The following is a 197437-nucleotide window of genomic DNA, read 5'->3' as shown; positions in this document are numbered from 1 at the left end:
AACAGATCTCTTGTAGACAATGCTTGAATTGTTCTTACTTCCTTTTTTTTTTTTAATGGTACGGCGGCCACCGAGATTTACACTGGCTTATTCGTCGGCAGCGTTAAATGTGTATAAGAAACAGCTGTTGTCACTGGTAACGTAGGTTTCAAGTTCGTATAAAGCATCATGAACCCGTTTATGTACACCGGTTTGCGGCAGCCAGTATGCGGCGCCCGCTACCACGATAAACAGCGAGAAAATCAGGACCTTGAATTTTCCAGTCAAGTGCTGCCCATATGCCTTGTAAAGCACCAGCAGAACAAATGGAATGCCTATCCAGCCTCCTCGGCTTCCCGATAGTAGCGACCCAAGAACCCCGCACCCCGCTCCTAGCAGCAAAACGCAGAGCCAGGTTCTTTGATATTTTTGGGTTAACGCCCATCCAAGGCCAGCCAAGCACAGAACGCCTAATAGCATACTCAAATTGCCAAACTGGATAACGTGGGTATACCCATGAGCCCGCCAGGCACCTTCTACCGCTTTTTGCCATGTGGCCAAGCTACCTGCTGAAAGCGCGCCAACTGCAATACCGCTCCATAGAAACGCCAGCCTGGGCGGGTAAGCAAGAACCCAGCATAAAGCGGGTATCGCAAGCACATAGCGCAGGGGCTTATCAAAACCACGGCTGCCCTGGCCGTCCCACACAGCTTCAGCCATTCCTACCAAGGCGTAGCTCAGCAGCGCCGCTATTAGCCACCAGTCTTGCTGTGTAAGTTTTGGGCCTTGCCGACGAATCAATAGGCCAGCGCCTGCGATAACCAACAAGATAGCCCCCAGGGAATAACCGCTAGGTACCGAGAGAGAAATAGCCGTCAGTAGAAAAGCAGCCATACCCGAGAACAATCGGGGAAATACGCGGTCATCGCCGCTCAAAGGTGGGTATCGAAACGTCATTGATGCTCAATCCTGATGACTATAGAGCACTGAGCAGGCTTGGGTTTACTTGCTCAGCATATAGGCATCATTTTATCACATTGCGCCTCGCGCCCAGGTCCTGGCTGAAAAATGCCCCGTTTGTTTGGCAAAACTGCGTAAAAATCAGCTCAGCATACCCATTTACTCCATATGAGCCTTGTTTCTTCAAAGATTTTTACCTTGGCCTCACTCGCCAACTTCCCGGCCAGAACCAAGCAGCAAGCTTGGTTCTGGCTGTTGACAAGCTTCAGGGTTCAATAGGCATTTTTATTTATAAAACCTTTAAAAACAGTCATTAAGATAATTTTAAGGTCAAGCCAAAGTGACCAGTTATCGATGTACCAAAGGTCATGCTCGACGCGACGCTGCATTTTGTACAGTGTATCCGTTTCACCGCGCAGACCATTTACCTGAGCCCAGCCCGTGATACCGGGTTTTACCTTATGACGGCGCATATAGGATTCAACCAGCTCTTTGTACTGCTCATTGTGAGCCAGCGCGTGTGGACGAGGCCCAACAATTGACATACGGCCTTGCAGAACATTATAGAACTGCGGCAATTCATCCAATGACGTGCGTCTCAAGAAAGCACCAAAAGGCGTTATACGGCTATCATTTTTTGTTGCCTGGGTTACCTTCCCCTGCGTCTCTTTGTGCACATGCATGGAGCGAAACTTATAAACTTTGAAACGCCGGCCATTCGATCCCTCACGGTACTGCTTGAAAAGAACGGGACCTGGAGAGGTTACCTTTATTGCTATAGCAATACATAAACACACTGGTAAAATCAGCAGTGAGATCAAGGAACCAATAATGATATCTTCTGACCGTTTTATAAACCGCGACATACCATTCATGGGCGAGACACTTAAATCGATGGCGAAATGACCGGCTACTTCACTCATTCGATGATTAAGCAGTTGCATATCCTGAAAAGCAGGTATGAAGCGAACTTCCGCCGTATGGTTACGTAAGGCAAAGAACAGAGTGCGGACGGTTTCTCCCATCTCCAGAGGGACACATATCCATATCTCACGGGCATTCGACTTACTGATACGCTGGACGATCCTTTTGATGGAATGCTCGGTCAAAGGGCCTCGAAGCCGCTCGACTCCTGCGATGGTATGCCCCTCCCAAGATGCATTACGTATGCCTTGTGCAACATCAAGCACTACATTGTCAGGCCCTACGAGAAATACAGGGCGGCGCGCACCTCCCCGTAGCCGAATATGCTGCAATCCAAACTGCACAAGCAGACGCCCACCGCCGGCTAATAAAAACGAAATGGCAAGTGTCATGCCGACCCAGAGACGAGAATAGCGTTCAGCCGCATGTGCAAAATATATAAGTGATGCGGCTGTAATCGCGACGGTTGCCCATACGAGCATTAACTTACCGAGCATCTGGTAAATAGGCGTAATTCTCCAGCGCTGATAACTCCCCGACATGCTATTAATAACCAAAACCAACAAGGCAATACATATCAGCGCTAGAACATAGCGCTCATGTAAATATATCGATTCAAAGCGTACCAGGTAAGCTAATGTACCACCCACGAAGATAGAAAACACATCGAAGAATGGAAACACAACCTGGGGCGGGTAACGCTCTGAAAAAGTCATCGTCCTTGGCTTACCCATATTCATTCATCTCTTGCTCGTTGGTCATCAACTTTATGCACTACCTTGTTGCTTGCTTAGGATCTTGTTAACCCCAGCGGTAAAAACATTATCATAGCTGAACTTTTGACGGACCTGGCTGGCTTGCAAAGATAGCTTCTGCTTTTCTGCCTCAGGTAAATGATAGAAAGCCTCAAGAGCTTTGGACAAACCTTGCACGCCACCACCATAAAAAAAGCCATTCTCACCTTCAATCAGGTATTCTGCAGCTGCTTCTAAACGGTCATTAGCAATGACAGGAACGCTACAGGCCAGCGCCTCCAGAGCCACTAGCCCAAAGCTTTCCGTTTCAGAAATTGATGGGAAAACAAAAACAGAAAAGCTTCCCATGATATCGGGTAGTTTTTCACGCGCTATTGCGCCTAAAAAGGTAACTCGGTCGTTTAAACCAAGATCTTTTACAAGTGCTTCCAGATACTGTCGTTGAGAACCATCACCTGCAATAGTAAGCCTGGCATCAGAAATATTTATACTGGCAAACGCCTCAATTAACTCATGGCAGTTTTTCATAGGTTCTAAACGAGAAACAAAACCTATATTGAACACCGTTTTTTCTAATGCAGCAGCTTTCTCTCCACTTCCAAAAAAACCTTCCCCTACACAGTCAGGATAAACTTTAATCACCTGTTCAATTGGCAATTTCAGCTCACTACTTACTTTGTTACGATAATACTCAGAAGGAACTGCATAAAGATCGACATCACTCTTCACAAAATTAAAAAAACCAGTGAAAATACGAGATTTTGTTAACCTTTTTAAATCAGACCCATGAAAACGCATGATGATATAATGTTTTTTCCTGACCAGCTTGGCCAGACAAAGCACAGGTAAAAAGTAGACAGGATAGTGTATTTCAATTAATGTGCCTGCCGGATTTTTAAATAGAGACAAAGAGCACCTGACAAGCAGTTGCGCATAGAGAGCAACCTTATTCAAGGCGCTTTTTGGCTTCTCTTTAATAGCCACTAATGTTACGTTTTCGCTACCTAAGGTTTTTCTCCATGCTTGCTCTGTAGAACGTACAAAGGTGCCATAGAAAGGAGCACTTTGTGTAGGATACATGTTAGTCCAAATCAATAAGCGCTTCACTTGGAACCCCTTTTAAGCCCTAGATAGTCGGCGATCTGACAGCCTAGCATACCATTTTCACTTTGCGCTGGCTCTAACGGCTCATCTTTAGCTCTTACAAGCTCATCCAAGGCGGCATGAAAAGCTTCTTTTTGTGTACAGAAAGCCAGTGAAGGGTATCGATTTTCAAATGCTTTCGTCGTATCCAGCTGATGGTCGTTGCGATGCTCAGATAATGAATATTCACGCGCCAGGAAAACACCTCGTTTCCCATAATCCAGGCACGATAAAATACTGCCCATGCCTGTATGGGATACGATTCCTTCTGCTTGGCGAAACCAGTGATAGTATTCGTCACTCGACAAGTTTTGATAAATCTCCATACTAGAGCTGGAAAAACGACTCCCCTGCCCTACCTGAGCAACTACTTTACCTTTATACTCCGCCTCACTTTGCCAATCCGCAAAGTATTCCAGAAGGCGGTCGAAGGGGAGCTGCGTACCAACAGTAATGAAAATCATAAAACCTTCCCCCAGTAGGTGACTCTTTTATCGTTCTCAGCAAGATGCTCCCACTGGGTCAAGCATACACTACAGAAAAACTTAGCAATCCTGCCTGAAAAAGAAAGTTTTTGATAGTTAGCCATACTGTCAACCCATATAACCTTTTTGCCAAACAGCTTAGCTATAAAACACATTATCAAGCCGGGCAATGCCCCCGTGGAGATGACAACATCTGGCTTTACCTTTTTGAATATTTTATAAGCGTTATAAAAAGAGACTGCCTTTTCTTTCAAACCGCTCTCACGATGAACATTAGGTAAATAAATTGCTGGAGCACCATTTATTGTTATATCTTTCTCAGTAACAGCAAATTCATACGTAACATTTTCACTAATGAAGTTCTGCATTTGCTCGAACAGCCTTTTGAGCTGTATAAAATGGCCGCCAAACGAAGCTACTAACAATATCTTCACGGATTCCTCCTTTGAGAGTCGACGCTCTCTCTCTTGTTAAGATATATGTAATACATGAGAAATGCCGTTGCGCTGGAGGCTATGCCTGAGTTTACCACATGACCTGCTGTCAAGCTGACTCCTATCAGTGTAAGGAGTAACAATACAAAACAAGCTCCATTTTTCAAGTTTTTCGACATTAATCCGACAGACCAGAATAACCCCATTATCCATGGAAGATAAAATATTATTGGACCTACCAGGCCAAAGGTTATAAATACATCAATCACGTCGATTTCTACAATTGAGCCTCTTATACGCCGGAGCTCATCGACTCCAATGCCCAAAACGGCGTCAGCAACGTTAAAATGGCTAATCACCTGGTAAAATGCATCTTGTACAAAAGCCACTCGCCCACTTAACAATGCTCCCCAAAAACCATCATGAAGCTTGTATAAATACTGGATTCGATCCAAAAGCCCCGTTGACTGTATAAACTGATAGCCTAGCACTAATGCCGCAAGCCCCACTAGTAGACCTGTGCCATAAATAACAGGTAGCCGTTTGACCTTAAAAAAGCCATTAAAAACAAGGCTAAAGAAAAATATGAGAAGAACACCTAACATTGCTGCTTTCGTAGCTTTCATTAAAAAAAACAAGAAAAACGCCAAGAACACAGCTATTAAAATCCAGACGTTTTTCTTTATCGATGTATGGAAAAGCACGACGCTGGCAGATGCCAGCATCAAGTAGCTCATTTCATTGCCAGCAATAATAAACCCCTTGCCACCTATCCCCCCTGCGTACTGTGACTCTCCAACGCCTGCCACACCCAGCGCCACATTAACAGCCATAACAAAAAAATAGAACAGCATCAAATTTACTATTTTTTTCCTGGTCCAGAAAACATTTTCGCCTTTTTCACTTATCAGGTATAGAAGTAGTGCCATTGTAAGCAGCCCCCTCACTGCCCAGGCTACGCTTTCTGATATCTCTTCATAAACAGCAATCTGATAGATTAGACAAAAAGATATAGTTGCTACTAACAAAAGGAATTGGAAAAAACGATATGGGTAATAAAGCAGCATCAATATTACAATAAAAATAAAGCCGACCGCTTTATAGGGGGCAGAAATACTGACAAATGAAGCATCTTGATAATAGAAATATCCATTCAAAGTATCGACAGCAGGCCACAAAAGCAAAAAACCCAGTAAGATAAGGTTAAAGCACTTTTTAAGTTTCACATCCATTTGCAACTCCAACCTTTCCAGGCATTATTAGCCAAGGCGATACTCAGCTATAACTTTTTTTACAAACAAGCTGAAGATCGCTGCAAGAGGTGCTAATAGAAAGGCTAGAAAAAAACCTATGGCTAACAAGAGCTGTTTGCTCAAGCCTACTGGCTCCAGGCTTCTTACGGCTACTTGAGTAGAATTACCTTCATTTATACTTGCGATGCGCCGTTCTAACTGAGTTACTGCTTCGATATAAGTTGCTTCTAATTCACTTGCACGCTCGGTATTGGCATCACGTGCAGCTTCGAGAGCTTGTGAGTAGGCTTCAAACTGGTATTGCAAACTATTTGTTAGAGATTCAACAATAGCCTGCTGATCCTGTTGGATAAGATCAATTAAATTCTCTTGAAATCTTTCAATCATCTCCTGATTTTTCTCACTGGATTTGCTGGTGATACTCAATAAAAGCGTATTCCTGGGATTTGTTACCATCGTTTCAAATGGCAATTGCTCGATGGACTCTTTAGAAAGTAAACTTCTGCGCGTTTGCTCCAAAAAGACATTACTTATTTTAGCAATAACTTCGTCAGGAGTTTCCAGTCCACGCTTTATCCCTTCAGCAGTCTCGTAAGACGCAACGCTGTACACAGTAGTAAAATTGTATTTTGCAGGCTTTAAATAAACGACTCCTGCTGTTAGCATTATTATAGCTAACATAAAAACCAACATTAAACGCCATTGCCTTAACACCATTACAACAAAACCCACTAGTGTAAGATCTTCCATATTAGTTACTTCTGCGCTATTTGATCTCATTACGCTCTCCTGTTGATCATTTTTTAACCACCACTAAAACTATAAAACGAGCTTCTTAAGCTACGAACCAGCATATTTTAACTATTACAACCATACCGGTTATGAGTTTGATTAGAGAGTTATATGATGCTTATAACTCATGAGCAAATAGAATAAAAGCGACAGATACTTAGAGCCACTTTTCTACATGGGCGTTTAAATTTCTTGTTTACAGCACATAAATTATGCTCATTGTATGCACCTTGATAAGCGTCCATTATATTCGTAGCTGATATTTTATCAATCGTGGTGCTTGGCCTGTACGTTTATATTTATACTGTTAAAAAGCTTGACTACTGCCTAATAGCATGTACCAAAGCGCTTATATATAAAATTTGACTAATACTAGCTATTGTAAAAAGTTCTCAATATCAAAGGCAGCTACCTCATCGAAATTTTAATACGCTTTTTGTGGCCATGATAAAAAGCCTTTGCGGGGTGGCAAAGGCTTTCAAGAGCAGTCAGCTGAACAATTCTCTCACGGCGTGATACTTAAAATAAATAACGCGCTCCTACCAGCCAATAGACGTTGTCGCCCAGCTCACCTAGCTGCGTTCTACGGTCAATACGCGGGGCATCACCATCAGCTAGCTCCAGCAGCACATCAAACGACGAACTCACCTTGTAGTAGGCGCCGGCGGCCCAGGCGTTGCTGTTGTCGCGGTTTTCGCGCTCGACGTTGTAGTAATCGGCAGTGAACGCCCAGGGGCCCGTGGCGATCGAGCCGCCCAGGCCTACCGTGTCAAAGCCGCCACCGTATTCGCTGCTTTCATCCTGAGTTTCATAGCCCAGGCGTGCGGTGAACAGGTCTGAGAACTTGTAGGCACCAATCAAGCCATAAAGCATTTCACCGTTACCGCCACCGCGCACTACATCTTCCACCGCGCCAAAACCCACGGTCACTGGGCCTTGCTGGTAGCGCACCCCACCCTGTGCGGCCACCACGCTGCCTTCACGGCTCTGCTCGTCAGCTGTCAAACCGCGCTCGCTATAGTGCTTGAGCTGCACGAAGCTGGTGAAACCGTTGAGCTCTGGCGTGTAGTAAGCGAGCGAATCGCCCCGCGACTGAATGCCAGATGATTTGAACAGCAGGCCGCGGTCCTGGTAGACATCGAAGGGGAGCGATACGAACTGGGCGTAGACACTATCGAAACTGCCGGCCAGCACCGTGCCATACTGCTGGCTCTGCAGACCGATATAGCTCTTGCGAAGCTCATTGAAACCCTGCTGGATGTTCTGCTCATCACCCGAGAAGCGCCACTCCAGATGCCCTAACGCTTTTAAATCTGGTGTGACCTGATGGTTCATGCGAAAACCAAGACGCGAGTAGACATCCACGAACTCGGCGCTCTTGCTTACCTTGTTGCCCTGGCTGTCAAAATCCGCCCCACCGCCTGCAATACCCATGGAGATACGCCCATAGATGTCCATGGTGGTACCGTCCTGGTCGTAAATGGTGGCTGCCTGGGCGGAAGACATCCATAGTGTGGCAGCAATAGCCGTAGCCAACAACTTCTTTTGCATTATTGATGATCCCTTGATGCTTTTTTAACGAGAAAAAGTGCAGCGGCATGGATGAGACAAACCCTGCAATAAATATAATATTATAACATATCTTAATTGTGTTAAAACAAAACAATTCTCATTTAAAAGAAGCTAATAAGCAAGTTGCGGATATAAAAAACCGGCCTCAAAAGAGGCCGGTTCTATTGGGTCTGCTAGGCAGGTTACCTTTAAAGCGTGGCAGTAACGCCAGGCTTAGAAGTGGTAACGAGCGCCTGTCAGCCAGTATACGTCGTCAGTCAGGTCGCCCAGACGCGTGTCGCTGTCGATGCGGCTAACGGCATCGGCGTCAGCAACTTCCAGGAATACGTCAAACGCGCTGGAAACTTTGTAGTAGCTGCCCAGAGCCCAAGCACGGCTGGTTTCTGCATCGTCACGCTCGATGTTGTAGAAATCGCCGGTGAATGCCCAAGGACCAGTGGTGTAGGTAGCACCCAGACCAACTTTGTCATAACCGTTTTCGTCGTTAGCGCCACGCAGTGTGTAGTCGCTGTCGTTGCCACGGAACTCATAGCCCAGACGAGCAGAGAACTGGTCGGTGAACTCGTACTGACCGATCAGGCCGTACAGCATTTCGCCGTTACCGCCGCCACGCTGTACGTCTTCAACAAAACCCAGACCTACAGTAACCGGGCCCTGTGCGTAACGAACACCACCTTGCGGTGCAATGACAGAACCTTCGTCAGTAGTAGTTACGCCTGAGATTTCGCCGCGTTCGCTGTAGTGTTTCAGCTGCAGGAAGGCAGTGAAGCCTTCGAGGTCAGGCGTGTAGTAACCGATAGAGTCGCCGCGAGACTGCTTCGGGTGACCAGCGAACTCGAAGCCTTGGTCGATGTAGACATCGAACGGCAGAGAAACGAACTGGTTGTAGAAGCTGTCGAAGTTACCTGCCTGGAAAGTACCGTACTGGGCGCTTTGCAGACCGAGGTAGCTTTGACGAGTTTCACGGAAAGCTTCGCCGCTGCGACGCTCGTCCGCACGGAAACGCCACTCAAGACGACCGAAAGCAGTCAGGTCGCTGGTCACTTCCTGGCTCATGCGCATGCCAAGACGAGAGGAAACGTCTCTGAACTCGACGCCGTCGTCGATTTCTTCACCAGCATCGTTGTACTCGGGGCCGCCACCGGCGATACCCATGGCGATACGACCGTAGATGTCCAGCTTGGTGCCGTCCTGGTCATATACAGTAGCTGCTTGAGCGGCAGCAGAGGCGCCCAGGGCACCAATGATAGCAGTCGCTAAAAGTGTCTTTTTCATGATGTAGGTTCCTTTACTAGCTTACTGTTTCGATCGTAGCTGCCGGGCTTTTTTGAAGAGCCTTCAGCAGTTGGCTAGCGGGCCATGCTCGTTTTTTCCCATCCACTGGTTTTTCCCGGCGGTATGTGGCATGTCCTCAATCAAGCCTTGTTATAGTCCAATGCTCGCACGTCAAACTCTATACCGGGATTCCCGTTAACGCAATAGAAAAAAACAGTGTTTTTTTATGTTTTCAGCGTTTTTCGTGAACCCACGGCGGCAATTCATGTCTCAGTGCCCTTCGAACTTCTGCTGTAAGCCTTTTAGCTTATCTTCAAGGCTTAACGGCTTTTTCTGCTCGTTTTTTTCAGCCCTTTCCTTGTGAACCGCCTTGGCTTCAGGCTTCGGCTGCCGCTTAGCTTGATAACCATTTCCTTTTTCCGGCGCTTTCTGGGTAACTTCACGCTCTGGCTTTCCAGGGACGTCGCCCTGCTTTTCCTTGCGTTTTTGTGCTGCGTGCAGGGCCGCCTCTTTATCCACTTTTCCGGCGGGCTGGCCGTCTAGATCGATGCGGTCGACCCCTTCACGTACCGATTTGAGGTAGCGCGGCAGGTTTACATAGTTGGCCAGCGTACGGCGGATCAATTTGCCCGACCATGGCTCACGGGCGGCTAAATCTTGATGGATACCGACTTTAAGCGGCTTGGTATGCCCCTTGAAGAAAGCGTCAGGATAGCGTTGATACCACTCCTTCAAAAGGTGGTGCGGCGAAGGCGCCTGCTCGGCTGGGGCTTCTGGCGCGGAAGCTGGTACAGCGTCGGTCGCTTGCGGCTCGCCCGCTTTTTGCATGGGCTCGTGCTCGGGCTCTTTCACACCGGAGAGCTGGGTTTCGAGCGTCTCGGTTGGCGGCACTTGTGCGTCAGGGGCGCCTGGTGCCGTGGCAGGCGGTTGATCGGGCGTTTCTTTCAGCGTTGCAGCCTGCGCTACCAGCTGCTGCTTCAACTGCGCGTTTTCCATACGCAGGGTATGCAGTTCCGCTTGAGCCTGCTCGAGGCGCGACTCCAGGCTATCCAATAGATGCAATACACTAGCGGTCATACCCTCTCCTTTTCAGTCGGCGGTGCGCTCATAAATCACGAAGTCATACGCTGGCTGGCCCTCAGCGGGCGTTCCAGCCACGCGCTGCACTTCCCGCCACTCACCCGAGGCAATTTCGGGAAAGGACGTATCGCCTTCCACTTCAACATCTACCTCGGTGATATAAAGCCGCTGTGCATAAGGTAGCGCCTGGCGGTAGATCTCTCCGCCCCCCATCACCATGATTTCTTCGGCGGCATCTATCGTCGCTTGCTGATCGGCCAGGGCCAGGGCATCAGCCAGCTCATGGCACACCCGCACGCCATCATGCGCGAACGTCTTGTCGCGGGTTATTACTATGTTTAGCCGGTTAGGCAACGGCTTGCCAATCGAGGTGTAGGTTTTACGCCCCATCACCAGTGGCTTTGCCTGGGTCATGCGCTTGAAGAACTTGAGATCCTCGGGCAGATGCCAGGGCAGATTGCCCTCCACCCCGATGATACGGTTTTTCGACATGGCTACGATCATGGCCACGGGTACCAGGGGTTCGATCTCGCTGTTATAGGAACTCATACCGCTACCTTGGCCTTGATATGGGGATGGGCATCGTACGCCTCGATCTGGATGTCATCGAAGGTGAAATCGAACAGGTCTTTCACCTGAGGGTTGAGCGTAAGCGTAGGTGGCGCCTTGGGCGCGCGGCTGAGCTGCTCGCGGGCCTGTTCGAAGTGGTTGCTGTACAGATGCGCATCGCCCAGAGTGTGAATGAACTCGCCCGGCTCAAGCCCGCTCACCTGGGCCACCATGCTCAGCAGCAAGGCGTAGCTTGCAATGTTGAACGGCACGCCCAGAAAGATATCCGCGCTGCGCTGGTAAAGCTGACAGGAAAGGCGCCCGTTGGCGACATAGAACTGGAACAGGCAGTGGCACGGCGGCAGCTGCATCTCATCCACTTGCGCCGGGTTCCAGGCCGAGACGATCAGCCGGCGCGACTGGGGTGTAGTGCGGATCTGCTCGAGTACCTTGGCAATCTGATCGACGCTGCCGCCCTTGGGGTCGGGCCAGCTGCGCCACTGGTAGCCGTATACCGGGCCCAGGTTGCCGTTTTCATCGGCCCACTCGTCCCAGATGCGTACTCCGTTTTCCTTGAGGTAGGCGATGTTGGTATCGCCTTTGAGAAACCACAGCAGCTCGTGAATGATGGAGCGCAGGTGCAGCTTCTTGGTGGTGAGCAGCGGAAAGCCGCGTGAGAGATCGAACCGCATCTGATGGCCAAACACGGAGCGCGTGCCCACGCCGGTACGATCATCTCGGTCAACGCCCTGCTCTAACACGGTACGCATGAGATCCAGATACGGCTGTTCAAGCGCAGGCTGGGCGCGGTCGTTCGTCGTCATGTCTGACGTAGACGTTGTAACGGTCACTGGGCTTCCAAAATTACAGGCTATGTGGAGTCGTATTCTAGGCCGCAAGCCTTCAGGAATCTAGCGCAAGGGGGATTATAGAAGCGGCATTATGGCGCGGTGCATCCACACCGGGCCGCCGTTGCAGGCGTGCTCTATCAAGCTCCGATGACAGCCCCATAGCGCGTGGTAACGAATCTTGCGAGGCACAAGCAATTGAGGCACCCGCGGATGGGCGGCGGTTAGCCGCCCCGGCCTTGGCGCCCAGGGCATGCTTTTGCGCCATATCGGCAGCGCTTGCCGCGCTGCTCCCGCGGGTGCGCCTGGCGGCTTACCACGCGCTACGGTGTGTCGCTGGCGTTGAGCAATGCGCAATTCGTGCGCGTGGTAAGGAATCTTGCGAGCGGTTAGGCCTTGGCGTCGATTGGTTGGGTGCGTGACCAGGCCATGAGCAGCAGGCCGAGGGCGATCATGGGGATGGTGAGGAGCATGCCCATGGTGACCCAGCCGAAGGCGATGAAGCCGATATGCGCATCTGGCATGCGTACGAATTCGACCATGAAGCGGAAGATGCCATAGAAGAGCAGGAACAGGCCGGAAACGAAGCCGCGGGCGCGAGGCTTGGCGGACACCCACCAGAGAATGATGAACAGCACCACGCCTTCGAGCATCGCTTCATAAAGCGCCGATGGATGGCGAGGCTCAGGCCCCATGCCGGGGAACGGCATGCCCCAGGGGAGCGAGGTAACGCGGCCAGGCAACTCATGGTTGATGAAATTGCCGACCCGGCCGGCACCCAGGCCGATGGGCACCAGTGGGGCAATGAAATCGGTCAGGGTGAAAAACGCCAGCTGCTTGCGGCGAGCAAACCACCAGGCAGCCAGCAGCACGCCCAGCAGGCCGCCGTGGAAGCTCATGCCGCCATCCCATACCTTGAAGATCCAGAGCGGGTCGGCGGACCACTGACCCAGGCCGTAGAACAGGGCATAGCCGAGGCGCCCGCCCGCCACCACGCCTATTGCGCAGTAGAACAGCAGGTCACTGATATCGTCTTTGGTGAGCCCTACCTGATGCGCACGCCGACACCCCAGCCACCAGGCAGCGACGAACCCCACCACGTACATGAGGCCATACCAATGCACTTGCAGCGGCCCAAGCGAAAACACCACAGGGTCAATTACCGGGTAATCAATCATGGAAATACTCTAATTGCTGAAGAAAAGGACACGCCACTGCGGGTCAGGCCAGAACGAAACGCAACCCTACCACCGCCAACAGAAACGCAAAGCATAGCCTGAGGACGCGAGCAGGCAAAACATGCGCCAGGCGAACGCCCACACGGGCGAAGGGAACGCTGGTGAGTACGATGGCGAAAAATGCAGGCCACATGACGAACCCCGTGGCCCAGGCTGGCAGAAGCGGGTTGCCCCACCCCATGATGATAAAGGTGATGGCGCCCACGGCGGCAATGGGCAGCCCGCAGGCAGCGGAAGTACCCACGGCCTGGGTCATGCTGGCACCGCAACGCGAAAGCCAGGGCACGGTCATGGCGCCGCCACCGATGCCGAACAGCGCGGAAATGGCGCCCACCACGCCGCCAGCCACCAGCATGGCTAACTTGCCCGGCACCCTGGCGCCGGGTTTGGGCGACAGACCAAGTACCATCTTGGTCGCCAGCAACAATACGAAGATGCCAAACAACGTGCCCAGCACGGTGCCGGAAAGGTTGCCGGCAATGAACACGCCCCCGATTGCTCCGAGCATCAGCCCGGGCAACAAGGCCATGAACCAGGGCCGGTGAATGCTGCCTTTGCGAAAATGCCCCCAGGCAGAGGATGCGCCGGTGATCACGATAGTGGCAAGCGAGGTGCCAACGGCAAGGTGCATGGTGATGTCAGAAGGAATGCCTTGTAGCCCAAAGGCAAATACCAATACCGGCACGATGATGATGCCGCCGCCTACGCCAAACAGCCCGGCCATGGTGCCAGCGGCAGCGCCCAATCCCAGATAGCCCAGCAGTGTTACCAGTACGCTCATTATGTCGATGCCTTTCCTGCCTTGTTGGGCAGCCACTTGCTGATCATGCCCAGCAGCTTTTCGGGCTGATACGGTTTGGTGAGTAAATCGTCCATGCCGGCTTCGTTGCACTCGGCCATACCGGCGTTATCGGCATTGGCCGTCAGGGCAACGAGGATGCTGCGGTGCTTGCCACTGGCCTGCTCGAAAGCGCGCCAGCGGCGCGTGGTTTCCAGGCCATCCAGGGTAGGCATGAAGATATCCATGAAGACCAGGTCGAACTGAGTAGACTGCTGACGCTCCAGCGCCTGCTCGCCACTGCTGACGCCTTCGACGTTCAACCCCTGAGCTTCCAGCATCTGGCGTGCCAGCATCAGGTTGACGGGGCCGTCATCCACCACAAGAACACGCAGGGCCTGATTGGCGGTCGGCACCCCGGGTAACACCTCGTCATCGTTGACGCTCTGATAGACCAGGTTGGCGAGCAGCGCGCGCGCATCGGCCAGACGTTCGCGAATATCCAGAATCTGCTGGCGGCAGGACTGGCACTCATCACTTTCCAGTATACGGCCCAGGTGCTGGTTCAAGTCATCCGTTTCTCGCTGCAAGAGCGACAGATAGCCGGTTTTCAGACGCGACTCTTCCCGCGCTCGATCACGCCCGGCAATCAGGTGTTTCAGTTGCTGCTGCTGATGGTGAATGTCGTCCAGCAGTGCTTGCTCGTCCTTGGAAGGCTGGGCGGCGTGCTTGAGCCGCTGTACACCGCCGATGTAGTGTACGAGTCCGGCCAGCATTTCATTGACGCGCGTCAGCCGCTTGAGCGGACGCACGGGCGTCTGGCTGATGGCGGGTGTCGAGAAGGTCTTGTCCGGGAGCATCTGTACGGCTGCAAACCGCAGGGATTCACTGTGCCGTTCAAGCTCGGCAAGCTCCTGCATGAAGTGAGCGTCCTTTTGCCGGGCACGCATCTTGACCAGCATCAGAAAGGCGCATACGTTCATGGTGCTACCCAGCAGCAGCGCCAGCGCCAGCCACAGCGTGGTGCTCCAGGACACTTCGCTTGGCGACATCCACCATACCGCCAGCCCCACCAGGAGGCACAACACGATCAGCGTTGCCTGGATGAGAAACATTGGCCAGAGAATGGGCCAGATAATGGCATTCCAGAAGTGCTCTTCGTGGTCGCGTTGCATGGGCACGCCTTCCGAATTGGCTGAATCAACTCCACCGGCACGGTGATGTACGTTAAATTATCGGGACAAGTGTACGACTATGCCCCTGTAGCTGTCATGCTGCGCCAAGGGTTTATAACAATAGCCGACTGGTTGAAAAGCCTCGAGGAGTTGCAATGTGTCTACTGGCCTTTGCCTGGCAGCCGGATACGGCCATGCCCCTGCGCCTGGCGGGAAACCGCGATGAGCGCCACGACCGGCCAACCCAGGCGCTTCACTACTGGAAGGATAACCCCTCGGTACTGGGCGGTCGCGACCTGGAAGCGGGCGGTTCGTGGCTTGCCGCGGCACGCGGCGGGCGCGTCGCGGCGCTGACCAATGTGCGCGACCCGACCATTCTTACCCCGGCCAACGCGCCCAGCCGTGGTGAGCTGGTGGCCAAGGCACTTGACTGCGATGATATCGATGATTGGCTGGGCGAGCTTGCCGAGCACAGGGCGCAGCGCTATGCCGGCTTCAACCTGCTGGTCGCCACGCCCCGGCGTATCTGGCATCTGCACCGTGGCAATGAGCATGTCGCCCTGACCAATCCATCCCCCGGCGTGCATGGGCTTTCCAACGCCAACCTGAATACTCCCTGGCCGAAACTCAAGGCCGTTCGTGAAGCGTTAGCTACCAGCACGCTGAACAGCTGGCGCCAGGCCACCGGGCAAGTGCTCAATGACCATTATCAGGCGCCGGATTCGCAGCTACCCGATACGGGCGTGGGGTTGATTCTGGAGCGTCAGCTGTCGGCGGCCTTCATCCTGGGAGAAACCTACGGCACGCGCGCCACCACCTGGCTGACGCTCGACCGTCAAGGACAGGCAACCATTACCGAGAAACGCTTCGGGCCTTGGGGTCGTTTCGAAGGTGAGACGACCCTCGACATCTAGTCTCTTGGCGGCAGCAGGTGCGAAAGCTGCCACTCGTCCATGCGCTTGTTCAGGTGCTCGTGTACCTGGGCAGGCGTATCCAGGCGCATGATCTCGGCCAGCAGCGTCTGGGCATCGTGCAGCGTTACCCGGCGAATGGCAGCGCGCACCTTGGGCAGGCTGGGGGCGTTCATGGAGAGAGCAGTAAAGCCCATCGCCATCAGCAGCAACGCGCCGGCAGGGTCGCCGGCAAGCTCCCCGCACAGCGAAATCGGCTTGTTCAGGCGCCGGGCATCCTGGGAGAGCTCCTGCAGCGCGCCCAGCAGGGCCGGGTGCAGCGCATCGTACAAACTCGACACCCGGGGATTGTTGCGGTCCACCGCCAGCAGGTACTGGGTCAGGTCGTTGCTGCCTACCGAGAAGAAGTCGACGCGTTTTGCCAGGGCATCCATCTGGTAGATGGTAGCCGGCACTTCGATCATCACGCCGACCTTGGGGCGCTTGATGGCACTGCCCTCCTCACCCAGCTCGACGATCGCGCGATCCAGCAGCTTTAGCGCCTCGTCCACCTCCTCGACATTGGTAATCATCGGAAACAGGACGTAGAGATTATCCAGCCCGAGGGAGGCCTTGAGCATGGCGCGCAGTTGCACCATCAGTACTTCCGGGTGATCAAGCGTGACCCGCATGCCTCGCCAGCCCAGAAACGGGTTGGCCTCTTCGATGGGGAAGTACGGCAGATCCTTGTCGCCGCCGATATCCAGCGTACGCATGACCACCGGCAGCGGGGCGAAGCCTTCGAGCTGCTCACGGTACATGCGCATCTGCTCTTTCTCGCCGGGGAAGCGCTCGGTAATCATGAACGGCACTTCGGTGCGGTAAAGCCCGACCCCGGCAATGCGGCTTTTCAGAAGCGCCGAAGCATCCACCGCCAGCCCCGTATTGACCATCAAGGGCATCTCATGGCCATCCTGGGTGGCACTGGGCAGATCCTGCTCGTGCTCAAGCAGCTCCCCCAGGGCCTTCTCTTCGGCAATCAGGCTTTCATAGCGCGAGGTAAGCTCCGGCGCCGGGCGCACGAACAGCCGCCCACGGTGGCCATCCAGCACCACGGGGGCACCGTTCAGCCGTGGCAGCGGCAGATCCACCATGCCCAACACCGTGGGTATGCCCATGGCACGAGCCACGATGGCCACATGGGAAGTGCTCGAACCGCGCACCGAGACGAGCCCCTTGAGCTTGTCCCGCGGTACTTCGCCCAGCATGGCCACGCTGATTTCGTCGCCCACGAGAACCGCGTTGTCGGGGTAGGTTTCCGGCGTTGAAGGTGCTCCCTCCTGGAGGTGACCCAGCACCCGGCGGCCCAGGTCGCGGATATCCGCGGCGCGCTCGCGCAGGTAGTCGTCATCCACCCGCTCGAGATACTGGACGTGGCGCCGGACCACATCGGCAAGCGCTCCAGGCGCCCACTGCCCTTCGCGGATACGTTTTTCGACTTCTTCGGACAGCGCCGCTTCTCCCAGCATCTGCTGGTAAACGTCAAACAGTGCCAGTTCCTGGGAGGAGATACGGTTGGCCAGGCGCTCGGCGGCGGCGCGAATCTCCTCGCGCGTCTTGGCGATGGCCTCTTTCAGCCGGGCGATCTCGTACTCCTGGTCGCTCGGGATCAGATCCGGCACGCTGTTGAGATCAGCGGGCGGAACAATCACCACCGCTTCCCCCATGGCGACACCCGGCGAGGCGGCCACGCCCTTGAACATGGCCTGGCCGCCGGGCAAGGCCGGACGGGCCAGATTGCCGGTGGCCAGGGCATGAGCCAGCACGCCCGCCAGCTGGGCGGCCATGGTGACCAGAAAGGCTTCGTCCTCGTCGTCGTAGCTGCGTTTTTCTGCCTGCTGCACGACCAGCACGCCCAGCATGTGGCGCTGGTGAATGATCGGCACGCCGAGAAAGCTCGAGTAGCGCTCTTCACCGGTGGATTCAAAGTAGCGAAAGTGCGGATGCGAGCGGGCATCTTCGAGGTTCAGCGGTTCGCTGCGCTTGGCCACCATACCGACCAGGCCTTCCCCGAGCGGCAGCACTACCCGCCCTACCGCCTGGGTGCGCAGGCCGATGGTTTCCATCAGTACCAGCGATTCGAGCTCCTTGTCATAGAGATAAAAGGAGCAGACATCGGTTTGCATCGCCTTGCGGATGCGACGCACCATCGTCGAAAGCGCCGCATCCAGGTTACGGGCGCCATTGACCTCCTGAATAACACGACGCAGCACCTCAAGCATGGACGTTCTACTTTTCACTGTTGTTTGCCTCGCTGAGGATCTTTTCGACAGACTTTCACCGCTCATCCAGAGCCGTGGAGCACGCGTTATCCTTCGTCATTTTGTGCCAGGCGCTGAACGCGGGGAGAAAGCTCTCTCAACGCGCGCCGATACACCTCTCGCTTGAACGGTACTACCTGCCCTAATGGGTACCAGTAGCTGACCCAGCGCCAGCCATCGAACTCCGGCTTGGGCGTTGCCGTCATGCAGATCTGATTCTCCTGGCAACGGATTTTCAGCAGGTACCATTTCTGTTTCTGGCCGATACAGACCGGCCGTGAATGTGTGCGAATCATGCGTCGTGGCAGACGGTAGCGCAGCCAACCCCGGGTGCAGGCGACAATATCAACATCGTCGGCGGTCAGGCCGATCTCCTCAAAAAGCTCACGAAAAAGGGCTTGTTGTGGTGTCTCGCTTGCTTTGATGCCTCCCTGGGGGAATTGCCACGCATTTTGCCCTACACGACGCGCCCATAGCAGCTGTCCCTGGCTGTTGGTAATGATAATGCCAACATTGGGACGAAAGCCGTCAGCGTCGATCACGGACGTCACCTTAATAAATTTTCAGTTGTCCCCATTTTTCCACAAGGGCGACAAGCGTATCAATACAATATAACGCCAACTCGCCAACGCCTGGCGACATTGGTAGGAAAGGCCGAACGACTCTGCGATAATCCGGCGCTTTGTCTTGCCGTTTGTCGCAAGCGGTTCCTGCCTATAAAACGACTTTTGATAACCGACCATAAGGGGAGCACCGTGAGTCTGGCTATTTTCGATCTGGATAATACGCTGATATCCATCGACAGCGATCATGCGTGGGGGGAATTCCTGCTCGAACAGGGCGCCGTGGACCCGGTGGCCTACCGTGAAGCCAACGAACGCTTTCTGGCCGACTACAATGCCGGCACGCTGGATATGGCCGCGTTTCTGGAAATGGCGCTGAAACCCCTGGCAGACAATACCCCGGAGCAACTTGCGGCCTGGCACCAGCAGTTCATGGCAAGCAAGATCGAGCCACACATTCTGCCCAAGGCCGAGGAGCTGCTGGCCCGCCACCGTACCCGGGGCGATACGCTGTTGATCATTACCGCAACCAACCGCTTCATTACCGCACCGATTGCAGAGCGCCTGGGCGTGGATTACCTGATCGCCGTCAATCCGGAGGTCGAGCAGGGCCGCTACACCGGACGCGTTTCCGGCATTCCAAGCTACCGTGAAGGCAAGGTGACCCGCCTGCACGCCTGGCTGGAGGACAAGGACTTTACGCTGGACGGTGCCTGGTTTTACAGCGACTCCCATAACGACCTGCCGCTGCTTGAAGAAGTGGACCATCCGGTGGCCGTCGACCCTGACGACCGGCTGCGCAGCATTGCCGAAGCACGGCAGTGGCGTATCATGAGCCTGCGGGACTGAACGGCCCCATAGCGCACTTGACTTCCAACCGTTGATTACGCGGACTGACCGGACATGGCGTTCGATCCACCCACCCTACTGACACTGACCATTGCCATCGCCGCTGCTGCGGCGATGTATCTGCTGATCGAGTGGCGCAGCGCCCGCGACAGTGCCCTGCCCTGCTGGGCGGCAGGCTTTGCCACGATCACCATTGGCAGCAGCCTCTCCTTGCTGCGTGCCTACGGCTACTTTACGGTAGGCATCTGGTTGGCCAATGGGCTACTGATCTTCGCTCACTGGATGTTTCTCTTGGGCGTCATCCGCTTTGTGGGTGGGCAGGCGTCGCGCTCATGGGCGCTGCTGCCCTTGGTGTGGAGCCTGCTGCTCCTGCTGCCGGAAGGTCCGGAAAGCTCGCGGCTCTACCTGATCGTCAACTCGCTGCTGGTAGGGGCGGTATCGCTGAGGGCCAGTGCGCTGTTGAGGCTCGAACCCGATCTGGCAACGGTTGGCACCCGGCAATTGCACTATGTGCTGATGGTTCATGGTGCGTTCTACATGGCCAAGGCAGCCATTACCCTGTTGCCCGGTACGCTGATCGATCTTTCCGTTTTTCGGGGGGTCATTATCCGTGTTTCGCTGGTCGAAGGAGTCATGGCCATACTGCTGATCGCCCTTTCCATGACCGGCACGGTACGTTATCGGCGTGAAAGCCTGATCAAGCGTCTGGCCGAGAGTGACCCGCTGACATCGCTCTATAATCGCCGCGGCTTCGAAGTCCGTGCCCGGCGTAGCCTGACAAACGCGTCGGCGGATAATCCGGGGGCGCTTTTGCTGGTCGATATCGATCACTTCAAGCTGGCCAATGATCTTCACGGCCATGCGGCAGGCGATTTCCTGCTGGTCACGCTCAGCGACCTCGCTCGCCAGATACTGCCAGAAGGCGCGCTCAAGACGCGCCTGGGTGGCGATGAATTCGCTTTTCTCCTCAACGATACATCGGCCCAGCAGATCCAGCGCGTTGGCGACGAATTACGCGAGCGCTTCAGCGAGGTGGCCGCCAAGGCCTTCATCACCCCTCACCCGGTCACCCTGAGCCTCGGCGCCACCCTGTTCAGCCACCCTCCCAAGGACCTCACCGCCCTGCTGGAGCAAAGCGACCGCGCCCTCTACGAAGCCAAGCGCAATGGCCGTGACCGGCTTGAGGTGCTGGCGAACGATTGAGTGCTTGTCACCTTATTGCCTACCCCCGGCAGCGCTCGCCGCGCTGCTCCCGCGGGTGCGCCTGGCGGCTTACCACGCGCTACGGTTCTGCAACACATCAAGATTCGGCGACAACCCCGTAGCGCGCGGTAACGTTTTGCGAGGCACGAGCAAATAAGGCACCCGCGAAAGGCGCCTGCCAAGGCGCCCCGACCGTGGCGTCCAAGGCATGCTTTTGCACCCTATCGGCAGCGCTCGCCGCGCTGCTCCCGCGGGTGCGCCTGACGGCTTACCACGCGCTACGGTTCTGCAACACATCAAGATATAAAAAAACCCCGCCAACGTGGTTGGCGGGGTTTGCGTTACTGGCAAGAGTGGGCGCGTTAGCCGAGCAGGTGCTCGACGGCGGCGCGCTCTTCGCGCAGCTCTTTTTCGGTGGCTTTCATCTTTTCCTGGCTGAATTCGTCAAGTTCGAAGCCTTGGACGATTTCGTACTTGCCACCCTCACAGCGTACCGGGTAGGAGTAGATGATGCCTTCTTCGATGCCGTAGCTGCCGTCGGACGGGATCGCCATGCTGACAATGCCCTTGGAGCCCAGCGCCCAGTCGCGCATGTGGTCGATGGCAGAAGACGCCGCAGACGCCGCAGACGAAGCACCGCGTGCCTTGATGATGGCAGCACCGCGCTGCTGAACGGTAGGAATGAAGTCGTTTTCGTACCAGTCACGCTCGACCAGATCAGAAGCGGCCTTGCCGTCTACCTTGCACTGGGCGATATCCGGGTACTGGGTCGCGCTGTGGTTGCCCCAGATGATCATGTTTTCGACGTCGGTCACGTGCTTGCCGGTCTTCTGGGCCAGCTGGGTCAGGGCACGGTTGTGGTCCAGACGCGTCATGGCGGTGAACTGGCCCTTGTCGAGATCCGGCGCGTTGGCGGATGCGATCAGCGCGTTGGTGTTGGCCGGGTTGCCCACGACCAGCACTTTCACGTCACGGCTGGCGTGATCGTTGAGCGCCTTGCCCTGTACCGAGAAGATGGCAGCGTTGGCTTCCAGCAGATCCTTGCGCTCCATACCCGGCCCACGCGGACGTGCACCCACCAGCAGGGCGAAGTCGGCATCCTTGAAGGCGACGTTTGGATCGTCGGTGGCCACGATGTCCTGCACCAGCGGGAAGGCGCAGTCGTTGACTTCCATCACCACGCCGTTCAGCGCGTCCATTGCCTGAGGAATTTCGAGCAATTGAAGAATTACGGGCTGATCCGCTCCCAGCATGTCGCCGGCGGCGATGCGGAAAATTAGAGAGTAGCTGATCTGGCCGGCACCGCCGGTAATCGCAATACGTACTGGATCTTTCATCATTGCTCCTTGGTTGGTTCGCCTAGGGTGGGTCGACAGAACTCAAGATGCCAAGATGGTATGCGCAGTGATACAAAAACTCAATCATACATGCGGCCACTAGCCATTCGTCTGCCCGCGTGGTACTCGCTGTCGACAGCGAGTTACGCTATGGTGTGCGCAGTCATGCCCTCTCCTGTGTTGATACGGATATAGACACCCCATGCGACGAATCCCCTTTTCTTATGCGCTGGCTAGCGTCCTGGTGCTGGCGCTGGTGATATGGCTGGTGCTGGGTGATTTTCAGCGCTTTCAAACCACCGCGCCGGATGCGCCTTCCACGACAGAAGAGAATGCCCTGCGCGTCGAGGTGCGCGAGCAGCAGAGTACGCCCTTCATTCCCCAGCAGATTATCCAGGGTCAGTTGAAAGCCGAGCGTGAAACCACGCTGCGCGCCAACCAGGCAGGCTTTGTCGCGCAAAAGCCGATCCTGCAGGGCCAGCGGGTGGCCGAGGGGGAAACACTGCTGGTACTGGATAACGATGCCCTGCCCGAGCGCCTCCAGCAGGCCCGGGATGAACTGGCCGTCGCTCAGGCAGAGTATGCCGGCGCCCAGCGCTTGCGCCAGCGCGAATTGATTTCCCAGCCGGACCTTTTGCGTCTGCAAAGCGCCTTGAGTGCCAGCGCCGCCGCGGTAGCGCAGCTTGAAAAGCAGCTCAGCGACAGCCGCCCGACCGCTCCCTTTGAAGGCGTGCTCGACCGCGTTCAGGTAGAGCTTGGTGATTTGCTCCAACCCGGTGAAGAGTGGGGGCGGCTGATCGATGACCGCCGCCTGACCGGCGCGGCCTGGGTTTCCCAACAGCAGGTGGGCGAGCTGAGCGTTGGCCTGCCGGTGACGGCGCGCCTGCTGAACGGCCAGCACCTTGAAGGCACGCTGACCCATGTCAGCCACCGCGCCGAGGAAGCGACGCGCACCTTCTATATCGAAGCCACGCTGGACAACCCCCAGCGCCTGCATCTGGCCGGCGGCAGCGCGGAGCTGACCATTACCCTGCCCCCGCGCCAGGTGCATACCCTCTCTCCGGCGCTGCTGAGCCTCGATGAACAGGGTCAACTGGCGGTCAGGCATGTGGATGAGGAGAACCGTGTACAGCTGACCCAGGTACAGCTGGTAAGCGCCGATATCGAGCGTGCCTACGTGACCGGTCTGCCGGATTCACTGCGCTTGATCACCCTGGGCGCGGGGCTGGTCGCCACCGGCGAGCAGGTAACGCCGGTGATGGCCGATCAAGCCGTGACCGACGAGGCATCCACCGCTGGTCAGGAAAGCCCCCATGCGCTCACTGATTGATGCGGCCCTGACCCACACCCGCACCACCCTGCTTCTGCTGGCGGGATTGTTGCTGGCGGGCCTGGCCGCCTGGCAGGCCATCCCCAAGGAAGCCAACCCCGACGTTACCATTCCGATGATCTATGTCTCGCTGAGCCTTGAGGGGGTAAGCCCCGAGGATGGCGAGCGATTGCTGATCCGCCCCATGGAGCAGGAGCTGCGCGGCATCGAAGGGTTGCGCAAGTTTACCGCGCAGGCCAGCGAGGGGCATGCCTCCATCACCCTGGAATTCGACGCCGGCTTTGATCCGGACACTGCGCTTTCCGATGTGCGCGAGCAGGTCGACATAGCGCGCAGCAGCCTGCCGACGGAGGCCGAGGAGCCCCGGGTGATGGAGGTCAATGTTTCCGAGTTTCCGGTGCTGACCATCGGGCTTTCCGGCCGCCTGGATACCCGGGAGCGGCTCACCATTGCCCGGCGTCTGAAAGAAGAGATCGAAGGCATTGCCGATGTGCTGGAAGTGGATATTGCCGGCGACCAGGAAGACCTCTTGGAAATCGTGGTCGACCCCCTGGTGCTGGAGAGCTACGGCATCGATTTCGACGCCCTGTTCAACCAGGTATCGCGCAATAACCGCCTGGTGGCCGCCGGCAGCCTGGATACCGGCGCCGGTCGCCTGTCGCTGAAAGTACCAGGCATCATCGAGTCGATCGAGGATGTGATGAACATGCCTGTAAAGATCGATGGCGACCAGGTGGTCACCTTTGGCGATGTGGCCTGGATTCACCCCACCTTCAAGGAACCACAGGGGTTTGCGCGCATCGATGGCCAGCCGGCGGTAGTGCTCGAGATTTCCAAGCGTGCAGGTGCCAACATCATCGCCACCATCGAGGCGGTGCATGACCGCGTTGCCCAGGCAGGTGATCTGCTGCCCGAAGCGCTTCGCCTGACCACGATTCTGGATGAGTCGATCACCGTACAGAACATGCTTTCCGAACTGTTGAACAACGTACTGACCGCGGTGGTACTGGTGCTCATCGTGGTAGTGGCGGTGATGGGCTGGCGCATGGCGCTGCTGGTGGGCTTGACCATTCCCGGCGCGTTCCTGACCGGTATTCTGCTGGTGTGGGTATTCGGGTTCACGCTCAATATCGTGGTGCTGTTTGCCCTGATTCTGGTGGCGGGCATGCTGGTGGATGGCGCCATCGTGGTCAGCGAGCTTGCCGACCGCTACCTGCACGAGGGCCAATCGCCGCACCAGGCGTGGCTGAACGCGGCATCGCGCATGAGCTGGCCGGTGATCGCCTCCACGGCGACCACGCTTGCGGTCTTCATTCCGCTGCTGTTCTGGCCGGGCGTGGTGGGCCAGTTCATGAAATACCTGCCGGCCACGGTGATTCTCTGCCTGCTCGCCTCGCTTGCCATGGCACTGGTATTTCTGCCGACGCTTGGGCGACTGTTTACCCGCACGGCAACACAGAGCGAAGGGGCTACGCTGCCGGATGAATCCACCGCCCTGGGGCGCGGTTATCGGCGCCTACTGGGCAAGCTGTTGCGGCATCCGGCCTGGGTGCTGCTGGTGGCGGTATTGACCATTGTGCTGCTGTATACCGGCTATGCGCGCTTCAATCATGGGGTCGACTTCTTCCCCAACGTCGAGCCGGACAGCGCCCAGGTACTGGTACGCGCCCGCGGTGATTTCTCGGCCACGGAGACCGACGCCATCCTGCAGCGGGTAGAGGCCCGGCTTGGCCGCATGAGCGAAGTCGAGGCGCTCTACGCCCGCTCGTTTGCAGTGCCGGACCAGCAGATGGGCAACGATGTGATCGGCATGCTGCAATTCCAGTTCGTGGACTGGTATGAGCGCCGCCCGGCGCGCGCCATTCTGAACGACATGGCCGAGCGCACCCGGGATCTACCCGGCATCGTGCTGGAGTTTCAGGAGCAGGAGATGGGCCCGGGGGGTGGCAAGCCCATCGTGCTGGAAGTCAGCGCCCTGGACCCGGCGGTGGCCGATGCCGGGGTCGACCAGCTGCATGGCCTGATGCGCGAGCTAGGGGGCTTTGTGGATATTCAGGATAACCGCAGCCTGCCCGGCGTCGAGTGGCAGATCCGCGTGGACCGTGAAGCCGCCGCCCGCATGGGCACGGATGTCACCACCATCGGCAGCGCGGTGCAGCTATTGACCACGGGCCTTGAAGTGGCCACCTATCGCCCGCCCACGGTCAGTGACGAGGTGGACATTCGTGTCCGCCTGCCGGAGCACTGGCGCACGCTCGACCAGCTCGAGCGCTTGACGATCAACACCGAGCGCGGCCAGGTGCCGATTTCTCACTTCGTCACCATGCAGCCGGCCCCCAAGGTAGGCACGCTGAACCGTATCGATGGGCGACGGGCCATTACCATCGAGGCCGACCTGGCGCCCGGTTATCTCGCCGATGAACGCCTGCGCGCGCTGCTGGCAGCGGGCAGTGACCGCCTGCCGGATGGCTTGATGGTCAACGTCGCCGGTGAGCAGGAAGACCAGCAGGAGTCGATGCAGTTTCTGGTCAGCGCTTTCCTGGTGGCCGTTGGCCTGATGTCGCTGATTCTGGTGACCCAGTTCAACAGCTACTATCAGGCAGGGCTCGTGCTCTCGGCTATCGTGTTCTCGACCGCAGGCGTGTTGATGGGGCTTCTGATCACTGGCCAGGCGTTTGGCATCGTCATGGTGGGCATGGGCGTCATCGCGCTTGCCGGTATCGTGGTGAACAACAATATCGTGCTGATCGACACCTACAACGAGCTGCGCAACGAGGGCATGACGCCCGCCACCGCCGCCCTGGAAGCCGGTTGCCTACGCCTGCGCCCGGTGCTGCTGACCGCGATCACCACCGTGCTCGGGCTGATGCCCATGGTGCTGGGGGTGAACGTCAATCTGTTCGCCCCGGCGCTCGGTTTCAATGCGCCCTCCGCGCAGTGGTGGACACAGATGTCCAGCGCCATTGCCGGCGGGCTCACCTTCGCCACCGCCCTCACCCTGCTGCTTACCCCCTGCATGCTGGTGATCGGCGGCAAGTTTCATCGCGTGAGGCATAACGCATCATGAAGCCAGAGTGAGCGGCTCGACCAGGCGGCTTGCCAGCCGCCTCCCGCGGGTGCCTTATTTGCTCGTGCCTCGCAAAACGTTACCACGCGCTACGGATTGTGCATTCATGTGACGCTGCTGGTCAGGCACTTGCGTTATGCGGACGTTTTATTCGACAGCGGAGTGTGGGCTGCGTGCAGGCGGGCGATCAATTGGTCTTCAAGGGCAAAGCGTTCGGAGAGGCCCTTGGCGAGACGGTCGATCCAGGCGGGCAGGCGTGCCAGGTATTGCTGGCAGCTTTCTGTCGAGGCGTAGTCGTTATCGAACTCGAGCACCATTTGGGTGGACATTTCCAACCGCTCAAGCAACTGTGAAGCAATGTGCAGGGCGCTTTCGTCGTTGAAGGCGCGCGCTTCTTCAGCCAGCTGTGGATAGATTTCGAAGTGGCCGGCACTGATGTAATCCATCAGGCTTTGACTGAATGTATCGATGCGTGGCTTGCTGATCGCTTCAAGCTCGCTGTCGCACGCTTCCTTCAACTCGATAAAGCTGATCAACAGCGAGCGACGCTGCTCAAGCCAGCGGTCGATCAAGCCATGAACGCCTCCCCAGCGCTCCTGGGCATTCTTGCAATCTTCGAGCATGGGGCTTCTCCTTGCTAATTAGCCACCTATACCAGCGCTAGACTCACCTTTTCATCCAACGCTGTCAATCCCGCCATGGGCGGATTTCCCTGGTACTGCCGGCCAGCCAAGCGGCTGGCCGCACAGGCGCGTTTGCTAACGCTTGACAGCTAACCACAACATGCGAAGCGGTACAAATGCCAGAATCACGAACCCGACCAGCGTCCAGGCGGGCAGTGAAAGCCCCAGGAAGGTGAAGTCGATCTCGGCGCACTCGCCGGAGCTGTTCAGCACCATGGCGATGACATCGCGCATGGGCAGCACGTCCATCATGTAATCAAGGCCAGGGCCGCAGGACGGCACCTGGTCGGCGGGCAGGCTTTGCAGCCAGACGTGGCGCCCGGCAATGAAGGCGCCGGTGCCCACTGCGGCAAGCCCCAGTACGCCGTATATGCCGGCACCTGCCTTGCCACCGGGGTTATGGATTGCCGCGATGGCAAAGATCACCCCGGCGGTGATGACCGCTACCCGCTGAAAGATGCACAGCGGACAGGGCTCGAACCCGCCGATATGCTCAAGGCCGAGCGCGACCGCCATCATCAATACACAAAAAGCCAGGCCCGCCAGAGCGACGGGGCGAAGTGCTGCCGGGTTCATTGCCTATCCTCAGAGGGTAATGCCGAAAGTGCACGGGATTCACGTGCCTTGGTAAAATACGTTGTCAGAAAATCGGCAAAGCTTTCCTGGTCGGCTGCTTCGATATCCTGCTGCTGCTGATGCGAGGTGTCGATCAACTGGGCCAGAAGCGCTTCACGCGAGCGCACCATGGGCGTCTGCTTGAGTGTTTCAGCCTGCTCCTTGGCAAGCGCGAGCAGCGTATCGCTCAGCGAGCCGTTGCCCTCTTTCATGCGTGCAAGAAGTCGTGCCGAAGGCGTCAGAGAGGGATCATCGAGCAGCGGCGCAAGCTCATCGAGTGCGCTTGCATGCGGCGCTTCGTCTTCAACGGCGTCCAGCAGGCGAGCGACCTCCCTGAGTTCGGCAAATATCTGCTGGCCCCATGCCTTGACCGAGGTCGCCTGCCCATTGCGGATCAGCATAAGCTCGGGGTCGCGCCCACGGTCGACGACCCAGCGGCGGTTATCGTCCAGGCGGTCGCATTCGTCATCGGAGATCCAGGGACTTTCGCTGAGCAGGCACCACATCAGGAAAGTATCGACGAAGCGCATCTGGGTTTCGGTCACCCCCAGCGGATCGAAGGGGTTCAGGTCCAGGCAGCGTACTTCGATATACTCGACGCCGCGCGCTTCGAGGGCCTGGCTTGGCGTCTCGTTGTGCTTGGCTACCCGCTTGGGACGTATATCGCTGTAGTACTCGTTCTCGATCTGCAGGATGTTGGCATTGAGCTGCTGCCAGCTGCCCCCCACGTTCACGCCCAGCTTTTCGTAGTCGGGCCAGGGCGTCGAGATGGCATGGCGCAGGGTGTTGACGTAATTCGACAGCGAGTTGAAACAGATCTTGAGCTGCGACTGCACCTTGTTCTGATAGCCCAGGTCCGACATGCGCAGCGTGGTGGCGTAGGGCGCATAGAAGGTATCGTCGCTCAGGGGCTCGAGCTTTTCAGGTACGTTGCCGCCTGACAGAAAGCTCTTGTCGATCGCAGGGGAAGCACCGAACAGGTATAACAGCAGCCAGCTGTGCCGACGAAAGTTACGGATCAGGCCGAAGTAGCGCGTCGAACGGTAGTCGTTGAACGGGATATTGCCGGCGCCTTCCAGCTCGCGCAGCGCATGCCACATGTCTTCGGGCAGCGAGACGTTGTAGTGCACCCCGGCAATGGCCTGCATGATTCGCCCGTAGCGTACGTCAAGCCCCTTGCGGTAGACGTGCTTCATGGTGCCTACGTTGGAGGTGCCGTAATCGGCGATGGGCACGCTGTCGTTACCCGAAAGCCGGGAGGGCATGCTGCCCGGCCAGATCCACTCCTGATCCAGGTGGTGGTAGGTGAACGTATGCAGATCGGACAAGAACGCCAGCGCTTCCCGGGGTTCGGAATAGACCGGGGTGATGTATTCGAGCAGGGCTTCTGAATAATCGGTGGTGATGTGCGGGTGCGTTAGCTTCGAGCCCAGCGTGGCAGGGTGCGATGTTTGCGCGATATGCCCCTTTGCATCTACCCGCAGCCCCTCTTTTTCGAGCCCGCGCCGCAGGCGCCCCAAACGACCAAGGCGGGCGCTAGGCAGGAGCCGCTCGATCTGAGCAGTCAATTGGGTAGGTACAGTGAGTGGTTCAGGCAAGGTGAACACTCCTTGTCAGTCAGGCCTGCACTGCAGGCCCTGGTGAAATCCGGTGGCATCGCCATCATCGCTGCCTTGAAAGCTGTCTTGAAAACAGAAAACAGGATATGGCGGCAACCGTGCTTTTTTCAAGACGCCGCTCCCCTCAAGCCTGTTCGGCTTTCGGGCACCGGCCTATTTATCCTTGCGGGCCTTTAACAGCGCCGCCCCCAGCGTGCCCATGGGAGCTGCCGTTTCTGCCGGTTTTTTCGCTGCTCGCTTGCTGCGCGGGGGTTTCTGCGCGGCCTGTTTCCCTGGGGCAGCTCCGCCTTCTTGAGGCTCCGGTTCGTCATCCAGGCGCATGGAAAGCCCCACGCGATTGCGAGCGATATCCACGCTCATGACCTTGACCGAGACGATATCGCCGGCCTTTACCACGCTGCGCGGGTCGTCGATGAAACGGTCCGACAGCGCAGAGATATGCACCAGGCCATCCTGATGAACGCCGATATCCACGAATGCACCGAAATGAGTCACGTTGGTGACCGTGCCTTCGAGTACCATGCCGAGCCTTAGATCCTTGAGGGTTTCCACCCCTTCTCGGAACTCGGCGGCCTTGAACTCCGGGCGCGGGTCACGGCCGGGCTTGTCGAGTTCGCTCAAGATATCGCTGACGGTCGGGATACCGAAGCGCTCATCGGCAAAATCCGCCGGTTTCAGGGCTTTCAGCACGGTGCTGTCGCCAATCAGGCTCTTCACTTCGCGCCCACTTTGCTTGGCGATACGCTCTACCAGAGGATACGCCTCGGGGTGAACGGCGCTGGCATCCAGGGGGTTATCGGCATCGTGGATGCGCAGAAAGCCCGCGCACTGCTCGAAGGTCTTGGGACCCAGGCGGCTGACTTCGAGCAGCGCCTTGCGGCTCTTGAATGCGCCGCTCACGTTACGCTGAGCGACGATGTTTTCCGCAAGCGCCGTGCTCAGGCCCGCGACTCGGGAAAGCAGTGCGCTCGAGGCGGTATTGAGATCCACCCCCACGGCGTTGACGCAGTCTTCGATCACGGCTTCCAGACTGCGCGACAGCTGCACCTGGGAGACATCGTGCTGGTACTGGCCCACACCGATGGACTTGGGTTCGATCTTTACCAGTTCCGCGAGCGGGTCCTGCAGGCGGCGAGCGATGGAGACTGCCCCGCGAATGGTGACGTCCAGGTCCGGCAGTTCGCGCGAAGCGTATTCGGAGGCCGAGTACACCGAGGCCCCCGCTTCCGACACCATCACCTTGCTCAACCGGCGCTCCGGCGCCAGCGCCTTCAGCAGGTCGCCGGCGAGCTTGTCGGTTTCGCGGCTGGCGGTACCGTTACCCACGGCAATCAGCTCCACGCCGTGCTGCTTGACCAGCCTGGCGAGCACGGAAAGCGACTCGTCCCAGCGATTCTGCGGCGCGTGGGGGTAGATGGTGGCCTGATCGACAAACTGTCCGGTGGCATCCACCACCGCCACCTTGCAGCCGGTGCGCAGGCCCGGGTCCAGTGCCAGCGTGACCTTCTGCCCGGCGGGTGCGGCCAGCAGCAGGTCCTTCAGGTTGGCGGCGAACACCTCGATGGCGGTGAGTTCGGCCTGTTCACGCAGCCGGCCGAGCAGCTCGGTTTCAAGCGCGGTGTAAAGCTTGACCCGCCAGGTCCAGCGGACCACCTCGCCCAACCACTTGTCGGCAGCGCGGCCTTCATCGCTGATACCCACCTGGCGGGCGATGGCGACCTGGGCCGGATGAACGGGCGCATCATCTTCGCCGGGCAGACGAATGGCGAGGCTCAGCACACCTTCGTTGCGCCCGCGGAACATGGCGAGTGCCCGGTGCGACGGTACCTTGGCAAGCTTCTCGTCATGCTCGAAATAGTCCGAGAACTTGGCGCCTTCCTGCTGCTTGCCTTCCAGCACGCGGGCGCTCAGCTCGCCCTCCTGCCACAGGCGCTCGCGCAGCCGACCGATCAGCTCCGGGTCTTCGGCAAAGCGTTCCATGAGGATCTGCTTGGCGCCATCCAGCGCTGCCTTGGCGTCTTCAATCGCGGGGATGTCGTCCTCGGCGGGACGCAAGTACCCTTGGGCTTCGGCATCGGGGTCGAGAGTGGGATCGGCCAGCAGCGCATCGGCCAGCGGTTCGAGGCCCGCTTCGCGGGCGATCTGCGCCTTGGTGCGGCGTTTTTTCTTGAACGGCAGGTAGAGGTCTTCCAGGCGCTGCTTGGTTTCGGCGGACTGGATGGCGGCCTTCAGCGATGGCTCCAGCTTGCCCTGCTCGTCAATTGCCATCAGTACAGCATCACGGCGCTCTTCAAGCTCGCGCAGATAGCGCAGGCGTTCGTCCAGCTGGCGCAGTTGGCTATCATCCAGGGCGCCGGTCACTTCTTTACGATAGCGGGCAATGAAGGGCACGGTGGCGCCGCCATCCAGAAGCTCGATCGTGGCCGCTACCTGTTCGTTACGCACGCCCAGCTCATCGGCCAGGCGGGAAATAATTCGCTGATTGACATCCATAAAGTGCAACTAACTCATGCAGCATTGTTAAGTGCCCACAAGGTATCACAATCGATCTATTACCGCTTTATCTGGAGGCGACGCTGCGGGCCTTATCGCGCCGGTCTTTACATAGCAAAAGGCCGCCCGGAGGCGGCCTTCACTACCAAGGCGGCAAACTCGCCATCAGCTCAGCTGCGGGCCGGCCTTGATGATGGCATCGCTCACACCTTCGAACTTCTTGAAGTTGTCGACGAACTTGGTCGCCAGGTCTTTCAGGTGGCGATCATAGGCGTCGCGGTCGGTCCAGGTGTCGCGCGGGTCGAGCAGGCTCGAATCGACACCCGGCACGGCGACGGGCACCTGCAGGTTGAGGCCATCGATATGCTTGGTGTCTACATCGCGCAGCACGCCGGACTGAATGGCGCTGATGATCGCGCGGGTCGTCGGGATGGAGAAGCGTGAGCCGCCTTCCCCGTAGGCACCGCCGGTCCAGCCGGTGTTGACCAGGTAGACCTGAGCATCTTTCTTGGCCACCCGCTTGATCAGAAGGTCCGCGTACTCGCGCGCCGGGCGCGGGAAGAACGGCGCACCGAAGCAGGTGGAGAACGTGGCGGCCAGGCCTTCGGACGACCCCATTTCGGTAGAACCGACCTTGGCGGTATAACCGGACAGGAAGTGGTACGCGGCGGCTTCCTTGGAGAGCACGGAAACCGGGGGCAGCACGCCGGACATGTCACAGGTCAGGAACACGATGGCACTGGGCTCGCCGGCCAGATTTTCCGGTACGCGCTTTTCGACGTGCTCGAGCGGATAGGCAGCGCGGGAGTTCTGCGTCAGGCTGTCATCGGCGTAATCCGGCTCGCGGCGGTCGTTGAGCACCACGTTCTCGAGCACGGTGCCGAACTTGATGGCGTTCCAGATGACCGGCTCGTTCTTCTCGGAGAGATCGATGCACTTGGCGTAGCAGCCGCCCTCCATGTTGAAGACGATGTCGTCGCCCCAGGCGTGCTCGTCGTCACCAATCAGGTAGCGGGCCTGATCGGCGGAGAGCGTGGTCTTGCCGGTGCCGGAAAGGCCGAAGAACAGGCAGGTCTCGCCATCTTCACCCACGTTGGCCGAGCAGTGCATGGGCAGTACGTCGGCGGCCGGCAAGAGGTAATTCTGCACCGAGAACATGGCTTTCTTCATTTCACCGGCGTAGCGCATGCCGGCGATCAGCACTTTCTTCTCGGCGAAGTTGATGATCACGCAGCCATCGGAGTTGGTGCCATCGCGGCTCGGGTCGCACTCGAAACCTGCGGCGTTGAGGATGACCCACTCGTCCTTGCCCGCCGGGTTGTAGGCCGTTGGGCGAACGAACATGGTGCGGCCGAACAGGTTCTGCCAGGCGGTTTCGGTGTTCACGCGAACCGGCAGGTAGTGGGTGGAATCGCTGCCCACGTGCAGCTCGGAGACGAAATACTCACGGCTTCCCAGATACTCTTCCACGCGTGCCCAGAGGGCATCGAACTTGGCGACGTCGAAGGGACGGTTGACGTTGCCCCAGTCGATGCTGTCGCGGGTGCCGGGTTCGTCGACGATAAAGCGGTCTTTCGGTGAACGCCCCGTGCGTACGCCGGTATTGACTACCAGGGCACCATCAGCCGACAAGCGGCCTTCACCACCGGCCACGGCGCGCTCGATCAGTTCGGCGCTGCTGAGATTGACGTGGGCTTGGGGAGCGGCTTGAGTCGTGGTCATGTCGATTCCTGGGCCTTGCGGCCTTTTCTCTCGTTACCGGGCGCCATCGACGCCGTTAAAAGATCGTCCCAGCAGCGTGAAACAGGCTGGGCGTGCTGAAGTCCGGCGCATTATTGCAAAAAGAAAGCCCCCGTGAAACGGGGGCTTGCGTCAAACATTTTGTAGTTAAACTACTACAAGAACACCATATTTTGTGTTGCGGCGCAGTATAATTTCAAACAGGCGTTTGGCAAGTCAGCCAAACGCCTTGTAACTGCTGACACTTTGCATGCCAAAAGCGCGGAACCTCGCTCGGCCAGGCGACTACATAATCAGTGAATAACCGGCGCCGGTGCGTCGGGGTCGTCCAACATTGCTTCGATATCCACCGCAGTGTAGTGATATTTCGTGTGACAGAAGTGGCATTGGGTGTCGATCGCGCCCTGTTCCTGCAAGATATCGCGCAGTTCGTCCGCCCCCAGCGTGAGAAGCGCGCCAGCCATTCGCTCCCGCGAACAGGTGCAGCCAAAGCGCAGCGCCTTGGGGTCGAACACGCGCACGGTTTCCTCGTGATAGAGACGATGCAGCACTTCGCGCTGCTCAAGACCCAGAAGTTCTTCAGGCTTGATGGTATCGGCCAGGTGCACACTGCGCTCCCAGGCATCGATATCCTGGTTCTGCGACTCATCGGGCAGACGCTGCAGCAACAGGCCACCGGCACGTTCGCCATCTGCCGACAGCCATAGCCGAGTGGGCAACTGCTCGGACTGACTGAAGTAGGCTTCCAGACAGCCACCCAGGGTATCGTGGTCCAGCGCCACGATGCCCTGGTAGCGATTGCCCTCTTTGGGGTCCAGGGTAATCACGATCTGGCCTTCGCCGACCAGCTCGCGAAAACTTGCCCGTTCGCTGGGCAGGTGGCTGTCTTCTGCAATTCGAGCAATGGCGCGCAGCTCGCCGCCGGGGTTGGATTCGGCCATGAGAAGTGAAAGCACGCCCTGACCGCGCACCTCGACACTCAAGGTGCCGTCGAGCTTGACGGTATCGGTCAGCAGCGCCACCGCGGCCAGCAGTTCGCCTAGCAGCTCGTTGACGGCCGGTGGATAGGCGTGACGCGACAGCACTTCATGATAGGCGGTGGAAAGTGTGACGATTTCGCCACGCACGTTGGTATGGTCAAACATGAAACGCTGAATCTGATCAGACATCGAAGGATCCTGAAAGTGGAAATTGAGCTAAGAAGAGGCGGCCGGGGCGATGACGTGACAGATGCCCAGCCGCACAACGATGGGAGCAGCTACTCGCCGGGCTGGCGCTGAAAACGCTGTATGTCGCGGCGCTGCTTCTTGTCCGGCCGTTTCAACGGGTGCTGCATGACTTCATTGGTCAACCGGCGCGCCTCGGCTTCACGGGCGCGGCGCTCGGTGCTTTCGGTGGTTTCGGCGTACAGCTTGCGTGCCTCGGGCGCGCCGCGGCGCTGATCAGAAAGGGCAATGACCTCGACCTCATAGAGATCCCATCCTTGCGGCACGCGAATCAAGGCACCCAGCTCGACATTCTTGCTGGTTTTGACACGGGCACCGTCGTAGTGCACCTTGCCGCCTTCAATGGCTTTCTTGGCCAGGGCGCGCGTCTTGAAAAACCGCGCAGCCCACAGCCACTTATCCAGGCGAACGGTGTCGCTCATTAACGCTCTCCTTGCTGCCCGGGCAGGTTTTCCGGCAGCAGTTGGGCAAATCGATCCAGGGCGATGAATTCCTGCAGCTCTTTTTCGGGGCGCTGGCTATCGGGCTGCTTGATACCCAGCAGATGGCGAATCCCGAATTCACGCGCGCTTTCCAGCACGTGAGGATTGTCGTCGATGAACAGGGTGCGGGTGGGGTCGAACGGTTCGATATCCTGAAGCGCAAACCAGAATGCCTGCTCTTCCTTCGCCGCCCCTACGTCTTCCGAGGAGATGATGGCGTCGAGGTAGTTTTCCAACCCCGTGAGCGGCAATTTAAGCGATAGGCTGGCTCTATCAGCGTTGGTGGCCAGGATGACGCGGGGGTGCGCCTGCTTGAGCCATTTCAGAAAATCCAGCGCATCGCTGCGCAGGCCGATCAGGTGCTGTACCTCGCGCTTGAGCGCGACCACGTCAACGTCGAGTTCCCGGCTCCAGTAGGCCAGGCTGTACCAGTTGAGCGTGCCCTGCTCGCCCATGATGCGGTCACGCAGAGCATTTTGCGATGCTTCATCCAGGTGGTGAAGCTCACGATAGCGCCGCGGCAGATGATCCAGCCAGAAGTGACTGTCAAAGTGCAGGTCCAAAAGCGTGCCGTCCATGTCCAGCAGGACGGTATCAATTTCGCGCCAGTCGATCATTGCCGCTCCAGTCTGAAAGAGTAAGCGTGCTATTGTAGCGTAACCCTTTTTTAGCAGCCATGGAGGCGCCGCATGTCGGTATCGGATACGTCACCCCGCTATCCACAAAAACCTCGCATACTGGCCCGCGAAAGCGTAGCCAGGAGCCGCCTGTTTCACGTCGAGTCGCTGGATCTGCGCTTCTCCAACGGCGAGGAGCGTCAGTTTGAACGCCTGACCGGCGCCGAGAACGGCGCGGTAATGATCGTGGCGATGCCGGACCCGGAGCACGTGCTGCTGATTCGCGAGTATGCCGCAGGCTACGAGGACTACGTGCTCACCCTGCCCAAGGGCCTGGTGGACCCGGGCGAGGATGTGGTGACCGCCGCCAATCGCGAGCTGATGGAAGAGTGCGGTTTTGGCGCCCACCGTATCGAGCCGCTGGTGGAGCTTTCTCTGGCCCCCAACTACATGCGCCATCGGATGCAGGTAATGATCGCCTTTGATTTATACCCCAAGCGCCTGCCCGGCGACGAGCCCGAGCCATTGATCGTCGAAACCCACCCGATCGACGACCTGCCCGCCCTGCTGCTGCGCGACGACTTCCACGAAGCCCGCGCCATTGCCGCGCTCTACATCGCCCGCGACCGGATGCGTGACGAGAAGCGCCAGAGCAGTGCAGATTTGTTGTGAAGAGTACCGCACCTTTGCATGGCAGCGCTCGCCGCGCTGCTCCCGCGGGTGCGCCTGGCGGCTTACCACGCGCTACGGTTTGTGCTCAATCAAGTACGGCGACAAACGCGTAACGCGGGCTGGTGGGGTTAGAAGTGGGGTTTCAGCGCAATCCAGCGGCGCTGGCGGTGGCTGTCCTGGCCTGCTTCAAGAAGCGTCATGGAACGCAGGGCGGCGTCGATATCGACCGGGGGCGGAGTGCGGCCGTGGATCGCGTCGACGATGCCTTGGTAGTAGGCCAGGTAGTTACCGGGCTGGGTGGGATGCTCGCGGCGTAGAAGCGGCCCTTCACCGTCCTGCCCAGTACGCAGCGTCAGCGTGCCCGGCGTGTCCTCGCCCCAGTTCATGCTGGGTATCTCCCCTGCCTTCAGGCGCTCTTCCTGCGGGTCCAGGCCATACTTCAGATAGCTGCCTTGCGTGCCGTGGAGCCTGAATCGCGGAGTGGGTTCGGCCACAAGCGCGCTGGCGCTCAGGCTGACGCGGCAGTCGTTGTAGTCCAGCAGGGCCAGAAAGTCATCATCGGCCTGGGCGCCGTCCCGCCGCACTCCTTGCTCCAGCAAGATGGCGTTGGGGGTGCCGAACAGCTCACAGGCCTGATCCAGCAGGTGCGGTCCCAGATCAAACCACAGGCCCGCCCCCGCCGTGGCCTTTTCGCGCCAGCGGTCGCGCACCTCTGGATTGAAGCGATCGAAACGTGATTCAAAACTGGTCACACGCCCGAGTGTACCCGCCTCGATCAGTGCCTTGAGGGTCAGAAAGTCACTATCCCAGCGGCGGTTATGGAACACCGAAATCAGACGCTCCTTCACCACGGCAAGCGATTTCAGCTGCTTGGCTTCCGAGAGCGTCACGGTAAAGGGCTTGTCCACTACCACGTGCTTGCCTGCGGAAAGGGCCATCTTTGCCAGAGGAAAGTGGGTGTCATTGGGAGTGGGAATCACGATAAGGTCGATATCGTGACGCTCGCACAAATTCCGCGCCTCGCGTTCGACCTCGACCTCCGGCAGATCCGCCTGCACCTTGGCGGCGTCGCTTGAGGACACCGCTACCAGATTCAGGCCGTCCGTGGCCTGAATGAGCGGTACATGAAACGTCTTGCTCGCGAACCCGTAGCCTACCAGGCCTACATTGATCGTCGATTTCATAACGCTCCTTGCTCGTGGTCAATCCAGTTTGGAAAGATCGCGCACCGCGCCCTTGTCGGCGGAGGTTGCCAGCAGCGCGTAGGCCTTCAGCGCTGGCGTGACTTTACGCGGACGGGTTTCCACCGGCTTCCAGGCGTCCTTGCCCCTGGCGTCCATGGCTTCGCGGCGCGCGGCAAGCTCGGCGTCACTCAGCTTGACGTTGATGGTGCGATTGGGGATATCGATCACGATGGTATCGCCCTGCTCGACCAGGCCGATCGCGCCACCCGCCGCGGCTTCCGGCGAGACGTGGCCAATCGAAAGGCCTGACGTGCCGCCGCTGAAGCGCCCGTCGGTGAGCAGCGCGCACGCCTTGCCGAGCCCTTTCGATTTCAGATACGAGGTCGGGTAGAGCATCTCCTGCATGCCCGGGCCGCCCTTCGGGCCTTCGTAGCGGATGACCACTACATCGCCCTCTTTCACCTTGCCGTCCAGCACGTTGGCCACGGCCTGGTCCTGGGATTCGACCACGTGGGCGGTGCCTTCGAACAGCAGGATCGAGTCGTCCACGCCGGCGGTCTTGACCACGCAACCATCCAGCGCGATGTTGCCGTAGAGTACGGCCAGGCCGCCCTCCAGGGAGAACGCGTGCTCGAGATCGCGGATACAGCCGGTGGCGCGGTCACCGTCGAGGCTCGGCCAGCGCGCGCTTTGCGAGAACGCCGTCTGGGTGGGCACGCCGCCGGGGCCTGCCTTGAAGAACTCGACCGTCTCGGCACTGGGCGAGCGCATGATGTCCCACTCGTCCAGCGCGGCCTTGAGGGTATCGCCATACACGGTGGGTACCGAGGTATCCAGCACGCCGGCGCGGTCGAGCTCGCCGAGAATCGCCATGATGCCGCCGGCACGGTGCACGTCTTCGATATGGTACTTCTGGGTGTTGGGCGCCACCTTGCAAAGCTGCGGCACTTCACGGGAGAGGCGGTCGATGTCCGCCATGGTGAAGTCGATTTCCGCTTCCTGGGCGGCGGCCAGCAGGTGCAGGATGGTGTTGGTCGAGCCGCCCATGGCGATATCCAGGGTCATGGCATTCTTGAACGCGGCTTTCGAGCCGATGGCGCGGGGCAGCAGATGCGCCTCATCGCCTTCGTAGTAGCGCTTGGCCAGCTCGACGATCTTGTGACCGGCGTTCTCGAACAGGCGACGGCGGTCGGAATGCGTGGCCAGCACCGTGCCGTTGCCCGGCAGCGCCAGGCCCAGCGCTTCGGTCAGGCAGTTCATGGAGTTGGCGGTGAACATTCCCGAGCAGCTGCCGCAGGTGGGGCAGGCGCTACGCTCGACTTCGGCCAGGGTTTCGTCATCGACGCTGTCGTCGGCAGCCATGACCATGGCGTCCACCAGGTCGAGCCCGTGATCCAGAAGTTTGGTCTTGCCCGCCTCCATCGGCCCTCCGGAGACGAAGATGACCGGAATGTTGAGGCGCATGGCGGCCATCAGCATTCCCGGGGTGATCTTGTCGCAGTTGGAGATGCACACCAGCGCGTCGGCGCAGTGGGCGTTGCACATGTATTCGACGCTGTCGGCGATGATGTCGCGGCTCGGCAGCGAATAGAGCATGCCGTCGTGGCCCATGGCGATACCGTCGTCCACGGCGATGGTGTTGAACTCCTTCGCCACGCCGCCGGCTTTCTCGATTTCTCGCGCGACCAGCTGGCCCATGTCCTTCAGGTGAACGTGACCGGGCACGAACTGGGTGAACGAGTTGGCCACGGCGATGATCGGCTTGTGGAAGTCGTCATCCTTCATGCCGGTGGCGCGCCACAGGGCGCGGGCGCCGGCCATGTTGCGACCGGCGGTGGTGGTACGGGAGCGATACTCGGGCATGGTGTCCTCTAACATCTTTTTTTGGCCCGCCACTCATCTGGCAGCGGGTAAGTGAATCCAGCGCCCTCGATTGTGGCATGGGCGCCTTCATCAGGCCAGATGTAGCGAACGACCGTTACCGGTCATGCAGGATCAGAACGCTTCCCACGGGTCCTGCGTGGAGGGAGTGATCGCTTTTTTCGAAGGAGCCTTTCCATTCGTCACCAGCGACCTGGGAGCATCGGGCTGCTTTTGGTTCAGAAGACGTAGCTTGTCGCGGGCGGCGCCGACGTTCTCCTCCTGGGTTCCCTTGAGGCGGAAGGCGTCCACCACGTTGGCCAGCTCAAACGCTTCCCGCGACAGGTCGTCGGCGGAGGCGGCAATGGACTGCACCTTCGACGCATTCTGCTGGGTGACATGGTCCATTTCGGCCACCGCCGAATTGATCTGCCCAATGCCACTGTTCTGCTCGCTGGAGGCGGAGCTGATGGATTCCATCAGCGTACTGACGCGGTTGACCTGCTGCATGACGTTTTCGATGGCGCGCTCGGCTTGCTCGACCGCGCTTCGACCGCTGCCGACTTCCTGGGTGGTGCTGTCGATCATACGGCGGATTTCCTGGGCAGCTTCAGCGCTGCGCCCGGCCAGATTACGCACTTCGCTTGCCACCACGGCAAAGCCTCGGCCGTGTTCTCCAGCCCGCGCTGCCTCGACGGAGGCATTCAGCGCCAGAATATTGGTCTGAAAGGCGATCCCGTCGATGACACTGATCATCTCGGTCATTTTTTCCGCACTTTGGGCAATACGCTGCATGCGCTCTACCAGCGCCTCCATCTGCCTGCCGGTGTCGCGGGTGCTGGCCGCATTCTGCTGGGCAAGCTCGGTCGCTTGACGAGCGTTCTGGGTATTCTGATGCACGGTGGAGGTCATCTCCTCCATGCTGGCAGCGGTTTGCTGAAGCGAGGACGCCTGCTGCTCGGTACGCGAGGCAAGCTCTTCGTTCTCCGCGGCAATTTCCCTGATCGCCGGGGTCACCACCGCCACTCGGCCATCCAGGTCGTTGACGATGCTGGCCAGGCTAAAGCGCATGGTATCCAGTGAATAGAGCAGCTCCCCCAACTCGCCGCTGGTCTTTTGCCGTTCGCTGGCGGCCAGGTTGCCCGCGGCAATCTGAAACGTCAGTTGGCGGGCGCCAGCCAGGCCGTTCAGTACGCTACGCAGTATGAATACGCTCAATCCAATCAGCACCAGAAGCCCGACTCCGATCAAAACCAGCTGAGCAATCAGCATCTGCTGACGGCTGCGCCGGGCATCTGCCACCAGCGCCTGGGCCTGATGACGCTCCTGCTCTACCAGCTCGGCGTTCATGTTACGCAGCGCTTCGGTATGGGGCTGAAGGGTATCGGTCAGCGCCTCGAAGGCGGCAAACCCGTTGCCGGTCCGGATGGCGTCCAGCACGGTGTTCACACTCGCCAGCCACTCATTCAGCGTCGTGTCAAAGGCCGCTATCGTGTCATTGCTGGCTTCTCCCTCTGCCTTGAACACCTGCCACAATGCCTGCAGCGAGGCGGCATGCTCCTCCAGGTCACTGTCCAGGGCTTCGATGTCTGCACGGCGGGGGTTACGCACCGCCGGCTCAAGCGCCTCAAGGCTCTGCCCCAGGTGGCGCTCGATACGCTGCAGGCTGGCAATGGATTCAAGACCCGAGTGGTTGAGCGTATCCAGGCGCTCACCTGACTCCATCAATCCGTAAACGCCCAGGCCACCGGCCAGGCAAAGCAGCATCAGAGCGGCAAGGACCATGGCAATCAGCTTGGCTTTCAGGCTGGTGATACTGAACCGCGACCAGAATCCGGCCAGCCCCTTGCGGCGCAAGGCGCCCTGCACCAGCTTGTAGCGCCTGGCACTGCCTTTTTCACGCAGCTCGGCATACACCGGGATGGCCTGTGCCACGGCTTCAGGCACCGCCTTGCGCCGCACCGAGGTATACCCCACTACCCGGTCGCCATCTTCCAGCGGTGCCACCGTTGCATTGACCCAGTAATAATCGCCGTTCTTGCGCCGGTTCTTGACCAGGCCCTGCCAGGTACCCCCTGCCTGAATGGTCTTCCAGAAATCCGCATAGGCGGCTTCGGGCATGTCGGGATGGCGCAGCAGATTATGCGGTGCACCGATAAGCTCCTCACGCGTATAGCCGCTGACATCCACGAACGTGGAGTTGGCAAACGTTACCCGCCCTTTCAGGTCAGAGCGTGAAATCAGTACGGACTCGTCGTTGAGTACGTATTCACGCTGAGTAACAGGTTGGTTATTACGCATGGGTTCCTCTCTGGAAGTGCTAGTACTTTCGGCTGACGCGCATTCTCCCCTTCTGCTTCGAATTTAAATTAACGAATAACTATAAAAAAACGCCGTACTTCCGCACGGCGTTGTATGACGGTTTGATGAAACAGCTTTAAAATTAGCCAGCTACTGCTTCTTGACAGCTAACTTTACTCCTTATGACTACCTCTACGCCTTGATGACTACCCTTACGCCTTGAAGACCACCTTGGCCACGTCCTGGTAGCGATTGGCGAAGTGAACCGTCATGCCCTCCTTTAGGTAATCCGGCAGCTCCTCGTAGTCGCGCCGGTTGGCCTCGGGCAGAATGACCTCGAAGATATCGCTGCGCCGTGCGGCAATTACCTTTTCACGAATGCCGCCGACCGGAAGCACCTGGCCTGTCAGCGTCAGCTCACCGGTCATTGCCAGGGGCCGGTCGATCGCCTGGTGCTTGGCAAGCGACAATAGCGCCGTGGTCATGGTCACCCCGGCGGATGGGCCATCCTTGGGTGTCGCGCCTTCCGGTACGTGCAGGTGCACGAAGGCAGAATCAAAGAAGTCGGCATCGGCGCCATAATCCTGCAGATGGCCGAGGGTATAGCTGTAGGCAATATTGGCCGACTCCTTCATGACATCGCCAAGCTTGCCGGTCAGCTTGAAGCCACGGTCCAGCGCATGCACCTTGCCGGCCTCGATCGGCAGAGTTGCCCCGCCCATGGAGGTCCAGGCAAGCCCGGTGACAACGCCTTGCCCCTTGAGCACCTTCTCCTTGCGGAAAATAGGCGCACCAAGGAACTCTTCCAGATTCTTGACCGAGATCTTGACGGTATCCGACTCCTCTTCGAGCAGCTTGACCGCCGCCTTGCGCACGATGCGGTGCAGCTGTTTTTCAAGCTGGCGCACACCGGCCTCCCGGGCGTAGCCGTCGATGACCTGCTTCAGTGCCGCATCGGAAAGGTTGATGCGCTTCTTGGACAAATTGTCCCGCTTGAGCAGTTTTGGCCACAGGTGATGCTTGGCAATGGCCAGCTTCTCTTCGGCGATATAGCCGGAGAGGCGAATCTGCTCCATGCGGTCAAGAAGCGGGCCGGGGATCGAATCGAGCGTGTTGGCCGTACAGATGAACAGCACCTTGGAAAGGTCCATCCGCACATCCAGGTAGTGATCGAGGAAGTCGACGTTCTGCTCGGGGTCGAGCACCTCGAGAAGCGCCGAGGCGGGGTCGCCCTGAAACGATTGGCCAAGCTTGTCGATCTCGTCGAGCATGATGACCGGATTCTCGACTTCCACTTCCTTGAACGCCTGGACCAGCTTGCCCGGCATGGCGCCTACGTAGGTGCGTCGATGGCCCTTGATCTCCGCCTCATCGCGCATCCCGCCAACCGAGAAGCGGTAGAACTCACGACCCAGCGCTTCGGCAATCGAGCGGCCGATGGAGGTCTTGCCCACCCCGGGCGGGCCCACGAGCAGCACGATGGAGCCCCCTACATCGCCCTTGAAGGTACCCTCGGCCAGGAACTCGACGATGCGTTCTTTCACATCCTGCAGGCCGTCGTGGTCGCGGTTGAGCACTTCCCGAGCGTGCCCCAGGTCGAGCTTGTCCTGGCTGGTCACGCCCCACGGCAAGGAGGTCAGCCAATCCAGGTAGTTGCGGGTGGTGCCGTACTCCGGCGAGCCGGTTTCCAGCACGCTGAGCTTGTTGAGCTCGTCATCGATGCGCCCCTGCACCCGCTCGGGCACCACGAGTGATTCAAGGCGGTTTCTAAAGGTATCGACATCGTTTTCGCGGTCATCCTTGGAAATACCCAGCTCGCGCTGAATGACCTTGAGCTGCTCGCGCAGGAAGAACTCGCGCTGGCGGTCCTGCATCTGCGCATTGACCTGCTCGCTGATCTCGCTTTGCAGCTGGGCAACGTCGATCTCCTTGCGCAGCAGCGGCAGCACCTTGTGCATCCGCTCGGCCACCGGCAGCGTGGCCAGCACGTCCTGCAGCTCAGGGCCCTTGGCGGAGGTGATCGCGGCGGCAAAGTCGGTCAACGGCCCAGGCTGGTGCGGGCTGAAGCGATTGAGGTAGTGCTTGAGCTCTTCACCATACAGTGGGTTGATCGGCAGCAGCTCCTTGATGCCGTTGATGATCGCCATGGCGTAGGCGCGAGTCTCTTCGTTCTCGGCATCCACGGGCTCTTTAGGGTAGGTGACCTCTACCAGATAAGGTGGCTCCTTGGAGAGCCAGCGCTGTATCTGAAAGCGCTGCACGCCCTGGGCAATGAACTGGATCTGCTGATCCTCGCCCTTGAGCTTGTGTACCTTCACCGCCGTGCCGATGGCCGGGAAACCCTCATGATCGAGTGATTCCACCCCACCCTCGCCTACGAAGGCCACGCCCAGGGTCTTATGAGGCGTATTGCCCACCCGGCGCATGGTCTCTTCCCAGCGTTCGCGGTTGATGACCAGCGGCTGTACCTGGGCGGGGAAAAAGGGGCGGTTATGGATCGGGAGAAGATAGATACGCTCGGGCAGCATATCGCTGGCGGGCACCAGCGAGCTGACCCTTTCACCATCAGAGCGATGAGCTTGCTCGCCCTTGTCGCCGCCCTCATGGGACGAATGGTCGTCTTCAGCCAGCCAGTCGAGATTATCGTGATCGCGGTCGTAATCCTGGTCGCTCATGCGCACTCCCATAAACAGATATCGGCGGTCACGCCGCCTGTGACTGCTTATGGAATGTGGGCGCCTGGCGGAAACTTCAACCCTTGTGACGCGCTATTGTGGCCATAGCTCCGGCATGGGTCGGCCGTTGACCCGCCAGTCGCCACGAATCACGTCAAACTGCAGCTCGCGCGTACCCAGTGGCAGCCCAAGCCACAGTGCGGCCACCGTAGGTGCATCGTGCCAGATGAAATCACCGTCCAGACGCTCCCGCCAGCGTGCGCGCCCTTCAGGCGACTCCAGACTGGTCACGCTGAGCTGGTCGAGCTTGCGAGCATCGAAGAACAGTGCCCCGTCAGCATCCAGCCGGATACCCAGCAGCGGGCTTTCCAGGGCAACGGTTGATACATCCAGGCGCGGCGAATCGCTCAGCACTTGCAGCAGGTCCGGCTCAAGGCGGGCCAGCAGCCCCTCTGCCATGGGCAGGCTGGTATCTCCCCACGCCGCTTCCTGGCGTAGCCGCCGAATGGTCTGGCGGATGGCATCGGCGTTCAGACGGGAAAGCTCCATTTCGATGCGCCCGTTGAGCAGCGGCGTATCCGGTGCTTCGGAGGGCACCATCATGTTCCCCATGACCAGCTCCCCCTTGATACGCAGCTCGCTCTCGTCCAGCACCGTATGGCTGTGCAGGTTGAGCGGCGCCAGCTGAATCTCGTAGGCGGGATAGCGCAGTGTCAGGGCATCGATCTGCAGGTGATCGCGCTGGGCAAAATGGTAGGCATCATCGATGTAGGTATAGCGGCTTTCCAGCTGCGCAGGCCCCAGGCTCAGCTGTGCCAGGCCATCGGTCAATGCCAAGTGGTCGAGGCGCATGCGCAGGCGCCAGTCGCCAAACATGCCTTCCAGGCGCAGCCTTGCCCCCCGCACCTCGAGCTCGCGGCCGCCTTGCTCGATGATGAAGGGCGCCAGCGCCAGCTGAAGTTCGCTGCGCCCGCTCAGGGTGTGATAACGCCCCTTCCAGCGCGGCGCAGATGCGGCGGTCACTTCGCCCACGGCGCGCTGCAAGGCGGTATCCAGACGGGGTAGAAACGTGCCTTCCACGTCGGTGCTCAGGATGCCGTGACGAGCGCTGTAGGTAAGCTCGAGGCGCCACGGGCGACCAAGCAGAGGAGACAGCAAAAGCCGCCCTTGGGAACTTAACCAGCCCCGGTTACTCTCAGGACGGGTAACGCGCCACTCCCCGCGCGCTTCCAGATCCTCCAGCGCCTGACGCAGGCTGCGCTCGAACAGCACGCTGGACAGCAGCTGTCCTGCCATCCAGACAACGGCTATCGCCACCAGAATGGGGACGATCAATCGTTCCTTGCGCATGCCATCTCCTTGAGCAACCGCATCAGTAGGGAGTAATTCTCGTTTTGGCGTTCGTCTTGGCGTTACCTGTGGTCATGCTGCAGCCGTGCCTTGGCCGGCTGCGTCGATTACGGCGAAAAGGCGTTCTAGTGAAGCCAGTACCAGAGGTGCAGCGTACTCCAGGCATAGATGCCAGCCATCACATCATCGATCATGATGCCAAAGCCACCGGCGACCCGCCGATCTGCCCAGCGGATGGGCCAGGGCTTGAAGACATCGAAGATGCGGAACACGATAAAGCCCCACAGTGCCGCTTCCCAGGAAAACGGTACCGCCGCCATGGTGATCCAGTAGCCCACGAATTCATCCCAGACGATGCCGGAGTGATCATGGACGCCCAGATCATGGGACGTCTTGTCGCACAGCCAGACGCCGATGACAAATGCCACCAGCACGATGCCCAGGTACCACCCTAGTGGTAAATCGGCCATCATCCAATAAAAAGGGATGGCGGCGAGCGTGCCGAATGTACCTGGCGCCCAGGGTACGGTGCCACTCCCTAGACCAAACGCGAAAAAATGCGTTGGGCGACGCCACACACTTGATGGTGCACGGTTCATGGCGTTCCCTCATTAAAATGCTGCCAGCCGGCGCGGCCGCCAACGGGTATGCCGTGTACACCAGGCTCCTCACGGCAATGGCCGATCACCGTCAATGCCAGCCCCAGCTCGCGTAGCTGCTGACGCGCCTTTTCGACGTTCTCCGGCGCCAGCGTCACCAGCAACTCGTAGTCATCTCCGCCGGAAAGGGCAGCCTGAAGCGCGGCTTCACGCCCCAGCGCTTCTTCGAGCCCTGATGCCAGCGGCAGCGCGTCCATGTCCAGCGCAGCACCAACGTTCGAGGCGTGGCGTAGGTGGCCAAGGTCTGCAAGCAGTCCATCTGAAATATCGATGGCCGAAGAAGCAAGATGCAAGAGCGCCTCACCCGCTGCCAGGCGCGGTTCGGGCAGCAGATAGCGGCGCAGCAGCGGATGCTCGAGGCTGCGCTCTCCCTTCTGCCAGAGCGCAAGCCCTCCGGCGCCGCCGCCGAGTTCTCCGGTCACGGCAATGACGTCACCGACATTGGCGCCACCACGGCGCAGGCTCAGGCCCTGGGGCGTCTCCCCCATGACAGTCACGCCAACGGTCAATGCCCCGGAGGTGACGTCGCCGCCGGCCAGGGTGGTGGCGTGACGCTCGCACAGGCCATGAAACCCCTGGCCAAACCCTTCCATCCACGCCTGGGTCGCGGCATCGTCTGCAAAGTGGCGCTGGTCAAATGTCAGCGCCATGAAACACCAGCGCGACGTTGCCCCCATGGCGGCCAGGTCGCTCAGCGCCACGGCCAGCGCGCGATGCCCCACCGCAAACGCCGGGGCATCACCGGGGAAGTGAACATCGACCACCGAGGTATCTACGCTGACCGCCAACTGATGACCCGCGCGAGGCACTAACAGGGCAGCGTCATCGCCATTGCCCAGTGCGATACCATCTGCCGCGTGTCGCGCAGGCGATGGCACCAGATAACGGCGAATCAAATCAAATTCGGCAAGCACAAAGGCCCCTTAAACACAGTATCAGCCAGTGCGCCGTTATAAACGGCGGGCGCTGACTTCGGCACTTCTCAAGCGGTTGGCCAGCTTGTCGAGGATGCCGTTTACGTATTTATGGCCGTCGGTAGCGCCAAACGACTTGGCAAGCTCGACACCTTCATTGATGACGACCCGGTAGGGGACTTCCATGCGCCGGGAAAGCTCGTAAGCCCCCAGGCGCAGAATGGCAAGCTCCACCGCGTCCAGGTCTTCCAGGCGGCGATCCAGCAGCGGGGATATTTCCCGGTCAAGCTCGGCCTTGAAGCGTGCGGTGTTGTGCAGCAGCTCATGAAAAAGCGCCTTGTCGGCAATTTCCATGATCTTCACCCAGTTCTCGTGATCTTCAAGATCATCATCGGCCACCTGGCTACGGAACTCGGCTTCGACGCTCGAGATCGACTTACCGGTCATCTGCCACTGGTAAAGCCCCTGCACCGCCAGCTCGCGGGCCGCATGACGGCTCTGCTGGGCGGCGGACGGCTTACGCTCACGGCGCTCACTCATTGGGAATCTCCTGCCGGTAACGCACGCAGCAGAGAAACCATTTCCATGGCGGCCATGGCAGCTTCGGTACCTTTATTGCCCGCCTTGGTGCCGGCGCGCTCGATCGCCTGCTCGATGGACTCGACGGTCAGTACGCCGTTGGCCACCGGAGTGTCGAACTCCAGCTGCAGGTGGTTTATGGCGGTGTTGCAGCCGCCCGCCACATATTCAAAATGCGGGGTGCCGCCGCGAATCACCGCGCCGAGGGCAATGACCGCATCCGGCTTCATCACGTTGAGCACGCGCTTGACGGCCAGCGGCAGTTCCCAGGCGCCCGGTACGTGAACGATATGAATGTTTTCGGCATCGACGCCATGACGCGTCAGGCTGTCGATCGCGCCTTCCACCAGGCTATCCACCACGTGATGGTTGAATCTGCCCACCACGATAACGTACCGACCATCGACGTCGACAAACGTACCTTCCACTTGAGAGAGGGATTGCATCTAATTATTCCTGCTGAGAATTTGGCTCATACGCCGTGTCATTGGGACCTACCAGCTCAATGACTTCGAGATCGAAGCCTGAAAGCGCTGAAAACTTCCACGGGGAGCTTAATAGCCGCATCTTGCCCACACCGAGATGGCGCAGGATCTGCGAGCCAGTACCAATCGTTAAATAGTTGCCCGTGCCGTCGAAATCGCTGGTGCGCGGCTGGCGCACGCGATCCAGAAACACGTCCAACTGGTCTTTCAAATCCTGGTGCGGACGCCCGTCATCAAGCAGCACCAGTACACCGGCAGGCGAGCTGGCGATTTCTTCCAGCGCCTGCTGGGCATTCCAGCGTCCCTGCTCACCCTTGTTCAGGCCGAGTACATCGCGCAGCGTGTCGGCCAGATGAACGCGCACGGTGGTTGCCTGTTCAGGAGTCGGCTGGCCCTTGACCAGCGCCATGTGGTGCGCCCCCTGAATGCGGTCGCGGAACACGTGCAGGGCAAGCTCGCCCTGAGAGGTCGATACCTGGGTGGTCTCCACATGGTCTACCGTCTGCTCGTTGACGATCCGGTAGTGGATCAGATCGGCAATGGTGCCGATCTTGATGTCATGCTCGCGGGCAAAGGCTTCAAGTTCCGGCCGGCGCGCCATGCTGCCATCATCGTTCATGATCTCGCAGATCACACCGCTGGGGTCACAGCCTGCCAGTGCCGCCAGGTCACAGGCGGCTTCGGTGTGCCCGGCCCGGCGCAGTACGCCACCGGGTTCGGCCATCAGCGGAAAGATATGTCCGGGCTGAACGATATCGGCCGGCTTGGCGTGCGGCGCGCAGGCGGCCTGAACGGTGCGCGCCCGGTCGGCGGCGGAAATGCCCGTCGTCACGCCCCGGGTCGCCTCGATCGAGAGCGTGAACTTGGTACCGAAGCCCGACCCATTGTCATGGACCATCAGCGGCAGATTGAGCTGCTCGCAGCGCTGGCGCGTCATCGGCATGCAGATAAGCCCGCGCGCAAAACGTGCCATGAAGTTGATATGCTCAGCGCCGACCTTCTCGGCCGCCATGATGATATCGCCTTCATTCTCGCGATCCTCGTCATCCATGAGAATCACCATCTTGCCCTGGCGGATATCGTCCACCAGCTCGGCAATAGAGGCCAGGCCCCCGGAGGAGGTGTGCGCCATGAAATCTCCCAAATATGTATTCACACGGTCGGTGAAATCGACGACCCTAATTTGACGCCCCGAATTTGACGACCCGAAATTGACGACAGAGTACCCTGCTATCGCTGCGTGCGCTAGTCAGGCTGCAGGGTGGCGATAATACGCCAGTCGCGGCCTACTGCACGCATGTCGTGAATCGCCAGACGCCGCTGGTCGGCCATCCGCGAAAGCCCAGGCAGTGCAAAGAGCGGCCTGGCCTCACCCCCCAGCAGGGTCGGCGCGACAAAAAGCTGCAGTTCGTCCACCAGGCGCGCATCCAGCAGGGCGCCCGCCAGGGTCGCACCGGTTTCCACCAGCAGTTCATTGACCTGCTCATGCTCGGCCAGCCAGCCAAGCAACTCCTCGAGCGGCAGGCGCCCGTCCGGGCCAGGCTCGAAGACCTGTATGTCGGCGCCGGCGGCGGTCAGTTTGGCGCGCTTTTCCGGTGAGTGATCCGGCGTGGTCATGACCAGCGTGCGACCGGGTTCGCGCAGGCAGGCAGCGGCAAGCGGCAGGCGCAGCCGAGTATCCAGAATCACCCGCAGCGGCTGGCGCAGCACGACGCTGTCCGCATTATCCAGCTGCAGCTGCTCGGCACGCAGGGTCAGGCGTGAATCGTCCATGATGATGGACTCGACGCCGCTCAGAATGGCGCTTGAGCGCGCCCGCAGGCGCTGAACGTGGCGGCGCGCCTCCGGGCCGGTTATCCACTGTGACTCGCCCGACCCCATGGCCGTGCGGCCATCCAGGCTCATGGCCATCTTGAGGCGCACGAAGGGCCGCTTGTGCTGCATGCGGGCGATGAACCCCGGGTTCAAGGCGCGCGCGTCCTGTTCCAGAAGCCCTACACTGACGTCGATTCCCGCTGCCCGAAGTATCTCGATGCCTCGACCGCTCACCCGGGGGTTCGGGTCCACCATGGCAACGACTACCCGCGCCACCTGGGCGTCCAGGAGCGCAACAGCGCAGGGGCCCGTTCGGCCAGTGTGCGAGCACGGCTCGAGGGTCACATAGGCGGTCGCGCCCTTGGCATGCTCACCGGCAGCGCTCAGCGCATGAATTTCGGCATGCGGCTCGCCAGCGCGCAAATGGTACCCCTCGCCCACTACTCGCTCCGGCTGTCCGGGGGGATGCTGGACGATCACGCAGCCAACCCGCGGATTGGGGTCGGTGGTATAAAGCCCTTGACGGGCAAGCATCAACGCCCGCGCCATATGGCGGTGATCCGCTTCGCTGAACGCGGCCTCACGACTCATGGGGCGGCTCCTTTTGCATGGCAGCCGACAGATGCGCAGGCTCCTGGGAGAGCCGGTCGATTTCGGCACGAAACTCATCCAGGTCCTGGAACTTGCGATATACCGAGGCAAACCGGATATAGGCCACCTGATCCAGATTTTTCAATGCCTGCATGACCGATTCACCGATATCGCGCGCGTTGATCTCGCGGTCGCCTCGGGCACGCAACGTCTGGCGAATCCGCTCGACGGCGGCTTCGATGGCCTCGGCGCTGACCGGGCGCTTCTCCAACGCCCGCACCATACCGTCACGCAGCTTGGCTTCGTTGAAACTTTCCCGTGAACCGTCGGACTTCACCACACGGGGCATCAAGAGTTCGGCGGTTTCATAGGTCGTGAAGCGCTCGTGGCAGCTGGCGCACTGGCGACGCCGACGCACCTGATCACCTTCCGCCACCAGTCGCGAATCGGTCACTCGTGTATCGTTCGCACCACAAAAAGGGCAATGCATAGCGGTCAACCCTGTTGTCAGCCCGTGCTGTAAGCTGCACGAATAAGCATGTTATAACCTGTTCTCACTCACTGTTTCCAAGCGCTTCAACTCACTTGCCAGACACACGTTCACATGCCTGAAGGGGGTTAAACGCGGTATTAACCCTGCATTGTAACGATTTGGCACACAAGCTGCATTTATTCGATGCACGTACCATGATGCACGCACCATGAAACGCGCAATACTGACGGCTGATGAGGAGACCTGCATGGCAACGTTCGAAAAGAAGGTTCATGGCTACCTGACCCATCTCTACGGCCCCAGGGCCGATGAGGTCATGCGCCGTTTGCAGCAGCATCTCGAGCATTTTCGCTCATCCACCCCGGCACCCGGCACATCTGCTGCCAGCACGCTCCAGGCACCCGCCTGGAGCGAACAGGACCAGTGGCTGATCTGCTATGGCGACTCCATCATCGATGCCGACACCCCGCCACTGGCCGTGCTCGATGATTTCCTCCAGACGCGCTTGCAGGATCGCATCAGTGGCGTTCACGTGCTGCCCTTCTTTCCCTGGAGCAGCGATGACGGCTTCTCGGTCATTCACTACCGCGAAGTCAACCCCGAGCTTGGCGACTGGCAGCATATCCAGGCGCTGGCCAGCCACTACGACGTGATGGCCGACCTGGTACTCAACCACGTCTCCCGCGAGTCGCTTTGGTTTGTCGACTATCTGAGCGGCAGCCAGCCAGGCCGTGACTACTTTATCGAAGTCGATCCGGAAACGGACGTTTCTGCCGTGACCCGCCCGCGCAGCAGTCCGCTGCTGGTGCCGGTATCCACGCGCCGGGGTACCCGCCATCTGTGGGCGACCTTTTCGGAAGACCAGCTCGACCTGAACTTTGAAAACCCGGACGTGCTGCTCGAGTTCGTGGGCATCTTGCTGTTCTATCTCGAACAGGGAGCGCGCATGATCCGCCTGGATGCCGTGGCATTCCTGTGGAAACGGCTGGGCACTTCCTGCATTCACCTGCCCGAAACCCACACCGTGGTACGTCTGCTGCGCGCCATCGTGGATCACGTGGCTCCGGGAACCCTGCTGGTGACCGAAACCAATGTGCCCCATGAGGAGAACCTCAGCTACTTCGGGCTCGAGCGGCTGCCAGACGGCCCGCCCGACGAAGCTCACATGGTCTATCAGTTCACCCTTCCACCGCTTTTACTGCACACCCTGACGCGGGGCGAGTCCAACACCATCCAAGCCTGGCTTTCGAGCCTGCCGGTACTGCCCAGGCACTGCACCTACCTGAACTTTACCGCGAGCCACGATGGCATCGGCGTACGTCCGCTGGAGGGGCTGCTGCCGGATCATGAACGCGACGCGCTGCTGGAGCTGATGCATCGCTTTGGCGGTTTCGTCAGCATGCGCAGCAACGCCGATGGCAGCGACACGCCCTACGAGATCAATATCACCTGGTTCGAGGCCATGCGCGGCACTCGCCGCGGGCCAGACCCGTGGCAGGTTGCCCGCTTTCTGTGCAGCCAGGCCATCATGCTGAGCCTGCAGGGCATCCCGGCACTCTATATCCATACGCTGACCAGTACGCTCAACGATGTGGAAGGCGTCGAGCGCAGCGGGCGGCTACGCTCGATCAACCGGCGGCGCTGGCAGCGCAGCGAGCTAGACCTGCTACTGGATAACACGGCCAACCCGACCCACTATATCTTTCACGCACTATGCCGACGGCTGGAGCAGCGCCGCCAGGAGCCCTGCTTTCACCCCAGTGCCGCGCAGCGCGTACTGGTCTCGCCGCCGCAGCTTCTGGCCATCGAGCGCGGCCCACTGGCCGACGGGCGCAGACTGCTTGCACTTTACAACGTGACCGACACTCCTCTGCCGTTAAGCGAGGCGGGCGAGGCCGTTACTCAAGCACTTGAGCAGCACCGCTGGCGCTCGCTCGACCCAGGCGACCCGAACGTGGATGAAACTCTTCCACCCTACGCGGCGCGCTGGCTGGTGGCCACGGAGTGACGCGATAGCCAAGAAAAGATCGACATAGAACGAGGCGCAACACGTCGACCAGCGCGGGAAGCAGGCATAGCCATGATTTCCGCGCTGATTGGCAGAAATTCCAGACACGCCAAAACACCCGAATGCATCAAGCAGCGGGCAACAGGATAAAACGCACGGATACTGCCGGCATCAACCGTCAGCCAAACTTGGCACTAGCCTTGAAAACAGAGGGAAAATAGAGAGATGGCTCCTCGAGCAGGACTCGAACCTGCGACCCAATGATTAACAGTCATTTGCTCTACCAACTGAGCTATCGAGGAATCATGCGCTACCTGAAACGGCTGACCGAGCAGGTAGTAAAAGTAGGTATAGCTTGGCTCCTCGAACAGGACTCGAACCTGTGACCCAATGATTAACAGTCATTTGCTCTACCAACTGAGCTATCGAGGAACAACCTTCAGCTATCGTGTTTCAAGCAGAGCCACCACGCGGCGTGTTGGCTCCTCGAGCAGGACTCGAACCTGCGACCCAATGATTAACAGTCATTTGCTCTACCAACTGAGCTATCGAGGAACTGCTCAAACACGGTGCGTAGTATACTCATAGAAACGCGCAGGTCAAGTATCGATTAAGGGCGAATGCTAGCCCCGGGTTTGTTGTGCCCGTATAATAGGCGTCATCCAAACGTGGTAATGCCCACGACCCGACACTTCATTCATCCCTCGTCCCCCGACGACCCATAGATGACAGGTACCGATGGCGAAGAAGCTCTTCATCAAAACGCACGGCTGCCAAATGAACGAGTACGACTCCTCCCGCATGGCGGATCTGCTCGGCGAATCTCACCAGCTTGAACTGACCGACAACGAGAAGGAGGCCGATGTCATCCTTCTCAACACCTGCTCGATTCGTGAAAAGGCCCAGGAGAAGGTATTCCACCAGCTGGGGCGCTGGAAAAAGCTCAAGGATGCCAATCCTGACCTCGTGATCGGCGTTGGCGGCTGCGTGGCGAGCCAGGAAGGCGAAGCGCTGCGCAAGCGTGCGCCGTTCGTCGACATGGTGTTCGGGCCGCAGACCCTGCACCGCGTACCTTCCATGCTGGATGCCAAGCGCAGCAACCAGATTGCAGCGGTCGACGTCACCTTTCCGGAAATCGAGAAGTTCGACCACCTGCCCCAGCCCACTTCCGATGGCGCGACCGCGTTCGTTTCCGTCATGGAAGGCTGCTCGAAGTACTGTACCTTCTGCGTGGTGCCCTACACCCGCGGTGAAGAGGTCTCGCGTCCGTTCGAGAAGGTGATGGACGAGGTCATGCACCTGGCCGACCAGGGTGTGCGCGAGATCAACCTGCTGGGCCAGAACGTCAACGCCTACCGCGGCGACAACGAAGATGGCGACGAGATCGACCTTGCCGAGCTGATTGCCTGTGTGGCCGCCGTGGACGGCATCGACCGCGTACGCTTTACCACCTCACACCCGGTCGAGTTTACCGACAGCCTGGTGGATGCCTACGCCGATATCCCGGAGCTGGTCAGCCACCTGCACCTGCCGGTGCAGTCAGGTTCTGATCGCATTCTGAGCGCCATGAAGCGTGGCCATACGGCAGAAGAGTACATCGAGAAGATGGAGCGCATCCGCGCCAACCGGCCGGACATCAGCTTCTCGTCTGACTTCATCATCGGCTTCCCCGGTGAAACCGAGGAGGATTTCGAAGCCACCATGGATCTGATCCACCGGATCGGCTTCGATCACTCGTTCAGCTTTGTCTACTCGGCGCGCCCCGGCACCCCGGCGGCGTCGCTGCCGGATGACACGCCAGAAAGCGTCAAGAAGCAGCGCCTGGCGATTCTTCAGGACCGTATTCTGCAGAACGTCGCGCAGATCAGCCGGCGCATGGTGGGCACCACCCAGCGCATTCTGGTCACCGGCTTCTCGCCCAAGGACCCCGGCCTGCTCTCAGGGCGTACCGAGAACAACCGGGTGGTTAACTTCCGTGCGTCCAATCCTACCGAGCTGATCGGCTACTTCGTGGATATCGACATCACGGAAGCCTTCCCCAACTCGCTGCGCGGTGAGCTGGCCTCTGCAGAGCGTTATTGAACGCTCTCTTATCCCAGGTAATTGCCCCGACCCCGTTCGGGGCAGTAAGCTGAGAGCTACATACATCAACTGACGGGTTTCCTACTCTTGAGCCAGCCATCATCTCAGGCCAATCGCATCATTACCCTAAGCCTTGAACCCAATGACCCGCAGCGTCTGGCGAGTCTTTGCGGCCAGCAGGACGAGCACTTGAAGTTGATTGAAAGCCGGCTGGATGTGACGTTGCGCAATCGCGGCAACATCTTCCAGCTTGCCGGGGCGGCCAACCGCATCAAGGCAGCGGCTAACGTACTCGAACACCTTTATCGGGAAACCGCGGCAAGCGAGCTTTCCGCCGATACCGTTCACCTGTTTCTTCAGGAATCCGGCCTTGAAGCGCTGGAAGAAGAAGAGGATGGCGAAGGCGGTAGCGGTGACGTGGTCATGCGCACGCCGCGCACCATGATCAAGCCCCGTGGCCTCAACCAGCAGCGCTACGTGACCAGCATTCGCGAACACGATATCAACTTCGGCATTGGCCCGGCGGGTACCGGCAAGACGTACCTGGCGGTGGCGGCGGCGGTCGAGGCGCTCAACCAGCAGGAAGTGCGCCGTATCCTTCTGGTGCGCCCGGCGGTGGAAGCCGGCGAGAAGCTTGGCTTTCTGCCCGGTGACCTGGCGCAGAAGATCGACCCCTACCTGCGCCCGTTGTACGACGCGCTGTATGAAATGATCGGCTTCGAGCAGGTGGCCAAGCTGATCGAGCGTCAGGTGATCGAGATTGCTCCGCTTGCCTACATGCGCGGGCGTACACTCAACAACTCCTACATCATTCTCGATGAGAGCCAGAACACCACGCCGGAGCAGATGAAGATGTTCCTGACCCGGATCGGCTTTGGTTCGACGGCGGTCATCACTGGCGACATCACCCAGGTCGATCTGCCGCGCGGGCAGCGTTCGGGCTTGTCCCAGGTGCTGGACGTTCTCAAGGATACACCCGGTATCGGGGTGACCCACTTTGCCGCCAAGGACGTGGTACGCCACCCTCTGGTACAGCGCATCATCGAAGCCTACGACGAGTTCGAGTCGCAGCAGGAAGTCGAAGAGCGCGCCCGCCGGGAAGCGCGCCAGCAAGAGCGTGAGGCGCGCATTCAATCCCAGATGCGCCAAGGAGACTCGTCGCGATGAGCGATATCGTGATTGATCGTCAGGCGGCGATCGATGAACCCACGCTTCCGACCCTTGAACAGCTCACCCACTGGGTGGGCTGCGTGTTTTCCCATCACCCGGACGATGAACGCGATGAGCTGACCATCCGCTTTGTCGATGAACAGGAAAGCCAGACGCTCAACCGCGACTATCGCGGCAAGGACAAGCCGACCAACGTGCTGTCGTTTCCGTTCGAAAGCCCGCCCGGCATCACGCTGCCGCTGCTGGGTGATCTGGTCATCTGCCACGCAGTAGTCGCACGGGAAGCCTGCGAGCAGCAAAAGCCTCTGGTCAACCACTATGCGCACATGGTGGTTCACGGCACGCTTCACCTGATGGGTTACGATCATATCGAAGAGCAGGAAGCCGAGGCCATGGAGCAGCTCGAACGTAGACTTCTGGCCGAGTTCGATATTCCTGATCCTTATCATATTTGAGCCAAAAGCCGTTACATTGACCCGGCGCGACTGGTATAACGCTTCGTGTCAGTGCTGAAATGTTGGCTAGTAAACGTTTGTTAGTAAAACGCTGGTTGGCAAACCGCCTGCCCTTGCACGTGAAGACACGTGCTTGCCCAGTAAACAAGAGATTTGACGCATGAGCGAAGACCGATCGAGCACCCCCAATCAAAAATCCTGGCTCGAGAAACTCTTTGGCGCCTTAACCGGTGACTCCGACGAACCCAGCTCGCGCGACGAGCTGATGACGTTCTTGCGCCATACGGCAGGCAAGTTGAAGCTCGATCAGGACGCCATCATGATCATCGAAGGGGCGCTTGAAATCAGCGACCAGCAGGTGCGCGAGGTACTCATACCACGCTCCCAGGTCTCGGCCATTGCTCTGGACCAGACCAGTGACGGCTATCTGCCGCTCATTCAGGAAACCGGCCACTCACGCTACCCGGTGATCGGCGAAAACCTGGATGACGTAAAAGGCATCCTGCTGGTCAAGGATCTGCTGCCGCTGCTCTCCCAGACCCAGGAGAGACGCGATGCGTTCAAGCTCGACGACGTGCTGCGTCCGGCCATGTTCATCCCGGAATCCAAGCGGCTCAACAGCCTGCTCAAGGAGTTCCGCGATACGCATAACCATATGGCAATCGTGGTGGATGAGTACGGCGGCACGGCCGGCATCATTACCATCGAAGACATTCTCGAGCAGATTGTCGGCGACATCGAAGACGAGCATGATACCGACGAAGAGGACGATATCCGCACGCTGGACAACGGCCACTTCGCCATACGTGCCCTCACCCCCATCGAAGACTTCAACGACCGCTTCGCAACCGAGTTCTCCGATGATGAATTCGACACCGTGGGAGGCCTGGTGATGCAGCAGTTTGGCCACCTGCCCGGCCGCGGTGAACATACCCGCTTTGGCGGCTGGCGCTTTGTGGTGCTCAATGCCGACAACCGGCGCATTCGCCTGCTGGAAGCCTACCGCGACAGCGATGCCGAAGGCGACGAGCCGGAAAGCGACTAGCCCAGACCTTGCCGACCACGACCTGCCGATAGGATATCGCCATGGCGCCGACGCCTGTTTTCCTGCTTCAACTGCTGCTGGCGCTCGTCGCGGGTGGCTTTACCACGCTTACCGCCTCCCCCTTCGAGCTGTGGTGGCTTGGCCCGGTGGCCATTGCCCTGCTGTATGTGGGCCTGCACACCCTGACCCCGGCCCAGGCGGCCCTCAAGGGCTGGCTTTACGGGCTGGCCCTGTTTGCCAGCGGTGCCTCCTGGGTGTATGTCTCGATTCATGACTACGGCTATACCGGCGTGCCGCTGGCGGTGTTCTTGACCGGGTTGTTCGTGGCCGTGCTGGCGCTTTTCTATGCCGGCACCTTCTGGCTCTACCGGCGTTTCTTCGGCGCGCGGCTTGCGCTCTTGAGCTTCGCTGGTGCGTGGGTGCTGGGCGAGGTGCTGCGTACCTACCTGTTTACCGGTTTCCCGTGGCTTCTGCTGGGCTCGGGCTACGTTGACTCGCCGCTTGCCAGCTGGGCGCCGGTTGGTGGCGTTTACCTGCTTTCGCTGCTGGTGGTGCTCAGCGGTACGCTGGCCGCTGAACTCATCATGCGCCGCCAGTGGTGGGCAGTGGCACCGCTCGCAGCCATCTGGCTTGTTCCGCTGGCTCTTCCCCAGCAGTGGACGACCCAGGCCACGACGTCCACTCGCGTGGCGCTTTTGCAGGGCAATCTACCTCAGCTGCTGAAATGGACCTCGGATGGCCAGCGCATCGCCGCCAACACTTACAGCCGCCTGACCGCCGAGGTTGCCGATGAGGCCGATATCATCATCTGGCCGGAAACCGCGCTGCCGATGATGGAAACTCAGGCTCGCCCGGTGCTCGAACGCGTACAGGCCAACCTGCCGCCCGGTGTGGCGCTGGTAACGGGAATCGTGCAGTTGGACGAGGCCAACCGCTATTACAACGGCGTGATCGGTGTGGGCAGTGTCGAAGGCAGCTACCAGAAAGAGCACCTGGTACCGTTTGGCGAGTACCTGCCGCTCGAGAGCGTGCTGCGCGGGGCCATCGACTTCTTCGACCTGCCCATGTCGAGCTTCACCAAGGGCGCTCATGAGCAGCCACCCATGCAGGCTGCAGGCATAAGCCTTGGCAATGCGATCTGCTACGAGATCATCTACCCGCAGCTGGTCGCACGCCGCGCCGAGCAGAGCGACGTTCTGCTCACCGTTTCCAACGACACCTGGTTTGGCGCCTCTCTTGGCCCTCATCAACATTTGCAGATGGCGCGGCTGAGGGCACTCGAAAATGGCCGCTATGTGATACGTGCCACCAGCAACGGCATCACCGCGATCATCGATGATCAGGGCCGCATCACCGCACAGGCGCCACAGTTTGAAACCACCTCGCTGGTGGGCGAGTTCTATGCCATGCAGGGTTCGACGCCGTTCACTCGCACTGGCAGCTGGCCTGCGTGGCTGCTGGCCGGACTCATGCTGCTGCCAGGGCTTGGCTTGACACGTTGTCGCGGCAAGTAGGCGACGCCGACCCGCAGCGCTATAATGCCTCATCCCATCCATTCAGGTGACATAGGGTAACGCCATGCTCAAATCACGCCCCTTCATCCTGCTTGTTATTCTGCCACTGGCACTGGTGCTGGTACTGGGCGTTGCCATCTTTGGCAGCCAGGCCTTGTCGGATAGCCACGTGGATAGCAATATTCAGCGCGCCCTGGCCCAGAAGCTCGACACGACCAGCGACATCGAACTTTCCCAGCTGCAGAAAGTGCAGTACGGCTACGGCATTTGCGGGCTCTACCGCACCGCGTCTTCGGAAAACGGCTACGCGTCGTTCTTCTACGATACCGATAGCGAGCACGTGGAACTGGATATCAACTCGCGCCTGTACAAATCGCGTTGCGGCCTCTCCTCGGTCTGCTGAGCCGCATCACAAGACGAAAAAAAGGGCAACGCCGTGGCGTTGCCCTTTTTGTTTACCGCTAATTGATCATTAACCCCAGCACTATCCGCCCTGCGATGCCAGGCGCTTGATATCCGCCTCGGCGTCCGATACCGGGTGGCTGTCGCGCACCAAAAACTGCGCCTGACCTTCACGATCAAAGGCGAAAACGGCGCTCGAGTGGGTCACCAGGTAGTCGCCGTCCTCGTTGGCTTCACCATACTCGTAGGCGATCCGGTAACGATTGGTGACCGCATCGATGTCTGCCTGATTGCCGGTCAGCCCGACGAATTCGGGGCCGAAGGCATCGGCATAGCGTTTCACTACCTCGGGCGTGTCGCGGCTCGGGTCCACGGAAATGAACAGCACCTGAATATTGTCCCGCGTTTCATCATCCAGTCTGCGTATGGTATCGCCAAGCCTTGCCAGCGTGATCGGACAGACGTCGGGGCAGAAGGTATAGCCGAAATAGACAAGCGTCGCTTTCCCCTGGTAATCCTCGCCGTGTACCGTCTCCCCCTCTCCATCGATCAGTGTGAAATCGAGCGGGGGCATGATGTCGTCAATATCGGTCGTGCGCCAGCTCTGATCGCTGCAGCCGGCCAACAATACCGAGGCAACCCCTGCGAGCAACAACTTATACATGAATCACTTCCTATCAGGTTACAGAGAAGCCGGAGAGACGACGGCAAACGTGACCGGCAGGCGCTGCTCATCGCTGAACTCGAGCACGACCTCCGCCTCATCGCCTTCGCTCAGCGCCTCGACGCGGCGCATGAACATCAGGTGGTGGCCCTTGGGGGCAAACTCGATACGCTCGCCAGGAGCAATCTCCAGCGACTCGATAGCATGCATGTGCGCCATGCCATCGTGCTCCGAGCTTACGTGCATCTCGACCCGCTCGAACGCCGGGCTTTCGGCCCCCACCAGCGTCACGGTCGACTCACCCGTGTTTTCCAGTTCGAAATAGCCCGCACCAGGAGTATTACCGGGCAGCAGGCTCAGCCGGGGGTTGCTCACCTCAAGGGTGCTTGCCTGGGCAACACCTGTACCCAGCATCAGGGCCAGAGCGCCGAGTGCGAGCCCCCGGCAGGCACGAGTGTTCAGCACGTCGAATACGTTACTCGCCATCATTCACTACTCCTCAAAGGAATTGCTGCCGCGCCGCCGGTGCCGTGTCAGACAACATGTCGCGCCTGGGCGCTGCGCTAGAATCCTGGCTACCATAGCCCGAACCCGGGCCTGGACAAACCAACTGCGACATTATGTCAATCGTGAAAAATCACAAAGCCCTGGCCAGCGGCGGCCAGGGCTTGGGAGCGACATAATCCTGCAGTGCAGAGCTTGCCTCACGCGTTCTCGCTTGACACGTCCGGAATGGTCATTTTCACGTAGCGCCCGGGAGCTGACTCGATCACGTCGAGCTTGCCCTGCCCCGGTTGCCGTACCGGTACCATCTTCTGACTATCGGCGTAGCCGTTCTGGGTCATCCACGTCTGCCAGTGCGGCCACCAGGAGCCTTCGTTGTACGTGGCCTGCTCCAGCCACGTCTCGTGACTTTCCGGTAACGCGTCGTTGCGCCAGTAGCCGTACTTGTTCTTCTGCGGCGGGTTCACGATGCCGGCAATATGCCCTGAACCGCCGAGCACGAAGGTCACCGGCCCCTTGGGCAGCAACGCTCCGTAATAGGTGCTGTTCCACTTAGCGATGTGATCTTCCCTGGTGGAAACGAAGTAGCTTGGCGTAGACACCTTGCGCAGATCAATGCTTACGCCGTCCAGCTCGATACCGCCGGGTTCGACCAGACGGTTTTCAAGATACATATGGCGCAGATACCAGGCATGCGTGCTTGCGGGCAGGTTGGTGCCGTCGGTATTCCAGTGAAGCAGGTCGAAGGCGGCGGGCATGTCGCCCTTCAGGTAATTGTTGATGTAGAACGACCAGAAAAGATCGTTTTCACGCAGCAGGTTGAAGGTATAGGCCATGGAGCGGCCATCCAGGTACCCCTTGAGCTGCATGCTGTGCTCGATGCCCTGCACCACCGCCTCATTCAAGAAGACGCCGATGTCACCAGGGTCGCGAAAATCCTGCAGCGTGGCCATGTAGGTGACCGATTTCACCCTGTCAGCACGTCGGGTAGCGGCCAGATAGGCAACGGTGGAAGCCGCCAGCGTGCCACCGACACAGTAACTCAGCAGATTGACCGACGTTTCCCCGCAGGCGCGCTCGACGGCGTCCATGGCGCTGATCGGCCCCATCTGCATGTAGTCCGCCCAGGTGATGTCGTGCTGCCCGGACCCGGGGTTGCGCCATGAGATCAGAAATACCGTGTGTCCCTGGTCGACCAGCCACTTGACCATGGAATTGTCCTGGCGCAGGTCAAGAATGTAGTACTTGTTGATCCAGGGTGGCACGATCAGAAGCGGCGTCTTGAAGGTCTGTTGCGTACTTGGGGCGTATTGAATCAGCTGAATCAGCTCGTTTTCGTATGCGACCGCGCCGGGAGTCACGGCAATGTTGTCGCCAATGCCGAAGGCATTGCGCTCGGTCATGCAGACGTTGATGCCTTCGGCGGAGTTTTCCAGATCCTCGCGCAGCCGGGCCAGCCCGTCTACCAGGTTCTGCCCGCGAGTCTGCAGCGTACGCCTTATCACTTCGGGATTGGTGGAGACGAAGTTGGTTGGCGCCATGGCGCTGACCAGCTGGCGGGCGTAGAACGCCAGGTTGCGCTGCTGGATGCTGTCCATGCCGTCCAGGCTCTCCACCAGCTCTTCCACCGCCTGGGAAAACAGCAGGTACTGCTGCATGATTGCCATGTAGTACGGGTCCTGCGTCCAGGCTTCGTCCTTGAAACGGCGGTCACTTTTGGCGGGGGTAATCAGCGGAGTGACCTGCTCACCGGCAAGGGCGCGCACGCTTTGCTGCCAGAGCAGCCACTGGTCCTGCAGCAGGCGCGTCTGGGTCTGCCATAGCAGTTGGGGGTTGTTCACCAAGGCATTGGCACCGGCCTCGAAGCTCTTGCGCATATCCGCGTATACCGAGTCGGCGGCTTCAGAAGGGGCCAGGCGTGCCAGCATATCCTGCATCAACCCCTGATACTGGTCGCTGACCTCCTTGAACTGCGTGCCCCAGGCCTGCAGATCTTCATACGACATGCCGTTTGGCGGCACTTCCCACCCTGACTGCATACTGATTCCCCTTCACGCCTGACGCAAAGCCGGGCGTTTCATCAAGACAATAAGCAAACGGCGCCGAAAGGCGCCGCCAACAGGCTGACAGGTCAGTTCTTGCGGGTAGATTTGCTGGAAGCGCTACCGGGCTGCTCACCCTTGGCCGCCGACGTTGCCTGCTCCGCCATTTGCTGGCCCGCATCGGTAAACAGCTTTTCCATTTCGGTCTTGAACTGCAGGCTCATTTCACCCATGACGCGCGCGTCTTCCTGCATCTGCCGAGAGATCTCGTTCATCATCTCGGCTTGCTGGGCGCCAAAGTCACGCAGGCTTTCGGCGTCCTGAACGGCAGTGGCGCTGCGAATGCGCTCGGTGCCCATCTGGCTGTAGCGCTTCATGGCTTCGAGCTGGTACTGGGTCATTCTTTCCATGTTGTTGAGCATCAGCGAATTGACCTTGCGCATGGGCTCGAACATCTGGCGGGTCTGGGCGTTGAAGGCGTCCATCATCTTGTCTTGCATGGTGTGGCTCCTCGATCGATTCCGGATAAGGTGGTTCCGGCATGAGCATACGTGCTCACGAGAACGCGACTTGCTGCACTGCAAAAAAAGAGTAATCCCAGGCTGCCTTCATTGCAACGGTCAGCAGCAGCCGGCAGCCTGGTCGAGCACGCGCCTTGCGCTATTACCCTGTTTTTTCCTACTCGGTCTTTCCTTTGCTGCTGCGTGAGCGTGAGGACGCCGCCTGAGAAGGCGCCTTGCTGCGGGCATCAGCGCGGCCGGCCTGTTCGCCTTCGGCGCTGGCACTGCCCGCCCCCGCGCTTGCGTTGCCCGCCTGGCGAAGCATGTCCAGCATCATCTGCTGGTAGGTGCCGAAGTTTGCCAGCCCCTGGGAAATCCCCTGCTGCATCATGGGCTGCTGCAGGAAGGGCCGCATCAGGCTCATGGGGTCATAACCGTCGACCCCCGACTCCATCTGGCGCTGAATCTGCGCAAGCAGATTCTGCTGAAACGCTTCCACGTCGGGCAGGCCCAGCGCCTGGCGAAATTCATCCGGAGTCAGGTCGAACTCAACGTTAATCTTCATGGGCAACTCCTCAACCGTCTTGTCTTGAGTGTAGCAGCGATACGCGAAGGCGGCGCTTCAATACCGTGTCGGGTCATCGCTGCGTCAGACGTGGTGTATCGACGCTCACTTCACCGTTCTGGCCCCGCTGGCGCAGCCAGTGATCCAGCAGGGTAATCGCCATCATGGCCTCGGCAATCGGTGTGGCGCGAATGCCGACACAGGGGTCGTGGCGCCCTTTGGTGATCACCTCGACCGGCTCGCCGTGCACATCGATGGAGCGCCCGGGGGTGGTAATGCTGGAAGTCGGCTTGAGCGCCAGCCTGGCGACAATGGGCTGGCCGCTCGAGATACCACCCAGCACGCCGCCGGCGTGGTTGGAGAGAAAGCCTGCCGGGGTCATTTCGTCACGGTGCTCGCTGCCGCGCTGGGAGACCGCCCCAAAGCCTGCGCCAATCTCGATACCCTTGACCGCATTGATGCTCATCAGGCCGTGCGCCAGGTCTGCATCCAGGCGATCGAATACCGGCTCGCCAAGACCGACCGGCACGCCTTCGGCGACCACGGTAATCTCTGCACCAACGGAGTCCTGATCCCGGCGCAGCTGGTCCATGTAGGTTTCAAGTTCGGCCACGCGTGAAGGATCGGGGCAGAAAAAGGCGTTCTGCTCGACGGCGTCCCACGCCTTGAACGCGATCTTGATCGGGCCAAGCTGGCTCATGTAGCCACGAATCTGCACGCCTTGCGCGGCCAGATACTTCTTGGCAATCGCGCCAGCGGCCACGCGCATGGCGGTTTCGCGGGCGCTCGAACGGCCGCCGCCGCGGTAGTCGCGGTGGCCGTACTTGTGGTGGTAGGTGTAGTCCGCATGGGCCGGACGGAACTGGTCCTTGATCTTCGAGTAATCCTTCGAGCGCTGGTCGGTGTTCTCGATCAGCAGGCCAATCGAGGTACCGGTGGTCTTGCCCTCGAAAACACCGGACAGGATACGCACCCGATCGGGCTCCTGGCGCTGAGTGGTATGCCGGGAGCTGCCGGGGCGGCGGCGGTCCAGGTCGCGCTGCAGGTCCTCTTCGCACAAGGGCATCCCCGGCGGGCAGCCATCGACGATGGCACCAAGTGCCACGCCGTGGCTCTCCCCAAAGGTGGTCACGGTAAACAGTTTGCCAAAGCTATTGCCAGACATGGGCGTTAATTCCTCACGCAAAAGACGCCGCATGGGCGTCGAGTTCAGCGGCGCTCAGGGCGAAGACGCCCTGGCCGCCGCGCTCGAATTCAAGCCACAGGAAAGGCACGTCGGGAAACGCGGCTTCCACGTGACGGTCAGAGTTGCCTACTTCCACGATCAGCCAGCCCGCGTCGGTCAGGTGGCTGCGCGCCTCGCGCAGGATACGCCGCACGATATCCAGCCCATCCTGGCCGGCGCCCAGCGCCAGGGCCGGCTCGTGGCGAAATTCGGCGGGCATGGTGGCCAGGTCCCGCGCATCCACGTAGGGCGGGTTGGAGACGATCAGGTCAAAGCGCTGACCTTCGAGGCCGTCAAACACGTCCGAAGCCACGGCGCGCACCCGGTCGCCTACCTCGTGGCGGGTGATGTTTTCTCGGGCGACGGCCAGGGCGTCCTGGCTGATATCGGCAAGCGTCACTTCGCAGGTAGGCAGGTAAAGAGCGGTGGCGATGCCGATACAGCCAGAGCCGGTACACAGATCCAGCACGTTTTGCGGCGGCTCTTCCGGGAACCAGGCCGCAAATCCGTCCTCGATCAGCTCGGCAATCGGCGAGCGCGGGATCAGCACGCGCTCATCGACGTTGAACGGATGCCCGGCAAAGAACGCCTCGCCCAGCAGGTACGGCAACGGCCGGCGAGTGGTCACTCGTTGGCGCGTCAGGTAAATGATTCGCTGACGCTCGACGGGCAGCAGGCGGGCATCCAGTACGCCGGGGTCCACGTTCCAGGGCAGGTGAAGTGCACCCAGGCACAGCGCCACCGCTTCATCCCAGGCGGACTGCGTGCCATGGCCATAGTAAAGCCCGGCCAGATAGAACTCGCTGGATACCCAGCGCAGATAGTCGCGCAGCGTGAAAAGATCGCTCACCAGCGCCGTATCCGGCAATGAAAGGGTGGAGTGAGAGGTCTCATTGTTGAGGGGCGTGGTCACGGCGACTCCTGATAACGAAAAACATCCGCGCAGCCATCATGCAGCTACACTCGTATGATAAAGAAAAGATTGTACCTTTGACGCTGTCCGGTTCACAGCGGCGCTCAGCTCGCTATACTGTCGCCTTCGAGCCATTTTCCACCGTTCACCACGTGAGCCTGCCATGACGCAACGCCGCCACCTGCCCAACGATGACGATATCAGCGCCTTTCGCCAGGCGCTGCAAGCCGCAGGCGTGCGTCGCATTACCTCCAACCAGGCGGACCCCGGCAGGCCCAAGCGTAACGATGATGCCCACCAGGCGCGCCGCCATTCGGCGGTGGAGAGCAGCACGCCCCAGGCCAGCGGGCGTACCTCCGATGGCCGCGTGGAGGCCGTGCGCCCGTCGGAGTATCTGGAGTTCAGCGTACCCGACCTGCCCTGGCGCACCTTCAGCCAGCTAAAGCGCGGCCAGACCGAGTGGCAGGCGGGGCTCGACCTGCACGGCTATACGCTGGAAGAGGCGCGCACGGAGCTGGAAAGCTTTCTGCGTGATGCCGCCGCCCAGGGGCTGCGCTGCGTGCTGGTGGTGCATGGCAAGGCCTGGGGCGCAAATGCGGACTTCCCGGTACTCAAGAGCCATACCAATACCTGGCTGCGCGAATGGCCAGGTGTACTGGCGTTCTGCTCGGCGGTCGATATCGATGGCGGCACCGGGGCCGTTTACATTCTGTTGCGCAAGCGCGGCGCCTAGCGCACGTCGGCTACTCCGTGGCATCGGACGCAATGCTCGGCATCCGCCGATCGAGCGCTTCGTCGGCCAGGTGTCGCCCCAGTCGAATCAGGTCCCTGGCCCGGTGGAACTCATGCGTGCTGCACACCGTCTTGGGTATCTCGATCAGCACATCCGGCGGGTAGCCCGCAATCTTGTACTTCGCCAACGCCGCCTGGGTGATATCGAAGGACTCCAGAATCATGCCGAGCCGGCTCCACTCGCGCTTGCCACGGGCTTCGGATGTTTCCTTTTCGTCCTTTTCGCCGTCATCATCTCCGCCGCTCCCCAGACCATCCCATAGTCGCTTGGTGGCTTCGCGCACGTCGTTCATCCAGCCGCCCAGGTTGGCGTCGCGCTCGCGCTCTTGCACCGTGCGGCTATCGTTGTCTTCGTGCGCCGGGGGCAGCAGCTCTTCAAGCGTCACCGGCTGCGGGCTATGAGCCGTCACGTTGATGGCAATGACCAGATCTGCCTGGTGCGCGGCAACGATCGGCATGATCGGCAACGGGTTGAGCAGTCCGCCATCCACCAGTACCTGGTCGCCCATGCTGACCGGGGTGATCACCCCAGGAATGGCGATGGAGGCCCGTATGGCGCGCAGCAGCGGGCCATTTTGAAACCACACCTCGCGCTGGCGAACCAGGTCGGTGGCTATCGTGGTCACGGGAATCGGCAGGTCTTCGATCAATACATCGCCTACCAGCGATTCGAGCTTGTTCATTACCTTGTTGGCGCGTATCGCCCCCATGGGGCTCCAGGTCACGTCCACGAGTCTCAATACGTCGAGGTAGTCCAGGTTACACACCCACTCTCGGTAGTCGGGCAGTTTTCCCGCGGCGTAGATTCCTCCGATCAGCGCGCCCATGGAACACCCGGCGATGGAGATGATCTCGAAGCCTCGCGCCTCCAACGCCTCGATCACGCCAATATGGGCGTATCCACGCGCCCCGCCGCTGCCCAATACCAGAGCCACTTTCGTGCCGTTGCCCACCCGCGTCAGCTGGTTCATTGCCTGTCCTTTCCTTCCCGTGCCTTCGTCAGTTCACTTGCCGCTGCTGTCTTGCCGCTTCATTTGCTATCTTGCCGCTTCATTCCAATGGGCGGCTATCCTGTCGGCGACGCTTGCGGCGTCGCGAGGCTCAAGGTGAAGGTGATGCCCGCCGGGCACCACCTGCCGGGTGAGATGCCTCACCGCCTGACGCGCCTGCTCGGCCCACTTGCGCTTACCAAGGATTCCCCGCTCGCCTTCGATCAACAGCACCGGGGCCTCGATGCAGGCCAGCTGCGCCAGCACCTGCTCGGGGGTGAACCTCACCAGTGAGGGCTTCAGTAAGCGGGTGTCGGTGCGCATCTGCACCTGCCCATCGGCGGTGGCTTGAGTATTGCGCTCGACCAAGGGGGTAGCGGTAACGCTATCCAGCGCGGTTACCCCACCCGCGACCCGCGCCGCCACGGCGCTTTCGATATCGGCATAGCGCGGTGCCCGGGAAAGCGGTCGCCGGTAGGCAATCAGTCCCTTGCGCAATTGGCTTGCCGTCTCGTCAGCCGGTGTATTCAGCGCGCCCAGCCCGTCGATCAGCGTCAGCCGGGCGATGCGTTCGGGCAAGGCCGCCGCCAGCACGCAGGCCACCGCCGCGCCCATGGAGTGAGCCAGCAGCGACGCCTTCTCGATCTTGAACTCGTCCAGCACGTCCAGCACGTCGTGGCAGTAGTCCCACAACGCATAGTCACTGCCGGCAGGCGCGTGCTGCGAGTGGCCATGGCCGCGAAAGTCGATGGCCACGATGCGGATATTCAGTGCTTCGGCCAGCCGCGGCGCCAGGCGGGTAAAGCTGGCGGCGTTATCCAGCCAGCCGTGCAGCGCAAGCCACACGGGCGCCTCAAGGCGCCCCCAGGCAAGGCCTGCCAGACGCCCCTGTGCCAGCGACAGCGGTTGTGCGGCGCGAGGCGACCGCCTCGAAGTGGGTTCAAGCATGGGCATGATTCCTGACAAGGCTTGGCAGCAGCGCTGATGAAATGTCTGGATGACGGTATTGGCAACAGACGTTACCATGCCAGACGCAATTCTTCCGCCGCTTTTACCCACAATTGTTAATGGTGATGCCATGAAACCACGTCGCGATACGCGCGCCCGTAATCTCGTCTTTCTTGTGGCGGTGGTCAGCGCCATTGTGGTGGGCCTGTGGCTCGCTCGCTGACCTGAACCTTGAAGCGCCACGCTTGCAATTTCCGCCTCACGAATAAATACTGTACATTCATACATATTAAATTCAGTGAGGATGCCGACGATGTCGTTACCGTCATCGCCCGTCGCGCCAGCCTTGCCGTTAACGTTCCAGCCGCTGCCTTACTCCTCGCTGCAAGGCCGCGCAGGCTTTAGCGGCTTTCCATCGCCAGCGCAGGATTACGAGCCACGTACGCTTGATCTCAATACGCGGTTGATCAAGAACCCGACTCAGACGTTCTATCTCTCGGCGGCCGGCGACAGCATGGAGGGCTGGGGAATCTTTGAAGGCGACCTTCTGGTCGTCGATCGCAGCATCAAGCCGCGCCTGGGCCATATTCTGGTGGCGATGCTGGACGATGAAGTACTCATCAAGCGCTACGCCCTCTACCGCGGCACCCCGCATCTCTGCTCGGCCCACCCCCATTATCCACCGCTGCCGCTGGAAGATACCGATTGCCAGCTGTGGGGCGTGGTGCGCGCGGTGATCCACGAGTATCTACGATGATCGGCCTGGTGGATGCCAACAACTTCTACGTCAGTTGCGAGCGCGTCTTCGACCCTTCTCTGGAAGGCAGACCCGTAGGCGTCATGTCGAACAACGACGGCTGCATCATCGCCCGCTCCGCCGAGATGAAAGCCATGGAGATTCCCATGGGCATGCCGGCTTTCAAGCTCGAAGCGCTGCGTCGACGTGGCGAGATCCACCTGAAATCCTCCAACTACGAACTGTATGGCGACATGTCGGCAAGGCTTTGCCAACTGCTGCGCGATGCCTGCCCGGCGGTATCGCCCTACTCCATCGATGAAATGTTCATCTATCTAGAGGAGTTCACCGACCGGCAGTGCCAGATAATCGGCGAGTGGCTGCGCCGGCGCATTCGTCGCCACCTGGGCCTGCCCGTGTGTGTCGGGCTGGCCCCGACCCACACCCTGGCCAAACTGGCCAACCACTTTGCCAAGACGATGCCCGACTTTCAGGGCGTGTGCCTGCTTCAGGCCGATGACACCACGACCGCCGCGTTGCTCAGGCAGACGCCGGTGGGCAGCGTCTGGGGAATTGGCCGTCGCCTGGCCGAGCGGCTTGCCGTCAGCAAAATCCATACCGCCTGGGATCTTCGCGAAGCCGATGTTCAACAGCTGCGCAAGCGTTTCTCCGTAGTACTGGCGCGCACGGCGCTGGAGCTGCGGGGCACGCCGTGCCTGCACATGAACGACCTGGACCAGCCACGCCACCGCATCATGACCTCGCGCTCCTTCGGCCAGCCAACCGGGGTAAAGGGGCAAGTGCATGACGCGCTGCGTCGTCACGCCCAGCGCAGCGCCGAAAAGCTTCGCCAGCAGCAGAGCATGGCGCGGGCAGTGATGATCTTTCTCAACACCAACCGTCACCGGCCCGACCAGCGCCAGTACTTTCCTCACGCCATGATAGCCCTGCCAGCGCCCAGCGACGATACGCGCGCCATTCTGGATGCCGTGCGCCAGGGCCTCGAGCAGATCTACCGGCCAGGCTACCGTTTCATCAAGGCAGGGGTAATGCTGCTGGACCTGGTGGACGCCGAGCAGCATCAGCTTTCGCTGCTCAACCCGCCTTCGCGCCACCGCTATCCGCGGCTCATGGCCACGCTCGACGACATCAACCGGCGCATGGGCCAAGGTACGATCAGCTTTGGCATGACTAACGCCGACGCCGCCTGGCAGTTGCGCTGCGCGCACCGCTCCCATCGCTACACCACCCGCTGGGACGAGCTGATGCAGGCCGGCACACACCCCGGCGCCATCAGGGAGTGCGCTTTGCGCAAGCAGCCGCTACCCTAAGGGAACGTAAACCAAGGACATTTCGCTGCCATGCCACTGGAAAGGCCCGACCAGGAGTTCGCTCCCTCCCCTGATCTTGCGCAACGCTGGGCAAACCGCTATATCAGCCATCTGTTGAAACACAGAACGCCACGAAATACCCCCGATCCCGCCGCCATCAAGCGCATCAAACGTTGGGCGATGGTGTGGGCAGCCGTTGCCGGTATCGTTTCTGGCACGTTGATTGGTGGCGGCGAGTGGTGGATGAAGCGTATCGCCATCGCGGACTGGTCGAGCCTGAGCTTCAGCGAACAGCTACCTTACTGGATCGGCTACTACGCCGCGGCGGGGGTAATCACCGCCTTCGAAATCGGCTTTCTGTACTGGAATTCCCTGCGCGGCGTTACCCATATCACCCGCCTGGCAGGCCTGCCCTACTCGCAGCAGGATGCATTCACCCCTTCTGTACAACTGACCGTTCACGGCGTGGCGCGCATTGCCCTTGAGTACCCAAGCGCCGGCAATACCATCTACGGCATCGACCCTCACGCCTATCTGCATGGCTGGAAGCTGACGCTCAAGACCCTGCTTTACCGGCTGAAGATAAGCCTGAGCAGCTTTTTGCTGCGCGTAGTGATGCGCCGTCTGTTGGGTCGCCTTGCGCTGCGTGGGTTCATTCCCATGCTGATGGGGCCGCTGTACGCCATCTGGAACGCCTGGATTGCCGCCCGCGTACTGCATCAAGCGCACCTGGTGGCTTACGGCCCGCCGCGCATCGATGCCCTGATGAAAGAGCTCAACGCGCTGTCGCCTGCCCTGCGCCAGCTGATCGTGCAGGGCATTGGCGAGCTGATGATGCGCAACCGCCACCCGCACCCCAATCTGGTACTGCTGCTTTCGCAGCTTTTGAAAACGCTTCCGGACCAGCCTGACAGTGTCGATATCGATTGGGCCGAGACCCTCAGGCAGTACGCCAATCTCGAGCAGCAAGAGCGCACGCAGGTGCTGGAAAGCCTGACCCAGGCAGCCATTCTCAGCGGGCCTTTCAAAGGCGCCAGAAAGGCATTTCTACGCGAAGTGTATGCGCGCTGCCAGACGCCGCTGCAGGAACAAGCCGTGGTGGCTCGGCAGCGGCGCTGGCTCGCAGGAGAAGAGGCTAAAGTTTTAAGAGACTAAGGTTTTAAGAGACTAAGATTTTAAGAGGCTAAGGTTTTAAAAGACTAAGTTAAGAGGCTAAGGTTTCGCTAGCGCCTTGAGCAGCCGTGGGCTGACCAGCTCGCCGACAATACCCATCAGCACCAGAATGCCCAGCAGCCACGGCCAGTGCACCGAGAAAGTGACGCTGTAAAGCCCCAGCGCATCGGCAAAGATCACCAGAATGCCTAGTGGGCTTACATAGCGCACCATGGCAAGCCACAGCGCATAGGGCAACGGCGCAAGCCCCAGCTCATCGCGGAAAGTGGCGCTTTTTAGAATAAAGCCTGCCAGCACCACGGTACCCAGGCCGCCCAGCGGCATCATCCAGCGTGAAGTGATGTAATCCAGCCAGTCAAAGAAGGTCTTGCCCGCCAGCGTCCAGTCGGCGCCCACGTTGAAGGAGAGCATGGCGGCGGTGCTGATCAGCCACAGCACGATACCCGTGCTCCATGCTGCCGAGCGCCGCGAGAAGCCCTTGTTATCGCACAGCCAGGAAACCGTGGCCTCGACCATGGAGATCGACGAGGTCAGCGCCGCCATGGAGAGCATCACGAAAAACAGCACGCCAAACAGCGTGCCCAGCGGCATGGCCTGAAACGCCAGCGGCAGGCTCATGAAGATCAGCCCCGGGCCTTCGCCGGGGTTCATGCCATTGGCGAAGATCACCGGGAAGATCGCCAGGCCCGCCATCAGGGCCACGGCGGTGTCGGCAACCGCCACACTGATGGAAGTACGGGCAATCGAGGCGCCCTTGGGCAGGTAACTGCCGTAGGTAAGAATGGCGCCAGACGCCAGCGACAGGGTAAAGAACGCGTGGCCCAGGGCGGCCAGCATGCCCTCGCTTGACAGGCTACCGGCATCAAAGGTGAACAGAAAGCGCACCGCGTCACCAAAACCGCCGGAAAACATGCCATAAACGATCAGCAGCAGCAGCATGATGACCAGCCCCGGCATCATCCAGCCAACGTTTTTCTCGATCCCTTCCTGAACGCCCTTGCCTACGATCACCATGGTCACCAGCGTGACCAGCGTGCTCCAGAAGCCGAGATTGAGCGGATTGGCGTTATTGGCACCAAACACGGCGGCCATGTCATCGACGCTGGTACCGGCAAGCCCCCCGGTCAGCATCTTCCACAGGTAGGAGAACGACCATCCGGCCACCACCACGTAAAACGACAGGATCAGAAAGCCGCACAGCATCGCCATCCAGCCGATCAGCGACCACGCGGATGAACGGCTCGACTCGTTGACCACGCGACGAATGGCGTCGATGGGACTGCCCCGCCCGCGCCGGCCGAAAGCAATCTCGCTCATCATCACCGGCACGCCCACGGCAAAGATACACGCCAGATAGACCAGTACAAATGCGCCACCGCCATACTCGCCGGTGATATACGGGAATTTCCAGATATTGCCCAGGCCAACGGCAGAACCCGTTGCCGCCAGCACGAACCCCCAGCGGCCCAGCCACTGGATGCGAGGTTGCTCGGAAGACGCCATGATCATCCTTCTTGTTTGAAAAAAGCGCTTATCCTAGAGGATTTCACACCAAAAGCATAAAACTCTCGTTAACGCTTTTATAATTTACGAAAATCCCGCGGTTCAGCGCGCCATCGACAGCGCTTTTGCTTCAGCGTCCAGGCGTTGAGCGGTTTGGTCCACGCCGCGCAAATAGGCAAGTAGCCCCGCCCCGAGCAGCACAAGACCACTGGCAAGCCACAGGCCCAGGGTATAGTGGCCCGAGGCCTCCGCCAGCATGCCGGTCAAGGCGGGTGCCAATATCTGCGCGGCGCCATAAGCCAGCGTCATCTGCCCCATCAACCGCGCCGGGCTTGCCGGGTACAGCTTGCCTGCCATGGTCAGCACCAGGCTCACGCAGCCCAGAAAGGTGCCGCCATACAGCACGGCACTCAGCATCACCACGGTCAGATTGGTACTGAGTGCCGGCAGCACGATGCCCACCACCTGAATACTCATTGCGATGATCAAGGCGCCCAGGTAGCCGGCCCGCCGGGCAACGAGATCCCACAGCATGACGGCCGGTGCGGCGGCCAGCCCTACCACGGCAAAGGTCCAGTTGCCCATGCCCGAGAGCAGCGGCTCGCGCTCCACGATGGTGACGATAAAGGTGGCATTGATCACATAGCCGTAGCCGGCACAGAAATAGGCTGGCAGCATCAGGCGCATGAAGGTACGCGACGGCGGTATGGCGGCGGGCGTTTCGGCTTTACCGGCACCGACAAGCGGCTTGACCGGGCGCGGCATCCAGCGCCAGGCGGGGATCAACAGCACCGCGCCCAGCAGGCCGAACATCCACCACTGCGCCTGCCAGTCAAGCGCGCGGGCCAGCATGAACTCGACCGACACCGCCGCCAGCACGATCCCCAAACCAAGCCCGGCAAAATGAATGCCCAACTCGCCACGCTGGCGGTGCTGCATCAGCCAGTGAAGAATCAGCCCCGATGCCAGGAGCATGGCGGCACTGCTGGAAAGGCCCGCGAAAAAACGCAGCCCCGCCCACAGCCAGAAGCTGTCGGTCAGGGCCATTCCGACGGTCGTCAGCACGGCAAGCACGAGGCCAATGCGGTAAAGCGTATCCTTGACATGAATACTGTGAACCACCGCCGCCAGCACGGCGCCCAGCATATAGCCTGCGTAGTTGAGCGCAGCAAGCCAGCCGCCATCGGCATCGTTCATCCAGGTTTGCTGCTGCATGACCGGCAAAAGCGGCGTGTAGGCAAAGCGGGCAATCCCGATACACAGGAGCTGACTGAAGACACCGGCCAGCAAGACCTGGTAACGCTGAACGCGTAGCGATGCTGTGCTCATGCTTTCTCCTGTAGCACTTGCAAATGACTGCCTGGGCCGTTGTTTCCAGGTAATTAGCCTGCATATTACGTGTACATGACCACGCTCCCCTATCGTCTAATGGTGGAAGAGCCGCGTTAATCTGGCAGACTGGTCATACGCACGACCACATGGCATAACCACACGGAGAGTTGAGATGAGCGATACCGCAAAACCCTGGACGCAGCCCATGCCCGACGCGCAGTTCAAACTGATGCGCGATATTCTGGCAGCTCCAAGCCCGGTGGGCCTGGAAGCAGCGATGACCTACGGCGTGCTCAAGCCGCATTTTGAAAGCTTTGCCCCCAAGCAGTGGCACCTGCACCAGTTCAAGGGCAATGCGGGCGTGGTGCTGGATACCCATCCCGAGCGTGATGACATGTTCACGGTGATGATCATCGGCCATGCGGACAAGATTCGCATGCAGGTGCGCTCGATTGGTGAAGATGGCAAGATCTGGATCAACACCGACTCGTTCCTGCCGACGGTACTGATCGGCCACGAGGTGAAACTGTTCAGCGAAGACCCGGAAAAACCCGGCAGCTACCGCAGCATCGAAGGCGGCACGGTAGAAGCACTGGGGGCCATTCACTTCTCGGACCCGGCTCAGCGCGATGGCAGCAAGGGCCTGAAGAAGGAGCAGATCTACCTGGACCTGCAGATTCATGGCGAAAACAAGAAGCAGCAGGTATTGAACCTTGGCGTGCGCCCCGGCGACTCGATCATTTTCGACCGCCCCATCCGCCCCGGCTTCAGCCCCAATACCTTCTATGGCGCCTACCTGGATAACGGCCTGGGCTGCTTCGTCACCGCTGAAGTGGCGCGCCTGATTGCCGAAGCGGGCGGTACCGAGAACGTGCGCGTGCTGTTTGCCATTGCCAGCTACGAAGAGATCGGCCGTTTTGGCAGCCGTGTAATGGCTGGTGAACTGAAGCCCGACGCGCTGATTGGCGTGGACGTGAACCATGACTACGTGGCAGCCCCCGGCATTGGTGACAAGCGCATGCAGCCGCTGGAAATGGGCAAGGGCTTTACCATGTCGGTCGGCTCGATCGCCAGCGAACAGCTCAACCGCATCATCGCTACCGCTGCCAAGGAGCAGGACATCCCCATGCAGCGCGATATGGTGGGTGTAGATACCGGTACCGACGGGATGGCGGGCGTCCTGGCCTCGATCGACAGTGCCGCGACCTCCATCGGTTTCCCGATCCGCAACATGCACACCATTTCAGAAACCGGGAACACTCAGGACGTGCTGGCCGCCATTCATGCGCTGACCCACACCCTGCAGGCGCTGGACAAGCTGCCCAACCTCGAGCGCGAGTTCCTGGATAACCACCCGCGCCTTGATCAGGCAAGCCCGCTCGCCCACCAGGGCCACGCCAAACCCGAAGGTGAAGCGAAGTAAGCCTGGTGCGCACGCTTAGAAAGCCTGCGCATGCGACATAAAAAAAGCCCTGACCAATCATCGGTCAGGGCTTTATCAGCTCCTCCATGATACCTACTCACAAACATCCTGTTTGTGCTTCCTTGGGTAACACAAGCACTCCCTGCCTGCTCTTCCTTGCGGCCTTTCCCTGCATATGGCCCATGTTGCAGGCCAAATATGTCAACTTCATTAACATGAAATAAAAAATGATGACAGCCTCTCCCGTACCATTCAGAACAGCGGTCGGATTACCTCATACCAAAGTCTATGCCCTGCGACCAACGGCGTATAAACGAAAGTGGTAGCATGCTTGACCCTTTAAATTAGTGATTAGCTAATTACCTTACCGTGCCATGGGAGAGAAGCGTATGGGCTTAACACGATCGAACTGGCGCCGCTGGGTGCCATTACTGGCTGGGCCGCTACTTTTTATCGCCATACAGCTGGCGATGCCCGAATCCCTGATCGACCCCGCGCCTCGCACTGTGCTGGCGCTGACAGTATGGATGGCGGCCTGGTGGGTAACCGAGCCCGTGCCGATTCCGGTTACCTCGTTTCTGCCCATGCTGGTACTGCCGCTGAGCGGCGTGATGGTGCTGGATGAAGCCGTGGTCGGCTACGCCAATCCGGTCATCTACATGTACATGGGCGGGTTCATCCTGGCGATTGCCATCGAGCGCTGGAACCTGCATCGGCGTATCGCGCTGGCGATCGTCAACCGCATCGGCAACAGCCTGCGCAGTATCGTGCTGGGGGTGTTGATCGCCTCGGCGTTTCTATCGATGTGGATTTCGAACGCGGCCACAGCCCTGATGATGCTGCCCATTGCCGTGGCACTGACCAATGAACTGGACGAACGCGACCAGTTCGAGCGCCACCAGCGCGACAGCTTCGCGCGCATTCTGCTGTTGACCGTTGCCTATTCAGCGTCCATTGGCGGGCTGGCTACCATTATCGGCTCGGTGCCCAACGCCATCGTGGTGGCGATGATTCCTCAGTTCTTTGAAGGGGTGGAAATCAGCTTTCTACAGTGGATGATCTTTGCCCTGCCGCTTACGCTGATTCTGCTGGTCATCTTGTATGTCTACCTCACCCGGCTATACACCCAGGTGCCCAACACGCCGCTCGAGATCGATTTTGTCGCCCAGGAGCTTGCCTCACTCGGACCGATGACCAAAGAAGAGAAGCGCGTTCTGGGTGTATTCGTGACCACCGCCCTTGCCTGGGCGCTACGTGGCTGGCTGGCGCCGTTTTTCGACCTGCCGATCAACGATACGTTGATTGCGGTGGCTGCCGCCATTGCGCTGTTCGTCATTCCGGCGCATAGCGAAAAACGTGCGCTACTGGTATGGGACGACATGAAGAGCCTGCCCTGGGGGCTGTTCATTCTGTGGGGTGGCGGCATGACCCTGGCGGCGGCCTTTATCGCCAGCGACTTGACCGGCTGGATCAGCGACCAGCTTCAGCTACTCGATGGCGTCAACTACTTCTGGCTGCTGTTGATCATGGTGCTGCTGATGCTGTTCTTGACGGAGATCATCTCCAACACGGCGACGGCCAACATGGCACTGCCCATTACCGCCGGCATGGCCGCGGCCATTACCACCGGCAACCCATTGGGGCTGATGGTGGCCGTGGCCCTGGCCACTACCTGCGCCTTCATGCTGCCGATCTCGACCCCGCCCAATGCGGCCGTCTTCTCGACCGGGCGTATTTCGATCAAGCAGATGGCCAAGGCGGGCTTCACGATGAACATCGTCGGTGCCATCGCGATTACCCTGTTCGTCTACTTCGTGATGCCTCTGTTGCTGCCCTCTGTTTGATCACCGGACCGGTAACAAGACATTATCCAGTGAACATAAAGAACCCCCGCGCCATGGCTGGCCGGGGGTGATTCATCTCTCCTTGATCCTGCTCCATGAACGTCCTGTTCACGCATCCCTGTGGTCTGCAAACGCTCCTTGTCTGCTTCTTCCCGTATCAGCAAGAACTCCCTCTGCTCCCTGCTGTTTGCAAGCCTCCTTGCCTGCCTTTCCATGCACTCTGCAAACCATCCTTATCTGCTCATCCCTGCCATGTGCCAACACTCCCTGTTGGCCTTTCCCTGATCTTTGCAAATATTCCTTATTTGCCCATCCGTGTAATCGCCAACGCTCCTTGTTTGCCCTTCCTTGTCTACTATGAATCATCCTTATTCATTTTCCTTAGAGCGCTACCCTGCGCTGTGTGTGCACAATGAACTTATAAAGCGTTCATTTATCTATCCCAGGTTATGAAACCAATAAAATAATAAATAAAACGTCGAAACAATAATGTTGCGCAACGTTGATTAACAAAAACTAGACCCACATCAAATAAACAAAAATAATTCAATAAATATAATCACTTATGTTATATATTTAATATTTGAATGCTATTTTAAATGCAATTAACTCTGAAAAATAGCAGCAGGAATCAATGTTACCATATTATTAAGTTCATAAATCATGTCAATTACACAAGCAAACAAAACTCAATCTTTGCCAACTAAAATTAATGCGAGAAATTCTTATACAAAATGAACCAGCCAATAAAAATTCTATTTTCAGATATTTATAAACTAGTATGGATATTGATATAGTTCAGCAAGATGCTAATGGCGCCTATTCTTGTACTTTGTAAAACCCATGACGGCCTGTGCAGACGTTCACTATCAACCATTGCTCAGCTGCCATGCGCGCGCATTTTCTGAGCGCCAAACCATTTTCTGTCATCCTTACGTCCCGCTGTGGCCGTTCCCTCTCATGTATGAGCCCTGGCGCCATACCATGCCAAAAATTGTACAGGTATTTGCTCAATACCTTGCCATACCGGCTCACAGGCAGGTTTCGCAACGCTTTCGTACAACGTGGCGACAATTTTTACTTGTACACTGCTTAACTATCCGCTATCGTTCGTAGTGTTCGCGGCAGGGAAACCGCACACAAGGAAATGAGCGCTCAGGATGAGCCGCAAGACGTCATGGAAGGCCAAGGCAACGAAAAAGCGCCCTCACGAGTGAGGGCGCTTTTTCGTGGGCGACATTCAGCAAGCATCGACTTGCTGGCATAATGGTTGGCCTGAACCAGGGTAAACAGCCGCCATGAGCATCGAAGCACGCACGTTTTATCGCAACGGCCCCCACCACCGCGATGGCGAAGCCCCAAGCTTTGCGCTCATTCGGCGGCAGTTCGATTTTCGCTCCATCGAGATCGGCCGCTGGGTGAATCCCCAAGAGCGTGACAAGGCCGCCGAGCTGTTTCACGATGCGTTGTGCGACCTGATGCTGATTCTGCAAGGGCCTGAAACGCTGGTATCACTGCGTGGCTCGCTGGCTCTTCAATACGGCAGCGGTGGCAGGCCGGGCGTGGCCGCCCATTATGATCCTTCCCAGCGCAGCTTCGCCCTTGCCAAGAACGCCGGCCCCGGCAGTATTGCCCACGAGTGGTTTCACGCCTTTGATCACTACATTGCCAGCAAATGCTTTCGCGGTGTTTCGGCGCGCCAGTTCGCCTCGACCGCCTGGCTTGCCGACGCCCCGCTGATCCACCACCCGCTCAACCAGCGCCTGACAGCGTGCTTCAAGACCATCATGCTGACACCGGATGGCCACAAGCCAAGCCGACTCTTCCAGCACGCTCGCCAGGTAGATCACCAACTTGGTCAATACTACTACAGCCAGCCCGAAGAGCTGTGCGCGCGTGCATTCGAAGCATTTGTGCAGGACGCCTCGCTCAAGAACCACTTTCTGGTAAAAGGGACCAGGGCAACCCCAGAGGCAGAGCTTGGCCTGTACCCTCAAGATGAACAGCGTGAGCATATCAACGCGGCTTTCAGCGCCTATTTTAGCCAGTTGGGTCAAGCGCTGGCACACGCGTAGCGCCAGCATCCTGTTGAAGCACCCGACCAAGTAATAGTCAAAACGCAATTACATAACATCCAGGGTCACGCCTACGCTGTAACGTATCAACCAAGGAGGTGCAATATGTCTCAGCAACAATGCGCGTGCCCCAAGTGTGAGTGCTCAGTGGATAGCGATGCTATCGAGAAAGACGGTGAGCTGTTTTGCTCGAACGCCTGCGCGGTCAAGCATACCGATGGTTCAACCGGTTGCGGTCATGGATGTGAGTGCGGCGTCTAGCGCTGTCGGTTGATTGGGGGCCATGATTGCTTGATCGCACTCGAGCGTCCGGCCTTGGCCGGGCGCCTTGCCAGCAGGCCATCTAACATGCCCTTCTGGGCCGGTAGAGTCGCCTTACGTGCGCAAACCATTGCGGTGTACTAAGCTGGAAAAGACTCACTGGAAGAAACTCAGCCGCTTACTCAGCTACTTACAGGGAAAGTAACATGCCATCTACTACCGTTATCGTCGTTGTTGTCGTCATCATCGCCGTGCTGGGCATTGGCTTCAGTGGTGCACTACCATTTTGATCCGCCGCCGATCGAGTGAAAGCCCGCTGAGCGATCAGCGGGCTTTTTTGTTTTCGAGTCATGAAGCGACGGATGCGTTTTTCCTACACGTGATCAACCAGACGCCGTCACGCCTGCACCCATTTACTTGTAGCGTTCCAGCCAGTGGGCATAGGGCGCCGGCAAGGTCCAGGAGGCGCGCTCGACACCCAGCTCTTGAGCCGCAACGTAGGACCAGTGCGGGTTGGCCAAGTGCGCCCGGCCAATCATCGCCAGATCCAGCTGGCCACTCTTGATGGCATGTTCGGCAACGCTTGGCGTACCAAAGCCCCACGCCGAGGCCACGGGAATGCCCGCCTCGCGTCCTACCCGCTCAGCAACTTCGCCCATGAAGCCCGCCCCCCAGGGAATGGTGGCATCGGGAATGCTGAACCCGATGCTCACGCTGAGCAGATCGAGTCCGCTGCTCTTGAAGCGGCGCGTCAGCTCGATCGCCTCGGCCAGCGTCTGTTCGTCCCGGCCGTCGTACTCGATGACCCCGAGGCGTGCGGTCAGCGGCAAATGCTCCGGCCATACCTCGCGAACCGCCGCCAGGGTTTCCAGCAGGAAACGGCTACGGTTATCGAAGCTACCGCCATAGGCGTCATCACGCTGGTTGGAGTGCTCGGACAGGAACGACTGCGCCAGGTAGCCGTGGGCAAAGTGCAGCTCCAGCCACTCGAAGCCAGCATCGCGGGCACGGCGGGCGGCGGCCACGAAGTCCTCGCGTACCCGGGCAATGTCTTCAAGCGTCATGGCTTTCGGCTGCTTGCCGAGGTGGGCGCCAAAGGCCATGGCCGAGGGAGCAAGGGTCTGCCAGCCTCGCGGATCATCCTCACCAATATGATCGTCGCCTTCCCACGGGCGGTTCGCGCTGGCCTTGCGCCCGGCGTGAGCAATCTGGATACCCGGCACCGCCCCGGCCGCCTTGATCGACTCCACTACCGGCACAAAGGCCTGGGCAAGATCATCGTTCCAGATACCGGCGCACCCGGGGGTGATACGCCCTTCCGGCGAAACGGCGGTGGCCTCGACTACCACCAGCCCCGCCCCGCCGCGTGCCAGAGAGGCGTAGTGAACACGGTGCCACTCGTTGATCAGGCCATCTTCGGCCGAGTACATGCACATGGGCGGAATCGCGACCCGGTTGCGCAGGGTGACATCTTTCAATGTGAAGGGTTGGAACAGCGCGGACATGTAAATATCTCCCAGGGTCTTTATTACTAAAATTCGATAATATTCGAACTATGGGCAAAGGGCAAATTCGTGTATGATTCGCTCATGCGCCCTTTCAAACATCCCCCTGTCAGTGACTTCATCCTCGAACGCCTGCTTTATGCCTTGAGCGATCCTGTGCGCCTGGAAATCGTACGGCGCCTTGCCGAATCAGGCGAAGCCAGCTGCGGCGAGCTGGACGGCGGTCGCCCCAAGTCGACCATGTCGCACCATTTCCGGATCTTGCGCGATGTCGGGCTGGTACATACCCAGACCATCGGCACGACGCATATGAATTCGCTGCGCAAGGCGGATGTAGACAGCCGATTTCCCGGCCTGCTGGACGCGATTGTGTCTCAGAAGCCATAGTGGTGGCAGTACGCCATTTTTACCGGGGCGAAGGGAAAGACTCGATCCTTCATGCCTATCAAAAAGCCCGCTGATTTTTCAGCGGGCTTTTTCGTGAATGGCTTTCCCCTGCTCGACTATTCGTTGAGCTCCTCGGTTTTCGGCGGACGGCCCACCTCCACCTTGACAAGCTCCTCATGAGACAAGCCGCGCAGGAGCGAAAACATCATGACAAATACCAGAATGAACATCGGCAGGCCAACCACGGTGATCACCTCCTGCAAGGCGGTCAGCCCCGCATCGCCTGCCAGCACGATCAGCATGGCCGCCAGCACACCCTCCGAGACACCCCAGAAAACACGTTGATGCCAGGGGCCGGGGTCCGGGCTTCCGGTACACAGCATATCGACCACCAGGGAAGCAGAATCCGAGGACGTGGCAAAGAAGATAGCCACGATCACCACTGCCAGGCCCTGAATGAGCGTCGCCGCCGGGAAGTTATCGAAAAACGCGAACATGGCAAGCGGAATGCTTTCGTCCACGGCAGCGGACAGGACCCCAGCCTGAGCCCCCAGTGCCGCCCGAGCCTCTTCGCCAATTCCATCGATCTCCATGGCCGACCAGCCAAAGATCGAAAACCACACCAGGGTAAAGATGGAGGGCGCGAACAGCACCCCGAAGACGAACTCTCGAATGGTGCGCCCACGGGAAATGCGTGCCACGAAGATGCCGATGAACGGCGACCACGTAACGGTCCAGGCCCAGTAGAATACCGTCCAGCTGCCCTGCCACCCCCAACCGCTGCCATCGTTACTGGTATAGCGCGCCAGGGTATCGTTCCAGAACGCCATCGGCAGCAGGTTGGTGATATAGAGGCCGAAGGTTTCGACTACAGCACGCAGCAGAAATACCGTCGAGCCGGTAAACAGTACAAACAGCAATAGCCCCACGGCCATGCCGATATTGAGATTGGAGAGCCGCCGAATACCCGAATCCAGCCCCGCCATGATCGACCCCACGGCAATGCTGGTCAGCACGACAATGATCATCACCTTGGTAAACACCGCATCCGGCACGCCAAACAGCTCGGTCAGTCCCGCATTGATCTGCTGGGTGCCCAGGCCAATGGAAACCGCTACACCAAACAGCGTACCCAGAACGGCAAAGATATCGAGGGTCTTCCCGATAGGCCCGTAGATACGCTCGCCCAGCAGCGGGTAGAAGACAGAGCTGAACCGCATCGGCAGGTCGTAACGGTAGATAAAGTAGGCAAACGCCAGCCCCGGCATGGCGAAAATCGCCCAGGTATGCAAGCCCAGGTGATAGATCGAAAAGCTCATGGCATCATCGGCGGCTTCTACCGAAAAGGGCGCGACATCCGGCCTGGGGGGCGTTGAGAAGTGGGAGATCGGCTCGGCCACCCCCCAGAACATCAGCACCGTCCCGATACCGCCTGCAAACAGCATGGTAAACCAGGAGATATTGCTGTAGTCAGGCTTCGCATCATTGCCCCCCAGGCGAATCGCTCCGTAGCGGCTGATTCCCGCCCACAGCAAAAACGCCACCCAGCTGGTCACCCCAAAGATGAAGAACCAGCCAAGGTTAGTGACTACCCACTCTCGCCCCGCTCCAAAGGCTTCGCCTATGGCATCCGGCGCAATCAACAGCGCCACCAAAAACAGCACCATGATGCCTGCGGAGGTGAAAAAGATGGTCGAATCCGTTCGAAGGCCCAGCCTTCTCGCAAGCGTATTAAGCATGTACATTCCCTCTGTCTTTACAACAAGATAGGAGCTATGGGCCGATAGCGCCAAGATGAGAGGGAAATATATGGGCTAGCGACAGGTCATCGCGATGCATGAGAGCCGACGGTTCAGACAGGACATGGTCAAATTCCAGACACAAAAAAGCCCGCTGATCACTCAGCGGGCTTTTTCAAATTCTGTGGCGGAGAGGGAGGGATTCGAACCCTCGAAGCCTTTCGACTTACACACTTTCCAGGCGTGCTCCTTCGACCACTCGGACACCTCTCCACATTGTGGCTCCATCACACAGGCGTTGCCTTTCGCGACAGAACGGCGCGTATTCTAGGGTTTAAGTGGGCAAATAGCAAGCCTTTTTCCGAATCAGCGCGGTTGTTCTTGATCGCGGCCTGCCAGCACGGCATAACTGCCGTGGGCTTCCAGGCAGAACGCATCGCCACAGTAGAGCTTTTGGGTCAGCGCGATGCGGCCCTTGCCGCGCTCGGCAAGCGCTTGGCTGAGCTGTTCGATGCCCTCCCCCTCGCTGGGCGTGCAGACCAGGCGGTAGTCGCCGTTGACCGGGGCCAGGAAGCGTTGAGTGGCCTCGGCCACGACTACATCCCGCGCCAGCCCCTGCCCGCGCAGCCAGAGCGTTACCCAGCACCAGCCTTGCAGCGTGGTCTGCGCACTTAACGCGCCGCCAAAGCCGGTGCCTTTGTCGTTCAGGTTGGGGCGTAATGCCAGTTGCCAGGTAAGCGCGTGGTTGTGCATCGACATGCTTTCAATACCCAGTGCTCCCACCATGGGGATGGCGTCACCCAGCCAGGCGTGAAAAGCGGCCAGGTCCTCCCGACCTTCCGGCAGGGGCAAGCGCGGGTGAGGTACACCGGGTTTGCGCATGGTGGTTACTCCTAGGCCCAGCGCTCGACAAAATCGGCCGCGTCGTGCTGCGGCAGCGGCTTGTGGCGCCCGCCAAGATTACCCAGGTAGATGAACGCGACCACTTCGTCGTTCTCTTCCAGCGAGAGCCCCTTGCGCACCACGGGGTCGAAGGCATACTTGCCGCTGCGCCACATGGCGCCCAGCCCCAGCCCGTGGGCGGCCAGCAAAATGCCGTGAGCGGCGCAGCCGGCGGAAATGACCTGCTCCATCTTGGGCACCTTGGGCAGATCGGGGGTTACCTTGGCGATCACGGCGATGATCATGGGCGCGCGTAGTGGCTTCTTGCGTGCGGCGTTGAGCGTATCATCGCTGGCGCCAGGGTCTTCCTGAAACTCGGCTTCGGCAAACAGCTCACCCAGGCGCTCACGCCCTTCCCCGGTAAATTCGATAAATCGCCAGGGGCGCAGCTCCTTGTGGTCCGGGGCGCGCAGGGCTGCCTTGTAGAGGGCGTCCAACTGCTCGGCGGTGGGCGCGGGTTCGACAAGCTTGCCCATCGAGCTGCGTTCATGAAGAAGCGTGAGTGCATCCATAGGTTTGATCCTTCGTTCAGTCAGGCTCTACTGTAGCGCAGTGACTTACTGCCTTGCCAGACGCAAGGGGCTTGGCGGCGCAAGGCCGGGCGTGGCGCGCCAGGGGCTGATATCCAGCCCACCACGGCGCACGTAGCGCGCCAGCACCAGAAGCTCGCTGGGCCGGGCGTGAGCCATCAGGTCAGTGAAGATGTGCTCTACACAGTGCTCGTGAAAGTCCTGATGCTGACGATAGCCGATCAGGTAGCGCAGCAGACCTTCCCGATCAAGCTTGGGGCCCTTGTAGCGAATCAGCACGCTGCCCCAGTCGGGCTGACCAGTCACCGGGCAGTTGGATTTGAGCAGGTGCGAATGCAGTGTCTCTTCCACTACCTCGTTGCTTACTGCCAGGTGGGCGGCGCTGGGCGTGTAGTCGCTTACCTCGATATCCAGATCATCCAGACAGTCGCCAGGCAGCGGCTGCGGGGCAAGCTCGGCATCGTCCACACCGAAAAGCTCGACACTTACCTGGGCGCCAGCGGCGGCGCTCAGATCACGCGTAAGCGTGTCGATCAGCGCTTCGCGGCTCTCGACGCGGGTCTGGTTGAAGCTGTTGAGGTAGAGCTTCCAGGATTTGGATTCGATCAGGCTGGGAGAAGTCGCCGGCAGACGGAAACGAGCCACGGCTACGATAGGCTTGCCGCGGGCGTTCAGCCAGGAAACCTCGAAGGCGTGCCATTCGTCTTCACCGACAAACGGCAGACTACCCTCTTCAATGCCCAGCGGCGCACGATTGGCAGCGCGGGGAATGGGAAACAAAAGCCCCGCATCGTACTGCTCGGGGTAGGCGGAATCGCGCCCCAGGGGCGCGTGTTCCAGTGTATCGGGGCGGTGTGCCATGGTCATGCTCTCTTGAAAAGCGGTCTTGAAAAGCAGCCTTGAAAACGGTCGTGCGGTCAGCTGCGAATACCCTTGCCACGTTCCAGCATGGCCAGAGCGACGAAAAACAGCACGACGATAAATGCAAAAACGGCCGCCAGTGCCCATACCACAGGGATGTCCGAGACACCCAGGAAGCCGTAGCGGAAGACGTTCACCATGTACAGGATAGGGTTGAGCATGGAGACGCCCTGCCAGAAGCTGGGCAGCATGGAGATCGAGTAGAACACGCCGCCAAGGTAAGTCAGCGGGGTCAGAATGAAGGTCGGCACGATGGAAATGTCATCGAACTTGTTGGCCATCAGCGCGTTGATGAACCCGCCGATGGAGAACAGCGCTGAGGTCAGCACCACCACCAGCACGGTCAGAAGCGGATGCTCAACGCTCAGACGGGTAAAGAACAGCGAAACGATGGTGACAATCAGCCCCACACCCAGCCCGCGCGCCATCCCCCCCAGAATGAAGCCCGAGAGAATCACCCAGTTGGGCATGGGCGAGACCATCAACTCCTCTACCGAGCGCTGAAACTTGTTCGAGAAGAAACTGGAAGCGACGTTCGAGTAGCTGTTGGTGATCACCGACATCATGATCAGGCCAGGGACGATGAAGTCCATGTAGCTGTAGCCGTCCATCTCGCCAATGCGCGAGCCGATCAGATTGCCAAAGATGATGAAGTACATCGCCATGGTGATCGAAGGCGGCAGCAGGGTCTGGGGCCAGATACGCGTAAAGCGCTTGATCTCCTTGAACACCAGCGTCCATAGCGCTACCAGGGTTTGGGTCGCATTCATGTCTGTGCCTCCGCTTGCGTACGCTCGTCGATGGCCTTGTTGCCGGCCTCTACCATGGACACGAACATCTCCTCCAGGCGGTTGGCGCGATTGCGCATGGATACCACCCGAACGCCCTGCTCGCTCAGCGCGCTGAACACATCGTTGAGCTGCTGGCCACGATGAATGACGACCGAGAGCTGCGAGGGTTCGACCTGGGCGATCTCGAACCCGTCGATTGCCGGCAGCTTGGTAACCGGCGCGGCGAGATCCAGCAGGAAGGTTTCGGTATTCAACTCGGTCAGAAGCTCGCGCACGCTGGTGTTACGCACGATTTCGCCGTGATTGATGATGGCGATATTGCGACACAGGCTCTCCGCCTCTTCCAGATAGTGGGTGGTCAGGATAATGGTCGTACCTTCGTCCTGATTGATGCGGCGCATGTACTCCCACATGCTGCGGCGCAGTTCGATATCCACTCCTGCCGTGGGTTCATCCAGAATCAACAGCCTGGGGCGGTGTATCAAGGCGCGAGCAATCATCAGCCGGCGCTTCATCCCGCCGGACAGCATGCGCGCGTTGCCGTTGCGCTTGTCCCACAGGCCAAGGTCGCGCAAAAGCTGCTCGGCGCGCGGCAGCGCTTCGCGGCGCGTCATGCCGTAGTAGCCCGCCTGCGCCAGAACGATATCGATCACTTTCTCGAACTGGTTGAAGTTGAATTCCTGAGGAACCACGCCCAACTGGTACTTGGCCTTGGCGAAGTCGCGGTCGATGTCGATTCCGAAGATGGACACCTTGCCTGCGGACTTCTGCACCAGCGAGCACACAACGCCGAGGGTAGTGGACTTACCCGCGCCATTAGGGCCCAGCAGAGCAAAGAAATCGCCCTGCTGAACGTCCAGATCGATTCCTTTCAACGCTTGAAAGCCATTGCCGTACACCTTGGTAAGGCCACGGATAGACAATGCCGGTTCGGCCATAAAGATGTCCTGTCAGCAAAAAAATGGGGCACTAGAAAACACGTGAGAAGCAACGATATCGGGGCATTCTGTGGATTTTTCAAGCCAGCCTAACAAGGCGCCTGTAGCTATCTCGTTACCCCACCAACCAATTCGTCCAACTCAATTAGTAATCGCGGCGTTTTGCCGCGCATGACCGCATGCCTAATACTTTAGTATTAGGCATATGCCGTTACGCTATTAGCTAATAGCAAGGCATGCAAGGGAACACATAATTCATAAATGAGAAAAACACCTAATGAGCACCATCATTACCCAGCCCCCTGTCGCCTTTACCAAGACTTCTTCCACCGAACACTCACCCGCTGAAGCCAAGCTCGGCATGTCAGCACTTTCGCTGCGCCGCCAGCGGCTGATGGGCGTAGCGGTTCTGTGGCTGATACTTGTCATCATGATTACCGTAAACGCCCTACAAAGTCGGGCGCTGCTGCATCATGAGCGCGAGCAGCGCATGGTAACCGCTGTGAACATTGCCGTATCCACTCTCGAGCATTTCGATGAGAGGGCCAGACAGGGTCAGATCAGCCTGGAAGAGGCCAAAACCCTGGCGTTTGAAACCATCCGCGACATGCGCTTTGGCAAGGATGACAACTACCTGTTCGCGCTGACCGGCGACCTTAAAATGCTGGCCCACCCCAAACGTCCGCCGGGTCAGGACCTTTCCCAGGTTACCGACCCACAGGGCAAGCTGATTTTCCATTCGATCCTGGACAGCGCCCGCAGTACGGGTGCGGGCTTTACCGACTACCGCTCCAACTTTGCCCGGGGCAATGATGCCATGCCCTTGGTACACACCTACACCGAGGCCTACGCGCCTTGGGATGTGTACGTATCCAGCGGCATCTTCATGGGCGATATCAGCTAGGCAATCATGGCCAAACTGATCAAGACCATCCTGGTAGGCCTTGTGGCCGGCGCGCTGGTAACACTGGCATTCTGGGCCATGATCTCGCTGATCCTGCGCCGCCTGGGTGGCGAGCCAGATTACGCGGCAAGCGTCGTTGCACGCATTGCCCAGGGTGACCTGACGGCCAAGGTCGATCTAAACGCCCACGATACCCGCAGCCTGCTTTACGATATTCAGCAGATGCGCAACAAGCTTCATGCCACCATGCAGGAAATCCACACAACCAGCGCCGCGGTGGATCACAACTCCGCCGATATTGCTGCAGGCAATCAGGAACTCTCTTCGCGTACCGAGCAGCAGGCCGCTGCCCTACAGCAAACCTCTGCCAGCATGGAAGAAGTTACCGCCACCGTGCGCCAGAATGCCGATAACGTCGAGCAGGCCAAGGAACTGGTGCGTAGCGCCGGTGAAACCTCCCAGGCAGGCCAGCAGGCCATTGGCGAAGCCGTTGACTCAATGCAGGAAATTACTCGTGAAGCGGTCAAGATTTCCGAAATTGTCACACTGATCGATAGCATCGCGTTCCAGACCAACATCCTGGCGCTCAATGCCTCGGTGGAGGCCGCGCGTGCCGGTGAGCACGGTCGAGGCTTTGCCGTGGTAGCAGGTGAAGTACGCCAGTTGGCCAACCGTTCGGCAAGTGCGGCTCAAGAGATCAAGATGCTGATCACTACGTCCAACGCTCAAGTGGATACCGGTGCCTCACGGGTCAGCACCGCCAGGGAGCGCATGGAGCACATCGACCAGCAGATTCAGCGTATCAACGCCCTGTTTGCGGAGATCACCGCGGCGACTCATGAGCAAACCCAAGGCATCGAGCAGATCAACGTGGCGATCGCCCAGCTCGATCAGTCTACCCAGGACAACGCCGCCATGGTTCAGCAGACCGCCGACTCCGCCCACGACCTGAAGCAGCGTTCGCAGTCGCTCAACGGTATCGTCAACCACTTCACGCTCAACTAGGCACACCGCCTACGCTCAGGCATAGCGCCTGGGCGCAGGTAGTTATCAACCACCTGTGCATAAATCACACGCACAGCAAAACGCCGTCATCAAAGACGGTTGATAAAGGCTATTTAGCCAGGGAACAAGAAAGGATAACCAAAAGAAGAAGGTTTACGTGGAGCGGGAAAAGAGATTCGAACTCTCGACCCTCGCCTTGGCAAGGCGATGCTCTACCACTGAGCTATTCCCGCAACGTAAACGCTTTAGATGGCGTCCCATAAGGGGTTCGAACCCTTGTTACCGCCGTGAAAGGGCGGTGTCCTAGGCCACTAGACGAATGGGACGTATAAGCATCTAAATTATCAATACTTCACTTGATTGGAGCGGGAAAGAGATTCGACCGGGCTGGCGTTCCAGCTCTCGACCTGCACTTGCTTAACCACACTATCAATCACTTGATTGGAGCGGGAAAAGAGATTCGAACTCTCGACCCTCGCCTTGGCAAGGCGATGCTCTACCACTGAGCTATTCCCGCTTAATCAATGCTGCTTATCGGATTGGCGTCCCATAGGGGGTTCGAACCCCTGTTACCGCCGTGAAAGGGCGGTGTCCTAGACCACTAGACGAATGGGACGTCTGGAGCGGGAAAAGAGATTCGAACTCTCGACCCTCGCCTTGGCAAGGCGATGCTCTACCACTGAGCTATTCCCGCACTCCGATACCTAAACGATGAAATTGGCGTCCCATAAGGGGTTCGAACCCTTGTTACCGCCGTGAAAGGGCGGTGTCCTAGACCACTAGACGAATGGGACGTTTCATTGCCTCGTCGAGGTGGCGCGTATATTACTCAGAGCGTCATTTACTGTCAAGCCCTCTGTTTCGGTTCAATGTCTTGGTGCTGATCTGGCCTGGGTACTGGCTTGTGGATTCACGATGCCTCATGAGGTAGCACGTTTACCCCCACTGCCCTACCAAGGTGCAAAAAAACGGCTCATGACCAAGAGCCAATGACTAATTTAGCTTCTTTTCATTAACGAGCACGCTTATATAAGCGCTCACTTAAGATTACGTGTTCACTGGCACACTTATTGCGTACTAGCGGTATTCAAACCCTTCGAGGAAAAACGATGCCCCTTACACGCCGCTCATTCTTAGCAACGGCCGCCACGTCGGCGGCGGGCTTAACACTTGGCATGCCAAATCTTGCCCACGCGCAGAATACGACCACCTCAAACGACCGTACCACCAGCTCACCCACCACGTCCTTTCGACCGGGTGATGGCTTCAATACCCAACGCAGTTATGGCGCCGGCAGCTGCGTAGCGCCCCACCATTTAGCTGCCAACGCCGGGCGTGACATTCTCAAGCAAGGCGGCAACGCGGTAGAGGCGATGGTCGCGGCGGCCGCGGCGATCGCGGTGGTTTACCCACACATGAACTCAATAGGTGGCGACGGCTTTTGGTTGATTCACGAGCCCGGCAAGCCCCCGGTGGCCATCGATGCCTGCGGCCCCGCCGCTCGCATGGCGACCCCAGCCTTTTATGAAGGGCAAACACAGATTCCCGAACGCGGCCCCAAAGCCGCCTTGACGATGGCGGGAACGATCGGTGGCTGGCAAGAAGCCCTCGATGTGGCCAGATCCTGGGGTACAGCACTTCCGCTTGCGACGCTTTTTGAGGATGCCATTCGCCATGGGGAGCAGGGCGTGGCTATCTCGCGCAGTCAAGAAGCCCTGACCCGTCAGCATCTGGAACGCCTTTCCCAAAGCCCTGGTTTCAGCGAGACTTTTCTAAGCAACGGCAATGTTCCTCAGCAAGGCACACGCCTGCAACAGCCACGCCTGGCCGCTACCTTGCGCCGCCTGGCCGAGGCGGGCCTGGACGATTTTTACCGCGGCGAGCTGGCTCAGAGCATGGCACGCGATTTAAGCACGCTGGGTAGCCCGCTGCGCCTGGAAGACTTCAACGCCTACCGTGCCCAGCGGGTCACGCCACTTGAAGTCGCCCTGCAAGATGCCACGCTCTATAACTTGCCCGCGCCCACTCAAGGCATGGCCTCGCTGATGATTCTGGGTCTCTACGAGCGGCTGGGGGTAGGCGAAGGTGAAGGTTTCGCCCATCTTCACGGCTTGGTCGAGGCTACCAAACGCGCCTTCTTGCTGCGCGACCGCTATATTACCGACCCTGACCGGGTCGATATCGATCTTCAAGAGCTGCTCAGTGCAGCCCACCTTGATCGTGAGGCCGCGCACATCGACCCAGCGCGTGCCCTGCCCTGGCCACATACCCCTGAGCCTGGGGATACCATCTGGATGGGCACGGTTGACAGCCAAGGCCGCTCGGTAAGCTTTATCCAGAGCGTCTACTGGGAGTTTGGTAGCGGTGTGGTACTGCCTGAAAGCGGAGTACTGTGGCAAAACCGCGGCGTCAGCTTCTCGCTGGACGCGAACAGCCTGCGCGGCCTGGCCCCTGGGCGTAAGCCGTTTCATACCCTCAACCCGGCACTCGCCACCTTTAACGATGGCCGAACCATGGTCTACGGCACCATGGGTGGTGAAGGCCAGCCGCAAACCCAGGCAGCACTCTTTTCGCGCTACGCCTTCCACGGCATGCCGTTGCAGCATGCGGTAGCCGCCCCACGTTGGCTATTGGGTCGCACTTGGGGGGAAAACAGCACCAACTTGAAGCTCGAGTCGCGTATAGACCCGGCCATGACGGCAGAGCTGCGCGCAGCCGGTCACGATGTTGAAGTACTGGATGATGCCTACAGCGACACCATGGGCCATGCGGGCGCCATTGTACGCCACCCGGATGGCCTGATCGAGAGCGCCCATGACCCACGTAGCGACGGCGGCGCGGCCAGCGTCTAAGCGCTCGCTTGGGCTCCTGGGCGCTTATGGCCTAAACTGAACCTCATACCGCCGGAGGTGGTCTTCAGTGACCCTTGCCCATGCGGCAAGGGTCTGCTATCAAACGCCATTCAAGGAGGCGCTCATGGCCAAAATCGAAAAATCCCCCGAGCAGTGGCGCGAACAGTTGACCCCGGAGCAGTACCGGGTAGCGCGCGAGAAAGGTACCGAACGTCCTTTTACCGGCGATTACCAGGTTCGCGATGAACAGGGAATCTACCACTGCATCTGCTGTCATGCGCCGCTGTTTGAAAACGAGCACAAGTTCGACGCGGGTTGCGGCTGGCCAAGCTTTGACCGCCCCTTGGGCCGCCATAGCGTAGAAGAGCATGAAGATACCTCTCACGGCATGGTGCGCACGGAAGTGGTGTGTTCTCACTGTGACGCTCATCTGGGCCACGTCTTTCCAGACGGGCCGCCCGAGTCGACGGGGCTTCGCTACTGCATCAACTCCGTATCGCTCGAGTTTCATCCTGGCGAGTAGCGTTGCGCCAGGCCGAGTGAAGGCCGCCAACACGCCGATACAGTAGATCAGCGCCAGACAAGATGGGCTGCTATAATGGCAGCCCGTTTTTTTGTGCTTGCAGGAGAGACCCATGCTCGGCTGGTTCCCCGGACATATGAACAAGGCCCGCCGCCAGATCAAGGATGCGCTGCCGGAAATCGACGTGGTCATCGAGGTGCTCGATGCCCGCCTGCCCTACTCCAGCGCCAATCCGATGCTGGCCGAGCTGACCCGACACAAGCCGGTGTTGAAGATTCTTTCGCGAGCGGATTTGGCAGACCCCGAGCGCACGGCCGAATGGGTGGCTTTTTTCGATGCCCAGGACGATACCCGAGCGCTGGCCATTACCACCACGAACACTCGTGAACTGAAGAAGATTCCCAAGCTTTGTCATGAGCTTGCCGGCGCCGTGCGCGCCGACCGCGACGTTCGCGTGATGGTGATGGGTATTCCCAACGTGGGTAAATCAACGCTCATCAATGGCCTGGCCGGGCGCAAGATTGCCAAGACCGGCAATGAGCCGGCCGTGACCAAGCGCCAGCAGAAGGTGCGTATCGATGGCCGCGTGGCGCTGATCGACACCCCTGGCGTACTGTGGCCCAAGATTGAAGACCAGGCCAGCGCCTATCGGCTGGCGGCCAGCGGCGCCATCCGCGATACCGCCATCGAGTATACCGATGTGGCTATCGTGGCCAGCGCCGAGCTTGCCAAGCGCTACCCGAACGAGCTGAGTGCACGCTACAAGCTCAAGGCGCTGCCGGCCTATGAAGCCCCGGTGGACAGCGAGGTGGACGCCGATGGCCCGAAGAGGCCCGACTTCTTGGCGCTGGCGGGCTTCGATGGCCACGCCATCTTGAAGGAGATTGCCGGCAAGCGCGGCGGGCTTCGCCCGGGTGGCGAAGTCGACCTGCACCGCGGCGCGGAAGTGCTGCTGCACGAGCTGCGCGATGGCAAGCTTGGCCGCTTGACCCTTGAAACCCCTGCCGATATTCCGCCGCCCATCGTGTACGATGACGAAGACAATCAGGCACCTTCCGACGCATAATGAAAAGAACGCCCGGCGCCGCCGCACGGCCTTTGGACACCTTTGGATACCTCACTCATGGAAACCTCGCAGCCTCAAACGCCCGTTGACCCGTCTACCGAGTCTCGACCAACCACGCTGGACACCCAGCCTGCCGACGCCTCGCGTCAGCCTGCGGAACTTCGCAAATCACACAAGCTGAACAACGTGTGCTACGACATTCGCGGCCCGGTGCTCGACCACGCCAAGCGCCTGGAAGAGGAAGGCCAGCGGATCCTGAAGCTGAACATCGGCAACCCCGCACCGTTCGGGTTCGAGGCACCGGAAGAGATCCTGCAGGATGTGATGCGCAACCTGCCGACGGCCCAGGGCTACTGCGACTCCAAGGGCCTGTACTCGGCGCGCAAGGCGATCATGCAGGAGTGTCAACGCAAGGAGATTCCCGGCGTCGGCATCGAGGATATCTACATCGGCAACGGCGTGTCCGAGCTGATCGTGATGTGCATGCAGGCGCTCTTGAACGACGGCGATGAAGTACTGATCCCCGCGCCGGACTATCCGCTCTGGACGGCGGCGGCACACCTTTCCGGCGGCCACGGCGTACACTACATGTGCGACGAGCAGGCAGACTGGACACCGGACATTGCCGACATCCGCGCCAAGATCACCAACCGCACCCGTGCCATCGTACTGATCAACCCCAACAACCCGACCGGCGCCGTCTATCCGCCGTCGGTGGTGCGTGACGTACTCGCCGTGGCCAAACAGCACAATCTGGTGGTGTTTTCCGACGAGATCTACGACAAGATTCTCTACGACGGCATCGAACACACCGCCACCGGTGCGCTGGCCGATGATGACCAGCTGGTGATCACCATGAACGGGCTCTCCAAGAGCTACCGCTGTGCGGGCTTCCGTTCTGGCTGGATGACCATTTCCGGCACGCTTGCCAAGCAGCGCGCCCGAGATTTCATTCAAGGCCTGACCATGCTGGCCTCGATGCGCCTGTGCGCCAACGTGCCCGCCCAGCACGCCATCCAGACCGCGCTGGGCGGCTATCAGTCGATCAACGACCTGATCCTGCCGGGCGGCAGGCTGCTGGCCCAGCGGGACATCACGGTGGAGAAGCTCAACGCCATCCCCGGGGTGTCCTGTGTCACGCCCAAGGGGGCGCTTTATGCCTTTCCGCGTCTGGATCCCAAGGTCTTCAACATTCAGGACGACCAGAAGCTGGTGCTGGATCTGCTCTTGCAGGAGAAGATCCTGCTGGTACAGGGCACGGCGTTCAACTGGCCGGAGCCGGACCACGTGCGTATCGTGACCCTGCCCTGGGCTGACCAGTTGGGCGATGCGCTTGACCGATTTGGCAACTTCCTGGCGCGCTATCGTCAATAAAGCGTTGGATGGCTTGAACCTGGCCCTGTGTGCACCTATCTAACCCGTATTCCAGTGACGCATTGATGACCTCTAAGGGAGATTTCGTACCATGATGCGAATAGTGCTGTTTTTAGCCACCAACCTGGCGGTGGTGCTGGTCGCCAGTATCACGCTGCGCCTGTTTGGCGTTGAAGGCTACCTGCGTAGCCAGGGCATTGACTTTACCGGCCTGCTGATCTTCTGCTTCGTGTTCGGCATGGTCGGGTCGCTGGTGTCGCTGTTCATATCCAAGTGGATGGCCAAGCGCAGCACCGGCACGGTAATCATCGAGACACCCTCCAACTCCACCGAACAGTGGCTGGTGGATACCGTGGCCGAGCTTTCCCGCGAAGCAGGTATCAAGACACCCGAGGTGGGTATCTTCCCTGCCCAGCAGTCCAATGCCTTTGCGACCGGCTGGAACAAGAACGATGCGCTGGTGGCGGTATCCGCGGGGCTTTTGAACCGTATGCGCCCTGAAGAGGTGCGCGCCGTGCTGGCCCACGAGATTGGCCACGTGGCCAATGGCGACATGGTGACGCTGGCGCTGATCCAGGGCGTGGTGAACACCTTCGTGATGTTCTTTGCCCGCGTGGTGGCCCAACTGGTGGATGGCTTTCTCAAAAGCCGCAGCGGCGGCGAAGGCGGTCTGGGGTTCATGGGCTACTTTGCGGTGGTGATCGTGGCCGAGATCGTCTTCGGCATCGTGGCCTCCGCCATCGTGGCGTGGTTCTCGCGCTTTCGTGAATACCGCGCCGATGAAGCGGGCGCGCGGCTCGCCGGCACCGGTGCCATGGTCAATGCACTGGCGCGCCTGAAGGCGGAAACCGAAATGCCCGACCAGATGCCGGACACCATGCGCGCCATGGCGATTACCAAGGGCCAGACCCGTTCGCTGATGCAGCAGCTGCTGGCCAGCCACCCACCGCTGGATGACCGTATCCGCGCGCTGAAGGAAGCCGCCTACCGTCAGTAGAGCCATCGGTTGATATGGCATGGCGGGGCGATCTCGATACTGGGCGTCTGACACAGACAGGGATTGCCTCGCCCCACATACTCAACAAGGGGATGTACAAAGCGTCGAGCGTACACACCCCCGCCCAGCTGCCTTGGCCTTGTAAAGCGCCAGGTCGGCTGCCTTGACCAGCACCGACGTATCGCTCCCAGTAATACACGGCACCGTGGCAACTCCCAGGCTGATCGTCACGATAGGCAAGGCACCGGACTTTTCATGGGGGATGGCAAGCGCTCTGACCGCCTGCTCGAGTTCCTCGGCCTTTTGAGTCGCCTCGCCCAGGTCAGCCCCTGGCAACAGACAGGTAAACTCCTCCCCGCCATAACGCGCGACCAGGCCTCCAGGACGATGCAGGTGATCCTTCAGGGTTGAAGCGATGGCCTTTAGGCATACGTCTCCATTCAGATGACCATAGAGGTCGTTGTAGGCTTTGAAGTAGTCGATATCGATGAAGATGGCTGATAGCGGCAACTGGCTCTGTTTGCAGCGTTGCCACTCGATGTCGAGAAATTCATCGAAATAGCGTCGGTTGGCAATACCGGTCAAGCCGTCCTTGAGCGCCAGCTCATGCAACCGAAGCGTTTCCTGCTCGCGGCGCTTGAGTACCGCCGCTGAAATCTGCAACGCGGCTGAACGCAGCAACTCAGCATTTTCATCCAGCATGCCAGCGTGCAGAGGTGGCGTGGCATGAGTGCTTTGTGCAACCCGAAAAATGTGGCCATTGACGCCGAGATGCTGCGCTACCGAAATGGATCGTCGGTTATTGATGTATTCGAACCTCTGGGGAGGAGCGCCGTACAGCGACCAGCCAAGGTCGAGCGCGCGTTCCGGCAGCAGACACGCGCTAGAGATATCGCGTGCGCTGACGCCCTGGGCCACGATCGAGGCGGCATCGGCGAACTCTTCAACGAACCCCGGATTCCAGTCGACCAGGCGCTCTCGCGCGTCAAAGACGGCAAGGCTCTGAACAAGGGCCTGCCTTTTATTCATGCAACATGCCACGTTGCACTGTCAGCTTCCTGGCGGCCATCGCGGTCCCCTCCACGCGAGCCTTGATCTTGGCAAACGCAGTCTCCCGTGACGTTGAGGTGTCATCGCAAAATGGCGAGTATCCACAGTCATCGGTAGTGCCCAGCTGTGCCAGCGGGATATGGCGCGCAGCCTGCAAGACGCGTGCGCAGACTTCCTCGGGTGTTTCGATTCGCGGATCATTGACATCAATAACGCCGATGAAGGCGCGCTGCCACGGTTTCAGATAGCGGGCAACGATTTTCAACCCCCGCTCGGGATCTGCCTCGGCGGCCATGGCAATGTAAAAATCGCGGGCCTTGAGTTCAAAGAGGCTGGGGAGCAGCTCGGCATAATCCACATCGGCGCTGTGGGTGGCGTCATGATCGGCGCCCGGGCAGGTGTGAATGCCGATGGCGTGGCGTTCGGCATCAACAAGGCGCGCCAGAACCCGATTATTCAACTCGATAAAACTGTTGAGCACGCTGCCACTCGGGTCGAGCTTGAGCGCCAGCCGACCTTCCGTGAAATCGATCTGCACCTTCTGCGCGCCAGCGGCAAAGCAGCCGCGTATCTCCTTTTCCTGCTCGTCAACCAGGTCATCCAGAAAGGTTTCACGGCTGTAACCCGGGATACCATCGGTGGGATACAACAGGCTCATTGCCGATACCGAGATAATGGCCTGCTTCATGGGCAACTGCGTGTACTGCCTGGCCATTGCCAGCGTGTCTGCCGCAGACAAGGCGTACCGGAAAGGCCCCGCCGTCAAGCGGGGCAAACGACGAACGTGACCATCACTGAAAGGTATTTCGAGCCCGTCGGGCGCAATGTTCTTGCCGCTTTCCACTGAATAGGTAGCAAAGCTATGGGTTTTACGCTGCTCGCCGTCGGTAATGATGGGAGAGCCTGTGGCTTCCAGCTCACGCATCGTCTGTTGAACGGCGTCACTGTAGAACGTCTCCATCGTCGCTGCGTCGATGTTCCCGGCATCATATTGTCGCTGAGCCTGCATCAGCGTTTCTGAGCGGGGTATGCTGCCAATAGTTTCTGTCGGTAAGGTAATCATTTGTTATCGCCCGGTCGTTCAACACTCAATTATTAGTTGATACCCAGCAATTTGACCACTCGCAGCTTACTTCATGCGTGCAGGGCACCTTCAAGGGCCACACGAGCTATAACGCCTTGTACCGACTATAACGCCTTGTACCGACTATAACGTCTTGTGCCGCATTGTCTCACCCTGCCTGCACTTGAAATCCTGCTCCCCTCAGTGGCGCTTCAAGCTCAGCGGCGCCGCCGGACAGCCTGACCATCAGCGTGGCAAACTCCCGGCGCAGGGGGTAATCCGCCCGACAAGTGTCAAACCCGACCTTGACGCCCTGACGGTGCATTTGACGCTGCAGGCTGTCGTGATCGCGACGTACGTCGTATACCGCACGCGTACACAGGCGCAGTGCATCCTCCAGAGGCAGCGCTTCTTGAAGGTGGAGCGAAGCCACTGCAGGCGGCGGACAGATATCGGTAAACGCTTCCGGCGCCACCTGTCCACCATGGTCGGCCAGCGCCTGCTGAATCATCCAGGTGCCGCGCAGCTTGCCATCCAGGCTGTGCCCGGCGATATGGGGCGTGGCCAGGGCCACCAGATCACGCAAGCTGGCATCGATACTCGGCTCGTTCTCCCACACGTCGAGCACGGCGCTGATGTCCCCCTTGCCGGCCAGGCGCCCACGCAGGGCCATTTCATCGATGCAGTCGCCGCGACCAGCGTTGAGCAGCACGGTGCCTGGGGCCAGCTCGTTGATCCGCTGGGCATCCAGCAACTGGTATGTGGCATGAGGGCCGTCCTTCACCAGCGGCGTATGCAGGCAGAGCACATCACAGCGCTCGATCAGCGTATCCAGCGGCGCAAACGCCTGGTCGCCCTTTTCACCCATGGCGGCGGCTCTGGGCGGGTCGCAGGCCAGGGTCTTCACACCCAACGCCTGCAGACGGGCAAGCAGACGGCTGCCCACGTTACCCACGCCCACGACCCCTACCGTGCGCGCCAGCAGCGACCAGCCGTCACGCTCGGCAAGGATCAGCAGGCTGCTCAGCACGTAATCCACCACCGCGTCCGCATTGCAGCCCGGAGCGCTGGCAAAAGCGATGTTGCGCCGGGCAAGCGCAGCATGGTCGATGTGGTCGGTCCCAATCGTGCAGGTGCCGACAAAGCGCAAGGCGCTTTCGGCCAGCAGAGATTCATTTACCTGAGTAATCGAGCGCACGATCAAGGCATCGGCATCCCTGATGTGCTCGGCGCTTATCTCGCGTCCCGGCAGGCGGGTCAGCGTGCCGAACGCCCCGAAGCAGCGCTCGGCGGCGGGTATGTTGGCGTCCACAATCAGCTTCACAGCAGTATCCTTTTGACGATGATGGGCTTTACAATACCGCTCGCCGTAGAGAATTGGAAAAGGCGATTCAAGCCTTTGAAGCAGCACGGTAAAACGCGCGTGCGGAGCAGACAGCAACAAGACACATCGTGGGAGCAGGCTTGTGATCGTAAGATGGGAAACAGACCACGACTACGTGCTGGTGCATATTCATCAGGACATGTTCGGCGACTGGATATTCAGCCGCGCCTGGGGGCAGATCGGCACGCAGTTTGGCGGCTTGAAGCATCAGCTTGCCGATACCGTCGAGCAGGCCCAGATGTGGCTCGAGGATGAGACGACCATTCAGGCGTCGCGCGGATTTCGCAAGGTACTCGAAGCGGCCGACAACACGCCCGAAGGCCAGGAAGCCATGCGCCAGCTGTCGTTGCTGGATCTGCTGTAGCCAACCCGAAGTTAGCGTTCACTAGCCTAGAAAACGCCGCCCGTTTCGCCGATAAGCGCTTTTCGGCGGCGACGCCTCTTTGGCTGCCAGCGCATCTAACGCGCTCTCGTCAAGCCAGCCCCGCGCGCGAAGCCAGGACGCCAGGCGCTCGATCTCAAACCCCTCTATCAGCTCTTCGCCCTGACTATCCGCCACTACCGGTATCCGCGTGGCGTAGCGCTCCATCAGCCGGGCATCTTCAATGATCTCGATACGTTCGATCTCGACCGGCTGATTGGCAAGCGCGCTCAGCAAGGCTTCCACCTGGGCGCACAGGTGGCAGCCCAGAGTGGTATAGAGCGTCAGTGAAATCACGCCGCCTCACGCGCGGTGGCGCAGCAGGAACACGTGGTGCAGGTTGGTGCGCCGCTGGAAGTCGGGATCGAAGGTGCGCGAGGTGATCTCCTCGACCGCATAGCGCTCGCTGAGCGCCTCATCGAGCTTGAAGCGGCGTTGATTGTTGGAAAACACCAGGGTGCCGCCAGGCGCGAGCCTTGCCATGGCCAGCTCGACCAGGCGCGGGTGGTCGCGCTGCACATCCAGCGTGTCACGCATCTTCTTGGAGTTGGAAAACGTTGGCGGGTCCATGAAGATCAGGTCGAACTCGGCATTGGCGGTTTCCAGCCAGCGGAAGCAGTCATCGCGGACAACGCGGTGCAGCCTGGGGTCGAGCTGGTTCAGCGCGAAGTTGTCCTTGGCCCACTCAAGGTAGGTGTTGGACATGTCCACGCTGACGCTGTCGCTGGCCCCACCCAGCGCCGCCTGCACGGTGGCTGTGGCGGTATAGCAGAAGAGATTCAAAAAGCGCTTGCTGGCGGCCATTTCTCCCAGCATGCGCCGCACCGGACGGTGGTCAAGGAAAAGCCCGGTATCCAGATAGTCGCGCAGGTTGACCCACAGCCGCGCTGCGCCTTCGCGCACTTCAAAGCGCTCGCCGCTGGCGTCGCGCTTTTGATACTGGGCGCTGCCGGCCTGACGCTCGCGGCGCTTGATGTAAACCTTGCCAGGGTCGACGTTGAGCGCCTCGGGCAGCACTTCCAGGGCATCGAACAGACGCTTCTGGGCCTGGGCTGGATTGATCGAGCCGGGCGCGGCGTACTCCTGCACGTGCACCCGGTCGCCATAACGGTCTACCGCCAGGGCAAATTCGGGCATGTCGGCGTCATACACCCGATAGCAGGTCTCACCGCTGTGCTTCAGCCACTTTTTCAGCCGTTTCTGGTTTTTCACCAGCCGGTTGGCAAACATCTGCGCGTTCTCGGATACGCCGGACGCCTTCTGAGGCGCCGTACTCCCCTGCTCTTCGGTCTGCCCCTCGCCCTGCTCCTCGGATGCGGGAGCTTGAGCACCAATCGCCATCAGCAGCAGCTTGGCATCGAGCGCGCCGTTCTTGAGCGCGTACTGCTTGTGAGCACGCAGCCCCAGGCGGTGGCCGAGGTCCGGATTGCCGGTAAACAGCGCAAGCGTCCAGCCCGGAAACAGCGCCTTGGCCTTTGTGCCGAGCTGCGCATACAGACGAACAAGCTCAGGCAGTTCGCCCAGACGCTCACCGTAGGGCGGGTTGGTGATCAAGAGCCCACTGGGCGCGGCAAGCTCTTCGGGCCGGGTTAGTTGGCCAAGGCTCTGCCCGTGCAGGGTGATGAGGGCGGGAATACCGGCACGCATGGCGTTGGTCTTGGCCGCCGAGAGTGCCGCCGGGCTTTGATCGAATCCGAGTATCAGGTTCTTGCAGCGCTTGCGGCCAATGGAGGCACGCGCTTCGGCTTCGCGCTTCAGCTCGAGCCAGATGGCCTCGTCATGCCCCGCCCAGCCCTTGAAGCCGAAGCGTTCGCGGTCAAGGTTGGGCGCCTGGTCGGCGGCCATCAGCGCCGCCTCGACCAGCAGCGTCCCCGCCCCGCACAACGGGTCGATCAACGGCTCTCCGGCCTTGGCGCGTTCGGGCCAGCCGGCACGTACCAGCAGCGCCGCGGCGAGGTTTTCCTTGAGCGGCGCGTGGCCGACATCGCGCCGGTAGCCACGTCGATGCAGGCTCTCGCCGGAAAGATCGATGCCAAGATTCAGGTTGGCGCGATGCAGGTGGGCGTAAAGGCGCAGATCCGGCGTCTTGGTATCGATGGAAGGCCGCTCCTGGCCGGAAAGCTGAAGCGAGTCCACCACGCCATCCTTGACCGTCTGCGCCCCGAAGCGGGTATGGCGAATGTGATCGCTGCGGCCGTGAAAATCCACCGCCAGCGTCTTGCCAACGCTCAAGTGCCGAGTCCAGGCGATGCGAGCGACGGCGTCGCGCAACTGCTCGGGGGTGTCGATCATTGGCTCGCGGGCCAGCAGCAGAATCACCCGGTTGGCAAGGCGCGACCACAGGCACACCCGGTAGGCAGTGGCTTGGTCGGCCGTGAAATACACCCCGGCAACGGTGGTTTTCCCTGGCGCGGCGCCCAACGCTGCCAGCTCGTCAGCCAATAGGCCTTCGATGCCCTTCGGGCAGGTGGCCAGCAGATTCAGGGGGGCGTTTTGGCTCGTTTCGGTCATGATCATGGCAGCGCGTAACCGCGCGATATTCCTGTATATGGCAAATGTATTTACATCTTATGACCATTTGGGGGTCGACAAGTGCCCCCATCATGATCTAAGAATAAAAGCGTAGCTACACAAAACGCATGCGTTGCTTGTCTAGGTCACACATTGACCTAAGGCTCGTCAAGGTTGTCATCCGGCCGGTTCAGCACGGGAGTGCTAGACATTAGCGCCTGGACGTCAACCTGCTCTTGAAGTCAGCTCTCGAAATAGGGCCAGCCCTACGCTCTATTTCCTATCAAAGGCTTTCATGAAAAGAGGTTAGCCAATGAAAAGACAAAAACGTGATCGCTTCCAGCGGGCTTTTGTCCACGGATATAAAGCAGGTGTCTCGGGCCGCTCCCGTGACGATTGTCCAAGTCAGGATGTCAATTTACGCGAATACTGGATGAGCGGTTGGCGTGAAGGTCGCGGAGACCAGTGGGATGGCATGACCGGCATTTCCGGCATTCACAAAAACCCCATGGTCATGACCTAGCAAGTTACCATTTCCTTAATATTCTACGTATTCTGGAACAGGGAGCCCGCCACCGAGCGGGCTTTTTAATACGCCTTTTTCATGGCGTCTTCAACGCCCTAGCGCACTCGTTCACCAGTTTCGGCCCCTGGTAGATAAGCCCGGAATAGAGCTGAACCAGATCTGCCCCGGCGGCAATCTTCGCCTTCGCCGCCTCGGCGCTATCGATGCCCCCTACTCCAATGATGGGCAGCGCTGGCAGATGCTGGCGCAACAGGCGGATCACCACGTTGGAAGGCTCGAACACCGGCTTGCCGGAAAGCCCGCCGGCCTCGTCGGCCTGGGGGTCGCCCTGCACCGCCTCGCGGGAAACCGTGGTGTTGGTGGCAATCACGCCGTCCAAGGTGTTTCTGGCGATGCTTGCCGCCACCAGCGCCACTTCATCTTCATTCATGTCCGGGGCGATCTTGATCAGCAGCGGCACGCGGCGTCCGCTCTCGGCATCCAGCTCCCGGCTACGCTCGCGGATGGGGCCCAGCAGTGCATCCAGCTGCTCGCCAAACTGTAGCGTGCGAAGCCCAGGCGTATTGGGCGATGAGATATTGACGGTGATGTAATCCGCGACCGAATGTACGGCATCAAGGCAGGCTAGATAGTCATCCAGGGCGTTTTCCACCGCGGTGGTCAAATTCTTGCCGATATTGATACCTACCAGGCCTTGGTAGTGGCGCTTGCGTACGCGCGCCACCAGATGCTCGACCCCCTTATTGTTGAACCCGAAGCGGTTGATGATCGCCTCATGGCCGGCCAGGCGAAACAGGCGCGGCTTGGGGTTACCCGGCTGCGCCTTGGGGGTCACCGTGCCGACTTCCACGAACCCGAAGCCCAGCGCCCCCAGGGCATCCAGATGGTCGGCATTCTTGTCAAGCCCCGCCGCCAGGCCCACCCGGTTGGCAAAGTGCAGCCCCATCAGTTCGACCGGGTCGTCTACCGACTCGCCTACCAGCGCCTTCACACCGCCTGCGCGATGCAGCGCTTCCAGGCTTGCCAGCGCCATGCCATGCGAGGTTTCGGGGTCGATACGAAAGAGCAGCGAGCGGGCAAGTGAGTACATCAGCAAGGTGTCTCCTGAAGGTGGGCAGGACTGAGCGGCGCAGAGTATAGCGCAAACACCTCCTTCAGCGCATTGCGCCCGCCGGCCATCCGGTGTGCCAGGCATAAAAAAACCGCGCCTGGATGGCTCCAGGCGCGGTGCTATCAAGTGCTGGGCCAGGCCCGAGGTCAGGTTTCGCTGTCGCTCTCGGCCAGATCGACCAGCTCGCGTACGGCAACGGCGAACAGCGCAAACCCGCCTTCACTGCCACCGCGCACCTCGTCGATCAGGCGGCACCAGCGCTGGTGCAGGTGAGCGTGCTGCTCCAGCCACTGATCCACCAGCTCCTGGGTATCGCGGCTGCCGGCCTCAACTTTCAGCACGCTGGTGGTCAGCGCCAGTTGCTGGCGGTCGATATCATCGCGGAAGGCTTCCCGCGCCTGCACCTGCCAGGCATCGCGCACTTCGAGCTGGGTGACCTGCTGAATCATCCAGGGAAGCTCCAGGCGGCTGCCGATTTCGTAGTACACGTCGGCGACCCGCTGGGGCTTCTCGTTGGTGACCCGCGCGGTCTGGATAACGCCAAGCCCTGCATAGAGGCTGGGCGCGGCCGCCACCGCCGAGGCCAGGGCATCGGGTACGCCGGCGGCCTGAAGCTCGTCGCGACGCTGGCGCCAGGCCTCGAGCTCTTCGCCGCTCAACAGCTCACCAATCTCTTCTTGCAGTTGCGCCAGGCGCGGCGCGAAGTACTCGATGGTATCCTGAGTAGAGAGATTGAGGTGCTGGCGCAGGAACCAGCGTGTGGCCCGGCGAATCAGGCGCATCAGGTCCAGCATCATGGTGTGCTGCACGTCGCTTGCCACCTGATTGTCCAGCGCCTCGATCTGTGCCCAGAGCGTGGGCAGATCGAAGCTGTCGCGGGCAATCACGTAGTTGCGCGCAATGTCGGCCCGCCCCACCCCGGTGGAGTCCATCAGCCGGCGCACGAACACGATGCCCATGTGATCGACCAGATCGTTGGCCACCTGGGTGGCCACGATTTCACGCTTCAAGCGGTGCTCGTACATCTCGGCCTGGTAGCGTTCGGTCAGCACCGACGGGAACAGCCGCTCGAGATGACGGTGAACGTAGGTATCATCGGGCACGTCAGAATTGATCAAATCGCCCTTCAGCGTGCTCTTGGCATAAGAGATCAGCACCGAAAGTTCCGGCAGGCGCATGCCCTGCTGGTTGCTCGCCCGCTCCTTCAACGCTTCATCGGAAGGCAGGAATTCGAGCTCACGATCAATCTGACCGGCAGACTCCAGCTCGCTGATAAAGCGACGGAAAGGGCCGATGCCCTGATGGGAAAGCGTTTCCGAGAGATCCAGCGCCTGGGCCTGCCGGTAGTTGTCCAGAATGACCAGATCAGCGACTTCATCGGTCATTTCCGCCAGCAGGTCGTTGCGCTGCTTTTCGGTCATGTCGCCACGCTTGACCACGTCATCGATCAATATCTTGATATTGACCTCGTGGTCGGAGCAGTTCACGCCCCCGGCGTTATCGATGAAATCGGTGTACACCCGCACACCCTTGGCAGCAGCTTCCATTCGCCCACGCTGGGTCAGGCCGAGGTTGCCGCCCTCGCCCACCACGCGGCAGTTGAGGTCGGCGCCGTTGATGCGCAGGGCGTCATTGGCCTTGTCGCCTACATCGGCATCGGTTTCTTCGGTGCTCTTCACGTAGGTGCCGATGCCGCCGTTCCAGATCAGATCCACCCTGGATTGGAGCATGGCGCGAATCAGTTCATTGGGCGAAAGTCGCTCCTCGGCGATGCCAAACACCTGCTGCATCTCCGGTGTGATCGTGATCGACTTGGCGCTACGGCTGAAGATACCGCCGCCCTGGGAGATCAGCTCGCGGCTGTAGTCTTCCCAGCTCGAGCGCGGCAGATCGAACAGGCGCTTGCGCTCGGCAAAGGCCGCCTCGGCATCGGGGTTCGGGTCGACAAAAATGTGCAGGTGGTTGAACGCGCCGACCAACTGGATCTTGTCGGAGAGCAGCATGCCGTTGCCAAATACGTCGCCGGCCATGTCGCCAATGCCCACCACGCTGAACAGATCTTCCTGGGTATCCACGCCCAGGTTCTTGAAGTGGCGCTTGACCGACTGCCAGGCGCCTCGGGCGGTGATGCCCATCTTCTTGTGGTCGTAGCCGTTGGCCCCGCCGGAGGCAAACGCATCGCCCAGCCAATGGCCGTACTCGATGGAGATCTCGTTGGCGATATCCGAGAAGGTGGCCGTGCCCTTGTCGGCGGCGACGACCAGATAGGCGTCGTCCTCATCGTGGCGTACCACGTTTTCCGGCGGCACGATGCGGCTGCCATCCAGATTATCGGTGACGTCCAGAAGCGCACGAATAAAGATCTGATAGCAGGCAATGCCTTCTTTCTGCTGCGTTTCGCGGTCGGCGTTTTCCGGCATGCGCTTGCAGACGAAACCGCCCTTGGCGCCTACCGGTACGATGACCGCATTCTTGACTTGCTGCGCCTTGACCAGCCCCAGCACTTCGGTGCGGAAATCCTCGTGACGGTCAGACCAGCGCAAACCACCGCGCGCGACCTTGCCACCACGCAGGTGAACGCCTTCCACCCTGGGCGAGCAGACGAAAATCTCGAACATGGGCCGCGGCTTGGGCATGCCGGTGACCTTGGAGGGCTCGAGCTTGAAGGCGATGTAATCCTTGAAGCGGCCGCCGTCAGCGCGCTGGTAGTAGTTGGTACGCAGCGTGGCCTGGATCAGTTCCACGAAGCGGCGCAGCAGCTGGTCGTCGTTCAGGCTGGCAACGCCCTCCAGGTGCTCGTTGATCCGCGCCACGCATTCGTCGGTGTCATGGGTCTCGAGCGCCGGGTCAAAGCGCAGGCGGAACATCTCCACCAGCTCTTGGGTGATGGCCGGGTAGTTGGCCAGCGTCGCGGCAATGTAGTCCTGAGACATGCCAAAGCGGATCTGCTTCAGGTAGCGGGCGTAGCCGCGCAGCATGGCCACTTCGCGCCAGTCGAGCCCGGCGGCAATGATCAGCCGGTTGAAGGCGTCATTGTCCGCCTCGCCCGCCCAGATCCGCTTGAAGGCTTCACCGAAGGTGTCGCGCATCTCGCCCAAGCTGACATCCTTGTTGCCATGCTCAAGCTCGAAGTCATGAATCCAGTAGCGCTGATGGTGGGCGTTGATCTCGTAGGGGTGCTCGCCGATGACCCGCAGCCCCAGGTTTTCCATCATGGGCAGCACATCGGAAAGCGGAATCTGTGCGGCGCGATGATAAAGCTTGAGGTTGACGCCACTGCCCTGCTCTTCGAGCGGCCGGTAGAGCGACAGCGACAGGTCGTCGCCTTCGTCCAGGGCCAGCAGATGCTGCACGTCGAACACCGCAGTACGCGCGGTGAACTCTTCGCGGTAGCTGGCGGAGAAGGCGTCCTGGAACTGCTCCATCTTGTGGTTGGCGCGCTCTTCGCCAAAGCCTTCGATCATCGCGGCCATCAGCTCGTCACGCCAGCTGCGCGCCAGACGCGCCACCTTGCTTTCCAGACGCTTGAGATCGAACTGGCTGGGCGCATCGCCGTTGAAGCGCAGAATCAGCTGGATACGCGCAAGCACCGACTCGGAGAGATAGGTGTTGAAGTCACCGAAGTGGGCATCCAGCTCTTCGCACAGCAGATTCTGAATGCGCTGGCGCAGGTCGGTCGAGAACACGTCGCGCGGCACGAACACCAGGCACGAGTAGAACTTGCCGCTGACATCGGCACGAATGAACAGGCGCACCTGACGGCGTTCGCGAATGTCGAGAATACCCAGCGCCGTGTGAGCCAGTGAATCGGTGCTGATCTGAAACAGGTCATCGCGCGGATAGACTTCCAGCACCTGCAGCAGTTGCTTGCCATTGTGGCCCTGGGGGTTGAACCCGGCGATATCCATGATTGCCTTGAGCTTGCGCCGCAGCATCGGGATATTGCGCGGCGACTCGTTGTACACCGTGGAGGTGAACAGGCCGAAGAAGCGGCGCTCGCCGATCACGTTGCCGTCGTCGTCGTAGCGGTCAACGGTAATGTAGTCCGGGTAGGTCGGGCGGTGCACGCGCGAGTGGTGGGCGCTCTTGGCAAACGAGAGCAGCTGGGGCACCAGCTCGTAGTCGCCGTGCTCGTTGATGCCCTCCTCGGTGCGGATGCGCTCGTCGTAGCGCGGGTCGTCAAGGCGGAATACGCCCAGCAGGCTGTTGGGGTCGCGCTGCAGCTCGTTGCCTTCCAGCAGGTACTCGTCATAGCCCAGGAAGGTGAAATTGTCCTTGACCAGCCACTCGAGAAACGCGATCGCCTCTTCGTGGTCATCCGGGTCGATCTGCGGCGGGCAGTTCTTTTCGAGTTCCTGGATGGCCGAGGTGATCTGCCCGCAGATGGCATCGTAATCGTCCACCGCAGTGCGCACATCGCGCAGCACCTGATGCAGCTTCTTCTCGATATTGGCAAGCGCTTCCGGGTCGGTATGCCGGTCGACCTCGATCACGATCAGCGACTCGCGTGCGTCCGGCGCATCGGCGTCGCGCGGCGAGGCCAGCACCTTCAGCTGGTGCTGCTCGTTACGCTCGACGGCAAATACCGAGTTCTGGATCGCGTGGACGGTCAGGCCACGGCGGTTGAGTTCGATGCGCACCGAGTCGACCAGAAACGGCATGTCTTCGTGCAGCACGGCGACGAACGTGTGGGTGGACTGCCAGCCGTGCTCCTCGAAATCCGGGTTGAAGACGCGCACCTTCGGGCGCTGGGCATCGTGGTGCTGCAGGAACTGCCAGATGGACAAGGTCGCCCCGTAGAGATCGTCCAGACGGCGATCGACCAGATCCTCTACCGGGACAGTGGCGTAGAAGCGTCGTGCAAACGCCTCGATGGCCGTTGCCCGGTCTGGCTCCAGCCGCGCTTCCAAGCGCTCGAACAGCTGCTTCAAAAGGTCTTGCCGACTCTCTTCACTCGCAACGTAATGCATCCATCACCTCGACTGCCGGGGCCAACACCTGGCCAAAAATACGTGGGACAATAGGCCTTTAGGCCACCATGACGACCAGCTTACGCTACCCGTGGCCGTCACTCTATTCATCTGGCATGTTGCTCATGGAGTATGCCACTTTCGCATTATGCGCCCTCTTGACCAATTCAGCGCCGCGTGAGCCATACGCCACATTCACAATGGTTGGTGAACGGGAACTGGTCAAATAGCGCAAAGCGCTCGATCTGGTGCGTCTTGCCAAGCACCTTCAGGTTGTCGGCAAGCGTTGCCGGGTTGCATGAAATATAGACGATCTGGTCATATTCGCTGATCTGACGGCAGCTCTGCTCGTCGAGCCCAGCGCGCGGCGGGTCCACCAGCACGGTGGAGAAGCGATAATCCTCCAGCGCCATTTCCGCCACGCGCCGCCCGCTCTTCTCGCCCTTGAGCGCCAGGGCAAACTCCTCGGCAGACATCCGCGCAACGTGGGCGTTGGTCACCTTGTTGGCTTCCAGGTTCACATTGGCACTGGCCACCGAGGTGCGCGATATTTCCGTTGCCAGCACGCGGCGAAAGTTGTCCGCCAGGGCAATGGTGAAGTTGCCGTTGCCGCAGTAGAGCTCGACCAGATCTTCGTTCTGGCGGTTTGCCGTGACTTCCCGCGCCCAGGCGAGCATCTTCTGACAGATGTGTGCGTTGGGCTGGGTGAAGCTGTTTTCCACCTGCTGGTAATGAAGCGTACGGCCATCCACCGTGAGCTGCTCCCATACGTGGTCACGGGTCAGCACCAGGCGCTGCTTGCGCGAGCGGCCAATGATCATGATGCCAAGCTCCGCTTCCAGCGCGCGGGCTTCCTGCTCCCACGCGTCTCCCAGCGGGCGGTGGTAGATCAATGTGACCAGGGCCTCGCCGGAGAGCGTGGTCAGGAACTCGACCTGAAACAGCCGGCGGCGCAGCTCATCGCTTGCCAGAAAGGCCTCGCGCAGGCGCGGCATCAGCGCATTGATCGACTCGCTGGCCACGGCGAACTGGTCCAGGCGCACGACCCGCTTCTCCTTGGGATTGGCCGGGTCGACCTCGAACATGGCGTAAAAAAGGTCGTCGCCTTCATGCCAGATACGAAACTCGCAGCGCTGGCGATAGTGGCTCGCCGGGGACTCGAACACTTCAAGCGCAGGCGGGTTGAACGGCGCAAAGGTGCTTTCCAGATAGGCACGCTTCTCGGCCAGCTGCTCGGCATAGCGCTCGGGTTGTATATCGGGGATAGCCACGTCGGCTCCTATTCAATATCGGTATCAGAGATGAAATGGGTGACGCCAGGCCGACGCCTAGCGACTGCGAAGTATGAACGCCGGCGTGTGGAAACCGTAACGGGCAAACCCTGCATGAAGCGCGTCGGCCTCGGCGGTAGTGAAAAAACGCCCGTCCGAGCCGCTTGTGAGCGCCGGGGCAACCTGCCCGACGCGTCGGGCAATGGCGTCGCCGGAATCTACCCAGTTGATGGGTACGGGGGCGTGGGCTTCAAGCCAGGGTTTCAACAGCGGAAAATGCGTGCAGCCGAGCACGACGGTATCGACCAACGGCGCGCCGCCGGGTAGTTCCCAAAGGGGTGCAAGGGCGTCGCGAATGCGTGAGCTGTCCGGCGCCTTGCCGCCCAGCAGTGCTTCAGCTTCCAGCACCAGGGCATCGGCGGCCACGCGAGTGATACGACAATCGCCTGCGAAGTTCTCGATCAGCGTCTGCGTATAGGGCCGACCTACCGTGGCACGCGTGGCCAGCAGGCCGATATGGCGCGTCTGGCTGATGGCAGCGGCGGGCTTGATGGCTGGCACCGTGCCCACCACGGGAATGCTCAGCGCATCGCGCAGGCTGTCGAGCGCCAGCGTGCTGGCGGTATTGCAGGCTACCACCAGCACGCTTGGCTCACAGGCGGCAACGGCAGCCTGGCACACCGTTACGATACGCGCAGAAAGCGTCACATCGTCGCGCAGACCGTAAGGCATCCATGCGTTGTCGCAGGCGTAGCACATGGCGGTATCAGGGTAGTGGCGGCGCAGCGAGCAGGCCACGGAGAGCCCGCCCACGCCGGAATCGAAAATCAGCACGGGGCCTGCCATCAACGCCCCTTCGCCTTATGCTTGGTCAAGTGCACCTGCGCCTCCTTCAGGCATTACACAGCGGAGCGCCAGTTTAACACGCCCCGCTCAACGCTGAAGGAAGCGGCAGGGTTAAACTGCGGGCACTTCCGCCCCGCGCAGTTCGGCGTAGAGTTCGGGATAGGCAAGTTGCAGGCGCTCGAGCTCCTGTTCGGCACCTTCGGGCAGCGCCTGCAGAAGCTCCTGCATGTCCTGCTGGCTGAAGTGCTCATCGATCAGCGGGAAGAGGCCTTCGCGCTCCTGGCGAAGATACGCCCGGTGCGCTTCGAGATAATCCTTTAGATCCTCGGCAAAGCGGTCCATCGGCAATACGTTATCCATCAAGATGGTATCGATGTTATCAGACAGTAGTTGCAGCCTTGGTTTAAGCTCCAGGTAGTCGTTGGCCATCTTTTCCATCAAGGGCAGATGTTCAGAGGCACGGCTTTCCAGACGCTCGACACAGATACGCTCCAACGGCGCGGCAAAGCCTTCCATGTAGGCCAGGATGTAATCCACCACTTCACGCATCAGTTGAAAATTGGGCCGTTCACCCTGGGCGAGGGTTTTCTGTTTCAGCTGCAGTACATGGAGCATTCGCGCCATGTTGGCATGATCTAGACGCAGTTGGTTCAACATCGTGCCGTCTCCTTTATGGTTCATGCTGGCCGCTTTGCCCGTGGGCAAGGTGGGGCACTCGGTCTTGTAGGGTAGCGCTACACAAATGCCGAATGTAAAACGCTGGCGCCATGGTGCAGCTTACGACACGGCAATGCTGCGTAGCCACTATCGCTGTCTAGCGGATTGCTGCGACTAAAGGTTTTTCAAGGACTCGTTTTTCAAGGGCTATGCAAAAGGTAGCCTGACAATCCGCTGTTTACCATACACACTTGTGGTTACTTTGTTGCTCAACGTCTCGATTTACAACGGAAGTTTACATGGACCTTTTCGACTCTCAGCGGACACCCGGTGACGACGCTCCCCTGGCGTACCGGATGCGTCCGCAAACCCTCGATGACTACATTGGCCAGGAAGCGCTGATGGGGCCGGGCAAACCCTTGCGGCGCATGGCGGAGGCGGGGCAAATCCGCTCGATGCTGCTGTGGGGACCGCCCGGGGTGGGCAAGACGACGCTTGCCGAGCTGCTGGCCCAGGCCTCCCGCGCGCATCTTGAACACTTGAGCGCCGTCATGGCGGGGGTCAAGGAGATACGCGCGGTGGTCGAGCGCGCCCAGCAGCACACCTCGCCGGTGATTCTGTTTCTTGACGAGATTCACCGCCTGAACAAGAGCCAGCAGGATGCCCTGCTGCCCCACGTCGAATCCGGCCTGCTGACCCTGATTGGTGCCACCACGGAGAACCCCTCCTTCGAGGTCAACTCCGCCTTGCTGTCACGGGCGCGGGTGTATGTACTGAAGGCGCTTTCAGAAGACGAACTGATCACCGTCATGCGCCAAGCGCTGAATGATGCCCAGAAGGGCCTTGGCAAGCGCAATATTCAAGTGGAAGACGAGGTACTCACGGCCCTTGCCCATGCAAGCGCCGGCGATGCGCGGCGAGCGCTGGGCTTGCTGGAAACCGCGTGTGATTTTACCAAAACCGAGAACGGCCGTGAGGTGCTGCACGCTGGCATTCTGAGTGATGTCATCGGCCACCAGGCCAGTGCGTTCGACAAGCAGGGCGATGCTTACTACGACCTGCTGTCGGCCATCCACAAGTCCATCCGCTCTTCACGCCCGGATGCAGCGCTCCTCTACATGGCGCGCTTCATGCAGGGTGGTGGCGACCCGCTGGACGTGGTGCGCCGCTTGACCGCGATTGCCTCGGAAGATGTCGGCAATGCCGACCCGCGTGCCCTGCCCCTGGTGATTGCCGCCTGGGATGCTTACCTGCGCCTGGGCGACTATGAAGGCCAGCGAGCGATTGCCCATGCGGCCATTCATCTGGCCGTGGCGCCCAAGAGCAACCGGATAGAGCGCGCCTGGAGTGCCGCCAAGCAGTACGTCCGTGAGCAACCCCAGGTAGAGGTGCCCACTTACCTGCGCAACGCCCCCACCAAACTGATGGAGCAGCTGGGCCACGGCGAGGGCTACCGCTACGCCCACAAGGAGCCAGACGGCTATCCCGCTGGCAGCGCTCACGATTGCTGGCCGCAAGAGCTGCCCAAGGCACGCTTTTTCGAGCCCAGCCAGATAGGTCAGGAGAAACGCTTTGCGGAAATAATGGCGTGGCGGGAAAACCGTGACCAGCAAGCAGATCAGGCGCCCTAGGGCGCCTGATCGTCATGACATCGAGCGGGCTCGACCACTCGGTATCGACGGCTCGCTACTAGAACTCTTCACGGATGACGTCGGCCCCTTCCGGGATATCGAAGTTGAACAGGCTACGGTCGATCGAGCCGTTCTGGGTAATACCACTGAAGGTGATCAGCGTGCGCTGGCCGGTGCTGTCCATCATCCACAGCTGGGTCAGGGTATCGTTGTCGAACACCATGCTCAGCTCTTCGAACAGGGTATCGGCAGAGCTCGGGATCAGGGTAAACACGTCCTCCCCGCTTTCCTGCTCGTACACCACGTCATAGTTGCTGGTCAGCTCACCGATATTGCCGGACAGCAGCAGCGCAGGCGTATGGGTAACGCGGTCATCCATGGGCTGCACGGTCACCTGCTCGAGGTCCGGGTCATACAGATAGACATCGCTGCCGTCGGACACCACGATCTGGGAGTAAGGCGCCTCGACTTCCCAACGCAGCATACCAGGGCGCGAAAGCCACATTTCGCCAGTGGCGCTTTGCAGACGCTCACCGCTGCCATCGAGAATCTTCTGCTCGAACGACGCCTGGTAGCTCTCCAGCGGCTCGAGGCGCTCGGTCAGGCGCTCGGCGGCATCGTTGGCCAGTGCAGGGGTGGCAAAGGTCAGGCCAAGCGCCGTTGCCGCCAGGGTCAAGGGTGAAGAAAGCAGAGTTTGCGTATCGCGCATTGTGTTCTCCCTAGGCATAACATTGCCCGAAATAATAACTGAGGATCGTCAACGACATCCGTGTGGTCCTTCAGACGCGAAACGCGCCGCGGGGTTTCACCCGCGGCGCGACTTTCACGCTTGTTGCAAGATTGAGCGGGCGAGCTCAGTTGCCCACCGGTGGCGGCGCCAGTACTTCACGCGCACCGTTGGTGCCCATCGATGACACCACGCCGGCCATTTCCATGGCGTCCACCAGGCGTGCCGCCCGGTTATAGCCGATCTTGAAGCGCCGCTGGACCGCTGAAATGGATGCCTTGCGGCTCTCGGTCACGAACTGAACGGCTTCATCGTAAAGCGCGTCCTGCTCGGCGTCCTCTCCATCGCTGCCTTCGGCTTCAAGGCCCGTCAAGGCGTCGGCGGACACTCCGCCGGAGAGAATCTCGTCGATGTACTCGGGCTCGCCACGGCGCTTCCAGTCATCTACCACGCGGTGCACTTCATCATCATCGACAAAGGCACCATGTACCCGGTTGGGCGGGCCGGAGCCTGCCGGCAGGTAGAGCATGTCGCCGTGACCCAGCAGGCTTTCCGCTCCACCCTGGTCGAGAATGGTGCGCGAATCGATGCGTGATGACACCTGAAACGCCATGCGAGACGGGATGTTGGCCTTGATCAGCCCCGTCACCACGTCCACCGAAGGACGCTGAGTCGCCAGAATCAAGTGGATGCCCGCCGCGCGCGCCTTCTGCGCCAGGCGGGCAATCAGCTCTTCCACCTTCTTGCCGACGATCATGAACATGTCGGCAAACTCGTCGATCACCACCACGATATAGGGCAGCTTTTCGAGTATCGGCGGCGTCTGGTGCATTTCCCAGGGCTGCGGCTCCCACAGCGGGTCCGCTACCTGGGCGCCGGCGCGCTCGGCTTCGTCCAGTCGGCCGTTGAAGCCGGCAATGTTACGCACGCCCATGGCGGCCATCAGCTTGTAGCGGCGCTCCATTTCGGCCACGCACCAGCGCAGGCTGTTGGCGGCTTCCTTCATGTCGGTGACGACCGGCGCGAGAAGATGTGGAATACCGTCGTAGACCGAAAGCTCCAGCATCTTGGGGTCGACCATGATCAGCTTGAGCTCATCGGGCTTGGCCTTGAGCAGCATCGAGATCAGCATGGCATTGACCCCCACCGACTTGCCAGAGCCCGTGGTACCCGCCACCAGTAGATGGGGCATCTTGCCGAGATTGGCAATCACCGGCCCACCGCCGATGTCCTGGCCAAGCGCCATGGTCAGCGGCGAGGTCTCCTGCTGGTAGCGCTCGGAGTCGATGACTTCACGCAGGCGGATCATCGCCCGGTGCGGGTTGGGAATCTCGATGCCTACGGTCGGGCGCCCCGGAATGACCTCGACCACGCGTACGCTCTTCACCATCAGCGAACGAGCCAGGTCTTTTGCCAGGTTGCTGATCTTGGACGCCTTGACGCCGGCGGCGGGCTTGATTTCAAAGCGTGTGATGACCGGCCCTGGCCAGGTATCCACCACCTCGGCCTTGACGCCATATTCACGTAGCCGCACTTCGAGAAGCTCGGCCATGTCGGCAAGCTGCTCGTCGGTGTAGTTGGGCTGGTGCGGCTCGGCAGGCGTCAGCAGTTGCAGGCTCGGCACCTCGCCCTCGGGCTCCGGCAGGGTCTCGAATACCGGACGCTGGTTCTGCAGATGCTCCACGGTCCAGAGCGTGGGGCCGCTGTCCGCTTCTACATCGCCCTCGTCCGTCGAGACGGTGGGCTCATGCCGCGTCCCACTTGCCTGCACCGGCTGTGGTTGGGACGGTGGCTGGGCTTGTGAAGGTGCCTGGGCCTGTGAAGATGGCTCGGGCCGGGGCTGGCTCTGAAGCTGGCTCGATGGCGGGGTCGCAGGCACAGGCGTTGGCGCCAGCATGGGCACGTCATCGTCGTCTTCCCATACCGGCTCGGGAACCACTTCCGGCACGCGCTCGGGCGTGGGTTCCCGGCGCGGCTCGGCGTCGAGCCGGGGCTCACGCGGGGCATCGGCTTCAGGGGTAAACGTACTGCCTAGCGTAGGCTCCGGGCGGCGCGGCCGGTACTGCTCGACCGCCTCGACCACCGGTTCTTCAGCGCGCCAGGCGCTTTGCTCGTCGCTGATTTCAGGCTCGTCGTGCCATTGGTCAGCGTCACTCGCCTCTTCCTCCTCATGTGCCTGGGGCCCATCCTGCTCTTCATCGACCTCATCGCGGGCAAAGAAGTGCGACGCCATGGGGTAGGCCGCATCCTCTTCTCGGGAGGCACGCAGGCTGATCGGTGCCTCATCCTGCTCGGTTTCATCGGCCTGTGGCGCTTGCCAGGGCGGCGCTTCGGCGGGTGGAACGGCGGCAACCTCGACAGGCGCTTCTTTCACCGGTGGCGGAGTTGGCACCTCAGGTGCAGACTCGGCGTCTTCGCCAGGCAGGGAGGCTGCGTCGGGCTCGGCCGGGCGCGGCGAGAAAGCGTCTGCACGTGGCGTTGCATCTGATGCAGGAGGCGGTTCGGGCGCCGTTGGCACCAAGGGCTCGGGCTGGACGCGTGCAGCCAAAGCTTCATCGTTGGCAGAAGCGCTGGCCTCGGGCACACGTTGCGGCTGCGGATCCTGCGCCGCGCTGGGTTCCTGCGCCTCCGCATGCGCCTTGTTGGCCAGGCCTGTCCCTTCCCAGGGAATCGACGTGTCGTCAGACTCAGCCGCCGCCGAAAATTCGGGTTCACGGCGTGTTCGGTTCTTGTCACGCTTGGGCTTGGGTGCCCGCGGCGGCTCTTCGGCCTTGGGCGCGGGCTTCAAGGAGGCCCGTAGCGCCGCACGCGCCTGACGCTTTTCACGACTCTTTTCGCGACGCTCCTTGAACCAGCCGCCCACGCGGCACAGGCGCCGACCTACTTCATCGGCTACCTGCAGCCACGACATGCCGCTGAACAGAGGAAACCCGATCAGGATCAGCGCGGCGGCAATCAGCCCCACGCCACCACTGCTTACCAGCGGCTTCAGCGTGGCGACCAGGCCCTCGCCCAGGATACCGCCCGAGGCGTAAGGTAAAATGCTCTCGGGGTGATAAAAGTGCAGCGCGCCGAGCATGGTAGTGCCAAAGATCAACAGCACCAGACCGCCGGCGTGCACGGCAATGGCCACCGGGTCCAGCTCAAAACGTACCTGACGCGAGCGCATCAGCCACCAGGCGGCAAAGCCGAACATCCCCGGCCACCACAGCGCACTTGCCCCCAGCAGCGAATAAAGCACATCCGCAAGCCAGGCACCGACCGGCCCCATCCAGTTGCGAACGTCCGTTTCCGGCCCCTGGTAGGACCAGCCGGGATCTTCCGGGTGGTAGCTGAACAGTGCCAATAATAGAAATACACACAGCGCCAGCAGCACCACGACGACGCCTTCCCGCACCGACCCCTGCAAACGCAGGCCAAACCGGCGAGCTTTATCCTTCGCGGCCTTTACCCGCGCAGAAGAGGCCGAAGATGGTGCTTGACGCGAATTACGCTGCGTTCGCTTGTCTACTGCCTTGTTCACTTTCAAGCGATTCTCCCTTTACACCTCAATGGCGTCTTTAATCCACTTGCGAGTTTGCATCATACCGAGCATCCTTCCGCCGTCACAGAGCTTCTCACCATGTGCTCAGTAACAGGAGCAAATAATGCTACCCTGGCTTTCTTCGCCATATCCCATGTTTCCATCCACCAGTGAAGCGCTGGACTCGCCCAACGGCCTGCTGGCGGCCGGCGGCGAGCTTTCGCCTGCCTGGCTCGTGGAGGCGTACCGGCGCGGCATCTTCCCGTGGTACAGCGATGACGATCCCATTTTGTGGTGGAGCCCCGACCCGCGCATGGTATTACGACCCGAACAGTTCAAGCTGCGCCGTAGCTTAGCAAAACGGCTGCGCAATGGGGGCTTCGGCGTTACCCTGAATCAGCATTTCGAGCGCGTCATCGATGCCTGCGCCGCGCCTCGTGATGAAAACACCGGCACCTGGATTACCGACGAGATGTACAATGCCTACGTAACGCTTCACCGTCTAGGGATTGCGCATAGTATCGAGGTCCATCAGGCGGGCCAACTGGTAGGCGGCCTGTATGGCCTGGCCATGGGACCGGTGTTCTTTGGCGAGTCCATGTTCTCGAGCGTGCCGGATGCCTCCAAGGTAGCACTTGCCCATCTGGCAAGCGCCATGCACGCCGGAGGCGGCAAGCTGATCGACTGTCAGATGCACACGCCACACCTGCAAAGCCTGGGCGCGGCAACAGTCGCCCGCGAGACGTTCCTCAACTATCTTGAACAGTGGCTGCCTGAAAAGGCGTTCACTGCGCCATCGTCGCGTGAAGTGCCCTCAGTGCCCGCATCTGCCTGGTTGAGTGCCATACCCAGCCAGGGTAATCCGGGAAGTTGGCAGCTTCCGGTCAATTGATCAAGGAGGCAAGCTGTGAGTAGCAATGCTCCGCGTCGCCCAGTGCGGGATCTGCGCTTTTTTTTGACCGTGCCGCATACCTGCAGCTACCTGCCTGATAAAGAGGCGACCACGCTGTTTCTGGACCCGCAGGAATCCCCGGTGCGCGGCGTGTACGACTCTCTCTCGCTGCTGGGCTTTCGACGAAGCGGGCGCCACCTCTACCGGCCGCACTGCGAAAACTGCAACGCCTGCCGCTCCGTACGCATCCCGGTCGAGGCGTTTTCGCCCAACCGCGCCCAGCGCAAGGTCTGGCGACGCAACCAGGATATTACTACCCGAGTAGTGCCCGCCCGTTACGAGGCGCGCCACTACGAGCTCTACGCCGACTATATTCGAAAGCGTCACGCTGATGGCGACATGTACCCGCCCAGCCGTGACCAGTACCGCACCTTTCTGACACTATCCGAACCCTACGCCTTTTTACTGGAGATGTATCTGGGCGAGGAGCTGTTGGCCGTGTGCGCGTTTGATCAGCTGGAGCACGGTCTCTCGGCGATATATACCTTTTACGCCGTGGGTGATGCTTGGGACAAACGCTCGCTGGGCACGCTCGCCGTTCTCGAGCTGATCGAGCTCAGCCGCGAGAGATCGCTGCCACATTTATATCTGGGGTACTGGATAGAAGAGTGCCGCAAGATGCGTTACAAACAGGATTTTTCCCCCATCGAAATACTCGATGGCCGTCACTGGCGACCCTTGATTCGTTAAAACGCATAAATTGGGCCAGCTTTTTTGCCTTGACGACGGGCTTACGGCACAATATAGCGCTGTTTCCTATAGGCCAGCGATCTGGCACCTGGATTCTGAATCGGTTTCTGGTTTCAAACTACGTTAAATAAGTGAGGATCTGCCTATATGGCACGCGAAGATCATATTGAAATGGAAGGCGTGATTGTCGATACCCTTCCCAACACCATGTTCCGTGTTGAGCTGGAAAACGGCCACGTCGTTACCGCTCATATCTCGGGCAAGATGCGTAAAAACTACATCCGCATTCTGACCGGCGACAAAGTAAAAGTGGAACTGACGCCTTACGACCTTTCCAAAGGCCGTATCGTCTACCGTTCGCGCTAAGCCTGTCTGACGCCTGCTCAGCCACTGCAGCACGGCGCCACCCCTGTATACGACAACGCCCCGTCGAAGACAGGGCGCTGTAGCGTCACCTCATGGCGTGTTCAGGCGCTACGCATCAAGGCGTTCTTAGCGCCCTTTTCAGGGCGCATCCGCCATTTCGGCTTCGGTCGAGAGATGCAGCTCACCTTCTTCCAGGCTGACATGCACGATTCCGCCATGCTCGGCCAGCTCACCAAACAGGATCATTTCGGCAAGCGGCTTCTTGAGCTTTTCCTGAATCAGGCGCGCCATGGGGCGAGCCCCCATGTCCGGGTCGTAGCCCTTCTCGGCCAGCCAATCCCGCGCCAGATCGTCGACATCCAGCTGTACGCGCTTCTCATCCAGCTGGGCCTGCAGTTCGATCAGGAACTTGTCGACCACGTTGCGTACGATGGACGTCGGCAGTGCATGGAACTGAATGATGCCATCCAGTCGATTACGGAATTCCGGCGAGAACGTACGCCGGATGACTTCCATGGCATCGGTCGAGTGATCCTGGCTCTGAAAGCCGATGGAGCGACGCGAGGCCTGCTCGGCACCAGCATTGGACGTCATGATGACGATCACGTGACGGAAGTCGGCTTCGCGCCCGTTGTTGTCCGTCAGACGGCCATGATCCATGACCTGCAGCAACAGGTTGAAGACTTCCGGGTGCGCTTTTTCGATCTCGTCGAGCAATAGCACACAGTGCGGCTGCTTGGTGATCGCTTCGGTGAGCAGCCCACCCTGGTCATAACCGACATAACCGGGAGGCGCGCCGATCAAGCGCGAAACGGTGTGCCGTTCCATATACTCGGACATGTCGAAACGGACAAGCTCGATGCCCATGATGTGGGCAAGCTGCTTGGCCACTTCGGTTTTGCCCACCCCGGTGGGTCCGGCGAACAGGAAGCTGCCCACGGGCTTGTCCGGCGCCTTGAGCCCGGCGCGCGACAGCTTGATGGCCGCCGACAGCGTGTCGATGGCCTCGTCCTGGCCAAACACCAGCATCTTCAGGTCACGGTCAAGCTTTTCGAGCAACTTGCGATCCGAGCTTGAAACGCTCTTCGGCGGAATACGGGCAATGGAGGCCACGATGGCTTCCACCTGCTCCACGTCGATCGTCGAGGTACGCACCTCGGGCGGCAGCAGACGCTGGTGAGCACCGGCCTCATCGATCACGTCGATTGCCTTGTCCGGCAGGTGGCGATCGTTGATGTAACGATCAGCAAGCCGTGCCGCGCTTTCGAGCGCACCGTCGGTATACTTGAGTTCGTGGTGCTCCTCGAAGCGTGAACGCAAGCCCTTGAGGATCTTGATCGTGTCGTCGACGGAAGGCGCCAGTACGTCGACCTTCTGGAAACGGCGTGCCAGTGCCCGATCCTTTTCGAAGATACCGCGAAATTCCTGGAACGTGGTCGAACCGATACAGCGCAGCTCGCCTGAAGAGAGCAGCGGCTTCAACAGGTTCGAGGCGTCCATCACGCCGCCGGAGGCAGCGCCGGCACCGATCACCGTATGGATCTCGTCGATGAACAGCACCGCATTGGGCTGCTTGCGCAATTCACTCAGCAGGCTTTTCAGGCGTTTCTCGAAATCGCCACGGTACTTGGTACCCGCAAGCAGCGCGCCCATGTCCAGCGAGTAGACCACTGCATCGGCAATGACGTCCGGCACGTCCTCTTCGACGATGCGCTTGGCAAGCCCTTCTGCTACCGCCGTCTTGCCCACCCCGGCCTCGCCCACCAGCAGCGGGTTGTTCTTGCGCCGGCGGGCAAGAATCTGCACCACGCGCTCGAGTTCATGATCGCGCCCGATCAGCGGGTCGATCTTGCCAAGGCGCGCCTGCTCGTTGAGGTTGGTGGCATAGCCGTTGAGCGGATGAGTGCCGCCTTCGGCAGTGCCCTCCTCCACATCCTCACCTTCCTGAGAGGCATTGGGCTGAGCGGAATCATGGCCGGCCACCTTGGAAATACCGTGAGCGATGTAGTTGACCGCGTCGACGCGGGCAACGCTTTGCTGCTTGAGGAAGTAGACCGCCTGGCTTTCCTGTTCAGAAAAGATGGCGACCAGCACGTTGGCGCCGGTTACTTCGCTTTTACCCGACGATTGAACGTGGAATACCGCACGTTGCAGCACACGCTGAAAACCAAGCGTGGGCTGGGTTTCACGATCCCCATGACCTTCGGGGATCAGCGGTGTGGTCGAGTTGATGAAATCCTGCAGGTCGGACCGCAGCTTGTCGAGGTTTGCCCCACACGCCTTCAGCACGTCGACTGCAGAGGCATTGTCCAACAGTGCCAGCAGCAGATGCTCGACGGTCATGAACTCGTGGCGCTTGGAGCGTGCCACGGTGAAAGCCGTGTTCAGGGTCAGTTCAAGTTCTTTGCTCAGCATGGCAGTCCCCTTTTAGCTACCTAGGGCGTATCGCCCCCTAGGACTTGCGTCGGATCAGTGTAATCGACCGGTACTCTCAACATCGGGTACAAATGGCACGGTTGCAAGCCTTCGCCGACAAATTTTTATCAACGCTCCTAGTTGGCAGCCTCGATATCACTCATCAGCGGATGCTCGCATTCACGGGCATACTCATTGACTTGATGGCTTTTCGTTTCGGCAATGTCGCGGGTGAAGATGCCGCAGGTTGCCTTGCCCTGAGTATGCACCGCCAGCATGATCTGCACGGCCTTTTCGCTGTCCAGGTTGAAGAACTCCTGAAGTACCTCGATGACGAAATCCATGGGTGTGTAGTCGTCGTTATGCAACACGACCTTGTAAAGCGGCGGCTGGGCGAGCGCAGGTTCGGCCTGCTGCACGGCAATATCGCCATCGTCCGGCATGTCGGGTCGTGTCGTACTGGCTACCACGCGTAGTGGCTCGTTGATATCAAACGCTATGGACATAGATTGCACTGTTGGTTATCTCAAGGCCCCGGAAACGACCTAGCCTGTATCATTCGACCATTGCAAGGCGCAACGGTAACCAGTCACCTGCTATGACGCTCAAGTTCTACAGGGGTTCACAGAGTCCTTGAAAGAGTCGTTAAAAAAGGATGAAAAATAGCATACCGCAAAAGCCAAAAACCCTCGCCCGCTGAGGGACGAGGGTCATGCTACACTGCCTGGGCGACCCAGGGCGAGGGGGTATCAGCTCTTGGCAACGACGGCCAGCGCGTCGTTGAGCGTCTTGCTGGGGCGCATGGCCTGGCTTGCAAGCTCGCCGCTCGGACGGAAATAGCCCTTGATATCAACGGCCTGACCCTGAACGGCGTTAAGCTCGTTCACGATGGTCTCTTCGTTGTTCTCGAGGGTTTCTGCCAGACGGGCAAACAGCGTCTTGAGTTCTGCATCATCGTTCTGGGCGGCCAGGGCCTGAGCCCAGTACAGCGCCAGATAGAAGTGACTGCCGCGGTTGTCGAGCTCACCGACCTTGCGTGAGGGCGACTTGTTGCTGTCGAGGAATTTGCCGTTGGCTTCGTCCAGCGTCTTGGCAAGCACCGTGGCACGCGCGTTGTCAAAGGTGCTGCCCAGGTGTTCAAGAGAAGCGGCCAGGGCCAGGAACTCGCCCAGCGAATCCCAGCGCAGGTGGTTCTCTTCCAAGAACTGCTGAACGTGCTTGGGGGCACTGCCGCCCGCGCCGGTTTCAAACAGCCCACCGCCATTCATCAGCGGGACGATGGAGAGCATCTTGGCACTGGTACCCAGCTCCATGATCGGGAACAGATCGGTCAGGTAGTCGCGCAGCACGTTGCCGGTCACCGAGATGGTGTCTTCGCCTTTACGAATACGCTCAAGCGATACCGCCATGGCATCGACCGGGGTCAGGATACGGATATCAAGGCCACTGGTGTCATGATCCTTGAGGTAGGTTTCCACCTTCTTGATCAACTGCGCATCGTGGGCGCGGTTGGCATCCAGCCAGAAGATGGCCGGCGTGGCGCTTTCGCGTGCCCGAGTGACGGCAAGTTTCACCCAATCCTGAATCGGCGCATCCTTGGTCTGGCACATACGCCAGATATCGCCTTTCTCCACATCGTGGCTGAACAGGGTCTGGCCGCTTTCGTCGCTGACCACCACGGTACCATCGGCAGGCATCTGGAAGGTCTTGTCGTGCGAGCCGTACTCTTCGGCTTTCTGCGCCATCAGGCCTACGTTCGGCACGCTGCCCATGGTGGTCGGATCAAACGCGCCGTGCTTCTTGCAATCCTCGATCACCGCCTGGTAGATAGTCGCATAGCAGCGATCCGGAATGACGGCCTTGGTATCGTGAAGCTGATCATCGGCGCCCCACATCTTGCCGGAGTCACGAATCATCGCCGGCATGGAAGCGTCGATGATCACGTCAGAAGGCACGTGCAGGTTGGTGATGCCCTTGTGAGAGTTCACCATCGCCATGGGCGGACGCTCTTTATAGAGCGCGTCGATATCGCTCTTGATCGCCTCCTGCTGATCGCTCGACAGCGACTCGATGGCGCTGTACAGATCGCCGATACCGCTATTGGGGTTGAAGCCGGCGGACTTGAGCGCATCGGCGTGCTTTTCAAGCGCGGCCTTGTAGAACTCTTCTACCACGATGCCGAACATGATCGGATCGGACACCTTCATCATGGTGGCTTTCAAATGCAGCGAGAACAGCACGTTGCGCGCCTTGGCATCGCTGATTTCGCTGTCGATGAAGCTGCGCAGGCGACGGCTGCTCATGCAGGCGGCGTCGACCACCTCGCCTTCGAGAACCGCCAGGCCTTCTTTCAGAACGGTCGTCGTGCCGTCTTTTTGCTGGAGTTCGATCTTGAGCTTGCCGGCCTTCTCGATAATGGCGGATTGCTCGCTGCCGTAAAAGTCGCCTTCACTCATGTGCGCCACGTGAGACTGGGAGTCACGGCTCCACTCACCCATGCGGTGCGGGTATTTACGGGCATAGTTCTTGACCGACTTCGGCGCACGACGGTCGGAGTTGCCTTCGCGCAGTACCGGGTTGACCGCACTGCCCTTGGCCTTGTCATAGGCGGCCTTGATGGCCTTTTCCTCATCGCTTGCAGGCTCGTCCGGGTAGTCCGGCAGCGGGTAGCCCTGGCTCTGAAGCTCCTTGATGGTGGCCTTGAGCTGCGGGCCGGAGGCGCTGATGTTGGGCAGCTTGATGATGTTGGCTTCAGGCGTGGTGGCAAGCTTGCCAAGCTCGGCCAGGTCGTCGTTTACACGCTGCTCGTCGCCAAGCAGGTCCGGAAACTGGGCCAGCACGCGGGCGGCCAGGGAAATGTCGCGGGTTTCAACAATGATACCGGCAGAGTCGGTAAAGGCATCGATAATCGGTAACAGGGAATATGTCGCGAGCGCAGGGGCTTCGTCGGTGAGCGTATAAATGATCTTCGGCGTTTGGGACATTTTTGCGTTAACCTCTTTTCTAGTCGCTTTAGTTATAAAATCCTAAGCTACGCGGCTCATTCGACGATAGACCGTGCCGCGAAGCGCGCGGAGCAGCTTGACGGGCTGCTTTACTATCACTTCGGTGGTGTTGACGACGACTCCAGCTCACGCAGGAGTATACCAGCGCTGCACGTTAACCGCATGGAAGATTGTCGACAAATCAGGTGCACGACCCAAGAGACTCTATGAGCAGCCTATATCTACTGCACAAGCCCTATCGCATGCTTTCCCAGTTTACCGATAACGAAGGACGCGCCACGTTGGCCGACGTCATGAATGTACCGGGCGTGTATGCCGCCGGTCGGCTCGATTACGACTCTGAAGGGCTTTTGCTGTTAAGTGATGACGGCGCGCTCATTCATCGTATCGCTCATCCCCGCCACAAGCAGCCCAAGACCTACTGGGTGCAGCTGGAAGGCCAGATCGACGAAAACGCCCTCAAGGCTCTGCGCAGTGGTATCAATCTCAAAGATGGCCCCACCCGGCCTGCCAAGGCGCGGCTCATGGCCGCGCCTGCGCTTGCGCCTCGCGAACCGGCCATCGACCCCAAACGCCATCCCTCTACCTGCTGGCTCGAACTGACCATCAGTGAAGGGCGCAACCGTCAAGTGCGGCGCATGACCGCCCACGTGGGCTTTCCCACACTACGGCTGATTCGTGCCGCCATCGGCCCCTGGCAGTTAGGTGACCTCGCGCCCGGCGAGTGGCGCCGTGAAACCCTGCATGCCCCTCGCCCGGCAAAGCCCGCGAAGCGCTCGGGCAAGCCCGCCGCTTCCCGAGCGCGGAGACACTCTTGAGCACGCGTGGCGGCATCATCCACAGCACCGCCGCCTGCGTCATTCAGCAAGACGACCACTTTTTACTGGTGGAAGAAGCCAAGGGCGGCCCGCAGACCGTATTCAACCAGCCGGCCGGGCATATCGAGCCCGGCGAAGGACCGGTCGCGGCGATACTGCGCGAGGTAGAAGAAGAAACCGCCTGGCGCGTCATGCTGACCGGCTACCTGGGACTGTACGTTTTTCATACCCACGACAAGACCTTTCACAGCCATGGCTTCACGGCCGAGCCCGTGGCCCTGCTTGATACACCGCTTGATCCAGATATCACGGCGACCCACTGGCTGACCCTTGAGGAAATCCGTGCCCTGCACGCCCAGAGCCGGTTGAGAAGCCCCTTGGTGCTCAGACGTATCGAGGACGCTGCCTGCGAACGTGGCTATCCGCTGAGCGTCATCCGCGAGTGAAGCACTCGAAGCCGCAAGCCCCCATCGTGTATAATCACCGCCCAATTGCATACCACTTCAACCGAGGATGCCAATGACATCCACCACTGGCTCGCCCACGACCAGCACACCCGCTACCGGCAAAGTGATTGTCGGCATGTCGGGTGGCGTCGATTCATCCGTTTCCGCCCTGATCCTGCAGCAGCAGGGTTACGAGGTGGAAGGCCTGTTCATGAAGAACTGGGACGAGGACGACGGCACCGAATACTGCACGGCAAAGGAAGACCTTGCCGACGCCGAGGCGGTGTGCGCCAAGCTGGGCATAAAGCTGCATACGGCCAATTTTGCCGCCGAGTACTGGGATAACGTGTTCGAGCATTTTCTCGCCGAGTACAAGGCCGGACGCACCCCCAACCCGGATATCCTGTGCAACCGGGAAATCAAGTTCAAGGTGTTTCTCGAGTACGCCGAAATGCTGGGTGCCGAGAAGATCGCCACCGGCCACTACGTTCGTGAAGGCCGGGTGCGCCAGGGCGATAACGATGCTCGCCCGCGCCTGCTCAAGGGCCTGGATGGCAACAAGGATCAGAGTTACTTCCTGCACGCCGTACCCGAGGCCGCCATCGCCCGGACGCTGTTCCCGGTGGGGGAGCTTGAAAAGCCGGCGGTCCGCGCCCTGGCCGAACAGTTTGATTTGATCACGGCCAGGAAAAAGGACTCCACCGGCATCTGCTTTATCGGTGAGCGCCGTTTCCGCGATTTTCTGCAGCAGTACCTGCCCGCCCAACCCGGCAAGATCGAAACGCCAGAGGGTGATGTCATCGGCGATCACATGGGATTGATGTACTACACCCTGGGCCAGCGCCAGGGTCTGGGCATCGGCGGGCTTGCCAACTACTCGGAAGAGCCCTGGTACGTGGCCGCCAAGGATCTCGAGCGCAACGTGCTGATCGTGGTTCAAGGCAAGGAGCACCCGCTGCTTCTGTCCGACACCCTGGCCACCGAAGCCATGGACTGGGTGGCCGGTGAACCACCCGCTCCCTCAGGCCGGTTTACCGCCAAGACCCGCTACCGCCAGAGCGACTGCCCCTGCGAAATGCGCACCCTGCTCGATGGCGGCGTGGAGGTCACCTTCGATGATCCGCAGTGGGCGGTCACGCCCGGCCAGTCGCTGGTACTTTACGATGGCGACATCTGCCTGGGCGGCGGCGTCATCCGCGCGACCTGGAACGCCGCGGAGGCAGGCGCATGACCACGCCCACGCCGATTCACCGCGCGCCGGACTCGCCGGCTCTGCGCCAGGCCCTGGCGCTGGCGGGCGTATTCCAGGCCGCCAGCCTGGTCGATGAGCTGGCTCGCACCGGCCAGGTGGACACCCGCGCCTGGGAAACGCTGATCAAAGCCACCGTGGATACCAACCCGGCCAGTTTCGAAGCAATCTATGGCGGCCACCCCAACAACCTGCGCCGGGGCCTTGAAACCCTCGAAGCCCTGGTGGGCCGCAGGCAGGCGAATCCGGTGGTACTGCGCTACGGTTTCTCGATTCTGCTGGTCATGAACAAGCTGCGTACCGACGCTGACATGATGGATACGCTGGGCCAGCACCTGAGTCGCATTCAGGGCCAGGCCGAACACTTCGGCACCACCCACGAAAACGTGATTGCAAGCCTGGGCGAGGCGTATCAGGACACCATCTCGACCTTCAAGACACGCATTGTCGTGCAGGGCGACCCCTCCCTGCTGCAGAGTCGCATGATGCCCGAGCGCGTTCGCGCCTGCCTGCTGTCCGGCGTGCGCTTCGGCCTTCTCTGGCATCAACAGGGAGGCCGCCGCTGGAAACTGGTCTTCCAGCGCAAGGCGCTGCGCCGCGCGCTGGACAGCCTGGGGTAACGCGATAGCCTGCCCCCGGGCCATTACACACGTTTGCTGTTGAATCACCTACTCTTGAACTACTTGGAAACGACGCCATGCAACTCTCCGCCTTGACTGCTCTCTCCCCCGTTGACGGCCGCTACGGTGCCAAAGCCTCGGCCCTGCGCGAACACTTCAGCGAGTTTGGCCTGATTCGCGCCCGTGTCATTGTGGAAGTTCGCTGGCTGCAGCGCCTGGCAGAGCACGACCAGATTACCGAAGTGCCGCCGCTTTCTGCCGAGGCGAGTGCGTTTCTCGAGCAACTGATTGGCGACTTCTCGCTTGAAGACGCCGAGCGTATCAAGGAAATCGAGCGCACCACCAACCACGACGTCAAAGCCGTCGAGTACTTCTTGAAGGAAAAGATCGCCGGTAACGGTGAATTGAATGCCGTCACCGAGTTCATTCACTTCGCCTGCACCTCGGAAGACATCAACAACCTTTCCTACGGGGTCATGCTGGCCGACGGCCTCAAGGCACTGCTGCCTACCATGCATGAGGTAGCAAACGAGGTGGCCAAGCTTGCCATTGCCCACGCAGCGCAACCGATGCTCTCGCGCACCCACGGCCAGACCGCAAGCCCCACCACGCTTGGCAAGGAAATGGCCAACGTGGCGTATCGCCTGAAGCGCCAGCTCAAGCAGATCGAGCGGGTCGAGGTTCTGGGCAAGATCAACGGTGCCGTAGGCAACTACAACGCCCACCTGACGACCTACCCGGACATCGACTGGGAAGCCAACGCGCGCACGTTCGTCGAGGGACTGGGCCTTTGCTTCAACCCCTACACCACGCAGATCGAACCGCATGATTACATTGCCGAGCTGTTCGATGCCATCTGCCGCTTCAACACCATCCTGATCGATTTTGATCGCGACGTGTGGGGCTACATTTCGCTGGGCTACTTCAAGCAGCGCACGGTAGAGGGCGAAATCGGCTCCTCCACCATGCCGCACAAGGTCAATCCGATCGATTTCGAAAACTCCGAGGGCAACCTGGGGCTCGCCAACGCGGTGCTTGGCCATCTGGCCCAGAAGCTGCCGATTTCCCGCTGGCAGCGCGACCTGACCGACTCCACCGTGCTCAGAAACCTGGGGGTAGGCCTGGCTTACGGCCTGATCGGCTATCACGCCAGCCTCAAGGGCATCGGCAAGCTCGAAGCCAACCCCGAGCGTCTGGCAGAGGATCTGGACAACAGCTGGGAAGTGCTCGCCGAGCCGATCCAGACCGTGATGCGCCGCTACGGGATTGAAAAACCCTACGAGAAGCTCAAGGAACTGACTCGGGGCAAACGGATCGACCAGGCAGGCTTTGCCGCCTTCATCGATACTCTACAGCTGCCCGACGACGTCAAGGCAGAGCTCAAGGAGCTTTCACCGGCACGCTATATTGGTAATGCAACGGCCCAGGCCCACGCGCTTACCCAACACCTGGACAGCTTATAAGCGCGCCCACGAGCGCGCAGTCACTCACTTAGGATACCGCCATGAGCCAACACGACAAGCCACTCACCCTGCTGGGCGATCTGACGCCGGCAGACTTTCTGGCCAACTACTGGCAACAGAAACCGCTGCTGATTCGTGGTGCTATCCCGGATTTCGTCAGCCCCATCGAGCCCGACGAGCTTGCCGGGCTTGCCTGTGAACCCGGTGTGGAAGCGCGCCTGGTCGAAGAGAAAGGCCCGGACAGTGCCTGGCAGGTTTCCCACGGCCCGTTTGACGAAGCGACCTTCGAGCGCCTGCCCGAAGGGCACTGGAGCCTGCTGGTTCAGGCCGTGGATCACTACGTGCCCTCCATTGCCGCGCTGATGGACGAGTTCGACTTTCTGCCCCGCTGGCGCCTGGACGATATCATGATCAGCTACGCCCCTCCCGGCGGCAGCGTGGGTCCGCATATCGACCAGTACGATGTCTTTTTACTACAGGCAAGCGGTCAGCGCCGCTGGCAGCTTGGCGGCAAGCAGGCGGATGACGCGCCGATTATTCAGGGCATCGACCTGCGCATCCTGGAAACCTTCGAGGTCGAGCCGGATTCCGACTGGACGCTGGCACCTGGCGACATGCTGTACCTGCCCCCGGGCTGGGCACACCACGGCGTCAGCCAGACCGACGACTGCATGACCATCTCGGTAGGCTTTCGAGCGCCCTCGGCGGACGAGTCGATCACCTCCTACGCCGACTACCTGGGCGAGCAGCTGCCGGCCTCCAGGCGCTACAGCGATGCAGGCATGCAACCTGCCCGCCAGACTGGCGAGCTCGACGATGCGGCCATCGAGCGCATGCGCCAGTTCATGCTGGCAACGCTGGATAATCCCGCGCAGATCGCCCAGTGGTTTGGCCGCGTGATGACCCAGCCCAAGTACATGGATCAGGTCGTGCCGCTGGACACCCCCATGGAAGAAACCGCGCTGGTCGAGCATTTGAAAGGCGGCGAGCCGCTCTTCCACATGCCCGGTTCACGCTTTGCCTGGCACAGCGACTCAAGCGGCACCACGCTGTTCGTGGATGGCGATGGTCACTCCTGCGCCGAGGCACTTGCTCAACGCGTGGCGGATACCGAACCCATGTACGAAGAGGTACTCGAGCTTGAAGGCGCCGCCGCCCTGCTGACGCATCTGGTGAACGCCGGCAGCCTGGGCTTCATGGGAGACGAGGACGAAGAGTAAGCATAACTGCTCGCAACGACGCCACCTTCGGGTGGCGTTTTTTTATACACCTTTTGCTGCTCTGACGAAAAACGACTACAAGAACACGCCATTTTGCCGAGTCGCTGTCGTTTAGCTACAACCCCGCCTGCCCCCAAGTGTCAATTGTTGGATCTCTGCTCGTCGTCGATAGTTATTGCACTGCAGCGCTGACTGATCTGCTTGGCAACACTGCGGTTGCAAGTGCTCGGTCAGCCCCGGCTGAAAACTCTTCGCAAGCGCAACATGGCAGCACCTGCTTGCGAATCGCTACGACAACCTTGGAGATCCCTATGACTGGACTGCTCAACGACATCAAAGCCATGGCCCAGCTGCGCGAAGCCCAGAGCGGCAAGTGGGAGGCGATCAAGCCTGAGTATGCCGCCCGCATGCGCGCCCAGAATCGCTTTCACACCGGACTCGACATCGCCCGCTATACCGCCAGAATCATGCGCGATGACATGGCCGCCTATGATGCCGATACCGCCCAGTACACCCAGTCGCTGGGCTGCTGGCATGGCTTCATTGGCCAGCAGAAGCTGATCTCGATCAAGAAGCACTTTGGCACCACAAAGCGCCGCTACCTCTACCTTTCCGGCTGGATGGTCGCTGCCCTGCGCTCCGAATTCGGCCCGCTGCCCGATCAGTCCATGCATGAAAAGACCTCGGTCGCCAACCTGATTGAAGAGCTGTACACCTTCTTGAAACAGGCCGATGCCTGGGAACTCAATCATCTTTTCCGTGAACTCGACGACGCCAAGGCCGCCGGCGATAGCGCCCGTGAGCAGGATGCCATCGCCAAAATCGACGGCTATGAAACGCATATCGTCCCGATCATTGCCGATATCGATGCCGGTTTTGGCAACGCCGAGGCTACCTATCTGCTGGCAAAAAAATTCATTCAGGCCGGCGCCTGCTGCATTCAACTGGAGAACCAGGTATCCGACGAAAAGCAGTGCGGCCACCAGGATGGCAAGGTCACGGTGCCTCACGAGGACTTTCTGGCCAAGATCAATGCCGTGCGCTACGCATTCCTCGAGCTTGGCGTGGAAGATGGCGTGATCGTGGCGCGCACCGACTCCCTTGGCGCGGGCCTGACCCAGAAGATCGCCGTGACCAACGAGCCAGGGGACCTGGGCGATCAGTACAACAGCTTTCTGGATGGCGACGAAATCACAAGCGCCGACGATATCAACAATGGCGATGTGGTGATCAAGCAAAACGGCAAGCTGGTCAAGCCCAAGCGTCTTGCTTCCGGCCTTTACCAGTTCAAGCCCGGCAGTGGTGAAGATCGCGTGATACTGGACTGCATTACCAGCCTGCAAAACGGCGCGGATCTTTTGTGGATCGAGACCGAAAAACCCCACGTCGGGCAGATCGCCAGCATGGTCAACCGCATTCGTGAAGTAGTGCCCGATGCCAAGCTGGTCTACAACAACTCGCCGTCGTTCAACTGGACGCTCAACTTCCGCCAGCAGGTGTTTGATGCCTGGGAGCAGCAAGGCAAGGATGTGTCGGCTTATAGCCGCGACAAGCTGATGAGCGTGGAGTACGACAATACGGAGCTTGGCCAGCTGGCGGATGAGTGGACGCGCAACTTCCAGCGCGACGCTTCACGGGAGGCAGGCATCTTCCATCACCTGATCACGCTGCCGACCTATCACACCGCCGCGCTCTCTACCGACAACCTTGCCAAAGGATACTTTGGCGATGAGGGCATGCTGGCCTACGTCCGTCGTGTCCAGCGCGAAGAGATACGCCAGGGCATCGCCACGGTAAAGCATCAGGACATGGCCGGCTCCAATATTGGCGACGATCACAAGGAATTCTTCCACGGCGACGCGGCACTCAAGGCCGGCGGCAAGGACAACACCATGAATCAGTTCGGCTAGGCTGCCCGCCTGCAGTCAAGTGGCAGCGCCATCGACCAGGAGCCTTCGGCTCCTGGTTTTTTATCATGATTGGTGCACACTGTTTTCTTATTCCCTGTCTATATTGCTACTCATGATGATCTTTTTAATCCAGCGCTGGTCAAAGCGATACGCTTCGAGTATCTTTTAGCGAACACTGTTCTATAATTGAAGCGCTCTTTCTGGCCTTTGCAAGCTGCCACATTCTGGAGGTTTTGATGAAACGTTTACTACCTGTTGCTGCGCTGAGCATTCTGACCCTGGCAGGCTGTGCCAACACATCTACCTATTCTGGCGATGTCTATCGCGGTAACCAGGCGCAAACGGGCCAAAGCGTTGCCTACGGCACCATCGTTGCCATTCGCCCGGTACAGATCCAGGCGGATAGCCGCGCAGGAGGCCTTCTAGGCACTGGTGGTGGTGCGGTCATCGGCGGTTTGTTGGGTAGTCAGGTAGGCGGCGGTACGGGCCGTCAGCTGGCCACCGTTGCCGGCGCCCTGGGTGGCTCCGTTGCTGGCTCGGCGGCTGAAGAGCGCGCTAACCGCGTAAGCGCCCTTGAAATGGAAATCCGCCGTGACGACGGCAGCGATGTAGTCGTCGTACAGCGTGCCGACCACCAGTATCAGGCTGGTCAGCGTGTTCGCCTGATCGGCAGCGGGGGCAATCTGAGCGTAGCTCCCTACTGATCCAGCGCGTTAGTTAATCTATATAAAAAAAGCCCGGCATCGAAAGATGCCGGGCTTTTTAACGTGTGCCTTGAAACACTCAATGGCTCATGTTGTTCGCCCAGCCGACAAGCTTCATGACGATCAGGCCGATCAGAGCGAGCAAAATGGCTACCAGCAGGATCTCTACCGGGCGAACCAGTGCAGTGGCACCCAGCACGGCCAGCGCCGCTACCCATAGGTATCGATTTTCGCCATGACTTTTCAAAACGTTAGGCAAAAGGCGGTCGAGTCCCTGACTGACACCATGATTCCAGCGTCGATCGGCGAAGTAGGCAATCAGCAACAGTGCAATGAGCCAGATAAGAAAGATCGTCATAGCAAACTCCGATGAATGAGGGTTGCAAAGAGGGGGAAATTGGTCGGCTTAGGGTATCCCTCGTCCTTCTGAGGCGCAATACCGCGTTGGCCGGATGCGCGCAAAAACCCAGGCTTACCCCCTGACAAGCCAAGCCTCACGCGTTACCATGTTGGGACATGCACTCACCGAAAGGTTATCCAATGCAAATTGCGCAAAACTCGGTTGTCGCGTTCCACTACACCCTGACCAATGATGCAGGTGAAGTGCTAGACAGTTCTGAAGGTCGTGAGCCGCTGACCTACCTGCACGGCGCGGGCAACATCATTCCGGGTCTGGAAAAGGAGCTGGAAGGCCGTGCGGCGGGCGACAAGCTGAACGTGAAAGTAGCCCCTGAAGAGGGTTACGGTGAAGTTCAGGAACAGCTGGTGCAAGAAGTACCGCGCGATGCCTTTCAGGGCGTCGAGGGCATCGAGCCTGGCATGCAGTTCCAGGCCCAGACCCAGGGCGGCCCGCTGATGGTAACGGTCAAGAGCGTCGAGGGTGACACGGTCATCGTTGACGGCAACCACCCGCTGGCCGGTGAACACCTCAACTTTGACGTTGAGATTGCAAGCGTTCGCGAAGCAAGCCAGGAAGAGGCCGAGCACGGCCACGTGCATGGTGAAGGCGGCGTTGAGCACTGATTGCCAACACGAGCTGGCCGCATTGGCCTAGCTTGCGCTTATCAAGAGGGGTGGCCTGCAGGCCGCCCCTTTTTCATATCTGAATGCTTCGATATGGGCAGCTCAAGCATCTGGAATCAACACGAGCTGACCATGGCGTACGCTGCGCGACGAGGTCACTTCATCGGCAAAGCGTTTGAGCTCCTGGCCCTTCCCTTTCAGCAAAGCGACTTCCAGACAGCTGTCGTGGTCGATATGTACATGCAGTGTTGACAGCGTCAGGTCGTGATGATCGTGAGAGTGGCGCGTCAATCGCCCAGGCAGATTCCGCGCGGCGTGGTCATACACATAGACCAGCGCGCCCATGCAGGGCGCCTGCGGCACGGCCTCCTCCTTTACCTGCTTCAAGCCACTGCGGGTCAGGTCGCGAATCGCTTCAGAGCGGTTCTGGTAGCCACGCCTGCGCATCAGCTCATCGACGTCGTTCAGCAACTCTTCATCCAGCGTGACCGTGATGCGCTGCATACCTGTCTCCTTTACCTGATCTCTTGTCTTTAGCGGGTCGGCAGCGTAGCGCCTTTTTGACGCGCCGGGTATGATGTTATTGTAAAAACGTCATACCATTTCGTATAAGAAGATAATCACAATGCTACCACCTCTTCGCACTCGACTGCTGGCTGTGGCCGCCGGTTGCCTGATGATCACAACCCCTGTCAGCGCCAAGGAGCAGCTGGTGCTGGCCATCGGCGGCGAGCCCGAACAGGGATTCGACCCGCTGCTGGGCTGGGGGCAGTATGGCAACCCGCTGTTTCAGTCGACCCTGCTTTCCCGTGATGCCAACCTTGATCTGCAGCCCGAGCTTGCCACCGCCTGGGAACTCTCGGACGATCGACTGACCTGGATCATCACCCTACGCGACGATGCGCGCTTTTCAGATGGTAGTGCGCTCACGGCCATGGACGTAGCCTACACCTTCAACGCAGCAGCCCAGGCGGGCGGGCGGGCTGACCTCAGCGCGCTGGAGGAAGCGACCGTCCTTGACTCGCAGCACGTGGCGCTGACGCTTCACCAGCCGCGCATTACCTTTGTCGATCAGCTGGTGACGCTGGGGATCGTGCCCGCTGCCAGCCGTGAAAACGGCCATGGCGAAGGCTATGGACGCCAACCGCTTGGCTCCGGCCCCTACCAGCTGGTGGAGTGGCAGGAGGGCGAGCAGCTGATCGTCGAGCGCAACCCCTATTTCTACGGGCAAGCGCCTGCCTTCGAGCGTCTCGTGTTTCTATTTACCGGCGAAGACACCACGCTGAACGCTGCGCGTACCGGCAGCGTCGATCTGGCCGCCCTGCCGCCGACGCTGGCAAACGCCATGCCTTCGCATATGCAGGCCGTCACGATGCAGAGCGTGGATAATCGGGGCATCATGTTTCCCATGCGCCCTGTGCAGAGTGAGCGCGCCCCCTCCGGTGCCCCCGTTGGCAACGATGTAACGGCGGATATCGCGATTCGCCGGGCGATCAACCTGGCCCTGGACCGCCAGACGCTGGTGGATGTCGTGCTCAATGGTTACGGTCGCCCCGCGTTTGGCCCGGCAGACGGGCTTCCCTGGAGCCATCACGACGAAGAGGTCAAGGCGCCCGACCTTGAGCGAGCGGGCGCCTTGCTCGATGCGGCTGGCTGGCAACGGCAGGACGACGGCCTGCGCCACAAGGACGGCCAGCCCGCCCGCTTCAGGCTGACCTACCCCGCCGGTGACAGCACCCGGCAACTGCTTGCCGAGGTAAGCGCCGAGATGGTACGTCCGCTGGGTATCGAGATGCAGCCAACCGGGCGCCACTGGGACGAGATTCAGCGCCTGGCGCTGCATCAGGACGCCGTGGTAATGGGCTTTGGCAGCCACAGCCCCCAGGAGGTCTACTATCTCTACCACAGCCAGCAGGCGGGCAACGGCTTCTACAACAGCGGCTATTACGCCAATCCTGCCGTAGACCGCCACTTGGAGGCAGCCCAGGCAGCGGCGAGTACGCATGAGGCCAACCGCCACTGGCAGGCTGCCCAGTGGGATGGTGAAACAGGCTACGGCGTGCGCGGTGATGCCAGCTGGGCCTGGATGGTCAACCTGGCCCACCTCTACGCAGCAGACACGTGCCTGGACACTGGCGAGCTGGGGGTTGCCCCGCATGGCCACGGCTGGCCGGTAACGGCCAATCTGCTCGAGTGGCGCTGGACGTGCGACTAGCGCTTGCCACGCTACGTCGCCTGCTGCGGCTGGGGCTGATACTGCTCTGCGTGGCCGGGGTGTCGTTTGGGCTGATGATGGCCTCGCCGGTCGACCCGGTAAACGCCTATCTCGGCCCTCTGGTGGCCCAGGTAAGCCCGGAGCAGCGCGAACTTATCGCCAGCCGCTGGGGGTTTGACGCTCCGGCCCCGGTGCAGTTTGGCCGTTGGTTGCAGCAACTGGCAAGCGGCAACCTGGGCATGAGCCATGTCTATGACCAGCCTGTTGGCGATGTCATCGGCCAGCGCTTCATGCGTTCGCTGGCACTACTTGGCAGCGCCTGGCTGCTGTCGCTACTGCTGGGGTTCGCGCTAGGCGTGCTGGCCGGCGCCAAGGAGCATTCGCCGCTGGACAAGATCATCAGCGCCTATGCCTACGTAACCGCCTCGACCCCCACCTTCTGGCTGGCGCTGCTGGGCGTTCTGCTGTTTTCGGTCTACCTTGGCTGGACGCCGGTATGCTGCGCCGGGCCCGTCGGCGTGTCAGATCAAGCTATTCACCTGGCTACCCGCCTTCACCATCTGGTCCTGCCGGTCATCACACTGACGCTGCTGGGCACGGCCTCGATCACGCTGCACACGCGAGCGCGCATGGTGGCGTTGATGCGCTCGGATATCGCTACCCACGCCTTTGCCCAGGGCGCCAGTCGGGCGGATATCGCCTGGCGTCATGGCGTGCGCCATGCAAGCCTTCCCGCGCTGACGCTGGCACTGGCCTCACTGGGCGAGCTGTTTGGTGGCTCGGTTTTGATCGAGCAGGTGTTTGCCTACCCGGGCCTTGGCCAGGCAACGGTCGAGGCCGGGCTGCGCAGTGACGTGCCGCTGCTGCTGGGCATTACCCTGTTTACCGCGCTTTTTGTCATTGCCGGCAACACCTTGGCTGATACTCTTTACCACGTTATTGATCCGCGTATGCGCAGGCCTCGAAAACCGGCGGCAATGTCATCATGAAAACCACTCAGCCACGCCTGCGCGCGCTTGTCTGCTCAAGCCTTCTGGCACTGCTGTTACTGGCGCTGCTATACGCCCAGTGGTGGCTGGGCGACTTGCCGACTCGCATGCAGTTCGAGGCTCGCCTGGCCCCGCCCGGCCTCGATCACTGGCTGGGCACCGATGCGTTGGGCCGCGAGCTCTGGGCACGCACCCTGGCGGGGCTTGCCCTGAGCTTCCAGGTGGGTTTTCTGGCGGCACTGCTGGGCAGCGCCATCGCGCTTGGACTGGCGCTGCTGGCCACTTTTTCGTCACGCCTGGATGCTCTGATCAGCATGCTGATCGATACACTACTCAGCGTCCCCCATCTTGTCCTGCTGCTGTTGATTGCCTTTGCTCTGGGCGGCGGCCTGCAGGCAGTGGTCATCGCCGTTGCTATCACTCACTGGCCTGGCCTTGCGCGGGTGCTGCGTGCCGAGCTCTTGCAACTGCGCGCGGCGCCCTATATCGGCATTTCCCGAGCGCTGGGTAAATCCCGGGGGTTTATCCTGCTGCATCATTTTCTGCCCCACGCGCTGCCGCACTGCCTGGTCGGAGCGCTGCTGCTGTTTCCCCACGCCATCTTGCATGAAGCAGCGCTCACGTTTCTAGGCGTTGGCTTGAGCCCCAGCCAGCCGGCCATCGGTCTCCTGCTGGCCGATGCCATGCGCTACCTGAGCGGGGGTTACTGGTGGCTTGGCGTGTTTCCGGGGCTTGGGCTGCTGCTGATGGTACTGAGCATCGAACGTATCGCAAGCAGCGCACGACGCGCCCTATGACGGCCTGGAGACCTTGATGCTACGTATCGAGCAACTATCGCTTGCGCTGCCGTACTACCCACGCTTCTGGCGGCGCCGTTATGCCACTCACCTGAACCAGCTCAGCTTGAGCGTGACGGCGGGAAGCGTACACGCCATCGTGGGCGCGTCGGGCGCCGGCAAAAGCCTGCTGGCCCACACCATCATGGGGCTCTTGCCAGAAGATGCACGGTCAGGCGGGCGCTGCTTTTTCAAGGGGGCAGCGCTCGATGAGCGGCGTAAACGCGCACTGCGTGGCCGAGAGCTTGCGTTGATTCCGCAATCGCTGAGCGCCCTGGACCCGTTGGCGCGCAGCCAGCGCCAGGTGGGCTGGGCAGCACGCCGGGCGGGGCTTTCTCCCGCTGGCGCTCACCAGGCAGCCTGCCAAGCGCTGGCCCACTACCAGCTTGATGAGCGCGCCTGCCAGGCGTACCCCCACGAGCTTTCCGGCGGCATGGCGCGGCGCGTGCTTACCGCCATGGCGCAGGTGACCCAGGCGTCGCTGGTCATTGCCGATGAGCCTACCGTCGGGCTCGACCCGCTCCAGAGAGACCGGGTGCTCGATGCGTTGGCTGCCTTGGCCCGGCAGGGCAAGGCGGTGATGCTGATTACCCATGACCTGCGCCACGCGCTGTCCATTGCCGAACACGTCACGGTCATGCATGAGGGCCACTGCGTGGAAACCGCGGCTGCGCACATGTTTCATGGCACGGGCCAGGCGCTGCAAAGCGCCTATGCCCGGGCGCTCTGGCAGGCCCTGCCGGATAACGCCTTCACGCTGGATAGCGGGTACATGAAGGAGCCGTACCTTGCTTGAAGCCTGCCAGCTGCGCTACGCCTTCCACGCCCAGCCGCCCCTTTTCGAGGATGTGTCACTGCGCCTTGGAGCGGGAGAGTGGATCGGACTGAGCGGTGATTCCGGCGCAGGCAAATCAACGCTTGGCCGTCTGCTTGCCGGGCATGACGAGCCTGCCCATGGCCATATCCGGATAGATGGCGAGCAGCTTCCCGCCAAGGGCCTCAGGCCGGTACAGTGGCTGCCGCAATCCCCCGAACTTGCGGTCAATCCTCACTGGCGGGTCACCCGCGTGCTGAACGAGGCCTGGGCGCCGCCGGAGACGCTACGCCGCGCCTTCGGAATAAAGCCTGAATGGCTGAACCGGCCGGTGCGCACGCTTTCCGGGGGCGAGCTGCAGCGTGTCTGCGTGCTGCGCGCATTGGCGCCGGGGGTACGCTACCTGATTGCCGATGAGATATCGACCATGCTTGACCCGATTACCCAACTGGCCCTTTGGCAAGCATTGAAGGCAGAAGCGGAAAAGCGCAAGCTCGGCGTTCTGGTGATCAGCCACGATGCCGCCCTGCTCAGGCGCCTGTGCCAACGCCGCTACCACCTGGAAAATGCCCGGCTGCACGCCGCCGAGCACTATCAGCTGTCCTGACGCCGCTCGAAACGGCGCATGCCCAGGGTAATCGTCAGCGTGATGCTCAGTAATATCCACGACCCCCAGGCAACACCGTGCCAGCCGTCAGCCTGCCAGAAAAACTCCAGCCAGACGCCCCCGAGGCTGGCGCCTACGTAGTAGAACACCAGATAGAGCGCGGACGCGCTGCCGCGGGCACCCTGAGCGTAGCGGCCTACCCAGCTGGAGGCCAGCGAGTGAGCCATGAAAAAGCCAAAGGCGTTGATGGTCAGCCCCAGGATGATCAGCTCAAGGGATCTACTCAGAGTAACGGCAGTGCCGGCCATCAGAATGATGACGCCGGCCATCATGCAGGTAGCGGGCGAAAAGCGCTGGGCCAGACGCCCGGACACGGTGGAGCCGAAAGTGCCACCCAGATAGGTCAGAAAGATCAACCCGAGCCCACTGGCGGCCAGATGATAAGGTTCAGCGGCCAGGCGGAACGTGATATAGCTGTACTGATTGATGAAAATCAGAAAGTTGATGCCGCCCAGACAGTAAGCGGCCAGCAGTACCGGGGTGCGTAGATGGCCGAGCAGATCGGCAAGTGCGCGACGCAGTTCAAACCGCTGAGGCACGAAGGTGCGGCTGTCGGGCAGCAGGCGCCAGAACAGCGCGCAGCCCACCAGCGTCATCAAGCCCACGGCGACAAACGCCGCCTGGGGCCCACCAATGCCTGCCGCCGCCCCACCGACGAGGCGCCCGCTGATCCCGCCCAGCGAGTTCGCCCCGATATAAAGCCCCACCGCGCTCAGGAGTGCCGGCTTTTCGAACGCATCCCCCATCCAGGCAATCGCTACGGCAGGCAGGCCTCCCAGCACGAAGCCCTGAAGCAGGCGCAGCAGCAAAAGACTTTCGAAGTTAGGCGCAAATGCCAACGCAAGCGACAGCCCCCCGGCCAGCAGCAGCGTGATACGCATGATGCTCTCGCGGCCAATGGCATCGGAAAGCGGCCCAAACACTAAAAGCGCCAGTGCCAGGGAGAGCGTGGCGACGGACATCAGCAGGCTCACGCCCAGGGTCGATACGTCAAACGCGGCCTTGAGCTCCGGCAGCAGGGGCTGCGGAACGTAAAGATTGATGAATACCAGAAATGACCCTAAGCACAAGGCCATGGTGGCGCGCCACCAGGCGCGCGTCTTGTCTGCAATCATTCCCTTCTCGATCACGGGCCTGACGACCCGCTTGATCATCAAGGCGTGAAGTTACTGCTCAGATACGCCAGATTGGTGGGTTCCAGAGCGCGCCGCGATTGCCAGTAGTAGCGCTGCCAGTAGCTGTTGTCCAGACTGGAGATAATCACACCCTGCGATGTGGAGGCGTGTAGAAAATAACCATCGCCCACGTAAATCCCCACATGATTGTTGCCGGGGGGACGGAAGAACACCAGATCGCCCGCCTGCAGCTCCTGGCGGTCGATCGCGCGTCCCTCATGTACCTGCTCGTAGGTGGAACGGGGCAATTCTACATTGAACATTTCACGATAAACGTTGCGTACCAGCCCTGAACAGTCGACCCCCTTGGCTGTCGTGCCACCGATTCGATAGGGCGTCCCCGACCATCGCTGGTGCTGCTCCAAAAGCGCTTGGCGTACTAGCGTAGGTGGCGGTGTCTGGAAACTGCGTAACTGGGCAACCGAATTATTCACTGGCGACATCTGCGGGCTGAACCCATTTTGCATCCCCGGCAGCGTCATCGAGAAATAATCGGCGGGCGGCTCCATGTTCTGTCTTGAGGAGCCCGCACATCCAGCCAAAAAAGAAACTACAATACAAGCACTTATAACACGGACAGCGGTCACAGCGGGGCGTGGCAACGCAACCATGCGCTTAACCTCGTAATATTGTTGGGAAAGTAAGGTGAACAACAAAAGCCAGACTATAAGCCAGGTCATGCATGCTTGGCGAGCCTCAATGTAACGTCCGCTGATCGCCCGGCAGCGTATCGATATGCAGCGGGGCGAAATGGCGTGGTTTATTGCCTGGAAAATCAAGGCTCGCCCAGGGGCCCGCCAGCACCGGCGCCCCACAGATCCAGGCCACCATGGCCTGGCGGAACCCGGCGAGAAAGCTTTCTCGCTCCGGCGTCTCGCCCATGAAAAAGGAGAACCCGGCGTACATGCCGGCGGCATACTCCTGCCACCCTGCATAGTGGTCGGCGGCCAGCTGATAGGCGCGGTCAAGCACGTCGGCAAAGGCCTGGCTCTCCAGCCAGCCAAGCTGGCGGGCGGCAATGGCCAGATCTACCAGCTGGGCAATATCCCACGCGGCCATGTCGACATCGTTACAGCCATCTTCATTGCCCTGTACACGACGCAGGCGCAGCAGGTGGTGGCGCTCCTCCTCGGCACAGTCACCGGATTCCAGAATGGCGATTTCGGCTTTCAGACGCTCCGGGTTGAGCGTATAGGGAGCGTAGTTGATCTGATACTCCTGCCGGTCGCCCGCCTCCAGCATGAAGGTCAGGAACTCCTGCATATCAGCGGCGCTGCTCAGATGGTAATGACTCTCCACCCACTCCCGGATATCAGCGCACTCCCGCGGGCTTTCCGGCTTTGGCTCGCTCCACACGGCGCTGTTGAGTGGCCCGACCAGCGACATGGCGGTGAAATGGGAAAGCGTGGGTCGTCCACCCGGCTCGCACCAGGCATCCGGGCGCCAATCCAGCCAGTAGAAGAGGCTCCCCGGGTCTTCCAGGTGCCAGGCAATTTCATTGATCAGCGAGGCATGCTCGGGTTCGGGAAGGCAGCTCTCCCAGGCGAACCAGGCCTCCAGAAGGCGCTTGGGGCTTGGGTAGAAACGGCACAAACAGCTGCGCAGCGAACGCGCATGGTCCAGCAGCGGCTCACGCTCGAACAGGCCACTGTCCAGGGCCATGTGCAGATAAAAGGCGAATTTTTCGGCCATGTGGATGGTCGCTGCATGGCGGCTGACCCCTTTGACCGCATTGCGCTGTTTCAGCTCGTCGGCGGTTGGCTGGCCAAAGGACGTCTGTGAAGGCGGCAGCACGCCGTGTACCGCATCGGCAGCCAGCTGATTCAAATGGTGGGCCTGGGCCGGCAGCCAGTAGCGAGCCATCACTTCGTGACCCTCGTCGGCGTGCAGGCCAAGCGACTCCTGCAGGTAGAGGGCGGCATCCGCCCGTCGCGCTTCGGCCACCGGGGCGCCGGGGTCGCGCTGGCGCAGCATGACGTCCGGCTCGCGTACCCCGGAAAGCGCCAGCAGCCAGTGATGGGGCGTATTGCGCCATCCTCGAATACGCTGCTCGGACGCCTTGCGGGTCGCCTCATCAAGCAGGCTTGCAGGTGAGCCTTTCCAGGGGCTGTGGGGTGCATCGAGCAGCAGCACATGGTGGGCACTGGGCGTCATGTCGCGCCGGTCGATGCCCTCGAACAGGCTCTGCCCACGCAGGTAGGCTTTCAGTAGTGCGTGCCAGTCGTGGTAGCGATGGCTGATCAGATACGCGGCGTGGCCTGCAAGATCGTCGGCTTCGGCCTGGCTAAGCCAGCCGCAGCAGGCGCCGGCCCAGGCAATCTCCACCAGCCGCAGCCAGTCCCAGGCGGCCCACTCGAGCGGCTCTCCATGGCCCACGAATTCATTGAGTACACCTGCGTAGGGCGCGTCTTCGATGGCGTCGTGCTGCCAGGCAAGGCGCTGGGTATTATCCATGCCCAGAAGCTCACGAGCTTCAATATCCCAGCGCTGGCGTTCACCCTGGGCCCCCAGCCATAGCGCCACCTCGAGAAGCTGCTCGCGGCCATGGATCTGCCAGATACGCTCGAGCCATTGGCTGGCCTCGGGCCAGTCGGCATGGCTTGCCGGATAGCTGATGACCGGTCGAAACAGGGCACACAGCCGCCAGGGTTGCGCTTGTGGTGCTTGTGGCCATACAGAGGCTGGCGCGGGTAGCTCGGCAAGTGCCTGGCGCAGCATCTCCCAGGTAACCCCTTCGCCCTCGTTTTCGAGGGTGGAGAGCGCCTGGCAGGCGTCGATAAAGCGATCATTCTCTCCCTGCCCCCATCCCCTGGCGCCCAACGCCCGTCGCAGTTCTGAAAGCCAGGCACGCAGGTCGCCGTGTTCGGTATTGATACGACGGATGACATGATGCGCCCAGGTATGCGCCTGTGCGGCATCAAGCCATCCGGCAGCGCCGGCCAGGGCGGTCCACTCAAGTGCCCCCAGCAAACGGTCAGCGTGGCCGGTGCTTGGGCCGAGCGTATGAAAAAGCTGTTCGGCCAGCTCGTGACGGCTGGTGATACCCAGTGCCAGGAGGCGCTGTTCGGCCGCCTGAGAATCCACCGACAGAGGGTGGGGGGTAAATGCCCAATCGCATAACACTAGCTGTTGAGCCCACCAGGCATTTAACGCGTCGACCAAGAGACACCTCGAAAGCAAAAATCCATCGGCAATGCGCCAGAATAAAGCGGCCTAGTGTAACGGAAAGTGGTGCCAAGACCGATAACAAAACGGCAGGGATGACGTAAAACGACGCTGCCCGGCGCAAGGCCGGGCAGCAATCACATGTAAGCTGGAGGATACTACGCTTTTTTGACCTTACTTATTACCCAGAGCAGGACAATGGCACCTACCGTTGCTGTCACCAGCGAGCCGATGAAACCGCCCGCGTGAAGGCCCAGCAAGGTAAACAGGAAACCACCCAGCAGCGCACCGACAATACCTACGCCAATGTTGCCCAAGATGCCGAAACCGCCGCCGCGCATGATGTTGCCGGCGATCCAGCCAGCCAGACCACCAATGATCAACCATGCAATAAAGCCCATAGTGCCTCCTTGATATCCACTTTAGTCAGGGTTTTACCTTTGCGTGTTGCTTGTCCTACCATAGCACACAGCGCGACAATTCTACCTAATTTGATGTCACCCGTTTAAGGAAAGCCGATGATCCCCGATTCACTCGCAGCGCTTGTGGCCAAGACAGACGGGCAGCAGACGGCCCACTGGCTAGGCCGTGAGGTAGTCTTGTTCAACATGCCCTGGGGCGAACTTGCCATCAGCCTGCAGGGCGCGCAGGTACTGCACTTCAAACCCGCCAACGACACCGGCTGGCTGTGGACCACGCCTACCCCGGAAACGCTGCCGGGTGTTGTGCGCGGCGGCATTCCCCTGTGCTGGCCCTGGTTTGCCGACGAGCGCTACGCGGATGAATCCCCGGATCGTAGCGGCGCCTTTCACGGCCTGGCACGCCACGCCTCTTGGCGCCTGGACGCGGTAGACGAGCACGCCGAAGGCATCGAAGTGCACCTTTCCCCCGCCGAGCGGCTGCACAGCCAGCTCACCGCCCGGGTGATCATCCAGGCCAACGCTCAGCGGCTCGGCGTTGAGCTGATCAGTGAAAACATCGGTGATGCGCCGGTGAAGACCAGCGGCGCGCTGCACACTTACCTCGCCGTTGATGAGGTGCATAACTGCCGCCTGGAAGGCCTGGCCGGTGCGCGCTATCTGGACAAGCTGCGCGATTTTGCCGAAGCCGAGCAGCAGGGAACGCTTGCGATACGTGGCGGCATCGACCGCATCTATCACAGCAACGAAGCGGTACTGCTCAATGACGGCGTGCGCAGCCTGCGTATTGCCAAGCAGTCGAGCGACTCGACGGTGGTATGGCATCCGGATACCGTTCTACCGGCCGACACCCCCGCCGATGCTGCGCGCCATTTTCTGTGCGTTGAAGCCGCCAATACCCGCCTCGATCCGGTCTGGCTGGTACCCGGCGCGCAGCACCTGTTAGGCACCACGCTAAGTCGCGGTTAATGCTCGGTTCATGAACCTTTGGCTATGCTGTCAGGGCGTGGCCGATTCGACGGCCGGTAGTGAAAAAGCGCTTAACCATTGGATGGCGTTATGATGAGAAAAAAGGGAGTGCCTGGATGCGCCAGCCGTTAAGCCGCGAATTGAGCAATTTACTGGAGCGAGGACGTGACCGTCAGCTACGCCTGGCGGTCACGGGGCTATCCCAGGCGGGCAAGACGGCATTTTTGACCTCACTGGTGAACCAGCTTCGCCACGCAGGCGTCGAGGCGCAGCTGGACCTGCTGCCTGCTGCACGCGATGGGCGCTTGCTGGGGGCTCAGCGGCTCAACCAGCCGGACCTGGGCGTGCCGCGCTTTCCTTACGACCCGGGCATGGCGGCGCTGCGCGATACGCCGCCGCGCTGGCCCGAGCCCACCCGAGGCATCAGCGAGCTGCGCCTTCAACTGCGCTACCGCCCGGCCGAGCGCGGCTGGTTTACGCCAGAGCTTGCCCACCTGACACTTGATCTGTTCGACTACCCCGGTGAATGGCTGCTCGATCTGCCGCTGTTGCAGCACGATTTTTACAGCTGGTGCCAGGCACAAACGCTGCTGGAAGGCGAGCAGCGCCGGGCGCTGTTTCGCGAGTGGCTCGAAGCCGTAGAGGCGCTCGACCCCACCGCCGAAGCAGATGAAGCCCAGCTTGCCCAGTTGGCGGAAGCGTATGCCCAGGGGCTGCGCCGCGCCAAGCAGGCGGGATTTTCCGACCTGCAGCCCGGGCGCTTCTTGCTGCCCGGGGAGCTTGAAGGCGCGCCGGTGCTGCAGTTCTTTCCCCTGCCCCACCTGAATACCCCCAGGGAGATGCTCGATAGCCTGCCCGACAGCAGCCTCTACGCCACGCTTGCGGCGCGCTTTCGCTACTACCAGCAGCAGGTGGTCAAGCCCTTCTACCGCGACCACTTCCGACGCTTTGACCGCCAGATCGTGCTGGTCGATGTAATGGGTGCGCTGAACGCCGGCCCCGAGCGCTTCGAAGACCTTTCCCGAGCGCTGCGCCAACTGATGAAGAGCTTTGATTATGGCAAGCGCAGCCTGCTCTCACGCCTGTTCGCCCCCCGCATCGATCGCTTGGCGATTGCCGCCACTAAGGCAGACCACATCACCCCTGACCAGCACGGCCACTTGGTACGACTTCTCGAAGCGCTGCTGGCGGAGCCGCTCAAGGATCTGCGCTTTGCCAACGTGCCGGTCAAGGCACTGTCGCTGGCCGCCATCCGCGCCACCGAAGCACGCGAAGTGGTTCATGATGGCAAACGCTCTTCCGCTCTGCGCGGCACTACCCTTGAAGGCGAAGACGTGCTGGTCTATCCGGGCGATGTGCCCACCCGGCTGCCCAATGCCGACTTCTGGCAGGACCAGGGCTTCGATTTTTCGAGTTTCAGGCCGATACCCTCCTCGTCCGAGGCGCTTTCGCATATCCGCATGGATGCCGCCATCGACTGGCTGATTGGAGACAAACTCACATGACCGACCCGCAGCCACGGCGCCATTTCAGCCTGGACGACATCCCGGAAAACGTTGCCGAGCGCGAGCGTCTGCGCCAGCGTGAGATGTTCGCCGCTACCGACGACCACCAGCCGCTGGTGAGCACTGCCGAAGAGCAGGCGTTGCCGGCAGCGAGCCTGGGCGCGCCCCGCAAACGCCGCTGGGGGCTGATGTTTGCCCTCGCCGGTGGCGCCACCCTCGGCACCATCGAGCTTGCCACCGGTATTCCCGAGGCGCTGTCGCAATCGGCCTGGATGAGCCTGGCATGGCAGCTGTTTGGCATCAGCCTGATTGGTCTGGGCGGAATGTCGCTGCTCAAGGAGCTCTGGCGACTCAGGCGCCTGAAACGTCACGACCAGCTGCGCCGCGAGCTGGCCGAGCTGCCTCAGCGCTCGCCCGGCCAGGCGCGGAAGATGGCCGAGCAGTTGCGCCAGCAGTTGAAGCTTTCTGAAGATGATCCGCACTGGCAGGCCTTTCAGCGCGCCTGTCAGCCGCATCATGACGGCGAGGAGATCCAGGCCCTGCTGCGCCATCACCTGCTTGCCCCGCGCGACCGCGAAGCTCAGCGGCTGGTGACGCGCATGTCCGGCGAAACCGCCATCATGGTCGCCATCAGCCCGCTGACCCTGGTCGATATGGCGCTGGTGGCCTGGCGCAGCCTTGTCATGATCGACAGGCTGTGCCGGCTTTATGGCCTGGAGCTTGGCTACGCCAGCCGCCTCCGGCTGTTTCGCAATGTGTTGAGCAACATGGCCTTTGCCGGTGCCAGCGAGCTTGCCACCGATGCCAGCATGGACATGCTCTCGCTGCATCTGGCCGGCAGGCTGTCCGCTCGGGCAGGCCAGGGGCTGGCCACCGGGCTCCTGAGCGCCCGCCTGGGGCTGCGTGCCCAGCGCTTGTGCCGTCCGGTCGCGTTCACGCCAGAAGAGCAGCCCAAGATGGCCGACCTGCGTCAGGATCTCTGGCGACAGATCAAGCGGCTGGACAAGGACTCCGCCTCTTAAGCGATGCGATGCTCGCTGTCGGCATCGAACAAAACCGCCCTGTCCATATCGACCCGCAGCGCCAGACGCTCGCCTGCGGTAATTGCGCATTTGGGGCCAACCCGGGCGGTTACCTCTCCTTGGCCCAGCGGCAGGCGCAACAGTATATCTGCGCCGGTGGGCTCGACCACCGAGACGCAAGCCGTCAGCAGCGTGCCCTCGGCCTGGGAGGTCAATCGCTCGTCTTCCTCGCTGAAGTGCTCGGGACGCAGGCCGAGAATCACCGTCTGCCCTGCGCGCTCGGCAAGCTCGTCGGCGCCACGCGCCGAGGGCCAGGGCAGCACCAGATCAGCTTCCTCCGGCGTGGCGATGCGCAGCTGACAAGCGCCCTTGCCGCCTTCCAGCGTTGCCTTGATGAAGTTCATCGAGGGCGAGCCCATGAATCCGGCCACGAACATGTCCACGGGGTTGTTGTAGACCTCGTCCGGCGAGCCCAGCTGGAGAATATGGCCGTCGCGCATCACCGCAATCTTGTCCGCCAGGGTCATCGCCTCGACCTGATCGTGGGTGACGTAGACGATAGTGGTGCCCAGGCGCTGGTGGAGCTTCTTGATCTCGGTACGCATGTCCACGCGCAGCTTGGCGTCCAGGTTGGATAGCGGCTCGTCGAACAGATATACCTTCGGCTCGCGGGCCAGCGCCCGCCCCATGGCCACCCGCTGACGCTGCCCCCCCGAAAGCTGGGCAGGCTTGCGCTTCAAAAGATGCGATATCTGCAAAAGATCCGCCACTCGCTCCACCGCCTGTTCGCGCTCGGCCTTCGGGACCTTGCGCATTTCGAGACCGAAACTGATGTTCTGGCGCACGGTCATGCTCGGGTAGAGCGCGTAGGATTGAAACACCATGGCGATGTCGCGCTCGGCGGGGGTGCGATGGGTCACGTCCTCGCCGTCGATGAGGATACGACCGCTGGTGACGGGCTCGAGCCCGGCAATGGCGTTCATCAACGTCGACTTGCCGCAGCCCGACGGCCCCACCAGAATCAGAAACTGCCCGGACTCGATGGAGAGGCTGACGTCCTTGAGCACCCGCTCGCGGCCGAACTCCTTGCGTACCTGCTCTATATCTAGCGCTGCCATAAATATGTCCCGTTATAATTAGTCATTGGCCAACGTCCTGGTCATCGATCGGCAGATCAACCCTTGACCGATCCGGCGGTCAGTCCGCGCACGAAATACTTGCCGGCCAGCACGTAGACCAGAAGCGTCGGGAGCGCGGCAATCATGGCGGCGGCCATGTTGACGTTGTACTCGCTGACCCCGGTCGAGGTATTCACCAGGTTGTTGAGTGCAACGGTCACCGGCTGAGTGCTGTGGCCGGAAAACGCCACTCCGAACAGGAAATCGTTCCAGATCTGGGTGAACTGCCAGATGATCGACACCACGATGATAGGCGCTGATACCGGCAGCAGGATGCGCCAGAAGATACGAAAAAACCCGGCGCCGTCGAGCTTTGCCGCCGACACCAGCTCATCGGGAATCCCCACATAGAAGTTGCGGAAAAAAAGCGTCGTGAACGCGATTCCGAACACCACGTGCACCAGCACCAACCCCGAGCGTGAGCTTGAAAGCCCAAGCCAGCCAAGGGTTTGTGCCATGGGCAGAAGCACCACCTGAAATGGAATGAAGCAGCCAAAGAGCATCAGCGCAAACACAAGCTCCGAGCCCTTGAAGCGCCACTTGGTCAGCGCGTAGCCGTTGAGCGCACCGATCGCGGTAGAGATGAGCACCGCCGGAATCACGATGGCAAAGGAGTTCCAGAAATAGCCGCCCACGCCTTCGCAGCGCATGCCGGTACACGCCTCGCCCCAGGCTTTCGCCCAGGGCGCGAGCGTCGGGTCTTGCGGAAGCGACAAAAGCGAGCCCGCGGTGATCTCGGACAGCGGCTTGAAAGAGGTCATCAGCATCACGATCAAAGGTAATGCGTAAAAAAGCGCGGCCGTGATGAGCACCGCGTAGAGTACACCCCGCCCCACACGCGCTTTGATACCCCGGCGGCGAATCACGTTAGCCATGCTTGCGACTCCTCAGTTCGGAGTAGAGATAGGGAATCAGAATCGCCAGCACCCCGCCCAGCATCAACATGGCGCTGGCGGAGCCCAGCCCGATCTGGGCGCGGTTGAAGGCGTGGGTGTACATGAAGGTGGCGGGCAGGTCCGTGGCGTAGCCGGGGCCCCCGCCGGTCAGCGCCACCACCAGGTCGAAGCTCTTGATCGCGATGTGGGAAAGAATCATCACCGCGCTGAACACCACCGGGCGCAGGCACGGCATCACGACCCGCCAGTAGATGCGCGCAAGGCTCGCCCCGTCGAGCTGGGCGGCCTTGATGATACTGTCGTCGATACCTCGAAGACCTGCCAGAAACAGTGCCATCACAAAGCCCGAGGCCTGCCACACCGCGGCGATCACTAACGTGTAAATCGCCATGTTTGGATCGACGATCCAGTCGAAGCGAAACGACTCGAAGCCCCAGCTGCGCACCATCGCCTGAATGCCGAGTTGCGGGTTCAAAAGCCACTTCCACACCACCCCGGTCACGATGAACGAAAGCGCCATCGGGTAGAGATAGATAGTGCGAAGCGCCCCCTCCTGACGAATCTTCTGATCGAGCAAAATGGCAAGCACCGCGCCGAGCACCAGACAGATCAGAACGAACAGCGCCCCGAAGATCATGAGGTTGGTAGAGGCCACCCACCAGCGGTCGTTGGCCATCAGCCTGGCGTACTGGCCGAAACCGACGAAGTCGTAGCTTGGCAGCATTCGCGAGCTGGTCAGCGAGAGCACGAAGGTCCAGAGCATGAAGCCGTAGACGAAGAACAGGATGATGGCCACGGAAGGCGCCAGCACCAGGCGCGGCAGCCAGGCCTGCAGCCAGCCGGAAGCCGTCGGCCGGCGGAAAACCGGCGAAGTTGTGTCGCTCATAAGGAGTCGCCTGTCAGCATGGCGCCGCCGAGCGGCGGCGCATTTTCAACAAGAGCTTTTCAAGGGCTTTGATGAAGCGCTTAGAAAGAAGCAGCCTGCGCGGCGCTGACCAGGCGCTCGGCGGCCTGTTCGGCGGACATGCTGGCATCGTTGAAGTAATTGGTCACCACATCGAAGATCGCCCCTTGCACATCGGCGCGTACCGCCATGCCGTGAGACATGCTGGGCACGAGCCCACCCTCTTCAGCGGTACGCTTGAAATCGGCAAGCGACTGTTCGGCGCAGCTGTCAAACGCACTCATGTCCAGGTCAGGACGTGCCGGGATGGACCCCTTGGCCAGGTTGAAGGCTTCCTGGAAAGTGGGTTCGAGCACCAGTCGTGCCAGCGCCTGCTGGGCACTGCGCTCGTCATCGTCGCTGACGCGGAACATGGCCAGGCTGTCGACATTGAACGAGAAGGCGTCCTCGGACCCCGGCGCCGCCGCGCACAGGTAGTCCTCGCCGGCAGTGAGGCCCGCGGCGGTGAACTCGCCCTTGGCCCAGTCGCCCATCAGTTGAAAGCCAGCATCGCCCTCGATCACCATATTAGTGGCGATGTTCCAGTCGCGCCCGGGCATGCCCTCATCCATCAACTCGCGCAGGCGCTTGAAGGTTTCCAGCGCATCGACCATCTGTTCGCTACCCAGCGCATCGGGGTCGAGTTCGACCAGCGACTGGCGGTAGAAATCGACGCCCTGGCTGCCCAGCACCACGCTTTCGAACACGGTGGCGTCCTGCCAGTCCTGGCCGCCGTGGGCCAGTGGCACAAAGCCCGCCTCGCGAATCGCTTCACCAGCGCTGAAGAGTTCATCCAGGGTAGTCGGCATTTCGACACCGGCGGTTTCCAGCACCTCTGGATTCGCCCAGAGCCAGTTTACCCGGTGTACGTTGGCAGGCACGGCGACGTACTGGCCGTCATGGCGCATGATATCGGCGATCACCTCGGGGAGCAGGTCATTCCAGCCCTCCTGCTCGGCAACCTCATCCAGGTCGCCCAGTAGGCCAAGCTCGCCCCACTCCTGAATTTCCGGCCCCTTGATTTGCGCTGCCGACGGCGGGTTGCCGGACATGGCGCGGGATTTCAGCACGGTCATGGCGGTTTCACCGCCACCCCCGGCCACGGCGAAGTCCTCCCAGCCGTAGCCTTCGGCTTCCAGGAGCTCCTTGAGCACATTGGCCGCGCGCGCTTCGCCGCCGGAAGTCCACCAGTGGAGAACCTCGACATCGCTTGCATGAACGGAGGTGGCGGCTGCCATGAGGGCAAGGCTCAGGGCGGAGCGGCGCAGTGAGGGTAAACGCAATATCGACATGATGGCTCCTGGCATTGTTTTTGGAATAAAAGAGTATCGGGATAAAAAGGTAGCACTCCTGCCAGAATACGCCGCCACGCCAGCAAACGGGAGTTACCCTTTATTACATAATCCTGGCGCTTTATTACAAATCTGTAATAGGCGCTTGGCGTGGCAGGGTAAGCGTGGCCACGAGCCCGCCATCCGGGTGATTGGCGAGCGTGATATCGCCGCCGTGGGCGCGTGCGATGTGCAAAGCGATACCGAGCCCCAGGCCGCTTCCGCCGGTATGACGGCTGCGTGATGACTCCAGACGAACAAAAGGGGAAAATACCCGCGCCAGTTGCTCGTCAGCAATACCGGGGCCATTGTCGTGAATGCCAAGCGTGACCGTCCTGCACGTCTCGCTCAGGGTCACCGTCGCATGGTGGCCGTAGAACACCGCGTTCTCCAGGAGGTTGGCCAGGCAGCGCTTGATAGCCAGCGGCTTGACGATCAGCGGTGCGACCTGGCCGACTATGTCGATTTCACCGCCTTGAAGGCAAAGCTCCTTTGCAAGCGCGCGGACAAGCGCGTTGATATCCGTCGCCACCGGCGCTTCGTGTAGATCGAGCCCCTTGACCGATGCCAGCGCTCCCTTGACGAGCTCGGATAGCTCATCAAGCGAGGCGCAAAAGCGCTCACGCTGGACCGGGTCGTCGAGCATCTCGGCGCGCAGGCGCATCCGGGTGATCGGTGTTTTCAGGTCGTGGGAAATCGCCGAGAAGAGCCGTTCGCGCTCGTCGAGCTGTTCGCGGATGCGCCGCTGCATACGATTGAACGCCATTGCCGTGGCGGCTACTTCCCGGGGACCGCTCTCCTTGAGGGGCGGGCGGTCCAGATCATCGCCTAGCTGGCGGGCGGCTCGGGAAAGTCTGGCCAGCGGCCGGGTGACGCTTCTGATACTCAAAAACGAGAGCGCCAGCACGCAGACCAGTACCCAAAGCCCGACCAGCAGACGCTCTTCGGAAAGCCAGCGGTAGCCGCTAAAGATATCCGACACGCCAAGCAGCGTGGCCACGTACAGCCACATTCCCGGGGCGAGCTCGAGCTGGACCACCAGAATCGGTGGCGCTAGCGGCTCCATCAACAGGCTGTGCTGGCCCCAGCGCGGCGGCAGATCACCAAGCAGCACTTCGTTGTTGAATACCCTGAGGGTTTCCGGACGCGAGAACTCGACCACGACATCGTCGATGGCGAGCTGACGGGTCAGGATATCGCGCACGTTGTTCACCACCAGCGCCTTTTCATCGCCACGGCCAATATCGTCCACCGGAATGCGCCGCTCGTTGACGCTGACGAAAAAGCGCGTGCCCCCCATGTTGCGCAGCTGATCGAGCACGATGTGGCGATACTCCACCGGCAGGGAACGAAAGTATTTTATGGTGGAGGCGATACTCGACGCCATGTTGGTCGAGAGTTCGTCGAGCTGTTCGAGTTGACTGGCACGTACCTGAGCACTCCATAGCGCGTAGCTGGCCGCCTGGGCGGCCAGAACTCCAATGATCATGATGATGACGAAGCGCCCGCGAAGCGTTGCCGGCAGCCAGCGTTTCAGAATGCTCTTGAGCGCCATCAGACCACAGCTTCGACCTGGGCGGTGAGCACATAGCCCGCCCCGCGCACGGTACGGATCAACTGCGATTGCTGAGCATCTTCGCCCAGGCGCTGGCGCAGCCGACAAACATGAACGTCGATGGAGCGATCCAGCGGCGGCGCGTCGCGCCCGCGGGACAGCGCATAGAGCTCGTCTCGTGTGATCACCGTGGCCGGGCGTTCGAGAAATACCTGCAGCAGTTGAAAGTCCGCACCGGAGAGCGACGTATGCGCTCCGCGCTCATCCACCAGCTCACGCGTGGTGCGATCGAGCTGCCAGGGACCGAATCGCACCCAGCGGGCGTGTTCGGCGCCAATCGCTCCCCGACCTGCGCGCGTGCGGCGCAGCACCGCCTTGATACGCGCCAGAAGTTCGCGCGGGTTGAACGGCTTGGCGATGTAATCATCGGCCCCCAGCTCCAACCCGAGAATCCGGTCGGTGTCGTCACTGCTGGCGGTAAGCATGATGATCGGCAGGTTGCCCTGGCTGCGAAGCGTTCGGCAGACAGTGAAGCCGTCGTCGCCGGGCATCATCACATCCACGATCACAAGGCTCGGCGTATGATCCAGAAGCTGCGCGTAAAGCGATTCGGCGCCGTCGGCGGTACGCACCTGGTAGCCGTGGCGACCCAGGTAATCCGCCAGCAGCTCGCGGATTTCCGGATCGTCGTCGACGACCATGACGTGATCGGCTGATGTGCTCATGCAAGCGTGCCTCTGCCTTATTATTGTTTCCGCGCTCGATAATGGTGGAGAGACGCGCCTATCACAAGCGGCTATCGACTAAGGTGGCAGAACCCTGGCCGATGGTTCAAAGCCCGAAACGCTCGCGCAAGAGTACCGCTACCGCCGCTTCGCCATGATGGCCGATCTGGCGCGCGCTACCCAGGTGCCCTCCCATCTCCGGGTGGGAATTCAGCATGAAATGCGGCTCGCCTACCAGACTGAGCATTTCCACATCGTTCAGGTTGTCGCCGAAGGCCAGGCAGTGCTCGGCACGTACGTCGATGCGTTCGAGCAGCGCCGCCAGGGCCACGCCCTTGTTGACGCCGCCGGCCATGATCTCAAGCGACTGCGGAGTCGAGTAGGTGACGTGCAGCGCGCCGTCGCTGATATCGCGGATCGCGGTTTCGATGGCAAGAAGCGCCTCGGGGTCGCCGCCATAGAGAATCTTGCCGATGCCCTGGGTAGGCATCCGCTCCGGCGGCACGACCTCATAGACAAACCCTGTGGCGGCATGCATTTCCAGGTGGCTTGGCGACTCGGCATCGATATACCAGGCGTCATCCATGTAAAGGCTCAGGCGCACGTTCTGCGGACGCGGCAATTCAATCAGCCTTGCCGCCAGCCGGGGGTCAACGTGGTGGGCCTCCAGCAGCTGGTCGTCCGGGGCGTGGGTGTAGGCACCATTACTGCTGATCAGGTGAGCAGGTACATCAAGCTCGTCTCTAAAGACACGCATATCGGCATAGTGGCGTCCTGACGCAAGCACCAGATAATGTCCCTGGCCTACCAGGGTTCTCAATACGTCGATGGTGTCAGTATGCAGGCGATGGTCGCTGCCCAGCAGCGTGCCATCCAGATCAGAAACAATCAGCCGCGGTGTCATAGCATGCTCCCCATAAGTGAACGGTCAGCTTAACCGATACCGCGGTCGGGACATAACGCGTTGATGGGACATAATCCTTGTCAACTTCCCGGGCGGATAATTGGCGCGGCAAGCGGGAATCCGTATAGTGGCAAGCTACTCTCGCCAACTGATTGACCTCATGCTTCAGAATAACTCTCTGCTTGCCCAGCTCAAGCAACAAATCCGTGACACCACTCCGCGCGCCGAAGGGGTGATCAAAGCCACCGAGAAAGGCTTCGGCTTTCTCGAAACCGACAACGGTGAATCCTACTTCGTCCCGCCGCCCGCCATGAAGCAGGTGCTGCACGGCGACCGCGTGGAAGCGGTGATTCACGAAAACGGCGACAAGAAGTCCGTCGAGCCTGAAAAGCTGATCGAGGCGGGCCTTGACCGTTTCGTGGCCCGAGTGCAAAAGCGCGAAGATCGTCTCGCCGTGGTGCCGGATCATCCGTCGATTCGCAATGTGCTCAAGGCGCGGATCAAAAATAGCCTGGATGAAGCCAGTATTGGCGACGGTGACTGGGTAGTAGCACGGCTGGTACGCCATCCGCTCAAGGAGAACGACCGCGGCTTTTTCACCCAGATCGACGAGCTGGTGGCCAAGGCAGACGACCCGGCCGTGCCGTGGCGCGTGACCCTTGCTCGTCATGCGCTCGAGCAGGCAAGTCCCGAGGCCGGCAGCGACTGGCCGCTGCACGATGAGGGCCTGCCCCGTGAAGACCTGACCGCCCAGCCCTTCTTCACCATCGACGGCGAAAAGACCCGCGATATGGACGATGCGCTGCGCGTGACGCCCCGCGCCGACGGCGGCTGGCAGCTGAGCGTGGCCATTGCCGACCCAACAGCCTACGTGGAAGAGGGTCATGCAGCGGACCTGGAAGCCCGTACTCGCGCCTTCACGGTGTACCTGCCGGGCCAGAACGTCACCATGCTGCCCGAACAGCTGGCCGACGATCTCTGCTCGCTGCACGAAGGCCAGGAGCGCCCGGCGCTTGCCTGCACGCTGGACATCAACGCCGACGGCAGCCTGGGCGATTACCGCTTCTTTGCCGCCAACGTGAAGTCCCACGCCAGACTCGTGTATGACAACGTCTCCGACTGGATCGACGGCCAGGGCGACTGGGCACCCGAGGACGACATCGCCGAGCAGCTCAAGGCCCTGCGCGAGCTGACCGAGGCGCGTACCGCGTGGCGCAACGCCCATGCGCTGGTCTTCAAGGACCGCCCGGACTACGTGTTCGAGCTCGATGAGGCGGGCAACGTGCTGGCGATCAACACAGAAGAGCGCCGCATTGCCAACCGCATGATCGAAGAGTCGATGATTGCAGCCAACGCCTGCTGCGCCGATTTCCTGGCAAGCCACATCGGTCACGGTATCTTCAACGTGCACCGCGCGTTCGAGCCGGAAAAGGCCGAGGCTGCCCAGGAGTTCCTGGCTACTCAGGAGATCGACGTAGCACTGGAAGCGCTCACCGAGCTTGACCACTACAAGGACCTCAAGCGTGCGCTGGAAAGCCGCGACGATGCCTGGCTGGACGCGCGCCTGCGTCGCTTCCAGGGCTTCACCAGCATGTCCGCCCAGCCCGGCCCGCACTTCGGCCTGGGCCTTGCCGCCTACGCCACCTGGACCTCACCGATCCGCAAGTACGGCGACATGGTCAACCACCGTTTGATCAAGCGCGTGCTGAAAAGCGAACAGGCCCCGGCGGAAGCGAGCCAGGCACTGACCGAGCAGCTCACCGAGCGCCGCCGCCTGAACCGTATGGCCGAGCGCGATGTGAAGGACTGGCTCTACGTGCGCTACCTGACCCCGGCGGCCAAGGACCAGACGGTCTTCGATGCCGAGATCATGGCAATCAATCGCGGCGGCATGCGCGTACGCCTGACGCAAAATGGCGCCACGGCGTTCGTGCCCGCCCCCTTGATGCACAGTGACCGCGACAAGGTGGTCATTGATGATAAAGAGGGGCGTATCCAGATCGAAGGCGAAGAGCGCTACAAGCTGGGCGACAGCCTGCGCGTGGCGCTGGTGGAAGCCCGCGAAGAGACCCGTTCGCTGGTAGCCAAGCCCGCCGAGTAAGCCGGCAAGGCAGGCAAGACAAGACGGCGGCGCCCTGGGGCGCCGCCGTTTTTTTTGATGGCTACTCTTTTTAATAGCTACTCTTGCTGATGCTGCATGAAAAAGCGCAGCATTTCCCTGGAAGCATCCGGCCCCTCGGGGTCGGTATAGCTGCCCTGTGAGCTGCCCCCGGCCCAGGCGTGGCCGGCACCGTGGAGGCGCCACTGCTCCAGGCGCGCCTCATCCTTGCCGCCACGATGAACCGTACGCGTATAGCCGCGTCCGCCCGCCGACTGCCCTTTATCGACCTCCCCTCTGGCCGTTACGGCCGCGTACTGCGCCGCCACGCGCTCGGCATTGCTCAGGTGAACGGTGCTGTCGCGGTCGCCGTGAAAGATGATCGCCGGCACGCGGGAGGCAAGGCGACTCCCCTGTCCTCTGGCAGGTGTGCCGCCCTGCATGGCGGCCAGCGCGTCGGGCAGGCTCTTGGCTACCCCATGGGGTAGCCCCGAGTGCACGCCCACGGCGGCGAAAAGCTCCGGGTAGGTCATTGCCAAGGTGGTGGCCATGGCGCCACCGGCGGAAAGCCCGGCGACATACACCCGCGTGGCATCGAGCTTGTGCGCGTGCAGTATTTCACGCGTCATGCCCGCCAGAATCTCGGGCTCGCCGCCGTCGCGCTGCTGGTCTTCTGCCTTGAACCAGTTCCAGCACTTCGAGCTGTTGGCGCTTGTCGGCTGGGCCGGGTACAGCACACAGAACGTCTGCGCTTCGGCCAGCTGATTCATGCGGGTACCGGCGGCGAAGTCGTCCGGATTCTGCGTACAGCCGTGGAGCATGACGACCAGCGGCAGCGCCTGGCCGTGATAGCCGCTGGGTAGAAATAGCTTGTAAGCGCGGGCGCCGGCGCGGTTGCTGAAATGGCCGCGGGTAAAGGCGCCGGGGCTTGGCGCCTCGACGCTGCCCGGCGCTTGCATGGGCGTCGCGCCGCCTTGATAACTCGCCCATTGATTGCGCCACCCGGCGGTTGAGCGGCTGCGCCTGGCAGCTGACGGGGCCGGATCGGGCTCGACCGTCGAAAACGCCTCTCCTTTAAGCGCACAGGTACTCTCATAGACATTGCCACCTTCAAAAGGCGTGGCTGTCGCGTGCTCCTCGGCGCCAGGCCCGCCCTGCAGCAGCGCCATGGCTTCAGCCAGCTTTCCGGCGCGGGTAAGCCGCGTCGCTTCTTCCATTCGCTTGCTCAGGGTGGCGTCGATCATGATCAATGCCCTCGTCGGTACATCAGTGAATGCGGCCCGCCAGTGCGGCCTTGACCGCCGGGCTTGCCTGCAAGGTGCCCAGCACGATCACCGATTCGATGACGGCGGCGGCGAGCTCAGGGGTAACGTCGCTTGCGATGCTGGCCATACCCAGCACCTGGATCTGCAGCCTTTCGCCCGCCGATTGCACGGCTTCCAGGTCCGCGCGGCTGTAGTGCTCAAGCCCCAGCACGAAGGCCTTGCGCGCCACGGTCTGCTTGACGACATCAGCGTGCCTTTCGAGCTGGTTGCGAATGGCGGTGCGAATCAGATCGGTGCGATTGGAGTAAAACCCCTCCTGCACCAGCAGGTCGATCTGGCCTAGATCGATCACTCCCAGGTTAATGGTGATCTTCTCGGTGTTATCGCCCGGCTTGCGGCGCAGTTCGTGCAGGCTCATGTAGCGTTCCTGTTCCAGTAGCCTTCTTGGGATAGTGAAGTCATGAAAACCTTTACGGATTCCATATACCATCCATACAGATGGTATATTAGGCGCTTTCTGGCGATAAACAAGGCGTAAACACGAGACGAGCAAATTTAAAACATGTATCAGCAACGAGTGATTCATCGCCGCTGGCTCACTAAACATGCGTAAGCCATTGCTTGTGAAGGCCCAAGAGTTAACCGGCACCGCTGGCGAGGGACGGATAACTGACGTATAACTGACGTGACGCTGCTTTTGGCAAACCGATGACACCAAGATGGCCGGGAGGTTACTCTGCATATTGCCGACATGACCATGTTCTATGCGCCTTCCAGCGGTGGCGTGCGCACCTACCTCGATGCCAAACGCCATCGCTTGAATGCCATGGCAGGCGCCCGTCATACGCTGCTGGTTCCCGGCGAGCGCCAGCTTTTGCAGGAAAATGGTCACCGCATTGATGTTCCCGCAACTTTGCTGCCTTTCAGCAACGGCTATCGCTTTCCACTGACCCGACGCCCCTGGCTGCGCGCATTGCGTGATGTACGCCCGGACCTGATCGAGGCTGGCGACCCTTATACGGTTGGCTGGGCTGCCATCACCGGCGCCCGCGAGCTGGATATTCCGGCGGTCGCCTTTTATCACTCCGACCTGCCCACCATGATGAGCAACCGGCTTGGAGGCTGGTCGCGTTCGCTGATCGATAGCTACATCACCCGGCTTTACGCGCACTACGACCGTATCTTCGCTCCAAGCCGCGTAATGGCACAACGGCTTGAGGGGCTGGGAATCAAGGGCGTTCGCGTTCAGCCACTGGGGGTGGACCTGAACACTTTTCACCCCGAGCTGCGCGACGCCAACGTCAAAGTCGAACTAGGGCTAAAGGAGAGCACGCGCCTGCTGGTGTTTGCCGGACGCGGCTCTCAGGAAAAGAATCTGCCTACCCTGCTTCAGACCATGCGCCGCCTGCAGGGTAATGTCCTCCAACAGCGCTATCATCTGCTGCTGATCGGCTCCTCGATGCCGACCCAGGTTCCCGACAACGTGACGGTGATCAACCACTTCTGTCCGGCCGCCGAGATTGCACGCTATTTCGCGAGCAGTGACGCGCTCTTGCATGCCGGCACTCAGGAAACCTTCGGGTTGATCGTGCTGGAGGCCATGGCCTGCGGCATTCCAGTCGTGGCCGCCCGCGCCGGGGCGCTTGCCGAAAACGTGCCTGAAGCGTGCGGGATGCTGTGCCGGCCACTGGATAGCGAGGACATGGCGCGCAGCATCCAGACCCTTTTTGAAAACGATGCCCAGGCCATGGGGCTTCGGGCGCGCCTGCACGTCGAGCGTCACCATGACTGGGATATCGTGGTGCAAGGTGTAATGCACCACTACCGGGAACTGCTGGGCAACAGCAGTACGGCTACGGCGGGCGTACAGCATGGCTGAAAGAGAATTTGCCCTGGTGCTGCATGACATTGCCCCCACCACCTGGGAGGACTACCGCGCCTTTGTGGAGGAGATCGACTCCATGGGACAGATTCCCATGACCTGGCTCGTCGTGCCGGACTTTCACCACCGCAGTAACACCTTTGAAGATGCCTCCCTGCTTGATCTTCTGCATCAACGCCGGGCGCGCGGCGACGAGCTGGCGCTGCACGGTTTCTATCATTGCGACGATGCCCCGGCGCCTTGCACCCCGCGCGACTACTTCATGCGCCGCCTCTATACCTATGAAGGCGAGTTCTACCCGCTCGGCTACACTGAGGCGCTCAAGCGCCTGGAGCGCGGCGCCGCGCTTTTTCGCACCCAGGGCTGGCCACTGGAGGGGTTCGTGGCGCCCGCCTGGCTGTTAGGCGAAGGCGCACGCCACGCGCTGAAAACCCAAGAATTCATCTATACCAGCGACCCCGGCCACCTGTATCTTCTGCCGGACTATACGCCGATCAAGGCGCCTTCTCTGGTATGGAGTGCGCGCAGCCGCTGGCGACGCGGCATGTCCTGGGTAGTCAATGAGCAAGCCCGTCGCCGCCATCGCCATGCACCGCTGATCCGACTCGGGCTTCATCCAGTGGATATGCGCCATGACCTGTCAAGACGCTACTGGCTGAAAACGATTCGTCGCCTGCTGGCAGAGGGATATCGGCCCACGACCAAGATCAGCTGGCTACAGCGTCATAGCCAGCGCCACGGCCAGGCGGCAGCGATATCATCCGGCTTTTGAAAACGCCTCCACGGAGTTGATCCCATTGTTGGTTATTTAACCGTATGAAAAGAACACTCTGGCTGCTGGCCGCGGGGCTGATTGCCGTGTTGGCCATTCCCGTACTGCTGGGCGGCACTGACCTGATTCATCTGCTCGCCGGGTTTCCGCCGGGCCTTTTTGCCTTGATGCTGGGCATGATACTGGCCTGCTGGGTACTCAATGGTGCCAAACTGCGCGTTCTGTTGGCGGGGCGCGCTGGCCATATGGGGTTGATGCGCGCTACCGGTACGGTGATGGCCACCGAGTTCGCCATCTGCGCGACGCCTGGAGGAAGCGGCGGGCCCTTGACGCTGATCGCCCTGCTGACACGGCGTGGCGTACGCCCGGCCCAGACCACGGCCATCTTTGCCGTGGATCAGATCATCGACCTGCTGTTCTTTCTCTGTTCGATGATTCTGATGATGATTTATGTCATCTCACGCTCGATCGATGCACGGCTTGGCTGGATGCTGGTGGTGCCCATGACGCTCTTGTGCCTGGCGCTACTCGGGGTCATTCTGATGGGCCGCTATCATCGCCGTGTGCTGATCGTGACCGGCCGCCTGCTGAGTAGAATGCGCATCAGCGCAAGGCTCCAGTACGCCATGGTACGCCGCGTACTGCTCTTCAAGCAGGCCTTTACCGAAACCCTGCAACTGCCACGCTCGGCACTGGCCTCGGCTTTCGGGTTCGGGATCGTGCACTGGATCGTGCGCTACAGCATTCTCTACGTCACGCTGTACGGTCTTGGGCAGCATCTGGATTGGGCCTGGACGTTCCTGGTGCAGATGCTCTCCATGGCGGCAGGTCAGCTGACCCTGCTGCCCGGCGGTGCCGGAGGTGCCGAACTCTCCTCCTCCGCCCTGCTGGCTCCCATCGTGGGCCAGAGCAGCGCGGCGGCCGCGATTCTGATCTGGCGGGCGATCACCTACTATTTCTATTTGATTGCCGGGGCCCCGGTCTTCATGCTGATGGCCGGACGCCCGCTGCTCAGAAAGGTTCTCGAGGGGCGCAAGCGCAAGGCGCAAGGTTGACCCTTCGCACCGCCGCCAACAACCGGGCATGAAAACCAGACATAAAAACCAGGCATGAAAAAGGGGTGCCACCAGGCACCCCTTTTTTGTTGCTTACCGGCTTACCAGCCAGTCACTTCTTTCAGCGCGTCGCCGATCTCGGCCAGAGAGCGCACGGTCTTGACACCGGCGTCTTCAAGGGCTGCAAACTTCTCGTCAGCGGTGCCTTTACCGCCGGAGATGATGGCGCCGGCGTGGCCCATACGCTTGCCAGGAGGTGCAGTCACACCGGCAATGTAGGAAACCACGGGCTTGGAAACGTGATCCTTGATGTAGGCCGCCGCTTCTTCTTCCGCCGTACCACCGATTTCGCCGATCATGACGATCGCTTCGGTTTTCGGATCCTTCTCGAACATCTCCAGGATGTCGATGAAGTTGGAGCCCGGAATCGGGTCGCCACCGATGCCTACACAGGTCGACTGACCGAAACCGTGGTCAGTGGTCTGCTTGACGGCTTCGTAGGTCAGGGTGCCCGAACGGGAAACGATACCAACGCGGCCCGGCTGGTGGATGTGACCCGGCATGATACCGATCTTGCACTCACCGGGAGTGATGACACCCGGGCAGTTCGGACCGATCAGGCGGACACCCAGCTCGTCGCATTTTACTTTCGCTTCGAGCATGTCGAGGGTAGCGATACCTTCGGTGATGCACACGATCAGCTTGATACCGGCGTTAGCGGCTTCAAGGATGGAATCTTTACAGAACGCTGCCGGCACGTAGATAACGCTGGCTTCTGCACCGGTTTTCTCGACCGCTTCGGCAACGGTGTTGAAAACAGGCAGGCCCAGGTGCTCCTGGCCGCCTTTGCCCGGCGTCACACCGCCGACCATTTGCGTACCGTAGGCAATCGCCTGTTCGGAGTGGAACGTGCCCTGGCCACCGGTGAAACCCTGGCAGATGACCTTGGTGTTCTTGTCGATCAGGATGCTCATTACTTGCCCTCCGCCGCTTTAACAACCTGCTGAGCCGCGTCGGTCAGACTGGTAGCCGCGATGATGTTCAGACCGCTGGAGGCCAGTTTTTCAGCTCCCAGCTCGGCGTTGTTACCTTCCAGACGAACAACGACCGGAACATTAACGCCCACTTGCTCGACGGCACCGATGATGCCTTCAGCAATCATGTCGCAACGAACGATACCGCCGAAGATGTTGACCAGAACGGCCTTGACGTTGTCGTCAGACAGGATGATCTTGAACGCTTCTGCCACGCGCTCTTTGGTCGCGCCGCCGCCTACGTCCAGGAAGTTGGCCGGCTTGCCGCCAGACAGGTTGACGATGTCCATGGTACCCATGGCCAGGCCAGCACCGTTGACCATGCAGCCGATGTTGCCATCCAGCGCGACATAGTTCAGTTCCCACTTCGCCGCGTCGGCTTCACGCTGATCTTCCTGGGAAGGATCGCGCATCGCTTGCAGGTCCGGGTGACGGTACAGCGCGTTGCTGTCGAGGCCCAGTTTGGCATCGAGGCAGTGCAGGTTGCCTTCGTCGGTGATGACCAGCGGGTTGATTTCCAGCAGCGCCAGATCCTTGTCATGGAACAGCTTGGAAAGGCCCAGGAAGATCTTGGTGAACTGCTTGATCTGGTCACCCTTCAGGCCCAGCTTGAAGGCCAGCTCGCGCGCCTGGTAGGGCTGTGCGCCTACCAGCGGGTCGATTTCGGCTTTTAGAATCTTTTCCGGTGTCTCTTCGGCAACCGTTTCGATTTCCACACCACCTTCGGTCGACGCCATGAAGACGACGCGACGGGTAGTACGGTCAACCACGGCGCCCAGATACAGCTCATCGGCGATATCGGTGCAGGTTTCGACCAGAATCTTGGCAACCGGCTGACCTTTTTCGTCAGTCTGGTAAGTCACCAGGTTCTTGCCCAGCCACTGCTCGGCAAATGTCTTTGCTTCAGCCGGGTCCTTGATCAGCTTGACACCGCCCGCTTTACCACGGCCGCCTGCGTGCACCTGGGCTTTGACTACCCACATGTCGCCGCCGATCTTCTTGCAGGCTTCTACTGCTTCTTCGGGAGTGTCCACGGCAAAGCCCTTGGACACTGGCAGACCATAATCAGCAAACAGCTGTTTGCCTTGATACTCGTGAAGGTTCATCGATTCATGCCATTGGTTGCATGTGACTCGAATGATGGGCAGATCATCTGACCTGGCCATCCCCGTACTTTCGGTGGCTAGTTTACAACACAGCCGAAAGCGATGCGCCACCTTATGGTGGCGCCTGGTGGTTACCGCTGAACTGTTTAACGCTTTTTACGATTGGCCATGTGAATGGCGTGGCCTTCCACCGCCAGTGCGGCTTCGTGGATGGCTTCTGACGTGCTCGGGTGGGCGTAGCAGGTCAAGGCCAGGTCTTCAGCGCTGGAACCGAATTCCATGGCAATAACGCCCTGGGCAATCAGTTCACCGGCGTGCTGGCTGACGATGTGCATACCCAGAATGCGGTCCGTTTCGGCATCGGCAATGATCTTGGCCATACCTTCAGGCGCATTGTTGGCAAGCGCACGGCCATTGGCCGAGAACGGGAAGGAACCGGTCTTGACTTCGATGCCTTTCGCCTTGGCATCCTGCTCGGTCATGCCTACCCAGGCCACTTCCGGCGAGGTATAGATAACGCTCGGAATAGCGTCGTAGTTCATTTCGGCCTTGTGGCCGGCAATGATGTCAGCGACCATCACGCCCTCTTCGGACGCTTTATGGGCCAGCATCGGGCCACGGACACAGTCACCGATCGCATAGACGTTAGGCACGTTGGTACGGCACTGGTCATCGACGAAGATGAAGCCGCGCTCGTCGAGCTCGACGCCAACGCCATCGGCAATCACGCCCTGGGTGTAAGGACGGCGACCAACGCATACGATCAGCTTGTCGAAGGTCATTTCCTGTTCGCCGTCAGCATCGGTGTACTTGACGACAACTTCGTTGTCCTTGACGTCGGAACCGGTAACGCGTGCGCCCAGCTTGATGTCCAGACCCTGCTTCTTGAGCAGCTTCTGGGTTTCCTTGGCAATGGCACCATCGACCATCGGCAGGAAACTGTCCATGGCTTCCAGTACGGTGACGTCTGAACCCAGACGGTTCCATACGCTGCCCAGCTCGAGGCCGATGACACCGGCGCCGATCACGCCAAGGCGCTTGGGCACTTCCGTGAATTCCAGTGCACCGGTAGAGGTCACGATCAGGTCATCGGTCAACGGTGTCGGCGGGATCTCGACCGGCACGGAGCCTGCTGCGATGACGATGTTGTCAGCGGTGTACGTAGTGGCATTGCCATCATGGTCAGTGACTTCGACTTCGGTGGACGAAGTGACTTTACCTTTGCCTTCCAGCGCAGTGACGCCATTGGCCTTGAACAGTGCGCTGATGCCGCCCACGTTCTTGTTGATGACCGAGTTCTTGAACTCGAGCATCTTGGCGATGTTAGCCTTCGGCTCTTCGATCTCGATACCGACTTCGGCAAAGTGATCGCGTGCTTCAACAAACTTATGTGACGTTTCAAGCAGCGCCTTGGAAGGAATACAGCCGACGTTCAGGCACGTACCGCCATGAACGGTCTTGCCTTCCTTGTTGACCCACTTTTCGACACAGGCCGTTTTCAGACCCATCTGTGCTGCGCGGATGGCAGCAACGTAACCGCCAGGGCCGGCGCCGATAACGATCACATCAAACTTGTCAGCCATGTTGGCTCCTTTAGCTTGGTGCTCTTCTCCCACGACAGGACATCGGGAGAAGAGCTGTGTACGACTGCATAACTATGGTGACGCGCATGGCAATATCAATACGCGAAGATACGTTACCTATGTACCTTAGACGTCCAGCAGCAGGCGTGCCGGGTCTTCCAGCAACTCTTTGATCGTTACCAGGAAGCGAACGGCGTCTTTACCATCAATCATGCGGTGGTCGTAAGAGAGCGCCAGATACATCATGGGGCGAATCTCGACCTTGCCGTCGATCGCCATCGGGCGATCCTGAATCTTGTGCATACCCAGAATGGCGGTCTGCGGCGGATTGATGATCGGCGTGGACATCAGCGAACCGAACGTACCGCCGTTGGTGATGGTAAAGGTACCGCCGATCATGTCATCCATGCCCAGCTTGCCATCACGGCCACGCTTGCCGAAATCGACGATAGTGCGCTCGACGTCGGCAATCTTCATGCTGTCGGTATCACGCAGTACCGGTACGACCAGACCACGGTCGGTAGAGACTGCAACACCGATATCCTGATAACCGTGATAGACGATGTCGGTGCCGTCGATCGAGGCATTGACATCCGGGAAGCGCTTGAGCGCTTCAGAAGCTGCCTTCACGAAGAAGCCCATGAAGCCGAGCTTGACGTCGTGAGCCTTCTGGAAAGTATCCTTGTACTGCGCACGCAGGGCCATGATCTCGGTCATGTCCACTTCGTTGTACGTGGTCAGCATGGCCGCCGTCTGCTGGGCCTGAACCAGGCGCTTGGCAATGGTCTGACGCAGACGCGTCATCGGCACGCGCTTCTCGGCGCGCTCGCCTTCAGCAGCCGGTGCCGCCGCGGCCTTGGCCGGTGCTGCAGAAGAGGACTTCGCGGCTTTCTTGGCAGAGCCATCCTTCACGGCTTTCTGAACGTCTTCCTTCAGCACGCGACCGCCCTTGCCGGTGCCTTCGATCCTGGCAACGTCCAGGTCGTGCTCGGCGATCAGCTTGCGCGCGGCCGGGGCCACGATCTTGTCGCCCATCTTCTCGTCGCTTTCGCCGTTGTCGGCGGACGCTTCCGGCTTGTTATCCGTGGCACTGGCATAATCGCTGCCGCCGCCTTCAGTAAAGGTCGCCAGAATCGCTTCGGACTCTACCTGACTGCCCTCTTCGGCCTTGATTTCGGCCAGTGCGCCGTCAGCCGGTGCGACCACCTCAAGTACGACCTTGTCGGTCTCGATATCGGCAAGCACGTCATCGCGCTTGACCGCTTCACCGACCTTCTTGTGCCAGGTCGCGACCGTGCCTTCCTGGATGGACTCAGGGAAGCTCGGCGCCTTGACGTCGTGCTGCTTGCCGCCGCTGCTGGGCTTTTTCTCTTCCTGCTTGGCGTCTTGCTTGTCGTCAGAGGTCTTCTCGGACTGCGCGGCGTCGTCGGAAGATTTCTCTTCCTTCTTGCCGCTGTCGCCTGAAGCGCTGCCCTCGCCGATCTTGCCGAGTACCTGTTCGGACTCGACGGTATCGCCCTCTTCGGCCATCACGTCAGTCAGGGTACCCGCTTCCGGTGCAACGACCTCCAGCACCACCTTGTCAGTCTCGATCTCGACGATCAGCTCGTCGCGCTCGACGCTATCACCCGGCTTTTTGTGCCACGCTGCCACGGTACCTTCGGCAACGGATTCCGGAAAGGTTGGCGCTTTGATATCAGTAGCCATGTCGTTTCCTTATATGTTCTCTAAATCCGGCGGGCGCTTTACAGATTGAAAGCGTCTTCCACCAGCTGGCGCTGCTGTTCAGTGTGAACGGACATGTAGCCCGCCGCCGGTGCGGCAGAGGCAGGACGTCCGGCAAATTTCAACTCGCGTCCCAGGCCATCCTTGAGCATATCGGCCACTGTACGCATGTGGTGCTGGCTTGAATACCAGGCGCCCTGATTCAAGGGCTCTTCCTGACACCAGACAATGTCTTCCACATTGGTATAGGCCTTGAGCACGTCCAGAAGCTCGTCTTTCGGGAACGGGTAGAGCTGCTCAAGACGGATGATCGCCGTATCGCTGCGCTCGTTCTCGGCACGCCAGGCGGCCAGGTCGTAGTAGACCTTGCCCGAACACAGGACAATGCGGGTAACGCTTTCGGCAGCGAGATCCGCCTGATCCGGCAGCACCATCTGGAACTTGCCATGCGCCAGATCGTCAAGGCTCGACACTGCTTCCTTGTGGCGCAGAAGCGACTTGGGCGACATGACGATCAGCGGCTTGCGCAGCGGACGGATGACCTGACGACGCAGCAGATGGAAGATCTGCGCCGGCGTGGTCGGCACACACACCTGCATGTTGTGCTCGGCGCACATTTGCAGGAAACGCTCAAGACGCGCGGACGAGTGCTCGGGCCCTTGGCCTTCATAGCCATGGGGCAGCAGCATGGTCAGGCCACACAGGCGGCCCCACTTGCTTTCACCCGAGGAGATGAACTGGTCGACCACCACCTGAGCGCCGTTGAAGAAGTCGCCAAACTGGGCTTCCCAGATGACCAGATCGTTGGGCGCGGTAGTGGAGTAGCCATACTCGAACGCCAACACGGCTTCCTCCGACAGGAAGGAGTCGTGAATGGTGAAGCGCGGCTGACCATCGGCCATGTTCTGCAGCGGCACGTAGGTAGAGCCATCTTTCTGGTTGTGTATCACGGCGTGGCGGTGCGAGAACGTACCGCGCCCCACATCCTGGCCGGTAATACGGATAGGGTGGCCCTGATCCAGCAGCGTGGCATAGGCCAGGGTCTCGGCAAAGCCCCAGTTCATCGCCATGCCGCCGGCCTGCATCTTGCGGCGGTCTTCGTAGATCTTGGACACCTGACGCTGTACGTCGACCCCGTCCGGGATCTCGCACATCTTGGCCGCCAGCTGCTGAAGGCGCTTCATGTCGAAGGACGTGTCGGCGTCGCCTGACCACTCGTGACCAAGGTACGGCGCCCAATCCACAAACAGGGATTTATTGGGCTCTTGCACCAGCGCATTGGCCACATGGTTGCCCGCTACCAGATCGTCACGATAGGTTTCGGTCATCGCCTTGGCGTCGTCTTCGGAAAGCACGCCTTCGTCTACCAGGCGCTTGGCGTATAGCGTACGCGAGGAGGCGTGGTCCTTGATCTTGGCATACATCAGCGGCTGAGTGCCTGACGGCTCATCCGCTTCGTTATGACCACGACGACGATAGCAGACGAGGTCGATGACCACGTCCTTCTTGAACTGCTGACGGTAATCGAGCGCTACCTGAGTGGCATGCAGCACCGCGTCCGGGTCGTCACCGTTGACGTGGAAAATCGGCGCCTGAACCATCTTGGCAATATCAGTGCAGTATTCGGTCGAGCGTGCATCCTGCGGGTTGGAGGTCGTGAACCCCACCTGGTTGTTGATCACGATGTGCACGGTACCGCCGGTCTTGTAGGCGCGGGTCTGGGACATCTGGAATGTCTCCATGACCACACCCTGGCCGGCAAAGGCGGCATCGCCATGCACATTGATCGGCAGCACCTTGTCGCCTTCCGGATCGTTACGGCGATCTTGGCGCGCCCGTACGGAACCTTCGACCACCGGTGCCACGATCTCGAGGTGCGAGGGGTTGAACGACATGGCCAGGTGTACTTCACCGCCAGGCGACATGACGTTGGAGCTGAAGCCCTGGTGATACTTCACATCGCCAGAGCCACGCTCGATCACCTTCTTGCCGTCGAACTCGTCGATCAGATCCGCCGGGTTCTTGCCCAGAATGTTGACCAGCAGATTGAGGCGACCGCGGTGAGCCATGCCGATAACGACTTCCTTCGTGCCATAACCGCCAGCACGCTGGATCAACTCGTCCATCATCGGTACAAAGACTTCACCACCCTCGAGACCGAAACGCTTGGTCCCCGGGTACTTGGACGCCAGATAGTTTTCCAGGCCTTCGGCAGCGGTCAGACGCTCGAGCACATGCTTGCGCACATCGTCGCTGAACTTGGGCGCACTGCGTACTGACTCGAAGCGGCGCTGCAGCCAGCGCTTCTCTTCGGTGTCCACGATGTGCATGAACTCGCAGCCGATGGAGCGACAGTACGTCTTCTCCAGCGCATCCACGATGTCGCGCAGCGGGGCCTTGTCAATACCCAGGAAAAACGAACCGGTCTGGAACTCGGTGTCAAGGTCAGCCTTGGTCAGCTGATGGAACGACAGGTCGAGGTCGGGGACGGGGGTGGGATTGCGCAGTCCTAGCGGATCGATATCGGCCTTTTGATGACCACGGAAGCGATACGCGTTGATCAACTGCAGGACTTTCACCTGCTTCTTGTTCTCACCGCTGTCGGCTGCAGGCGCAGCGCGACCGGGACGACTCTCTCGGCCCAGCTGGTAGAACTGATCACGAATGGGGCTTAGCGGAACATCGTGGGAGGCACTGCCCTCGGGACGTGGCAGCTGGTCAAAATAGCTACGCCATTCGTCAGGGACAGCATCAGGATCGTCGAGGTACTGCTCATAAAGCGCTTCCACGTAGTGGACATTGCCACCACTAACGTGAGAGGAACGCCACATTAACTCCATTATGCCTTGTTGCATCTCTCGGTCACCCTGCACTGATGGGGTGGTATCGGCATCGCTGCAAAGGCGCAGCGACATCGCTATTGCCCTGCCGGCGGGGCGGGACATTTGCCGGCGGCATCGGCCTGAGGCCGGAAGCCCTACTTAACTGGAATTTACTGCCTTATCAATATACTACTCAGTTCATGCTCAAAAGCCGGTACGTACAGCACCGGCTTTTAAACTTGACTGGCCAGAGGTGCGACGCGTCGCCGCACCTCGTGACAAACCCTATGATAACAAGCGAAGCGTCACGATTTAAGTAGCAAAATGCTACAAGTTGCGTGACAAACGCATTTTATTTATCCGCAGGCCGATCAGGTGGCGTCTGCAAGCAGCATTTCACGGATCTTGCCGATGGCACGAGTGGGGTTCAGGCCTTTCGGGCAAACCGCCACACAGTTCATGATGCCGCGGCAGCGGAACACCGAAAACGGGTCTTCCAGATCAGTCAAACGCTCGCGAGTAGCAGTATCGCGGGAGTCGGCCAGGAAGCGATAGGACTGCAGCAGACCGGCCGGCCCCACGAACTTGTCGGGGTTCCACCAGAACGACGGGCAGGATGTCGAGCAGCAGGCGCACAGGATGCACTCGTACAGACCGTCGAGCTTGTCACGCTCTTCCGGCGACTGCAGACGCTCGATGGCCGGCGCCGGGGTCTCGTTTTGCAGGTACGGCTGAATACGCTCGTACTGCTTGTAGAAGATACCCATGTCCACGACCATGTCGCGGATGACCGGCAGACCGGGCAGCGGGCGCAGAGTCAGCTTGTTGTTTTTCACAACGTCTGACAGCGGCGTGATACAGGCCAGGCCGTTCTTGCCGTTCATGTTCATGCCATCGGAACCGCATACACCCTCGCGGCAGCTGCGACGGAACGCCAGACCGCTATCCTGCTCCTTCATCAGGTGCAGAACGTCCAGCACCATCAGATCGCGCCCCTTGGTATCGACTTGGAACTCCTGCATGTAAGGCGCGGAGTCGGTTTCCGGATTGTAACGGTATACGGATACCTGAAGATTGGACATTGTAACTCCCTCTCGTCAATGCGGAGTTTAGTAGGTACGAACCTTGGGTTCGAACGTATCAACGGTTTTCGGCTTGAAGTTGACGTCGCGCTGCTTCAGCTCCTTGGTGAGCGGGAAGTAGAGCGAGTGTTTCAGCCAGTTGACATCATCACGGTCTGGGTAGTCGTAACGCGAATGGGCACCGCGGCTCTCTTTACGCTCAAGGGCGGCAATTGCCGTCGCTTCGGCCACTTCCATCAGGTTATCAAGCTCCAGTGCTTCTACACGGGCCGTGTTGAAGGCATTGGACTTGTCAGGCAGGTAGGCATTGGCGATACGCCCACGCAGCTCGGCCAGTTTTTGAACGCCCTCCACCATGTTCTTCTCTTCCCGGAATACCCCGAAAGAGTTCTGCATGATGCTTTGAAGCTCTGCCTTGAGCTCAGGAATGCTCTCGCCGCCTTCAGATTCGTTCCAGCGGGTAATGCGCTTCATGGCGGATTCGATGTCGGATTCGGAGGCATCCAGGTATTCGATACCTTCGTTCAGTGCGCCTTCGATAAACATACCGGCGGCACGTCCAAAGACAACGAGATCCAGCAAGGAGTTCCCGCCCAGACGGTTGGCACCGTGTACCGACACGCACGCCGCTTCACCACAGGCAAACAATCCGTTGATGATCTGATCGTTACCGTCTTCGTCCTGGAGAATAGCCTGGCCGTGAACGTTGGTCGGAATACCGCCCATCATGTAGTGGCAGGTAGGCACGACCGGGATCGGGTCCTTGGCAGGATCGACGTGCGCAAATGTCTTGGAAAGCTCGACGATACCCGGCAGGCGCTTGCCCAGTACTTCTTCACCCAGGTGATCAAGCTTCAGGAAGACGTGATCGCCCTTCTCGCCACAACCACGGCCTTCGAGGATCTCCATTACCATGGAGCGCGCCACCACGTCACGACCCGCCAGGTCCTTCGCGTTGGGCGCGTAACGCTCCATGAAGCGCTCGCCATCCTTGTTGATCAGATAGCCACCTTCGCCACGGCAGCCTTCGGTAACCAGCGTGCCCGCACCGTAGATACCGGTGGGGTGGAACTGCCACATTTCCATGTCCTGCATCGGGAAGCCGGCGCGCAGCGCCATGCCGATACCGTCACCGGTATTGATCAGGGCATTGGTGGTGGAAGCGTAGATACGGCCAGCACCGCCTGTCGCAAGCACTGTGGCCTTGGACTTGACGTGCACCACTTCACCGGTCTCGATGCACATGGCAATGCAGCCCACCACGTCACCATTGGCATTCTTCACCAGATCAACCGCGTACCACTCGTTCAAGAAGGTCGTGTTGTTCTTGAGGTTGTTCTGGTAAAGAGTGTGCAGGAGCGCGTGGCCGGTGCGGTCGGCCGCGGCACAAGTACGTGCCGCCTGGCCACCCTCACCAAAGTTCTTCGACTGGCCGCCAAACGGACGCTGGTAGATGCGGCCGTTATCGAAACGAGAGAACGGCAGGCCCATGTGCTCGAGTTCGAATACGGCCTTGGGGCCTTCGGAGCACATGTACTCGGCCGCATCCTGGTCGGCGATGTAGTCCCCGCCCTTGACGGTATCGTACATGTGCCAGCGCCAGTCATCCTGCGGGTCGGCAGAGGCGATCGCGCAGGTAATGCCGCCCTGGGCAGAAACGGTGTGGGAACGTGTCGGGAACACTTTGGATAGAACGGCTGTCTTCTTGCCGGACTTGGCCAGTTCCAGAGCAGCGCGCAGGCCAGAGCCACCGCCACCGATGATGATGGCGTCAAACGTCAGGCTACGTAGGTTAGACATGTATCAAGCTCCCCACAGAATTTGAATGCCCCACACCAGATAAACGAAGATGGCCAGAATGATCAGCGTCTGGGCACCCACGCGCAGGCGAGTGGACTTGAGATAATCGGTAGTTACGGTCCACAGGCCAATCCAGGCGTGGGCGGCAATGGAAATGAATGCCAGCAGCGAGAAGATCCGCATCCACGTCTGGTTGAAAAGGCCGCTCCAGGTGTAGTAGTCAAGGTCGGGGTTGAATAGCAGGTAGGCGACCATGAAAACCGTATATACGGCCAGCACCACGGCAGACACACGCTGCATCAGCCAGTCAGACAGCCCGCTGCGGCCAAAACTTGTAATATTGGTTACCATACCCAGACTCCTGCCAGAACAATCAGAACCGCACTGACCACAACCGTGATCTGCGCTTTTTGCACGCTTCCTTCCAGGGTCACACCGATATCGGCGTCCATCAGCAGGTGCTTGATGCCCGCCACGAAGTGGAACGCCAGCGCAGACAGCAGACCCCAGGCAACAAACTTCGCCAATAGGTTATTGGCCAGTGCGTTGCTGACTTCATCAAAGCCTGCCGGAGATGACAGTGACTTGCCCAGCGCCCAAAAAGCGAATATCAGGCCAACAAACAGGATCACACCGGTGATACGGTGAGTGATCGATGTCAGCGCCGGAAGTGGGAAGTGTATCGTAGTTAGATCTAGATTTACGGGTCGTTTGCTATTCACGGCTTATACACACTCTCTTGGCCCGCTCTGCGACAGGTCGGGCATAGCCCGAGCGGGCAGTGGTTGCTGGAAGGGGCTCGGCCGTTTGCCAAGTCAAGCACGACCACCTACCTGCCGGTCGCGCGCCGTGGATTATAAGAACCTTAGCCCCTGCTGACAAACCGAACTCGGACCTAACTCGACTATGGTGCAAAAAAAAGCGGCCAACCCGAGTCGATTTTGCGATGCAGCATCGATATAGTGACAGAGACCTGATCGTTTGATAAGCCTGTTAAGGAGTCGTCAAACCTCGATCACTTCGCTACTATGATCAGCATTATCCATATACAAGCATTATTCAAAATAATAATTTTTGCATAACTTTGTTTACATGCCTTGCGCCTAGCGGTTTGCCTAATTGACAAAATGTCGCACGCTTCTATAGTGGGCAAGCCTTTTCGCCGGCGCGGTATGCGAAACAACGACTTTACGTCCCAACCCGAATCCGAAAGGAGGCCAGAATGGCTGACAGGAAAGCAACATTGACGGTAGACGGTCTTGATAAAACGATCGAACTACCCATGTACTCCGGCACGCTTGGGCCAGACGTTATCGACGTTCGCGGCCTGGGAGCCGAAGGCCTGTTCACCTATGACCCCGGCTTCATGGCCACCTCTTCTTGCCAATCTGCCATTACCTATATTGATGGCGGCAAGGGCGTATTGCTGCACCGCGGCTACCCCATTGATCAACTGGCCAAAGAGTCCAATTTTGTAGAACTGTGCTATACGCTGCTGTTTGGCGAACTGCCAAGCGACGAGCAGTATGCCGACTTCGCGGCGCGCATTCGCAACCATACGATGGTGCACGACCAGATCAACAACTTCTTCAAGGGGTTCCGTCGCGACGCACACCCGATGTCCATTCTGTGCGGTGTCGTAGGGGGCCTTGCGGCGTTCTACCATGACCACATGGATATCACCAAGGAAGAAGACCGCACGGTAAGTGCCATTCGCCTGATCGCGAAGATGCCGACGATTGCAGCCATGTCGTACAAGTACAACATCGGCCAGCCGTTCAACTATCCGCGCAACGACCTGAGCTATGCAGAGAACTTCCTCTACATGATGTTCAGCAATCCGTGCGAAGAGTACAAGATCAACCCGGTCTACGCGAAAGCGATGGATCGCATCTTCATGCTGCATGCCGACCATGAGCAGAATGCGTCCACCTCTACCGTACGCCTGGCAGGCTCGACGGGGGCCAATCCGTTTGCGTGCATCAGTGCTGGCATTGCCGCGCTATGGGGCCCGGCACACGGCGGCGCCAACGAAGCCGTACTTGCCATGCTCGATGAAATCGGCGAAGACACCGAAGAGAACATCCAGCGTTTCGTCGATAAAGCCAAGGACAAGGAAGACCCGTTCAAGCTGATGGGCTTTGGCCACCGTGTCTACCGCAACTTTGACCCGCGCGCCAAGGTAATGAAAGAGACCTGCGATGAAGTGCTGGCCGAACTGGGCCTGGCCGACGATCCGCAGCTCAAGATTGCCAAGCGTCTTGAACAGATCGCGCTGGAAGACGAATACTTCATCGAGCGCAAGCTTTACCCGAACGTCGACTTCTATTCGGGCATCATTCTCAAGGCCATGGGCATCCCCACCAACATGTTTACGGTCATCTTCGCCGTATCACGCACGATTGGCTGGATTTCCCACTGGAACGAAATGCTCAGCGAAAGCTACAAGATCGGCCGTCCGCGTCAGCTTTATACTGGTCACGACCAGCGCGACTACCCGAAGAAGTAAACACTCAAGCGCTTGTCACGAAGGCCACCTACGGGTGGCCTTCGTGTTTCTGACACATGCCAGGCAACTTCACCTCTCAGCCTTGCTCTCGGCTCTAGATCTCCGCCTGCCTGTCGCTCCCACCTCTTGCGAGCATTTGCCGTGATTCCTCCTTCCCGCAGTAGACGAAAGCACACCAACAAGCTGGGCAAATACGGCCAATACCACTTGACATTTTTGCGCGGTGGCCCCAAAAAAGGTTTTCCACACTATCTGTGGATAAGCTTGTTTATAACCACTACAAAACGTCCCGTAATCGCCATGAACAGTGACCTAGCCTTAAATTGATCATTTTTTAACCGCTTTTAAGTCATTGTTTTTAATGAACTTAAGCTTAATCGAATATTTTTTGCGAGAGGAACAAGGAGTTGTGCACAACCCAAGGGAAATGATCAGCTAACGTGGACAAGTCAAGTAGAAATATGCCAAAAATGGATAAACGGAACCAATTTTCGGGAGGCACAGGCAAGCAAGAGCACAGCAAATGAATAAACTCATTACTGAACTGAACGATAGAAGGAGATACAAGAGGGAGTGGCGTCCCATAGGGGGTTCGAACCCCTGTTACCGCCGTGAAAGGGCGGTGTCCTGGACCACTAGACGAATGGGACGTATCAACACTAAAACAAGTATATTGCGACCACCAGTGGATGGTGTTCACAATATTTTGGTGGAGCCTAGCGGGATCGAACCGCTGACCTCAACACTGCCAGTGTTGCGCTCTCCCAGCTGAGCTAAGGCCCCACATGTCCTGAAGACGGAGCGTATAGTACTGATTACGCTCGCCCTCGTCAACATGGAAAACGCCAAATGTGTAATTTCTACAGAAATGGCGCTTTCCTTGATCGTGAACCAAAAGCCTAGAGATCGCGGTACTCTTTCTCGAAACGCTTGAGCTGCTTCTTGGATACACCACCCAGCACATCAATGGCACTGCGCAGACGCGCACGCGTCACGTCTGATCCCAGGATGGCCATGGCGTCCATGACCGACGTACTCGAGGTACTTCCGGTAATAGCGATGAACACGGGCGACAGAAACGCCTTCATCTTGAGATCGAAATGCGCCGCCAGCGCTTTTACCTCTTCAAGCAGCGCCTCCTTGTGCCAGGCGGGTACGGTTTCAAAGCGCCACACCAGGAACTGCAGCAGTTTCACAAGCTCTTCCTTTTCGAGTTTCACGCTTTCAAAATCGCTTTCGCCGAGCGCAGGCAATCCTGAAAAGAAGTGCCCCGCCAATGGCATTACCTGAGAAAGCGTTTCGACCCGCGGACGTACCTGAGGAAGTATCTGCTTCACGTAGGCATCATTGAATGCCCATTCGCGCAGCGCATTGAGCAGCGCCTCGTCGTCCAGGTCTTCACGAATGTAGACGCCGTTCAACCAGGTCAGCTTCTCGAGATCGAACACCGGTCCGCCCAGCGACACCCGCTGAATGTCGAATTCGGCCATCATGTCGGCGAGACTGAATTTTTCTCGCTCATCGGGCATTGACCAGCCCATGCGACCCAGATAGTTGGTCACCGCCTGAGGCAAAAAGCCCATGCGGCGATAGTAATTGATCGAGGTCGGGTTCTTGCGCTTTGAGAGCTTGGACTTGTCGGGGTTGCGCAAGAGTGGCATGTGGCACAGCTCGGGCATTTCCCAGCCAAAGTAGTTGTACAGCAGCTGATGCTTGGGTGCCGAGTTGATCCACTCCTCACCGCGCAATACGTGAGTAATGCCCATCAGGTGGTCATCCACCACGTTTGCCAGATGGTAGGTAGGCATGCCATCGGACTTGAGCAGCACCTGGGCATCGATTTGAGCCCACTCGACCTCAATGGTGCCGCGCAGCATATCTTTCACGACGCAAACGCCTTCGCTGGGTACGTTCATGCGCACCACGTAAGGCCAGTTCTCCTGCTCACGCCGTGCCACCTCTGCTTCATCGAGCTTAAGGTCGGCCGGTTTAAATGCCAGCTGCAGGCCCGCTTGCTTGCGTGATTCCCGCAGTTCGTCAAGCTCTTCAGCCGTGCGGTAACACTTGAAGGCATGGCCAGCATCCAGCAATTGTTGTGCATACTGGGCATAAATATCCCCACGCTCGCTCTGGCGATAAGGGCCGTGGGGACCGCCTACGTCAGGGCCCTCATCCCACTCGAGCCCCAGCCAACGCAGTGAATCCAGGATCATCTGCTCGGATTCAGCCGTTGAGCGAACACGGTCGGTATCTTCGATACGCAGAATGAACTGCCCACCGTGCTGGCGCGCAAAGCACAGGTTGAACAGCGCAATATAAGCCGTACCAACGTGGGGGTCACCGGTAGGAGAAGGGGCGATGCGAGTACGAACGGTCATGAAACATCCTTATGGCAAGAAAGCGTAGCGATATTATACCTGCCCTTCGCACAACCAACAGCGTGACGAAGGGAACGACTTGCGCAGAAAATCGTCAAAGTAAATGTAATAAGGTTATAGATTTCAAGATGCGTGTCTTTGCGCAATCGCTTAGTATTGTGCAGTCGCCAAAATTGGCGATTGTGCATGCAAAGTAGATCGAAATGCACTTAGCATGCAGGAAGTGCCGCTTAGCGGCAAAGCAAACTTAACGAGTTGACAATGCTCATTAATAGGAAATCGAAATGGAATCGCTAGGCTCACGTATAAAGCAATTGCGGCTGAGGGCCAAGCTTAACAAGGCTGCTCTGGCGCGCAAGGTGGGCGTTTCGGATGTCACCATTTCCTACTGGGAATCAGGAGCTATCAAGCAAATCGGTCATGAGCGCCTGGTTGCGCTTGCCGAGGCGCTGGATTGCTCGCTTGCTACCCTGCTGGAAGGTGATACTGCCCCTCAGCTATTGACGTTGACTCATACCGGTCCCCTCCCCTGGGAACAGGTTCAGGCAACGACAATTACTGTTCCGCACTACCTGTCTTTGAACATCGACTGGAAAGCACCGTGCGTCATGGCTACCCCCGGCCCTGATACGGACTTTTCACCGGTAGCAGCCAATGATCTTCTGCTGCTTGGTCCCACGCACGTGTTTCACAAGGCAGGGCATTACCTTGTCCAGCGTGATGAGCGCTTTGTGCTGGAGCATTTTGCCAAAGCCCCCGCTGATACGGTCATTCATGCCGTACTTCTTGCACACTGGCGTTCTGTCTAAAGCATCTCTCCCCTTTCTTCAATTAACGTCCACCTGGTCACGGGTTCGTCTTGGCTCATCCCCCACCAAGAAACGACGTGAGTAGGTGGCTATCTGACCTAAACCATGGCGGGATTGACTAACCAGCTCTCCCGCCAGGTATTCGCCTTTGGGACCAATACGCGCGCGCACCGTGCCAGGCTGAACGCTCGATTCGGAAAGTTGTACGCGCACGATGTAACCTCCATCCGGCAATCCGCTTCCCGAACCAAAGGGACCTGCACTGAACTGACCATCGCTGACGCTCGTACGCGATTGCCAGCGAACGCGGCTTAACTCACGCTCGACGGTTACCTGTATCCGGGCGCCATCCGGCAGGTTGGTTTCTCCCTGCACGGTCAGGCGGCGGTCGCTTCCAAGTGACACAGAAGTAGCGATCCCCACATTCAGCGGTTCTGGCTGCTTACTGGCGGGAGGGTCAACGGGAGATCGATGCTCATCTTGCGCGACTGGATTACGGGCAGGTTCCTCTTCCGGCCCGCCACACCCTGCTATCATCGTGATGAACAATAGTCCCAGGCCTAGGCCTGCTTTTAGCTTGTGCATGATGCTTCCCTCGACAACGGCGCCTTACAGGTTATCACTGTCGCCTCAAGACGACAGTGACTTACGCCGTTCACGACGTGAATGATGTCGAGACAGGCGCAATGACAGGCGACGCGCCTGCGAGATTCACTTCATTTCAAAACCACGTTCGATCAAATAGTCGCGCATGTGAGGGCGCAGCTTGTTATCGAATAACGGCGTCAGGTTATGCGACCAGTCGGTATCCTTGTTACCACTGCTGCGTGACTGGTAATACGCCTGCATGGTGGCATCAAAATCCTCGACAAGCGCGGCATCCGCCGTGTAGTAATCTTCCTTGAGCACGGCTTCAACCGGCAGGCGCGGCTTGACCTCAGGGTCATGATCCGGGTATCCAAGGCACATCCCAAATACGGGATAGACATGCTCGGGTAGCTTCAGCAGGTCGCTGATTGCCTGCGGATTGTTACGGATACCGCCGATATAGCAGATACCGAGGCCTTCTGATTCCGCCGCGGTAGCCACGTTCTGCCCCATCAACGCCACATCCACCGTGGCCACCAGCAGTTGCTCGGTCATGCCGCGAACAACCTTGGCGCCGGTGCGTTCAGACGCTTCAGTGGGGCGCTTCATGTCTGCACAGAAGACCAGAAAGTCAGCACAACTGGCGATATAATCCTGCCCCCCCGCCAGCTCGGCAATCTGCTCTCGATTGGCCGGATCCTTGACATGAATCACCGTATAGGCCTGAACATGACTTGACGTGGCCGCGCCCTGGCCTGCCTGAATCAATTCGACGAGAAGCTCCCGAGCAATAGGACGATCAGTGAACTTGCGAATGGAACGGTGGGATTTCATCAGGTTGATAACGTCGTTCATGGGACCTCGCTTATGAAGAGCGGCTTTGGATCCAGCGCCAGCCATGCGTTCGCTACGCTGTGTGAGTACTAGCCTAATGAGGGCAGCGCGTTAAAATACAACTAGCGAAGCTGGCTATCTTTACTGCCGCGTCGATTATAGACACTCACGTTCGACTGCTTTTTATCCTGCTCGTTCTGGCAGTTGATGCACAACCGAACACCAGGCACGGCCAAGCGCCGCGCCTCGGGAATCTCAGCGTCACACTCTTCACAGTGCCGGCGGCTCTCACCACGCGGAAGCTGGCTGCGCGCCCGTTCCACGGCGTCATCCAGCGTTCTCTCGATCTGTTCCTGCTCGGCACCATCCTTTGCCCATCCTCCGGCCATTGCGTACCTCCCGTCTGATTGGTATTTCTCTAACAAGAGTAGCAGTAACGAGACGAACGGTTCATTGGCTCGCCTCATGGGCTTTCATCAGCGCTGCCGCCACCCAATGGCCATCAGGAATCCACATTATTTAAGCAATTATTTAGCCTAATAATTTCTTTCTGTTCAGCGACGATGTTATGGCGCCAAGGGCTATACTCTCTATACTCCCCGTGCACTATAACGATGCCAGGACAACGCCATGGACAACAGTACGCCGCAGCCACCAAGTCAGCAATGGAACGCAGACCACTACGCTCGACATGCCGACTTCGTGCCTAAGATGAGTAACGAAGTGATCAAGTTGCTTTCCCCCCAACCCGGCCAGCGGATTCTGGATCTGGGCTGTGGCGATGGCGCCCTGACCGAACGCCTGATGGAACTGGGCGCCGATGTGCTGGCAGTGGACAGCTCAGAAGAGATGGTGGCCGCCGCCCGTGCCCGTGGCGTTAACGCGCGCGTCGTCGATGCTCACGAGCTTCCCTTTGACCATGAGTTCGATGCGGTTTTCAGCAATGCGGCGCTTCACTGGATGCTGGACCCGCAAGCAGTTCTATCCGGCGTGAAGCGGGCATTGAAGCCGGGTGGGCGGTTCGTGGCGGAGTTTGGCGGACATGGCAATGTGGCGGCCATCTGCACGGCGCTGATTGCCTCGCTTCAGTTTCGAGGCATCAGCGCCCGAGGGCGTCACCCGTGGTACTTTCCGACCACTGAAGAGTACGCCCAGATCCTGCAAACCGTAGGATTCAAGGTCGATACCATAGAGCTTGTTCCCCGGCCAACCCAGCTGCCTACCGGCATGGCGGGTTGGCTGGAGACCTTTGCCAACCCATTTTTGCACGGGCTGGAAGAGGATCTGCGCCACTCGATCATCGACAATACCCTGGTATTGCTCTCCCACAGCCTGAGCGATGGGCAGGGTAACTGGACCGCTGACTACGTGCGCCTGCGCGTATCGGCCCATATCTAGAACACTCCACCTAGAACTCATCCCACTCGTCAGCCGGCTCAGTCAGCGCCTTACGAGAAGGCGTCTGATGCGGCTGATGAAGCGCCTGCTTTGGCGTTGGAGTGGCCGGCGGCGCAGGCACTGATGCCGTGCTTGCTCCGCTCGCCTGCTCCTCCAGCCGGAAGGTAGCCATCAGCTCTGCCAACTGGCGCGCCTGGTTTTCAAGCGCATTCGCGGCACTGCTGGTTTGCTGCACCAAGGCCGCGTTTTGCTGGGTGACCGCATCCATCTCCACCAGCGCTGCGTTGATCTGCTCGATACCACCGTTCTGCTCCTGGCTTGCGGTGGAAATTTCGCTCATCAGCGTGGTCATCTGGCCAATTGCCTGCACCGTCTGCGCAATGGTCTTGCCACTGCGCTCGGCCTGCTCGGCACCACCGTTGATCTGAGCGGTAGTTTGCTCGATCAGGTCACGAATCTCTTTTGCCGAGGCGGCGCTGCGAGTGGCAAGCGAGCGAACCTCGCTTGCCACTACGGCAAACCCACGCCCCTGCTCGCCGGCTCTGGCCGCTTCGACGGAGGCGTTCAAAGCCAGAATGTTGGTTTGAAACGCAATCGAGTCGATGACTCCGATAATGTCATTCACGCGCTTGGCACTGTCAGCAATGTCACGCATCAGTGTTACCGTGTGCTGGACCTCCTTGCCACCCGCTTCGGCCGATTGCGAAGCCGCTGCCGATAATGCATCAGCCGTTTGCGCTGATTCTGCATTCTTGCTCACCGTGGTCGACATCTGCTCCATGCTGGAGGCGGTCTGCTGAAGTGCCGAGGCCTGCTGCTCGGTGCGTGCAGAGAGATCCTGGCTGCCCGCCGAGATTTCGCCGGCGCCATTGAATACGCTTTCACTGCTGCTGCGTAGCGAAATAACCAACGCTTTCAATCTGGCCTGCATCGCCGCCAGTGCGCTGAATAGCTGGCCGACTTCGTTTCGACCCCGCGCTTCGATATGCCCGGTCAGGTCACCATCGGCAATATGCGAAAAGTGGGCAATTGCTTGGTTAAGCGGATGCACGACGCCCCGCATCATCGCCATGCGGATAATGACTGTGGCAACAAGGGATATCACCAGTAGCGCCAGGGCGATAACGCCAATCGTTTGCGCAAGATCGTCCACCTGCTCGATCACGCGCTGGCCTCGCGTTTCGGTATAGGCAATAAAGTTGTTCATGGCGCCATCAAGCTGAGCACTGCTTTCGCTCAATGCTTCCTGGCGGCGCTGTATCTGAAAGGGCGGGGCCTCGAGCAACGGCACGATACCTTCGGTAATGAAGGCTTCATAGGCCTGTACTACCGCCTCTCGATAGCGGGCAAGCTCGCCTCCTTCAGGAAGTGACAACGCCTGGAACTCGTCAAAACGAGCTTGTGCCGCCGCTACCGCCTGAGTTGCCAGCAGCAAGCTGGCTTGCCCCTGCTCTGGATTACCCTGAGTGCTCAAGCTGGCAAAGCGGTCCAGAAACGTCTGCGCTCGCAGTGCATTGACCTGGGTACGGTTGGCCAGGTTGGTCAGCCGCACGTTGATATCGGTAAGCTCTTCAAGGGCTCGTCCGCTTGTGTGGTTGGCATAAAATCCCAGCCCGCTGATCAACCCGATCATGAGTACCAGCAGGGCCAGCGCAGCGGTCAAACTCCACTTGATTGAGAGATGCTTCATCTTGTTGATCCCCTTGCTTTTTTATAAGTTGTTTATAATTGTCGGCCAGACTAAACCAAGCTGAAGCATTTTTCGGGGCACTATCGACCTATGTATAACGGATCGGCATAAAAAAACCCACCGAGGCTTGGCCGCGGTGGGTGATTTACATCGCCACTTGATTAAGCGGCGGTGTCCTTGAGCGTTGCCATATCAATGACGAAGCGATAGCGCACGTCGCCTTTTTCCATGCGCTCGAACCCTTCGTTGATATTATTGATATCCAGCATCTCGATATCGCAGGTAATGCCCTGCTCGGCGCACAACTGGAGCAGCTCTTCGGTTTCCGCGATGCCGCCAATCAGCGAGCCCGCCACTACCCGGCGCTTGAACACCAGGTTGAAGGCTTCGATCGCCGGCTCGATCGGCTCCAGAAGGCCTACGATGATATGCGTACCGTCGTATTTAAGCGACGTAAGGTAAGGGTTCAGGTCGTGCTGTACGGGTACGGTATCCAGCATGAAATCGAAGGTTTCCGCGACGGCTTCCATCTGTGCCGGATCGCTCGATACCACTACGTGGTCGGCGCCGTTACGCTTGGCTTCTTCTACCTTGGCGTCAGAGCGGGTAAATACAGTGACTTCCGCGCCCAGCGCCTTGGCAAGCTTCACGCCCATGTGACCAAGGCCACCCATACCAATCACGCCCACCTTGTGACCTTTACCCACCCCGTGATGCTTGAGCGGTGAATAGGTAGTAATACCGGCGCACAGAATCGGAGCGGCGGAGGCCAGGTCGATACCGTCGGGCATTTTTATGACGAAGTGCTCGCTGACCACGATGGCATCCGAGTAGCCACCCTGGGTCATGGTACCGTCCACACGGTCTTCACTGCCATAGGTCATGGTGAAGCCTTCCAGGCAGTACTGTTCCACGCCATCCTTGCAGGCACTGCAGGTCCGGCAGGAGTCTACCATGCAGCCAACCCCGACCAGATCGCCCGCCTTCAAGCGGCTCACCTTGTCACCCACTGCGGTGACCCGGCCCACGATTTCATGCCCAGGCACCACCGGGTACTGGCTCATGCCCCAGTCGTTGCGCGCAAAGTGCAGATCGCTATGACAAACGCCGCAGTAGAGAATCTCGATGGCGACGTCATCGGGACGCGGCTCGCGGCGCTCGAATGAAAAAGGGGCTAACGGTTTATCCGCTGCAAAGGCAGCGTAGGATTTAGCTTGGCTCATCAGATAAAACTCCTTTCATCGGTGATCCTCCTGACCATGAGGACACCTGATCATTATTCGCCGATTGGGGCGCGATAACGATGGGCTAAGCTCCGTATTTCTTGCCTATTTCTCCAGACACATGTGATAAAATAACAAAAAATCATTATATTTTGTCTTTATCGTCCACCCCTCTACTCTCTACTACTTCTGCAGGCTTTCATGAGCACGCTGCTTTCGAACCATCCGCCGTTAGCGCGAACCATCGCCGAGTTGACCAAGGCCGATGGCATCACCCAGACGCGCCTGCCGGGCGTCTCACTGCTCTGCCTGGGCCGCCATCAGGTACGCACGCCGCTACTCTATGAACCTAGCCTGACCGTTATCGCCCAGGGCCGGAAAGTGGGCTATCTGGGTGATCGGGAAATTCACTACAACCCTGGACAGTACCTGGTGCAGACCCTGCCATTACCTTTCGAGTGTGAAACCCACGGTTCACCCGAGGCGCCGCTGCTGGGCATTTCCGTCAAGCTGGACCCGGCGCTGTTAGGTGAAATGGTCATGGCCATGGGCGATATCAGTGTTCCTACTCCTTCCCCGATGCCCATGGCATCGGTTGCCATGACAGCGGGCATGCAAGAGGCAATGGGCCGGTTGGCAGGCACACTGGGATCTGAAACGGAGTGCGCCATCATGGGCACGGCTCGCATTCGCGAGGTGGTGTTCGAGGCACTCAAGGGAGAACAGGGGCCAGCGCTTAGAGCGCTGGTGAATGGCCAGGGGCGCTATTCACGCATTGTGCAGGTGCTGTCGCAACTTCACGTAAGTTTTGCCGATGAGTTTACCGTCGAGCAGTTGGCGCAGCAGGCCAGCATGAGCGTCTCGACGTTTCATCAGTACTTCAAGCAGATCACCCGCGCCTCCCCCGCTCAGTACTTGAAACGGCTGCGGCTGATCAAGGCCCAACAGCTTCTGTCCCAGCAGGAGCACAACGTCAGTCAGGCGGCTTTGAAGGTAGGCTATCGCAGCGCGGCGCAGTTCAGCCGTGACTATAAACGCTACTTTGGAAAGTCCCCGCTGCAGCACCGTCGTCAGGAGCAGGCGCTGCAGGGGTAGTGGGTCTTGCTTGGCGGCTTACTTGGCAAAGATCTGGCTCTTGTCCTTGAACGCCTTGAACTCCAGCGCGTTACCGCAGGGGTCGAGCAGGAACATGGTGGCCTGCTCGCCCACCTGGCCCTTGAAGCGCACGTAGGGTTCGATCACGAACTCGATGCCCTGTGCCTTCAAGCGCTCGGCGAGTGCTTCCCATTCATCCCACTCGAGCAGCACACCAAAATGCGGTACCGGCACGTCGTGGCCATCCACTGGATTGGTATGAGCACTCTCCTGGCCGGGCGTTTTCGGATGGCCATGAATGACCAACTGGTGGCCGAAGAAGTTGAAGTCGACCCAGTTATCGCTGGAACGCCCCTCTTCCAGGCCAAAGACATCGTTATAGAACGCGCGGGCCAGCGCCACATCGTAAACGGGGATGGCCAGATGGAACGGGGAAAGGTTCATGGTGATCTCCTGCACGGTCGTTATAAGGTGGCCAGCGGCGGCCAGCCGATAGTGATAGCCATCCTAGGCCGAGCCATGGGAAAATAAAATCAATATATTTTTCGCCAATCCACAAAATTTATTTATCAATGATCCGTGAGTTGAAAACCCTTGTCGCCGTTGCTCAGGAAGGTACCTTCGCCGCCGCCGCGCACAAGATCGGTTTGACCCAGGCCGCGGTCAGCGCCCAGATGAAGCGCCTTGAAGAGGCGCTGAATGTTGCCCTGTTCGTTCGCAAGGGCCGCTCGGCGACGCTGACGCCGCAGGGGCAGGAGGTGCTGCAACAGGCCCATACCCTGCTGGCGCTTTACCAAAACCTGGGGGGAGCCAATACCGGCATGGAGGCAATGACCCCGGTCACCATTGGCGCCATTGCCTCTATTCAACGCTCGCTGCTGCCCGAGGCCCTGGCGCGCTTTCATCACGCTTACCCAGGCTGCCGCACGCGGGTGCTGCCCGGACTTTCCATGGCGCTGGTCAATCAGGTGGATGCCGGCGAGCTTGATATGGCGGCAATCATTCGCCCCTCATTCACGCTGCACAGTGACCTGCGCTGGACGCCGCTGGCCCACGAACCTTTTCGCCTGATGGTTCCGGCCGCTGTTGAAGGTGATGACTGGCGTGAGTTGCTTGGCCGCGAATCTTTCGTGCGCTACGACCGTTCGTCCTTCGGGGGGCGTCAGGTAGACCGCTTTCTACGCGGCCATCATGTTCAGGTGCAGGAGATATGCGAAGTGGACGAGCTGGATACCATTATCCAGCTCGTGGCTCACGGGGTGGGGGCCGCCCTGGTGCCCCAGGTGGCCGCGCTTCAGCCCTGGCCTGCCACGGTACGCGCGGTGGATCTGGGCGTGCATACCTTTCATCGCGATATCGGTCTGATACATCGGGCAAGCAGTCAGCTAAGCGAACCGGCTCAGGCCCTGGCCAGATTCATCTGCGAAGCTGCCAGAAGCGGGCAATGAGCCAGCCCCCCAGCCTTGAAAATGGCCAGTGCGGCAAGAGAGTGCGGCAAAAGATAGAGTATCGAAAAACGAGGAAAACGAGGCATGCAACCTGAAGACCTGCAAAAGCTGGTAACCCTTACCATGCCGTACGGCAAATATCAGGGCTGGCTGATTGCCGACCTGCCGGGGCCGTACCTCAACTGGTTTGCCCGAGAAGGGTTTCCGCCAGGCGAGATTGGAAAACTCCTGCACCTGATGCACGAGATCGACCACAATGGACTCAGCGCCTTGCTCGATCCGCTGCGCCGCCCCCGTTAGGCACTACGTGCCGCCAGCGCCTGCGCATACTCCGCTTGATAAGCGCTCTTATGGCGTGAAGGGTCGTTCGGGAAGCGTCCTAGTGCGACTGCCAACTCGAAAAAGCCCGCCGCCGGCATAGCGTCGCCGCGCCTGCTGACGACCAGCGCGGCCACCATCGGTCGGCTTGCCGCCACATCTTCGCGCATCAGTTGCTCGAGTGCTTGCGCGACCCGCTGAATCGTCCGTGGTGGGGCAAGCCCGAGCGCCTGGGCGACCTGCTGGTAGGTCATCGGAAGCCGACTTTCGGGGGCACGTTGCAACAGTTGGTGAATGGCGCGGGCTAACTCGACGGTAGGCATGAAGCTCTCTTCTAAAATGATGAAGCCCCGACTCATAGGGGCAGGTGAAGAATGGCGCGCTTGATTTCCGCCTCACCGAACCACAGCTTGCCCAGGGTAATGGGCAACTTGAAGCGGCGCTTGCCTGCCGCCCCCGGGTTGAACAGAAGCCGCTCGTTCTGCCACTCGTTGCGTGGCTTGTGGGAGTGGGCGTGCAGAATGACGCGGGTACCGGGTGCAGGGTTTGCATCTTCCAGACGGTGCACCAGATGGAGCGGCCAGCCGTTGACGACCAGGTCGTCTGTTTCGGGCATGCTCGCCGCCCAGGCGGCGGTGTCGATATTACCGCGCACTCGCCTGACCGGGGCGATGTCTTCGAGACGCTCGAGAATACGGTGGTCCTCGTCGCGATGCCCGACATCGCCCAGGTGCACGATCAACCCGCAGCCCTCCAGAAGCGCCAGCGCCTCGTCGCGCAGCAGGCCATGGGTGTCGGCGATCACCCCCACGGGGGTATCAAGTTTCATGCGCCTAGCGCAAGAGCGTGTCGATGGGCCGGTCGCCGTTGAGGAGCGTCACCGAGCGATTTTTCAGATCGGGCGTCTTCGCCACATGAACCAGCGCGTAAGCCACATCAGCCCGGGTGATGGACTGGCTGCTTGAGTCCTCCATGGAATCGACAAAGCCGTGGGTCGGCGCCTCGTTGGTCAAGGGGCCAGGCTTGAGAATCACATAGGGGATACCGGCACTTTCCAGATGGCGGTCGGCGGCGAACTTGGCGGCCATGTAAGGACGCATCTTCTCCGGTGCCTCCAGAGGTTGCTCGGCGCGGATAGCGCTGACCATGATATAGCGCGCAAGCCCTTTCGCCTTGGCAATGTCGGCGGTACGGATGGCCCCATAAAGATCGATCAGCAGGGTCTTGTCGGGTCCGGTATGCGGCCCCGACCCGGCCGTAAAGACCACCTCGTCGCAGCCCTCGAACGCATGTTCCATCTCGCCTTCGAGATCACCGATCACTACATCGATACCGCGCTCCTTGAACCAGCCGGCCTGCTCTTGCCTGCGCACCATCGCCTTGATGGCAAGCCCTTGCTCGTGCGCCTGTTCGCAGAACTGCTTGCCGATCTGCCCATTGGCGCCGATCACTAGTGTGGTCATCTTGCCTCCTTGTGGATGCCTGAGTTCGGTGGCTTGTTGATGTGTGAAGGCGCCGCAGGCATAAATCAACCCCTGAAACGCAAGACAGCGAACGCGCCTTGGGCGCGTTCGCTGTCTTTGGCCATCGGGCGAAGGTCAGGCCAATTCGGCCAGTGGCTTGTGCGGTATCCGGGCAGGCGGCGATTCTGGCGTATCGCTTACCCGAAAACGACTGACCAGCGCGTGCATGTCGCCAGCCCGCTCATCAAGTGCCTGACTTGCACTGGAGGCATCCTGTACCAGTCGCGCATTCTGGTGCGTTACCTGATCGAGCTGGGAGATGGCCTGATTGATCTGCTCGATGCCGGTCGATTGCTCCTGGGTTGCGTCGGCAATTTCGGTCACGTAGCGCGTGACGTCACCAAGGCTTTCGATGATGTCCTGCAGATGCGTGCTGGAGGCGTTGACCAGATGCTCGCCTTCGCTGACCTTGGTCACGCTGTCGTCCACCAGATGGCGAATCTGCGCCGCTTCCTCGGCGCTGCGCCCGGCGAGCTTGCGCACCTCCTGGGCAACCACCGCAAATCCACGCCCCTGCTCGCCTGCCCTGGCCGCTTCAACGGACGCATTCAGCGCCAGCAAGTTGGTCTGGAAGGCAATATCGTCAATGGCCTTGATGATGGAGGTAATCTTCTCGCTCGCCTCACGGATATCGCCCATCGCCGCCGTGGTGCGCTTGACCACGTCTCCCGCCGAGCGGGCGCGCTGGTCCACGCTGCTGCTGGCATCCCTTGCCTGGTCGGCATAGTCGGCCGTCTGCTTGACCGTGGAGGTAATCTGCTCGAGGCTCGAAGCGGTTTCGGCCAGAGAGGCGGACTGCTGGTCGGTACGCTGGGAGAGGTTTTCATTGCCGGCAGCGATTTGCCGGCTGCTGGCGGCGATAGCCTCCGCACTTCCCCGAATCTGGGCCACCATGCTCTCGAAGGTGTCCATCATGCGGTTGAATGCCTGCGCGGTCTGTCCTACTTCATCGTCACGCTGGAGCGCAAGCCGCATGGAAAGGTCGGCGTTCTTGCCCGCTGCACCGCTGATTCCTTCCATCTGGCGACGCATGGCCACCAATGGGCCGAGTACGCGCACCAGGGTACGCCAGCCAAACACCGCCAGCAGCGCTATGACGCCAAGCGTCACGCCGATCAGCAAGGTCAACCCCGCCGCCGCCAGGTTTTCGGCCCGATTGACCGCGCTATCCGCTCGTGCAGTGGTATACGCCTCGACGTCATCCAGCGCAGTCTCCATCTGTGTGGCGGCATTCGCCACATTGGTCAGCGCTGTCTGCACCTGTTCGCTCAACTCCAGCTGCTGTTCGCGCAGCATGTAGACCGACATGGGCCCCGTGATCAGTATGTTCTCCAGCTCATTGACCACTTCTCCCAGGGCATTGACCATACGACGCTGATTGACATCGGAATTGGGCGCTTCGTTAATCGCAGCCATCGAATCACGCACCTGGTCAAACTGTGCAGCGATGAACTGCTGGCGCAGCAGTGAGAGCGCGCCGCTATTGGCTGCCTGTACCATCTGATGGCCATACCCTGCCAGCAAGGCCAGTGCCGTGCGTGCGTCTGCGCTGTAGCGGCCGATGTTGGCCCCCTCGACAAACAGTCCATCGAGTATCGTGGTGGGTAGCGTCGTCATCTGATCTTCGCGCCACGCTTCCATGAGCGTCCTTTGCTCGCGCTGATAGCGCTGCTGGTTGAGCACAGAAACGTTGGCAATCTCTTCGGCACTGCTCATGGCGCTGCTGACGAACATTTCCATGTCCTGCAGCTGGGCGGCCATCTGAGCCTTCAGGCCGAGCTCGACCTGACGCACCATCTCAAGCTCCGCATCGCCATCAAGCAGGGCGTTATAGTACTCATCCAGGGTTACCAGCTCGCTGGCGCCCTCGTTTTCCAACTTCTCTCGTGCCTGCAAAAAGCGTTGATTGAGCGTTTCCTGAGACGTGATCTCCTCGAGCATGGCTTCGTTTTCTGCGGCCAGCAATTCGTTATGGCGCTGGCCAAATGCCGCCATGGTCAGCACCAGTTGGCGACTGGCATCCTGCAAGGGAAGCACATCGCCGGTAATGTAGCGTTGGGAGTCAATCAACCGCTGATTGGTGAACCAGCCGGTAGTGGCAAGCGCGATCGCGCCCATCATGGCCATGAGGAAAAGGCTTATGAGCATGGCGCGGATACTTAACGTCTTCTTCATTATTAGCGTTCACTTGTGTCTGGAGGCAAGCAGGTAGTGGCCGCTTTTCTGAAAAAAAGCGGAGGCCTGTAAAGGCATTTTTTATTAAGTGTTCAAGTAATGACTGCCCATTCTCACAGAAGGGCATCAGGATAGTATCGACAGGAGAGGGACAGCTAAAGCGATTTTTTTGACAAAATCTAAATTAGCTACTACTTGCTTAAAAGCGTTTCAGATTGGCAACAGGCCGTTACAAAATGCTCTCGTAAAGCGACAATTCTTCAGACGATGGCCGCTCATGTAGCGCTCCCTGTTTGACTGGCGAGAAGGTAGTATTACCGCATGACGTATCACCCCATGTTGCCTGTACGGAGCGGCCAATGAACATCGTGATTTCAGACGACTACCAAGACTGCGTACGCCACCTGGCAGCGTTTGATCTGCTCAAGGATCACGACGTGACGATCTATAACGATACCTTGACCGATCTGGACGCTCTGGTGGCGCGCCTTGAGCCTGCCGACGCTCTGGTCTTGATTCGTGAACGCACGCCCATCACCGCCGAGCTCCTCGAACGCCTGCCCAACCTGAAGGTAATCAGTCAGACCGGCGGTGGGGCGGCGCATGTGGATCTTGACACCTGCCGCCGTCGGGGCATCACCGTCATGACCGGCCGTGGCTCGCCCTATGCGGCCGCCGAGCTGACCTGGGGACTGATACTGTCGGCGATGCGCCACCTGCCACAGGAGGTCGCCAACCTCAAGGCGGGTGGCTGGCAGCATACGCTCGGCACCGGGCTTAAAGGGCGAATGCTGGGTATTTTCGGCTACGGCCAAATCGGCCGCCTGGTGGCCCGCTACGGCAAGGCGTTTGAAATGGACGTGCTGGTATGGGGCCGCGAAGGGACAAGACAGCGCGCGCTCGAAGACGGCCTGCGCGTCGCACAGAGTCAGGAAGATCTGTTTCAGCAAGCCGATGTGCTCAGCCTGCATCTACGCTTGAATAACGACACTCGAGGTATCGTCACGGCGGATCACCTGGCCTTGATGAAACCCGAGGCGCTTCTGGTCAATACCAGCCGCGCACCGCTGGTGGCGCCGGGGGCGCTTTTCAGTGCCCTTGAGGCGGGCCGCCCCGGCCGGGCGGCGGTCGACGTGTTCGAGCAGGAGCCGGCCGTTGGCGAACCGCTTCTGACCCTGCCCAACTGCGTGGCCACGCCTCACCTGGGCTACGTCGAGAAGGATGGTTACGAGCTCTATTTTGGCGATGCCTTCACCAACCTGATCGCGTTCATCAACGGTGAACCGGTCACAAGCCTTACCACCTGAGGCGTCAGGGGAGCTGCCATGTGCTAGCCTTGTAGCTCACGCGTAACATCGAGGACCGGATGCTCACTATTTCCAGCCATGTAGCCCTGGCCGATTGGGAAATCGACATCAGCCAGATTCGCGCCCAGGGCGCCGGTGGCCAGAACGTCAACAAGGTCGCCTCGGCAGTTCACCTGCGCTTTGATATTCAGCGTTCCACGCTGCCTGCGTTCTACAAGGAACGCTTGATGACGCTCAACGACCAGCGCATCAGCAAGGAGGGCGTGGTGATCATCAAGGCGCAAAGCTACCGTACGCTGGAGCTTAATAAAGAAGATGCCCTGACACGCCTCAAGGAGCTTATCGTCAGCGCCACCCGCCAGCAGAAGGTGCGCCGCCCGACGAAACCGACCAAGGGCTCCCAGCGTCGCCGGGTCGATCACAAGACCCGCAAGGGAAAGATCAAGTCGCTGCGCGGCAAGGTCAGCCCGTCCTAGCCAGGTGCCTGCCTGTGGCTAGAACCAGCCCTTGCGCCGGAACAGCCAGATCAGCATGGCCCCAATGCCGATCATCACGCCCCACACGAAGAAGTAGCCGTAGCGAAAGCCAAGTTCGGGCATGTACTCGAAGTTCATGCCGTAGATACCGGCAATGAAGGTCAATGGCACAAAGATGGCGGTAATCACCGTCAGCACCCGCATGGTGATATTCAACTGGTGCGAAGAGATGGAAATGTAGCCATCCACCAGATCACCGCAGATGTCGTAGTACATCTGGGTCAGCGTATAGAGCCGTTCAAAGCGCTCGGCCACATCGGTGATCGCGTGCAGCGTTTCGCTGTCCTCTCTTGGCAGGTGGTTGTAGTCATAGGCCGTCAACTCCTGGGTAATACCCTTGTGATAGTTGAAGACGCGACGCATCTTGACCAGCCGGGAGCGGTAGGTAGTGATCTTGCGCATCAGTACGTCGTTGCCGTTATCCAGAAGTTCGTCTTCCAGGTCGCTGAGCTCTTCCTCGAACTCCAGCAGGCTGTCGATATAGTAGCCCGCCGAGGTGTACATCACTTTCAACGCGGCATGCTGGGGCGAATGCGCCAGCAGTGCCCGACCGTTTTCGCCAAACAGTCGGTCGATACTCATGGCCACCCCGGCGTGCAGGGTCACCAGAAAGCGCTCGCCGATAAAGAAGCATACCTGCTGGGGGACGAAATTGAGCTTGGCATCAAACGATGAAATGCCGCGATAGATGATCAGCGTATGGTTGTCGAACTCTTCGATCTTGGGCGGATGGCGCTCCTTCTGGGCATCCTGGATGGCCATCGGATGGCACTCGAAGCGCTCGAGCAACTGCTGTATGCGCTCTTCTGACTCTCCCTGCATATCGACCCAGATATGGCTATCCGGCTCTGCCTGCCACAGCTCGAACAGCTGCTCGTCGCCCTCACGGATGCTTCCCTCGGGCGTGGTCAAGATACTGCGAATCATGGTCGTCCCTGTTTCAATGGTGGGCAATTCAATGGTGGGCAATTCAACGGCAGGCTAGATGACACGTACCTGAGCCTTGCCTGCGCGTTTCGCTTCATACATGGCAACGTCGGCACGCTTGATCAGCTCTTGCGCCGTTTCCGGCGCATTGGGCATGTACATGGCAACGCCAATGCTCGTGCTTATGGCAAGCGTGGCCTGCCCCACCACCAGCGGCTGCTCGACGTTGCGGATGATCTTTTCCGCCAACGGCGTGACCGACACCGGTTCAATACCTTCCAGGACCAGAACGAACTCGTCGCCCGCCCACCGCGTCACGAGATCTGTTTCCCGCGCCGAGGCACTCAGGCGCTTGGCCACTTCGCGCAGCAACTCATCGCCTACGCCATGGCCGTAAGTGTCGTTGACCCTCTTGAAGCCATCCAGGTCCATGAACAGTACCGCCAGAGACTTTTGCAGGCGTCGCGCACGTGCCATCGCCTCGGGCAGCCGCTCATCGAGTGCACGCCGATTGGCAAGCTTGGTCAACACGTCTTCGCGGGCTTGCTGATCGCGTATACGCTCCAGCTGCTGGCGCTCACTGATATCGTGCAGAAACAGGCTGCGCCACTGACGGTTAGGCAAGGCAAGTGATTTGCAGCGGATCTCGACGGGCAGCACACCACCATCGCGGCGAGTCGCTTGAGTAGTGACCGGCGCGCTCTCGGCCGCCGCCGGCACGCCTTCAGGCAGCATCAGCGTGCTGACCGGCT

At 59.7% G+C, this 197437-nt stretch carries 172 protein-coding genes and 12 tRNA genes (1 of these 184 cut by a window edge); 64 read left to right on the top strand and 120 right to left on the bottom strand.

Features of this window, described 5'->3' with window-relative positions:
• Window positions 1-87: 87 nt before the first annotated feature.
• From HW452_RS02750 to HW452_RS02680, 15 genes are all read right to left on the bottom strand, one after another.
• Window positions 88-936 (bottom strand): O-antigen ligase family protein, encoded by an 849-nt coding sequence (locus HW452_RS02750; RefSeq protein WP_224104561.1) that lies wholly within the window; start codon window positions 934-936, stop codon window positions 88-90.
• Window positions 937-1211: 275 nt separating this feature from the next.
• Window positions 1212-2597, bottom strand: a complete 1386-nt coding sequence (locus tag HW452_RS02745; RefSeq protein ID WP_224104577.1) for an undecaprenyl-phosphate glucose phosphotransferase — start codon at window positions 2595-2597, stop codon at window positions 1212-1214.
• Window positions 2598-2630: 33 nt separating this feature from the next.
• Window positions 2631-3725 (bottom strand): glycosyltransferase family 4 protein, encoded by a 1095-nt coding sequence (locus HW452_RS02740; protein WP_224104560.1) that lies wholly within the window; start codon window positions 3723-3725, stop codon window positions 2631-2633.
• Window positions 3722-4225: a glycosyltransferase gene (locus HW452_RS02735; protein WP_224104559.1), complete on the bottom strand. Its 504-nt coding sequence runs from the start codon at window positions 4223-4225 to the stop codon at window positions 3722-3724. The genes HW452_RS02740 and HW452_RS02735 overlap by 4 nt, the downstream gene beginning before the upstream one ends.
• A complete protein-coding gene (locus HW452_RS02730; RefSeq protein WP_224104558.1) occupies window positions 4222-4680 on the bottom strand; it encodes an oligosaccharide biosynthesis protein Alg14 in 459 nt (152 codons plus the stop codon). Before HW452_RS02730 ends, HW452_RS02735 begins: the two co-directional genes overlap by 4 nt.
• Window positions 4677-5912 (bottom strand): hypothetical protein, encoded by a 1236-nt coding sequence (locus HW452_RS02725; protein ID WP_224104557.1) that lies wholly within the window; start codon window positions 5910-5912, stop codon window positions 4677-4679. The genes HW452_RS02730 and HW452_RS02725 overlap by 4 nt, the downstream gene beginning before the upstream one ends.
• A 27-nt stretch (window positions 5913-5939) precedes the next feature.
• Window positions 5940-6713 (bottom strand): lipopolysaccharide biosynthesis protein, encoded by a 774-nt coding sequence (locus tag HW452_RS02720; protein ID WP_224104556.1) that lies wholly within the window; start codon window positions 6711-6713, stop codon window positions 5940-5942.
• A gap of 531 nt (window positions 6714-7244) precedes the next feature.
• Complete coding sequence (locus tag HW452_RS02715) at window positions 7245-8276, bottom strand: porin (protein ID WP_224104555.1); 1032 nt, start codon at window positions 8274-8276, stop codon at window positions 7245-7247.
• A gap of 234 nt (window positions 8277-8510) precedes the next feature.
• Window positions 8511-9572, bottom strand: coding sequence for a porin (locus HW452_RS02710; protein ID WP_224104554.1), 1062 nt, complete (start codon window positions 9570-9572; stop codon window positions 8511-8513).
• A gap of 270 nt (window positions 9573-9842) precedes the next feature.
• Window positions 9843-10568: a ProQ/FINO family protein gene (locus HW452_RS02705; RefSeq protein ID WP_224104553.1), complete on the bottom strand. Its 726-nt coding sequence runs from the start codon at window positions 10566-10568 to the stop codon at window positions 9843-9845.
• Between the two features lie 93 nt (window positions 10569-10661).
• Window positions 10662-11201, bottom strand: coding sequence for a dihydrofolate reductase (locus HW452_RS02700; RefSeq protein WP_224104552.1), 540 nt, complete (start codon window positions 11199-11201; stop codon window positions 10662-10664).
• Complete coding sequence (locus tag HW452_RS02695) at window positions 11198-12025, bottom strand: thymidylate synthase (RefSeq protein ID WP_224104551.1); 828 nt, start codon at window positions 12023-12025, stop codon at window positions 11198-11200. Before HW452_RS02695 ends, HW452_RS02700 begins: the two co-directional genes overlap by 4 nt.
• Before the next feature lie 413 nt (window positions 12026-12438).
• A complete protein-coding gene (gene lgt, locus HW452_RS02690) occupies window positions 12439-13227 on the bottom strand; it encodes a prolipoprotein diacylglyceryl transferase (RefSeq protein WP_224104550.1) in 789 nt (262 codons plus the stop codon).
• 43 nt (window positions 13228-13270) lie between these two features.
• The gene (locus HW452_RS02685) at window positions 13271-14068 is read right to left on the bottom strand and encodes a sulfite exporter TauE/SafE family protein (RefSeq protein ID WP_224104549.1); all 798 of its coding nucleotides are present in this window, start codon (window positions 14066-14068) and stop codon (window positions 13271-13273) included.
• The gene (locus HW452_RS02680) at window positions 14068-15240 is read right to left on the bottom strand and encodes a response regulator (RefSeq protein WP_224104548.1); all 1173 of its coding nucleotides are present in this window, start codon (window positions 15238-15240) and stop codon (window positions 14068-14070) included. The genes HW452_RS02685 and HW452_RS02680 overlap by 1 nt, the downstream gene beginning before the upstream one ends.
• Before the next feature lie 155 nt (window positions 15241-15395).
• On the opposite strand from HW452_RS02680, the gene HW452_RS02675 reads away from it, so the two are divergent.
• Window positions 15396-16154, top strand: a complete 759-nt coding sequence (locus tag HW452_RS02675) for an NRDE family protein (protein WP_224104547.1) — start codon at window positions 15396-15398, stop codon at window positions 16152-16154.
• Here the strand turns inward: HW452_RS02675 and ptsP are convergent.
• Together ptsP and HW452_RS02665 are read right to left on the bottom strand one after the other, a co-directional pair.
• Window positions 16151-18412 (bottom strand): phosphoenolpyruvate--protein phosphotransferase, encoded by a 2262-nt coding sequence (gene ptsP / locus HW452_RS02670; RefSeq protein WP_224104576.1) that lies wholly within the window; start codon window positions 18410-18412, stop codon window positions 16151-16153. The two genes, HW452_RS02675 and ptsP, sit on opposite strands and share 4 nt — an antisense overlap.
• Window positions 18413-18498: 86 nt before the next feature.
• A complete protein-coding gene (locus HW452_RS02665; protein WP_018915529.1) occupies window positions 18499-18993 on the bottom strand; it encodes an RNA pyrophosphohydrolase in 495 nt (164 codons plus the stop codon).
• A gap of 213 nt (window positions 18994-19206) precedes the next feature.
• Here HW452_RS02665 and HW452_RS02660 point away from each other — a divergent pair, with 213 nt between their 5' ends.
• Window positions 19207-19863 carry an HAD family hydrolase gene (locus tag HW452_RS02660; protein WP_224104546.1) on the top strand — a complete coding sequence of 219 codons (657 nt, stop codon included), beginning with the start codon at window positions 19207-19209 and terminating at the stop codon, window positions 19861-19863.
• Between the two features lie 54 nt (window positions 19864-19917).
• Window positions 19918-21066, top strand: coding sequence for a GGDEF domain-containing protein (locus tag HW452_RS02655; protein WP_224104545.1), 1149 nt, complete (start codon window positions 19918-19920; stop codon window positions 21064-21066).
• A 362-nt stretch (window positions 21067-21428) separates the two neighbouring features.
• Here HW452_RS02655 and HW452_RS02650 read toward each other — a convergent pair whose 3' ends face one another.
• On the bottom strand, window positions 21429-22403 hold the full coding sequence (locus tag HW452_RS02650; protein ID WP_224104544.1) for a malate dehydrogenase: 975 nt from the start codon (window positions 22401-22403) through the stop codon (window positions 21429-21431).
• Between the two features lie 202 nt (window positions 22404-22605).
• Between HW452_RS02650 and HW452_RS02645 the strand changes: the two genes are divergently transcribed.
• Both HW452_RS02645 and HW452_RS02640 read left to right on the top strand, forming a co-directional pair.
• On the top strand, window positions 22606-23733 hold the full coding sequence (locus HW452_RS02645) for an efflux RND transporter periplasmic adaptor subunit (RefSeq protein WP_224104543.1): 1128 nt from the start codon (window positions 22606-22608) through the stop codon (window positions 23731-23733).
• The gene (locus HW452_RS02640; protein ID WP_224104542.1) at window positions 23717-26800 is read left to right on the top strand and encodes an efflux RND transporter permease subunit; all 3084 of its coding nucleotides are present in this window, start codon (window positions 23717-23719) and stop codon (window positions 26798-26800) included. The genes HW452_RS02645 and HW452_RS02640 overlap by 17 nt, the downstream gene beginning before the upstream one ends.
• Before the next feature lie 134 nt (window positions 26801-26934).
• On the opposite strand, the gene rsd is transcribed toward HW452_RS02640, so the two are convergent.
• The 8 genes from rsd to yrfG form a co-directional block, all read right to left on the bottom strand.
• A complete protein-coding gene (gene rsd, locus HW452_RS02635; protein ID WP_224104541.1) occupies window positions 26935-27423 on the bottom strand; it encodes a sigma D regulator in 489 nt (162 codons plus the stop codon).
• 135 nt (window positions 27424-27558) lie between these two features.
• Window positions 27559-28059 carry a disulfide bond formation protein B gene (locus tag HW452_RS02630; RefSeq protein ID WP_224104540.1) on the bottom strand — a complete coding sequence of 167 codons (501 nt, stop codon included), beginning with the start codon at window positions 28057-28059 and terminating at the stop codon, window positions 27559-27561.
• On the bottom strand, window positions 28056-29696 hold the full coding sequence (gshA, locus tag HW452_RS02625; protein ID WP_224104539.1) for a glutamate--cysteine ligase: 1641 nt from the start codon (window positions 29694-29696) through the stop codon (window positions 28056-28058). Before gshA ends, HW452_RS02630 begins: the two co-directional genes overlap by 4 nt.
• 174 nt (window positions 29697-29870) lie before the next feature.
• Window positions 29871-32210, bottom strand: a complete 2340-nt coding sequence (locus tag HW452_RS02620) for a Tex family protein (RefSeq protein ID WP_224104538.1) — start codon at window positions 32208-32210, stop codon at window positions 29871-29873.
• Window positions 32211-32375: 165 nt separating this feature from the next.
• The gene (locus HW452_RS02615; protein WP_224104537.1) at window positions 32376-33932 is read right to left on the bottom strand and encodes a phosphoenolpyruvate carboxykinase; all 1557 of its coding nucleotides are present in this window, start codon (window positions 33930-33932) and stop codon (window positions 32376-32378) included.
• A gap of 311 nt (window positions 33933-34243) precedes the next feature.
• Entirely contained in the window at window positions 34244-35119 is an 876-nt protein-coding gene (gene hslO, locus HW452_RS02610) for an Hsp33 family molecular chaperone HslO (protein ID WP_224104536.1), read from the bottom strand.
• Between the two features lie 89 nt (window positions 35120-35208).
• On the bottom strand, window positions 35209-35598 hold the full coding sequence (gene hslR / locus HW452_RS02605) for a ribosome-associated heat shock protein Hsp15 (protein WP_224104535.1): 390 nt from the start codon (window positions 35596-35598) through the stop codon (window positions 35209-35211).
• A complete protein-coding gene (yrfG, locus tag HW452_RS02600) occupies window positions 35598-36275 on the bottom strand; it encodes a GMP/IMP nucleotidase (RefSeq protein ID WP_224104534.1) in 678 nt (225 codons plus the stop codon). The genes hslR and yrfG overlap by 1 nt, the downstream gene beginning before the upstream one ends.
• Window positions 36276-36347: 72 nt before the next feature.
• Here yrfG and nudE point away from each other — a divergent pair, with 72 nt between their 5' ends.
• Complete coding sequence (gene nudE / locus HW452_RS02595; RefSeq protein ID WP_224104533.1) at window positions 36348-36947, top strand: ADP compounds hydrolase NudE; 600 nt, start codon at window positions 36348-36350, stop codon at window positions 36945-36947.
• 128 nt (window positions 36948-37075) lie between these two features.
• On the opposite strand, the gene HW452_RS02590 is transcribed toward nudE, so the two are convergent.
• From HW452_RS02590 to nrdR, 12 genes are all read right to left on the bottom strand, one after another.
• Complete coding sequence (locus HW452_RS02590) at window positions 37076-38131, bottom strand: oxidoreductase (protein ID WP_224104532.1); 1056 nt, start codon at window positions 38129-38131, stop codon at window positions 37076-37078.
• An 18-nt stretch (window positions 38132-38149) separates the two neighbouring features.
• A complete protein-coding gene (gene ilvD / locus HW452_RS02585) occupies window positions 38150-39994 on the bottom strand; it encodes a dihydroxy-acid dehydratase (RefSeq protein WP_224104531.1) in 1845 nt (614 codons plus the stop codon).
• Between the two features lie 132 nt (window positions 39995-40126).
• On the bottom strand, window positions 40127-42292 hold the full coding sequence (locus HW452_RS02580; RefSeq protein ID WP_224104530.1) for a methyl-accepting chemotaxis protein: 2166 nt from the start codon (window positions 42290-42292) through the stop codon (window positions 40127-40129).
• A gap of 212 nt (window positions 42293-42504) precedes the next feature.
• Window positions 42505-44967 (bottom strand): endopeptidase La, encoded by a 2463-nt coding sequence (gene lon, locus HW452_RS02575; protein ID WP_224104529.1) that lies wholly within the window; start codon window positions 44965-44967, stop codon window positions 42505-42507.
• Between the two features lie 93 nt (window positions 44968-45060).
• Window positions 45061-46317, bottom strand: coding sequence for a DUF945 family protein (locus HW452_RS02570; protein ID WP_224104528.1), 1257 nt, complete (start codon window positions 46315-46317; stop codon window positions 45061-45063).
• 125 nt (window positions 46318-46442) lie between these two features.
• A complete protein-coding gene (locus tag HW452_RS02565) occupies window positions 46443-46916 on the bottom strand; it encodes a phosphatidylglycerophosphatase A family protein (RefSeq protein WP_224104527.1) in 474 nt (157 codons plus the stop codon).
• Complete coding sequence (thiL, locus tag HW452_RS02560) at window positions 46913-47890, bottom strand: thiamine-phosphate kinase (RefSeq protein WP_224104526.1); 978 nt, start codon at window positions 47888-47890, stop codon at window positions 46913-46915. The genes HW452_RS02565 and thiL overlap by 4 nt, the downstream gene beginning before the upstream one ends.
• 36 nt (window positions 47891-47926) lie before the next feature.
• The gene (gene nusB, locus HW452_RS02555; RefSeq protein ID WP_224104525.1) at window positions 47927-48430 is read right to left on the bottom strand and encodes a transcription antitermination factor NusB; all 504 of its coding nucleotides are present in this window, start codon (window positions 48428-48430) and stop codon (window positions 47927-47929) included.
• Entirely contained in the window at window positions 48427-48915 is a 489-nt protein-coding gene (gene ribH, locus HW452_RS02550; RefSeq protein WP_224104524.1) for a 6,7-dimethyl-8-ribityllumazine synthase, read from the bottom strand. The genes nusB and ribH overlap by 4 nt, the downstream gene beginning before the upstream one ends.
• 4 nt (window positions 48916-48919) lie before the next feature.
• Entirely contained in the window at window positions 48920-50086 is a 1167-nt protein-coding gene (gene ribBA, locus HW452_RS02545) for a bifunctional 3,4-dihydroxy-2-butanone-4-phosphate synthase/GTP cyclohydrolase II (protein ID WP_224104523.1), read from the bottom strand.
• 113 nt (window positions 50087-50199) lie between these two features.
• Entirely contained in the window at window positions 50200-51360 is a 1161-nt protein-coding gene (ribD, locus tag HW452_RS02540; protein WP_224104522.1) for a bifunctional diaminohydroxyphosphoribosylaminopyrimidine deaminase/5-amino-6-(5-phosphoribosylamino)uracil reductase RibD, read from the bottom strand.
• On the bottom strand, window positions 51350-51850 hold the full coding sequence (gene nrdR / locus HW452_RS02535; protein WP_224104521.1) for a transcriptional regulator NrdR: 501 nt from the start codon (window positions 51848-51850) through the stop codon (window positions 51350-51352). The genes ribD and nrdR overlap by 11 nt, the downstream gene beginning before the upstream one ends.
• A gap of 250 nt (window positions 51851-52100) precedes the next feature.
• Here nrdR and HW452_RS02530 point away from each other — a divergent pair, with 250 nt between their 5' ends.
• Complete coding sequence (locus tag HW452_RS02530) at window positions 52101-53861, top strand: sugar phosphorylase (RefSeq protein WP_224104520.1); 1761 nt, start codon at window positions 52101-52103, stop codon at window positions 53859-53861.
• Between the two features lie 226 nt (window positions 53862-54087).
• On the opposite strand, the gene HW452_RS02525 is transcribed toward HW452_RS02530, so the two are convergent.
• The 3 genes from HW452_RS02525 to HW452_RS02515 all read right to left on the bottom strand — a co-directional run bounded on the left by HW452_RS02525 (window position 54088) and on the right by HW452_RS02515 (window position 54416).
• Window positions 54088-54163: transfer RNA gene (locus HW452_RS02525), tRNA-Asn, on the bottom strand.
• A gap of 54 nt (window positions 54164-54217) precedes the next feature.
• A tRNA-Asn gene (locus HW452_RS02520) sits at window positions 54218-54293 on the bottom strand.
• A gap of 47 nt (window positions 54294-54340) precedes the next feature.
• Window positions 54341-54416: transfer RNA gene (locus HW452_RS02515), tRNA-Asn, on the bottom strand.
• Between the two features lie 183 nt (window positions 54417-54599).
• On the opposite strand from HW452_RS02515, the gene miaB reads away from it, so the two are divergent.
• The 6 genes from miaB to HW452_RS02485 all read left to right on the top strand — a co-directional run bounded on the left by miaB (window position 54600) and on the right by HW452_RS02485 (window position 60530).
• Window positions 54600-55943, top strand: a complete 1344-nt coding sequence (miaB, locus tag HW452_RS02510; RefSeq protein WP_224104519.1) for a tRNA (N6-isopentenyl adenosine(37)-C2)-methylthiotransferase MiaB — start codon at window positions 54600-54602, stop codon at window positions 55941-55943.
• Window positions 55944-56030: 87 nt separating this feature from the next.
• Window positions 56031-57110 carry a PhoH family protein gene (locus tag HW452_RS02505; RefSeq protein ID WP_224104518.1) on the top strand — a complete coding sequence of 360 codons (1080 nt, stop codon included), beginning with the start codon at window positions 56031-56033 and terminating at the stop codon, window positions 57108-57110.
• Window positions 57107-57568 carry an rRNA maturation RNase YbeY gene (ybeY, locus tag HW452_RS02500; RefSeq protein ID WP_224104517.1) on the top strand — a complete coding sequence of 154 codons (462 nt, stop codon included), beginning with the start codon at window positions 57107-57109 and terminating at the stop codon, window positions 57566-57568. Before HW452_RS02505 ends, ybeY begins: the two co-directional genes overlap by 4 nt.
• Window positions 57569-57728: 160 nt before the next feature.
• On the top strand, window positions 57729-58613 hold the full coding sequence (locus HW452_RS02495; protein ID WP_224104516.1) for an HlyC/CorC family transporter: 885 nt from the start codon (window positions 57729-57731) through the stop codon (window positions 58611-58613).
• 41 nt (window positions 58614-58654) lie between these two features.
• Window positions 58655-60127 (top strand): apolipoprotein N-acyltransferase, encoded by a 1473-nt coding sequence (gene lnt / locus HW452_RS02490; protein WP_224104515.1) that lies wholly within the window; start codon window positions 58655-58657, stop codon window positions 60125-60127.
• A 64-nt stretch (window positions 60128-60191) separates the two neighbouring features.
• A complete protein-coding gene (locus tag HW452_RS02485) occupies window positions 60192-60530 on the top strand; it encodes a hypothetical protein (RefSeq protein WP_224104514.1) in 339 nt (112 codons plus the stop codon).
• An 81-nt stretch (window positions 60531-60611) separates the two neighbouring features.
• Here the strand turns inward: HW452_RS02485 and HW452_RS02480 are convergent, their stop codons facing one another.
• The 7 genes from HW452_RS02480 to prmB form a co-directional block, all read right to left on the bottom strand.
• Window positions 60612-61193, bottom strand: a complete 582-nt coding sequence (locus HW452_RS02480) for an SCO family protein (protein ID WP_224104513.1) — start codon at window positions 61191-61193, stop codon at window positions 60612-60614.
• A gap of 18 nt (window positions 61194-61211) precedes the next feature.
• Window positions 61212-61682, bottom strand: a complete 471-nt coding sequence (locus tag HW452_RS02475) for a copper chaperone PCu(A)C (RefSeq protein ID WP_224104512.1) — start codon at window positions 61680-61682, stop codon at window positions 61212-61214.
• 215 nt (window positions 61683-61897) lie between these two features.
• Window positions 61898-63736, bottom strand: a complete 1839-nt coding sequence (gene phaC, locus HW452_RS02470) for a class I poly(R)-hydroxyalkanoic acid synthase (RefSeq protein WP_224104511.1) — start codon at window positions 63734-63736, stop codon at window positions 61898-61900.
• A gap of 92 nt (window positions 63737-63828) precedes the next feature.
• Window positions 63829-64239, bottom strand: coding sequence for a phasin family protein (locus HW452_RS02465; RefSeq protein WP_224104510.1), 411 nt, complete (start codon window positions 64237-64239; stop codon window positions 63829-63831).
• A gap of 178 nt (window positions 64240-64417) precedes the next feature.
• Window positions 64418-64804: a hypothetical protein gene (locus HW452_RS02460; protein WP_224104509.1), complete on the bottom strand. Its 387-nt coding sequence runs from the start codon at window positions 64802-64804 to the stop codon at window positions 64418-64420.
• Window positions 64805-64877: 73 nt separating this feature from the next.
• Window positions 64878-65969 (bottom strand): chorismate synthase, encoded by a 1092-nt coding sequence (gene aroC, locus HW452_RS02455; protein WP_224104508.1) that lies wholly within the window; start codon window positions 65967-65969, stop codon window positions 64878-64880.
• Between the two features lie 13 nt (window positions 65970-65982).
• Complete coding sequence (prmB, locus tag HW452_RS02450) at window positions 65983-66942, bottom strand: 50S ribosomal protein L3 N(5)-glutamine methyltransferase (protein ID WP_224104507.1); 960 nt, start codon at window positions 66940-66942, stop codon at window positions 65983-65985.
• A 163-nt stretch (window positions 66943-67105) separates the two neighbouring features.
• Here prmB and HW452_RS02445 point away from each other — a divergent pair, with 163 nt between their 5' ends.
• Window positions 67106-67675, top strand: coding sequence for a Smr/MutS family protein (locus tag HW452_RS02445; RefSeq protein ID WP_224104506.1), 570 nt, complete (start codon window positions 67106-67108; stop codon window positions 67673-67675).
• A 10-nt stretch (window positions 67676-67685) separates the two neighbouring features.
• Here the strand turns inward: HW452_RS02445 and HW452_RS02440 are convergent, their stop codons facing one another.
• Window positions 67686-68705, bottom strand: a complete 1020-nt coding sequence (locus tag HW452_RS02440; RefSeq protein WP_224104505.1) for a patatin-like phospholipase family protein — start codon at window positions 68703-68705, stop codon at window positions 67686-67688.
• A gap of 66 nt (window positions 68706-68771) precedes the next feature.
• Window positions 68772-69671 (bottom strand): alpha/beta fold hydrolase, encoded by a 900-nt coding sequence (locus HW452_RS02435; protein WP_425348077.1) that lies wholly within the window; start codon window positions 69669-69671, stop codon window positions 68772-68774.
• 313 nt (window positions 69672-69984) lie between these two features.
• On the opposite strand from HW452_RS02435, the gene HW452_RS02430 reads away from it, so the two are divergent.
• From HW452_RS02430 to HW452_RS02420, 3 genes are read left to right on the top strand one after another with little or no spacing between them, the layout of a single operon-like run.
• Complete coding sequence (locus HW452_RS02430) at window positions 69985-70428, top strand: LexA family protein (protein ID WP_224104504.1); 444 nt, start codon at window positions 69985-69987, stop codon at window positions 70426-70428.
• A complete protein-coding gene (locus tag HW452_RS02425; protein ID WP_224104503.1) occupies window positions 70425-71738 on the top strand; it encodes a Y-family DNA polymerase in 1314 nt (437 codons plus the stop codon). Before HW452_RS02430 ends, HW452_RS02425 begins: the two co-directional genes overlap by 4 nt.
• A gap of 30 nt (window positions 71739-71768) precedes the next feature.
• The gene (locus HW452_RS02420) at window positions 71769-72893 is read left to right on the top strand and encodes an LBF_2804 family protein (RefSeq protein ID WP_224104502.1); all 1125 of its coding nucleotides are present in this window, start codon (window positions 71769-71771) and stop codon (window positions 72891-72893) included.
• Window positions 72894-72950: 57 nt separating this feature from the next.
• Here HW452_RS02420 and HW452_RS02415 read toward each other — a convergent pair whose 3' ends face one another.
• Together HW452_RS02415 and HW452_RS02410 are read right to left on the bottom strand one after the other, a co-directional pair.
• Window positions 72951-74414, bottom strand: a complete 1464-nt coding sequence (locus HW452_RS02415) for a sodium-dependent transporter (protein WP_224104501.1) — start codon at window positions 74412-74414, stop codon at window positions 72951-72953.
• Window positions 74415-74516: 102 nt separating this feature from the next.
• Entirely contained in the window at window positions 74517-75743 is a 1227-nt protein-coding gene (locus HW452_RS02410; protein WP_224104500.1) for a YbfB/YjiJ family MFS transporter, read from the bottom strand.
• Between the two features lie 175 nt (window positions 75744-75918).
• Here HW452_RS02410 and HW452_RS02405 point away from each other — a divergent pair, with 175 nt between their 5' ends.
• From HW452_RS02405 to HW452_RS02390, 4 genes are all read left to right on the top strand, one after another.
• Complete coding sequence (locus HW452_RS02405) at window positions 75919-77169, top strand: M20/M25/M40 family metallo-hydrolase (RefSeq protein ID WP_224104499.1); 1251 nt, start codon at window positions 75919-75921, stop codon at window positions 77167-77169.
• A 389-nt stretch (window positions 77170-77558) separates the two neighbouring features.
• Window positions 77559-79013 carry an SLC13 family permease gene (locus HW452_RS02400; RefSeq protein WP_224104498.1) on the top strand — a complete coding sequence of 485 codons (1455 nt, stop codon included), beginning with the start codon at window positions 77559-77561 and terminating at the stop codon, window positions 79011-79013.
• 1298 nt (window positions 79014-80311) lie between these two features.
• A complete protein-coding gene (locus HW452_RS02395) occupies window positions 80312-81088 on the top strand; it encodes a CLCA_X family protein (RefSeq protein WP_224104497.1) in 777 nt (258 codons plus the stop codon).
• 105 nt (window positions 81089-81193) lie between these two features.
• Entirely contained in the window at window positions 81194-81349 is a 156-nt protein-coding gene (locus HW452_RS02390) for a metallothionein (protein ID WP_224104496.1), read from the top strand.
• A 413-nt stretch (window positions 81350-81762) separates the two neighbouring features.
• Here HW452_RS02390 and HW452_RS02385 read toward each other — a convergent pair whose 3' ends face one another.
• Window positions 81763-82854, bottom strand: a complete 1092-nt coding sequence (locus HW452_RS02385; protein WP_224104495.1) for an NADH:flavin oxidoreductase/NADH oxidase — start codon at window positions 82852-82854, stop codon at window positions 81763-81765.
• An 84-nt stretch (window positions 82855-82938) separates the two neighbouring features.
• Here HW452_RS02385 and HW452_RS02380 point away from each other — a divergent pair, with 84 nt between their 5' ends.
• Window positions 82939-83241 carry an ArsR/SmtB family transcription factor gene (locus HW452_RS02380; protein ID WP_224104494.1) on the top strand — a complete coding sequence of 101 codons (303 nt, stop codon included), beginning with the start codon at window positions 82939-82941 and terminating at the stop codon, window positions 83239-83241.
• 116 nt (window positions 83242-83357) lie between these two features.
• Here HW452_RS02380 and HW452_RS02375 read toward each other — a convergent pair whose 3' ends face one another.
• The 7 genes from HW452_RS02375 to HW452_RS02345 all read right to left on the bottom strand — a co-directional run bounded on the left by HW452_RS02375 (window position 83358) and on the right by HW452_RS02345 (window position 89102).
• A complete protein-coding gene (locus HW452_RS02375; RefSeq protein WP_224104493.1) occupies window positions 83358-84980 on the bottom strand; it encodes a BCCT family transporter in 1623 nt (540 codons plus the stop codon).
• A 185-nt stretch (window positions 84981-85165) separates the two neighbouring features.
• Window positions 85166-85253: transfer RNA gene (locus tag HW452_RS02370), tRNA-Ser, on the bottom strand.
• A 93-nt stretch (window positions 85254-85346) separates the two neighbouring features.
• A complete protein-coding gene (locus HW452_RS02365) occupies window positions 85347-85862 on the bottom strand; it encodes a YiiD C-terminal domain-containing protein (RefSeq protein ID WP_224104492.1) in 516 nt (171 codons plus the stop codon).
• A gap of 11 nt (window positions 85863-85873) precedes the next feature.
• Window positions 85874-86434, bottom strand: a complete 561-nt coding sequence (locus tag HW452_RS02360; protein WP_224104491.1) for a nitroreductase family protein — start codon at window positions 86432-86434, stop codon at window positions 85874-85876.
• A gap of 45 nt (window positions 86435-86479) precedes the next feature.
• Window positions 86480-87313: an NADPH-dependent 7-cyano-7-deazaguanine reductase QueF gene (gene queF / locus HW452_RS02355; protein WP_224104490.1), complete on the bottom strand. Its 834-nt coding sequence runs from the start codon at window positions 87311-87313 to the stop codon at window positions 86480-86482.
• Between the two features lie 56 nt (window positions 87314-87369).
• Complete coding sequence (locus tag HW452_RS02350; protein ID WP_224104489.1) at window positions 87370-88143, bottom strand: ABC transporter permease; 774 nt, start codon at window positions 88141-88143, stop codon at window positions 87370-87372.
• Window positions 88140-89102 carry an ABC transporter ATP-binding protein gene (locus HW452_RS02345; RefSeq protein WP_224104488.1) on the bottom strand — a complete coding sequence of 321 codons (963 nt, stop codon included), beginning with the start codon at window positions 89100-89102 and terminating at the stop codon, window positions 88140-88142. Before HW452_RS02345 ends, HW452_RS02350 begins: the two co-directional genes overlap by 4 nt.
• Before the next feature lie 277 nt (window positions 89103-89379).
• On the opposite strand from HW452_RS02345, the gene HW452_RS02340 reads away from it, so the two are divergent.
• Entirely contained in the window at window positions 89380-90006 is a 627-nt protein-coding gene (locus tag HW452_RS02340; protein WP_224104487.1) for a cache domain-containing protein, read from the top strand.
• Window positions 90007-90012: 6 nt separating this feature from the next.
• A complete protein-coding gene (locus HW452_RS02335) occupies window positions 90013-91011 on the top strand; it encodes a methyl-accepting chemotaxis protein (protein ID WP_224104486.1) in 999 nt (332 codons plus the stop codon).
• A gap of 158 nt (window positions 91012-91169) precedes the next feature.
• Here the strand turns inward: HW452_RS02335 and HW452_RS02330 are convergent.
• From HW452_RS02330 to HW452_RS02305, 6 genes are all read right to left on the bottom strand, one after another.
• Window positions 91170-91244: transfer RNA gene (locus HW452_RS02330), tRNA-Gly, on the bottom strand.
• Window positions 91245-91261: 17 nt separating this feature from the next.
• Window positions 91262-91337 (bottom strand) — tRNA-Glu (locus HW452_RS02325).
• A 116-nt stretch (window positions 91338-91453) separates the two neighbouring features.
• A tRNA-Gly gene (locus HW452_RS02320) sits at window positions 91454-91528 on the bottom strand.
• Between the two features lie 23 nt (window positions 91529-91551).
• Window positions 91552-91627, bottom strand: a tRNA-Glu gene (locus HW452_RS02315).
• Window positions 91628-91630: 3 nt separating this feature from the next.
• Window positions 91631-91705 (bottom strand) — tRNA-Gly (locus HW452_RS02310).
• 24 nt (window positions 91706-91729) lie between these two features.
• Window positions 91730-91805, bottom strand: a tRNA-Glu gene (locus HW452_RS02305).
• Between the two features lie 315 nt (window positions 91806-92120).
• Here HW452_RS02305 and HW452_RS02300 point away from each other — a divergent pair.
• The 5 genes from HW452_RS02300 (at window position 92121) to htpX (ending at window position 97823) form a co-directional block, all read left to right on the top strand.
• Window positions 92121-93863, top strand: coding sequence for a gamma-glutamyltransferase family protein (locus HW452_RS02300; RefSeq protein ID WP_224104485.1), 1743 nt, complete (start codon window positions 92121-92123; stop codon window positions 93861-93863).
• A 124-nt stretch (window positions 93864-93987) separates the two neighbouring features.
• Window positions 93988-94386, top strand: a complete 399-nt coding sequence (msrB, locus tag HW452_RS02295) for a peptide-methionine (R)-S-oxide reductase MsrB (RefSeq protein ID WP_224104484.1) — start codon at window positions 93988-93990, stop codon at window positions 94384-94386.
• Between the two features lie 112 nt (window positions 94387-94498).
• A complete protein-coding gene (ylqF, locus tag HW452_RS02290) occupies window positions 94499-95452 on the top strand; it encodes a ribosome biogenesis GTPase YlqF (protein ID WP_224104483.1) in 954 nt (317 codons plus the stop codon).
• Between the two features lie 57 nt (window positions 95453-95509).
• Complete coding sequence (locus HW452_RS02285; RefSeq protein ID WP_224104482.1) at window positions 95510-96826, top strand: pyridoxal phosphate-dependent aminotransferase; 1317 nt, start codon at window positions 95510-95512, stop codon at window positions 96824-96826.
• A 91-nt stretch (window positions 96827-96917) separates the two neighbouring features.
• Complete coding sequence (gene htpX, locus HW452_RS02280) at window positions 96918-97823, top strand: protease HtpX (RefSeq protein ID WP_224104481.1); 906 nt, start codon at window positions 96918-96920, stop codon at window positions 97821-97823.
• A gap of 81 nt (window positions 97824-97904) precedes the next feature.
• On the opposite strand, the gene HW452_RS02275 is transcribed toward htpX, so the two are convergent.
• The 3 genes from HW452_RS02275 to pdxB all read right to left on the bottom strand — a co-directional run bounded on the left by HW452_RS02275 (window position 97905) and on the right by pdxB (window position 101260).
• The gene (locus HW452_RS02275; protein WP_224104480.1) at window positions 97905-98852 is read right to left on the bottom strand and encodes a GGDEF domain-containing protein; all 948 of its coding nucleotides are present in this window, start codon (window positions 98850-98852) and stop codon (window positions 97905-97907) included.
• Window positions 98845-99936: a hypothetical protein gene (locus tag HW452_RS02270; RefSeq protein ID WP_224104479.1), complete on the bottom strand. Its 1092-nt coding sequence runs from the start codon at window positions 99934-99936 to the stop codon at window positions 98845-98847. The genes HW452_RS02275 and HW452_RS02270 overlap by 8 nt, the downstream gene beginning before the upstream one ends.
• Window positions 99937-100105: 169 nt before the next feature.
• Window positions 100106-101260, bottom strand: a complete 1155-nt coding sequence (pdxB, locus tag HW452_RS02265; RefSeq protein WP_224104478.1) for a 4-phosphoerythronate dehydrogenase PdxB — start codon at window positions 101258-101260, stop codon at window positions 100106-100108.
• Window positions 101261-101402: 142 nt separating this feature from the next.
• Here pdxB and HW452_RS02260 point away from each other — a divergent pair, with 142 nt between their 5' ends.
• Window positions 101403-101684 carry a hypothetical protein gene (locus tag HW452_RS02260; RefSeq protein ID WP_224104477.1) on the top strand — a complete coding sequence of 94 codons (282 nt, stop codon included), beginning with the start codon at window positions 101403-101405 and terminating at the stop codon, window positions 101682-101684.
• Between the two features lie 21 nt (window positions 101685-101705).
• Here the strand turns inward: HW452_RS02260 and HW452_RS02255 are convergent, their stop codons facing one another.
• Together HW452_RS02255 and rlmKL are read right to left on the bottom strand one after the other, a co-directional pair.
• Window positions 101706-102038, bottom strand: a complete 333-nt coding sequence (locus HW452_RS02255; protein WP_224104476.1) for a glutaredoxin family protein — start codon at window positions 102036-102038, stop codon at window positions 101706-101708.
• A 6-nt stretch (window positions 102039-102044) separates the two neighbouring features.
• Entirely contained in the window at window positions 102045-104252 is a 2208-nt protein-coding gene (gene rlmKL / locus HW452_RS02250) for a bifunctional 23S rRNA (guanine(2069)-N(7))-methyltransferase RlmK/23S rRNA (guanine(2445)-N(2))-methyltransferase RlmL (RefSeq protein WP_224104475.1), read from the bottom strand.
• Window positions 104253-104565: 313 nt separating this feature from the next.
• Here rlmKL and rmf point away from each other — a divergent pair, with 313 nt between their 5' ends.
• Window positions 104566-104775, top strand: a complete 210-nt coding sequence (gene rmf / locus HW452_RS02245; protein WP_224104474.1) for a ribosome modulation factor — start codon at window positions 104566-104568, stop codon at window positions 104773-104775.
• Between the two features lie 79 nt (window positions 104776-104854).
• Here the strand turns inward: rmf and HW452_RS02240 are convergent, their stop codons facing one another.
• The 5 genes from HW452_RS02240 to HW452_RS02220 form a co-directional block, all read right to left on the bottom strand.
• Window positions 104855-105868 carry a quinone-dependent dihydroorotate dehydrogenase gene (locus tag HW452_RS02240; RefSeq protein ID WP_224104473.1) on the bottom strand — a complete coding sequence of 338 codons (1014 nt, stop codon included), beginning with the start codon at window positions 105866-105868 and terminating at the stop codon, window positions 104855-104857.
• A gap of 167 nt (window positions 105869-106035) precedes the next feature.
• Window positions 106036-110859 (bottom strand): NAD-glutamate dehydrogenase, encoded by a 4824-nt coding sequence (locus tag HW452_RS02235; protein ID WP_224104472.1) that lies wholly within the window; start codon window positions 110857-110859, stop codon window positions 106036-106038.
• A 167-nt stretch (window positions 110860-111026) separates the two neighbouring features.
• Window positions 111027-112130 carry a tRNA (uridine(54)-C5)-methyltransferase TrmA gene (trmA, locus tag HW452_RS02230; protein ID WP_224104471.1) on the bottom strand — a complete coding sequence of 368 codons (1104 nt, stop codon included), beginning with the start codon at window positions 112128-112130 and terminating at the stop codon, window positions 111027-111029.
• Window positions 112131-112187: 57 nt separating this feature from the next.
• On the bottom strand, window positions 112188-112976 hold the full coding sequence (gene murI, locus HW452_RS02225; protein ID WP_224104470.1) for a glutamate racemase: 789 nt from the start codon (window positions 112974-112976) through the stop codon (window positions 112188-112190).
• 111 nt (window positions 112977-113087) lie between these two features.
• Window positions 113088-113633, bottom strand: coding sequence for a hemerythrin domain-containing protein (locus tag HW452_RS02220; RefSeq protein WP_224104469.1), 546 nt, complete (start codon window positions 113631-113633; stop codon window positions 113088-113090).
• 299 nt (window positions 113634-113932) lie between these two features.
• Here HW452_RS02220 and HW452_RS02215 point away from each other — a divergent pair, with 299 nt between their 5' ends.
• Window positions 113933-115264, top strand: a complete 1332-nt coding sequence (locus HW452_RS02215; RefSeq protein WP_224104468.1) for a replication-associated recombination protein A — start codon at window positions 113933-113935, stop codon at window positions 115262-115264.
• Window positions 115265-115322: 58 nt separating this feature from the next.
• Here HW452_RS02215 and lolA read toward each other — a convergent pair whose 3' ends face one another.
• Together lolA and HW452_RS02205 are read right to left on the bottom strand one after the other, a co-directional pair.
• Window positions 115323-115973 (bottom strand): outer membrane lipoprotein chaperone LolA, encoded by a 651-nt coding sequence (gene lolA / locus HW452_RS02210; RefSeq protein ID WP_224104467.1) that lies wholly within the window; start codon window positions 115971-115973, stop codon window positions 115323-115325.
• Between the two features lie 145 nt (window positions 115974-116118).
• Window positions 116119-119520 carry a DNA translocase FtsK gene (locus HW452_RS02205; RefSeq protein WP_224104466.1) on the bottom strand — a complete coding sequence of 1134 codons (3402 nt, stop codon included), beginning with the start codon at window positions 119518-119520 and terminating at the stop codon, window positions 116119-116121.
• 118 nt (window positions 119521-119638) lie between these two features.
• Here HW452_RS02205 and aat point away from each other — a divergent pair, with 118 nt between their 5' ends.
• The 3 genes from aat to infA all read left to right on the top strand — a co-directional run bounded on the left by aat (window position 119639) and on the right by infA (window position 121522).
• Complete coding sequence (gene aat / locus HW452_RS02200) at window positions 119639-120406, top strand: leucyl/phenylalanyl-tRNA--protein transferase (RefSeq protein WP_224104465.1); 768 nt, start codon at window positions 119639-119641, stop codon at window positions 120404-120406.
• Between the two features lie 15 nt (window positions 120407-120421).
• Window positions 120422-121156: an arginyltransferase gene (locus HW452_RS02195; protein WP_224104464.1), complete on the top strand. Its 735-nt coding sequence runs from the start codon at window positions 120422-120424 to the stop codon at window positions 121154-121156.
• Between the two features lie 147 nt (window positions 121157-121303).
• Window positions 121304-121522, top strand: coding sequence for a translation initiation factor IF-1 (gene infA, locus HW452_RS02190; RefSeq protein ID WP_007111068.1), 219 nt, complete (start codon window positions 121304-121306; stop codon window positions 121520-121522).
• Between the two features lie 138 nt (window positions 121523-121660).
• Here the strand turns inward: infA and clpA are convergent, their stop codons facing one another.
• The 3 genes from clpA to HW452_RS02175 form a co-directional block, all read right to left on the bottom strand.
• Window positions 121661-123937: an ATP-dependent Clp protease ATP-binding subunit ClpA gene (clpA, locus tag HW452_RS02185; protein ID WP_224104463.1), complete on the bottom strand. Its 2277-nt coding sequence runs from the start codon at window positions 123935-123937 to the stop codon at window positions 121661-121663.
• A 137-nt stretch (window positions 123938-124074) separates the two neighbouring features.
• Complete coding sequence (gene clpS, locus HW452_RS02180) at window positions 124075-124380, bottom strand: ATP-dependent Clp protease adapter ClpS (RefSeq protein ID WP_224104574.1); 306 nt, start codon at window positions 124378-124380, stop codon at window positions 124075-124077.
• Window positions 124381-124686: 306 nt separating this feature from the next.
• Window positions 124687-126921: an NADP-dependent isocitrate dehydrogenase gene (locus tag HW452_RS02175; RefSeq protein ID WP_224104462.1), complete on the bottom strand. Its 2235-nt coding sequence runs from the start codon at window positions 126919-126921 to the stop codon at window positions 124687-124689.
• A 227-nt stretch (window positions 126922-127148) separates the two neighbouring features.
• Here HW452_RS02175 and HW452_RS02170 point away from each other — a divergent pair, with 227 nt between their 5' ends.
• The 8 genes from HW452_RS02170 to HW452_RS02135 all read left to right on the top strand — a co-directional run bounded on the left by HW452_RS02170 (window position 127149) and on the right by HW452_RS02135 (window position 135372).
• Window positions 127149-127760, top strand: coding sequence for a pseudouridine synthase (locus HW452_RS02170; RefSeq protein ID WP_224104461.1), 612 nt, complete (start codon window positions 127149-127151; stop codon window positions 127758-127760).
• Complete coding sequence (locus tag HW452_RS02165) at window positions 127757-128206, top strand: NUDIX domain-containing protein (RefSeq protein ID WP_224104460.1); 450 nt, start codon at window positions 127757-127759, stop codon at window positions 128204-128206. Before HW452_RS02170 ends, HW452_RS02165 begins: the two co-directional genes overlap by 4 nt.
• A 73-nt stretch (window positions 128207-128279) precedes the next feature.
• On the top strand, window positions 128280-129437 hold the full coding sequence (mnmA, locus tag HW452_RS02160) for a tRNA 2-thiouridine(34) synthase MnmA (protein ID WP_224104459.1): 1158 nt from the start codon (window positions 128280-128282) through the stop codon (window positions 129435-129437).
• Window positions 129434-130075, top strand: a complete 642-nt coding sequence (gene hflD / locus HW452_RS02155; RefSeq protein WP_224104458.1) for a high frequency lysogenization protein HflD — start codon at window positions 129434-129436, stop codon at window positions 130073-130075. The genes mnmA and hflD overlap by 4 nt, the downstream gene beginning before the upstream one ends.
• A gap of 77 nt (window positions 130076-130152) precedes the next feature.
• Window positions 130153-131538 (top strand): adenylosuccinate lyase, encoded by a 1386-nt coding sequence (gene purB / locus HW452_RS02150; RefSeq protein ID WP_224104457.1) that lies wholly within the window; start codon window positions 130153-130155, stop codon window positions 131536-131538.
• A 41-nt stretch (window positions 131539-131579) separates the two neighbouring features.
• On the top strand, window positions 131580-132758 hold the full coding sequence (locus tag HW452_RS02145; RefSeq protein ID WP_224104456.1) for a cupin domain-containing protein: 1179 nt from the start codon (window positions 131580-131582) through the stop codon (window positions 132756-132758).
• Window positions 132759-133069: 311 nt separating this feature from the next.
• Complete coding sequence (locus HW452_RS02140) at window positions 133070-134668, top strand: isocitrate lyase (RefSeq protein WP_224104455.1); 1599 nt, start codon at window positions 133070-133072, stop codon at window positions 134666-134668.
• 236 nt (window positions 134669-134904) lie between these two features.
• Window positions 134905-135372: a glycine zipper 2TM domain-containing protein gene (locus HW452_RS02135; protein ID WP_224104454.1), complete on the top strand. Its 468-nt coding sequence runs from the start codon at window positions 134905-134907 to the stop codon at window positions 135370-135372.
• A 79-nt stretch (window positions 135373-135451) separates the two neighbouring features.
• Here the strand turns inward: HW452_RS02135 and HW452_RS02130 are convergent, their stop codons facing one another.
• Window positions 135452-135730, bottom strand: a complete 279-nt coding sequence (locus HW452_RS02130) for a hypothetical protein (RefSeq protein ID WP_224104453.1) — start codon at window positions 135728-135730, stop codon at window positions 135452-135454.
• Between the two features lie 182 nt (window positions 135731-135912).
• Here HW452_RS02130 and HW452_RS02125 point away from each other — a divergent pair, with 182 nt between their 5' ends.
• Window positions 135913-136395, top strand: a complete 483-nt coding sequence (locus HW452_RS02125) for an FKBP-type peptidyl-prolyl cis-trans isomerase (protein ID WP_224104452.1) — start codon at window positions 135913-135915, stop codon at window positions 136393-136395.
• A 102-nt stretch (window positions 136396-136497) separates the two neighbouring features.
• Here the strand turns inward: HW452_RS02125 and nikR are convergent, their stop codons facing one another.
• Window positions 136498-136899, bottom strand: a complete 402-nt coding sequence (nikR, locus tag HW452_RS02120; protein ID WP_224104451.1) for a nickel-responsive transcriptional regulator NikR — start codon at window positions 136897-136899, stop codon at window positions 136498-136500.
• A 172-nt stretch (window positions 136900-137071) separates the two neighbouring features.
• On the opposite strand from nikR, the gene HW452_RS02115 reads away from it, so the two are divergent.
• From HW452_RS02115 to HW452_RS02095, 5 genes are read left to right on the top strand one after another with little or no spacing between them, the layout of a single operon-like run.
• Window positions 137072-138610 carry an ABC transporter substrate-binding protein gene (locus HW452_RS02115; RefSeq protein WP_224104450.1) on the top strand — a complete coding sequence of 513 codons (1539 nt, stop codon included), beginning with the start codon at window positions 137072-137074 and terminating at the stop codon, window positions 138608-138610.
• On the top strand, window positions 138601-139599 hold the full coding sequence (locus HW452_RS02110) for an ABC transporter permease (RefSeq protein WP_224104449.1): 999 nt from the start codon (window positions 138601-138603) through the stop codon (window positions 139597-139599). Before HW452_RS02115 ends, HW452_RS02110 begins: the two co-directional genes overlap by 10 nt.
• Window positions 139596-140396 carry an ABC transporter permease gene (locus HW452_RS02105; RefSeq protein ID WP_224104448.1) on the top strand — a complete coding sequence of 267 codons (801 nt, stop codon included), beginning with the start codon at window positions 139596-139598 and terminating at the stop codon, window positions 140394-140396. The genes HW452_RS02110 and HW452_RS02105 overlap by 4 nt, the downstream gene beginning before the upstream one ends.
• A 16-nt stretch (window positions 140397-140412) precedes the next feature.
• Window positions 140413-141231: an ATP-binding cassette domain-containing protein gene (locus tag HW452_RS02100; RefSeq protein ID WP_224104447.1), complete on the top strand. Its 819-nt coding sequence runs from the start codon at window positions 140413-140415 to the stop codon at window positions 141229-141231.
• Entirely contained in the window at window positions 141224-141856 is a 633-nt protein-coding gene (locus HW452_RS02095) for an ATP-binding cassette domain-containing protein (RefSeq protein WP_224104446.1), read from the top strand. The genes HW452_RS02100 and HW452_RS02095 overlap by 8 nt, the downstream gene beginning before the upstream one ends.
• Here the strand turns inward: HW452_RS02095 and HW452_RS02090 are convergent.
• The 4 genes from HW452_RS02090 to HW452_RS02075 form a co-directional block, all read right to left on the bottom strand.
• Window positions 141844-143031, bottom strand: a complete 1188-nt coding sequence (locus tag HW452_RS02090; protein ID WP_224104445.1) for an MFS transporter — start codon at window positions 143029-143031, stop codon at window positions 141844-141846. The two genes, HW452_RS02095 and HW452_RS02090, sit on opposite strands and share 13 nt — an antisense overlap.
• Before the next feature lie 38 nt (window positions 143032-143069).
• The gene (locus HW452_RS02085) at window positions 143070-143702 is read right to left on the bottom strand and encodes a C40 family peptidase (RefSeq protein ID WP_425348080.1); all 633 of its coding nucleotides are present in this window, start codon (window positions 143700-143702) and stop codon (window positions 143070-143072) included.
• Between the two features lie 85 nt (window positions 143703-143787).
• On the bottom strand, window positions 143788-146253 hold the full coding sequence (locus tag HW452_RS02080) for a YbeU/YbeR family protein (RefSeq protein ID WP_224104443.1): 2466 nt from the start codon (window positions 146251-146253) through the stop codon (window positions 143788-143790).
• 161 nt (window positions 146254-146414) lie between these two features.
• Window positions 146415-146657 carry a GlsB/YeaQ/YmgE family stress response membrane protein gene (locus HW452_RS02075; RefSeq protein ID WP_224104442.1) on the bottom strand — a complete coding sequence of 81 codons (243 nt, stop codon included), beginning with the start codon at window positions 146655-146657 and terminating at the stop codon, window positions 146415-146417.
• A 117-nt stretch (window positions 146658-146774) separates the two neighbouring features.
• Between HW452_RS02075 and HW452_RS02070 the strand changes: the two genes are divergently transcribed.
• The 3 genes from HW452_RS02070 to HW452_RS02060 all read left to right on the top strand — a co-directional run bounded on the left by HW452_RS02070 (window position 146775) and on the right by HW452_RS02060 (window position 150171).
• Window positions 146775-147644 carry a D-hexose-6-phosphate mutarotase gene (locus HW452_RS02070; RefSeq protein WP_224104441.1) on the top strand — a complete coding sequence of 290 codons (870 nt, stop codon included), beginning with the start codon at window positions 146775-146777 and terminating at the stop codon, window positions 147642-147644.
• 116 nt (window positions 147645-147760) lie between these two features.
• Window positions 147761-149149, top strand: a complete 1389-nt coding sequence (locus HW452_RS02065; protein ID WP_224104440.1) for a YcjX family protein — start codon at window positions 147761-147763, stop codon at window positions 149147-149149.
• Window positions 149146-150171 carry a YcjF family protein gene (locus HW452_RS02060; RefSeq protein ID WP_224104439.1) on the top strand — a complete coding sequence of 342 codons (1026 nt, stop codon included), beginning with the start codon at window positions 149146-149148 and terminating at the stop codon, window positions 150169-150171. Before HW452_RS02065 ends, HW452_RS02060 begins: the two co-directional genes overlap by 4 nt.
• Here the strand turns inward: HW452_RS02060 and HW452_RS02055 are convergent.
• From HW452_RS02055 to HW452_RS02025, 7 genes are all read right to left on the bottom strand, one after another.
• Complete coding sequence (locus HW452_RS02055; protein WP_224104438.1) at window positions 150168-151289, bottom strand: ABC transporter ATP-binding protein; 1122 nt, start codon at window positions 151287-151289, stop codon at window positions 150168-150170. The genes HW452_RS02060 and HW452_RS02055 overlap by 4 nt on opposite strands.
• Window positions 151290-151345: 56 nt before the next feature.
• A complete protein-coding gene (locus tag HW452_RS02050; protein WP_224104437.1) occupies window positions 151346-152224 on the bottom strand; it encodes a carbohydrate ABC transporter permease in 879 nt (292 codons plus the stop codon).
• Entirely contained in the window at window positions 152217-153131 is a 915-nt protein-coding gene (locus HW452_RS02045; protein WP_224104436.1) for a carbohydrate ABC transporter permease, read from the bottom strand. The genes HW452_RS02050 and HW452_RS02045 overlap by 8 nt, the downstream gene beginning before the upstream one ends.
• Window positions 153132-153211: 80 nt before the next feature.
• Window positions 153212-154480 carry an ABC transporter substrate-binding protein gene (locus HW452_RS02040; RefSeq protein WP_224104435.1) on the bottom strand — a complete coding sequence of 423 codons (1269 nt, stop codon included), beginning with the start codon at window positions 154478-154480 and terminating at the stop codon, window positions 153212-153214.
• 124 nt (window positions 154481-154604) lie between these two features.
• Window positions 154605-156074: an ATP-binding protein gene (locus tag HW452_RS02035; protein ID WP_224104434.1), complete on the bottom strand. Its 1470-nt coding sequence runs from the start codon at window positions 156072-156074 to the stop codon at window positions 154605-154607.
• Window positions 156074-156799 carry a response regulator gene (locus HW452_RS02030; RefSeq protein ID WP_224104433.1) on the bottom strand — a complete coding sequence of 242 codons (726 nt, stop codon included), beginning with the start codon at window positions 156797-156799 and terminating at the stop codon, window positions 156074-156076. Before HW452_RS02030 ends, HW452_RS02035 begins: the two co-directional genes overlap by 1 nt.
• A 106-nt stretch (window positions 156800-156905) precedes the next feature.
• Window positions 156906-157703: an HAD family hydrolase gene (locus HW452_RS02025; protein WP_224104432.1), complete on the bottom strand. Its 798-nt coding sequence runs from the start codon at window positions 157701-157703 to the stop codon at window positions 156906-156908.
• Between the two features lie 160 nt (window positions 157704-157863).
• Between HW452_RS02025 and HW452_RS02020 the strand changes: the two genes are divergently transcribed.
• Complete coding sequence (locus HW452_RS02020; RefSeq protein ID WP_224104431.1) at window positions 157864-159804, top strand: exoribonuclease II; 1941 nt, start codon at window positions 157864-157866, stop codon at window positions 159802-159804.
• Between the two features lie 77 nt (window positions 159805-159881).
• On the opposite strand, the gene HW452_RS02015 is transcribed toward HW452_RS02020, so the two are convergent.
• Window positions 159882-161045, bottom strand: a complete 1164-nt coding sequence (locus tag HW452_RS02015) for an extracellular catalytic domain type 1 short-chain-length polyhydroxyalkanoate depolymerase (RefSeq protein WP_224104430.1) — start codon at window positions 161043-161045, stop codon at window positions 159882-159884.
• Window positions 161046-161067: 22 nt separating this feature from the next.
• Complete coding sequence (locus HW452_RS02010; protein ID WP_224104429.1) at window positions 161068-161484, bottom strand: CopG family transcriptional regulator; 417 nt, start codon at window positions 161482-161484, stop codon at window positions 161068-161070.
• Window positions 161485-161817: 333 nt separating this feature from the next.
• Here HW452_RS02010 and HW452_RS02005 point away from each other — a divergent pair, with 333 nt between their 5' ends.
• From HW452_RS02005 to HW452_RS01995, 3 genes are read left to right on the top strand one after another with little or no spacing between them, the layout of a single operon-like run.
• Window positions 161818-162945 carry a glycosyltransferase family 1 protein gene (locus tag HW452_RS02005; protein ID WP_317986305.1) on the top strand — a complete coding sequence of 376 codons (1128 nt, stop codon included), beginning with the start codon at window positions 161818-161820 and terminating at the stop codon, window positions 162943-162945.
• Window positions 162938-163720 carry a DUF2334 domain-containing protein gene (locus HW452_RS02000; RefSeq protein WP_224104428.1) on the top strand — a complete coding sequence of 261 codons (783 nt, stop codon included), beginning with the start codon at window positions 162938-162940 and terminating at the stop codon, window positions 163718-163720. Before HW452_RS02005 ends, HW452_RS02000 begins: the two co-directional genes overlap by 8 nt.
• 44 nt (window positions 163721-163764) lie before the next feature.
• Complete coding sequence (locus tag HW452_RS01995) at window positions 163765-164775, top strand: lysylphosphatidylglycerol synthase transmembrane domain-containing protein (protein ID WP_224104427.1); 1011 nt, start codon at window positions 163765-163767, stop codon at window positions 164773-164775.
• Between the two features lie 101 nt (window positions 164776-164876).
• Here HW452_RS01995 and sucD read toward each other — a convergent pair whose 3' ends face one another.
• From sucD to sdhC, 9 genes are all read right to left on the bottom strand, one after another.
• Window positions 164877-165749 (bottom strand): succinate--CoA ligase subunit alpha, encoded by an 873-nt coding sequence (gene sucD / locus HW452_RS01990; protein ID WP_106373463.1) that lies wholly within the window; start codon window positions 165747-165749, stop codon window positions 164877-164879.
• Window positions 165749-166915 (bottom strand): ADP-forming succinate--CoA ligase subunit beta, encoded by a 1167-nt coding sequence (gene sucC / locus HW452_RS01985; protein ID WP_224104426.1) that lies wholly within the window; start codon window positions 166913-166915, stop codon window positions 165749-165751. Before sucC ends, sucD begins: the two co-directional genes overlap by 1 nt.
• A 146-nt stretch (window positions 166916-167061) precedes the next feature.
• Window positions 167062-168498, bottom strand: coding sequence for a dihydrolipoyl dehydrogenase (gene lpdA / locus HW452_RS01980; protein WP_224104425.1), 1437 nt, complete (start codon window positions 168496-168498; stop codon window positions 167062-167064).
• A 126-nt stretch (window positions 168499-168624) separates the two neighbouring features.
• On the bottom strand, window positions 168625-170205 hold the full coding sequence (gene odhB, locus HW452_RS01975; RefSeq protein ID WP_224104424.1) for a 2-oxoglutarate dehydrogenase complex dihydrolipoyllysine-residue succinyltransferase: 1581 nt from the start codon (window positions 170203-170205) through the stop codon (window positions 168625-168627).
• A gap of 38 nt (window positions 170206-170243) precedes the next feature.
• The gene (locus HW452_RS01970; protein WP_224104423.1) at window positions 170244-173078 is read right to left on the bottom strand and encodes a 2-oxoglutarate dehydrogenase E1 component; all 2835 of its coding nucleotides are present in this window, start codon (window positions 173076-173078) and stop codon (window positions 170244-170246) included.
• 338 nt (window positions 173079-173416) lie between these two features.
• A complete protein-coding gene (locus HW452_RS01965) occupies window positions 173417-174127 on the bottom strand; it encodes a succinate dehydrogenase iron-sulfur subunit (protein WP_224104422.1) in 711 nt (236 codons plus the stop codon).
• 27 nt (window positions 174128-174154) lie between these two features.
• The gene (gene sdhA, locus HW452_RS01960) at window positions 174155-175927 is read right to left on the bottom strand and encodes a succinate dehydrogenase flavoprotein subunit (protein ID WP_224104421.1); all 1773 of its coding nucleotides are present in this window, start codon (window positions 175925-175927) and stop codon (window positions 174155-174157) included.
• A 3-nt stretch (window positions 175928-175930) separates the two neighbouring features.
• Entirely contained in the window at window positions 175931-176278 is a 348-nt protein-coding gene (gene sdhD / locus HW452_RS01955; protein WP_106373469.1) for a succinate dehydrogenase, hydrophobic membrane anchor protein, read from the bottom strand.
• The gene (gene sdhC / locus HW452_RS01950; RefSeq protein ID WP_224104420.1) at window positions 176272-176649 is read right to left on the bottom strand and encodes a succinate dehydrogenase, cytochrome b556 subunit; all 378 of its coding nucleotides are present in this window, start codon (window positions 176647-176649) and stop codon (window positions 176272-176274) included. The genes sdhD and sdhC overlap by 7 nt, the downstream gene beginning before the upstream one ends.
• Window positions 176650-177149: 500 nt before the next feature.
• On the opposite strand from sdhC, the gene gltA reads away from it, so the two are divergent.
• Window positions 177150-178436 carry a citrate synthase gene (gltA, locus tag HW452_RS01945; RefSeq protein ID WP_224104419.1) on the top strand — a complete coding sequence of 429 codons (1287 nt, stop codon included), beginning with the start codon at window positions 177150-177152 and terminating at the stop codon, window positions 178434-178436.
• A 574-nt stretch (window positions 178437-179010) separates the two neighbouring features.
• On the opposite strand, the gene HW452_RS01940 is transcribed toward gltA, so the two are convergent.
• The 3 genes from HW452_RS01940 to gltX all read right to left on the bottom strand — a co-directional run bounded on the left by HW452_RS01940 (window position 179011) and on the right by gltX (window position 180814).
• A tRNA-Glu gene (locus HW452_RS01940) sits at window positions 179011-179086 on the bottom strand.
• Window positions 179087-179143: 57 nt separating this feature from the next.
• Window positions 179144-179219 (bottom strand) — tRNA-Ala (locus HW452_RS01935).
• A gap of 116 nt (window positions 179220-179335) precedes the next feature.
• Window positions 179336-180814, bottom strand: coding sequence for a glutamate--tRNA ligase (gltX, locus tag HW452_RS01930; RefSeq protein WP_224104418.1), 1479 nt, complete (start codon window positions 180812-180814; stop codon window positions 179336-179338).
• Window positions 180815-181098: 284 nt separating this feature from the next.
• Between gltX and HW452_RS01925 the strand changes: the two genes are divergently transcribed.
• Window positions 181099-181623: a helix-turn-helix domain-containing protein gene (locus HW452_RS01925; RefSeq protein WP_224104417.1), complete on the top strand. Its 525-nt coding sequence runs from the start codon at window positions 181099-181101 to the stop codon at window positions 181621-181623.
• 18 nt (window positions 181624-181641) lie between these two features.
• On the opposite strand, the gene HW452_RS01920 is transcribed toward HW452_RS01925, so the two are convergent.
• The 3 genes from HW452_RS01920 to HW452_RS01910 all read right to left on the bottom strand — a co-directional run bounded on the left by HW452_RS01920 (window position 181642) and on the right by HW452_RS01910 (window position 183434).
• Complete coding sequence (locus HW452_RS01920; protein ID WP_224104416.1) at window positions 181642-182208, bottom strand: hypothetical protein; 567 nt, start codon at window positions 182206-182208, stop codon at window positions 181642-181644.
• A gap of 126 nt (window positions 182209-182334) precedes the next feature.
• Window positions 182335-183066, bottom strand: a complete 732-nt coding sequence (gene nfsA, locus HW452_RS01915) for an oxygen-insensitive NADPH nitroreductase (protein WP_224104415.1) — start codon at window positions 183064-183066, stop codon at window positions 182335-182337.
• Window positions 183067-183167: 101 nt separating this feature from the next.
• Window positions 183168-183434, bottom strand: coding sequence for a DksA/TraR family C4-type zinc finger protein (locus HW452_RS01910; RefSeq protein WP_224104414.1), 267 nt, complete (start codon window positions 183432-183434; stop codon window positions 183168-183170).
• 241 nt (window positions 183435-183675) lie between these two features.
• Between HW452_RS01910 and HW452_RS01905 the strand changes: the two genes are divergently transcribed.
• Complete coding sequence (locus HW452_RS01905) at window positions 183676-184443, top strand: class I SAM-dependent methyltransferase (RefSeq protein WP_224104413.1); 768 nt, start codon at window positions 183676-183678, stop codon at window positions 184441-184443.
• Between the two features lie 10 nt (window positions 184444-184453).
• On the opposite strand, the gene HW452_RS01900 is transcribed toward HW452_RS01905, so the two are convergent.
• Window positions 184454-186133 carry a methyl-accepting chemotaxis protein gene (locus tag HW452_RS01900; protein WP_224104412.1) on the bottom strand — a complete coding sequence of 560 codons (1680 nt, stop codon included), beginning with the start codon at window positions 186131-186133 and terminating at the stop codon, window positions 184454-184456.
• A 161-nt stretch (window positions 186134-186294) separates the two neighbouring features.
• The gene (locus tag HW452_RS01895) at window positions 186295-187356 is read right to left on the bottom strand and encodes an NAD(P)-dependent alcohol dehydrogenase (RefSeq protein WP_224104411.1); all 1062 of its coding nucleotides are present in this window, start codon (window positions 187354-187356) and stop codon (window positions 186295-186297) included.
• 201 nt (window positions 187357-187557) lie between these two features.
• Here HW452_RS01895 and HW452_RS01890 point away from each other — a divergent pair, with 201 nt between their 5' ends.
• A complete protein-coding gene (locus tag HW452_RS01890; RefSeq protein ID WP_224104410.1) occupies window positions 187558-188451 on the top strand; it encodes an AraC family transcriptional regulator in 894 nt (297 codons plus the stop codon).
• Window positions 188452-188469: 18 nt separating this feature from the next.
• Here HW452_RS01890 and HW452_RS01885 read toward each other — a convergent pair whose 3' ends face one another.
• The gene (locus HW452_RS01885; protein ID WP_224104409.1) at window positions 188470-188895 is read right to left on the bottom strand and encodes a VOC family protein; all 426 of its coding nucleotides are present in this window, start codon (window positions 188893-188895) and stop codon (window positions 188470-188472) included.
• 140 nt (window positions 188896-189035) lie between these two features.
• Here HW452_RS01885 and HW452_RS01880 point away from each other — a divergent pair, with 140 nt between their 5' ends.
• Window positions 189036-189899 (top strand): LysR family transcriptional regulator, encoded by an 864-nt coding sequence (locus HW452_RS01880; protein WP_317986303.1) that lies wholly within the window; start codon window positions 189036-189038, stop codon window positions 189897-189899.
• 84 nt (window positions 189900-189983) lie between these two features.
• On the top strand, window positions 189984-190199 hold the full coding sequence (locus HW452_RS01875) for a DUF3820 family protein (RefSeq protein WP_224104407.1): 216 nt from the start codon (window positions 189984-189986) through the stop codon (window positions 190197-190199).
• Here HW452_RS01875 and HW452_RS01870 read toward each other — a convergent pair.
• The 4 genes from HW452_RS01870 to HW452_RS01855 form a co-directional block, all read right to left on the bottom strand.
• The gene (locus tag HW452_RS01870) at window positions 190196-190540 is read right to left on the bottom strand and encodes a hypothetical protein (protein WP_224104406.1); all 345 of its coding nucleotides are present in this window, start codon (window positions 190538-190540) and stop codon (window positions 190196-190198) included. The genes HW452_RS01875 and HW452_RS01870 overlap by 4 nt on opposite strands.
• A 32-nt stretch (window positions 190541-190572) precedes the next feature.
• On the bottom strand, window positions 190573-191046 hold the full coding sequence (locus HW452_RS01865) for a metallophosphoesterase family protein (RefSeq protein ID WP_224104405.1): 474 nt from the start codon (window positions 191044-191046) through the stop codon (window positions 190573-190575).
• Between the two features lie 4 nt (window positions 191047-191050).
• Window positions 191051-191680 (bottom strand): SDR family oxidoreductase, encoded by a 630-nt coding sequence (locus HW452_RS01860; protein ID WP_224104404.1) that lies wholly within the window; start codon window positions 191678-191680, stop codon window positions 191051-191053.
• A 135-nt stretch (window positions 191681-191815) separates the two neighbouring features.
• On the bottom strand, window positions 191816-193915 hold the full coding sequence (locus tag HW452_RS01855) for a methyl-accepting chemotaxis protein (RefSeq protein WP_224104403.1): 2100 nt from the start codon (window positions 193913-193915) through the stop codon (window positions 191816-191818).
• A 359-nt stretch (window positions 193916-194274) separates the two neighbouring features.
• On the opposite strand from HW452_RS01855, the gene HW452_RS01850 reads away from it, so the two are divergent.
• A complete protein-coding gene (locus tag HW452_RS01850) occupies window positions 194275-195222 on the top strand; it encodes a D-2-hydroxyacid dehydrogenase family protein (RefSeq protein WP_224104402.1) in 948 nt (315 codons plus the stop codon).
• 59 nt (window positions 195223-195281) lie between these two features.
• Window positions 195282-195698, top strand: coding sequence for an alternative ribosome rescue aminoacyl-tRNA hydrolase ArfB (gene arfB, locus HW452_RS01845; RefSeq protein WP_224104401.1), 417 nt, complete (start codon window positions 195282-195284; stop codon window positions 195696-195698).
• A gap of 18 nt (window positions 195699-195716) precedes the next feature.
• Here the strand turns inward: arfB and corA are convergent, their stop codons facing one another.
• Entirely contained in the window at window positions 195717-196685 is a 969-nt protein-coding gene (gene corA / locus HW452_RS01840; RefSeq protein ID WP_224104400.1) for a magnesium/cobalt transporter CorA, read from the bottom strand.
• 54 nt (window positions 196686-196739) lie between these two features.
• Window positions 196740-197437, bottom strand: partial view of a diguanylate cyclase domain-containing protein gene (locus HW452_RS01835; protein WP_224104399.1) — the final stretch only. 706 nt of this gene lie beyond the right edge of the window; only the last 698 of its 1404 coding nucleotides appear in the window; the start codon falls outside the window, past its right edge — the gene reads right to left on this strand; the stop codon is at window positions 196740-196742.

It is taken from the genome of Vreelandella aquamarina (assembly GCF_020075495.1).
Classification (GTDB): domain Bacteria; phylum Pseudomonadota; class Gammaproteobacteria; order Pseudomonadales; family Halomonadaceae; genus Vreelandella; species Vreelandella aquamarina_A.
Note: the sequence above shows the minus strand (reverse complement) of the source record. Positions and strands in the feature narration are given on the sequence as shown.

What these genes read in the sequence shown, in the direction of transcription:
- HW452_RS02565 (WP_224104527.1), bottom strand. Translation starts at nt 46,916, where the DNA reads ATGAACCGTGCACCATCAAGTGTGTGGCGTCGCCCAACGCATTTTTTC.
- aat (WP_224104465.1), top strand. Translation starts at nt 119,639, where the DNA reads ATGCTACCCTGGCTTTCTTCGCCATATCCCATGTTTCCATCCACCAGT.
- HW452_RS02220 (WP_224104469.1), bottom strand. Translation starts at nt 113,633, where the DNA reads ATGTTGAACCAACTGCGTCTAGATCATGCCAACATGGCGCGAATGCTC.
- HW452_RS02075 (WP_224104442.1), bottom strand. Translation starts at nt 146,657, where the DNA reads ATGGGCTTTATTGCATGGTTGATCATTGGTGGTCTGGCTGGCTGGATC.
- HW452_RS02065 (WP_224104440.1), top strand. Translation starts at nt 147,761, where the DNA reads ATGCGCCAGCCGTTAAGCCGCGAATTGAGCAATTTACTGGAGCGAGGA.
- HW452_RS02415 (WP_224104501.1), bottom strand. Translation starts at nt 74,414, where the DNA reads ATGGCGTCTTCCGAGCAACCTCGCATCCAGTGGCTGGGCCGCTGGGGG.
- HW452_RS02425 (WP_224104503.1), top strand. Translation starts at nt 70,425, where the DNA reads ATGATCGGCCTGGTGGATGCCAACAACTTCTACGTCAGTTGCGAGCGC.
- HW452_RS02140 (WP_224104455.1), top strand. Translation starts at nt 133,070, where the DNA reads ATGACTGGACTGCTCAACGACATCAAAGCCATGGCCCAGCTGCGCGAA.
- HW452_RS02480 (WP_224104513.1), bottom strand. Translation starts at nt 61,193, where the DNA reads ATGTATAAGTTGTTGCTCGCAGGGGTTGCCTCGGTATTGTTGGCCGGC.
- queF (WP_224104490.1), bottom strand. Translation starts at nt 87,313, where the DNA reads ATGGCACACCGCCCCGATACACTGGAACACGCGCCCCTGGGGCGCGAT.
- HW452_RS02005 (WP_317986305.1), top strand. Translation starts at nt 161,818, where the DNA reads ATGACCATGTTCTATGCGCCTTCCAGCGGTGGCGTGCGCACCTACCTC.
- HW452_RS02070 (WP_224104441.1), top strand. Translation starts at nt 146,775, where the DNA reads ATGATCCCCGATTCACTCGCAGCGCTTGTGGCCAAGACAGACGGGCAG.
- HW452_RS02035 (WP_224104434.1), bottom strand. Translation starts at nt 156,074, where the DNA reads ATGGCGCTCAAGAGCATTCTGAAACGCTGGCTGCCGGCAACGCTTCGC.
- HW452_RS02215 (WP_224104468.1), top strand. Translation starts at nt 113,933, where the DNA reads ATGGACCTTTTCGACTCTCAGCGGACACCCGGTGACGACGCTCCCCTG.
- HW452_RS02170 (WP_224104461.1), top strand. Translation starts at nt 127,149, where the DNA reads ATGAGCAGCCTATATCTACTGCACAAGCCCTATCGCATGCTTTCCCAG.
- HW452_RS01895 (WP_224104411.1), bottom strand. Translation starts at nt 187,356, where the DNA reads ATGAGCCAAGCTAAATCCTACGCTGCCTTTGCAGCGGATAAACCGTTA.
- HW452_RS01900 (WP_224104412.1), bottom strand. Translation starts at nt 186,133, where the DNA reads ATGAAGCATCTCTCAATCAAGTGGAGTTTGACCGCTGCGCTGGCCCTG.
- ptsP (WP_224104576.1), bottom strand. Translation starts at nt 18,412, where the DNA reads ATGCTTGAGGTGCTGCGTCGTGTTATTCAGGAGGTCAATGGCGCCCGT.
- ribBA (WP_224104523.1), bottom strand. Translation starts at nt 50,086, where the DNA reads ATGGCGCACACCTCCTCCGGGGGCCTGGCCTCTATTGCCGAGCTGGTG.
- HW452_RS02360 (WP_224104491.1), bottom strand. Translation starts at nt 86,434, where the DNA reads ATGGATGCACTCACGCTTCTTCATGAACGCAGCTCGATGGGCAAGCTT.
- HW452_RS01885 (WP_224104409.1), bottom strand. Translation starts at nt 188,895, where the DNA reads ATGAACCTTTCCCCGTTCCATCTGGCCATCCCCGTTTACGATGTGGCG.
- HW452_RS02675 (WP_224104547.1), top strand. Translation starts at nt 15,396, where the DNA reads ATGTGTCTACTGGCCTTTGCCTGGCAGCCGGATACGGCCATGCCCCTG.
- HW452_RS02135 (WP_224104454.1), top strand. Translation starts at nt 134,905, where the DNA reads ATGAAACGTTTACTACCTGTTGCTGCGCTGAGCATTCTGACCCTGGCA.
- rlmKL (WP_224104475.1), bottom strand. Translation starts at nt 104,252, where the DNA reads ATGACCGAAACGAGCCAAAACGCCCCCCTGAATCTGCTGGCCACCTGC.
- ybeY (WP_224104517.1), top strand. Translation starts at nt 57,107, where the DNA reads ATGAGCGATATCGTGATTGATCGTCAGGCGGCGATCGATGAACCCACG.
- ribD (WP_224104522.1), bottom strand. Translation starts at nt 51,360, where the DNA reads ATGAGTCGTGAGGCCGCGTTCAGCGAAGCGGATCACCGCCATATGGCG.
- aroC (WP_224104508.1), bottom strand. Translation starts at nt 65,969, where the DNA reads ATGTCTGGCAATAGCTTTGGCAAACTGTTTACCGTGACCACCTTTGGG.
- purB (WP_224104457.1), top strand. Translation starts at nt 130,153, where the DNA reads ATGCAACTCTCCGCCTTGACTGCTCTCTCCCCCGTTGACGGCCGCTAC.
- HW452_RS02590 (WP_224104532.1), bottom strand. Translation starts at nt 38,131, where the DNA reads ATGAAATCGACGATCAATGTAGGCCTGGTAGGCTACGGGTTCGCGAGC.
- HW452_RS02125 (WP_224104452.1), top strand. Translation starts at nt 135,913, where the DNA reads ATGCAAATTGCGCAAAACTCGGTTGTCGCGTTCCACTACACCCTGACC.
- HW452_RS02630 (WP_224104540.1), bottom strand. Translation starts at nt 28,059, where the DNA reads ATGAACCCGGCAGCACTTCGCCCCGTCGCTCTGGCGGGCCTGGCTTTT.
- HW452_RS02175 (WP_224104462.1), bottom strand. Translation starts at nt 126,921, where the DNA reads ATGTCCCAAACGCCGAAGATCATTTATACGCTCACCGACGAAGCCCCT.
- HW452_RS01925 (WP_224104417.1), top strand. Translation starts at nt 181,099, where the DNA reads ATGGAATCGCTAGGCTCACGTATAAAGCAATTGCGGCTGAGGGCCAAG.
- HW452_RS02030 (WP_224104433.1), bottom strand. Translation starts at nt 156,799, where the DNA reads ATGAGCACATCAGCCGATCACGTCATGGTCGTCGACGACGATCCGGAA.
- HW452_RS01995 (WP_224104427.1), top strand. Translation starts at nt 163,765, where the DNA reads ATGAAAAGAACACTCTGGCTGCTGGCCGCGGGGCTGATTGCCGTGTTG.
- HW452_RS02345 (WP_224104488.1), bottom strand. Translation starts at nt 89,102, where the DNA reads ATGGCCGAACCGGCATTGTCTATCCGTGGCCTTACCAAGGTGTACGGC.
- gltX (WP_224104418.1), bottom strand. Translation starts at nt 180,814, where the DNA reads ATGACCGTTCGTACTCGCATCGCCCCTTCTCCTACCGGTGACCCCCAC.
- HW452_RS02025 (WP_224104432.1), bottom strand. Translation starts at nt 157,703, where the DNA reads ATGACACCGCGGCTGATTGTTTCTGATCTGGATGGCACGCTGCTGGGC.
- HW452_RS02020 (WP_224104431.1), top strand. Translation starts at nt 157,864, where the DNA reads ATGCTTCAGAATAACTCTCTGCTTGCCCAGCTCAAGCAACAAATCCGT.
- sdhD (WP_106373469.1), bottom strand. Translation starts at nt 176,278, where the DNA reads ATGGTAACCAATATTACAAGTTTTGGCCGCAGCGGGCTGTCTGACTGG.
- HW452_RS02130 (WP_224104453.1), bottom strand. Translation starts at nt 135,730, where the DNA reads ATGACGATCTTTCTTATCTGGCTCATTGCACTGTTGCTGATTGCCTAC.
- HW452_RS02000 (WP_224104428.1), top strand. Translation starts at nt 162,938, where the DNA reads ATGGCTGAAAGAGAATTTGCCCTGGTGCTGCATGACATTGCCCCCACC.
- HW452_RS02735 (WP_224104559.1), bottom strand. Translation starts at nt 4,225, where the DNA reads ATGATTTTCATTACTGTTGGTACGCAGCTCCCCTTCGACCGCCTTCTG.
- HW452_RS02100 (WP_224104447.1), top strand. Translation starts at nt 140,413, where the DNA reads ATGCTACGTATCGAGCAACTATCGCTTGCGCTGCCGTACTACCCACGC.
- sucC (WP_224104426.1), bottom strand. Translation starts at nt 166,915, where the DNA reads ATGAACCTTCACGAGTATCAAGGCAAACAGCTGTTTGCTGATTATGGT.
- HW452_RS02375 (WP_224104493.1), bottom strand. Translation starts at nt 84,980, where the DNA reads ATGCTTAATACGCTTGCGAGAAGGCTGGGCCTTCGAACGGATTCGACC.
- HW452_RS02750 (WP_224104561.1), bottom strand. Translation starts at nt 936, where the DNA reads ATGACGTTTCGATACCCACCTTTGAGCGGCGATGACCGCGTATTTCCC.
- HW452_RS02380 (WP_224104494.1), top strand. Translation starts at nt 82,939, where the DNA reads ATGCGCCCTTTCAAACATCCCCCTGTCAGTGACTTCATCCTCGAACGC.
- HW452_RS02105 (WP_224104448.1), top strand. Translation starts at nt 139,596, where the DNA reads ATGAAAACCACTCAGCCACGCCTGCGCGCGCTTGTCTGCTCAAGCCTT.
- HW452_RS02705 (WP_224104553.1), bottom strand. Translation starts at nt 10,568, where the DNA reads ATGGAAAACGCGCAGTTGAAGCAGCAGCTGGTAGCGCAGGCTGCAACG.
- HW452_RS02055 (WP_224104438.1), bottom strand. Translation starts at nt 151,289, where the DNA reads ATGGCAGCGCTAGATATAGAGCAGGTACGCAAGGAGTTCGGCCGCGAG.
- HW452_RS02010 (WP_224104429.1), bottom strand. Translation starts at nt 161,484, where the DNA reads ATGAGCCTGCACGAACTGCGCCGCAAGCCGGGCGATAACACCGAGAAG.
- HW452_RS02335 (WP_224104486.1), top strand. Translation starts at nt 90,013, where the DNA reads ATGGCCAAACTGATCAAGACCATCCTGGTAGGCCTTGTGGCCGGCGCG.
- HW452_RS02270 (WP_224104479.1), bottom strand. Translation starts at nt 99,936, where the DNA reads ATGATTACCTTACCGACAGAAACTATTGGCAGCATACCCCGCTCAGAA.
- ylqF (WP_224104483.1), top strand. Translation starts at nt 94,499, where the DNA reads ATGCTCGGCTGGTTCCCCGGACATATGAACAAGGCCCGCCGCCAGATC.
- hflD (WP_224104458.1), top strand. Translation starts at nt 129,434, where the DNA reads ATGACCACGCCCACGCCGATTCACCGCGCGCCGGACTCGCCGGCTCTG.
- miaB (WP_224104519.1), top strand. Translation starts at nt 54,600, where the DNA reads ATGGCGAAGAAGCTCTTCATCAAAACGCACGGCTGCCAAATGAACGAG.
- HW452_RS01875 (WP_224104407.1), top strand. Translation starts at nt 189,984, where the DNA reads ATGCAACCTGAAGACCTGCAAAAGCTGGTAACCCTTACCATGCCGTAC.
- HW452_RS02300 (WP_224104485.1), top strand. Translation starts at nt 92,121, where the DNA reads ATGCCCCTTACACGCCGCTCATTCTTAGCAACGGCCGCCACGTCGGCG.
- nfsA (WP_224104415.1), bottom strand. Translation starts at nt 183,066, where the DNA reads ATGAACGACGTTATCAACCTGATGAAATCCCACCGTTCCATTCGCAAG.
- htpX (WP_224104481.1), top strand. Translation starts at nt 96,918, where the DNA reads ATGATGCGAATAGTGCTGTTTTTAGCCACCAACCTGGCGGTGGTGCTG.
- HW452_RS02285 (WP_224104482.1), top strand. Translation starts at nt 95,510, where the DNA reads ATGGAAACCTCGCAGCCTCAAACGCCCGTTGACCCGTCTACCGAGTCT.
- HW452_RS02385 (WP_224104495.1), bottom strand. Translation starts at nt 82,854, where the DNA reads ATGTCCGCGCTGTTCCAACCCTTCACATTGAAAGATGTCACCCTGCGC.
- HW452_RS02530 (WP_224104520.1), top strand. Translation starts at nt 52,101, where the DNA reads ATGGCAACGTTCGAAAAGAAGGTTCATGGCTACCTGACCCATCTCTAC.
- HW452_RS02040 (WP_224104435.1), bottom strand. Translation starts at nt 154,480, where the DNA reads ATGTCGATATTGCGTTTACCCTCACTGCGCCGCTCCGCCCTGAGCCTT.
- rsd (WP_224104541.1), bottom strand. Translation starts at nt 27,423, where the DNA reads ATGCTCGAAGATTGCAAGAATGCCCAGGAGCGCTGGGGAGGCGTTCAT.
- HW452_RS02620 (WP_224104538.1), bottom strand. Translation starts at nt 32,210, where the DNA reads ATGGATGTCAATCAGCGAATTATTTCCCGCCTGGCCGATGAGCTGGGC.
- HW452_RS02710 (WP_224104554.1), bottom strand. Translation starts at nt 9,572, where the DNA reads ATGAAAAAGACACTTTTAGCGACTGCTATCATTGGTGCCCTGGGCGCC.
- lolA (WP_224104467.1), bottom strand. Translation starts at nt 115,973, where the DNA reads ATGCGCGATACGCAAACTCTGCTTTCTTCACCCTTGACCCTGGCGGCA.
- HW452_RS02700 (WP_224104552.1), bottom strand. Translation starts at nt 11,201, where the DNA reads ATGAGTTCCTATAACAGCGAGATCGAACCCCTGGTACCCGTGGCCATG.
- HW452_RS02680 (WP_224104548.1), bottom strand. Translation starts at nt 15,240, where the DNA reads ATGCAACGCGACCACGAAGAGCACTTCTGGAATGCCATTATCTGGCCC.
- HW452_RS01850 (WP_224104402.1), top strand. Translation starts at nt 194,275, where the DNA reads ATGAACATCGTGATTTCAGACGACTACCAAGACTGCGTACGCCACCTG.
- HW452_RS01865 (WP_224104405.1), bottom strand. Translation starts at nt 191,046, where the DNA reads ATGAAACTTGATACCCCCGTGGGGGTGATCGCCGACACCCATGGCCTG.
- hslO (WP_224104536.1), bottom strand. Translation starts at nt 35,119, where the DNA reads ATGTCTGATCAGATTCAGCGTTTCATGTTTGACCATACCAACGTGCGT.
- ilvD (WP_224104531.1), bottom strand. Translation starts at nt 39,994, where the DNA reads ATGCCCGAGTATCGCTCCCGTACCACCACCGCCGGTCGCAACATGGCC.
- HW452_RS02445 (WP_224104506.1), top strand. Translation starts at nt 67,106, where the DNA reads ATGACGCAACGCCGCCACCTGCCCAACGATGACGATATCAGCGCCTTT.
- HW452_RS02655 (WP_224104545.1), top strand. Translation starts at nt 19,918, where the DNA reads ATGGCGTTCGATCCACCCACCCTACTGACACTGACCATTGCCATCGCC.
- sdhA (WP_224104421.1), bottom strand. Translation starts at nt 175,927, where the DNA reads ATGTCTAACCTACGTAGCCTGACGTTTGACGCCATCATCATCGGTGGC.
- nrdR (WP_224104521.1), bottom strand. Translation starts at nt 51,850, where the DNA reads ATGCATTGCCCTTTTTGTGGTGCGAACGATACACGAGTGACCGATTCG.
- gltA (WP_224104419.1), top strand. Translation starts at nt 177,150, where the DNA reads ATGGCTGACAGGAAAGCAACATTGACGGTAGACGGTCTTGATAAAACG.
- HW452_RS02050 (WP_224104437.1), bottom strand. Translation starts at nt 152,224, where the DNA reads ATGGCTAACGTGATTCGCCGCCGGGGTATCAAAGCGCGTGTGGGGCGG.
- HW452_RS02060 (WP_224104439.1), top strand. Translation starts at nt 149,146, where the DNA reads ATGACCGACCCGCAGCCACGGCGCCATTTCAGCCTGGACGACATCCCG.
- HW452_RS02340 (WP_224104487.1), top strand. Translation starts at nt 89,380, where the DNA reads ATGAGCACCATCATTACCCAGCCCCCTGTCGCCTTTACCAAGACTTCT.
- nudE (WP_224104533.1), top strand. Translation starts at nt 36,348, where the DNA reads ATGTCGGTATCGGATACGTCACCCCGCTATCCACAAAAACCTCGCATA.
- HW452_RS02485 (WP_224104514.1), top strand. Translation starts at nt 60,192, where the DNA reads ATGCTCAAATCACGCCCCTTCATCCTGCTTGTTATTCTGCCACTGGCA.
- HW452_RS02715 (WP_224104555.1), bottom strand. Translation starts at nt 8,276, where the DNA reads ATGCAAAAGAAGTTGTTGGCTACGGCTATTGCTGCCACACTATGGATG.
- HW452_RS02350 (WP_224104489.1), bottom strand. Translation starts at nt 88,143, where the DNA reads ATGAATGCGACCCAAACCCTGGTAGCGCTATGGACGCTGGTGTTCAAG.
- rmf (WP_224104474.1), top strand. Translation starts at nt 104,566, where the DNA reads ATGAAAAGACAAAAACGTGATCGCTTCCAGCGGGCTTTTGTCCACGGA.
- mnmA (WP_224104459.1), top strand. Translation starts at nt 128,280, where the DNA reads ATGACATCCACCACTGGCTCGCCCACGACCAGCACACCCGCTACCGGC.
- HW452_RS01855 (WP_224104403.1), bottom strand. Translation starts at nt 193,915, where the DNA reads ATGAAGAAGACGTTAAGTATCCGCGCCATGCTCATAAGCCTTTTCCTC.
- HW452_RS02615 (WP_224104537.1), bottom strand. Translation starts at nt 33,932, where the DNA reads ATGACCACGACTCAAGCCGCTCCCCAAGCCCACGTCAATCTCAGCAGC.
- HW452_RS02090 (WP_224104445.1), bottom strand. Translation starts at nt 143,031, where the DNA reads ATGATTGCAGACAAGACGCGCGCCTGGTGGCGCGCCACCATGGCCTTG.
- HW452_RS02405 (WP_224104499.1), top strand. Translation starts at nt 75,919, where the DNA reads ATGAGCGATACCGCAAAACCCTGGACGCAGCCCATGCCCGACGCGCAG.
- HW452_RS02720 (WP_224104556.1), bottom strand. Translation starts at nt 6,713, where the DNA reads ATGAGATCAAATAGCGCAGAAGTAACTAATATGGAAGATCTTACACTA.
- HW452_RS02045 (WP_224104436.1), bottom strand. Translation starts at nt 153,131, where the DNA reads ATGAGCGACACAACTTCGCCGGTTTTCCGCCGGCCGACGGCTTCCGGC.
- HW452_RS02365 (WP_224104492.1), bottom strand. Translation starts at nt 85,862, where the DNA reads ATGCGCAAACCCGGTGTACCTCACCCGCGCTTGCCCCTGCCGGAAGGT.
- lpdA (WP_224104425.1), bottom strand. Translation starts at nt 168,498, where the DNA reads ATGGCTGACAAGTTTGATGTGATCGTTATCGGCGCCGGCCCTGGCGGT.
- hslR (WP_224104535.1), bottom strand. Translation starts at nt 35,598, where the DNA reads ATGAGCGACACCGTTCGCCTGGATAAGTGGCTGTGGGCTGCGCGGTTT.
- HW452_RS02400 (WP_224104498.1), top strand. Translation starts at nt 77,559, where the DNA reads ATGGGCTTAACACGATCGAACTGGCGCCGCTGGGTGCCATTACTGGCT.
- HW452_RS02275 (WP_224104480.1), bottom strand. Translation starts at nt 98,852, where the DNA reads ATGAATAAAAGGCAGGCCCTTGTTCAGAGCCTTGCCGTCTTTGACGCG.
- HW452_RS02420 (WP_224104502.1), top strand. Translation starts at nt 71,769, where the DNA reads ATGCCACTGGAAAGGCCCGACCAGGAGTTCGCTCCCTCCCCTGATCTT.
- HW452_RS02235 (WP_224104472.1), bottom strand. Translation starts at nt 110,859, where the DNA reads ATGCATTACGTTGCGAGTGAAGAGAGTCGGCAAGACCTTTTGAAGCAG.
- HW452_RS02085 (WP_425348080.1), bottom strand. Translation starts at nt 143,702, where the DNA reads ATGGTTGCGTTGCCACGCCCCGCTGTGACCGCTGTCCGTGTTATAAGT.
- HW452_RS02240 (WP_224104473.1), bottom strand. Translation starts at nt 105,868, where the DNA reads ATGTACTCACTTGCCCGCTCGCTGCTCTTTCGTATCGACCCCGAAACC.
- HW452_RS02465 (WP_224104510.1), bottom strand. Translation starts at nt 64,239, where the DNA reads ATGCAAGACAAGATGATGGACGCCTTCAACGCCCAGACCCGCCAGATG.
- HW452_RS02650 (WP_224104544.1), bottom strand. Translation starts at nt 22,403, where the DNA reads ATGAAAGATCCAGTACGTATTGCGATTACCGGCGGTGCCGGCCAGATC.
- clpA (WP_224104463.1), bottom strand. Translation starts at nt 123,937, where the DNA reads ATGCTGAGCAAAGAACTTGAACTGACCCTGAACACGGCTTTCACCGTG.
- lgt (WP_224104550.1), bottom strand. Translation starts at nt 13,227, where the DNA reads ATGATTGATTACCCGGTAATTGACCCTGTGGTGTTTTCGCTTGGGCCG.
- phaC (WP_224104511.1), bottom strand. Translation starts at nt 63,736, where the DNA reads ATGCAGTCAGGGTGGGAAGTGCCGCCAAACGGCATGTCGTATGAAGAT.
- HW452_RS02460 (WP_224104509.1), bottom strand. Translation starts at nt 64,804, where the DNA reads ATGAAGATTAACGTTGAGTTCGACCTGACTCCGGATGAATTTCGCCAG.
- yrfG (WP_224104534.1), bottom strand. Translation starts at nt 36,275, where the DNA reads ATGATCGACTGGCGCGAAATTGATACCGTCCTGCTGGACATGGACGGC.
- HW452_RS02570 (WP_224104528.1), bottom strand. Translation starts at nt 46,317, where the DNA reads ATGCGCAAGGAACGATTGATCGTCCCCATTCTGGTGGCGATAGCCGTT.
- lon (WP_224104529.1), bottom strand. Translation starts at nt 44,967, where the DNA reads ATGAGCGACCAGGATTACGACCGCGATCACGATAATCTCGACTGGCTG.
- HW452_RS02645 (WP_224104543.1), top strand. Translation starts at nt 22,606, where the DNA reads ATGCGACGAATCCCCTTTTCTTATGCGCTGGCTAGCGTCCTGGTGCTG.
- HW452_RS02435 (WP_425348077.1), bottom strand. Translation starts at nt 69,671, where the DNA reads ATGCTTGAACCCACTTCGAGGCGGTCGCCTCGCGCCGCACAACCGCTG.
- HW452_RS02015 (WP_224104430.1), bottom strand. Translation starts at nt 161,045, where the DNA reads ATGATCGACGCCACCCTGAGCAAGCGAATGGAAGAAGCGACGCGGCTT.
- HW452_RS01970 (WP_224104423.1), bottom strand. Translation starts at nt 173,078, where the DNA reads ATGCAACAAGGCATAATGGAGTTAATGTGGCGTTCCTCTCACGTTAGT.
- HW452_RS02475 (WP_224104512.1), bottom strand. Translation starts at nt 61,682, where the DNA reads ATGATGGCGAGTAACGTATTCGACGTGCTGAACACTCGTGCCTGCCGG.
- HW452_RS02580 (WP_224104530.1), bottom strand. Translation starts at nt 42,292, where the DNA reads ATGCGTAATAACCAACCTGTTACTCAGCGTGAATACGTACTCAACGAC.
- arfB (WP_224104401.1), top strand. Translation starts at nt 195,282, where the DNA reads ATGCTCACTATTTCCAGCCATGTAGCCCTGGCCGATTGGGAAATCGAC.
- corA (WP_224104400.1), bottom strand. Translation starts at nt 196,685, where the DNA reads ATGATTCGCAGTATCTTGACCACGCCCGAGGGAAGCATCCGTGAGGGC.
- HW452_RS02495 (WP_224104516.1), top strand. Translation starts at nt 57,729, where the DNA reads ATGAGCGAAGACCGATCGAGCACCCCCAATCAAAAATCCTGGCTCGAG.
- HW452_RS02430 (WP_224104504.1), top strand. Translation starts at nt 69,985, where the DNA reads ATGTCGTTACCGTCATCGCCCGTCGCGCCAGCCTTGCCGTTAACGTTC.
- infA (WP_007111068.1), top strand. Translation starts at nt 121,304, where the DNA reads ATGGCACGCGAAGATCATATTGAAATGGAAGGCGTGATTGTCGATACC.
- msrB (WP_224104484.1), top strand. Translation starts at nt 93,988, where the DNA reads ATGGCCAAAATCGAAAAATCCCCCGAGCAGTGGCGCGAACAGTTGACC.
- nikR (WP_224104451.1), bottom strand. Translation starts at nt 136,899, where the DNA reads ATGCAGCGCATCACGGTCACGCTGGATGAAGAGTTGCTGAACGACGTC.
- HW452_RS02390 (WP_224104496.1), top strand. Translation starts at nt 81,194, where the DNA reads ATGTCTCAGCAACAATGCGCGTGCCCCAAGTGTGAGTGCTCAGTGGAT.
- lnt (WP_224104515.1), top strand. Translation starts at nt 58,655, where the DNA reads ATGGCGCCGACGCCTGTTTTCCTGCTTCAACTGCTGCTGGCGCTCGTC.
- HW452_RS02725 (WP_224104557.1), bottom strand. Translation starts at nt 5,912, where the DNA reads ATGGATGTGAAACTTAAAAAGTGCTTTAACCTTATCTTACTGGGTTTT.
- HW452_RS02115 (WP_224104450.1), top strand. Translation starts at nt 137,072, where the DNA reads ATGATCACAACCCCTGTCAGCGCCAAGGAGCAGCTGGTGCTGGCCATC.
- HW452_RS02395 (WP_224104497.1), top strand. Translation starts at nt 80,312, where the DNA reads ATGAGCATCGAAGCACGCACGTTTTATCGCAACGGCCCCCACCACCGC.
- nusB (WP_224104525.1), bottom strand. Translation starts at nt 48,430, where the DNA reads ATGAGTGAGCGCCGTGAGCGTAAGCCGTCCGCCGCCCAGCAGAGCCGT.
- HW452_RS01870 (WP_224104406.1), bottom strand. Translation starts at nt 190,540, where the DNA reads ATGCCTACCGTCGAGTTAGCCCGCGCCATTCACCAACTGTTGCAACGT.
- HW452_RS02440 (WP_224104505.1), bottom strand. Translation starts at nt 68,705, where the DNA reads ATGAACCAGCTGACGCGGGTGGGCAACGGCACGAAAGTGGCTCTGGTA.
- HW452_RS01965 (WP_224104422.1), bottom strand. Translation starts at nt 174,127, where the DNA reads ATGTCCAATCTTCAGGTATCCGTATACCGTTACAATCCGGAAACCGAC.
- HW452_RS02410 (WP_224104500.1), bottom strand. Translation starts at nt 75,743, where the DNA reads ATGAGCACAGCATCGCTACGCGTTCAGCGTTACCAGGTCTTGCTGGCC.
- HW452_RS02695 (WP_224104551.1), bottom strand. Translation starts at nt 12,025, where the DNA reads ATGACGACGAACGACCGCGCCCAGCCTGCGCTTGAACAGCCGTATCTG.
- HW452_RS01905 (WP_224104413.1), top strand. Translation starts at nt 183,676, where the DNA reads ATGGACAACAGTACGCCGCAGCCACCAAGTCAGCAATGGAACGCAGAC.
- HW452_RS02145 (WP_224104456.1), top strand. Translation starts at nt 131,580, where the DNA reads ATGAGCCAACACGACAAGCCACTCACCCTGCTGGGCGATCTGACGCCG.
- HW452_RS02745 (WP_224104577.1), bottom strand. Translation starts at nt 2,597, where the DNA reads ATGGGTAAGCCAAGGACGATGACTTTTTCAGAGCGTTACCCGCCCCAG.
- HW452_RS01910 (WP_224104414.1), bottom strand. Translation starts at nt 183,434, where the DNA reads ATGGCCGGAGGATGGGCAAAGGATGGTGCCGAGCAGGAACAGATCGAG.
- HW452_RS01860 (WP_224104404.1), bottom strand. Translation starts at nt 191,680, where the DNA reads ATGACCACACTAGTGATCGGCGCCAATGGGCAGATCGGCAAGCAGTTC.
- odhB (WP_224104424.1), bottom strand. Translation starts at nt 170,205, where the DNA reads ATGGCTACTGATATCAAAGCGCCAACCTTTCCGGAATCCGTTGCCGAA.
- HW452_RS01920 (WP_224104416.1), bottom strand. Translation starts at nt 182,208, where the DNA reads ATGCACAAGCTAAAAGCAGGCCTAGGCCTGGGACTATTGTTCATCACG.
- HW452_RS02640 (WP_224104542.1), top strand. Translation starts at nt 23,717, where the DNA reads ATGCGCTCACTGATTGATGCGGCCCTGACCCACACCCGCACCACCCTG.
- sucD (WP_106373463.1), bottom strand. Translation starts at nt 165,749, where the DNA reads ATGAGCATCCTGATCGACAAGAACACCAAGGTCATCTGCCAGGGTTTC.
- HW452_RS02685 (WP_224104549.1), bottom strand. Translation starts at nt 14,068, where the DNA reads ATGAGCGTACTGGTAACACTGCTGGGCTATCTGGGATTGGGCGCTGCC.
- HW452_RS01890 (WP_224104410.1), top strand. Translation starts at nt 187,558, where the DNA reads ATGAGCACGCTGCTTTCGAACCATCCGCCGTTAGCGCGAACCATCGCC.
- clpS (WP_224104574.1), bottom strand. Translation starts at nt 124,380, where the DNA reads ATGCCGGACGATGGCGATATTGCCGTGCAGCAGGCCGAACCTGCGCTC.
- murI (WP_224104470.1), bottom strand. Translation starts at nt 112,976, where the DNA reads ATGGCAGGCCCCGTGCTGATTTTCGATTCCGGCGTGGGCGGGCTCTCC.
- ribH (WP_224104524.1), bottom strand. Translation starts at nt 48,915, where the DNA reads ATGCAATCCCTCTCTCAAGTGGAAGGTACGTTTGTCGACGTCGATGGT.